Source organism: Haloarcula rubra, assembly GCF_019599465.1.
GTDB classification, from domain to species: Archaea; Halobacteriota; Halobacteria; order Halobacteriales; family Haloarculaceae; genus Haloarcula; species Haloarcula rubra.
Genome location: NZ_RKLR01000005.1, coordinates 1 through 224699 on the forward strand (window position 1 = coordinate 1; position 224699 = coordinate 224699).

Sequence of the window (224699 nt, forward strand, 5' to 3'; positions counted from 1 at the left end):
GTGCGCTCATTCTCCCAAACGTCTTCATTGTCCTCGTTCAACGTCTCGCTGAGGAGGTCTGCGAGTTGCATGAGCACTTCTCGCTACGGCCTCCTCGCTTCTCAAACTCGCTCAACTAGACAGTGCCGCACAGCTGGTTAGTTTACTCGTCGAGAGTAACCACCCCGGTGTTGGAGCACCGAGGTGCGTGGGTTCCGAGATACCCATGCAGGATTCCGAATCCAACTCACAAGAACGTATCGCACACAAGCAGGCGATCCAGCAATCGCACTGTAGTAGCATCGACAATAATGCTCTTAATTACCGCTGCCACAGAGACAATCGTTACGTCTCTGATTGGTTCCCTTCCGCATCATTCGATTGTAGCCAAGGCAGTGGTTCATACAGCCGCAGACCAATAGGTGACAGTCCAGTCAAGATGAGGGGAGTGAATACTGATGGTCTGTAATGCTGGCCAGTCCGATCGAGCGCGTGTCCAGCGTGCAGCCCGGTCACTTAGACTCCGTGAACCGACAGCGAGAGTTGATACCATCAGTCCGGCTAACAGTATTTACAATTGCTGGACATTAGAAGCAACGTTGTCTGAAACGGATTGTGCTACTCCTGTAGTTTACGGGGCATTAAAAGACGAGGAATTAGACCTGCGGTTAGCACAGTCAAGAAGACCTCATTTTGTAATTATCGCGACGGCCTGATTGGTTGATTCTCGTCGTCCCTCAGTGCGGTCACTTCAGAACGCGATGGAGACGACGAGACAAATCCGAGACAGTGATAGCTGAGGGATTCTCAGTAGGTCAGATGACCATGATATTACCTCCTCGTATATTTCCCTGGAAGTGAGCTTCCCGACCTCTCCGACCTCTGCTTTGGACCCGTGCCCCTGCTGGAATCAAGACGACGCCGAATGGTGTTTGCATCAGCGAGACGCGGGTACGACCTCAAAGAATCGCTGATGGATAGCTTTCTCGAAGGGCTGTATGTCTCACCTACGATACGTAATACGGACATCTCGATTCACGTCGCCTCACTGAATATCGAGGGAACATTTGATTCACTGAAGAATCGTATCGAAGGGCTTGGATGCCGACGTCAAGTATCTGCAGGAGAAACGTTGAGTCGGAGCCCGCAGGATTTGATAGGGTTTGGAAGACTATTCACTCTCTAAGACACTCTTCGGAATAGTTCGATGCAAGCGTTCGACATTCGGGACGTCACTCACCAGTCGGGTCGATAGCTCAGAAGCAAGCTCTAGGAGTTTCCATCCGGAAGATGGTTCGACAACCGCCAGTCTCATATCTGTGATCAAAATTGAACACGGACAGAATCCGCACTCTTTGAGCGTGGGCCGTCACGATTAGGGAAGAAGTCAACTGAGGCACCACTCGTCCCAAAAGATACCGACGCTAGCCATGATTTTCACTAGTGATGAAAGTGCGTAGGATTTATATTGATATTCATTCATCAGTAAGAGGATGGATAGCGGATGGCGGTACCGGTTGGTAAGCATCTCAGGTGTGGTTCTTCTCACAGCTATCACTGTTGCACTCGTCAACAACGCAACTGTGCAGTCGGGCGCGCAGGCGATGCCAGTCCTCAAGCGGTTGTCAGGCAACCCTACGACTGCGCCTGAGTTTACTATTGAGCTGTTGTTGGCTGTCAGTGTTTTTAGTGGTGCGTTCATGCCTCTCTACAAGCCACGACCCCGACGTATTCTCGACATTGTCTCGCTCACACACAAACGTATATTCGTCGCCGTATTTGCCCTGGCAACCATCGGCTACTTCGACTACAGCTACCGGTTACCACGGCTGAGCGTCTTGCTGATGACGCCGCTACTGCTCGTGGCACTGCCTGCATGGTTCGTCTGGATCCGCCAGCGGCCATCAACTAATGGAGATCGGACCATCGTCGTAGGAGACGATTTTGAGGTCATTGAGTCCGTCGCCAACGAGATCAAGGGACCACTGCTAGGCTATCTCTGCCCGACGAGTGCGATGCTAACACAGATTGAGGCACGCGCTGTCCCCGATGGCGGCGTCGAAGCACTTGGCTTGGAGCGACTGGGTGGCCTCTCACGCATTGAGGATGTTCTCGTGGAGTACGATATTGACACGGTAGTACTCGCATTTAGCCACTCCGACCGCGCGGAGTTTTTTGGTGCGCTTGACGCCTGCTACGAGCATGGTGTAGATGCCAAAGTCCACCAGAAGCATGCAGACGCAGTATTGACCGCTGACAGTCAGCAAGGGTCGTTGGTTGAAGTCGCTATCGAGCCGTGGGATTTGCAAGATTATTTAATAAAACGGGCGTTCGATGTTGTTTTCTCAGTGGCAGGGCTCGTCACGTTGACCCCCGTGATTTGTGTTATATCCGCTATAATCAAGTTAGAGGACCGGGGTCCAGTCCTGTACAGCCAAGAGCGAACGGCTGTCTTGGGCGAGACTTTCAACATCCACAAGTTCCGGACGATGGTGCCCGATAGCGGGAAGGTCGAACCGATTGAAGACGTTGAGAACGACCGAATCACCAAAGTCGGACGGCTACTTCGACAGACCCATTTTGACGAAATCCCACAACTCTGGTCGATTCTCCGTGGAGATATGAGTGTGGTGGGTCCCCGCGCCGTTTGGACGGACGAAGAGCACCTGCTGGAAGCAGAATCGGAAATGTGGCGCAAAAGATGGTTTGTCAAGCCAGGGCTAACGGGGTTGGCACAAATCCACAATGCTAACAGTACCAATCCTGAACAGAAGCTGCGATACGATCTCGAATATGTACGCAAGCAGTCTTTCCGGTTTGATTTGCAGATTGTTGCACGGCAGATCTGGAAAGTCTTTGACGATCTAATTAGTTCATTCCGCTAGATGGCTGTCGATGACGCCACTCAACAGTATCATAATACCCACCAAATGTGTGTCTATATATTTCTTTAATTTTTTATAATTCTACCATAACTACGGAGTTTATTACTATATTGTAATTAGTTAAATAATAAGTGATGATATCAATTGGCAAGTTTCGCAAGAACCACTTTTTTTGCAGTCGTAGTTACACTGGTCAACAATCCCGTCGTCCAGCTGATTGCGCAGGCATTTCCTATCATTACCCGATTAGCTGAGAATCCAGCCACCGCTCCGGAGTTTACTATCGAATTACTCCTGAATGTCGCCATCGTCACAGGTGCGTTCTTCCTGCTGTACAAGCCACGTCCCGCCGTATCCTCGATATCGTCGCATTAGCTCACAAGCGGGTACTCGTGGCTGTGTTCGCACTGGCGACTATCGGCTACTTCGGTTATACGTATCGGCTCCCGCGATTGAGTCTTCTGCTAGTGACCCCAGTATTATTGGTTGCACTACCCGCATGGCACATTTGGATCCGACGATGGCCGTCCGGAAACGGTGATCGGACCATCGTTGTCGGTGACAATCTCGAAGTCATCAATCACATTGTGTCTGAAGTGGAGGGGTCGCTGCTCGGCTATCTCTTATCTCTGTCCAACGAACGCATTCAGAAGGCGCAGTGAGGCCGCTGTTGTCCCTGACGGTGGGTTGAGATGAGGGGTTTGAATCGGCTTGGCGGTCTTTCGCGCATTGAAGACGTCCTTGTGGAGTATGACGTGGACAGGGTTGTACTGGCGTTCGACCAATCCGACCGGGCGGAGTTTTTTTTTTGACGCACTGGATGCCTGCTCTGAACACGGTGTAAACGCGAAGGTGCACCGTGATCACGAAGACTCGGTGTTAGTGAGCGAGATGAGCGTTGAGATGATCGTTAACGTAGATATCGAACCCTGGGACATGCAGGATTATATGATGAAGCGAGCGTTCGATATCGTGTTCGCCGGCGTGGGGTTGCTGGGGTTGTCCCCAGTCATTGTTGGAATCGCGGTCGCCCTAAAACTGGACGACGGTGGCTCGGTACTGTACAGCCAAGAACGGACCGCCGTGTTTGGCGAAACGTTCCCGGTGTATAAATTCCGGTCAATGGTCGAAAACGCTGAAGAGAAGATAGGTGCGAAAATCAGCGAAGAGGATAGTGGTGGCGTGGACCCGCGGGTTACGTCCGTCGGTCGGATTCTTCGACAGGCACATTTCGACGAAATTCCACAGCTATGGTCGGTGTTGCAAGGGGATATGAGCGTAGTTGGTCCGCGTCCAGAACGACCGGCGTTGGACTTGGATATTCAGACGGGAGTTGCCGCATGGCAAAAGCGGTGGTTCGTGAAACCAGGCTTGACTGGCCCTGCACAAGTGAGCGGGGTGACAGGAACAGACCCAATGGAGAAGCTTCGCTACAATATAGAATAGGTGAAATGTCAGTCGTTTCGGTACGATCTAAAGCTCGTCGTACGACAAGTTTGGCGTGTGATTGCCGATACTGCGGGTGTAGTGCGCGAATCAGAATAGCATCCGCAATACACTCGGGAGGTGCAGCCACCACGGCGATGAAGTCTTTTGATTTACTACTATCATTCAAAAAGTATCATTTCCGAAGGAGTTATTGACTACATCAATTCTGGCCCTAGGAACTAACCGAACATCTGGCGGATTATCGTCATAGTGTGATAATTTTGTTAATATAGAGGCATCAAATGCCGGTACTTGCAAATCGAAACCGCAATCGCTCGTCGTATGTACGATTGCGCGGTGTCGCTAACGGGAGCATCAGTGTGGGCTATTGTGATTACGGAGGTGCAAAAAGAAAATCCGTGTTTTTAGTGATTTGCTGACTGCGCTCGAATCATACTGTTTTTTTCTCCCAAGAGAACGTCACCATCGTGTTCAACGGAGATGAGTGGAACGTTCTCCACAATTGCCTACCACTCGGGCGGCGGGATAGGTTTCCCCTCGGCAGGCATCGTCAGTCCAAGTAGTACTCGACGGTTCGTTCGAGTCCCTCCTCGAACGAGTATTCCGGTTCCCAGCCGAGTGCTTCGATTTTCCCAGTTTCGAGTGCGTATCGCTGGTCGTGGCTGGCGCGGTCATCAACGAACTCAATCAGGTCGTCGTCCGCGCCGACAGCATCCAGAATCGCTTCGGTGACTTCGAGGTTTGTCTTTTCTGCGTGACTCCCAACATTATAGATATCTCCAACCGTCCCCTCTCGGAGGGCTACGTCGAGTGCTCGGCAGTTGTCCTCGACGTAGATCCACTCGCGGACGTTCGACCCGTCTCCGTATACAGGAAGGTTCTCACCGGCGGCGGCATTCTGGATGAATTTCGGAATGAGTTTCTCGGGGTGCTGACGGGGACCGAAGTTGTTGCAGGTGCGCGTGATGAGGACAGGGAGGTCGTGAGTCGTCTGGAAGCTCTGTGCAAAGAGGTCCGCACCTGCCTTCGTCGCCGAATAGGGGTTCCGGGGATTGAGTGGATCGTCCTCGGAGAACTTCCCATCGAGGGTCTGGCCGTACACCTCATCGGTCGAGATCTGGAGGAAGCGCTCGATATCTGCTTCGTTAGCAGCGTCGAGGAGGGTCTGAGTACCCTGAACGTTCGTCGTGACGAAGGATTTCGCACCTTCTATTGATCGATCTACGTGGGACTCCGCCGCGAAGTTGACTATTGCATCGACGTCGGAAACGAGATCCGTAACGAGATCGCGGTCGCGGATATTACCTTCGACGAACTCGTGACGTGGGTCGTCGAGAACACCATCGAGATTCTCCTTCGAACCCGCATACGTCAACGCGTCCAGCGTGATGATTTCGTCGTCTTCGTGCTCGCTGAGGACGTAATGAACGAAGTTTGACCCAATAAACCCAGCACCGCCAGTGACGAGAATTCGCATGGTATGACCGTGTTCGTAATAGCTATTTACATTATTGTCGGAATACGGTAGTATATGACCCGCCGTCGCTGCGAATGGTCTTCTGGCAAGCAATGTAGTATATGAAGGGCAGCAACGTATATGACATATCTGGGGACCTATCAGTCAACGCGACCTGCGGTCCGACATTCATTCACGCAGTTCAATCTCCGAGAATACGACTTTTTATGTGCCACGCATCGAAATATTCAGAGCCTGAAGTCCACAACAACTTTATCTGAGGCGCTCTTGTGAAGCATGTTGTTGATTTTCAGAATGCGGCGTCGAGAGCATGTTTGAGCGCTTCGTCACCTGGTTTTCTGTAGAGTTCGCAGCGGAGCTGAAAGGCTCTAAGATACGGTGTTAGCTTGTCTTTTGACACTCCTCGGTGGGGCGAGAGCCACCGTCGCGTCAGCGACGCGTGGCTCTCGCAGCTGTTGACGTGGATATCGCCGTCAGCGTATTCGCCGTCGCCGTGGACGACGTATTTGCGGGTAAATGCGTCGTCTTCTTCGAGCGAATCGTAGGCCCGAAATCCGTCCGTATAGACGGTCAGCGACTCCTCACCGTGGTTAGCAAGCAGGAGTCGAACGGTCGATTCGTTGGCGGATTTCGCTGGGACGACGTACCGATCGTCCGAGCCCCGATCGACCAGCGTGAACACCGGCGGTTTGTCCCCGTCGTACGAACCACGCCCGCGCGTAGACAGGCCACGCGAGCGCGACTCCTGGTCGCGCTCGCGGCCTTTGAGACCGGCAGACACGTACACTTCGTCGATTTCAACCGGTCCAGACAGCGTGATCGAAGGCGCGTCGAGCGCTCTGGCGAAGCGCTCGACGCGCCGTCTCACCGTCTTGTAAGAAAGATCGAGTTCCGCCTCAATCTGCCGAATACTCGTGTTGAACCGTAAAAACACGTAGATCGTGAAGAACCACTCTTTCAGCGAGAGCTTCGAGTGAGCGAAGATCGTGCCGGTCTTGTCGTTGAACGTCCGACCGCAATTCTTACACAAATACCGCTGATACACCCGATAGCTGCCGTTTCTGACCGTCAGGTCAGAACGGCAGCGGGGGCACTCAACGCCATCACGCCAGCGAACCTGTTCCAGCAGGTCCGCTGCAGCCGATCCCGACACGAATCGGCTCATTGGGAACATATCGGGCACCGCTGGCGCGGTGCCCTTGCCCTCTTCGACTTTCAGCCGCACCTCTCGCTATCAACAATCTACTTCGCAAGAGCGATCTGAGGGGAAAAGTGCCCGAAAACGCGTTGCGTTAAATCTGATAGCGATCTCGGTTTTCGAGAAAGTATTCGCGTTCGTCTTCAGGCATATCGGCGAAGCGGAGAACTTCTTGGCAGTTCAGTCCTGGACACTTCATGATGCGATTGTCTTCGAGTTCGTTCGCCGCAACGATGGAACCACAGGCCGGACAGGAGTGTGTGATGATACGCATCGTTATAGTTTAAGTTGGGAATTCTCGCCGACGACGAGTCGCCGACCCTCCGGAAGTAGTTCATCTGCACTCCTGACGTTGGCGTTCCGTCCGAGCAAGCTGTCGACGATACGGCCGTTCGCGGTGAGTTCAGAGTCGCCAATGATGACACTATTCTCAATATGAATATTCTCCAATGTGGAGTTCGCCCCAATCGATGTATACGGACCGACGTACGTTCCGCTCTTGATGATAGTGTTCTCTGCCATGGAGACCGGGCCTCGAACGACAGCCCCGTCTTCGATGACCGAGGAGTCTGCAAGCCCAATGCGTCCGTCAGTCTCCGCGCCGTCCTCGACGATGCCTTTTGTGTTTCAGTCTGCCCGACAGTAGAGAAACCGGACAGTATTGTCGAGCATCCAGATAACGAGACGATTGTCGAAATCACTGACCGCGAGTATGGATTCCGGCCAGAGATCCCGAATTTCAAAGACAAAATCAGCCCGCTTAAGTCGCGCGATAACCCAGGCGGAAACCCCGGTCAGTGGTTGCGGAGACGTAGCGACGACAACTGACGGAGACGTATACCACAATCCGACAACTATCGAGATGAACATAAACCAGACGAATTTCAAGCTTCGTCGAAGAAGGTTACCACTTGACGAGGGTGCAGTCTTCGTATAGAGAACGTCAACATCCCCACGTTGCTCACGACGGAGCAATTCGTTGTCGTAGCCATCGTACAGTTCCCCCTCTGGGTAATCCGGTGCCGATGTGAGTACAGTCACCGATACCTCTTCGCTCCACCGTCGTGAAAGTTCATCCCAGCGGATCGGTGCCGCTCCCGTTTCTGGCGGGAAGTACTGTGTTACGATGAGGACGGAATCGTCGCCATCAGGCATAGACATAGGCTTAAAATCTGGGTACTTTGCTATTACTATCTCTTATTCATCCCGCGAATCATATAATAAGAGCACTATCAATCGTACGATAAATGGTATCATCAACAACGCTTAATCGTCGGACTCTCCCTCGTTTTGGATAGAGAGTTGTTGGTCAGTTCATATCGACAACTGAAAGTCACAGCGGGCAATGGCACCGCGAACACGCCACCTGACGAAGCATTATCAACATTCGAAGAAGCGACAGAAGTACAACGAAACACCCAAAACATGTCCGATAAATGCCTACAGCATGGCAGATAGACCCTCGTCAACGCTCCTTGATGAGGATGGAAACCTCTTCGGCCTTCTCAATATCGTCGATGCACTAGTCGTACTCCTTATCATTGCAGTCGTTACAGCAGGTGCAGCCCTCGTCTTACAATCAGAACCTGAACAAAACACCCCAGATCTCACGACAACCAACGTCACGCTCGACCTCGGCACACACTCTCCCTATATCGTCTCCGAAATCAACGAAGGCGACACCTACAGTCCAGGTGGCAACGCCCAACTCACAATCACAGACGTCCATCTCACACCACAAGGTGAGCAAACACGAGTCATCCTAAGAACCACACTCCAGGGAACCCCAAACGGAGACAGCCTCACCTACGCGAGTGCCCCACCTCGCCTTAGCCGTTCACTCACTATCGCCACGAGTCGGTACAAAGTAAGCGGCCAGATACGCGACGTGGGTGGTGACAACAGCCTCACCCAGGACAAAACGACGGTCGTCCTCAGAGACACGATGGGTGCCACCAACGCCCGAGACGTCACTCCCGGTGACGAGGTCCGCCTCGCCGGACGCACCGTCGCGACTGTCGAAGATGTAACCGCGTACGCAACTGAAGACCCAAGCCAACAAACCGTCTTCATCGAAGCTACCCTCGATACCTACACCCAGAATGACAACCGTCGGTTTGGCGGCACTCAACTCCGCCGCGGGCAAACAATCACACTCCCAGCCACCGACTACACGATCAACGGTCGGATCCAGCAGGTCGGCTCCAGCCTCCAACCCACAACTACTGACGTACTCCTCCAGACAACTGTCGACGCCGAAACGGCCGACCGGATCGGCGCTGGCAATATCGCGACCGTCGCCGGCCACGAGACAGCCGAGGTCAAGATCGTTACTACCTACGCGACACAGAACCCCAACCAAAAACGCGTCTTGATTGGCCTCTCACTGACAACACTCGAAAACGGCGAACGCCAACAGTTCGGGGGTACCTACGTCCAGCGCGGGAACACTATCACGATCTCGACCGACAGCTACGAACTGTCAGGCGCCATCAAACGCGTCGACGCACTCGAACCGCGGGGCACACCCGAGACTCGGACCGTGACACTCCGGATGAGCGACGTCCGTGACGACATGGCCGATGCGATCGAACCCGGCATGACCGAAGCCAGTCGTGGTGAGACGATTGCTCGCATCACTCGCGTCAATTCAGAACCCTCGCTCATCATCACCACTGGCGACAACGGCTCTGTGAACGTCGTCGACCACCCGTTCCTGCGTGACGTTACAATCACGACCGAACTGCAGGTCCGTGAGACGACCAGCGGTGTGCAATTCAAAGGAGACTCCATCCAACAGAACTCGAGAGTCGTCATCAACCTCGGGACGATCACAATCGAAGCGACCGTCGTGAGTATCGGAGCCTAACACCGAAAACGACATACTACATCACGCCAACCAGTATTCAGTTGGATGGCTGGGGAATCCGAGTCGGCAGGCTCCATCGACACGGTTGGGGAGAAAATCAGCGAAATCACAGACGGGTCACGAATTATCCGCACTGGGCGAGCAATGGCGACTCGAACGACGAGTCTCATCCAAGAGTCGTACTGCTACCGCTGGCTCACCAAGGAACCTGACCCAGACGTCATCGTCATCGATCTCCGAGAGACGTACACTGTCGGCCCGTTCATAACCCTACTAGACAAAATCATCCCGCATGTCGAACGAGCGTGGCAACACTCGCGTGTTGGAGCAATCACCACCAATGTGTACGAACAGCTTAATGAGACAGTGTTCGAACCACTGTCCGAAACGCGGGGCTACGAGCTCGCCGTCGCCGTGTTGACACCACCAGAGCCACCAGAAGAAGAGCAGCCGTCAGCTGACGATGCAACGTCGGACGACGAAACGGCCTGAGTACTGACACTCGTCTGTTCACCAGATACTGCAGTGTATGAGAACCCGTAGAGAACCTGCTGGCAGAGAGCCACCCCAAGCCAACTAGTCCAGCCGAGACAAAAACTCCGGCAACCCCAACCTGGCAACTTCCTTCGCCGTCGAATTCACCGACACCGAGTCATGCCACACGATTGGATTCCCGGTGGGTTTATTCACTCGACAGGAAAGCATGAAGCATGAGCGAGGAGATCGGGGCACCCACGTTACTGGAGGAGCGTCCCGAGCTGGAACCTGCACTTGAGACCGTTCTTGCCGTCGACGCTGAAACCAAGGAATGGACCTTCGACGACGTCGCTATCGACTCGGGCGCATTCGGTGAACTCGTCTCACGTGGCGTCGTCGAAAAAACCGACGACGGCCAGTACCAACTTGCCAATCCCGACACAGTCAGACGAGCACTCAACGGCGAATCCACAGACGAAACCGACACAACCCCCAGTATTTCCACGCCAACGATTGCCTGGCCAACGGTCAATACGTCAGCCACCGGCATGCTCGTCGGAGCACTCGCTGTCGTTTTTGTCGCCCGTACCTACATCCTCGGCTCGATCTACCGCAACGGTGACATCGTCCTCTCGGGGAACGACCCCTACTACTACCGCTACTGGGTCGAGCAGGTGGCCGCCCAAGCTGGTGGCGCCGACCTCTCTTCGCTCGCTGTCCTCCCAGATGCAGTCACGAAGGGCGAACCGCTGATGGTCGCAACATTGTGGTGGCTCGCCGAACTCTTCGGCGGCAATCCTGACATCATTGGCCACGTGCTAGCGTGGTACCCCGTCGGATCAGCGCTCCTCTCGGCACTGCTCCTCTACGTACTTGCCGTCCGAATCACCAACGACCGACGAATCGGGATCGCCTCGGTACTCTTACTCGCGTTCATCCCGGGCCATGCATTTCGAACGAGCCTTGGATTTGCTGACCACCACGCCTTCGACTATCCGTGGCTGGGACTCACGGCATTCGCACTCGTCGTCCTCCTCACACTCGGAGAAGACGACGACACCACCTGGCTCCGAACACTGACACCATGGCTGGCCGCAGGTACACTCGGAATCGGCATCACCGGACAGGTCCTCTCCTGGGAAGCCGGCCCACTGCTAATCGCACCGGTCGGACTATCCGTACTATTGGCGACAATCGTCGACCGCCACGCAGGACGTAGTGCAACACTCCGATACATCCCCGTCGTCGTCGGAACCGGCCTCGGCGCACTGCTCACATGGTTACTCCACACCGAAGCGGGCTGGCACACATCACTCGTCGCCAGTACGCCAACACTCCTGTTCGTCGGCACCGTCGGCGTCGTCCTGACGGCAATCGCCGTCGACCAACTCGGTGGGACGGCCAAACACCTGCTCGCTGTCGACGTCGTCGCCGGCCTACTCGGATTCGGACTCGTTCGCACCGTCTTTGCCGAACAGTTCGCCGAGGCACTCGCACGCACGGACGCACTGTTCCGCACGGACGCTATCGCCGAAGTGTATGGTTTGTTCAGCACCGAATCGTTCGGCTTCCTCTTCCTGCTGGGCTTCACACTCGTCCTCGCGCTCCCAGCGATGCTGTGGGCAAGCCGCCTCGCCTCGGAGGGCCGAACTGACTGGCTCGTCGCCGCCGTCTACGCCTGGTACTTCCTCGGCCTCGCAACCATCCAGGTTCGATTCGTCGGTGAGTTCGCGACCTTCGGCGCGCTGTTTGCCGGCTATGGGTTCGTCTACCTCGCCGCTCACATCGATCTTGCCCGGCCGGTGACCACGCGACCAGCGTCGCTCGTCTCCCCGAACATCCCGGACACCAGAACGATCGGTGCGCTCGTCGCACTGTTTCTCATCGTCGGGAGCTTCGGCATGCTACAGACGCCGGTCAAGACGAGCCAGGTGATGACCGACGACGGCGCCCACGACACAGCGGTCACGATCGAAAACGACAGCGCCGAACGGGCACTCGAGTATCCGCAAAACTACGTCCTCAGTCAGTGGAGTCACAATCGGATGTACAACTACTTCGTGAACGGTGAGTCACGAAGCTACGGCTACGCTCGAAGCAACTACGCCTCATTTGCTACCACAACGGACCCACAAGGGTGGGCCAACAGCCACCAGAATCGCGTGGGCTACGTCGTCGTCACAGACGACATCCCAGTCAACGATTCGGCGGCGCTCTACACGCGACTGTACGAAAACTTCGGCTCACGGACCGACGGCGTCGCCGGAGTGGGACAGTACCATCCAGTCTACGCCAGTCCCGATGGCAGCTACAAGGCGTTCGCCATCGTCCCCGGTGCAACGATACAGGGGACGGCTGCACCAAACACGACGGTAACAGTCAGTACGACTGCCTCGGTCTCAGACACGACGTTCACGTACGACCGACAGACAGTCACCGATCAGAACGGCCGCTTTGCAGTCACTGTGGCGAACCCAGGCGAGTACGACGTGCAGACGGCCAATAGCTCGTACACCGTCTCAGTAGCAGAGACAGCCGTATATCAAGGACAGAATGTGACGGTGCAACAGAAGCAATCCTGAATGACTTCAATAGCCGAACTGGTGAATTATCAGCCACCGAGACCAGCTCGGTGACATCAAAGCACAAGTCGCCTCGAACAGTAACGACTCTGGGTACACTACTCACCTACTCGTCTTCACGGAGTTCCAGATAGCCGAGTGCCTCCAGCTGCTCTTTGTCGGGCTGATCCTTCGGCGGACGGGGCGTTTTGGTATCCCGACCGAAGAGGCGCTGAGGAATCTTCCGCTGGAGACGGGCAGCCACGCGTTGATTGGAGTCAATGACGTTCGTTTGCTCTCCAGGATCAGAGGTCAGATCATAGAGCTGTTTGTCAGACTCAGTGTGGATATACTTCCAGTCACCCGTTCTGATCGTGACCGCTGGAACATCCATCCCGGGCTGCCCTAAGGAGATAACGTCTCGCCCATCACCCTCGTACAGAGGCGTCCCGAGGAACGAATAGTCGTCTGTATCCACGTCGTGGAACGAGCAAATCGTCGGGACGAGATCCAGCAATTCACGCTGTTCCACAATAGTATCAGTGGGAGGGGTCCTGGCTGGCTTCAGAATGAGCGGAACGTGGGTCAATTCATCGTAGGGGAAATTTCGGTGGAAGAACAGACCGTGTTCGCCGAACTCTTCACCGTGATCACTCGAGAAGAGGATGTTCAAATCATCCCAGATATCCGCCTGCTCAAAACTATCGAAGAGCCTCGAGATGTGTCGGGAACAGTATCTGAGATCCGAATCGTAGCGGTCGATCATTCGTGATGTCTCAGCCTCAGAGATTGCTTCAGGCGTTTGTCCGGCTGTCTTCATCAAGCGACGGATTTCTTCGTCATCTGCCGGTTCGTCACAGTAGGCCGGGTCCGTGTCGTGAATCCCATACGGTCGGTGGGCCTCCATATAGTGAAGCCAGAGAAAGAACTCCTCGTGCTCGTTGTCCTGAATCCAGGAAATCGCTCTATCAGTGACCTCTTCAGCACTGTTATAGCCTCGAAGCCGAACGGTATCGGCGTCGCCAAACATTGCATTGTACGGTCGCTGCAGGAAATCATACACCTTGGTGAGGCGATGGTGCTGTAACCAGTCACTAACATCCGCAGCAACGCTATCGAGCTGCAGCAGCGCCTTCTGAGCTGTAGACCGTTCAGCCCCGTCTTCGAAATCATCTCGACCCAGATCCACCATCTCGTCGAATCGGAACTCACCCTGAACCATATCGATTCCAGTCTGGGTACCGATGGCGGTCGTCTGGACGCCCGCAGAGCTCAAAACGGAGGCGATGGTGGGGAATGCACCGAGATCACCGTACGAGAGATACCGTGACGTATGGAAAGAAGGGATCGAGATGCGTGTGTATGGGCCATTCGAAAACGCGTTTTCAAACGTGGTCCCTTCCGCAGTCAGCCGATCAAGGACCGGCATCGTGTCACGTTCGTAGCCATATTGTTTGAGATGATCTGCACGAAGAGAGTCAACTGTTAGTAAAACCGTCGGCATATACCTCACTCATAGATGGCTATTAATATAGATGGCTGAATCTCTGCCTCCCTGACGGGTTTGATCAGTACCTCCTATTCTGGCATAGCAGTGGTATTCGGATACGTCAATCGCAGTGGCCGGATGAGCCACGGATACTAACGTAGCCAACCATCCGGAAACGAACACATCCGCACAGACGTTCGAGAGAATGCCGGGCTTCGGCGTCACCTACTCCACAGTCACACTCTTGGCCAGATTCCGCGGCTTGTCGATGTTCCGCCCGAGCAGATTCGCGACGTGATACGACACCAGCTGGAGATGCGTGTTCGCCAACACTGCCGCAGCCCGCGGATGCGTCTCCGGTAGCTCCAACACGTGATCGGCGTACCGATCCACGTCGGACTGCCCGTCGGAAATCGCCACCACAGGTGCGTCCCGCGCTTCGACCTCCTTGACGTTCCCGACGGTCTTCCGAGCCTGTTCGCCGTCGCCGGTCACCACCGCAAACACGGGCGTGTTCTCGGTCACGAGCGCCAGCGGGCCGTGTTTCAACTCACCCGACGCGAAGCCCTCGGCGTGCTTGTAGGTAATCTCCTTCATCTTCAGCGCTCCCTCAAGCGCGACCGGGTACTGGTAGCCCCGGCCGATGAAGAAGTACGCACCCGCATCTTCGTACACTTCGGCCACGTCCTCCGCAACGGACTCGTCCAACACCCGCTGAACGTTACCCGGAAGTTCCCGCAACGCCGTAATGATCTCGCGAACGTCACCGGTGTTCGTCATCCCCAGTGCAAGCAGGTTCAGCGCCACCTGCTGAGAGGAGAACGTCTTGCTCGCAGCCACCCCGATCTCGGGGCCGGCCCGGATGTAGAAGGCGTGGTCACATTCTCGGGCAGCTGTCGACCCGACGACGTTCGTGACCGTCATCGTCCGTGCGCCGCGCTTGCGGGCCGCCCGGAGCGCAGAGAGGGTATCGGCCGTCTCACCGCTCTGGGTCACGCCCACGACCAACGCATCGCCGATTGGCGGCACTGACGTGGCGTATTCACTCGCCAGGAACGCCTGTGCGGGGATGCCGGCCTCACGGAACAACTGCGCTCCATAGAGCGCGGCGTGATACGACGTCCCGCAGGCGACGAACTGCACACCGGTCGGGGAGAGGTCACCGAGGTCCTCGATATCGACCGTGCCGGCCATCTCGTCGACACGGCCGCGGAGACACTGGCGCAACGCCCGTGGCTGTTCGTGAATCTCTTTGAGCATGTAGTGGTCGTACCCACTCTTGCCCGTCTCCTCCGGGTCCCACTCGATCGTATCCACATCCTTCTCGACGGGCTCCCCGTCGAGCGTCGTGACCGTCCAGCCTTCGGCGTCAAGTTTGGCGAACTCTCCGTCGGCGAGATAGACGACCTGATCAGTGAAGTCACGGAAGGCGGGCACGTCGCTCGCGAGGAACGTTTCACCCTCACCGAGGCCCAACACGAGTGGCGAGTCGTTACGCGCCGCATACACCGTCTCCTCGCCGGCGATGACGACAGCGACGGCGTAACTCCCCTCCAACCGAGATACAGCGTCACGAACCGCCCGTTCCGGGTCGACGCCCGCTTCGAGGGCGTCCTCGACGAGGTGTGGGACGACCTCGGTGTCGGTATCGGAGGTGAACGTATGGCCGGCGCCGACGAGTTCGTCACGCAGCGACTGGTAGTTCTCGATGATGCCGTTGTGGACGACCGCAACGTCTCCAGTACAATCCTGATGTGGATGGGCGTTCGCGTCGGTCGGCGGCCCGTGGGTACTCCAGCGCGTGTGACCGATACCGACGTCGCCGGTCAGGGCCGACCCCTCCAGCGTCTCTCGCAGGTCATCGATCTCGCCGGAGGTCTTGACGACGTCAACGCCGCCGTTGGCCATCGCGACACCGGCCGAGTCGTAGCCGCGATACTCCAGCTTCGAGAGGCCATGCACCAACGTCTCGAGCGTTGCGTCGTCACGCCCAACACAGCCGATGATCCCACACATCAGCGGGTCACCTCCACACCCTCGTCGACGTTTCCATCGACGGTCACGCCGGCATCGAGCGTGACGTTCGGCCCGACGAGCGACCCCGGCGAGAAACTCACGTCACCACGGGCACGCGCCCGGTCGGCGATGACCGCACCCAGCCGTTGATCCTCGAAAACACGCGTCCCGACCTGCACGTCAGCTGGCCCGCCAGGCACCACTGTACTGGCACCCAGGTGGACATCCTGCCCGGTGACGGTCTGCAGTAGCGTCGATCCAGCGTCGACGCGGGTATCAGCATCCAACACACTTCGCTGGACCACAGTGTTCGCGCCGACAGTGACGTTCGCACCGAGTGCGACGTCCGGTCCGACAATCGCGTCAGGGCCGACCTCACAGTCCGGGCCGATGACGACAGGGCCTTGCACCACTGCTTCGTTGTGCACGCGCGCGGAGTCATCGATCCACACCTGTTCACGACGGGCGCTTTCGACGACACGCCCACGAGCAAGCACCTCACGTGCAACGGTCAGCAGGTCCCACGGGTAGGTCGCATCGACCCACATCCCGTCGACCTCCACCCCACGGACGCGATTCGACTCGATGAGGTTCGCGAGCGTATCCGTGAGTGCAAGCTCACCCTCCTCTCGAGAGGTCTCCTCGATGGCGTCGAAGATGGCCGCCGAGAACGCGTAGACGCCGCCGTTGATGAGGCGATAATCACCCTCTCGTGGCTTCTCGACGAGGTCCGAGATGACACCGTCACGTACCTCGACGGCGCCGTAGCGGCGCGTGTCCTGTCGCTCGACGACGGCAAGAGAAGGGTCACCCGTCGTCGAGAAGGTGTCCGCAACTGCTTCGACAGTCCCGGCGTCGATGAGCCGGTCCCCATTCAAAACGAGCGTCGGTCCATCGACGGCTGACTGGGCCTGCAGGAGTGCGTGGCCGCTCCCGAGTTGCTTGTGCTGTGTGACGTAGGTGATTGGGACACCCCGATACGTCGGTCCGAAGTGGTCCTGTACCCGGTCACGCTTGTAGCCTACGACAGTCAGGAGTCGCTCGACCCCAGCCTCGACCAGCGCATCGAAAACGTGCGCCAGAATCGGCCGGTTGCCGGCCGGCAGCATCGGCTTCGGCCGGTTCCGCGTGAGCGGGCGAAGCCGCGTGCCCTCGCCGGCAGCGAGGACGACAGCCGTGTCGATTTCCATACTCGTATCAACAGGAGTGGGGATTTGAATATGGCGGGACTACTGCCGGTTTCGCGATTCGTACAGGAGCAGTGGGTACACACATCGCAGGCACTGCCTACTGCTTACTGGCTCAGTGGACGCTAGTTGCCGTCAGCAAGTTGCTCACTCGCTCCGACCCGCGCTATTGCTCCCCCATCCGGTCGCCAGCGACACGCCGTCCCTTCGTCGTCAGCGCCACCTCGGTCCGCTCGCGGACGACGCTGATGACGTCGAGTTCGATGAGGCGGTCGAAGATGGCCTCGGTCTTCTCGACGTCGATACCGACGAAGTTGGGGATATCGAACGGGGAGACGCCCGAATGAAGCGCCATGATGACGCGTTTCTCCGTCGAGGAGAGATCCAGGTCCGCACGGTTCTGTTCGGCGCTGTCTTCGAGCATCGTCCGGAGGACGGTAGCGTGGAACTCCTCGCCGGCCAGATGCGTCTCGACGCTGATGTCGCCCTCGCTGTGTTCGACCTGGATGACGGTGCGTTCCTCACCGGAGACCTGTTTGTCTTCGACGGTCAGATCGCCGATGTCGGCCCGTTCGATGTCGACAGCTTGCCCGTCTGCCAGTGCCAGCCGAAGGGCCTCGTCGGTCACCTTCAGTCGGCCTTTGGTCCACGACGCGTCCTGGACGACGCCGCCTTTCAGCGCGGGGTGTTGGGCGAGGACGACCGCGCCGTCAAGGCTCGCCCGGTAGAAGTCCGTCTGGAACACCTCATGGTCCGACGCCGCAACCAGGATGACGTCTTCGCCGACGTGGAACGCGAGGTACTCGGAGACCCCAGCACTCTGCTGGTTCACGTCGAAGCGGTCGGCGATGCGGTCTATGTCGTCGAGTGCGATCTGGCGCTTGCTGTCGCCGATGAGGACGATGCGCTCGGTCGTGAGGACGACGCGACAGTTTCGCCACTCGGCGTCGGTGAGCCGCTGACCCTGCGAGACAGCGAGCAGGTATTGGCCCTGCATGTCGGCGATTTTCTTCTCTGTGTCGCTCATACCCCGTGACCGGTCTCTATCGGTCGTTGTGAAGGGTCGTGAATATACCTTCCGCCGCCAGTGTCGATAGTGAGAACATCAAAATGGACTCTGTCGTGATCAATTGAACCAATGATTCGTAATTTGTCCCTTTAGAGCGGGTATGCAAGGACGTATAGAGGCCGGATGCATGACGGCACTGACAGATTCCAAACAGATAATACAATATCCCAGCCCGCTCAATTATATCGTAGAGTAATGACTAAGGCGTATGAAAAACTTCAGAATGGGCCACAGACTGGTATTGCTCGTTCGGAGTTGAACTATGAGGAGCGAGCGAACACCCGTGTAATCGATGTTCGGGGAACAACCGGACTCGCACAGGTAAACAACCCAGGGAAATTCACCAACGTGCTCTATTTGGAGGGTAACGAGGAGGCAGCTGCGGAGCTCTTTGCGGATGTCAATGATGATCTCATCGATGCGGTGGATCTCTCTGCTAAGAATGTCTTGCAAACGAGCCTACCACGGCCCATGTACGACCGCATCCTCGACGCATCTGGACGACGTAAAATTCGAAAATATTCAACTGTTGTCTTCGAGGGACGCGAAGATGGGACCATCTGGCTCATCGATCGAGACCGATACGAGACACGGGTCGACCGTCGCTACACCACCAGTGAAACCGAGAGCGCACGGGTTCCACCGGAAATCTCGCTGGAAGAACTATATGAACAACAGGGGTCGATAATTACAGAATCCGATATCAGATCGACTGCTATCACGGGTGATGTTCGACAAGTGCTCGACTACTATCGCGTCGCCTCCGGCTATCACTGTCGGCCGACGACTACAGAAAACAACCAGCTTGCAATCAAAAAAACGCATAACGAGGAACGACTCTGAATCGCGATCGCATATGACTACCTAACGCATAGTGGTTGTTAATTGATGAGTATCCACAGCGACAGGATTAGTTTTCACTCTGTACATCGGTTCACGCCAGTTTGCCCACAATAGAGACGCTATCTGCGGCGCTGCCGCTATCTGAGTAGCACGCGAAAGAAAAGTCGAGAGTCAGGACGGGACGGTCCCGTTAGTTGTCGCGTCGGACTGCGAGGAGCGCAGCAGCGACGAGGGCGACGAGGGCGAGGACCGCGGTGAAGCCGGGGCCACTGTCACCAGTGGTCGTCTCCTCCGTGGTCGTCTCCATCGTCGTGGCCTCTTCGGTGGTCTCCTCGGTCGTCGGCTGCTCCGTGGTCGTCTGCTCCGTGGTCGTCTGCTCCGTGGTGGTCTCCTCGCCGGAGACAATCGTCACGGCAGCAGAGTCAGTCACGGCGGAGCCGTTGGCCGTGTACGGGCCGTCGTTGTCCGGGAAGTCGTAGGTCTGGTCACCGTCAGTGTCGAGGTGCGGCATCGCAACCGCCGTGAAGTCCTCGGACTGCGTGGTGTCCAGGGTGACCTCGACGTCCTCGTGGCTGCCAGCTTCGAGGTAGCTGGAGGCACCGATGACGTCGCCCGTTGCGGAGCCGTTGTGGATGGCGATGAAGCCGCCCTGCGACAGCGTTGCGCTGTCGACGACGACCGTCTCACCGTTGGACTCCTGATCGCTGATGCTCACGGACGCGGACGGAGCGGCACCGATGGTGCCGTCAATCTCGTCGTCCGAGATAGCAGTCGAGGCAGTGAAGTTCGTGCCCGGGCTGTTCTCGCTGAAGTCAGCGACCGCAGTGAAGCTACCGTCCGCCTGAACGTAGGCAGTCGGCTGCTTCAGGAACGGACTGGCATCAGACTGGCTGCTAATCTTGACCGTGACTTCCGTCCCGGGTGCGACGTTGGTCGTACCGGGGATTTCCTGACCGCTCGCGGCCTGGACCGTGATGTCCTGGTCACCATTGAGCGTCGAGTCAGGCTCCTCGAAGGTGAACGTGTCGTTCACTGCGACAGTGTCTTCGGAGAGATCAGACTCCTCGCTCACGGTGAAGTTAGCCACGTACTCGTCGCCGTCCTTGACAGCGCTGAGGTCGCCATCGGCGCTGTTGACCGAGTCGGTGTCAATGGCAACGAAGTGCGTGTCGTTAGCTTCGTCGTAGATAACTGCAACATCCTCGGTTGTAATATCGTTGATGTTGAAGTCATCTCCGGCACTGTTCGCACCGGGGTTGGCTTCCTCCAGCGTGAGCTGGAAGATACCGTCCTCCGTACCCGAAACGGACTTATAGGCCTCAGCGTCGCCCCCTTCAGATTCGAATGCTCCTTCGAGACCCGACGCCTCAACCTGCACGACGAGCGTGTCGTCAAAGGCGACGGTGTCGGACTGCGTCAGGTTGTCGTTAGCAGCGAGCTCGTAGACTGCCGCGACGTCGTCGTCGTCAGCGGCATCGCTGATATCGCTGAACGTGTCGTCTGGGGCAGTCCAGACCTGTGCGTTCTCGGTCGAACGCTCCTGCAGGTCCAGCGTTGCGACGTCCTGACTGTCGTCAACGACGCCGTTCGAGAGGGCACTCGATCCGGCACCAGCAGTAACGTTCATGGAGTAGGACGACGCGTCAAGGATATCGTTACCGGCTGGTGGTCCGTTGAACGTAGCGGTTTCACCATCACCAGCGATTTCGACGTCGTCGTCGTCGTTGACGGTGTCAATGACACTGCTCGGGCTGCCGCTCGCCGCGAGGAAGGTGTTGAACGTGACGACAACTTCACCGTCACCGTTACCGTCCTCAACGTCGAGAGTCATCTGGTAACCGTCGTCGTTACGGTTACCGATCGTTGCGGTTGCTTCGTCGGTATTTTCGAGCTCGATTGGGATGCGTGCGATGTCACCACGCTCTTCGGAGACGACGGACTCACCGAAGGAGGCTTCGGCGTCGCCAACCGAGACGACTTCGAACTCATCCGTGGTGGACGTGATACCGGTTCCAACGTCGGTCACTTCGACCGTGTAGTTGTCCGGATCAACGTCCGAGAAGCTGATAGTTGCTTCACCATCGGAGTCGATAGTGGCCGTGGTGTCGGCGTCGACGTTCCCGTTCGCGTCGATGAGTTCAGCGTCGACGTCCCGGCCGATAGAGCTCGCTTCGACCGTCACTTCGACGTCTTCGTCCTCGTCGAACGTGCTCTCAACAGCAGTCGCCGAGAAGCCGAGGTCTTCGACGGAGAGCGTCGCGTTCGTGTCACCGTAGTTGGCGTCGCCGCTGGTCTGGATATTGTAGTCGCCGAGTTCCAGGTTGCCCGTGCCCAGAACGTAGACGAAGTCGCCGCCAGTCCCACGCGTCCGGCTGACACTGTGGTCTTCGGACGGCTCAGATACGATGTCGAACTCGGTATCAGGCTGTCCCTGGATGACGACGTTGGCACCACGGAACTCTTCGTTGCTACTGTCACCATCAGCGAGGTCAACAGTGGTCGGAGCGTAGATCGCATCGAAGTCCTCCTCGGAGTCGATGGCGACAGCCGGGTCGCTCGTGTCAGAGACTCCGCTGAAGCTCACGTTCTCGATACGCTGGACCTCTGTATCGGTGGCGATGACGAGCTGGTCACCGTTGAGGTAATAGTCTTGTCCCTCGGTGCCGAAGTCAACGTCCTGCTCCGAACCATCGGTCTTACCAATGGTGACGGTGGCCGGAGAGCCAGTAACCTGGACATCTTGATCGAACTGTACTTCTAGGACCGGGTCGCCTTCGCTAACATCTGTCAGCACGCTAGCTGCGGCATTCCCAGCCCCATAATGGACTGCTTGGTCAACCGTAGGCTCGTCCGCTGCAGCGGCACCGGCGAACGCGGTGCTCATCGCGAACACCGAGAACACCATCAGCGCTGTCAGGAACAGGCTACGGATTTTTTCGTTTGTATCTGTCATAGTTTGTTGGTTGCTATCGGGCGGCGTCAGCCGTTTTCCACGTGGTCGGAACGCAGTCACCGTGACCGCGCGTAGACCGAACCGGTGTACTCACTTCTGGCGCCATGGGTAGGGGTACGGACCATTCTTTTGGTGGGTATGGTAAATGCTTTGTGTCTCTGAAAGCCATCTATGTCAACACAACACAAACCCGAGATAGGCGGTGTTTAACACGAAAACGAGACAGTGAATGCTATCTGCGCCCGTTCTCGCATATCACCACGCCGTAGTAATCAGAACGAGTTCATATCTATGGCCCTCTCTACGGTTGATGACGTGGGCACGCGCACGACTCCACACATAGCGGGCAGCACACCAACCAGACAGTACTCGCTGCATGAGTAGCACGACCACGTGTACCGCTTCGTGACTAGCGCCAACGCTTATCACGGCGCCACCAAACCATCGACCAATGACAGAGGGCGACGGCTCCGGCCGCGACACCGCCATAGGCGACCGGCCGACCATCGACCCACCCAGGTGGTTCGTCGAACAGGCGAACATCTCGGACCCGGCCGTCTACGAGACGTTCGAGCAGGAGTGGCCGGACTGCTGGGACCGGGCCGCAGACCTACTCGACTGGGACGAGCCCTACGACGACGTGTTCCGTGGCGGCGACGACCCGCCGTTCGAGTGGTTCCCCGGCGGTCGGCTAAACGCCTCGTACAACTGCATCGACCGACACCTCCCCGAGCGGAAGAACCAGTTGGCGCTCATCTGGGAGGGCCACCTCGACGAGTCACGCACCTACACCTATCGAGAACTGCACCGTGAGGTCAACGCCGTCGCGGCCGCACTGCGCGAGCAGGGCATCGAAGAGGACGACGTCGTCACCATCTACCTCCCGATGGTGCCCGAACTCCCCATCGTGATGCTGGCCTGCGTGCGTCTGGGCGTCGTCCACAACGTCGTGTTCGCGGGCTTCTCGGCAGACGCGCTGGCCGAGCGGATGGAGCGGACCGGCTCGGAGCTGCTCGTGACCTGCGACGGCTACTACCGTCGGGGGAGCGCCGTCGCCCAGAAGAACAAGGCTGACAACGCCCGCATCGCCGTCGAACAGGACGTCTCCGTCGTCGTGCTGGACATCCTGAACCGGGACGTCCATCTCGGCGAGGGCTACTACGACTACGACACGCTGCGGGCAGCCCACGACGGCGAGACGGTCGACCCCGTACCGCGAGACGCCAGCGACACTCTCTTCCGCATTTATACCTCCGGTACCACTGGCGAACCGAAGGCCGTCGACCACACGACCGGAGGGTATCTCGCCCACGTCGCGTGGACCGCCGAGTCCGTGCTGGACATCAAGCCCGAGGACACCTACTGGTGTTCGGCCGACATCGGCTGGATTACGGGCCACTCCTACATCGTCTACGGGCCTCTCGCACTGGGGACGACGGCGGTGCTGTACAACGGCACGCCGGACCACCCCGAGAAGGACCGCGTCTGGGAGATCGTCGAACGGTACGCCGTCGACGTGTTCTACACCGCGCCCACGGCCGTGCGGACGTTCATGAAGTGGGGCGAGGAGTACCCCGACAGCCACGACCTCTCCAGCCTGCGACTGCTGGGCACCGTCGGCGAACCCATCGACGAACGGGCGTGGCGCTGGTATCGCGAGCACATAGGCGGCGGCGAGTGCCCTGTGGTCGACACGTGGTGGCAGACCGAGACGGGCGCCATCCTCGTCTCGACGCTGCCGGGCGTCGACGCGATGAAACCCGGCGCGGCGGGCAAGCCGCTGCCCGGTATCGAGACGGACGTCGTCGACCCCGCGGGCGAGAGCGTCGAGGTAGACGAGGCCGGCGAACTCGTCGTCACGCGCCCGTGGCCGGGGATGCCCAGCGACCTGCGAACCGGCGAGGGCTGGGGCGAAGCGGCGACCTTCGGCGACGAGTGGCGCTACTACCCGGAAGACGGCGCATCGGTCGACGGCGACGGCTACGTCACCGTCCTCGGGCGCGTCGACGACGCCATCAACGTGGCCGGCCGGCGCTTCAGCACGATGGAACTCGAATCGGCCATCACCGGCGTCACCGGCGTCGCGGAGGCCGCCGTCGTCGGCGCGTCCCACGAGACGGCCGGGACGGCACTCTACGCCTACGTCTCGCCCGAGGACGGCTACACCGAGACGGACTTGCGCGGACGCATCGAATCGGCCGTCAGAGACGCCATCGGTGGCGTCGCCACACCCGAAACGGTGGTGTTCACGCCCGACCTCCCGAAGACGCGGTCGGGAAAGGTGATGCGACGCCTGCTGACTGCCGTGGCCAACGGCGAGGAGTTGGGCGACACCAGCGCGCTGCGCAACCCCGAGATACTCGGCGAGTTGCAGTCGGCGACGCCCGAGCGGTGAGTTCCGTTTCGCCGAGATACAATATCCCGAAGCGATACCGCTCTTCATTTCGTATACAGACAGGGATTGATTCGTAAGCACCGGGTTCGGGCGCTGACTATCCCGTATGCTTATTTCGCATGTCTTCGAAGACGCGAAACGATATGGCAGAGCGGACCGACGTCCTCGGTGCGCGCGGGTACGAGCAGTTGCGCCGCGCCGCCGAGACTCACCGAGAAGACCTCGTCTTGCGGTTCGGCGCGGAGGTGGGCCTGCGGCCGGCGGAGATGACCCGCGTCCGACTGGCCGACGTGACCAGCACCGAGGACCACTTCTTCCTGCGCGTGCGCGACGCGGACAGCGTCGACCGGGAGGCGTACCTGCCGGCCGGCGTCGAACACGACATGCGGAAGTTCGCCAGCGCGGCCGACAGAGACGCTGACGAACCGCTCCTCTCGGTGTCGGCCCGCCGCCTCCAGATGCTCGTCTCGGAGGTGGCCGACCGCGCCGCGGAGGCGACACCGCGCCTCGAAGGCGTCTCCTCGCGGGACCTGCGCTGGCGGTTCGCGGCGACGATGCTCTCGGAGGGCGTGCCACCACACGTCGTCTGTGCGCTGGGCGGGTGGGACCGCCTCGCCAGACTGGAACCGTTACTCGACGACCCGAACCGGGAGACGGTAGTTCGAGCCATCGAGGGGGCCGAGGACGTCCCGACGCCGGCGCGTCTCCGACGGACCATCAGTGTCGCCGCCGACGTGGGCGAGTCCCTGGCCGTCGCAGCCACCGGCGAGGAGATAGAGCAGACCGTGTGCGACCGACTGGCTGCGACCGAAGGGTTCCGGTTCGCGTGGGTGAGCGAACGGACCGGCGACGGCCTGACGCCGCAAGCGACCGCCGGTATCGACGAGAGTCGCGTCGCCGACCACGTGCAGACCCAGCGCGACGCCGCGACGGCCGCGATGGACAGCCACGAGGTGCGCGTGGTCGAGGGCGACGAAGGACCGATGGCGCTCGTCCCCATCGTCCGGGATGATGCCGCTGCTGGCGTCCTCGCTATCGGCACGACCGTCCACGTCGTCGACGCCGAACAGGACCTGCTGGCGGCGCTGGGCGCACAAGTCGGAGCGGCGCTGGCGGCCGTCGAGCGCAAGCGCCTCCTGTTGGCGGATACGGTCACGGAGCTGGCCTTCGAGTGTACCGACGACGAGGCGTTCACCGTGGCGCTGACCCGGGCGCTCGACTGCTCGCTCGAACTGTCGGGCGTCGTCCCCGTCGGCGGTCGCTCGCTGCTGTACTATCTGGTCGTCGACGGCGCGCCCGCCGGCCCGGCGCTGTCGTACGCGGCCGAGGACGACGACATCGCCGACGCACGCCTCATCGAGGACTACGGGGACGGTGCTTTGCTGGAAGTCGTCGTGACGGCCGCGCCGACGCTCGAGTTGGTCGAGAACGGCGCCCGCGTCCGGTCGCTCGAAGCCGAGAACGGCACCGCAGCTATCGAGGTGGAACTGCCCGGCGACAGCGACCTCCGGGAGGTGGTCGACGGCGTCGTCGACACCTACCCGGAGACGTCGCTGACGGCCAAACGAGAGGCCGAGCGGCCCGCCGAGACGGATACCGGTTTTCGCGAACGCCTCTCGGACCGCCTCTCGGAGCGACAGTCGACGGTGCTGGCGGCCGCCTACCACAGCGGCTACTTCGAGTGGCCCCGCGGGACCACCGCCGAGGAGCTCGCCGAGTCGCTGGACGTCTCGGCACCGACGTTCCACAACCACCTCAGAAAGGCCCAGCAGAAGGTCCTGACTGCGTTTTTTGCCGACAGACCCACCGAACCGCCGACGGCACTCGACGAGTAAGTGTCAGTCAAGTATTCAGACAGTTAGACCCCCCGTTTATCAGTGCCCCGATGGTTGTGAGTGATAGACCATGTCAGATGAAGATGTCCAACTAGAGGCGCGTCTCGAAGAGCAGGAGGTCTTCGAGCCTCCGGAGTCGTTCGTCGACCAGGCGAACGTCTCGGACCCCGGTATCTACGAGGAGTTCGAGGAGAACTGGCCGGAGTGCTGGGAGCAGGCAGCCGACCTGCTAGACTGGGAGGAGTCCTACGACACGGTACTCGACGACTCGAACCCGCCGTTCTACGAGTGGTTCACCGGCGGGTCGCTGAACGCCTCGGCGAACTGTCTGGACCGCCATCTCGGCGAGCGCGGCGACGAAGCGGCCATCGAGTGGGTCGGCGAACCGACAGACGAAGAGGACATCACCTACACCTACGAGGACCTCCACCGCGAGGTCAACGAGTTCGCGGCCGCGCTGCGCGACCAGGGCGTCGAGGAGGACGACGTCGTCACGATGTACATGCCGATGATTCCGCAGTTGCCCATCGCGATGCTGGCCTGTGCCCGCATCGGCGCGCCCCACTCCGTGGTGTTCGCCGGGTTCTCGGCAGACGCACTGGCGACCCGGATGAACGCCGCGGACTCGGAGTACCTCATCACCTGTGACGGGTACTACCGTCGCGGCGACCCCCTCGACCACCTCTCGAAGGCCAACGAGGGGCTGGCAGGCGTTGACCACGAGGTCCAGACGGTCGCTATCGCCGAGCGCCTCCGTGACGGCGACGGCTTCGACCACGACTACGCGGACAACCAGGTGGCCTTCGAGGCGCTGCAGTCCGACCACGAGGGCGCGACGGTCGACCCCGTCTCCCGGGACGCCGAGGACATGCTGTTCCTCATGTACACCTCCGGCACCACCGGCGAGCCGAAGGGCGTGAAACACACCACCGGTGGCTACCTCTCCTATGCCGCGTGGACCTCCCAGTCCGTACTGGACATCAAGCCCGAGGACACCTACTTCTGCTCGGCCGACATCGGCTGGATCACCGGCCACTCCTACATCATCTACGGCCCGCTGGCGCTGGGCACGACGACGATGATGTACGAGGGCACCCCGGACTACCCGGACAAGGACCGCCTCTGGGAGATCATCGAGGACTACGAGGCGACCCAACTGTACACCGCGCCGACCGCGATTCGGGCGTTCATGAAGTGGGGCGAGGAGTACCCCGACAGCCACGACCTCTCCAGCCTGCGACTGCTGGGCACCGTCGGCGAGCCCATCAACCCGCGCGCCTGGAAGTGGTACTACAAGCACATCGGCGACGAGTCCGCCCCGGTGGTCGACACCTGGTGGCAGACCGAGACCGGCGGCATGATGCTGACGACGCTGCCGGGCGTCGGCGACATGAAACCCGGCTCTGCCGGGCCGCCGCTACCGGGTATCAGCGCCGACATCGTCGACGTGAGCGGCAGTCCCGTCGAGGCCGGACAGGCCGGCTACCTCGTCGTCAACAAGCCGTGGCCCGGGATGCTCCGGACGCTGTACAAGAACGACGAGCGGTTCATCGACGAGTACTGGCGGGAGTACTCCGACGTCGACAGCGACGACCCGGCCGACTGGGTGTACTTCCCCGAAGACGGCGCGAAGATCGACCAGGACGGCTACATCACCGTCCTCGGTCGGGTCGACGACGTGCTGAACGTCTCCGGCCATCGCCTCGGGACGATGGAGATAGAGAGCGCCATCGTCGGCGTCGAGGGCGTCGCCGAGGCCGCCGTCGTCGGCGGTGACCACGAGATCAAGGGCGAGGCCGTCTACGCCTACGTCATCACCGAGGACGGCTACGAGGAGACCGAGGAACTGCGGCAGCAGATCATCGAGGGCGTCGAGGACGCCATCGGCCCCATCGCCCGGCCCGAGCAGGTCATATTCACGCCTGAACTCCCGAAGACTCGGTCCGGGAAGATCATGCGCCGACTCCTCGAAGACATCGCGAACGGCGAGGAACTGGGCGACACCAGCACGCTCCGTAACCCAGACGTCGTCAGCGACATCCAGTCGAAGGTCAGTAGCGACTGAGCGGCACCGCTTTCCAACAAACCACCACCCGACCTACACACCACGGTCACATTCATGGCAGACACAGAGACGCATGACTCGGACGGAGAGTCGCCACTGCAGACAGACGGCGGCACCGCCACGCAGGCCGCACAGGCACACCAGAACACCAACTACCTCGACAAGGAGGTGAACCTGCTGAGCCCCAGCACGGCGTTCATGCGGGACCACCTCAAGATCGTCTGGACGAGTTTCATCGTCTGGGCGCTCATCGTCTTCGGGCCGGTGACGTTGACAGCCGTCGCCCCCGGCGCGATGACGGCGACGATGCCGGTCATCGGCTTCCCGCTGCACTACTTCCTCGTCGCCTTCGGCGCGCCGACCGGCGCGCTCATCCTCGCGGCGGTGTACGCCCGCCAGCGGGACAAACTCGACGAGAAGTACGGTATCGACCACAGTACCGGCGGCCCCGACGAGACTGAAACCGACGAGACTAGCGAGGCGACGGCCACCGACGGAGGTGTCGACCAGTGACGGTTCCGTTGCAGGCCGAGGCCCTCGACATCTCGTTCAAACTCGTGCCGGCCATCATCGTCTTCCTGATGATGGCGTCGTTCCTCGTCATCGGCTACGTGTTCAAGGTGGCCGACACCGAGGGGATGTGGGTCGCCGGCCGCGGCATCGGGAACATCGAGAACGGGATGGCCATCGGGGCCAACTGGATGTCGGCGGCATCGTATCTCGGGCTGGCCGGACTGGTCGCGCTGGCCGGCTTCTACGGCCTCGCGTTCATCGTCGGCTGGACCACCGGCTACTTCGTCCTGCTCATCTTCCTCGCGGCGCAGATGCGCCGCTTCGGGAAGTACACCGCGCCGGACTTCGTCGCCGACCGGTTCAACTCGCCGACGGCGCGCGCGCTGGCGGCCTTTACGACGCTGCTCATCGCGTACGTCTACTCGGTCGGACAGGCCCGCGGCATGGGGCTGGTCGGCCAGTACGTCTTCGGGCTGGACATCGTCCCGATGATCATCGTGATGATGACCATCACCGTCGGCTACCTCGCGCTCTCGGGCATGCTGGGCGCGACGAAGAACATGGCCGTGCAGTACGTCATCCTCATCGTCGCGTTCCTCGCCGGCGTCTACGTCGTCGGCTTCACGCAGGGGTACTCGACGATTCTCCCGCAGATAGAGTACGGGCTGCTCATCAACGACCTGAGCCGGGAGTTCTCGGCACCCTTCCGGAACGCCTCGTACTACATCTGGATCGCGACGGCGTTCTCGCTCATCTTCGGGACCTGTGGTCTCCCGCACGTCCTCGTGCGGTTCTACACGGTCAAGAGCGAACGGACCGCTCGCTGGTCCACGGTCTGGGGGCTCTTCTTCATCCTCCTGCTGTACTGGGCCGCCCCCGCGATGGCCGCCTTCGGCGTCGACCTGTTCGCGCAGGTCAACAACATCTCGCCGGAGGCCGTCTTCACGGGCGAACAGGCGATGACCGGCGCGGAAGGTGACGTCATCGTCGTCCTCGCCGCGCAGTTCGCCAACCTCCCGCGCTGGTTCGTCGGCCTCGTCGCGGCCGGCGCGATGGCCGCCGCAATCGCGACCACCGCTGGCCTGTTCATCACGGCCTCGTCGGCGGTCGCCCACGACATCTACTCGGAGCTCATCAACCCCGACGCGACCCAGCGAGAGCAGATCCTCATCGGCCGTGCGACGATTATCGTCGTCGGCGCGCTCGTCACGGTGACGGCGTTCAACCCGCCGGCGCTCATCGGCGAGCTCGTCGCGTACGCGTTCTCGCTCGCGGGAACCGTGCTGTTCCCGATGTTCTTCCTCGGCCTCTGGTGGGAGAACACCAACCGACAGGGGGCGCTGGCGGGGATGTCCGTCGGCCTCCTGCTGTGGATAACGTCGATCATCAACAGCGTCCTCCCATCGTATATCGGCGCGCTCGCGGACATCGCCGGTGGCTCCGGGCAGGCGCTCGTCCCGATATACGCACAGTACGTGCCGCCCATCGGGGCCGCGCTGGTCGGGACGCCGCTGGTGTTCATCGTCACCATCGCCGTCTCGCTGGCGACGCCGGAACCGCCGATGGAGACCAAGCGGATGGTCCGGCAGTGTCACAGCCCCGAACCGATGGGCCAGCAACAGACCGCCGAGGACATCGTCGCCAGCGACGGCGGCGAGACGCCCGCTGACGACTAACAATGTACGAACACATCCTCATCCCGACGGACGGTAGCGACACGGCGAACGTAGCGGTCGACCACGCCGTCGACCTCGCCGAGAAGTACGGCGCGCAACTGCACGCGCTGTACGTCGTCGACATCGACGCGGTGAACTTCGGCCTCGGCACCGAGCAGGTCGACCGCATCAAGCAGGGCAACTTCGGCGAGATGACCGAACTGGAGGAGAAGGCCGACGCGGCCACCGGGAAAGTCGCCGACGCCGCCGCAGAACACGGCATCGAGGTCCACGAGGAGGTCCGGGTCGGCGCGCCACACGAGGTCATCGCCGGCTACGCCGACGCGAAGGACATCGACCTCGTCGTGATGGGCAGTCACGGCCGGTCGGGCGTCCGCCGGGCCCTGCTCGGGAGCGTCACCGAGCGGGTCCTGCGCTCGACACACACGCCCGTGCTCGTGGTCGACGAACACGAGGAGGAGTGAGCGATGGCCATGGCCTCGGGGAAAGGTCTGCTCGAAACCGTCGGCGAGCACGTCTGTGAGCACCGCTCGGGGATGTTCGTCGACCTCGTGTTCGCCATCGCGTGGGTGACCGTCGTCACCCTCGTCTTCGACCTCCTGCCGGGCGGCCCGCAGTGGCTCTACTACCTCACGCTGCTCGGCGGCGTCGTGGCGTATTTCGGCTTCTTCGCGTCGCTGGAGGCCGTCCGCGAAGGCGACGAGTAGCGGGCGACCGACCGCAGTTTTCGCGACGAGAGCGAGGTCAGTAGCCTCTTTTTAAACGGTTAGGCGCGCCGTCGTCCGGCAACACCGACGGCGTCTCACCCAGTTCGAGTTCGTCGATGGTGTCGAACACGTAGCGGTGGAGTTCGCGGTTCCCGGCGAGGACGTCCTCGAACGGCCTGTCCACCAGGTCGGCGACCCAGTCGTGGAGTCCGTCGTCGAGGTAGACCCTGAGCGCGCCGACCCACTCCAGCCACCGGTTGACGACGTGGAGGCGGTACCCCCGCGAGACGACGGCCGCCGGACCGTCCCAGCCCACATCGGCCAATCCCTCGCGGTAGCCGTCCAGCACCGCGCGTTCCAGTTCGTCGGCCCTGTCGATGGGCCAGTCGAAGAACATCAGCGTCAGGAGGACGAGCGCGCCGGCGTCGTCACCGACTCTCGCGAGTCCGCACTGGTCCCAGTCGATGGCCACGGTCCGGAGCGTTCCGTCGGCTGTCGACGTAGCGAACAGGTTCCGTCCGAACGCATCGAAGTGACAGAAGGTCCGTGGGACGGTCTCGCGGGCGTCGACGAACCGCTCCCGCGCCTGCCACGCCGCGAGCAGCCGTTCGCGGTCCTCGGCGGTCGGGAACTGACGCCGAACGATGGGGTCGTCGGGCACCTGGTCGACGAGCGCGACGACCCCCGCAGTCGTCCCGAAGTCGAAGGTCCGCTCGACGACCCACGGCTCCTCGATTCGGTCCGTCTCCCCGATGTAACCCCCGTTGAACTGGCCGAGATGGCGGGCAGCCCGGCGGTACTGTTCGAGCGGCCAGTCGTCGTCGTACTCGTCGGTCAGGTCCGCCAGCCAGAGCCAGACGGCCTCGCCCGGGAACTCGTCGACGTCGTACAGTTCGGCCGGGACCAGTGGTCCCTCGACGTCCTCGAGCAGGTCCGAGCGGTAGGCTTCGGCCTCCCGTTTCCAGTACGGATGACCGGACGGCGCCTCGCCGGGGCGGTGGGCGAGAACTTTGAGCACGACCGACCAGTCGGAGCGCCCCGAGCGAGTCGCCGCTGTGCCCTCGAACCGAAACAGCGCCGTCCCGAAGTATCCCCCGCCCGCACCGCAGTGGAGTGGCGTCCGATGCCACTCCGCGACCGTCGCCGTCCCGTCGTCGAGCACCGTCCGAACTATCGGCGTCAGCGTCTCGCCGTCGACAGATGCGATGCGTTGCTCGATTGCCGACCCGATTCCGGGGAGGTTCAGTGACGCCATCGGTGCCTCCGAACCCGGTGTCCTGTCTTCACCGGTCGGTGCGTCGACGGTGGCCCGCCGTCACGCCTCTCGCTGCGTCCCCGACTCTCGTCGATGCTGGTGGGTGGCGACATTGGTTCCTCCCCTCGGAGCGCCCGAGCCGACCGGTCGCCTCTCGCGTCGTCGCGTCGGTGCGGGCGGGACGTGTATCTACGTCGCGTGGTTTGTTAACTACACCCATGGTTGAAACGTCGAACGAACAGTAGGACCACGTTACTGCTCGTGGTTCCGCCGTCGGCGGGCGAGGGGTGCCGTCGCGGGCCACTCACTACTGCTCGCGGCTCACAGCGTTCGCCGCTGCGCGTCTCGGAGACCCCTCGCTTCGCTCGGGCTCTCCCTACTCTCCACTCATCGCTTCGCTCGCCATGTTCCGCCCCTGCGCGTTCAGACTGACCTCCGTCCGGGTTCGCACCTTGTCCACCGCGCCGACGTCGAGCAGTTTCTGGTAGATCTCCTCGACGTCGTCGGGCGTCGTCCCGACGAAGTCGGCCATCTCGAACGGGGAGACGCCGGAGTACAGCGCCATCAGCACCTGACTCTCCATCTCGGTGAGTTCGTAGTCGTCCTCGCGGCGCTCGACGACCTGCGAGAACAACCGTTCGAGCGCGTCCGTGTGGTGGGGCATGCCCGAAAAATGCGTCTCGACGCTCCGGTCCGATTCGTCGGTGTGTTCGACTTCGACGACGGCGCGTGTCTCGCCCATCACCGTGCTCTCGCTGGTCTCGATGGTCCCGACGTCTTCGATGTCGAAGACGGTCGAGCCGCCGCCGGGGAACTGGAGCCGGACCTCCTCGTCGTCGAGGCGGAAGCGGGCCTTCGACCACTCGGCGTCGTCCTGGATGACGCCGCCGACGACGGCCGGACTCCGGGCGAGGATGACCGCGCCGTGGAGCGTCGCCCGGCAGTACTCGAAGGCGAAGTCGTCGAGGTTCGTCGCGTCGACCAGCAGGACGTTGCCGCCGACTCGCAGGGCGGTGGCGTCGGTCGGTACGCCGTTCGGAACCGTCGACTCGTCCTCGACCAGCGAAATCTTCGAGTGGGGAATCGGTTGGTTCCCATCGTTCGTCGCCAGCAGGAGGCGTTTGTTGGTGACGACGAGTCGGCAGGAGCGCCACTGCGGGTCGGCGACGGGGTCGCCGTCCCGGACGACGTACTGGTAGTCGCCGGACGTGTCCACAACCTTTCGTTCGTCACCACTCATAGCCGCAGTTACTGGAGCGTTGTCGCCGAATCCTATATAACTTCCAGCACCGCACTCACAGCGCCACCAGCAGGCCGCCGACGACGCCGAGGCCGCCAAAGACCGTACACACCGCCCAGAACGGGACCTGCCGGACCAGCCGGACGAGGGCGTCGACGGTGAGGTAGCCGACGACGGCGCTGACCGCGAGGGCGACGACGGCCTGCGCGGGCGCTATCGACGGGAGGCCCGTGTCCACGAGGACGAGGGCGTTGGCCGCCAGCGCGGCCGGAATCGAGAGCAGGAAGGAGAGGCGGAGCGACGACTCGCCCTCGTGGCCGCGCAACAGGAGGGCGCTCACGGTGGTTCCGGAGCGCGAGACGCCCGGGAGGATAGCGAGTCCCTGCAGGGCGCCGACGAGGAGGGCATCGGCCCAGTCGGGTCGGCTGCGTTCGCCCAGCGACAGCGCGGCCGCGAACCGCTGGACGAGGCCGGTCAGGACGAGCAAGCCGCCGACGAGCGCCAGAAACAGCCCGCCTTCGAGTTCGGAGACGGCTGCGTCGAGTGCGAGATACGCCGGGAGGCCGGTGACACCCGTCGCCAGCGTCGCGAGGACGAGGAAGGAGAGGTCCGCCGTCTCGTCGGCGAAGGGGCGTCGGGAGAGACGGGTCAGCGAGTCGAGAATCTCGCGGACCTCGCCGCGGTAGTACGCGACGGCGGCGACGGCCGTGCCGGCGTGCAGAAACAGCGCCAGCCGAGTGGCGTCGCCGGGGTCCAACCCGGCGAGGACCGTCGACGCGAGGGCGACACCCCCCTCGCTGGAGACGGGAATCCACTCCAGAATCCCCTGCAACAGACCCAGCAGGATGGCGACGAGAATCGGATTCACAGTTACGGAGCGGTCAGCCGTGATTAAAGGCGGTTCGGTCTCGCGTTCGGGCGTAGGGTGACCAGTATATATACGTCGGCCAGCCAACGGGTGGTATGCAACTGGGTGGTGTCACCGACCTGCTGGCCTCGCTTCCGGCGTGGCAGGGGTTCGCCGTGTTGATTCTCGCCGGCCTCGGCCTCGGCTTCCTCGTCCGGGGCGTCGGCGACCGGTATCTCAAGCGCGTGACCACCCGTATCGACGGCGAGGTCGACGACATCGTCCTCCGCGGGGTCCACTCGGCGCTGTACGTCACGCTGAGCGTCGCCGGCGTCTACGTCGGGACGCAGGTGTACGACGTCTCGCCCGACCTCGCCGTGCCGCTGGAGGCCGGGACGCTCTCGGTCGTCATCGTCGTCTGGGCGGTGACGCTGATGCGGGTCGGACGGAAAGCCTCCAGCGTCGCCACCGATAGCCGCTACATCGACCGACAGGTCGTCCCCATTCTCCAGAACGTCTGGAGCGCGGTAATCGCGGGCGCGAGCGTTCTGCTTTTGCTGGTCCTCTGGGACATCGACCCGACGCCGCTGCTGGCGTCGGCCGGCCTCATCGGCATCATCGTCGGCCTCGCGGCGCGTGACACCCTCGCGAACTTCTTCGGGTCGCTGTCGCTGTATCTGGACGGGACCTACAAGGTCGGCGACTACGTCGTCCTCGAGACGGGCGAACGCGGCCGCGTCGAGGACATCTCCGTGCGCTCGACGGTCATCCGCACCCGCGACGACATCCTCGTCACCGTCCCCAACTCGAAGCTCTCGAATGCCGCCATCGTCAACGAGTCCACGCCCAAACAGAAACGGCGCATCCGCGTCCCTGTCGGCGTCGCCTACGGCACCGACGTCGACGCCGTCGAGGAGATACTCATGGCGGTGGCCGAGGCAGAGGGACTGGTCCTCGACCGGCCGAAACCCAGGGTTCGCTTCCGCGAGTTTGGCGGGTCCGCGCTGAACTTCGAACTCCTCTGCTGGGTGTCGAACCCCGCGCTCAACGCGCGCGCCATCCACAATCTGAACAAGGCCGTCTACGAGCGCTTCCAGTCGGCCGGCGTCGAGATTCCGTTCCCACAGCGGGACGTCTCGGTGTCGGTCACCGACGTTCCGGGCGAGCTGTTCGCCCGAGAGCCGACGGAGTACACCGCCGACGGCGGCCGCGACGAGCGCTGAGACGCCGCAGGATGCTGCCGGTAAGACAACCGCCGAGGTGGGACTGAAAGGGGCGGCGCGCTGAACGATGGCAGACGAAGTAAGCACTGGACGGCGCGAGTAACGCGAGCGACGGAAGCGCGCAACGAGGCTCCCGAGTTCAGCGCGCCGGGGCTTTCTGGTCGTGAGTCACGGCACCGTTGGTGGGGGCGACGGCGGCGAAGAGGTCGAAACGCAGTTACGGACCGGCCGCGTCGGACCGACAATGACCGTACTGGAGGATGCACGGGCCGCACTGGCGACTGGCCCACTCTGTGACGCCTGCCTCGGCCGGCTGTTCGCCGACCGGAGTTTCGGGCTGACCAACGCCGAGCGGGGTCACGCGCTGCGGGTGACCCTCGCGCTCGAAGCCGACGACGACTTCGAGGCCAGTGAGGACTGCTGGGTGTGTGAGGGGGAGTCCGACCGCGTCGACTGGTGGGCCGAACAGGCCGCCACCGCCGTCCGCGGCTACGACTTTGCGACGTATCAGGTCGGGACGAAGGTCCCGCCGCTCTTAGAGGAGAACGACGTCCTCCTCCGGGAGGACGTGGGCCTGGACGAGGACGCCGGCGAGGCGCTGAAGACCGAGCTCAACCGCGAGGTCGGCAAGCGCATCGGCGACCTGACCGGCGCCGAAGTCGAGTTCGGCCGGCCGGAGGTCCAGTTCACGCTCGACCTCGCGACGGACGAGGTCGAGGCGCGGGTGAACTCCGCGTTCGTCTACGGCCGGTACCGCAAACTGGAGCGTGACATCCCCCAGACGAAGTGGCCCTGCAACGACTGCAACGGCACCGGCCGCTGGCAGGGCCAGCCCTGTGACGGCTGTGACGGTACCGGCTACCGCTACGATGAGAGCGTCGAGCAACTGACCGCACCGGTCGTCAAGGAGACCATGGACGGCGACGGCGCGACGTTCCACGGCGCCGGCCGCGAGGACGTCGACGCCCTGATGCTCGAGTCCGGCCGCCCGTTCGTCATCGAGGTGGACGAACCCCGCACGCGCGACGTCGACACCGACGCGCTCGAAGCGGACGTCAACGAGTTCGCCGACGGGAAAGTCGAGGTCGAAGGGCTCCGACTGGCGACCCACGAGATGGTCGAGCGCGTGAAGGAACTCGACGCCTCGAAGACCTACCGGATGGACGTCGAGTTCGAGGAACAGGTCACCGACGAGGCCCTGCAGGCGGCGCTTGCCGACCTCGAAGGTACGACCGTCGAACAGGAGACGCCACAGCGCGTGGCCCACCGCCGCGCGGACCTCACACGCACCCGCGACGTCTACGCCGCCAGCGGCGAACTGGTCGACGAGACCCACGCCGACGTCCGCATCCACGGCGAGGGCGGCCTCTACGTGAAGGAGCTCGTCTCCAGCGACGAGGGGCGCACCGAACCGAGTCTCTCCGGCCTGCTTGGGGTCGGTGCCGTGGTGACCGCACTAGACGTCGTCGACGTGGAGGGTGAAGACGAACCGTTCGCGAAGGCCGAGTTCCTCAAAGAATAACGCGGGCGTCGAGTCCCGCCCGAGCGGCTGGTAAGATGGTTCTAACGCGCGCAGAACCGTCTGAACGTAATGTTGCACTTATGCCCCGCTGGTCAGTCGGGGCAACCGTGGGTTATCTGCGAGACACAGACACCGGCATCTCACGCCGGGCGGTACTGAAACGCGGAGCGATAGCGGCCGGCGTGCTGGGACTCGGTGGCCTCGCCGGGCCGGCGGCCGCGAACAGTACCGTCGCCGGCGGTGGCGACGCGCTCCAGAGCGCCATCGACGCGGCCAGCGACGGCGACACGCTCACGGTGACCGATTCGGCGACGTACGACCCAGTCGCCGTCGACGTCGCGGTGACCATCGAGACGGACGCCGACCCGACGATAGCAGGCGGTGGGGCGAACACGGCCGTCAGTGTCGCGGCCGACGGCGTGACCCTGGACGGCCTCACTGTCACGACCCCCGACGGTCGACTCGGTGTGAAAGTCGAACGTGGCGTCGACGACGTCACCGTCGTGGGCACGACCGTCGAGGACGTCGGCCCGACTGGTCGACGGGACGTCGCCGGTATCCTCGTGGGCCAGGGTGACCACGACGGCATCGAGATAGCGAACAACACTATTCGAAACCTCGATCAAGAGACGACAGAGCGGTCGGGGTTCCCGACGGCCAACGGCATCCGCTTCCATGCCGACAACGACGGCCCCGGCACCGTCACAGACGCGGTGGTGAACGGCAACACCATCGAAGGCATCGAGAGCGACCTCGCGGCGCTGGGCATCGTCGTCCAGCACAGCACCGCGACCGTCGACGTCGACGACAACGAGATACGCGGTCTCGTCGCAGCAAGCGACACCGACTCCGATCCATCCGACGGCCAGGGTTTCGGCTTCACGTTCGCACAGGGAATCAGTATCGGAATTTCCGCTAATATCACTGGCCAGACCCTCAGCACGACCGAAGATACGAGTATCACCGGCAACGTCATCGAGGACATCACGAGCGCGGAGGGGATACTCCCCGAGGCCGTGAAAATCGATGGCGACGGGAGTGGACTCACGTTCAGGGAGAACCAGTTCCTCGTCGCTATCGGCCTCAACAACCGGAACGGGACCGACGGCGGGAGGCGAGACCCGTCTGCGGACCCCGAAGTCGACGCGAGGAACAACTGGTGGGGCAGTCCCGACGGCCCAGAGGAAGCCACGTACAATCAGGCCGCGGACGACGACGGCCGGAGCGACGTCGTCGGCAACGTCGATTTCGAGCCCTTCCTCCGGCAACCGCCGGGCAACGGAAACGGTACCGGCGGGCCGAACTAACGACGACACTCGGACACCGACAAAGCAGTTCGCGAGGAGCAGTCAGTCGCCGATGCTGTCGGTCGGAAACGCCCGTAACCGCTCGACGTTCTCCTCGACGGAGTCCAGCGCCGCCGGAATCCGGTCCGTCGCGGCCACGAGGTCGTCCTCCTGACTGTACCGGACCAGTCCACAGTCTTCGAGGACCGGCACGTGCGTGTGGTAGAGCTGAAAGTACGTATCGCGGAGCCGTTCGCCCGAGAGACTCGCGACGTCCGCGTCCTGCTGGCGCTCGAGGACCAGCTCTGCGAGGTCAGGGAGCGTCAGCTGCCGGTGGTGTTCGAGACATGCGAGCGCCAGTCGGCGCTCTTCTGCAGCGAGGGCCCGGTAGACGCGGTCCAAATCGGCCATCGTCGGTCGGAAATACGCTCTCGACTGTCAATCTTACGAATAGTCGTGGCGACCCCACCGTTGGCTGTGGCCCGACCGCAACGACTTTGCTCGCGCCAGCAGACCGACCAGCCATGCGATTCGGCGTCGACGAAGCCGGGAAGGGGCCCGTACTTGGGTCGATGTTCGCCGCCGTGGTCCGGGCCGACCCGGCGGCGCTCCCCGAGGGCGTGGGCGACTCGAAAGGTATCCCGCCGGCCCGGCGCGAGCGACTGGACGAGGCGATACGCGACGCCGCCGACGCCGTCGCCGTCGCCGAGATTCCGGTCGAACGCATCGACGACCCGGAGACGGACATGAACACGCTGACCGTCGCGGCCCACGGCGAAGCGCTGGCCGGCGTCGCGACGGACGGTCTCTCGGGCACTGTCGACGCCGGCGACACCGACGCCGAGCGGTTCGGCAGGCGGGTCGCCGAACGAGTCGAGGCGACGGTGACCGTCGATGCCGAGCACGGCGCCGACGAGACGGATCCGCTGGTGGGCGCGGCCTCTATCGTGGCGAAAGTGGCCCGCGACGCACACGTGGCGTCGCTCTCGGAGACGTACGGTGCCGTCGGCTCCGGCTATCCGAGCGACCCGACGACGCGCGAGTTTCTGGCAGGGTACGTCGACGAGAACGGCGACCTGCCCGACTGCGCGCGAGCGTCGTGGTCGACCTGCGAGGACGTCCTCGCGGCGGCCGAACAGGCGACGCTCGGCGAGTTCTGACAGCCGAAAATTCCCGTGAACGCGGCTTGGACCTGGACGGGAGATGTTTTCAGCAGCCCTTGCGACCCGTCCAGCACTCGTGTCAGCGTTTAGCCGGGCTTCCACCGGCCTTGCCCTTGCGGGCTTTAGCTGGGCTTGCACCAGCCTTTGCCGACGTGCTGGGTTCCCGAGCGTCACTTACGTGACGTCCGGTACTTGGCCTTCTTACCGACCCTGCCGGCCGGGCCGGCGATGGGCTGTGGCGGTTCTCCTTCGGAGCGTTAACCTCGGAATCCTGTGACGGACTGCTCGGTTGTTGCCCCCAACGCATCCCTTTCCGTCCTGAACGGACAGTCTGAGATACGTCGTCCAGTGTATCCCCGCGTTCCAACGGGAAGTGAACGTAGGGCGCGACAGGTGATAAGTCAATCTAAACGAATTTGTCACGTCGTACCAAGGAATATCTCGACGCCGTCGTGAAACGAGGTCGGACGACGACGTCGAGGCGGGCGAGAGCGGTGGCAGTCGCCGGGTTCAGTCCTCGTCCAGCACGAGGTTCCGGAGGATGTCACCGTAGGCCGGACGGGTGACCAGCACGCCGATGAGGACGCCGACGATGGTGATGATGGCGAACCCGGAGAGGTCCCCCAGCGAGAGCACCATCAGCGGACTCATCGCGACGATGGTCGTCGCCGCGGCGGCGCCGATGACCCAGAACGCCTTCCGGAAGCGACTCTGGAACACCCGGCCTGTCTCGACTTTCCCCTGCTGGAGTATCTCGTCGGCGATGATGATGAGGTCGTCCACCCCCGTCCCGATGACGGCGATGAACCCTGCCAGATGCGAGAGGTTCAGGGGGTACTGGACCAGCGCGACGAACCCGAGGAGGATGAACACCTCCGAGAGCGCCGTCACAATCATCGGGAACGCGACTTCGGGTCGGCCGTAGCGGCCGTAGACGACCATGCTGACGGCGAGGACGGCCAGCAGGCCGGTGACGAGCGAGTTCTGCTGGAACTGCTCGGCCAGCGCCGGCGAGAGGGAGAGCTGGTCGGAGTTCTCGAAGTCCAGCGGCGCGGGCAGGCGGCCGGCCTTCAGGTTCAGTTCGATCTCGCGCGCCATCTCCATGCTGTCGGCCGGGAGGACGAAGATGGGGTCGTCCTTGAACGTGTTCTCACGGAACGACTCCGCGAGGCCGGGTGCGACACCGCGGGCGTAGAACGGTTCGCCGTTGAGCGTCGCCACCAGACAGTGGCCCTCGGTCTGCTGGATGTCGCTGTGGTTGTAGTTGCGACAGCTCCGTGCCTGTCCGAAGCCGGCGTCGACCATCTCGCTACTGAAGCGTTCGGCGGCGCTCTGTTCGACGGTGACCCGTGCGACCGGGCCGCGAGACTGCGTGTCGTCCGAGGCCACGCCGGCGAACTCGTCCTGCGAGAGGACCTGTTCGCGGACGTAGCTCCCGTTGTTCGACGGGTAGACGGCGTACATCCGGACCACACCGCGCTCTTCGAGGATGTCGACGAGCGCCTCGGGTTCGCGGTCCGGCGCGGTGATGCTGATGAAGCTCCGGGAGCTACCGGGCGCACTGACCTCCTGTACCCGGCCGCCGCTGAGTGCGGAGGTCCGGATCTTGTCGGTGACGCTCTCGACCATCTCCTCGCGGGTGGCCTGTGTCACGCCGGGCCGTATCGTCGAGGGGTTGTACCCCTCGGCTTCGAGGGCGGCCCGGAGTTCCTGATTCGTGACGTTGCGCGTGAACACTTCGACGGTGCCGTTCGCGCCTCGCTGGCCCGCCCGCACCTCGACGTCGATGGGGTCGATACCGAGTTCGTTCGAGACGTTCTGTGCGAGCGCGGCCGTCTGGTTCGGCGCCACGTCGACACCTTCGGCCGTCGTGCCGACGATTGGCGCGCGGATGCGGGTCCCGCCGGAGAGCTGGATGCCGTACTGGAGGTTGCTCACCTTCGAGGCGTCGCCCGCACCCTCCTCGGGCGTCGTGCCCGGCGGCGTGCCGGGGACGAACAGCGCGACGGCACTGCCCAGCAGGAGGACGACGAGCAGGGCGATGCGCCAGTTCTCGCGGAGCGTGCTCATCGGTTGACCCCCTCGTACTTGTACCAGCGAAGCAGCGTGACGTTGAGCATGTAGGTGTTCATCAGGTCGGCGGTCAGCCCCAGCACCAGCACGATGCCGATGGAGGCCATCAGCTCGATACCGAACAGCGTCGCGGTGACGGCCATGACGGCCATCGCGGCGATAGAGGTCAGCGTCATCGTCACCCCGGTCCGCATCGCCCGGTAGGTGGACTCGTAGAACCCGCCCGAGCGACGGAGGACGTGGTTGTTCAGCAGGATGTCCGAGTCGACGGAGTACCCGATGAGCATCAGGAGGGCGGCGACGGTGCCCAGCGAGAGTTTGATGCCCACCAGATTCATGATGGCGACGGGGATGACGATGTCCGAGAACGCCGAGATGACGATGGCGATGCTCGGCACGAACGTCCGGAAGAGGGCAAATGCGAGCAGACTCATTCCGAGGAAGGCGACCCCGACGCCGACGACGGCCAGGCGCTGGTTCTCGGCGCCAAAGAGCGGCGAGGTGGTGCCGCTACGGAGCCGCTCCATCCCCTCGGTGTCGTCGACCGTCTGGCGGATGGCGTCGATGTTCGACGAGTCGAACGTGACGATGTACTGGTTGCTCTGTCCTTGGACGCCCTGCACGGAGACGACCGGCTCGTCGAACGACTGGCGTATCTCCTGTTGTGAGAGCGTCGTCTCGACCGTGACCTCCGACCCGCCCTTGAAGTCGACACCGAGCGTGACCGGCGACCCGGTCATGGCCCACCAGCCCGCGAGGACGATGAGCGCCACCAGCAGTACCGCCAGCGGAACCGCCACCAGTTGGCGGTTGGAGTACTGGGTGTAATCGACTTCCGGGACCTCGAACTCGACCATGGGCGAGAGTGTGGCACGGCTTTGAATAAGCCTTCCCAATCTGGGAAGGGTGCGACCGTCGTTCGCGGCCCGCCGGAGCGCAGTGGCGGCCGACTGGAACGCCGCACCCGCGACGAGCGAGTCCGCCCTCAGTCGGGCAGATAGCGGACGCTGACGACGCCTGTAGCGGTACGGACCTCCACCCGGTCGACGCCGAGGCGGGCCGCCCGCGAGAGGGTGGCCTCGTCCTCGACGACCTCCGTGGCCGCCTCGTCGGTGTCGCCCTCGGGCACGGTCAGGACGTGAATCTCGCCCTCGCCGGCCCGTTCGCGGGTGGTCAGGTCGCCCACGGGCTGGTCGGCCGCGATGTCCTTGACCTGTGTCGTCGGTTCGAAGTCGACCCGTTCGACGGGGATGGTGCGCTCGGCGTCCAGTTCGACGACGGTGTAGGTCACCTCCATCGGTGGTTCCGCCTCGACGGTGGCGTCGACGACGTTCCCGGCGTCGACCCCCGGGTTCTCCGACAGCGTCAGTACCTGCGAGTCGGCGACGTCGCGCAGTGTCGCCGACTCGTCGTCGGCGTGCGTGACGAGGAAGGTCCCCTCTTTCGTGGTCATGGACAGGGGTACGCTGTCGGCGTTCTTCCGGGTTTCGACCCGCGCTCACCGCAACAGTCTGTGGACAGCGTACATCACGCCGACGGCGACCAGCGGCGGCACGAGGCCCGCGATCTGGGGAAGCCCGTACAGCGTCGCGACGACGGCGCTCCCGGTCGGTTCCTGCAACTGTGGCGGGACCGAGACGACGAGGCCGACGTACAGCGACGCGACGAACAGCAACGCAGACAGCGCCAGTCCCCGGTCGTAGGTCACCGACGACGCCGAGCGGCGGTGTCGGCGGGCGACGAGTAACACCGGCGCCAGCAGCGGCGCGACGACGAGCACGCCGACGAACAGGAAGAACGACCGGGAGAAGGTGAACGTCCCGCCGCGGACGCTGCTGGTCTGGGCCAGTATCGAGACGAGGCCGAAGACGAACACGAGGCCGATGGCCAGCGAGAGGAGGAGCGCCAGCACGACGTACCCCTTGAATAGCCACGACTCGCTCGTGCGGACGGCGTAGAGGAAGGCGCCCGGGAGCCCATTGTACGTCTGTTGGGCCTCCTCGCCGCGGTCGGCGGTCGTCGCGTCTGTCATCGTCGGCGCTAGGGGCACAGGGCGGTTAAACGCCCCGTTCGCTGGCGACTCCCCGAGACATATGTACGAGGCCCGCGACCTCTCGCGTATGCACGTAGACATCGGTGCCGCTCTCGGTACCGTCGCAGACCCCGGCGTCGACGAGGACGCGCTGGACGCCCTCGACGAGCGCGTCGCCGCGGCCCACGAGACAATCGCCGACGGCCGCGAGGCCGACGAGTTCGGCTACGCCGCGCTGAACCTCCCCGACCGCACCGACCCCGAGATGATTCGCGAGGCGGTCGAACCCGTCGCAGATGCCGAGTACGTCGTCACCGTCGGCATCGGTGGCTCCGCGCTGGGCGCGAAGACGGTCACGGCAGCGCTGGCCGACGACCCCGACCGACACGTCGTCCTCGACAACGTCGACCCCGAACACGTCGAGCGAACGCTCGCGGGCCTGCCGCTCGAAGACACGGCCATCAGCGTCGTCTCGAAGTCCGGCACCACCGCCGAGACGCTGGCGAACTTCCTCGTCGTCCGCGAGGCCTACGAGTCCCGCGGCGTCGACTGGACCGAGCGGACCGTCGCCACGACGGGCGAGTCCGGGCCGCTCCGGGAACTCGCCGACGAGGAGGACCTGCCGACGCTCCCCCTGCCCGACGGCGTGCCCGGCCGGTTCGCCGCGCTGTCGACGGTCGGACTGGTGCCGGCCGCCATCGTGGACCTCGACATCGAGGGCCTGCTCGCGGGGGCCGGCGACGTGGCCGACGACCTCGGGCCGTCGCTGTACGACACGCCCGCCTACGCCTACGGTGCCGTCGCCTACGCACTCGAAGAACGAGGCGCGAGCGTCAACGCCGTCATGCCCTACGCCGAACGACTGGAGTACTTCGCCGAGTGGTTCGCCCAACTGTGGGCCGAGAGCCTCGGGAAGGACGGCCGCGGCCAGACGCCGGCGCGGGCGCTGGGTGCGACCGACCAGCACTCCCAACTCCAACTGTATCGGGCCGGTCCCCGAGACAAGATGGTCACCGTCGTCCGCCCGCGCGAACGGGCCGACGTGCCCGTCCCGGACCCGGGCAACGAGTCGCTCTCGTATCTGGCCGGCGCCGACCTCGGCGAACTGCTCGACGCCGAGTACGACGCCACGGTCGCCAGCCTCTCGGCGGCCGGACGGCCGGCCGTCGAACTCGAACTCGACCGCCTCGACGCCCGCAATCTGGGCGAACTGCTGTACGCGATGGAGGCCGCCTGCGTCCTCGTGGGCGAACTCGCCGACGTGGAGACGTTCACGCAACCGGCCGTCGAGTGGGGCAAGCGGGCCGCCCGTGGACTGCTCGCCGGCGAGGACACCGAGGAGACGCGCACGGTGGCCGACCGGCCGAGCTACCGAATCGACTAGCGGGACGCGTCGGTGTGCAGTCTCGAAGGACAAGCCCGCACCAGTATTTTGTCCCGTCGGGGCGACGGCACGGTATGGTCATCTCGGACGAACCCGTCTGGGGCGACGCCCTCGACGACGTCGTACAGGAGTACGCGGACGCCGTCGTGTACGCGGACATGGCACAGGAGACGGTGCTCCACGAAGGGGCCCTGCGGGTGCTCGCCAACGGTTGGGTGAAACTGCCGACCGGTCGCCTCCTCTCGCCGAGCGCCGTCCACCACATCGACGACCGGACGGGGTAGCGGGGCCCTCGCGCCCGACGCACCCAATCGGTGGGGTCTTGTGGACCCGACGACTACCGTGTATCAACGCTCGCTATGGCACTCACTCCCCCGTACGTCTCGGTGGCTGACGGCCGCACAGTCGCGGTGAACGGCGTCCGGGCGCTGGCCGTCGTCGCGGCGGCGTTCCTCCTCGCGGGGCTTCTGGGACAGGTCGGAGCGGCGCTGTTCGGCGTCTCGCTCCCGTTGGACGCCGCTGGAACGCCCGCGTCCCTGTACGCGGCGGTCAACGCGGTGTCGTTCGTCGGATTCGTCGTCGCCGCGCTGGGTTTCGTCGGACTGCGGAACGAGCAGTCGCTCCTGCACGTCCGGTCGCCGACGCTCAGGGACGCCGGGTGGGTGGTGGCCGGTGTCGTCGGCATCTTCCTCGGCGCGATAGTGATGGGCGTCGTCGTCGACCTGCTCAGCACCGTCGTCGAGACAGTGTTCGGTACCAGCGTCGAATCCGGCCAGAACAGCGTCATCGAGGCGGGCCGGGAGAACCCGCCGCTGTTCCTCTACATGGTCCCGGTCGCTCTCCTGCTGGTCGGCCCGGGCGAGGAACTCGTCTTCCGGGGCGTCGTGCAGGGTCTCTTTCGCCGTTCGTTCGGCGTCGTCCCGGCTATCGTCCTCGCCAGCCTGCTGTTCGGCCTCGGCCACGCCTTCGCCATCAGTTCCGGAAGCGCGTGGACGTACGTCCTCACCGCGGGTGCGCTGGGGCTGGTCCTCGGGACGGTCTACGAGTACACGGAGAGCATCGTCGTCCCGGCGCTGGCCCACGGCCTCTGGAACGCGGGGCTGTTCGTCCTGAACTACTACCTCGCGACGACCGGGACGTCACTGCCGGTGTAAGGTAAGACGGCCATACTCGCCGTGTGACGGCTGTCTGACGGGTATTTATGCGCTCGCCCGGTAGACGTAGTGACATGTCATCCCGGTTCACGGTCGTGTGCGACGACGGCCAAGCCCGGGCGATTCAGGTGTTGGCCCGCCGCTACGGCATCACCGAAGAGGAAGTGGTCAAGCAACTCATCGACCTCGGTCTGGAAGACGTCGAAGAGTCGACGGCGTGACTGCTCAGGCAGGGTTCTTCCGGGAGAGCGAACTCCCACAGACCGGACAGCGGTCGTGGTTCTCGTCGAACTCCCGCCCACACCCGGCACACTGGAACAGCCAGTCGCGCTGTTCGGAGATGCCGTCGCGGGCGATGACCTCGACGTCGACGTCGAGTTTCTCGGCGACGTTCTGCATCGCGTAGTCGTCGGTGACCAGTCTGGCGTCGAGTTCGAAGGCGGCGGCGACGAGGCGGACGTCCGTCTCCGAGAGTTCCGCGAGGTCACCCGTCTCGCGGGCGGCGCGTTCGATGCGCTCGACGGTGTCCTGCTCGGGGATGTGGAGGTGCATGCCCGACCCTTCGAGTGCGTCGAATCGGAAGGCAGCCTCCCCCTCTAACTCCTCTTGGACGAGCGGAATCGTCGCTATCTGCTCGTCAGTGTGGTACTCGTTGATGAACGCCGACGAGTCGAGAACGTACATCTACCGTTTGACGATCATGTGGTCTTTGACTGCCTTCACGCGGTCGACCGGGACCATCAGCCGACCCTGGTCGCTGTACTCGAAGTCGGTGTTGCGGAGTGACTCCGCGGGGTCGATGACGAGGTGTTTCAGCGACCCCGACGAGAGGTCCATCGTGATGTTGTAGAGGCTACCCAGTTCCGCCCCGTCGCTACCCATGACGTCTTTCCCCGAGAGGTTCTCGGCGAGTATCTCGGCCATACGGTCCCTTCTGAGCGAGATTACATAAACGCCACGGGCCGTCTGACGACGGAGTAGTGTTTTACCACCGGCGACCACAGTGGGCACATGACCGAGAGTAGACGCCGGTTCCTCGCAGCACTGGCCGCGGGCGTCACGGGGGCGCTCGCCGGGTGTGGCGGCGACGGCGGCGGCGAGACACCCCAGCAGACGGCGACAGAGACGACCACTGCCACGGACACACCGACGCCGTCGCCGACGGACACGTCCACACCGACAGAGACGGCGACGCCCACCGACTCCCCGACGGCCACCGGGACGGCGACGCCCGCCGACGCGGCCCAGCGAGTCCTCGTCGGGCCCGGCGACTTCGTCTTCGACCCGGAGACGTTCGCCGTCCCGGTCGGGAGTACCGTCCGCTGGGAGTGGCGCAGTAGCAACCACAACGTCAAGCCGGCGACGACGCCGAGCGGGAGCGACTGGACCGGGACGCCGGGCGACGGCGGCCGGACCTTCGAGAAAGGCCACACCTACACGTACACGTTCGAGACGGCAGGGGAGTACGAGTACTACTGTGCGCCACACCGCAGCGTCGGCATGACCGGGTCGTTCGCCGTCACCGAGTGAGCGGCGCTCACGGCCCGTGCGCCCGATGACGACGAACTTAACTACTGTCACCGACTCGTTCCGATAACTTCTGGGGCCATCTATGTCTGACACGGACGCCACCACAGAGACGGACCACACCCTTCGAACACCCATCGTCGCGGTGCTGGGCCACGTCGACCACGGGAAGACCAGCCTCCTGGATCGCATCCGCGGGTCGGCCGTAACGGCCGGGGAATCGGGCGCTATCACACAGCACATCGGCGCGACGGCGGTGCCGCTGTCGGTCATCTCGGAGATAGCCGGGGAACTCGTCGACCCGACGGACTTCGACCTGCCGGGCCTGCTGTTCATCGACACGCCCGGCCACCACTCGTTCTCGACGCTCCGCTCGCGGGGCGGGGCGCTGGCGGACATCGCCATCCTCGTCGTCGACGTCAACGACGGCTTCCAGCCACAGACGCTGGAGGCCATCGACATCCTCAAACGGACCCAGACGCCGTTCATCGTCGCTGCGAACAAGATAGACACCGTGCCGGGCTGGAACCCCAACGAGAACATGCCCGTGCAGGCGACGATGGACGCCCAGTCCGAGCGGGTCACCTCGGACCTGAACCAGAAACTGTACGAGATTATCGGCGAACTCTCGGACAACGGCTTCTCCGCGGACATGTACTGGCGTGTGCAGGACTTCCAGGCCAACATCGGCGTCGTCCCCGTCTCCGCCGAGACGGGCGAAGGCGTCCCGGACCTCCTGACGGTGATGATGGGCCTCTCCCAGCGTTACATGAAAGAGGAGATGGAGATAGACACCGCCGGCCCCGGCGTCGGCACCGTCCTCGAAGTCAAGGACACGCAGGGCTTCGGGACGACGCTCGACGCCATCGTCTACGACGGCACCATCCGCGCGGACGACACTATCGTCGTCGGTGGCCTGCAGGGACCCATCGTCACCGACGTTCGGGCGCTCTTGCGCCCCCGACCGCTCGAAGAGATTCGGACGGAGGCGCAGTTCGAACAGGTCGACGAAGTCACGGCCGCCGACGGCGTGAAGATAGCCGCCCCGGACTTAGACGACGCCATGGCCGGCGCGCCGATTCGCGTCGTCCGGAACCGCGAGCAGAGCGAGGTCATCGCCGAAGTCGAGGAAGAACTGGCCGAAATCGAGGTCACAACCCAAGAGGAGGGTGTGGTCGTCAAGGCCGACACGCTCGGGTCGCTGGAGGCCATCTCCAGTACGCTCGCCGAAGAAGAGATACCCATCATGCGCGCCGAAGTGGGCGCCGTCGCGCCGCGGGACGTCCGGGTCGCCGAGACGGCCAACGAACCGACCCACCGGGCCATCCTCGCGTTCTCCGTCGAGGTGCTGGACGACGCCCGTGACCTCGCCGAACAGGAGGACGTCGAACTGTTCGAGGACGACGTCATCTACCAACTCGTCGAGCGCTACGACGACCACGTCACCGCCATCGAGGAGGCCCAGCAGGAGCAGATTCTGGAGAACATCACGCGCCCCGCGAAGTTCCGTATCCTGCAGGACCACACCTTCCGCCAGTCCGACCCGGCCGTCGTCGGCGTGGAGATACTCTCGGGCGAACTCCGCCGGAACGTCAACGTCGTGAAGTGGGCGGACGGCGAACCGACGCGGGTCGGGCGCCTCAAGACCATCCAGGACGAGGGCGAGGACGTCGACTCGGCCCGCACCGGCGAGCGCATGGCCGTCTCCATCGACGGTCCCACCGTCGGCCGGCAAATCGAGGAGGGCGACGACCTCTGGGTGGAGATTCCAGAGAAACACGCGAAGATTCTCGAACAGGAACTCAAAGAAGACATCTCCGTCGACGAACGCGAGGCGCTGTCGATGTACCTAGAGAAACACCGCAATCGGGACCCCTTCTGGGGGAAGTAGCGAGGAGCCGAGCGCAGTGAACTGCCTCGAAAAAGCGTAGCGAGGGGGAGCCACACGGGGGCGACGACCGTAGTAATAATATTTAATTAGCTGGCGCGTGTCCGAACAGGCACGATGCTCGGTGCCGCCCACACCCTCTCCACGGCCGATCTCGTCCTCGCGAGTATCGCGCTCTCGATGCTGGTGGCCGCCGCCGGCGCCGTCCTCACGTCGCTCAGCGTCGTCGCCGCGCTGGCGGCCGGGTCGCTGCCGGCCAGCGGGTCTATCGGCTACGCGCTGTTCTACAACCCGCCGGAAGCGGCGAAGGCGGTCTAGAAGTTACTGCGCCGTCGGCGTCGTCTCGTCACCCATCACCTGCTTGACCTGCAGGGCCGCGGAGGCCGCGATACCCTGTGCGAGGTCGTCGCGTTCGGCGTCGGTGATGGTCGCGCTGTCCGCGTCCTCGGGTGTGTAGTCGGCGCTGACGACCGAGCCCACCGGCGGCTGGACGGCGATGGTCGCCCGTGGCCCCGACTGACTGTCGCTTATCTCGGACCCGACGACGTACTCTCCCGGCAGTAGTTCCCGCGTCCGAGCGGCGACGCCCGCGAGGTCCTCGCGAAGCGTCTGGCGTTGCTCCGGCGTGAGCGTCACTTTCTCCGTGTCGCCACCGAGCGGCGAATTCCCATACATGGACGTTCTGCTCCACTTAGGCGGTAGGGTACTAAAAACCCCGTGACTAGTCAGATACGGCCGGCAGCGCGGCGTTCAGACGACGGGGTGACTCTCGCCGTAGGTCGCCAGCACGACGGCGCTGGCGTACGTCTCCTCGGGGGCGACGGACTCGACGTGGACCGACTCCTCGACGAAGTCCCAGTCCCGGAGGTCACGCCCGGCGGCGAGCCCCTCGCGAATCTCGGTCCGGACGGCGTCGGGGTCGGTCCCGTCCACCTCGTAGAAGATGCCCGGGCCGCCCTCGCTGCGGGCCCACCCGACGCCTGCCGCGGCCCGTTCGCCCGGCGCGGCCGTCGCCGCCGACTGGACGACTTCCAGCGCCTCGCCCGGCGGCCCGAGGTCCGGCGCCGTCTCGGCCACCTCGATAGTCGGTCCCTCGGGGATGACCGACGAGAGCGTCACGAGGTTGTAGTTGTGGACGCCCGCCTCGGCCAGCGCCGCGTCGTACGACGACAGCGCGGTCGGCCCGGTGGCGGTCCCCCACACCACCCGAATCGTGCTCATGTGTCCGCTTCGACGACGCGACCGGTAAGGCGTTTCGTTTCGAAGCACCGACACCCACAGAACTGCGGGAGTGCGACGCGGTTTCTCATGTCTTTCGAGGCCCTTACCGTCGGTAGGCAGGTTTCGGCGTCTCGAAAGTCCTGTCTAATTCTGGACAATGCGGTGATAACAATGACCGGTCCAGCCCTCGCTCCCGGCAATGCAAGTGACGTATCTGGAATCGGCGGCGGTGTTGGTCGAGACAGACGACGTGTCCGTCCTCTGTGACCCGTGGCTCGTCGACGGCGCGTACTACGGGTCGTGGGCCCACTACCCCGCGCCGGAGTTCGATCCCGAAGACTTCAATCACGTCGACTACATCTACGTCTCCCACGTCCACCCAGACCACTTCCACCCGGAGAGCCTCGAACGGATGGACACCGACATCCCGGTCCTCATCCACGACTACCGCTGGGACTACCTGAGAGAGGCCGTCGAGGCCCTCGGGTTCGAGGCCGTCGAACTCCCACACGACGAACGGACCCACCTCGGCGGCGACACGCACATCAACGTCCTCGCCGCCGACGGCTGTGACCCCGAGCGCTGTGGCAACTTCTTCGGGTGTACGTGGTACGACACGGAGGCCGACCAGACCGGGTCGACGCAGGTCGACTCGATGGCGGTCATCGACGACGGCGAGGAGACCCTCGTCAACACGAACGACTGCCCCTACCCCATCGCCGAGCCCAGTTGCGAGAAGATAAAGGCCGACTACGGCGAGGTGGACATGCTCTGTCACCAGTACAGCGCCGCGCAGTTCTACCCGCAGGCGGTGACGAACTACGACCACGAAGAGAAGATAGCCGAGCGCGACCGGGTCATCCAGGAGAAACACGAACTCGCGCTGAACTTCATCGACTTGTTCGAACCGACCTACTACATGCCCTTCGCGGGTGAGTACGTCCTCGCGGGTGACCTCGCACACCTCAACGAGTACACTGCCAACCCACCGCGCGAGGACGCGAAGGCGTTCTTCGAGGCGAACACCGACGACGCCCACGAGTGCGTCTTCCTCAACTCCGGGGAGTACATCGACGTGACGACGGGCGAGCGCTCGGCTCCGTTCGAACCGGTCGACCCCGCGGCGAAACAGCGATACATCGAGGAGGAACTCGCCCCCCGCGAGTTCGACTACGAGTCCGACCCGATGCCCACCCTCGACGAGTTCCGGGCGTACGTCCCGCTGGCCTACGAGAACATGGAGGGGAAACGCGCCCGCATCGGCTACGAGACGGACACCACCGTCCTGATTCCGCTGGTCGACGACGTCTGTCTGGAACTGTCGATGGACGGCAGTGGGTTCGACTACACGCGGAACCTCGACACCGACGACTACGACGACGGGTGGGTGAAGATGGACGTCGCCCCGCAGCTGCTCAAGCGCCTGTTCGAGGGGCCACACAGCGCGTACTGGGCCGACGCGAAGATAGGGTCGCACATCGGCATCAGCAAGGACCCGGACATCTACGAGCGCGGCCTGTACAACACGCTCGGCGAGTTCCACGCCGACGGCGCCGACGTGCAGGCCACCGCGAGTCACGACGCCACCGCCGAGTCAGACTAGCTATCCTCGAACCCGCGACTGCTCGAGACACGACCACCGGAACGCTCCCACCCACGTCGGTGGGTCCAATCGTCGCGGTGGACGTCGAACGCCTGAACGCCGGACGTAGAGCGGTTCCTCAGGCCGCGACGAGTTTGTACAGATAGCCCGGCCGGTCGGCCTCACCGTCGACCGCTCGTTCCGTGTAATAAATCGCGTCCTCCGTGACCAGCGGCGCGCTGGTGACGTGGCCGCGGTTGTCGACGGCCCACGTCACGTCGCCGCTCTCGCGGCCCAGCGCGTACAGCGTACTCGTATACGACCCCACGAGGACGTGGTCCGGCGTGGCGACGGCGCTCCCGATGACCCACCCGTCGGTGTCGAAGCGCCACCGTTCTTCGCCACTCTCGAGGTCGATGGCGTAGAGGTTGTCGTCGTGGCTCCCGACGTAGACGGTCCCGCCGTCGACGGCCGGCGCACACATCAGGTCCGCGTCGGCCTCGAACTCCCACGCGACGGCGCCGTCTGCGACGTCCAGCGCAGTGACCGTGCCGGCCCACGACGGGACGACGGCGAGGCCGTCGACGACGGCGATGGGCGCCTTCACGTCGCCGCCGGTGTCGTGGGTCCACGCCCGTTCGAGGTCGGGGAACGACCACGCGTAGACGTGGCCGTCGTTCGACCCGAACAGCAGGCGGCCGTCGTCTCGGGAGAGCGCCACGGTCGAGTGCGGATGGTTCGTCGGCCGCGAGTCGCGCCACTGCACACTGCCGGTGGCGGCGTCGACGGCCGCGACGCTCCCGCTGGGCGCCGCGTGTTCGACGGCGACGTACAGCACGCCGTTGTAGTAGGTCGGACTCGCGCCGATGGCGTCGCCGAGGTCGGTCCGCCAGCGACGCCGGCCGGTTTCGAGGTCGAGCGCCGACACCGCCCCGTCGTAGGTGCCGACGTAGGCCGTCTCGTTGGCGACGGCGGCCGTGCCGTGGCTCCCACGCCCGGCCTGTGTGATGGTCGTCGCCCACTGCACCTCGCCGTCGGTGGAGATGGCCCGCACTCGCCCGGTGTCGTCGGCGACGACGAGGTCATCGGTCGGCGCCAGCACCGGACTCCCCTTGGCCGCGGTGTGGTCGCCGCGGTTGGTCGGTAGCTCCCACGCTTTCTCGACGTTCACCGGAATAGACCGGTCGGTGTAGCCCTGATTCAGGAGGCCCTGCCGGAACTGCGTCGCCGCGAACTCGTCCAGTGGCGTGGAGGCCAGCGGGTCGAACCCGGACTGACAGCCAGCCAGCGACCCGGCGACGGCGGTGCCGACGCCGGCGAGGAACGCCCGTCGTGTGTGGCCGCGCTCGTGCACGCCAGTCGCTACCGGACGGGGTGGCTTAAATCGCGCGGCGTCGCGTCGCTCAAACCGCGGCTGACCGTCCAGAAAGCGTTTACTACGAGGGGACGACCCCGAGAGCATGCGACGACGCGCCCTCCTCACCTCGCTCGCTGCCGCCGGCGCCGGTCTCGCGGGCTGTTCGTTCGGCGACGGCGGGGGCGACCCGGAACACACGGCGGTGGACCCGCCGGAGACAGACACGACCGACCACTCACAACCACAGAGGGACACCGAGACGGACCGGCGGACCGGCGACCCACCACGGCCGGCAGAGCCACCGCACGTGGTCGAGTTGGAGACCGGGCCACGGACCTACGCGCTCTCGCCGTACATCCGCGCGGACGACGGCGGACGGGTGGCGCTGTGGTTCGACCGCACCGCGACGGCCGACCACCCCGCTCGACTCCGGGGGTGGCTCAGGAACGGGAACGACTTCGAGAACACGTTTCGGGTTCGGCGGATTCCCGTCGTCGGCGACATCCGCGCCCAGCAACCGCGTGGCTACGACCACGAGGCCAGTCTCCACCTCGCACCGACCGAGCGCAACGACCTCGCGGCGGCGGTCCCGGCGGTCGTCCGCGACGAGACCGGGTACTGGCGTGTCGAAGACGTCGGCCCGTGGCTGACCGAGACCCGTCGGCTGGCCCCCGGCGAGTGGGTCCGACTGGAGTACGAGGTGGTCGGGTCGCCGGGGATGTCCGAACGCCCGACCGGCACGTACGAGTTCGGCGACGAGGCGACACTGAGCGTCTGGGATACGACCAGTCCCGGTCCCGACACGGACTCGCGCTTCGCCGGGCGGTCGCTCCCGGCGTTCCCCGGTGACGGCGACGTCCAGTGGTACCACGAGGCCGACGCCGAGACGGTCGCGTTCGTCCGCCCCTCGACCGAGCGCGTCGACCTCGACGGCCTCGTCGCGTTCGAGGTGGTCAACCACAGCCACGAGCGGCTCCGGTGTGGCCACTGGAACCTGTACAAGCTCGTCGACGGCGAGTGGTTCCGCGTCGGGCCGTGGATACACACCTCGGACTGCCGACTCCTGTCGCCGGGCGAGCGGAAACAGTGGCCGCTCCGGGCGTTCAACGGCGAGGCGGTCCCGACCGGCGGGGACTGTCACGGCGGCCTCACGCGCGGACACCTCGGCGGCGGGGAGTACGCCGTCGTCGCCGGCTACGGCCACCCCGAACCGGAGAGCGGCGCGCTGGTCGAACTCGTCGGCGACCCGGCGACGGTGGCGCCCACGGCGGACGTGACCACCGAGCGCGACGGGTCGACAGTCACGGTCACGAGCGAGCGGTACGGCGACGACGACCACCCGCCCGACGCGACGTTCACGCTCCAGTACGCCGCTGCCGGCGGCGAGCGCGTCGTCGCCGAACAGGTGATGCGACCCAGCCGGTTCGGCGGCGACGGGCGCGGCCTCCGAAACGCCCTCCCGTTCCTCTCGGCCGACGTCGACCGAGTGGTGGTCCGCACGGACGCCCACGTCGTCGACAGCGTGGTCGGCGACGAGCGCGACGCGCGTCGGTACACGTTCCGCGGACGGGACTACCTCGTCTCGCGTGGCGCCAGCGGCGAGTGACCAAGGCGACGTGTAGTAGTCGCCGCGTGTCGCGGTGGCCGCAGGCCACCCGACGCAGTGAAAATGGGTTCTAGGCGAAGGCGACCGGCTGACTGCCCGTCTCCTCGTCCTGCGAAATCTTCTCGAGGGCGTCGCGGAAGTCCCGCTGTTCGACCGTGGTCCGCTGGTCGCGGATGGCGAACATCCCGGCCTCCGTCGCGAGCGAGGCCAGTTCCGCGCCGGAGAGGCCGTCCGTCTCGCGGGCCATCGCTCGCAGGTCGACGTCCTCGGAGAGGTTCATCTCCTCGGTGTGGATCTCGAGGATACGCTCGCGGCCCGCGACGTCGGGGTTGGGCACCTCGATGAGGCGGTCGAACCGGCCGGGCCGGAGGATGGCGCGGTCGAGCATGTCGAAGCGGTTGGTCGCGGCGATGATGCGAATCTCGCCCCGGTCGTCGAAGCCGTCCATCTCCGAGAGCAGTTGCATCATCGTCCGCTGGACTTCGGCGTCGCCGCTGGTCTTCGACTCCGTTCGCTTCGCGGCGATGGCGTCTATCTCGTCGATGAAGATGATGGCTGGCTGGCGCTCGCTGGCCAGTTCGAACAGGTCGCGGACGAGTCGCGCGCCCTCGCCGATGAACTTCCGGACCAGTTCGGACCCGGCCATCTTGATGAAGGTGGCGTCGGTCTCGTTGGCGACGGCCTTCGCCAGCATCGTCTTGCCCGTCCCCGGCGGGCCGTGGAGCAAGACGCCGCTGGGCGGTTCGATGCCCACGTCGCGGAACTGCTGGGCGTTGACGAGCGGTTCCTCGACGGCCTCGCGGACCTCGCGGATCTGCTCTTCGAGGCCGCCGATGTCGTCGTAGGTGACGTCCGGTGACCCGTCGACCTGCATGGCCTGTGCGCGGGCGTCGGTCTCGGGGTCGAGAATCTCCTTGACCGAGAAGGAGTCGTTGATGGCGACGCGGTCGCCGGCCTCCAGCGAGTCACGGATAGAGGGAGAGACTTCGGTCAGAACCTCTTGGTTGTTGCCGTGCTGTTTGACGACGACGCCGTCGTCGGTGAGTTCCTCGGCCGTCGCGATGTACAGCGAGGAGGTCTTCAGCGTCTCGTTCTCCCGTTCTAGCTGGTCGACCTCGTCGGTGAGGTCCTGCCGACGGTCACGGGCGTCGTTCAGTTGTTCGGTGAGTTGTTCGTTGACACGGACGATGTCTTCGAAGTGGTCCCGGAGTGCCTCCAGACGCTCTTCGGGCGTCATGTCGGGGTCGAGGTCCAACCGTGGCCGCTCCGGAAGCGAGGGACTACGCGACATTTGGGTGGCCGGTACTACACGGTTGAGACACAAAGTGCCTTTGGGTGGTGTACTGAGTGAAACGTATTTATACGCTCCAGCGGTCGCCGACCCGCCGCCGGGCCCGGCAAAGCCCACTCTAGAGCAGGCGTTCGAACTCGTCGAGGTAGTCGCCGTACGTCGAGAGCGCCGCGTTCACCGGGTCGGGGCTGGCCATGTCGACGCCCGCGCCGCGCAGGAGGTCCAGCGGGTACTCCCGGGAGCCACTGCGGAGGAAGTCGACGTAGCGCTCGGCGGCCGGTTCGCCCTCCTCCAGGATACCGTCGACCAGCGCCACGGCGGCGGAGATGCCGGTCGCGTACTGGTAGACGTAGAACGCCCGGTAGAAGTGCGGGATGCGCATCCACTCGCGGGCGATTCGGTCGTCGAGTTCGGCGGGCGCGTAGTACTCGCCCTTGAGGTCGGCGTAGAGGTCGTCGAGACGGTCCGGCGTCAGCGGTTCGCCGTTCTCGGCCATCTCGTGGGTCTCCTGCTCGAACTCCGCGAACATGGTCTGGCGGTACAGCGTCGACCGGAACCGCTCGAGGTACTCGTTGAGGACGTGTCGGCGCAGTCGCTCGTCCTCGACGGTCTCCAGCAGGTGGTGGGTCAGGAGCGTCTCGTTGACCGTGCTGGCGACTTCGGCGACGAATATCTCGTAGCCCGAGTAGACGAACGGTTGCTCCTCGCTGGTGTACTCCGAGTGCATCGAGTGGCCCAGTTCGTGGGCCAGCGTGTACATCGACTCGACGTCGTCCTGGTAGTTCATCAGGATGAACGGCTGAGAGTCGTAGGTGCCCCCGGAGTAGGCACCCGACTGCTTGTGTTTCGTCTCGTAGACGTCGACCCACCGCGACTCCAGGCCCTCGGCCAGTCGGGACTGGTAGTCCTCGCCCAGCGGTGCGACGGCCTCGGTGACGTACTCACAGGCCTGCTCGTAGTCGACTTCGGGCGACTCCTCCTGCACGAGCGGGGTGTAGAGGTCCCACATCCGCAACTCGTCGGCGCCGATGGCCTCCCGCTTCAGTTCGGCGTGGTGGTGGAGCGTGTCGAGGTTGTCGTGGACGGCGTCGACCAGCGTGTCGTACACCTCGACGGGGACGTTGGGGCCGTTCAGGGCGGCCTCGCGAGCCGTGTCGTAGTTGCGGGCCTGTGCCATCTTCACGTCGGTCTTGACGGCGTTCTTGTACGCGGTGCCGACGGCGTTTCGAACGCCCTCCCACTCGTCGTAGAAGGCCTCGTACACCCGCTGGCGGAAGTCCCGGTCCGGGTGTTTCTGGAGCGTCGTGAAGTTGTTGAGGGTAATCGGCTGGTCGTCGCCGTCGGGGTCCTCGACGGTCGGGAACTCCATGTCGGCGTTGGCCAGCATGTTGTACACCTCGCCCGGCGCACCCGTGACCTCGCCCAGTTCCGCCAGCAGGTTCTCGACTTCGGCCGAGCGGGTGTGCTCTTTCATCCGGAGCACGTCGTCGAAGTAGTGCTCGTAGGCTTCGAGTTCGGGTTCCGCGTCCATCATCGCCTCAATGTCGTCCCACTCCAACTCCTGCAGTTCCGGTTCGAGGAAGGAGGCGGCGCTACTCGCGTCCGAGGAGAGCGACTGCGAGCGAGCGGTCAGCGCCTGATACGTGTCGTCGGTCGTGTCCTCGTCCTTGCGCATCCGGGCGTATGAGGCGACGTTCGAGACGGTCCGCATCAGGTCTTCGTAGGTCTCCAGCGTCGCCAGCAGGGTCGCGGCGTCCTCGGTCGCCCGCCCCTCGTAGGCTTCGAGGTCCTCGACGAGGGATTCGGCCTCCTCGTAGGCGGCCTCCCAGTCCTCGTCGGTGGCGAAGAGGGACTCGAGGTCCCACTTGTAGCTCTCGTCGATGTCACTGCGTGCGGGTACCGAACTCATGGCCCGGCCTAAGCGAGGCGGCGAGGTAAGCCTTTCCGGCCTACGGCAGGCCGTCACGGACGGTTCCGGCGATTCTCGCCGCGGTCTGGCGCTCGGCCCGCAGGTCGGCGAACACCTCGCGGGCGCTCGCCAGAGCGTCGGGGTCGGCCGCGAACGTGACGCCGGGATACGTCACAGCCGTCAGGACGAGCGGGTAGGCCGGGGCGGGCGCGACGCCCTCGGGACCGGAGAGCGGGGCGTCGTCGAGGACCCGGTCGACCTTCGACGGCGGGGACTCGCCGCGGGCGATTTCGGCGACGAGGCCGACGACGCGGCGGACCAACTGCCGGCAGAACCCGCCTGCACGGAGTTCGAGGACGAGGTAGTCGCCGTCGCGGACGAGGTCGCCGTTGAGCGTCCGGACGGTCCCGTCGTCGTCGGGCGTGAGGTTGTGGAAGTCGTGGTCGCCACGGAGCGCCGCGAACGTGTCCCGGGCCCGTCCGTCGTCGGCGTCGGGCGCGTGGAGGTGGTAGGCGTAGGTCCGTTCGTCGGCGTCGTGCGTCGCGTGGAAGCCGTCGGGGACGTCGGCGCTGGCCCACGCCCGCACGCTCGCCGGCAGTTCGCTGTTGAACGCCGAGGGCGAGAGCCAGTCGGGGGCCTCGAAGGCGACGGTCTGGGCGAGGGCGGAGACGCCGGCGTCGGTCCGGCCGGCGGCGGCGTACCCCTCGGGCGGCCCCGCCGCACGGTCACGGACGCCGAGTCGGTCCAGCGCGTCCAGCAGTTCGTCCTCGACGGTCGGGACGTCGGGTTGGCGCTGGAACCCGTTGTACGGCCGGCCGTCGTAGGCGACCCGATACGCGCGCATGGTCGACGTTCGTCGGGCGGGCACTTGTGCGGCCCGACTCCCGGTCGCTGGGAACGATAGACGGGTTTAGGGCCGTCGACACCGTATCGCCGACACAATGGCTCCGTCCGCCGACGAGGTCCGTCAGTTCCCGCGCCCGCCGGTCACGTTCACCGACCAGGAAGACCGGACGGTCGACGTCGAGGCGTACACGGGCGACCCGACGCCGCTCGTGTCGATGTACGCCGAGTTCGACTCCGACTCCCGCGCACAGGGGGTCCCACCGCGGGGTGAGGAACAGATACGCGAGTGGGTCGAGACGCTGCTCGACGAAGGGCTGAACGTCGTCGTCTGGCACGGCGAGGACGCCGTCGGCCACGCCGTCCTCGTGCCCGAAGGCGACGGCTCCGAACTGGCCATCTTCGTCCATCCCGACTACCAGTCGGCCGGCATCGGGACACGACTCATCGAGGTACTGCTCGGCCACGGGCAGGAGAACGGCTTCGACCACGTCTGGCTGGCCGTCTCGCGGACCAACCACGTCGCGATGAAACTGTACGACAAGGTCGGGTTCGAGACGCGCCTGCGCGACCGGGCCGAACACGAGATGGAACGGCCGCTCTAGGCGAAATCGTCGAACGTCGGCCGGTCGTGGTCGCCGGGGAAGTCGTCGACCGGAACCGATATCTGCTCGCCCTCGTCCATCTCCTTCAGCGTCACCTCGTCGTTGGCCAGGTCCTGTTCGCCGACGATGACCACCGTCTCGGCGTTGATGCCGTCGGCGTAGCCCATCTGCGCGCCGAACGAGCGGTCGGCGACGTCCGCCTCGACGACGTGCCCCAGTTCCCGCAGGTCACGAGCGATGCGGGCGGCCGTAGCGCGGGTGTCGCCGACCTGCAGGACGTAGTAGTCCGTCGAGAGTGTCTCCTCGGGCCAGACGCCGGCGCGCTGACAGAGGAGTTGCAGGGTCGCGTGGCCGGGCGCGAACCCGACGGCGGGCGTCGATTGGCCGCCGAAGCCCTCGATGAGGTCGTCGTAGCGGCCGCCGCCGAACACCGACCGGGAGACTTCGCCGGTCGAGTCGAAACACTCGAAGACGACGCCAGTGTAGTAGTCCAGTCCGCGGGCGGTGGTCAGCGACAGCGTGAGGTGGTCGCGTACCCCGAAATCCTCGGTCGCCGCGAGGACCGCACGCAGGTTCTCGGTCGCCTCGGCGACGGCCTCGGAGCGCTCTGCCAGCGTGTCGAGTTCGTCTTCACTGCTCTGGAGTAACTCGTCGAACGCCTCGGCCTGGTCGTAGCTGAGGCCGGTCTCGTACAGCGAGTCGAGGTACTCGTCCCGGTCGACCTTCGCCCGTTTGTCGACGGCGCGGATAGCTTCGCGGGTGTCCACGTCGGCGTCGAACGATTCGAGCAGACCCGAGAGGATGTCGCGGTGGGAGACGCGAATCTCGAAGTCCTCGCTCGTCAGGCCGAGGTCGGTCAGCATGTCGACGGCGACGGCCAGCACCTCGGCGTCGGCGGCGGGGTCCGAGGACCCGAAGATGTCGACGTTGGTCTGGTAGAACTCCCGGAAGCGGCCCTGCTGGACCTGCTCGTAGCGCCAGAACGGGCGGGTCGAGACCCACTTGACCGGCTTCGAGAGCGCCTGTTGCTTCTCGACGAACATCCGGGCGACGGAGGGAGTCAGTTCGGGGGTCAGCGCGACGCTCCGGCCGCCCTTGTCCTCGAAGCTGTACAGTTCCTCGACTATCTCCTCGCCGCTCTTGTCCGTGTACATCTCGGTCGGTTCGAGCGCGGGCGTCCCGATCTCCCGGAAGCCGTAGCGCTTGGCCACGGACTCCAGCGTGTCCATGGCCCACCGACGCGCCTGCATCTCCTCGGGGTAGAAGTCGCGAAAGCCCTTGACGCGGTCGTACATACACCCGCGTACAGGCAGGGCGCGCTTGAACCTGTCCGTTCTGAACTGTGAGCGAAGTGAGTGAGGGCGGTGCTCAGGACACTCACCGCAGTCCGACAACCCGCGACTGCGTGTGCTCGGGAAACACCTCGTCGACGGCCAACGCGCCGTGTTCGTCGGCCAGCAGCGCCCGCAGTTCCACCTCGTAGTCGGCCTTCGGAATCTCGGCGCTCGGACCCGCCTCAACGTCGAGGCGTCGGGCGGCCATCGCGTCGATGGCACCGCGGCCGACGCCCGCCAGCGGTGCGAGGTAGTCCACGTCGAAGCGGTCCTCGACGCTCTGGGCCAGCGGTCGGTCGACGGTCGGCACCCGGTCGTCCCGGCGGGTCCCGTCGGCGACGGCGTCGAGCGAGTCGGTCCACCCGCCGGCGGCCACCGTCTCGACGGCGTGTTCGTGGACCCGCTGGATGCCGTTGCGAGGGTAGCCGTCCTCGTGCATCCGGTCGACGGCGGCGTGGGCCACGTCGGGGTCCAGGTCGACCGTCTCGTGGGCGAACCCGACCGCGGCGGCCGACTCGCGGGCCGGCGACGGGTCGACGACGCCGAACGTGCCGCTGACCAGCGTCACGTCGTAGAACGGGTCCAACAAGAGCGCCGCCAGCGTCGAGTCCTTGCCGGCACTGTACAGCAGTCCGCAGTGCATCTACCGGCGCTTGATGTCGAAGCTCTTCGAGTCGGGGGTGAGTTCCGAGAGGAGTTCCTTCATCTGCTCTTCGTCTATCTGGTCCTGGATGCGGCCGCTCTGGGCCAGCGCGACGACCTGCTGTTCGACCTGCTCGCCGACCTGCGGTTTCGACATCTTGACCGTGTTGAGTCGCTTGCGCGCGCCGTCGCTGAGGTGCTGGCGCAACACCGCCTTCTTCTGGGCTTCGGCCTGTTCCTGTGCGGCCTGTTGGGCCTCGCCGTCGCCCTCGCCCTGCTGCTGTTCTTTGAGCTGTTCCATCTTCTTCTTGCGGAGTTCCTCTAGCTCCTCCTCGCTGGGGTCGCCACTCATGAGTACCAGAAACTACCGGCGACGGCCGGAAAACGATTTCGGACCGCCAAACAGGAGAGAGCGGCGTTACGCGTAGCGCTCGAGTTCCGGACGGTCGAGGTCCTGGATGACCTCACCGGCCGTGTCGTCCAGCAGCGCCTGTCCCTCGCCGGTGACGCGGCGGCCGTCGTTCTCGCTGGTCTCGACGTAGCCGGCGTCTTCGAGTTGCTGGAGCGCGGTGCGGATGATGTTGCCCGACCCCTTCGACTTCTGGTGGGGGCGGACGCGGTAGCGGGTGGTGCCCTGCTTCGAGGTGCCGTACGCCGAGCGGAGGGTACTGACGCCGACGGGGCCGTCGACGGCGACCTTCCGGAGGAGGCTGGCGGCACGTCGTGCCCAGAAGTCCTCCTGCTCGGGCGGCAGTTCGCGGTCGACGCCGGTCTTGGCGACGGCCACCCACTCGGGGGCCTCGATGTCGTCTTCGGCTTCGAGCTTCTCGGTGAGGGCCTCGATGAGGTCCTCGGCGGGCGCGTCGTAGAGTGTCGTCATTGGCACTTGCTTTCCGTCGGCGTCATTTAAGCGCATCGTTCGCGCCTCCGGGCGTGAACCGTTCACTCCCCCGCGCTGGCCGCCGCACGGCCCGCGCCGAGGGCGCTCGCGACGCCAGCGCCGACGAGCGTCGGGAGCAAGTAGGTCGCACCGCGGTGGATGAGCACCGCCGACGCCGCCGCCGGCCCCGAGAGCGGCGGCACCGTCGAGACGAGCAGCGTCACCAGCACCGTCTCGATGGCGCCGGACCCACCGGGAAGCGGGACGATGCTCGCGATGCTCCCGACGGGGACGACGAGCAACACCGTCGCCACCGGAACGGTGTGGCCGACGGCGTACAGCGACGTCCACAGCGAGGCCGCCAGACACGCCCACCCGAGCGCGGAGAAGCCGAGCGTCTGGAGCAGCGTCGTCCGGTCGGTGGCGATGCGGTCGATAGCCGCGAAGAAGCTCTCGATGCGCGTCTCGACGACGGCCGTCGTCGGGGGCGACCGCCGCGGGACCACTTTCCCGAACAGCCGAATCAGCGGTGTGAAAAGCCTGACGACGGCGGCTTCGAGTTCGTAGCGGTAGCGCCACCCCAGATACGCCGCGACGGGCAACCCCACCGCGAGGACGGCGACGGCGACGGCGGCGAACACGAGGTTCCGTCCCAGCCGGACGGCCCCCGCCGCGACGAACGTGAACCCGACGATGGCGTAGCCGATAGAGGGGACGAAGTGGGCGGTGTCGACGCTGGCGATTGCGGCCAGTCCCGTCTCGTACTCGCTGTCGGCCGCCGAGGAGATGAGCAGCGCCGACAGCGGTTCGCCGCCGGCTTGCCCGAACGGGGTGACGTTGTTCGAGAAGACGGCCGCCGCGTAGACGAGGACGGCGGTGTGGGCCGGAACCGCCGTCTCGAGTGCCCGGAGCACCGACCAGAGAGCCATCCCCCACGAGGTCAACCAGACGACAGCGATGCCGACGACGACGGCCAGCGCGGCGGGGTCGGCCATGAGAAGCGCCTGCAGGGTCCGGTCGACGCCGACGACCCAGACGAGGACGGCGAGGACGAGCGACGCCCCCGCGAACCCCGCGACCGTCGCCACCCGATTGCCGTCCATAGGGTGCCCGTCGGGCGTCTCGGCTTTCAACGTACCGACCGCCGGATATCCCCGAGCGTTTTGCCCCCCGGCCACGACCCACGCGTATGGACGAGCAGGCAGCGCTCGCGCTCATCGGCGACCACCTCCCGGCCGCGGGCGACGACTGTGCCGTAGTCGACGGACAGGTCGTCACCACCGACATGCTCCACGACCGGACGGACTTTCCCGAGGGGACGACCCGCTACACCGCTGGCTGGCGGGCGGTCGGTGCGTCGCTGTCGGACGTGGCGTCGATGGGCGCCGACGCGACGGCCGCGGTGGCCGTCTACGCCGCCCCCGCGTTCGACGCCGACGAACTGACGGCGTTCCTCGACGGGGCCGTCGACGTCTGCGAGTCGGTCGCCGCCGAGTACGTCGGCGGCGACCTAGACGGGCACGAGGAGTTCACCGTCGCGACGACGGCGCTGGGCGACGCCGACGACCCCGTCCTCCGGTCGGGGGCGTCACCGGGAGACGCACTGTGTGTCACCGGGACGCTGGGTCGGTCGGGGGCCGCGCTCCGCCTGTTCGAGCGCGGCGAGACCGAGCGAGCGAACGACCTGTTCCGGTTCGAACCACGGGTGGCGGCGGGCGTCGCCCTGCGAGAATACGCGACGGCGATGCTCGATTCGAGCGACGGACTGGCGCGGTCGGTACATCAACTCTGTGGGGCCAGCGACTGCGGCGCCGCCCTCTCGGGACCGCTCCCGATAGCCGACGCCGTCGATACGGTGGCCGGAGACGCCGAGGAGCGCCGCGAACTGGGCGTGTTCTTCGGCGAGGACTTCGAACTGGTGTGTGCGGTACCGGAGACGGACCTCGCGGCCGCACGCGAGGCCGTCCCGTGTCCGCTACACCGTATCGGGACCGTCACCGAGGACGGGGTGACGCTCGACGGCGAACCGCTCGCGGACCGGGGCTACTCGCACTAGCGCTCGCTCGCCAGCGCCGTCGCGACCTGCTCGACGGCTCTGGCGGCGGCCGTCGCACGCTCTTCGTGGGTTAGTTCGGCCGCCTCGCTGTCGGTACTCGGGTCGTCAGCGGGGGTGCCACAGCGGTGGGAACTCATACGCCAGTCCCGACTACCGACTGGGGCCTCGTATAAACCGCCGACCGTTGTGACCGCTTAGCGTGCCGTTATGCGCTTAACGTCGCTTTCTCCGTCCCATTGGGTATCTTTCGACGGTGAGGCGTCAACAGAGACGTCGAGATAGTTTAAGCCGCCCTCTGAAGCGGTTTAGCGGGTTGCAAAAGTGTGTGTCTCGACGGGTCACGCGAGCACGATTTCGAACGGGACCGGCGTGAAACAGGCGATACCGAGCGCGAACGTGGCGACGCCGAGGAGCGTCCGTCGTCGGTCGAGCGGTTCGTCGACCGTCGGCCGCGCGGGACCGGCGTAGGCCAGTCCGGTCGAGAACAGGCCCCAGAACGCCCACAGCGACCAGACCCCGAACCCGATGGGCGGGGCGTCACGCGTGAGATACAGGAACCCGGCCAGTGCGAACAGGGCGCCCGGCACCGCCGCCGCGATGGTCTCCTGTCGCTGCCCGACGATGGCACGGACGATGTGCCCGCCGTCGAGTTGGCCCACGGGCAGGAGGTTCAGGAAGGTGAAGAACATCCCGGCCCACCCGGCGAAGACCACGGGATGGACCGCCTCGTTGGGGCCGTACTCGACGCCCCAGCCGACGAACTCGACGAACCCCTGCAACCCCTGCATGAGCAGGGGGTCGTGGAAGCGGAACGCGTACTCGGCACCACCGTTCAAGACGCTCTGGGGGACGGTTATCGGTTCCAACGTGAGACCGACGACGGTGACCACGACCGTCGCGACCAACCCCGCGAGCGGGCCGGCGACGCCGATGTCGAACAGCGCCCGCCGGTCGGGAATCTGCCCGCGGATGTTGATGACCGCACCCAGCGTCCCGAGCAGGGACGGGAACGGGATGAAGTACGGGAGCGTCACGTCCACGCCGTAGTAGCGGGCGGCGGCGTAGTGGCCGAGTTCGTGGATGCCCAGCACGCCGAGCATCGCCGCCACGAACGGCCACGCCTCGAAGACGCGGAGTGGTTGCTCGGTGACGGGGATGTAGTACCAACTGCTCGCGCCGACGTACAGCGCCGAACCGATGGTCGCGAGCAACAGGGCGACGTTGAGCCACGGCACGCCGTCGTGGCCCGTAGTGGCCGGTTCCGCGACCAGCGCGTACGGCTGTGACGGTGCGGAGACGAGGTCGTGCCCGCCGTCGGTCGTCCCCGTCGCGGACTGGCGTTCGAGCCGGAGGTCGAACCCGCGCCGAGCGAACAGCGGCGCGAGTTCGTCGACGACGGCGTCCGGCGGAACCAGCGGGTCCCCGAAGTATCGGACCGTGTCGCCGTCCCGACGGACGGCGGCGACGTGGAACGCACCCGCTACGTCGGCGGGTGACGGAGGCTCGTCGGCAGGGCGACTCATCACCGAACAGTACAGCGTGCGGGCACAAATATGCCGTGCCCGCGGACGGAGAACAGGGGGACCGTAGCTGGGGGTCGGGCGGACACCGGACAGCGGCGTTACGCGGGTTCGACGCGCCAGGTGGTCGCGCTCGTGTACGACCACTTCTCGACCTCTATCTCCGAGGCACTGTCCTTGAGTTTCACCATCAGCGCGCCTATCTCTTTCGGGGAGAGGCCGACCTCGTCCGCGATGAACTTGCTCTTGAAGTACATCTCGCCGTCGGCGGCCTTCTCTGCGAGGAAGGACTTGAGACGCTGTTCTTTGGAGGGCTCTTCCTCACCGGAGGGCGTTGCAGTAGCGCTCATCTTTGTCACCTCGACTACGCCTTGTGTCGGAGGGAGTATATAAAGAAAGGAAGCTTCGCGTCGCTTCGGGGTCTTTCAGCCCAAATCAGCGTGAAAGGCATATTTTACGACGGTTCCAGAATCTTTTAGACGTTTTATAATCTGTTTTGAGGTTGTAATCACTACGCGGTAGATGAGCGCGGTGAACGGTGTGGAACACCCCATTCTCAACGGTTTTCCGGACTTTTGACGGCCCATCTTGCCGGTTTCGTGTCAGACGTCCGTCTGCCGTCCGGCGGTGTGGGGGGTGTGAGCGGGCTTGATAACCCTTAAGAACGCATCGCGGCTACGGCGAGACAATGAAGACAGTCGTCTCTATCGGTGGCAGCGTCCTCGTCCCGGACCTGGATGCAGACCGGGTCGCCGCGTACGCCGACGTCGTCGAGTCGCTGGTCGTCGCCGACCAGACGCTCGGCGTCGTCGTCGGTGGTGGCCCCGTCGCTCGGCAGTACATCGGGGCCGCCCGCTCGCTGGGCGCGAACGAGGGCGAACTCGACCAACTCGGTATCGACACGACGCGGCTGAACGCTCGCCTCCTCCTGTCGGCGCTCGACGGCGACGTGGCCGCACCTGCTATCCCGGAAGACTACGAGGAGGCCGCGACGGCGCTCCACCGCGACGATGTCGCCGTCATGGGCGGTGTGGTCCCCGGACAGACCACCGACGCCGTCGCCGCGGCGCTGGCCGAGTACGTCGACGCCGACCGCCTCGTGTTCGCGACGTCGGTCCCCGGCGTCTTCGACGCCGACCCCAACGAGGACCCCGACGCCGAGCGGTACGACGAGATCCGGGCCTCGGACCTCGTCGAACTGGTCGCCCGTGGCGAGTCGCTTGGTTCTGCCGGGTCGAACGCCCCCATCGACCTGCTCGCGACGAAGGTGCTCAAGCGCTCGTCCATCACCGCCGCGGTGGTCGACGGTAGCGACCCCAGCGCGGTCGAACGGGCCGTGCTGAGCGACGACTACGACGGCACCACCATCCTCCCCGACGATGAGTGAGACGGTGCTCGACCCCTACGAGGTCGGCCGGAGTTCCGAGCAGGCGTTCTGGGCGGACGCGGTGGCGGATGTCGTCGAATCCCGGGACCTCGAAGACCCTATCGTCATCAAGGGCGGCGTCTCGCCGTCGGGCGTGCCCCACATCGGTCACTTCAACGAGATAATGCGCGGGTACTTCGTCGCCGAGGCCCTGCGTGACCGGGGCCACGAGGTCCGACAGGTGTTCACCGCCGACGACAAGGACCGCCTGCGGAAGGTCCCCCGCCAACTCGCGGACCTGGAGTGGAACGTCGTCGGTCTGGGCGAGGTCGACGCGGGCGCACTCGGTCGGAATCTCGGGAAACCGTACACGGACATCCCGGATCCCTTCGGCTGCTGTGACTCCTACGGCGCGCACTTCACGAACCTGCTGAAGAAGAGTGCCGAACTCGTCGGCGTCGACGTCGAGTTCGTCTCGAACACTCAACTGTACGAAGACGGCGAGTTCGAGGCCGTCACCCGCCGCGTCCTCGAACGCGCGGACCGTGCCCGCGACGTGTTGGCCGAGTACCAGAACAAGGTCGACGAGGACTACGTCCCGTTCGTCCCGCAGTGCGAGGAGTGCGGGAGACTCACCGAGGGCGTCACCGACGTCGACTTAGAGGCCGGCGAGGTCCACTACGTCTGTGAGGACGTGGAGGCCGGCGACCAGACTATCGAGGGCTGTGGCCACGAGGGCGTCGCCGGCCTGCGGGACGGTAAACTCCCGTGGCGCTTCGAGTGGCCCGCCCAGTGGGAGATTCTCGGCGTCGACTTCGAACCGTTCGGGAAGGACCACGCCGAGGGGTCGTGGCCCTCCGGGGAGGATATCGCCCGGAACGTCCTCGACGTCGACCCGCCGGTCCCGATGGTGTACGAGTGGTTCACGCTGGAGGGCGAACCGCTCTCGTCCTCGTCGGGCAACGTCGTCACCGTCGACGAGGTGCTGGAGATTCTGGAGCCGGAGGTGTTCAAGTACTTCTTCACGAAGAACCCCCGGAAACAGCGGGACTTCTCCGTCGAGAGCGTCGACCGGTTGGTCGACGACTTCGACCGCTTCGAGGCCGTCTACTTCGGCGAGGTCGAGCCACGGGACGAGAGCGAGGTCGAACGCGCCGAGCGCGCCTACCCGATGGTCGTCGACGACCCCCGAGAAGAGCGTGTCCGCATCCCCTACACCTTCGCCGCGGTGCTGGGGATGACCGACGACCCCGCCCTGCGCGAGGACATCGCCCGGAAGGAGGGCCACATCCCCGACGACGCCCCCGAGTGGGCCGTCGACGGAGCGCTGGCCCGCGTCGAACGCGCCCGCAACTGGGCCCGGCGGACGAACAACGAGTTCGACTACGAACTCAAGCGGGCCGAGATGCCCGACGCCGAGTTCGACGACGCCACCGAAGCCGCGCTGGACGACCTCGCGGCGTTCGTCGCCGAGGGCCACGACGGCGACGAGATACAGGGCGAGATATACGAGACGGCGAAGCGCCACGACGTCGACATCGGCGAGTTCTTCGCGGCGGGCTACCGCCTGCTGTTCGACGACACCGAGGGACCACAGCTCGGGCCGTTCGTCGCGAAACTCGACCAGGACTTCGTGGTGCAGCGGTTGCGACGCGAGGCGTGAGCAGCCGCGAAGTGGCACCGGTGCACTGGCCGAGTGAGGAGACCCGACGACGGAGGGCGAACCCGAACCCTCTTGCTTTGCTGGCCCCACGTTCCGGTACATGGTGAGCACGCTCACGTGGGTCCTCGCCGGCGTCGTCGCCTACACGCTGGTGGCGATGGCACTGAAGGCCCGCGGTGTGGTTCCCGATTTCATCCGTTTCAGCGGTCCGATAACGACGATTCACACGCAGAAGGGGAAGATTCTCCTGGAGCGGCTAGCCAGACCCAAGCGGTTCTGGCGGGCCTGGACCAACGTCGGGTTCGGCGTCGCGTTAGTCGTGATGGTTGGGTCGTTCCTACTGGTCGTCCTCGGTGCGTATCAGGCCGTGGTCGACCCCCAACCCTCACAGCTCACCGAACCCCGAAACGTCCTCGTGATTCCGGGCGTCAACGACTTCCTCCCCCTGTCCGTCGCACCCGAGATCGTCGCCGGGTTCGCCATCACGCTGCTGGTCCACGAGGGCGGGCACGGCCTCCTCTGTCGGGTGGGCGACATCGACATCGAGTCGATGGGTATCGCGAGCGTCGCGCTCGTCCCGCTCGGCGCGTTCGTCGAACCCGACGAGGAGGGCGTCCAGAAGGCGGACCGCGGGGCGCAGGCTCGGATGTACGTCGCCGGCGTGACGAACAACTTCGCCGTCGCGTTGCTGTGTCTGGCGCTGTTGTTCGGCCCCGTCGTCGGCGCCATCTCCGTCGTCGGCGGCGTCCCCATCGGCGGGACGCTCCCCCAGTCGCCGGCCGACGAGGCCGGCATCGACAGCGGTGCCGTCATCACGACCGTCGACGGCCAGCCGGTCGCGAACAGTAGCGAACTCGACCGGCGACTCGAACGGGCCGGCGGCACCGTCGACGTGGGCCTCCGCGACGGCGAGACCAGAACTGTCAGGCGGTCGGTGGTGGTCAATAGCGCCGTCGAGGGAAGTCCGCTGGGCATCAACCAGACCGTCGTCGCCGTGAACGGGACGGAGGTCAGGACGACGACCCAGTTCCGCGAGGCGGTCGAGAACCGGAGCGTCGCGACGTTCACGCTGGACGACGGTGAGACGGTCACGACGCCCGTGGGCGGCTACGCCCTCGTCGCCGAAGACGGCCCGCTCGCAGCCGAGGGTGCTCCGATCGGCCAGGCGCTGTACATCACCAGCGTCGACGGCCAGCGGACGCCCAACGCCAGCGCCGTCTTCGGGTCGCTCTCGGACTCCGGACCCGGCGAGGAGGTTCGTATCACCGGCTACACCGGCGGCGAACGGCAGGTCTACGACGTCACGCTGACCGAACGCTCCGACCTCGACCCGGGCATCGGCGTCGACTACGTCGCTCGCGGGACGAGCGGGTTCACGGTCAACGACTTCGGGATACAGGCCTACCCCGCGAACACGTTCCTCGCGCTCATCGGTGGGAACCCGGCCGAGGAGACGCGGTTCGACTCGCTCTCCTTCCCGCAGCTCGTCGGCGCGTCCATCGCCCTGCCGTTCGCGACGGCCGCGCTGGGGTTCCAGTACAACTTCGCGGGCTTCACCGGTATCGCGACGAACTTCTTCACCGTCTCCGGCCCGCTGAGCGTCCTCGGGACCGGCGGCGTGTTCCTGCTCGCGAACCTCCTGTTCTGGACCGGGTGGATAAACCTCGTCGCCGGGCAGTTCAACCTCGTGCCGACGTATCCGCTGGATGGGGGCCACATCCTGCGCGTCTGCTCGGAGTCGGTCGTCTCCAGACTCCCGATTTCGAACCGGCGGCGCGTCGTGACGACGACGACGCTCGGCATCTCGCTCGCGATGATAGGCAGTCTCGTGTTCATCATCGCCGCACCCCAGCTACTGGGGTGACGGGGGCGGCGGTCCGCGGCACCCGCCGCCGGTCGCCACACCACGCCGCTACTCCGCTTCGTTAAGGCTAAATCGGGGCCTCCGATACACCCGGTATGTTTCTACAGATGCGTGCGGAGGTCGAGGACGCCCTCGAAGCCGCACTGGACACCCTCGACCTCCCGACGGAGGACCTCGGTATCGAGGAACCGCCGGAAGACGTCGACGCCGTCCTCGCGTCGAGCGCGGCGTTCCGACTCGCCGGCGAGGTCGGTGCGCCGCCGCCGAAGGTCGCGGCCGACGTCGCCGACGCCATCGACGTCGACTCGCTGACCTACGTCAGTGCCGCCACGACGCAGGGACCGTACGTCAACTTCCTCCCGAGCGACGCCTACTTCGCCGAGACGCTCGACGCGGCGACCGACGACGACTTCGGCCGCCTCCCGGACCGCGAGACGAGCGTCGTCGTCGAACACACCTCCGCGAACCCGACCGGCCCGGTCCACGTCGGCCGAGCGCGCAACCCGATCATCGGCGACGCCGTCGCCCGTGTGCTCGACTACGCCGGCTACGACGTCGACCGGCACTACTACGTCAACGACGCCGGCCGCCAGATAGCGGTGTTCACGTGGGCCTACGAGACGTTCGACGAGTCCGACCTCCCCGAACCCGAACGTGACTCCCCCGAGTACGAGATGGTCCGCTACTACCGGAAGGGCAACTCGTTCCTCGAAGACGGCGACGCCGACGAAGTCGAGACGGCCGAAGCCGAGATACAGGCCATCCTGCAGGGCCTAGAGGAGGGCGACGAGGAGACGTACGAGCGCGTCGCCGAAGTCGTCGACACCGTGCTGGGCGGGATGCAGGCGACGCTCGGCCGCCTCCCCGCCGAGTTCGACGAGTTCGTCAAGGAGACGCGGTTCATGCGCGACGGCAGCACCGACGAACTGGTCGACCGCCTGCAGGGACTCGACTGCGCCGTCTACGAGGACGACGCGTGGCAACTGGACCTGCCCGACTTCGAGAAGAACCTCGTCTTCCTCCGGTCTGACGGCACCTCGCTGTACACGACGCGTGACCTCGCCCACCACGAGTGGAAGTTCGACAACTACGACCGCGCCGTCACGGTGCTGGGCGAAGACCACAAACTGCAGGCCGACCAGCTCTCGGCCGCGCTCGACCTGCTGGGCAACGACACCGACCAGCTCCGGCAGGTGTTCTACTCGTGGGTCAACCTCCCCGAGGGCGGGATGAGCACCCGCGAGGGGACCGGCATCGACCTCGACGACCTGCTGGACGAGGCCATCGCCCGCGCCCGCGAGGAGGTCGAATCGCGGCTCGACGACCGCTCGCGCGGCGAACTAGACGACGAGGACGTAGAACGCATCGCCCATCAGGTCGGTATCGGTGCGGTTCGGTACGACATCGTCTCGAAACAGCCGACGAAGGGCATCACCTTCGAGTGGGACCGCGCGCTGGACTTCGAGGCCCAGTCCGCCCCCTACGTCCAGTACATCCACGCCCGCTGCTGCGGGATTCTGGACGAGGTCGAGACGGTCCCGAGCGACGCGGACTTCGACGCGCTGACCGAACCCGAAGCACGGGACCTCCTTCGCGTCATCGCCCAGTTCCCCGCGGTCATCGAGGAAGCGGCCGAGGACCTCCAGCCCCACAGCGTCGCCACGTACACCCGCACGCTCGCCGAGACGTTCAACGCCTTCTACCGGGAGTGTCCAGTGCTAGACGCCGACCCCGAGACGCGGGCGGCACGGCTGGCGCTCGTAGCGGGTACGCGCCACACGGTCGCCAACGCCCTCGACGCCATCGGGGTCGAAGCGCCGACGTCGATGTGAGACGGGGTCGAAGCAGAACGGCTAGTTGAACAGGCCGAAGACGCCGCCGCCGGACTCTTCCTCGTCCGTGTCCGCCTCCGTTACCTCCTCCTCGTCGACGAACCAACTGTCGTCGACGATGGTGTCGACGTCCTCCTCGACGGTCGCCCCCTCGAAGAACAGGCCTTCGAGCGCGTCGGTCAGGCGGAGGTAGGCGTCGGCGGCGGGGCTCTCGGGCCGGTTGAGGACCAGTGGCTCGTCCGTCGTCGCCTGCGGGTCGTCGGGGACGACGGCCAGCAACGGGAACTCCAACCGGTCGGCGATGGCGGCGACGTCCGTGTGCCGGGTGACGCGGTTGATGATGGCGCCGATGACCTCGCCGTCGATGCGCTCGGCGAGTTCGGCGGTCTTGACGGTGTCACCGACGGCGACGTCGTCGGGCGTGGTCACGAGGACGATGCCGTCGGCCAGTCCCAGCGGGACCGCCACTTCGTGACTCAGCCCCGCACCGGTGTCGATGAGGACGACGTCGTAGGCGTTACGCAGTGTCTTGATGACCTTCCGGAGTTTCGCCGGGTCGGCGTCGGCGAACGCCTCTAGGGACTGCTCGCCGGGGATGACCGTCAGACCACCGGCGGCGTCCGTGAGCGCCTCGCTGACCGCCGCGTTGCCCGCCAGAATCTCGTGGAGGCTCTGCTCGGGTTCGACCGCCAGCATCGCACCGAGGTTCGCCATCCCGAGGTCCGCGTCGACGACGGCCACGTCGTACCCGAGTTCCTGCAGACCGGCACCGACGTTGACCGCGGTCGTCGTCTTCCCGACGCCGCCTTTTCCGCCCGCGACAGTACATACGTACCCCGCCATAATCTGATTGTGTGTCCCCTGTACGGGAACTCATATAAACCCGGCTGTCCCTGCGCCGGAGTACCACACCGTGGTCGGGAGTTCGAGTCCACGGAGTTACGACACGGCGCCGAGTGTCCCGACTGCGGCGGGCCACCGGAGCCGGGCTGGCAGGAGTGACGACGAGATGGGGCTCCTGCACTGTCCGGTGGCTCCGGCGCCGCTCACACACGCAGGTGTGCCGGCGGGTCGAAGGCTTCGAGTTGCTCCAGGAGTCCCAGTCGGTCGGCTTCGAGCCAGATCTCCGCGATTTCGTCGTCGTCGATTCGATACATGACGAGTCCCGTCCACTCGACGGTGTGACCGGTCGGTTCGATACCCTGATAGGTCCCCGAGTGAGTTCCGTTGACGGTGTATCTGACGACCACCTTGTCGTCCTGGGCGACGACGTGGTCCGTCCGTCCCGCGTAGTCCGGGAACGCCTCGAAGTGGACGTCGAGGAACTCCAGTATCTCGTCGACGCCACGCAGTGTCTCGTGGGGGCCGTGTTCGACCACGTCGTCGGCGAGGATGTCGGTCATCGCCTCGCGGTCACGCCGGTTGAACGCGTCGAGATACCGTCGAACGAGTTCCGTGTTGGCTTCTGTGGACATTGTCGTACCTCGTGAGCGCCCTGCCGAGAACGTCGCCGTACGACGAGTGCCGTCGGTGCGCACCTCGGACATCGAACGCCACCACGTTAACTGTTAGCACGCGACAATTTCGCCGGCTCCGAGTCCGTCGACCGACGCCGTCCAGATGCTCGCCGTCACGCGGCACTCCCGCTGACCGGTACGCAGGCGCACACGCCGCCGGTCCACGACTCGTTCCACCCCGTTCGCTCTCCGAGGGCGCTCCCGTTTGTCGCGTCCCTCGCTGTCAACAGGTTCTTACGCAACGTCGGCGAAAACAGAGTAATGAGCGAGCAGGAAGGACAGGAGCAGTCGGACAAACAGAAGTACGAGTTCCGGAAGGTAATCGAGGAACTCAAAGGCTACCAGGGCTCGGGGACACAACTCGTCTCTATCTACGTTCCCGAGGACAAGCAGCTGAGCGACGTCGTCGCCCACGTCACCCAGGAGCACTCCGAGGCATCGAACATCAAGTCGAAGGACACCCGCACCGCCGTGCAGGACGCCTTGACCTCCATCAAGGACCGTCTGCGCTACTACGACAATCCGCCAGAGAACGGGATGGTGTTGTTCTCCGGCGCTATCGACACCGGGGGCGGCCGCACCGACATGGTGACGAAGGTGCTGGAGAGCCCGCCGGACCCCATCCAGTCGTTCCGGTATCACTGCGACTCGAACTTCCTCACCGGACCGCTGGAGGAGATGCTGGCCGACAAGGGCCTGTTCGGCCTCGTCGTGCTGGACCGGCGCGAGGCCAACGTCGGGTGGCTCAAGGGCAAGCGCGTCGAACCCGTCAAGTCCGCCTCCTCGCTGGTGCCCGGGAAACAGCGGAAAGGTGGACAGTCCGCCCAGCGATTCGCCCGCCTCCGTCTGGAAGCCATCGACAACTTCTATCAGGAGGTGGCCGGGATGGCCAACGAACTGTTCGTCCCCGACCGTCACGAGATGGACGGCGTCCTCGTCGGCGGCCCCTCGCCGACGAAAGACGAGTTCCTCGACGGCGACTACCTCCACCACGAACTGCAGGACATGGTGCTGGGGAAGTTCGACGTGGCCTACACCGACGAGTCCGGCCTCTACGACCTCGTCGACGCCGCCGACGAGGTGCTGGCCCAGCACGAGATGCTGGAGGACAAGCAGGTCATGGAGGAGTTCTTCAAGCAACTCCACGACGGCGACAAGGCCACCTACGGGTTCGACCAGACGCGGCAGAACCTCAACATGGGCGCCGTCGAGACGCTCCTCATCTCCGAGGACCTCCGGAAGGACGTCGTCGCCTACACCTGCGAGAACGGCCACGACGAGTTCGACCTAATCGACAGCAGCAAGGCCACGCCCGACCACGACTGTACGCGGTGTGCCGCGAGCGTCGACGCCGAGGAGGGCGAGCGCGAGGACGCCATCGACCATCTGATGGAACTGGCCGAACAGCGCGGGACCGAGACGATGTTCATCTCGACGGACTTCGAGAAGGGCGAACAACTCCTGACCGCCTTCGGCGGCGTCGCCGGACTGCTCCGGTACTCGACCGGCGTCTAAGCACCGTCCGACGCCGACCCGTCGGCACCGTCCGCGACCCGGATTTTCGACAGCTAAGCACCGATTACCGACCGGTCGACGGCGAGGACCGACCGTCGGGCGGCCCAAAGATGGTCCTACTCGGAGTGGCGCCTCGATAACAATACGGCCGCTACCTGACCGAACGGTATGCGCCGCAAACCGGCCGCGGGACCCGGCACTGCCGTGCTGTACTGTCTCCTCGGACTCGGGCTGTGTGTCGGCCTCACACTGGCCGGCACGGGCCTCGCACAGCAGTCGACCGACGGTGGGACGCCGGTGTCGTCGTGTACCGTGGTCGACGACCCCGGCCGGTACGAACTGACCGCGAACCTCTCGGCCGAGACGGGCGTCTGTCTGTACGTCCGGTCGGACGACGTGACCATCGACGGGAACGGGCACGCCGTCACTGGGAGCGGGACCGCCAACGGGACCGGCATCCTCGTGTTCAACGGGACCGCCGACCAGCGCCGCCGTGGCCCCGAACTGTCGAACGTCACCGTCCGTGACGTGCGCGTCGATGGCTGGGGGACCGGCGTCGCGTTCGGCGTCTTCGCCCGCGACGGTCCCCGGGCGACGCTCCGGAACGTCACCGCGAGCAGCAACCGGTTCGGCGTCCGTCTGCTGGACGCCGACGGGTCGACGCTCCGCAACGTCACCGCGACCGGCGGGTCCGACGGACTCGTCCTCTGGGAGACGGCCGACGTCCGCGCCACGGATATCGTGGTAGCCGGGAACGACGACACCGGCCTGTATCTGGCACAGGAGGTCACGAACGGGACGTTCCGCCGTGTGACTGCGGTCGACAACGACGACGAGGGTGTCTACTTCTCGACGTCCGTCGCCCGGAACCGACTGTCCGAGGCGCGCGTGATGGCCAACCGCGGCCCCGGTATCGAGTTCGCCGACAGCGACCGGAACGTCGTCGAGAACGCGACGGTGGTGGGTAACAGCGGCCCCGGCGTCCTGAGCGACCCCGCGAACGCGGACCGCCTCAGGAACGTGACGGTTCGGGACAACGGTGGCGGTGCCTACCTGAGCAGGAGTGCCGTCGGCGGCGTCGTCGCCGAGAACGTCCGCCTCGGTACCCGGACGACGGTCGACTGGACCAGCGGGGTCGAGCGGGTAGCCGTGGTGTCCCCACCACCCGTCTCGCCAGCGAACACGACTGTTGTCAGCGACAGCGTGCGTATCGGAACGGCCGACGGGCGCAACGCCACGGTCGACGTTCGTCTCGGCTACGACCGGCAGGCAGTCACGCGGACGGGCGAGCGCGTCGCACTCTGGCAGTGGACGGCCGGGAACTGGACGCGTCGCTCGAACGCGACGGTCGACGAACGCACGGGCACGGTCTCCGGGTCGGTCGGCGGCGACGGCGTCGTCGCCGTCCTGTCCGGTGGTGACGATACGAACTGAGACGCGACTGCCACGACGCTGGTCGGGGAGTCAGAATGGGGAACGGGGGTGGACGGGACGGCGTAGTGGGGGTAGTGGGGAGACCGCCCGTCCGCGAAGGGATACACACGCTCGGATACTGCACTTGGATACAGTCGCCGTCACCACTAACTCGTTGTACCTAACTAGTGAGGTTCAGTTCAGAGTAACTGTTCGAGCTGGTGGCGTCGGCGCGCGAGGTCGACGTGGGCGTCGTCGCCGTAGCTGTCGGCCAGTCGGTCGACGACGAGCAGCGGGTCGGTCCCGGCCCGTTCGACGCGTTCGAGCAGCGCCGTGATCTCCTGTCGGTGGAGCGCCAGCGAGTCCAGCAACCCCAGCAACAGCACCATCGGGACGCCGGCCGCGGCGTCGCTGGGCATCGCGTCGTCGAGCGTCGTCAAGTCGGGCGTCGACTCGGGCGGGTCCTCGGACGGCCCCATCGCCAGACAGATCCGACAGATGGTCGCGCCAGTGGCGTTTCCGGGGAGGTACTCGCGGAGTTCGGCGGGCACTGGGACGGCGAGCGTCTCGCCACCACACTCGGCACAGGACATAGAGAACAGACGGACGGCGTGTGGATAGGCGTACCGGCCTCAGTCGTCCGCGGCCAGCGGTTCGACTTCCTCGTCTTCTTCTTCCTCGGCGGCGAGCGCGTCCTCCTCTTCCTCCTTCTTGGCCTTGATCTTCTTCATCCGGAATATCTCCTCACGCTCCTGTTCTTCGAGCTTCTGCTCGATGTACTCCTTGTTGTCGTAGAGGTCCGGGAGCAGTTTGAACTCCAGCGCGTTGACACGGCGCTTCGTCGTCTCTATCTCCTCTAGCATCTTCTTCATCGCCGTCTCGACTTCGGCCGCGAGGATGATGTTCTCGATGAGTTCCTCGTAGGCGTCGGCCGCCTCGTCGATGCGGGCGGAGGTCCCCATCACGCCGTATCCGCGCTCGTCCAGCGACTTGCGGACGCCTTTCGAGTCGATCTGCGGGACGACGACGCCCATGATGTTCTTCGACTGGGTGGTCAGTTCGGGGTGCTCTTTCAGTGCGGCCGCCGCGCCCCGGACGGCGACGTCGCCCTCCATCGCACGGGCCATGTTGATGGCACGCTGTGCGCGGTCGTAGGAGTCGTCTAGGTCGTCACGGACGTCCTGTGCCTGGTCGAGGATGTCCATGAACTCCATGATGAGGCCGTCACGCTTCTTCTCCAGCGTGTCGTGCCCACGCTCGGAGAGCTCGATGCGGTCCTCTATCTGCATCAAGTTCTTCCGGGTGGGTTTGACGTCCTTCGCCATTACCGGGCCGTTTCGGGCGTAGCCAGTTAACCGTTTTCAGTCGGCCCGGGGCGATAGCGGTGGCTATCCGGTGTGGACGGCGAAAAAGCGGGGGTCGACCGCTCGTCGGGCACTGCGCGACGCCTGTCGTCGAGCCCCGCGACGGCTGGTTAGCCGGATGGAGGCGGTCTGCCGTCACTGCCCACCATCCCCGCGACGGGACTCGGAGTGAGTCCCCGCGGTCTACCGTTCTATCGACGCGAGGACCGCTCGAAGCGGCGTCCTCGCTCCGCTCGAGTCACCCTAGTCGTCGGCGGGCGTCGCGCCCGTCGGCGCGCTCTCCGCGGCGCCGTCGAGGACGCTGTGGCTCCGCAGGAGGATGAACCCGAAGCCGACCTTCGCGACGAGGTCGATGACCATGAACCCGGCCGTCTCGATACCGATGCCGACGAGACCGAGTCCCTCGGTGCCGACGAGCCACCAGACCGGGTATATCAGCCAGACTACCGTCACGAGGTTCCGCAACGTCTTGAACGTGCTCTGTGTGTCGCTCGGCAAGTCGCTGACCCGACCGGACAGCGAACTGAACAGGAAGTACAGCAGCACGAGCAGGAACGCCGTGCTGATACCCCACCACACGAGGCGTTCGGCGCCGGGCGAGAGGACGCCGCTCCCGGCCGACAGCGTCGCGAGGACGCCGGTGCCGATCATCAGCACGTCGAGGCTGACCAGCGTCGCGATGGTGTTACGGTCCGCCCCGGCGAGCAACCCGAGGTCGTACAGCAACAGCGGCGTCGTGAACAGCCAGTCGGTGTACCGTGCCCAGTAGATGGGCGCTTCGGGGTCGTTGGGCAACTCGATTATCGTCAGCCCGAACCCGAGTGCCATCGCGAGATAGTTTACGAACGCTATCGCCGTTATCAGTATCGTGGCGATATAGAACTTCTGTCGCCGTTCGTTGGTCTCTCCCCACCCTCGGCCGATGAAGTACAGCATGCCGAGGAACATGCCTGCTGTGCCGAGCCAAAGCCATATCGATTCGCCTCCTGGTTGTGGCATAGTGCATCCGTACTTTAGACTCCACAAGTGAAGTTTAATGTACCCAAACAGTTCGGTAACGGTCGACAAATATTGCGGACCGGGTATCGCTCCGACTGTTCGGGCGGTGGCGAGTCCCGTCGAAGAATCGGCGAACCGTTCGGCCCCGGCGGCGACCGGAACGGCGGTCGGCAGAAGGGCGACGACTCCGGCCGGTCAGTCCGCGGCGACTTCTTCGGCCTGCTCTTCCTCGCGGTAGTGCTCCTCGATGAGCTCCTCGTCGATGCGGTTGAGTGCGTCCTTCGGGAGCATCGAGAGCAGGTCCCAGCCGAGTTCGAGCGTCTCGTCGATGTCGCGGTCCTCGTCGAAGCCCTGGTCGACGAACTCGTCCTCGAAGCGGTCCGCGAAGTCGAGGTACTTGTTGTCGAGTTCCGACAGCGCCTCGCGACCGACGATGTTCACGAGGTCGCGCAGGTCTTCACCCTCCGCGTAGGCGGCGAAGATCTGGTCTTTGACGTCGGCGTGGTCGGCGCGGGTCAGGCCCTCGCCGATACCGTCGTCCATCAGGCGCGACAGCGACGGCAGGACGTTGATCGGCGGCTGGACGCCCTGACTGTTGAGGTCGCGGTCGATGTAGATCTGGCCCTCGGTGATGTAGCCGGTCAGGTCCGGGATGGGGTGCGTGTCGTCGTCGCCCGGCATCGTGAGGATCGGAATCTGGGTGACAGACCCCTCGCGGCCCTCGATACGGCCCGCCCGCTCGTAGAGCTGGGCCAGGTCCGTGTACATGTACCCGGGGTAGCCACGCCGGCCGGGGACCTCCTCACGTGCGGCACCGATCTCTCGGAGCGCCTCACAGTAGTTGGTCATGTCCGTCAGGATGACCAGCACGTGATAGTCCTTCTCGAAGGCGAGGTACTCGGCTGTGGTGAGCGCGAGTCGCGGCGTGATCGTCCGCTCGACAGCCGGGTCGTCCGCGAGGTTCATGAAGACGACCGACCGTTCGAGTGCACCGGTGCGCTCGAAGTCGTCCATGAACTCGTTGGCCTCCTCGGCCGTGATACCCATCGCGCCGAAGATGACGGCGAACTCGGAGCCGTCCTCGTCGTCGCCCTCTTCCTCTTCGGGCACACTCGCCTGTCGGGCGATCTGGAGTGCGAGGTCGTTGTGGGGCAGCCCCGACGCCGAGAAGATGGGCAGTTTCTGCCCGCGGACGAGCGTGTTCATGCCGTCGATGGCCGACACGCCCGTCTGGATGAACTCCTCGGGGTACTCACGCGAGTACGGGTTGATGGCTGCGCCGACGATGTCCTGTCGCTCGTCGGGGACGATCTCGGGTCCGCCGTCGATAGGCTGGCCGGTCCCGTCCATGACCCGCCCGAGGAGGTCCTCGGTGACGGGCATCTTCATCGTCTCGCCGAGGAAGCGAACGGAGGCGTTGCGGTCGATACCCTCCGTGCCCTCGAACACCTGGATGGCGACGTAGTCGCTCGCGGATTCGAGCACCTGGCCACGGCGGGTCTGGCCGTCGCCGGTCTCGATCTCGACGATCTCGTCGTAGCCGACGGGCTCGTCGGTCTCGACGAAGACCAGCGGTCCGCTGATCTCTGTGATTGTCTGATACTCTTTCATTGTTAGTACATCTCCCGGATCTCGGAGGTGATGTCGTCCTCTAGGTCGTCGATATACTCGTTGTAGTCTTCCTGGACGCCGATACGGTTGAGCCGCGGTGCGGCGTCGATGTCGGTGATCTCCTCGACGGGGACGCCGGCTTCGAGCGCCTCGAAGGCCGCGTCGTTGTACGTCTTGATGGCGTCCATGATGCGGTAGGTCTTCTCGGGCTCACAGTAGGTGTCCGTCGGGTGGAACGCGTTCTGCTGGAGCCACGCCTCGCGCAGGTAGCGGGCGATCTCCAGCGTGAGCTGCTGGTCCTCGGGCAGCGCGTCCTTCCCGACGAGCTGGACGATCTCCTGCAGTTCCGCTTCCTCGTCGAGGGTGTCGATAGCCCACTGGCGCGTCTCCGGCCAGTCCTCGCGGACGTTCTCGACGAACCACGGGTCGAGCTGGTCCCGGTAGAGGGAGTACGACTCGTTCCAGTTGATAGAGGGGAAGTGCCGGCGTTCGGCGAGGTCGGCGTCCAGCGCCCAGAACGTCTTGACGATACGCAGCGTGTTCTGGGTGACCGGTTCCGAGAAGTCCCCACCGGGCGGGGAGACGGCCCCGATGACGCTCACGGAGCCCTCGGTGTCGTTGATGTTCTGGAAGTAGCCGGCGCGCTCGTAGAACTCACTGAGGCGAGCCGAGAGGTACGCGGGGTACCCCTCCTCGCCGGGCATCTCCTCGAGACGCGAGGAGATTTCGCGCATGGCCTCGGCCCACCGGGAGGTGGAGTCGGCCATCAGCGCCACGTCGTACCCCATGTCGCGGAAGTACTCCGCGATGGTGATACCCGTGTACACGCAGGATTCACGCGCCGCGACGGGCATGTTCGACGTGTTCGCGATGAGGCAGGTCCGGTCCATCAGGGCGTTGCCCGTGATGGGGTCTTCCAGTTCCGGGAAGTCCTCGATGACCTCGGTCATCTCGTTGCCACGCTCGCCACAGCCGACGTAGACGACGATGTCCGCGTCGGCCCACTTCGCGAGCTGGTGCTGGGTGACCGTCTTCCCCGACCCGAACGGTCCGGGGATGGCGGCCGTCCCGCCCTTCGCGATGGGGAACAGGCCGTCCAGCACGCGCTGGCCGGAGATGAGCGGTTCCGTCGGCGTCTCTTTATCCTTGGCCGGGCGCTGACTGCGGACCGGCCACTCCTGACGCATCTGGATCTCCTCGCCGTTGTCCAGTTCGACGACCGTCTCCTCGACGGTGAAGTTCCCGGACTCGGTCGCGGTGACCTCGCCACCCTCGTAGTCGGGCGGGACCATCACTTTGTGGTCGATGCTGGGCGTCTCGGGGACGGTGCCGACGATGTCGCCGGACTCGACCGTGTCGCCCTCCTCGACGGTCGGCTCGAACTCCCAGGTCTTCTCCAGGTCGATACCCGGCGCGTCGACACCGCGGTCGAGGTACGGCGAGCCCATCTTCTCCTCGAGGACGTCGAGCGGGCGCTGGACGCCGTCGTAGATGGCGTCGAGCATCCCCGGCCCGAGGTCCACGGAGAGGGGTGCGCCGGTCCCTTCGACTGGCTCACCCGGGGAGACGCCGGACGTCTCCTCGTACACCTGGATGGTGGTGATGTTGCCTTCGATCTCGATGACCTCGCCCATCAACCCTTCCGAACCGACGTAAACGACGTCGTTCATCCGGGCGTCGAGGTCTCGAGCCGTTACGACCGGTCCCGAGACGCTTTCGATGATACCGTCCTCGCGGACGTCGGATTCTGTTGCTTGACTCATAGTTAGTCTTCGTCCATCAGGTCGATACCGATGGCTCGTTTGATCTGTTCACGCAGTCCACCGCTACCGGTGCCGCCGCCGAGCGTCACCAAGACGGGTTCGACGCTCGTCTCGGCGTCCTTCCGGACGCCACGGGAGAGATGCGATAGGTCGTCGTCGTGCATCACGACGATGCCGACGTCGTCGTCCGTGAGCATCTCCTCGACGGCGCCGTCCAGCTGCTCGTCCTTCTCGTCTGCGGGCACGTCCGCGAACTTGCGGACGCCTGCCAGTCGGAACCCCGTCGTGAACTCCGGGCTCCCGATGACTGCTATCTCCTGGCTCATAGTATCACCAGTTCCTGTTCGATCTCGTCGGGTCCGAGGCCGGCCTCCCGACCACGTGCGATGGCGCGGATGTTGTCGACCTCGCGCTCCTTCGCGAGGATGTACGACAGCACCGGGCAGACCGACAGCGGGTACCGGTTCGAGAGCTTGTCGGCGTACTCCAGCAGCGCCGCGTCCAGTGCCCGCTCGAACTCGACGAGGTTCTCCGCGTCTTCGAGGTCGCCAAGGGCCTGGTCGAGGTCGTCGCCGTAGGTGCTCTCGCGCACGGCGGCGACCAGTCCGTCGAAGTTCGACGCGAGCTGTGCGAGCGACTGTTCGTCGAACAGCTTGCCTCCCTCGATGTAGTACTCGGAGGGGTCGACGTCGGCGCCGCTCCGTGCCAGCCGAAGGGCGTTCCGGAGGTTCCGGAAGTCGACTTCGGCTTCGAGGAACTCGATGTAGAGGCCGGTCGGACTGTCTATCTCCGGGTTGTCCGGCAGCCCGTCCAGCAGCGTCTCGTAGAACGCGCGGTCGATGGCGTTCTCGAGGGGGACGAGAACCTCGGTCTCCTCGTATATCTCGTAGGCCGCCGCTAGCGGGTCACCGAAGATGGTGTCGTCGAGTTGCTCGACGACGTCCTCGATAGAGCCGGCGTTCAGTAGCTGGTCGATACGACGCTCGCTGAACTCGCCGGCGCGGATGAGGTCGTCTTCGACCTCGGTGGCGTCCGAGCCGGCGTAGAGGCCACGGATGACCGTCTTGACGTTCCAGACGTCGAACTTCCGCAGGTATCGGGCGATGTAGTCGTACAGGGCGCCCTCCGACCAGCGGAGCAAGTCCTCGAAGTGCTTCGCGAGGTTGCGGTTCAGCGCGTACTCGACGAGGTCGACGCCGGAGTACCGTGAGCCCAGCGCGTTCATCTCGGACTCGTACTCGGTCTCCTCCATGAAGCGGGCGATTTCGCCCGTCCCCATGCGGACCAGTTTGCGGTAGTCGTCGTCGTCGAACAGCGAGGCACGACGGGAGCGAACCCGAGCGATGACGTACTCGTAATTCGAGCTCCGGCCGCGTTTTGCCGTCCCTTGGCTGCTCATTGTGCTTCGAAGAGTCGGTCGCTGATTTCTTTCAGATTGTCCTCCCAGACGCTCTCCAGCACGGAGTCGAACGTGTTGTTCACACGGACGCGGGAGGCCTCGCTCTCGACAACCACACCGCCGAGACACTCGTGTTCCCCGGCGAACTCTGCGTCGTCGTAGTCGGTGAGGATATCCTCGATGAGGGCCTGATCGTCGGCACGACCGAACACGCGAAGCGAGTCGCCGTCGTCGAACTCCTCGGCGGCGGCGTCGACGAGCGAGCGCGTCAACTCCTCGCGACGGTCACCGTCGAGGTCGGCGACGGCCTGTTCGACGTCGTCGTGGACGTCCTCTAAGACGTCACGGCGGGCGCCGAGTCGGGCCTGCTTGGCCTCGAGTTTCGCCGACGAGAGACGCTGCTCGCGTTCCTGCTCTATCTCGCGCTCGACTTCGGCCTCGCGGTCCTCGTGGATCTGCTCGGCGTCGGCCTCGGCCTCGGAGATTATCTCCTCGGCACGCTCGTCGGCCTCGGCGCGTATCTCGTCTGCACGCGCGCGGGCCTCGTCTCGGATGTCCTCTACGACTGTATCAAGGCTCATTGTTGGAAAAGGGGGTGTAGTTTAGACGACGAAGACGACGACCAGCGCGAGGATGACGAGTGTCTCCGGCAGGACCGTCAGGATGAGGCCACGACCGAACATGCTGTCGTCCTCGGCGATGGCGCCGACTGCGGCGGCACCGATACCGCGCTCTGCGTACCCCGAACCGAGCGCGGCCAGCCCGACGGCGAGGGCGGCAGCGGCGGAAGCCGGGATTGCCGGCGCGGCGCCGGTGGTACCTTCCTGCAGTACAGCGTTGACAACGAGTGCGATAGTTTCAATCATGTTGTTGAAGTCCTCTGTGGGGTTGCTCGTGTCCGAACAGGCGTATGTGACGCCACGGAGTTCATAAAGGTTCCCAAAACTGTTCGGCGAGACGCTGTTCGACCGGTTTAGTCCCTCTCTCGGGTGGGGTTGTGGGCTGGTACCAGCCGACTGTCAGACGGAACCGGCGCAGACGCTACCCTCGTGGGAACAGCAGCGATAAAGAGAAGCGGCGGGCGCTCAGTCGTCGGTCGTGTAGGTCCGCTCGTAGCCGAACGGGTTGTAGGCCTTGCCGCCGCCCTCGAAGAACTTGCCGAAGAACTCGACGTACTCGAGACGCACACCCTGCAGGCCTGCGCTGGTGACACCCAGCACGAGGACGAGGACGTGGCCCAGCACGAGGACGAGGAGGCCACCGACGACGCCGGCGATACCCGAGTGCATCAGACCGGGGAACATGATGGCTTCCTGCCCGTACTCGGCGATAGCCCACTCGGGACCGTGTCCGATGAGGAAGTGGAACTCACCGTCGTGAGTGTACGCCCCGAAGAACAGCAGGTTGACCACGAAGGCCATCCCGGCCTTCGCGAGCAACACTGCGGCCAGTCGCGTGTACGACAGGACGTTCACGAGGACGTTCAGGAACTCGACGACTTCGATAGGGTCCGCGAGTGCCAGCAGGACGAGTCCCGCGAAGAACGGGACGAGCCACGCCGAGAACGGCGCGCCCAGCAGCGGTAGCTCGAAGAGGTTGATTGCGGGCACACCGGCGAACCCGAAGGCGTAGGGATTCCCGGCGAAGACGCCGGCGTCGGCGGTGTAGAGGAAGTCGGGTGCGGCGCCGTTCGCGCCGGAGAACACCCACCCCCACAGACCGAAGAGCATCAACAGCCACGACCCGCTCTCGGTGACGGCGTCCCAGAGCCCGTGGCCGAGGTTCTCGACGAAGTCGAATATCCAGCCAGCCGCGAGGTGAACCATCCCGGCCAGCAGACTGAGCGTCAGCCACGCCAGCGCGTAGTCGGCGTAGTGAGGCTGGAGGCCTTTGTGCATCGGCGGACTGCCGCCGAACAGCACTTCACCGACCGTGTGTAAGCCGAATATCTCACCGTAGAGGATACCGAACAGCGCGGTGAACCCACCGGCCCACATCGCGACGCCGCCGAGACTCTTCAGGACGTCGCTGTCGACGTTCGAGTACAGGAAGTATCCAGCGAGGAAGTACAGCAGCCCGTACCCGAGGTCACCGATCATGAACCCGTAGAACGCCGGGAACGTCAGGAAGAACGCGACCGTCGGGTCGAACTCGCCGTACTTCGGGCGGTTGACGACCTCGACGAGGTCCTCGAACGGCCGGACTCCGCGCGGGTTGTCTTGGATGACCGGTGGTTCGTCGGCGCTCATCGTCACGAGACCGCCGTCGGCGACGGCCTCCTGAGAGGTGTCGTCGGCTTCGGTGATGGTGGCGCCCTCCTCTTCGGCGCTCCCGCCGTCGCCGCCCTCGTGTTCGACTTCCTCACGGGAGTGGACGTGGCCGTCGTCGTACTCGGCGACTTCGAGTTTCTCGATGTCGACGGCTTCCGAAACCTCGGCCTCGACGGCGGTCTCGAACTCGTCGTAGCTGTCGTTGGGAATCCACCCCTCGGCGATGAAGGCGTTCTCCGTCGTCGCGAAGGTCAGCGGTGCCTCGGCCTTCTGGACCTCGATGGCCAGTTTCTCCTCCGCGGCCAGCAGGAAGCCCGCGTAGTCGAGTCGGAGGTCGTCGAGTTCGTCCTCGACGGTCGCGAGTTTGGACTCGAGCTTCTGCTTCTGGTGCTGGAGTTCTTCGAGGTACTCCGACGGGTCACCGTCGCCCTCGGGCACCTCGAGTTGCGAGAACGTCGCGCCGACGAGCACGTCCTGGAGCGTGCTCTCGTCGGTCCTGGCGAAGACGGCGACGACGTCGTCCTCGGACCGGACCTCGAACGTGTCGACGTCGCTGTCTGCCAGCGCTATCTTCACCTCGTCGACGTCGCCCTCGCCGACGGCGACCGAGAGCGAGTCGTAGTCACGGAGCAGGTCGAGGTCGATACCGAGCGTGACGAACGGCTCCATCGTGTCGATGCGCTCCTCTACGTCCCGGAGGTCGTCGCGGACGTCGTCACGTCGGTCGTCGAGTTCGTTGACCTGCGTCCGGACCTCTTCGAGGTCCTCTTCGAGCGCGTCGTCGGTGACGAGCCGCGTCGGGCCGGCGTCCTCCTCGTCGACGCCGAGGATGGACTGCAGCGACCGGACAGTGACGAGTTGGTCGGAGGCAGAGTCTGCCCCCTCGACCGGGTTCCCGGGTTCGAACCCTTCCCAGGACCCATCGTACTCGGTGACGTGGAGCATGTCGAGGTCGTGGACCGCCTCGATAGCCTGCTCCATGACACGCTTCGACCCCGTCATCGAGACGCGGCACATCTTCTCAGGTCTGAGCATGTACCGCCTCCTCGAACAGGTCTGTGACGTATTCGACCACCTCGTCGGTACGGCCTTCGGCCTGCTCTTCGAGTTCGGCGCGGGCCTCCTCGCCCTCGGCGATGAGTTCCTCGCGCTCGGCCTCGATGTCCTCGCGAGCGTCCTCGAGACGCTCGTCGGCCGCCGATTGGGCCTCCGCCTCGGCCTCCTCTCGGATCTCGTCGGCCCGTTCTCGGGCCTCTGCGAGCCGCTCTTCGCGGTACTCTTCGGCCTCAGCGACGATGTCGTCGGCCTCCTGCTCGGCCTCCTTTATCCGGTCTAGAACTTCTGGCCGTGGCATTCTCTAATCGTGTGCTCGTTGCTAGAGCGGCTATTTGGTAGTTGCGAAGTTTGCGCGCCTGCGTGAGAGAGACTGGCACCCGACGAATCGGACCGGCGGGCGGCCCCAGACCGAAATCCGGGGAATTATGACCGCGAACCCCTAACGAGTGGGTAATGGGAGTCCTCGAGAACAAAGCCCGCGCGCGGACGTTCTACAAGTATCTCTCGAAGGTGTACGATACCATCAACCCATTCATCTGGGACGAGCGGATGCGTGACGAGGCCATCGAGATGCTGGACCTGACCCCCGAGGACCGCGTTCTGGACGTCGGCTGTGGCACCGGCTTCGCCACCGAAGGACTGCTCCAGCACGTCGACACCGTGTACGGACTCGACCAGAGCCCCCACCAACTCTCGAAGGCCTACCAGAAGTTCGGCAAACACGGGGACGTGCGGTTCCACATGGGCGACGCCGAACGGCTCCCGTTCAAAGACGATAGCTTCGACGTCGTCTGGTCGTCGGGCTCTATCGAGTACTGGCCCAACCCCGTCGACGCGCTCGAAGAGTGTCGCCGCATCACGAAACCCGGCGGCAAGGTTCTCATCGTCGGCCCGGACTACCCCAACTCCTCCATCTTCCAGAAGGTTGCCGACGCCATCATGCTGTTCTACGACGAGGCGGAGGCCGACCGGATGTTCGAGGCCGCCGGCTACGAGGAGTTCGAACACCACATCCAGCAGTCCCGACCCGGTAGTCCGCGGGCGATTACGACCATCGCCGACGTGCCGGAGTAGGCCGATTGGCCGACGTGACTGGCCCGAGACGAGCGAAGCGAGTCTCGCTTTTTCGCCCACGTTTTTGCCGTGAGTGGTGGCCGCAGGCCACCCGAACGGGAAAAAAGGTGGTCTGGCAGTCTCGGCCGGGCAGTCCACGCGCGATTACGACCATCGCCGACGTGCCGGAGTAGGTCGACGTTGCCGATTGGTCGGTCTCGTTCATCGGGCAGTTACGACCCGGTTACCAACCGGTGACTACCGTGCCGGCACGGTGACCGACGTCCGGGTGCCGTCGGCGGCCGTCACTGTCACCGTGTACTGCCCGCGCGGTTCGACGGTCCAGAGGACGCCGTCGGCCCCGCTGGCACCGACGCGGTGGCCGTCGACGTGCACGGTCACTCCGACCGGCGACCCGGTCTCGTTGTTCGTGGCCGAGACGTAGAGGGGGCCGGTCTGATACGCTCGCTGGACCTGCAAGCGGAGCGACCCGTTGACCGCCTGCTGGGAGTCGGTGGGCTGGACGGTCGCCAACTGGCGGTGCTGGAGTTCGTAGAAGACGTTCGTCGTCCCGCCGTCGAGGTAGGCAGTGAGTCTGCCGGTGGGGTGATTGGCGGTCAGTTCGTAGATACCGGAGGTGCCGTAGTACGTGAAACTCGGCCGCTGGCGCTCGTAGAGCCACGTGTACAGTTCCGAGGCGCGGTTGTCGGCCAGGTCGAGACGGTTCGTATCCTCGGAGGTCCCCTCGACGAACTGGTCGGGTTCCGTCGGTCGCCGCTCGCTGCCGAGATACGTCTCGCGGACGTACGCGTCGTCGTCGACGGTCGCGAGCATGTACCCCTCCGTGGCGCCTTCGACGTACACGACGCTCGGGTCGGCGGCACCCGCGACGCTCGCGCGCACCTGCTCGCTGACCGGCCCGTGCAGTAGCTGTAAGTTCCCCTCGACGTTTCGCAGACGAGTCTCCATGCCGCTGGTCATCGAGTAGTCGGGTTCGAGTTGCTGGGCCGACGAGATGCGGTCGAGCGTGTCGAGCAGGACGCGTGACTCCGCGTCGACGAGCACGCGGACGCGGAGCAGTTCGCTCTCGGATATCTCGCCCGCGGCGTAGCGACGGACGGCCGTCTGCTGGCGTCGTTGGAGCTGGGCCGCCTTGGTTTCGGCGTCCGACATCGTTTCGCGGACGAGTTGCCGTCGTTCGAACTCCGAGTCGGCACGCCGGAACCGCTTCTCGAACGCCGACGCCTCGTGACGCTGGTGGAGCTGTCGGGACCCGGCCGCCACCGCCGTGCTGACGTCGACGCCGGTCTCGTTGAACCCGGACGACTGAACCTCGCTGGAGGGGATGGCGAGGTGGTTCGTCGTGTTCGGAATCGGAGTTATACGCGGAGAGACTGACGTCTCCTGAACCGACTGCGCCGGCGTCGCGTCCCAGGCAGCGGCGGGGGCCGCCGTCGCACTGGCCAACAGCAGTGCGACGAGGAGGGCAGGGAGGACTCGCATCACCACCGGGTTGATGGTGAGAGTACAAAAATCCCCCTATTGCTCTAGCACGGATAGACGGCAGAGAGGCCGCGAAACGTTTCAAAAAGGGTGCTGACGTTTTATTCTCGGATGGAAAGGGTTTTGCCGACGGACTGAGCATCCACGTGTGGAAATGTCCTCGCGGATATCCGCCGCCCTCCTCGTCGTCCTCGTCGCGGCGCTCGCGACGACGTCGGTCGCAGCGACGCCCGCCCTACAGAGCGGCGTCGCCGCCTCGCAGACGACGGCGACCGAGACCCCGACGCCGGTCACCGAGAACACCACGTTCTACCTCCAGTTACAGCGGAACGGCGACGCGCGTTGGACGGTCACGGACACGTACGCGCTCGACGACCAGAACGACACGGAGGCCTTCGAAGAACTCGCCCAGCAGTACGTCGACGGCGAGGCCGATACCGGGTGGGAGACGGCGTTCCGGGAGGCAAACGAGGCCGCGACGGCGGCGACGGGCCGCGAGATGAACATCACCGGGATGAACAAGGACTACGTCGTCAACGAGCAGCGCGGGACCCTCGTGCTCGAGTTCACGTGGGAGAACTTCGCCACGGTCGAAGACGGCCGTCTCGTCATCGACGACGCGTTCGATACGCCCAGCGGGACGTGGCTCGGCAGTCTCACGGCGAACCAGACGCTCGTCATCTCGGCACCGGCGGGCTACGGCGTCCAGAGTTCGCCCCCGACGATGGGCGTCCAGAACGGCGAACTCCGGTTCGTCGGCCCCCGGACGTTCGAACCCGGCTACCTCGAAATCGTCTACACCGGCGACGACGAGACGTCGGTCCCGGGGACCGAGGAGACGCCGGGCGGTGGGTTGCTCGGTGACCCGCCGCTGTGGATAGGGGCCGCCCTGATGCTCGTCATCGGGCTCGTGGTGGCCGCGAGGTACATCGACCGGGACGGCGACGTGCCGGCGGCCGGTGCGGCGAGTACGACCGGCGACGGCGGTTCGGACGCGGGGACCGCCGAGGCGACCAACGGTGCGTCGGCGGAGTCGACCGACGCGGCGGAGGATGACGTCGACCTCACCCTGCTGAGCGACGAGGAGCGCGTCGAGCACCTCCTCGAACAGAACGGCGGCCGGATGAAGCAGGCCCGCATCGTCAAGGAGACCGGGTGGTCGAACGCGAAGGTGTCGCAACTGCTCTCGGCGATGGACGAGGACGACCGCATCGACAAGCTCCGTATCGGCCGCGAGAACCTCATCTCCTTCCCCGACGAGGACGTCACCGAGATAGACGAGTAGTCGGGGTAAACCCCAGCTCAGTGGTTTCTGGTTCGGAAACGTTTATTCGCCGTGCGGCCCCACTGCGTGGTATGAAAATACTTGTCACGGTGAAGGAGGTGGCAGACGTCGACGACGAGTTCGAGATAGACGGACTCGGTATCGACGACCGCTACGTCACGTACGACCTCAACGAGTGGGACGACTACGCCGTCGAGGCGGCCGTCCAGATACAGGAGGCCGGCGAGGACGTCGAAGTCGTGGCCGTGACCATCGGTGACACCGACACCGAAGACACGATTCGGCAGGCGCTGGCGAAGGGGGCCGACCGCGCGGTCCGCGTGTGGGACGACGCACTCGCGGCGGCGGGACTGCTGGACCCCGAGACGAAAGCTCGGCTTATCGCCGCCGTGGCCGCCGAGGAGGACCCCGACCTCGTACTCACCGGCGTACAGTCGGCCGACGACGGGTTCGGTGCGACCGGCGTGACGCTGGCCGAACACCTCGGCTTCGAGTGGGCGGCCGTCGTCAACGACCTCGACCTCGACCGCGAGGCCGGCGTCGCACACGTCCACCGCGAACTGGAGGGCGGTGTCGAGGAACTGACCGACGTGGAACTCCCGGCGGTGCTGACCATCCAGACCGGCATCAACGAGCCACGCTACGCCAGCCTCCGCGGCATCCGGCAGGCCCAGAGCAAGGAACTGGCCGAGTACACGCTCGCCGACCTCGGCCTCACGGCGGCCGACATCGAGAGTCCGCTGGAACAGACCGACCTCTACGAACCCGAGAGCGAGGGCGACGCGACGGTGTTCGAGGGGAGCGCCGAGGAGACGGCCAGCGAGTTGGCCGGGCTACTCCGCGAGAAGGGGGTGGGGAGCTGATGACGGTCCTCACCGTCGCGGAACATCGCCGGGGCGAACTGCGCGACGTGAGCCTCGAACTACTGACCGCGGGCCGCGAACTGGCCGACGCGACCGGCGGCGAACTGCACACGGCCGTCGTCGGCGGCGACGTCGAGGCGTTCGCCGAGCGACTGGACCGCGAGGGCGTCGACGCGATACACACCGTCGACGAGGGCGAGGAGTTCAACCACGACGTGTACACACAGGTCGTGCACCAACTGGCCGACGCCGTCGACGCCGACCTGCTCGTCGTGCCGAACAGCGTCAACGGCCTCGACTACGCGCCCGCGGTGGCCAGCCGCCTCGACTGGCCGCTGGTGACCGACGTCGTCGACCTCAGCTACGACGACGAACTCACGGCGACCCGCGAACTGTACGGGTCGAAGGTCGAGACGACCATCGACGTCCACGCCGACCGAGCGGCGGTGACGGTCCGACCCGCCGAGTGGCCGGCCGCCGAGGGGACCGGCGACGCGACCGTCGACGCGTTCGACGCCGACGTCGACGAGTCGGCGGTCCGGTCGACGGTCACCGGGTTCGAAGAGGTCGGTGGCGGCGAGGTGGACATCACCGACGCCGACGTCCTCGTCTCGGTCGGCCGCGGTATCGAGGAGGAGGAGAACCTCAACCTCATTTTCGACCTCGCGGAGGCGCTGGACGCGACGGTGTCGGCCTCCCGGCCGCTCATCGACAACGGGTGGCTGGCGAAGGACCGGCAGGTCGGGCAGTCGGGGAAGGTCGTCACGCCCGACGTGTACATCGCCATCGGCATCTCAGGGGCGGTCCAGCACGTCGCCGGCATGAAGGGCAGCGACACCATCGTCGCCATCAACACCGACCCCAACGCGCCCATCTTCGACATCGCCGACTACGGTATCCAGGACGACCTGTTCGAGGTCGTCCCCGCGCTCATCGAGGAGTTCCAGTAGTCCGCGCCGGCGGTCTCAGTCGCCGGTCGCCTCGCGTTCGACCTGTACCGACCCGGACAGTTCGCGGCCGGACGGAGGTGCGAGTATGAGGCCCTCCTCGTCGAACCGCCGTTTCACTCGGCGGCGGAAATCGGAGCGGACGTCGGCGACACCGCCGCGCGCCGGGTCGTCGATCCAGAACTCCGCTTGTACCGTGATGGCGTCGGGCCCGAGGTCGAGGATTCGGGTGGTCGGTTCCGGGTCCGTGACGACGCGGTCGTGGTTCCCGGCCACGTCGCGCACCGCGAACAGCGCACGTTCGGTGTCCTCCTCGTAGGCCACCTGCATCTGTTCGGTGACTCGGTACGTATCCCGACCGAACGGCCGGACCAGCGCGTTCGTCGTCAGTTCCGTGTTCGGGACGGTGATAGTCTCGTTGTTCGGCGACCGGACCCGCGTCACCCGGAAGTCTACGGCCTCGACGACGCCCTCGCCACCCGGCCACGAAATCCAGTCACCGACGTTGAAATCGGGGTCGGCGACCAGAAAGAAGCCGCTGACCAGCGACCCCAGCACTTCCTGTCCGGCGACGCCGAACGCGAAGGTGAGCGCGGCGACGAGGATAGCCGAGTCCGTCGAGAGGAGGACGTCGCCGTGCCCCGCGCCGACTAGCCCGACGAAGCCCGCGAGTCCGACGAGCGTGACCTGCAGGTACGTCTCCATCGCAGTCACCAGCGTCGGGTTGTTCTTGTTCCGAGAACGAACGACCCGGATGACGACCGGCACGACCAACACTCGACCCAGCAGATAGACGGCACCTGTCACCGCGAGGAAGACGAAAACCTCAGTGATACTCTGACTGTAATCCAGCACCGAATCGGGAAGCCAACTCGGTGGGCGCAACTGAGCGACCATACGGTCCGAAGACACGCGCGCCGGAAAAGCCCACAGACACGGACGGACCGCTCGTCGGGTGTCGAGCAGGACCACGACAGGCGTGATGGCCCCCCAGCCAGTCGCTCGAGCGGTTCAGTCGACTCTCGACGGTCCGGTACCGAGAGTCCCCTGTCGATAGTGAAGGTTGGGAGACCGAGTCCTTCGATACGTCTCCGATTACCGTGACGACGAGCAGGGAAGCGGGTCGTCAGGTACTTTTTCGGGAGGTCCTAACTGGTACCTAATGGAGTATCTGGAGCGGCGTCGTGACCGCGTCGAGGAGCGACTGGAGGCGGTCTTAGACGGTGTCGAACCGGAGGAACTCGCCGACGAGGTCCGTCACGTCGCGCTCTCGGGTGGGAAACGCGTGCGACCGACGGTGACGGTCCTCGTCTGCGAAGCGCTGGGTGGGGACCCCGCCGACGCCGTCGACTTCGCCGTCGGCATCGAACTGGTCCACAACGCCTCGCTGGTCATCGACGACATCATCGACGAGTCCGAGTTGCGCCGCGGCACCCCGGCGGCGTGGGCGGAGTTCGGCCACGGTCCGGCCATCATCGCCTCGGACGGCCTGCTCGGAGAGGCCTTCGCCCTCTTCTCGGCCGACGAGCGGGCGATGCAGACCGTCTCCGAGGCGATGGTCGAACTCGGCGAGGGCGAGGCGACGGAACTGGTCGCCCAGCCCACCAACGAGGAGGAGTACATGCAACTGGCCCGCCGGAAGACCGGCGCGTTGTTCCGGGCCGCCGCGGAACTGGGTGCCATCGCCGCCGACGCCGACGCCTACACCGTCGAGGCGATGGGCGAGTACGCCGAACGCGTCGGCGTCGCCTTCCAGATGCGCGACGACGTGCTTGACGCGACGGCCGACGCCGAGACGCTGGGCAAGCCCACGGGCCACGACGCCGAGATGGAACGGCCCTCACTGGTCGAGGTGACCGAACTGACCACCGAGGAGGCGAACGACCGTGCCCGCGCCGAGTCCGACGCCGCACTGGACGCCCTCTCGACGGTCAACGCGCCGGACTCGCAGTCGATGGAGTACCTGCGCGACCTCGCGGAGTTCGTCGTCGTCCGCGAGCGGTGACCGAGACGAGCAGACCGACGACTGCGAGAACAGCAGGTCTTTAGCCCGCTGTCGACAAACCGCAGGCAATGACAGTCATCGGTATCGTCGGGCTACCGGGCAGCGGCAAGAGCGAGGCGGCCAACGTCGCCGCCGACATGGGGGTGCCGGTCGTGACGATGGGCGACGTCATCCGCGAGGAGTGTCGTGAGCGGGGGTTAGACCCCGCGACCCACCACGGCGAAGTCGCGAAGGCCCTGCGCGAGGAGAACGGGCCGGGCGCCATCGCCGAGCGGTCGCTCCCGGTCATCGAACGCGAACGCGCCGACAGCGACACCGTCCTCGTCGACGGCATCCGCTCGGACGTCGAAGTCGACGCCTTCCGCGACGCCTTCGGCGAGTCGTTCCTGCTCGTGAAAGTGGACGCCCCCTTCGAACTGCGCGCACAGCGACTCGACCTGCGCGGCCGTGACGCCGGCGGCGACGACGGCGGCGAGTCGCTGGCGGCCCGGGACGAACGGGAACTCGGCTTCGGCATGGGCGAGGCCATGGACATGGCCGACCTCGAACTGGACAACACCGAGTCGCTGGCGGCCTTCCAGCGGAAAGTGCGTACGCTGTTGCGCGACGGCCCGGAGGCGGTCGACTCGTGAGCGCCGTGTACAGCGTCGACGTGTCCATCACGGCACCGGTCAACGACACCGAGGTGACCGCCCGCGTCGCCGACGCCATCCGAAACCTGTTCCCCGAGGCCGACCCCGTCCACCGCGAGGGGGAACTCGTCGCCGAGGTGCACACGATGGAGGGGTTCTCCGAGGAACTCCACCGCGCCGAGATTCTCGACACCGCGCGGTCCATCTTCTTCGACTCGCTCTCGGGAGACACCTTCGTGTTCGACCTGAAGAAGCAGGCGGCCTTCGAGGGCCGGGTCAACTTCGCCGTCGGCGACCCGTCGGAACTGGGCGACGTCCACGTCGAGGTCACCGTCCGGGAGCCCGACGCCGAGAGCTACGTCGACTACGTCGCGCCGCCGACGGAGGACGGCCAGCCCCTCGACCCCGAATGACGACCGCACTCTGTTTCGACCTCGACGGCACGCTGGTCCACTACACGCGCCCCTACGGCGACGTGGTGGAAGCCACCTTCGAGGCCCACGGCATCACCCACGACGACGACCTCGAAGCCGTCGGCCGGTCGGCCTACCAGCGCGCCTTCGACGGACTCGAACCAGACCCCCACCGCACGGCGATGGCCGCCGTCGTCGCGGAGGCGGGCGTCGACGCCGACCCCGACGCGATGGTCGAGACGTTGCGCCGGAACGACTACGCCGCGACGGAGGTGCCCGACGCCGCCCGCGAGAGTCTGACCACGCTCGCCGAGGACAACCAACTCGCCGTCGTCACGAACGGGGTCCGGGACTGGCAGGTCGGGAAACTCGACCACCACGACCTGACCGACCTGTTCGACGTCGTCGTCGCCTCCTACGAGGCCGGGGCGCACAAGCCCGACGCCGCGCCGTTCGACCTCCTGCGCGAACGCCTGCCGGCCGACGAGTACGTCATGGTCGGCGACGAGTACGAGGCCGACGTGGAGGGCGCTCGGGCCGCCGGGTTCGTCCCCATCCACTACGAGGAGGAGGGGCCGGACCTCTGGGCGACCATCGAGGCGTTGCTGTAGGCTCAGAGACCGCTGACGAATATCGCCAGCCACTCGCCGAGTTCACGGCGCTCGGTGACCCGCACTTCTTCGACCCACTTCACCCACTGGAAGCCCCGCCGTCCCGGCGCGACGAGTCGGAGCGGGAAGCCGTGCCCGTGCGAGAGACGCTCGCCGTCGACGTGCGTGGCGAGGACGACGTCCCGAGCCTCCTCGATAGGGAGGCTCCACCGGTAGCCCGTCACCGACCGGAACTGCACCCACCTCGCGGCGTCGTCGGCCGCGGCCGCGTCCAGTAGTTCACCCACGCCGACGCCCTGCCACTCGTGGCCCGAGTACCACCCACTCGTACAGTCGAGCACCACGTCCTCGCTCGCGTCCTCCGGGATGTCGTCGAGCGTGTACGTCCGCTCGTTCTCGACCCGACCCGTGACCGCCAACCGCCACGTCGCGGCGTCGACGGGGTCCGGGTCGTCGGCGACCCAACTGGTCACCGGGAAGCGGTTTCCCGCGTCGGTCCCCTCCTCGCGGGACCCGGTGTAGCGCCGGTCGGCCCCAGCCGTCTCGAAGGCGTCGTTGACCGGCCCCTGAAGCCGCCACACGAGCGCGCCCGCCGTGACGAGGCCAGCGTAGCGAATTGCGTCGCGCCGCCCGCGACGCGTCACACTCGACGGCGAGTGGAACCGGTAGCGGAGGTGTGCGAGCAGGAGCGGCGGGACGAGCAGACCGAGGCCGACGTGGAGGTGAAACAGCCCCCACGGGCCCAAATCGAGCGTCCCGCCGAATATCCACCAGACGCCGGTCGCGAGCGCCGCCGCCGCGTCGGCGGCCAGCAGGAGCGAGAAGAGGCGTCGCCCCGTCAGGCGGTCGGGCGCGACCCGTCGTCGGACCCGCCACAGTTTCACCGGGAGCAGGCAGACGAGGACGACCCCCGCGACGGCGTGGAGGTCGACGACCCACGCCGTGCTAGGGGTCCCGGTGAACATCGTCGCCACGCCCGTCGTCAGCAGGACGGCGACGGAGGCGAACAGCCCCCAGTCGACCGCCCGCGGCGACGGGGAGTACCGTCCGACGTCCATACGCCCGTGTTGGCCCTCGACGCGCTTATATTGCCGGTCGTCGGTCCCGTCTGCGAGCGCCGGCGAGCGGTACGTCGGGCTTACTGTCACTGTGTCACTCTGTGCCTCGTAGACACGGCTCTCGCGCCGCTTAACCGCCTCTAGCGCCGAGCTAGACCACGATGAAGACACTGCAAACACGACTGCTCGGCGGGCACGTGCTCGCCCTGCTGACGCTGGTAGCGGCCGACGTCGCGGGGTCGGCCCCGCTCACGACCGCCGCGTTCGCCGCGGCGTTCCTCACCCTCACGGCGCTGTTCGCCGCGATGACCGGGACACTGGTCGGCGGCGTCACGGGCCGACCGACGTCACCGCTCGCGACGAGACGCCCCGGGCAGTAACGAGACGTACAGCGACGAAACCGACCGTTCTCAGTACTCGCGTTCGAGGACGAGCCGACCGTCGGCGTCCCGGACGACGACCGTATCGCCGCCGTTGTTCCAGACCGCACCCGTGCGACCCCAGTAGCGGTCGGTCCGGGTGTCGGTGCCGCGGCCGGTGTGGAGGGTGACAGTCTCGCCGGGGCCGAGCGTGTAGTTCCGGAAGGTGTAGACGTGGCCGGCCTCGTCGGCGACGGTCCACCCCGTGAGTGTCAGCGGGGCGTCCCCGCGGTTCGCGAGGACGACGTACTCGTCGTTCAGGTTCTCGTTGTCGTCGCCCTCGGCGTCGGCGTGTATCTCGGTGACGGCGAGTCCGGACTCGCTGGCGGTGTCCATCGGCGTCGTCTGCGTCACCAAGTCGGGGTCGACACACCGCCAGAGGCCGCGGCGGGCCTCGCGGGCGGCCGACTCGGCCGCGAGGAAGCGGTCCCTCCGGGAGAAGGGGCTCTCGTCGTAGACGCGGGCGTGGCCGGTCGCCACGAGGCGGTAGTTGAACAGGCGGTCGTCGACGACGAGGTACGCCAGCAGGCGGTCGTAGTACCCCCGACGGTCGGTGTCGGGGTCGAACGCGAGGCCGACCGTCTCGCCCAGCAGGCGCTCCTTCGCGTGCGTCGAGGCGTCGACGCCCGCGCCGTGGAGACAACCGGCCCCGGCCTCGGTGTCGGGCACGCCCTCGAACTCGCTCGGGTCGTTCTCGGCGGTGACCTCCGGGGTGTCGACACCGACCAGTCGCACCGTGTCTCTGGTGCCGTTGGCGTACTCGACGCGGACGGTGTCGCCGTCGACGACGGCGGTGACCGACACCGTGGTCGTCGCGTCGGGAAGCGGGCCGGCGGTCGGGACGCCAGCGGCGGTCGAACCGGGCGTCCGCGCGGGGTCGGCCGGGGCACCGAACCCGGCACACCCGGCGAGGACGAGGAGTAGCACGACCACGACACCGGACGGGACTCGTCGCATTGCCGGAGCGAGGGGGCCCACGAACACAAGTCTGCCGGGCGGAGTTTATGGGCCTGCACCGAGAGGGTCCAGACGATGCTCGTCCCACTGCCCGTCAGGGAGGTCATGCAGTCACCGGCCCACACCATCGGCCCGGAGAGTCCCGTCGTGGAGGCCGCACAGCGCCTTCGTGACGAGGGAATCGGCTCGCTCGTCGTCGAGCGAGACGGCGAGTGCGTCGGTATCGTCACGGAGAGCGACATCGTCGCCGTCGCCGCAGAGGAGGGCGACACCCGCGCCCTGACCGTCGGGGACGTGATGGCCACGGCGCTGGTCACCATCGACCCCGACGCGGACGTCGAGACGGCGGTCGAGCGCCTCCGCACACACGGTGTCAAGAAACTCCCCGTCGTCGACGACGGCGACCTCGTCGGCATCGTCACGACGACGGACATCTCCCGGTACGTCCCGCACCTCGCCCACCCCTCCCCGTCCCGAGAGGTGCGACCGGAGCGTCGCCGGTTCACCCGACCGGACACGCTGTACGAGAACGAGGACTGGGAGTTCGAGAGCTACGGCACCGCCGACGGCATCGACGTGGGCGACCACGTCCGCTTCTCGAAGACGCTGTCGGAGAGCGACGTCGAGCGGTTCGCGGAGGTCAGCGGCGACACCAACCGCCTCCACTTGGACGACGCCTTCGCCGAGGGGAGTCGGTTCGGCCGCCGCATCGTCCACGGGACGCTCGTCTCCGGCATCATCAGCGCCGCACTCGCTCGCTTGCCGGGCGTGACCATCTACCTCTCGCAGGAACTCAGCTACCGCGGCCCCGTCGACGTCGGCGAGCGAGTTACGGCCCACTGCGAGGTGGTCGAGCAGTTACAGGCGAACCGGTTCCGCCTCGCGACGGCCGTCGACGACGCCGACGGCGACTGCGTCGTGGAGGGCGACGCCGTCGTCATCTCGGACCCCATCCCCGAGACGGGGTGAGTAGTGCGTGGATTGTTAACTGGTAGCAATAATTAAGCACGCGCCACGTCGTGTCATACGTATGGACGCTTTCGAGCGGCCGACGTTCGAGACGAGTGCGGCGAGGACGGTGTATCAGTACGTCGAGCGACACGGGACGGCGGCACGACACCGGGCGCGGACGGCGACGGAGTTGGACAGCGAGACGTTCGACGAGGCGCTGGAACACTTGCTCTCGAAGGGGTATCTGAAAGACGACGGCGGGACGCTGGCGCTGGCGCTGGACGTCGGCTCCGTCGAGACGCACCAGTCGGACGGCGTCGACTACGTCATCCGGCCGGCCCAACCAGACGACTTCGAGGGACTGGTCGAGGCTATCCGCGACGTCTCCGCGGAGAGCACCTACGTCGTCGCCGAGAGCGTCGCCGAGCAGTTGCTGTACGAGGACGCCGTCACCCGGCACAACACCGTCCAGTCCCGCGTGTTCCTCGTCGCCACCGTCGACGAGGAGGTGGTGGGCTGGTGCCATCTGGACCTGCCGCAACTGGACAAACTCCGCGAGACGGCCCAGTTGACCGTCGGCGTCGTCGAAGCGTACCGGGACCACGGCATCGGGAGCCAACTCATGGAACGCGGGATGGAGTGGGCGCGGGCCAACGGCTACCGGAAACTGTACAACAGCGTCCCCGCCGTCTCCGAGAACGCGCTGGCGTTCCTCGAGGCCCACGGCTGGCACACCGAGGGCATCCGCCGGAACCACTACACCGTCGGCGACGAGGAAGTCGACGAGGTGATGATGGCCTACACGTTCGACTAGGCCAGCAGGACGACCAGCGCGAGCGCTATCCAGAGGATTTTCAGCCCCGTGTTGACGGCGACGACCTTCGAGCCAAAGTCCCGGCCCCAGATACCGTACTGGAAGGGAATCGAGCGCTTGAACGTCGAGACGGCGAAGGAGACGATGCCGCCGACCAGCATCGTCGCCACGGCGGTGCGGGCGGTGAACGTGCCGTCCCGAATCAGCGGCGCGATGACCACGGCCCCGGAGGTCGTGTCCAGCGCGAAGGCGGCCACGACGGGCACCGCCGCGCCGGGCAGGCCGAGCAGTCCGGTCAGGTCGCCCGCGGCACCGACGACGCTCGCTCCGCCCGCGCCGAACAGCGCGAGTATCTGGTCGCTGTAGGCCACCAGCAGGGAGACGACGACGTAGATGGCGGCCAGTCGGGGGAGGATATCCCGGACCTTCGCCACCGTCTCGCCAGCGGCCTCCCGGACCTTCGCCCCGCGAGTCGTCGCCTCGTCGTCCGCCGGGGCCGGGTCGTGGCCGCCGTCGGGACTCGCCTCGTAGTCGCTCGGCACCGTCCCGGCGTCGACGTTGGACTCGTCCAGCAGGAGCGCTCCGGCCGCGATGCCGGTCAGGGTGATAGCGAGGGCGACGAGGCCGCGCGTCGTCACGTAGAGGACGCCGACTCGCGCGCCGAGAATCGGAATCAGGATGGGTGCGTAGAACGTGACGATGTGCTGGGCGAACCCGAAGAACGTGTTGATGGTCACCGCGACCAGCGTCGCCCGGTCGTCCAGCACGCCCGACTCCCGGAAGTCCGCGAGCATCCCGTACCCCGCCGTCGGCGACGCCGTCGTCGTCAGGATGGCCGTCCCCACCTCGTCCGGGAGGTTGGCCGGTTCCGTCAGGTACTGGGAGACGGCCGCGATCTTGTCGACGAGGCCGAACGCCACCGCGAGGTTCGCGAGGAACACCCCCAGCGAGAGGAAGACGGTGATGCGGAGCACCCGATAGCCGACGTCGGCGAGCAGTCCCGCGACCGGGTGTGTCGGGAGGTCGGCGACGACTGACTGCACGGGTGCAAATCAGGCCGAAGGCGGCAAAGGTCCGTCGGTCGGGACAGCGCGTCGGGACCGTGCTCAGACCACGAAGAGTCGAACCACACCGAACAGCACCAGCACCCCCAGCACGTCGCAGACGTTCGTGACGACGGGGATGACCACGTCGTCGGGGTCGAGTTCGAACCGGTAGGCCGCGTACGTCGTCAGCGTGGTGACGGCGATAGCCAGCACCGCCAGCGTGACGCCGCTGGTGAGGGCGACGGCGACGACCAGCGTCGGCGAGAGACGGGTGCCGCCGAGGACGGCCTGTAACGCCCACGCACCGGCGCCGACCAGCGGGAAGACGGTGACGGCGAGGCCGACGGTGGCGACGGCGTTGCCGGCCAGTCGGTCGTCCGTCGGATCGAAGGAGAGCAGGCCGAGGTGGAACGCCGTCGAGAGACGGGCCGCGAGGATGCTCCCGAGGTTGCCGGCCATCCCGATGGTCACCGGGACGAGGACGAGCAACGACGGGTACCGCAACAGCGTCGACTCGAACGTGTCCAGCACGAGGCCGCTCCCGAGTTCGATGGCGGTGAGCACGACCAGCACGGGCAGCATCCGGCGGACGATGCCGCGGACCCGCCACTCCGAGGCGGCCACGTCAGCCACCCCCCAGCGCGAGGACGAGTCGGGTCGCCGCCAACAGCGTCGCGATGCCGACGACGTCGCCGGTCGTCGTCACGACGGGGCCGGCCAGCGTGTCCGGGTTCAGCCCCCGGCGGTAGCCGACGAAGACGACGGAGACGACGGCGATGGTCAACAGGACGCCCGAGACGAGGCCGGCGACCAGCGCGATGCCCACGAGGGTCAGCAGCGGGGCCGACGGCCGGCCGAGCGCCACCAGCAGGGCGACGGCCAGCACCGCCGCCACGCCGCTGACGAGCACGCCGTTTGCCAGCGCCGCCGCGACGGCGGCGTTCACGCGGTGGTCCGCCAGCGAGAAGCGCGGTTCGACGAGCCCCTGATGCAGTGCAGAGCCGAGTCGCGCGCCGAGCGACCCGTAGACGTTGCCACGGGTCGCGAGCAGGGCCGGGACGAGGACCAGCAGTCCGGCGACCCGCTCCAGTTCCGCGTCCATCCCCCCGAGGACGACGCCCGCGAACAGGCCCCCCGCCGCACTGAGCAGCAACACCGGAATCGACTCCCGATAGGCCTCGACGGCGACCTCGCGGACGGTCATTGTCGGGTCCAACCGCCCCCACTCGCAAAAAGAGGGGTGTTCGGAGGCGGTCGGGCGGGCTGGCGACGGGCAGTTGGGACCGAAGCGTTCACGCTCACAGGGTCGAACCCACACCCGATGGACGAGCCACGGGTCCTCCTGACGAACGACGACGGAATCGACGCGCCGGGGCTTGCGAGCCTCTACGAGGAACTGACCGCCGTCGCGGACGTGACGGTCGTCGCGCCCGCCGAGAACCAGAGCGGCGTCGGTCGGACCCGGAGTCACCGCACCGCCCGCGAGTCCCACCCGTGGGGCTACGCCCTCGACGGCACGCCCGCCGACTGCGTGGCCTACGGCCTTCGCGGCCTCGACGCGTCGTTCGACCTCGTGGTGTCGGGGTGTAACCACGGCCCCAACGCCGGCAACTACGTCGTCGGCCGGTCGGGCACCGTCGGCGCCTGCGTCGAAGCGGGGTTTCTCGGCACGCCCGGCGTGGCCGTCTCGGCGTACCACTGCGAGGACTTCTTCGTCTCGCCACCCGAAGCCTACGACTTCGACCGGCCCGCACGCGTCGCGACCGAAGTCGTCGTCCGGGCGCTCTCGGGCGACGTCTTCGAGACGGCCGACTTCCTCAACGTCAACGTCCCCGTCGACGTGGCCGATCCGGCGATGCGCCTGACGGAACCCGACCACGACTACGATCTGCAGGTCGAACACGACACCGACGAGGCCGTCGACGAGCAGTCGAATCTCGGCACCGAGGGCGACATCGCCCTCAGAGACGTGGTCTGGCCCGACACCGTCGGCTGGGAGAACCCCTTCGCGAACGACGTGGACTTAGACGACCGCTACCCTGTCGGCACCGACCGCCGCGCACTCGTCGACGGCGAGGTCAGCGTCTCGCCGCTGACCGCTCCGGCAGTGGGCGTCCAGTCGAGTGCACTCGAAACGCTGGTGGCCGGGTTCAACGAGAACGAGGCCGCCCGCGCACGGGGCGACACCGAGTGAAACTGTCAGGGCGGCGCCGTCGGGGTCGACCGGACGGAGTCGGTCCCCGCCGGCCCCACGTCGCTACCGACCGCCCGGTCGTACCACGCTGGCCGACCCACCGTGGTGTTCCCGACGGCCTCGACCCGCACCGTTCGGGTCACGTGGACCGTCGTCTCGTCGGGCGTGTCCGTCCGGTACGTGACACGGTAGAAGCGGACGAGGCCGTCGGGTTCGACGCGGGCCACCAGCGAGGCGTTCGCGGTGTCCGTGACGAGTTCGTCCCCGACCCGGTCGTCCCGTAGTTCCGTGCCGCCGACGGTGACGGTCCCGTCTCGCGTCGCTCCGACCGTCCGTGTCCGGAACGCGCCGATAGTCTCGGTCACGTCGTCGGCCGGCCGGCCGTCGAGCGCGACGTCGTGGACCCAGTAGCGCCACGTCCCCGCGTAACTGTCCGGCGGCGTGTACTCGTTGTAGATAGTCCGGTCGTCCCGTTCCAGCCGACGGAGGAACCGGTCGCCGTCGGACCAGAACGTCGCACTCGCCGGCGGCCGACCCAGCAGGACGGGTGCACCGGGACCCTGCGTCGAGATTCGCACGCTGTGGGTCCGGTTGGGCGCCAGTTCGACCCGGACCCGGTGCCGTGAGTAGAGCGTCCCGTTCGGATAGCGCGCCGTCCGGTTGGCCGTCAGGACGTACCCGGTGCCGTTGAGGGCATCTCCGTGTGCCTCGCCGAGCGCTCCGGGGTTGAGAACCCCCTCGGGCCCGATTCCGGGCGGATACGCGGTCGCGTTTTCGGGGACGGGGGCCGGCGTCACCGTGTCGGCGGACCGGCCGGTCAGGTCGCCGCCGAACCCGGCACACCCGGCCGACAGCAGAACGAGCAGGACCAGTCCCACGGGGCGCGGGTCCCCGTACATACGCTAACGATGGGGGTGATGGAACATAAGTTATCATACAACGTTGTGTTAAGGTACCTAATCAGCCAACAACTACTGTGAAACGTGTGGTTCACCTTCCATAACTATTATGAAGGTTAAAGCGTACCGTGAGTGTATGTCACAGGATGACAGTTCTGTTAGTCGTCGAAGGCTACTGAAAACCGCAGGTGCAGCGAGCACGATTGGCCTCGCTGGTCTGGCCGGGTGTTCCGGTGACGGGGGCGGCGGTGGCGACGGCGGCGATGGCGATGGCGGTGGCGACGGCGGCGGCGGTGACGGCGGCAGCGACTATCCCGCCCTCGGGAACTTCCCGGTGGAGGGAGACACCGTCACGTTCGGGTTCAACGTCCCCACCTCCGGTCCGTACTCCTCGGAGGGCCAGGACGAACTCCGGGCGTACAACCTCGCGAAGAAACACCTCAACAACGGGGGTGGCTGGGTGGAGTCGTTCCCGGACCTCAGCGGCGACGGCGTCCTCGGCAAGACAGTCGAGTCCGTCGAGGGTGACACAGCGACCGACGCCGACACGGCTCGCCAGTCCGCACAGCGGATGATCAACCGGGACGACGCGGTGATGATCTCCGGCGGCTCTTCGAGCGCCGTCGCCATCGCCGTCCAGGGCCTCTGTCAGGAGGAGAAGGTCATGTTCATGGCCTGCCTGACCCACTCCAACGACACTACCGGGAAAGACTGTGTCCGGTACGGGTTCCGGGAGATGTTCAACGCCTACATGACCGGACAGGCGCTAGCACCCGTCCTGGAGCGCGAGTACGGCTCGGACAACAAGTTCTACCAGCTGTACGCCGACTACAGCTGGGGACAGACCGTCCAGGAGTCGATGAACCAGTTCCTCACCGAGATCGGCTGGGAGCAGATCGACAGCGTGCCGACGCCACTGGGGACCAGCGACTTCTCGTCGTACCTCTCGGAGGCGGCAAACAGCGACGCCGACGTCCTCCTGCTCGACCACTACGGGCTCGACGGCGCGAACTCCGTCTCCCAAGCCGTCGACGCCGGGCTGGACGAGGACATGGAGATCGTCGTCCCGCTGTACAACCGCCCGATGGCACAGGCCGCCGGCGGCGCCATCGAGGGCGTGTTCGGCACCATCGCGTGGGACTCACAGATCGACAACGAGCCCTCGAACACCTTCACGCAGGCGTTCCAGGACGAGTACGACCGCGTCCCCTCGGGGCCGGCCCAACTCGCATACGCCCAGACGCTGCAGTACGCGGCGGCCGTCGAGCGGGCCGGGACGTTCTACCCGCCCGAGGTCATCCGGCAGCTCGAGGGCTACGAGTACAACAACATCGGGATGGGCGAGGAGCTGATGCGTGCCTGCGACCACCAGGCACAGCGGGCGATTCCGGTGGCACGTGGCCTCCCCGAGAGCGAACAGTCCAGCGGAAACTTCATCGAGATAGTGGAGCTGACCGCGCGCGGCGACGTCGGCTACGGCTGTGACTCCGGTCCAGCCGCGGAGTGCGAGCTCGGCGAGTACGGAGACGAGTAGGGCCGCACCGTCGCAAATTCATCAGTATTTATTTCCATGAAGCGTGTTATGCCATACGATACCGATACGCATGTGTAAGACCGTACAATCGACAGACAGCTTCGGAGGGCGTCGACGGTGAGTCTCCTCTCACAGATACTGACGATCCTGCTCAACGGACTCCAGCAGGGGGCTATCTACGTCCTGCTCGCGGTGGGGCTCTCTATCATCCTGGGGACGCTGAAGTTCGTCAACTTCGCCCACGGTGCGTTGTACCTGCTGGGGGCGTACCTCGGGTTGTTCATCACGACCGAGGTACAGTTGACGAACGGGATGCTCCCGGAGTGGGGCATCACGACGTTCGGCCTCGGACTGGGCTTTCTCGCCGCACTCCTCATCGTTCCGCTCGTCACGTTCGTCGTCGGCATCGTGATGGAGCGGTTCGTGGCCAAACCGTTCTACGACAGGCCGGATACGGACCAGATACTGGTCACGTTCGGGCTGGCGGTCATCTTCCAGGAAGCGCTGCGGGCGCTCATCGGCGGCGACAGCCAGTCGCTCCCCCAACCCGCCTGGGCCTCGGGCCCCATCGCCCTGCCCATCATCGGGAACTTCCCGCGGTGGCGGCTCGGCGTCATCGTCATCACGGCGCTGCTGGTGCTGTTCGTCTACGCGCTCGTCGAGTACACCGACTTCGGCCTCATCGTCCGCGCGGGGACGATGGACAGTGAGATGGTCCGGCTACTGGGTATCCGGCTCGACCGGCCCTACCTGGTGGTCTTCGGCATCGGCGCGGCGCTGGCGGGTATCGCCGGCGTCGTCGGCGGTCCGCTGGCGAACGTCAACCCCAACATCGGCACCGAACAGTTGGTGCCCGCGTTCCTGACCGTCGTCATCGGCGGCGTCGGGAAGATAGAGGGCGCCGTACTCGCGGGACTGTTGCTGGGGACGTTACAGGTGTTGCTCATCCAGACCGGCTTCGCCGCCTGGAACCGGGTCGGCATCTACGTCCTCGCGGCCGTCATCCTACTGGTCCGGCCCCAGGGACTGCTCGGCTCGGAGGTGGACGTCGAATGAGCGACGAACCGAGCGATGCGACGGCGGCCGCCGAGATATCCGAGGAGGCCGGTCTAGACGGCCGACTCGAGGCGATACAGGACAGCGAGCTCGCCGTCGTGGGCATCGCCGTCGTCGGCGTGCTCCTCTTCCCACTCGTGTTCAACAACCTGCTGAACGGCTACACCCAGCTCGCGACGCTCGTGCTCGTCTGGGGCATCTTCGCGCTCGGGTTCGACATCCTGCTGGGGTACACCGGCCTGCTGTCGTTCGGGCACGCCCTCTTCTGGGGGGGCGCCGCGTACGCGGCCGGTATCTTCAGTGCCAGCGTCAGCGGCCAACCGGTGCTGGTCATCCTCTTCGGGACGCTCATCGCGGTGCTGCTGGCCTGGATTATCGGCTTCCTCTCCCTGCGCCGAGGGGGTATCTACTTCGCCATCCTGACGCTGACGTTCGGCCAGATGGCGTTCTACCTCTCTTCGTCGCCGCTGGCGTTCCTCACCAACGGGGAGAACGGCTTCACCTCCGTCAGCATCGCCCCGCTGTTCGGGGTCCTCGACCTCCACGGGTCGCTCGGTGGCCCGCTGGCGATGCTGCCGGGCAACACCCTCTACCTGTTCGTCGGCGCGGTCACCGTGCTGACCATCGCGCTGGCGAACCGCATCCTGAACTCCCCGTACGGCATCGTGTTCAAGGCCATCCGCGAGAACGAGTCCCGCGCGGAGTTCGTCGGACTCGACGTCTGGCGGTACAAGCTGATGGCGTTCATCATCTCCGCGCTGTTCGCCGGCATCTCCGGGAGCCTCTTCGCCATCGAGGGCAACTACGTCCCGCTGAGTTCGCTGTACTGGACCACCTCCGGCGAAGTCGTCATCATGACCGTCCTGGGCGGCGTCGGCTCGCTGTTCGGGCCGCTGTTCGGGGCCGCGGTGTACCTCTACATCGAGTTCATCGTCAGCGGGATGGACGTCGTCGGCCCGTTCTGGCACCTCATCCTCGGGCTGGTGTTCGTCGTCGTCGTCGTGCTGTTCCCCGACGGCATCTGGGGCGGCGTCACAGCCATCCGCGACTACATCGGAGGTGAGCGCCGATGACGGTCCTGCAGACGGACGGACTGACCAAGCGCTTCGGCGGCCTCACCGCCGTCGACGAAGTCGACATGAGCATCGACAAGGGCGAGGGCGTGAGCCTCATCGGCCCCAACGGCGCGGGCAAGTCGACGTTCATCAACCTCGTCACCCGGCGGCTGGAACCCAGCGAGGGCGACATTCAGTTCAACGAGCAGTCCATCCTCGGGCTGGACCCTCACGAGGTGGTCCAGCGGGGGATGAGCAAGTCCTTCCAGACGGCGTCCATCTTCCCGGACCTCTCCGTCGAGGAGAACGCCATCATCGCCGCGCTCGCGGCCGAACACGGCTCGTTCCGGTTCAACTTCCTCCGGCACCGCAACGCGTACCCGGAGGTGACGCGGGTGGCCGACGAGGTGCTCGAGTCCGTCGGCCTCTACGAGCAGCGCAACGCGACCGCGAAGAACTTAGACTACGGGAACAAACGCCGGCTGGAGATAGGCATCGCGCTGGCGGCCGAACCGGACATGCTCCTGATGGACGAGCCGACCGCGGGGATGTCCCCCGAGGAGACCGAGTCGACGGTCGAACTCATCAAGGAGGTCAAGGAGGAACTCGACCTGACCTTCCTGCTCGTCGAGCACGACATGGAGATCGTCTTCGACATCTCCGATCGCATCGTCGTGTTGAACCGCGGGCAGGTCATCGCGCAGGGCACGCCGGCGGAGGTCCAGGACGACCCCGCCGTGCAGGACGCCTACCTAGGAGGTGCCGAGGAATGACGCTCCTGGACGTCGACGGCATCGACGGCTACTACGGCGAGAGCCACATCATCCAGGACGTCTCGATGACCGTCGACGAAGGGGAGATAACGGCGCTGCTGGGCCGTAACGGCGCCGGCAAGACGTCGACGCTCCGGTGTATCTCCGGGGCGACGCCCCCCGAGGTGCGGGACGGCACCATCCGGTTCGACGGGACGGACATCACGAACCAGCCCCCGGAAGACATCGCCGTCCGGGGCATCTCGCTGGTGCCCGAAGAGCGGCGGGTGTTCACCGACCTCACCGTCGCCGAGAACCTCCATCTCGCGGAGACGGTCCGGAACAAGTCCAACACCTGGAACCGGGGACTGGAGTTCAAAGACGAGGGCATGTCGACCGACGAGATATACGAGTTCTTCCCCCGTCTCGACGAGCGCCGCGAGCAGAAGGCCGGCACGCTGTCGGGCGGCGAGCAACAGATGCTCGCCATCGCCCGGGCGCTCCACCAGAGCACGGACCTCCTGATGCTGGACGAGCCCTACGAGGGGCTGGCGCCACAGATCATCGAAGCCGTCGAGAACGCCATCGAGCGAATCAGCGAGAACGGAACGACCGTCCTCCTGGTCGAGCAGAACGCCGTCGCGGCGATGAAGATAGCCGACCGGTGTTACGTGCTCGACCGCGGGGAAGTAGTCTTCGAGGGCGCCGCCGACGAGCTACGGGCCAACGACGAGATTCGCGACCGGTACCTGGGGGTCTGAGATGGCGGTCGAACACTCACCCGAGGAGATGCTCGAGACGCTCGTCGAGGAGGACGTCGTCACCGTCGACCCCGAGACCGACCTCGTCAGCACGACCGACGAGTTCGAGTCCCACCGGTCGGTGTACTACGACACCTACCTGACGATGCCCGACGCGGAGTTCCACGAGTCCGTCGCCGACGTGTTCGGACTCCCCTCCGCGGAGGCGGCCGCCGAGCGGGTCGCGGAGCTAGAGGTCAGCCGGGAGGAGTTCGCGACGTTCCTCACGCTGCGGTCCCGGCTGGAGGGGTACGACCAGTCGGAACTGACCGTGATGGCCCAGCTGGCCACCGAGGCCGGCCCGTCGACGCCGGTCCCCGACGGCGTCGAACACCTCGACGACGACACGTGGGCCGAGTTCGTCGACCGGGACCGGGCCATCGTCACCGTCTGGAAGATGTTCTGTGACCCCTGTGAGGCGATGAAAGACGAACTCGACGACGTGCTGGCGACCTTCGACGGTATCCCGGTCGGCGGCGTCGACGGCGAGCAGTGTCCCGAGTTCTGCCGGTCGGTCGGCGTCAACGCCGCGCCCGGATTCGTCTTCTTCGAAGACGGCGAACCGATAGAAATCGTCACCGGCCGGACCGACCCCGACGCACTGGCGGCGCGCGCCGACGAAGTGTACGGTCGCTGACGCGGCCGGCGGCGACGCACTGGGCCGGTTCAGTCCTCTTCTTCGCCGCTACACACGAGCACCGGTCGGTTGGTGCCGAGGATGACGCTCTGTGTGACGCTGCCGAACAGCACCTTCCCGGTCGGCGTCCGTTTGCGCCCGGCGACGACGATGAGGTCGGCGTCCCGTTCGTCCGCTATCTCGAGGATGGCCGCCGCCGGGTCACCGCTGGATTCGGAGAGCGAGACGGTGACGCCGGCCTCCTCTAGGATGTTCTTCGCGCGGCGCACCGAGGACACCTGTTCGACCGACGCCCCCTCCGGATTGTCCTGAAAGTCGTGCAGGAGCGTCACGTGGACCTCGTCGTGGTCCATCGGCATCCCGGTAATCTCTCTGGCCTGGGCCCGTGCGCGTGCCTCGCTCGTGTCGATGCCGGCAACTATCTCGTACATACGTGATAGTTTGCGCGCCCATCACCTTACTTTACTGGTCAGAATCGGCCGAACGACCCAGCCTGCGCCCTGCCAGCGTCGGGTCGACGGGCCAGTCTCAGAACGGACCGGGACCGCCGCCGCCCATACCGCCCATGCCGCCACCGCCGCCACCGCCCTGTTGCATCTGTTTCATCATCCGCTCCATGTCGCCGTCGCCCATCCCCTGGAACTGCTTGAGCATCTGCTCCATCTGCTTGTGTTGCTGGAGCAGTTCACGGATGCGCTCCTCGGGCTTGCCGGACCCGCGAGCGATGCGCTCGGTGCGGGACTGGCCGACGACGCGGGGGTTCTCCAGTTCCTCCTCGGTCATCGACTCCATGATGACCTCGAAGTCACGCATCCGTTCCTGGGTGACGTCCATGGCGTTGTCGGGCAACTGGTCCATCAGTCCCCCACCGAGGCCCGGAATCATGTCCATCACCTGGTCGAGCGGCCCCATGTTGTTCATCGTCTCCATCTGCTTGCGCATGTCCTTGAGGGTGAACTGGCCCTCCAGCATGTCCTCGGGGTCCCAGTCTTCCTCGTCCTCGCCCGTCTCCTCCATCGCCCGCTCGACGCGTTCGGTCAGTTGCTTCAGGTCGCCCATCCCGAGCAGTCGGGAGATGAAGCCCGAGGGCTCGAAGCGCTCGATGTCCTTGACCGTCTCACCGGACCCGAGGAAGGCGATGGTCGAGTCCGTCTCGTCGACGGCCGCGAGTGCGCCCCCACCTTTCGCCGTCCCGTCGAGTTTCGTGATGACGACGCCGTCGATACCGATGGCCTCCTGGAAGTCCGCGGCCTGACTCTTCGCGCTCTGGCCCATCGCCGCGTCCAGCACGAGGAGGTTCCGGTCCGGGTTCACCTCGGCCTCGATGCGCTCTATCTGCTCGATGAGTTCCTCGTTCAGGCCGTCACGACCGGCCGTGTCGACGATGCGGACGTCGGCGTCCTGGGTCGCGCCGAGGCCCTCGCGGGCTATCTTCACCGGGTCGTCCTCGTCGGGGTCGCCGTAGAACTCCACCTCGGCCCGGTCGGCCATCTCTTTGGCCTGGTCGTACGCGCCGGGGCGGTCGGTGTCGGTCTGGATGATAGCCGGTCGAAGCCCCTTCGTCGAGAACCACCACGCCATCTTCGCCGCCGTCGTGGTCTTCCCCGACCCGTAGAGGCCGGCGAGCATGATGGTCTGCTCCTCCAGCGGGATGTCCGTCGACTCCCCCACGAGGTCGACCAGTTCCTCGTAGACGATGCGGAGCACCCAGTCACGCGGCGTGGTGCCCGCGGGCGGTTCCTCGTCGAGTGCGCGCGACTTGATGTTCTGTGAGAGTTCCTGCACCAGCGAGACGTCGACGTCGGCCTGCAACAGCGACCGCTGTATCTCTTTGACGACGTCCTCGATGTCCTCCTCGGAGATGCGAGATTTGCCCCGGAGGTCGTCGAGAGTCCCCCGCAGGGAACTCCCCAGATCGTCGAGTACCATTGTTGGCCCGAGGTACGCGACCGCACGGGTAAAGGCTTGTTGTCACCGGGAGTCGGGGCCACGGCGGGGACGAAAGGGACAAGAGGACCAACCGGCTGGAACCGGTATGGCCGTCCTCGGACAGCTAGCGTACATGCTCGCCTTCCTCGCGGCCGGCGTCGGCTTGCGTCGCGTCGGCGTCCTGAACGAGGAGCGGACGGGCCTGCTGACCGGGGTCGCGTTCTACGTCGCCCTCCCGGCGCTCGTGTTCGCCTCGACGTACGACCGACCGCTGGGCGAACTCGTCTCGCCGGCCCTGCTGGGCGGGTTCTGGCTCGTGCTCGCGCTGACGCTGGCCGTCGGCTGGGTCGTCCACCGCGACCACGACAGCGACGCCCGGCGGAGCGTCGCCATGGTGCAGTCCTACCACGGGAACATGGGCTTTCTCGGCCTCCCGCTGGTGGCCGCGACGCTCGGTGGCGAGGCCGCCGCCGTCGCCAGCGTCGTCCTCGGCGTCGGGGCGCTGACCCACGTCCCCATCACCGTCTTCCTGCTCGTCCGGTTCAACGACAGCGAGGCCTCGCTCGCGGGGGAGCTCCGAGAACTGCTGACCAACCCGGTGCTGGTCGCCCTCGCCGCCGGCATCCTCGCCTCGCTGGCCGGCGTCGGCGTCCCGGCAACGGCCCTCGCGGGACTGGAGGCCGTCTCGACGCTCGCACTCCCGCTAGCGCTCGTCTGCGTCGGCGGCACGCTCGACACCGACCTCTCGCTGTCGTCGCTGGACGAGAGCGTCGGCGTCGTCGCGATGAAAGTGGTCTGGATGCCCGTCCTCGCGTGGGCGGTGTTCTCGGCGCTGGGGCTAGAGTCGACGGCGCTGGCCGCGGCCGTCGTGATGCTCGGCGTCCCGACGGCCGTCTCGACGTACGTCTACACGAGCGAACTCGGCGGCGACGAAGCGTTCGCGTCGCTGAACGTCTTCACGACGACGCTCGCCTCCCTCGGGACGCTGTCGGTGCTGGTCTGGCTGTTCGGCTGACCACATCCTTTTGCCCGCCGGGGCCGCCACGTCGGCTATGGGCTACCACCACCTCGATCCCGACGACCTCCCGGCGACCGAGGACTACCCCTGTGACCGGCGAGGCATCTCGGACGCCGCCGAACTCCACACGCTCCACGCCGGCACCTACGAGATGGCGCCCGGCGAGCAGTTGCCCCGGACGTACCACTACCACAAGCAGCGCGAGGAACTGTTCTACGTCGTCTCCGGGACGCTCCACGTCGAGACACCCGAGGGGGAGTTCGTCGTCCCCGCCGACGAGGTGTTCGTCGCCGAACCCGAGAGTCCCCACCGCGCGTTCAATCCCGCGGACGCCGACGGCCCGACGAAAGTGCTGGGCGTCGGTGCGCCGAAGACGGACATCGCGCTGCCGTACGACCCCGACGGCTGAGGCCTTTCACCTACGTTTTTGCCCCCTGCCCGCACACGCTCTCTCATGACGAACAAACAGGCAGTCCAGCAACAACTCGTAGACAGCGGGGTCACGGCCGTCCTCCGTGGCATCCCCGAGGAGAAGATGGTCGACGTGGCGAAAGCCGTCCACGAGGGCGGGGTCACGGCGCTCGAACTCACCGCCGACGCCAAGCGGTGTTCGGACATGATAGCGGCCGTCGACAAGGAACTCGAGAGCACGGACGCCGTCATCGGCGCCGGGACCGTGATGGACGCCGCCGCCGCGCGCAACGTCATCGAGGCCGGCGCGGAGTTCGTCCTCGCGCCGAACCTCAACGAGGACGTCGTCGACGTCTGCAACCGCGAGGGTGTCGTCTGCGTCCCCGGCGTCATGACGCCCAGCGAGGCCGCCGACGCGATGGAGGCCGGCGCGGACATCCTGAAGATGTTCCCCGCCTCCACCGTCGGCCCGGGCCACATCGGCGCGCTACAGGGACCGCTGGGCGACGTCCCCATCATGCCGACCGGCGGCGTCTCCACGGACAACGTCGCGGAGTACTTCGACGCGGGTGCCGTGGCCGTCGGTGCCGGGTCCGCGCTGGTGGACTACGAGGCCATCGAGAACGACGACATGGATCAGGTCCGTGAGAGCGCCGCCGAGTTCGTCGAGGCCGTCGAGGCCGCGAGAGAGTAGCGTGGTTCCGACTGCAAGGAGGAACCACGTTCAGGCGACGCGGTGAGCGGAGCGAACCGCGGAGCAATAGCGAGGCACCCGGCGGAGCCTCGAAGTAGACGAGCGACGAACGCCGGACGCAGTGAGGACCCTGACACCGTTTTCTACCGTAGAGACCGACAGGCACAGGACTACGCTCACCAGCCGAAAGGAGCAAAACAATTATGAAATAGTATTTCACACATAATCGCATGCCAACGGATGGCGCAGTAAGCGGGGGGATAGCACCGACGCGGTGGGGCCGCGTGGGGACCGAGACCGGGGTTCGACCGGTCGAGCCGGGTATCGCTTCGGCGGGGGAGACAGATGAGTGACGGCGGGTTGATAGGCGTCGTGCGGTCCGTGACGCCGGCGTTCGTCCGCCGCAGTTTCGCGCTCAAGTTTTTCATCGCGCTGCTGTGTATCGGCGTCCTCGTCGGCAGCGTCGGGGCCATCGGGACCCAGCAGATGACCGCCGAGTTCGAACAGCAGGTGCTGGACGAGCACGCGACGACGGCCAAGCAGGAGGCCGACAGCCTCTCGAACTGGAACACGCAGAACTCGCTGTTCGTCGAGACGATGGCTCGCTCACAGCCGGTTCGGGCCGGGAACGTCTCCGAGATACAGTCGCGGTTCGACCGGGAGATGCGCGAGCGCGACTTCGACGCCGACGACCAGCCGAATCTCCACTACGTCGACGCCGACGCCGGCGTGGTCGCCGCCTCGACGAAGTCGAACTACCGCGGCGAGTCCGCCGACGTCCTGAACGAGACGGTCAGAGCGGCCTTCGACTCGGGAGCAGAGACGGTGGTCACCGAGCCCTACACCGACACGCCGACGCTCGAATCGCCACAGCCGCGTATCGCCTACGTCACGCCCGCAGACAACGGGGCCGGCGACTACGTGGTCTACACCGTCCCGTTGCAGATGCGCACCGGGACGCTCTCGGGCACCGGGAGCAGCACCACGCTGGTGGTCGACGGCTCGAACGACGTGCTGTTCCACCAGTCGAACACCGACCTGTTCCTCCAGCCCTACGGCGAGGACAACGGCGCGCCGACCGCAGCCCGCGAGAGCGGCCCCGCCGACCCCGGTGCGCTCCGGGCCGGCCCCGCAGCAGCGGCGCTCGACGGGTCCGCGAGCATGGCCGGGAAAGAGTACGTCGTCGGCTACGCGCAGGTGCTGGACACTGATTGGGTCGTGCTCGTCCACACCGACGTCCAGACGGCCTACGGCACCGTCCGAAGCGTCGCCGACCGCGGCCTCCTGGCGACGGTGCTGGGTATCGCCGCTATCGGTGCCATCGGCGCCGTCCTCGGTCGCAACACGGCCAGCGCACTCAACCGCCTGACTCGCAAGACCGAACGGATGCAGGACGGCGAACTCGACGTGGAGATACAGTCCGGCCGAGTCGACACCGTCGGCCGACTGTACGACGGGTTCGGGGCGATGCGTGACGCCTTACAGGAACGCATGGCCGAGGTCGAACGCGAACGCAAACGCGCGGAAGTCGCCCACGAGGAGGTCGTCGAGACGAACGCCTACCTCCAGCAGACGGCCGCCACCTACTCCGAGGTGATGGAACGGGCCGCCGCCGGCGACCTGACACAGCGTATGGGGACCGACGGCCAGCACGACGCGATGGACGCCATCGCCACCGACTTCAACGAGATGATTACCGAACTGGAGAAGACGACGGGACAGCTCAAGAGCTTCGCCGGACAGGTCGAGGAATCCGGGGAAGTCGTCGGGGCCAGCGCCGCCAGCGTCAAGGACGCCGCCGAACAGGTGGCCGAGTCCATCCAGAAGATATCCGACGACGCCCACGTCCAGCGCGAGCGCCTGCAAGACGCCACCGAGACGGTCGATGCGGCCGTCGCCGCACTCGACGAGGGTGACGTCGAACGCGCCCGCGACAGCCTCGGCGACGTCGCCGGGACGCTCAACGACGTGGCCGACGCCACCGACCACACGATGTCCGAGGCCGAGAACGTCGCCGGCGCCGCCGAGGAACAGGCCGCCGAACTCAACGAGGTCAGTAGCCGGGCCGACGAACTCGTCCGCTACGTCAATCCGCTGTACGACGTGCTCGACCGGTTCGAGACCGAAGCCGAACACCAGTTCGTCTTCACCGGCGGCCCGTCACTGGGCGAGGGCGAGACGGACGACTGACGACGCCGGGACTGCGGCCGCCGCCGCTCAGTGGTCCGCCTCGTGGGGGTGCAGTTCCGTGCCGTACTGTTCGGCGTGGTCAGCGTAGTCGATGAACCGCGGGGCGTCGGGGTCGAACGGCCGCTCCAGCGACTCGAAGGCCTTCTTCTTGTCCCAGCTCTGGAGGCCGCCGATGGCGCTGCGGTCCTCCAGGTCGTGGTAGTCGAGGTCCGGTTCGGTCAGTTCCCACGCCCGCAGGCCCTGTTCGGTCCGGACGATGACCGAGGAGTACTCGTCGCTGGACCCGACGGAGCCGACGGTGAGGTCCGCACAGTAGCCCGTGAAGTCGGCACACTCGTCACACCCCTTGAGCGCGGCGTCGTGGAACGCCTCGACATCCTCGACGAGGATGGGGTCGCCGTCGTGGTCGTACACCCGCATCTCGCCGTCGAGGACGTCGAGTTTGCCGATGTCCTCTGGCTGGATGTCCCGCTTCTCGGCCAGTTGCTCGCCGACGAGCGAGTAGTAGTTGAAGTTCTTCGTACACATCAGGGCGATGGTGTAGTCGATCGCCCGGACGCCGTCCTCTTGGGCCGCGTAGTCCCACTCGAAGTCCTGCAGGGCACGGATGCCCTCGATTTCACACGGCGTGCCGACGAGGGCGAGGGACGCCTCGGAGAGCGGGACGTCGAGTTTGTGCGCCCACCGCGAGAGGTCCAGATTGCCCAGCGCCAGCGTCTGATTGTAGAAACTCCCGGCGTTCGCAATGCACTCCTCGGGCGTCGTCGCGAGGAACGACTCGGCCTTCCACGTCTCCTCGTCGCTCTCGGTAGCGACGAGCGCGCCGTCTATCTCGTCCGCCTCCAGCAGGTGGCAGAGAACCGACGTGACGAGGCCGCCGTCCTGCGCGTTCTCGCTCCAGTCGTCTTCGACCTTCGCCGAGAACTCCGTGATGGGGTCGCCGGCGCCCTTGACGTTGTCCTCGCCGCCGGTAATCTTCCACTGTCGCTCGTAGCGCAGGCCACCCCGTGGACACATGTCCCAGCACAGCGAGCAGCCAGTACACATCTTGACCAGTTCGGGCAGGTCGTCGTCGCCGATGCCGATGGAGTCGCTGGGACAGGCGGCGACGCAGGTGCCACACTGGATACAGCGGTCGTCCTGGATGACCGCCTCGTCGAGTTCCATGAACCACGTCTTGCCGTCGGGTTCCTCGATGTCGCTCATCTCGGCGCGGATGCCGTACCCCGGGGTATCGAGGTCCGCGCCGTCGGGGACGTTCACCCGCTCGTCGGGTGGCCCGCTCTCGACGTCCTGACTGACGCCGGCGGCGGGTTCGGTGAATTCCACGGACTCGAGTTTGCCGTGCTCGTCGACGTTGCTGGCCGCCGCGCCGCCGTCGGACCGGACGGTCTCGTCGTGGCCGCCACAGCCACACGAGTCGCCACAGCCACAGCCGTCGTCGGCCGAGTCTGTGGCCGGAACGCCCGGCAACGGGCTGGTGTCGCGGCCGCCGTCGGTGACGAGACGGCGCTCGTCGTCGGGCCCTTCGTAGGGACGGGACGGCTCGACGAGTTCCGGAGCGGCGTCGGCGGGCGCGACCTGTGGGTCGTCTCGCTCGCGGTCAGTCATCGTCGGCCACCTCCTCGCGGGCCACGCCACCGGCGACGTTGGCGTCTGCTCGCTGCATGATCCGCCGTAGCCGGTCGTTCTCGACCCCGCGGCACCACTGATAGAAGCGCTCGCCGTCCTCGCGTTCGGCGGCGTATCGCTCGAACAGTTCTTCGAGGGCGGGAATCACGGCGTCGGCGGGGACGGCGTGTTCGACCCAATCGAGGAACTCGTTGTCCGTCCCGAGGCTCCCGCCGAGGCCGAAGTCCATCCCCTCGACGATATTGTCTCCTTCCTCGTTGGTGGTCCCCTCGGGGTCGTCGATTTGGACCGTCTCTCCGCGGAAGCCGATGCCGGCTATCTGTGGCTGGGCGCAGGAGGCCGAACACCCGGACATGTGCATCCGGACCACCTCGACGTCGTCGGGCGTGTCGATTCGTTTGTCGAGCGCCTTCGCCCACCGACGGACGCGCTGTTTCGTCTCGATGATGCCGTAGTTACAGAACTCGGAGCCGGTACAGCCCACGGCCCCGCGGGAGAACGGGCCGGGGTCGGGCCGGTAGTTCCGGGCGAACGGTTCGTTCAGCAGATCGCCGAGATTCGTCTCGGGGACGTGGGTGACGAGGAAGTTCTGGTCGGTCGCGAGTCGTATGGACGCGTCGTCGGTGCCGTACGTCTCGGCGGCGTCGGCCGCCGCGACGAACTCGTCGCCGCCCATCCGCCCGGCAATGACGTTGAAACCAACGTACTTGAGGCCGTCTTCGCGCTGGTCGTGGACGCCGACGTGGTCGCCGCGGTACCCCTCCGTGAGGTCGGTCCCGCGGGTCGGCAAGTCGACGGTACAGCGGTCCCTGACGGCTTCCTCGAACGTTTCGGCACCCATCTGCTGGACGAGGTAGCGCATCCGGCAGACCCCGCGGTTGGTCCGGTCGCCCAGTTCCTTGAACGTCTGGGCGACGGCCCGGCAGAACTCGACGGCGTCCTCGGGCGGGACGAACACGTCGAGGTTCGAGGCCATCCGGGGCCCGTCCGAGAGGCCGCCCCCGACGCGGACGTGGAAGCCGTACTGCGGCGCGCCGTCGACCGTCCGTTTCGCGGGCGTCATCCCCACGTCGTTTATCTGGGACTGGGCGCAGTCGGCCCGACACCCGGTGATGGTCATCTTGAACTTCCGGGGGAGGTTGGCGTACTCGCGGTTCTCCGTGAAGTACTCCGAGACGGCGTCGACGACGGGTTGGGCGTCGAAGCACTCGTGGTCGTGCAGTCCCGCGGCGGGACACCCGAGGACGTTCCGTGCGGAGTCGCCACAGCCCTGAATCGTCGTCAGTCCCACCTCGTCGTAGCGGGCCCATATCTCGGGGACGTCCTCGACTGCTATCCAGTGCATCTGGACGTCCTGCCGGGTCGTGATGTCGAGGAAGGCGTCGCCCCAGACTGGGTTCTGTTCGTCGCCGCCGTACTGTTCGGGCGCCGTGGCGAACTCGTCGGCCACCTCACCGACGACGCGGGCCTGTTCGGGCGTCAGGCGGCCGCCGGGCACCTTCGTCCGCAGCATGAAGTACCCGTCCTGCCGGCCGTGGGCGTACAGTCCGGCCCACTTCAGGCGCTCCCACTCGCCGTCGCCGGCCGCGGCCTCTATCTCGTCGAAGGTCATCTCCGCGTCGGCGTACCGCTTGACGTCCTTGACGACGTCGAGTGGGTGTTTCTCCTGTTTCCATCGTTCGACTGTGTTCATGGGAAGTCCACCTCGTGGGCGTGTGGTGTGGTACACAACACCGCGCACAATCAACGCGCCCGTGGCGGCGAATACGGCCCCACCTCCCCCGACGCGGACAATATTGCCGGTACGTGGTCGACGGCGGCCTCGCTGCCGTCGGCCAATCGGGGGTAGAGTTCGACCGCTACCGAGCGCTCAGCGTCGTCGGTCGTGGAAAGAATTGCCGGTACGTCGCGGCGGCTACTCGTCGAACAGACTGTCGACGATTCGTTCCGGGTCGAACGGTTCGAGGTCGTCGTAGTCCTGTCCCGTCCCGAGGAAGAGGATGGGCTTGCCCGTGACGTGGGCCACGGAGATAGCCGCGCCGCCCTGCGGGTCGGCGTCGGCCTTCGTCAGCACCGCGCCGTCTATCTCGGCGGCGTCGTCGAACTCGCGGGCGCGGTTGACCGCGTCCTGTCCGGCGACGGCCTCGTCTACGAAGATGGTCATGTCCGGGTCGATGTTCCGGTCTATCTTCTCCAGTTGGGCCATCAGGTCGTCGGAGGTGTGGAGGCGACCGGCGGTGTCGCCAAGCACCACGTCGACGTCGTTGGCCTTCGCGTACTCGACGGCGTCGTAGACGACCGCCGTCGGGTCCGAGCCCTGCTCGTGGGTGATGATCTTCTTGCCGAGGTTCTCGGCGTGTTTCTGGAGTTGCTCGTTCGCGCCGGCACGGTAGGTGTCGCCGTTCGCGAGCACCGTCGACATGCCGCGGTCCTCGAAGTACTGAGCCATCTTCGCGATGGTCGTCGTCTTCCCGACGCCGTTGACGCCGGTGAAGATGATGACGACCGGACTGTCCGCCTGCTGGACGCGCTCGTCGAAGTCGAACTGGCCGACGCTGATGACGTCGTACAGTGCTTCTCGCAGCGCGTCCCGGACGAGGTTCCCCGTACTGGAGAGCCGTCGCCGCGTCTGTCCGGTGAGGTTCTCCTCGACCCCGGTCAGAATCTCGTTGGCGACGGACATCTCGACGTCGCTGGACAGCAGGGCCAGTTCGAGGTCGTCGAGGTGTTTCTGGAGGTCCTCCTCCTCGATGACCGTCTTCCCGGAGGCCATCAGTTTGGCCTTCTCGGTCAGACTGCGCCCGCCGCTCTCGTCGTCGGGCGTCGCCCCGCCCTCCGGTTCGTCCTCGACGGTGGGCGCGTCGCTCTCGGTGGGCGTGTCGCTCTCGGCGGCCTCGTCCTCTGTGTCGACGCCGCTGGGCGGTTCTTCGGCCGCCGTGTCGACGTCGGCCGCCGTCTCCGGCGACGCGACTGCTTCGGCGGTCGGTTCGACCGTCTCCTCGCCGGGTCCGCCTTCCGGCGTGTGACCGTCGATTTCGGCCTCGGCGGGCGACTCGTCGACGGGCTGCTCGTCGGCGGCGTCGTCCTCGTCGCCCTCGACGGCCTCCTCGTCGACGTCTTCCTCGACGTCACTGGTGAACCCGCTGAGTTTGTCCTTCAGTCCGTCGAACATGGCGGCCTTACTCGTCGTCGCCCTGCTCTTCCTGCTGCTGTTGCATCATCTGCTGCATCTGCTGTTGTTGCATCTGCTGGGCCTGCTGTTCGAGTTCCTCCTTCTCGGTCTCGACCTCGGCGATCTCGGACTGGAGGTCCTCGATGCGGTCGTCCAGCGTCTCCTTCTTCGTCTCCAGAGAGCTGACGGCACCCTCCTGGTCGCGTTCGGCGGCGTAGCCGCCACCCAGCGAGACGACGATCTCGTCGATGTCGTCGACGGTCGCTCGGATGTACGCGTCGCCGCCGACCGGGACCTGCACGGTCGACCCGGACTCCAGCGTCTCGATGGCCTCGATGGCCTCGTCGGCCTCGGTCTTCTCCTGACGGAGGCTCTCGATTTCGTTCTCGATGGCCTCTATCTCCTGGTCCATCTGCTCGATCTCCTGGGAGATCTGCTGCATCTGACCGCCGCCGCCACCGCCACCGCCACCCATCATGCTGCCACCTCGTCGATGGTGACCTGGGTGCGCTTGAGGTTGTGCTGGGAGCCGAGGTTGCTGAGGATGCGCTCCTCGGCGACGTCCTCGTTGGGCGCCTCGACCTCTGTCTCGAACTCCTGGGGCCCGTCGCGGGCCGGGAAGCTACCGCGAACAGTGTACGTGCTCATACCCACCGATGCGGGCAGGACAGGGAAGTATCTTCCCTTTCCTCACGTTTCGCCGTCCCGCTCGTGACCCGTCCGCCGACGGGACGGGCGAGCTTTATTACCGCCGCTGGCGTCGGTCGTGACCAGACGAGTGGGACCCGACTGGTCATTGTTCGAGCGCGACGCGCGGGGGCGACTGCCGATGGAGCGACAGCTCTCGGAGTCCCACGCCGTCCTCTGGACCGTCGTCATCCTCGCCTCGCTGTTCGACATCGTGACGACGATAGTGGGTCTCGAACGCGGGTTGACGGAGGGGAACGCCGTCGCTCGCGCGTTCGTCGAGACCTACGGCACGCCGGGCATCGGGCTGCTGAAGTTCAGTGCTCTCGTCCTCGTGGTCGTCTGCTGGGCGTGGTTCGACGACCGACGGGCGACGGCCGTCCTCGCCGCCTTCGCGCTCGTCTCGCTCCTCGTCGTCGCGTCGAACGCGCTGACGCTGGCCTCGCTCTGAGCCGCTCACTCCTCCCGGGCGGCGGCTATCATGTCGCCGCCACACTCCGGACAGGACGGCCGGAGCACCTCCGTCGTGTACTCACACTTCCGGCAGACGAGCACCTTCCGGCCTGTCGCGGACGACTCTCGCTGGACCATGGTCGAACGTTCACACTAGTGGATATTAACAGTTGACACGACCCCGCCGTGCGAGTTTAGCCGGTTCCGACCCAACCTGCAGGTATGACCACGACGTACGAGTGTCTCTGTGGGGCGACGCTCAGGTACCGACAGGACATGACTCGGGAGCGTGGTGGGACCGGTCGCACGTGGTCCTGCTCGGACTGCGGGACGCCCGTCCCGGGGATGGTCGCCGAGCGACTCAGCCACCAGCACCCGTCGTGAGAAACGTCGAGACGAGTGGTCAGTCGATGTAGCCCAGCGCCGCGTCGATGCGGCCCAGTTCCGGCCCGGAGGTGTCCGACCCGCAGACGTAGCCGTGGTCGTTGGCGACGAGGCCGGACCCGACCAGCGGTCCGCCGTAGTTGACGGTGCCGATGTCGGCGGGCACGTCCAGGAGGTCCTCCAGCGCGTCGAGTTCGCCGTCGGTGGCTTTCGGGTGACAGAGGACGCCGCTGTTGGTGGCGACGGCGGCGGTGCCGACGGTGTTGACGCCGGCGATGACGCCCCGTTCGACGGGGACGCCGAGGCCGTCGCTGACGGCCTGGACGGCCTCCCGGGAGAGGTCCGGGTGGACGTACGCGCCCGCGTCGTTACAGCAGACGACGTTGCCGGCCGCGTTGATGCGGCCCGGCAGTTCCGTCACCGGGACGTCGACGACGTCCTGGATGCGCTCGATTTCGGGCTCGCGGACGCGAGAGGAGACGAGCAACCCGTTCTCGTTGCCCGTCGCGAGGGCGCCGACGGTGGCCGAGCGGCCGACCGTCGTCTGGACGACGGGCACGTCGAGTTCCTCGCCGACGTCCTCGCAGAGCGATTCGTCTAAGTCGGGGCGGACCAGCACGCAGTCGTCGGTCGCACGAGCGAAGACACCGACGTACGACGACCCGGAGAATGCCGCGCGGAGCAACGTTACTCTGCGGTCTCGGCTTCGACGACTGCTTCGCCCTCTTCCTCGAATCGGGCGGCGCGCACGCGAAGCTTACTCGGCGGACTCGACCGGCCCTTGGCCCACGTCGTCTCGTTGATGGAGGGGTCGATGCGGACGGCCTCCTCGTCGACGGAGAAGTGTTTGGCCAGGTGCTCGCGGACGAGTACCATCGCCTTGTCGGCGCGCTTGTGCTTCGGTTCGGCTCGAACGTCTCGGAGCGGAATCGTGACGACGCGCTCCTCGAAATCACCGGCGCTCATTATTCGTCAGTGTCGTTCCGCCGCCAGTGGCGACGCTTGTGGTTGCGCTGGACCTCGCGGTCGGTCTTGAGCATGACCCAGGCCGGAACGCGGCTGTTCTGGTTGTCGAGTTTGGCCAGACGCTTCTTCTTGGCCTTCGACTTCTTACTCATGGTGTCCCGAGTGTTCCGCGCCACGACTTAAATTCCTTCCTTTTCAGGCCGCGTCGTGTGGCGACGTCGGCCGGTCCCCCTTCGTTATCAGGGTTTGTAAGCGGGCGCGTAGAATTAAGTAGCGAAATCCGCGAGTCTCACTCGATGAAGCGCCGGTCGGTACTGCAGACACTCGGCACAGGGTTGGCAGCCGTCGGAGCGGGCTGTCTGGGCGGTGGCGGCGAGGTCGTCGTGAGCGTCCAGCAAGACGTGACCGTCGAACCGGGCGGTGCGTGGCTCGAAGAGGACATCCCGGACCTCTCGGAGACCGGGGGTGCCATCGAGTACATCGTCCGCTCGGAGACGCCGTTCGACGTCTACTTCTTCGCCGACGAGGCGGCGTTCACCGCGTACGACACCTACATCAAGGGTCGAGAGCCGGACAGCACGCCGGCGGGCCACCCGAAGTTCAGCCAGACGGCACTGCCGAAAGACGAGTCGGACCTCTACGAGGCGTCGACGACGGACGGCGGGAACCGCGAATCCGTCGAGGCGGCCGGGCCGTACTACTTCGCCGTCGACCACTCGAACTACCGGATGGAGACCCGGGTCGACGAGTACGACGACCCGCTGACGGCCTTCGTCGACCTGAAGGTCATCCGCAGTCGGTCGCCGTTCTAGACGAACGCCAGCGGCACCATCGCGAGCGAACCCGTCACGGCCCCGGTGAGAAGTTCACGCTTCCCGCCGCCCGGCAAGTTCGCCCCGTACTCCAGCGCCTCGGGGACGAACTCGGTGGCGACGAGGTACACCATCGCGCCGGCGGCGAAGCCGAACCCGAACGGGAGGAACTGCTTGGCCAGCGTGACGAAGTAGTAGGCGGCGACGGCACCCAGCGGTTGCGGGAGCGAGGAGAAGACGGCCCACCAGACCATCCGCCACTCGCTGACCCCGAGCGACCGGAGCGGGATGGCGATAGCGGTGCCCTCCGGGACGTTGTGGATAGAGATGGCGACGGTCATGAACACGGCCAGTAGCGGGACGGCCGTCCCGGCGACGAGGAGCGTCTCGTCCGGCGAGACGCCCGCGAGTCCGAGTTCGGCGAACGAGACGCCGACGGCGACGCCCTCCGGGAAACTGTGGACGGTGAGGATGCCGAGGATGAGCAGGAGTTTCTTGTAGTCGGCCTGCTCGAACTGCTTCGGACTGTGGTCGACGTCGTCGAGCACTCGGTCCGCCCCCTCGACGAGTGCGACGCCGGCGAGGACGCCCGGAATCAGGAGTACTGCGCTCCCGTAGGCGAGGCCCTCGCGGACGAGGCCGAACAGCGACGCCGCGACCATGATGCCCGAGGCCAGCCCCCACAGCACCACGTTCCAGCGGTCCGAGAACTCCTCGACGAGGAAGAACGGAATCGCGCCCAACCCCGTCGCGAGCGCCGTGAGGAGGCCGGCGACGAAGACGAACGCGACGTTCTCGAAGGCGACCATGTCGGTGCTACGAGACTCGCCCTCATAACAATTATCACGAATCTGATTGTTTTTCGGTCGGCCTAGAGCCGGCGTCGGCCAGTCATAGTGTTACCGACGAGACAGTACTGTACTCCGGGCCGTCGTCCCGCAGGACGCTCTCGGTGAGCCGAATCTCCTCGACCTGCAACCGGCCCACGTCGGGGTCCTCGTCCTCGACGACGCGCTGGACCCGTTCCTTGCCGCCGGCGTGGTCCATCCGGGCGACGGTGGCGTGGGGCGTGAACTCGTGGTCCTCCGGATCGAACCCCATGGCGACGGTGCGGTCCTCGACGGCCTCGTGGAGGGCCGTCAGTTCGGCGTCGCCGTGGCCCTCGCGGACGCCGACCCAGACGACGCTGATATAGTCCAGCGACGGGAAGGCGCCGAGGCCGCCGAACCGGGCCTCGAAGGGCGTGATACCGCTGTCCGCGACCGCCCGTTCGAGTTCGACCGTGAGGTCGTCGAGGCGGTTCGGGTCGGTGTCGCCGAGGAACTTCAGCGTGACGTGGGCCTGTGCCGGGTCGGTGAATCGGAGGCCCGACGCCCCCTCGAAGCGCGCCTGTACGTCGCGCACGGCGTCTTCGAGGCCGTCGAGGTCGACGCTGACGAACAGCCGTTTGCTCATACTCGCCCCTACGCCCGGCAGGCACTTCGTCGTGGGTGGTGACGGCCGTGCGCTTTACTCCGCTGGGGCCACGCCGACCGCCATGGACGACGTCGCCGTTCGGGGTCGCCGTCTCGTTCGGCGCCCTCCTGTATCTGGCCGGGAGCCTCGTATTCGTCCCCGAGTCCGACGGGGCGAGCGACGGCGACGACGGCCCGGCAGACCGGAGTGAGTCCGGGACGTAGCCCTTAACCGCCCTGACCGTCAATCGGAGTGTATGACAGACCGAGAGCCCGAGGACCACGAGTTCTCCGAGGGACAAGGGTTCGACGACCCCTACGAGGGCTTCGACCTCGAACCGCCGGAGTTCGAGGTGGACCCCGACAAGGTCGACCCCGTCGACTCCCGCGTCGTGACGGACCTGCTCGACCGGCGGAACGTCTCGAACGACGCCGTCGACCCCGAGCAACTGCTCGACGTCGGCCTCGAGTACATGCACATCAACCGCCACGAGCAGGCCGCCGAGACGTTCGAGCGGGTCGCACAGTACACCGACGACGACTGCCTCGAACAGGAGGCCTGGACGAACAAGGGCGCGGCCCACGCCGAACTGGAAGAGTGGGACGCCGCCATCGGCGCCTACAAGGAGGCCCTGCGGGAGCTCGAGGACACCGAGCACGCCGCCACCGCCGAGACGAACCTCGCGTACGCGCTGTGGGAGTCCGGCCGCTCCGAGCAGGCGCTGGAACACGCCGAGCGCGCGGTCGAAATCGACCCCCGGTTCGCCGAAGCGTGGTACAACCGCGGCTTCTTCCTGCTCGAACGCGGCCTCGCCGAGGACGCCGTCGAGGCGTTCGACAACGCCATCCGACTCGGCTTCCGCAACGCCGACGTTCTGGAGGAGAAGGCCCGCGGGCTGGAGGAACTGGGCGAGTACGAGGAGGCCGAGGAACTGGCCGACGAGGTCAAGGAGATGCGCGAGAGCGCCGAAGAGCAGTTGCTGGAATGATACTCAACGAGCGAGAGACGGACGAGGGACTGCTGGTCTCGGTCTGTGACCCCGAGGTCATGGGCGAGACGTTCGAGGACGGCCCCGTCTCGCTCACCGTCGACGAGTCGTTCTACGGCGGTGACAGCGTCTCCGAGGAGGAGGTCGTCGACAGCCTCGCCCGGTGTAGCGTCGCCAACATCGTCGGCGAGAACAGCGTCGACGTCGCCGTCGAACACGGCTTCGTCGACGAGACGAACGTCCTCGACGTCGACGGGACGCGACACGCACAACTCCTCTGGCTCTGAGGGCACCGCCCTACTGTATCCGTACTCGGTCGAGTTTCCACCCGCCCTCCAGAACCACCAGTCGAACCGTCTGCGCGCCACGCGAGAGGTCGACGCGCGTCGTCACCTCGCCCCAGCGGTCCCACCCACCGGTCGGGTCGAACCGCATCCGCGTCCGCGGTTCGCCGTCGACGGCGATGCCCACGCTGCCGCCGCCGAACCCGTCGGCCGCGGCGACCCGGAGCGTCACGTCGTGCGGGCCGCCCTCGCGGGTGTCGACGGCGTAGGCCAGCCACTCGTCGGTGACCAGCAGGTCGGTGTCACCGCCGGTGACCAGCGGGGTGTCGTCGTAGCCCCAGCGACCGTCGTGGTGGTAGATGCGGTACGCGCCCACCGGGACGGTCGCCGGGAGTTCGTGACGGCGCATCTCTGGCTGTTCGTGGGCGCCGTCGAGCCGGCCGTGCCACTCGTGGCCGTGTTCCGGTCGGTCGGCGTCCACGCGAGTAACCGGTCCTCGCTCGTCGGTCTCTGAGTCCCCCATGGTAGACGGTGACACATCGACAGCCGGCATTGTATTGTGGCAACTAACTACGCAGTAGACGGCGACTACGTCTCCGCTGCCGAAGGTTTAGGCGAACCGAAGGAAAGTTGCCCGTCGAGCCCGTGTGTTCCGCTAATGGGACAGACCGATATCGAGCCGCTCGACGTCGAGAGCATCCGTGCGGACTTCCCCATCCTCCAGCGGGAGTTCGATGGCGAGCAGGTCGTCTACCTCGACAACGCGGCGACGACGCAGACGCCCGAGCCCGTCGTCGAGACTATCGCGGACTACTACCGGACGACGAACGCGAACGTCCACCGCGGTCTCCACCAGTTGAGTCAGGAGGCCTCCGTCGCCTACGAGGACGCTCACGACCGCGTCGCCGAGTTCATCGGTGCCTCGGGGGAGCGCGAGGAGATAGTCTTCACGAAGAACACCACCGAGAGCGAGAACCTCGTCGCCTACGCGTGGGGCCTGAACGAACTGGGCCCCGAGGACGAGGTGGTGCTGACGGAGATGGAACACCACGCTTCGCTGGTGACGTGGCAACAGATAGCGAAGAAGACCGGCGCGACCTGTCGCTTCATCCGCGTGCAGGAGGACGGCACGCTGGACATGGACCACGCCCGCGAACTCATCGGCGACGACACGGCGATGGTCAGCGTCGTCCACGTCTCGAACACCCTCGGGACCGTCAATCCCGTCGCCGAACTCGCGGACATCGCCCACGACCACGACGCCTACATCTTCGTCGACGGCGCCCAGTCGGTGCCGAACCGACCGGTCGACGTCGAGGCCATCGACGCCGACTTCCTCGCGTTCTCCGGGCACAAGATGGCCGGCCCGACCGGTATCGGCGTCCTCTACGGGAAGAAACACCTCTTAGAGGAGATGGAGCCTTACCTGTACGGCGGCGAGATGATAAAGAAGGTCACCTTCGAGGACGCGAAGTGGAACGACCTCCCGTGGAAGTTCGAGGCCGGCACGCCGGTCATCTGTCAGGGTATCGCGCTGGCCGAGGCCTGTGACTATCTGGACGACATCGGCATGGAGAACGTCAAGCGCCACGAGGACGAACTCGCCCAGTACGCGATGGAGCGCCTACAGGAGGAGGGCGACGTCGAGACGTACGGTCCGCCCGCCGGCGAGGAACGAGGCGGTCTGGTAGCGTTCAACTTAGAGTCCGTCCACGCTCACGACCTCTCCTCGATTCTGAACGACTCCGCCGTCGCCATCCGCGCCGGCGACCACTGTACCCAGCCACTCCACGACAAGTTGGGCGTCGCCGCTTCAGCGCGGGCCTCCTTCTACATCTACAACACCCGCGAGGAAGTGGACAAACTGGTCGACGCCATCGACGACGCTCGGCAGTTGTTCGCCTGACGGGCGCGAGCGAACGAGTGGCCGCCGTTTTCTCACGTGTCGTAGAGAGCACCGAGCGGCGGCCGTGCGACCGGCGGCGTCACTCCGGCCGCGACCCGCGGGTCCGCCGACGCCGACCGCCGGCCGCGTGACCACGCGAGCGACGGCGGTCCGTCGCCGCCACGGACAGGCGCGTCACGGCGACGGTCCCGACGGCACCGAGGAGGACCCCGAGCGCGAAGACGGGGTAGCTGACGACCAGTAACACACCGACGAAGAGCACCACGAGACCGAGGCTTCCGCGGACGGACGAGGCGGGCCGGTCGGCCGTCTCGGCCCGTCCTGCACGGGATAGACGAGTGTCGTTCATCGTGTATGGAACGTGGGCCCGGACGGCCTTAACTATAACCAGAACGACATTTCTGTAAGCGAGCTTTCCGAAGAACGCTTCTGTTTGCAGTCTGACTATTTCGGGCGAGACGTGCCGACAGCGGTCGGTCGCCCCCGCGTTTTACAACTCGAAGCGACCTACCGGAGCGCATGACCGACGAGGACGCGGCCGAGGCGACCCTCGCCCCGGACGAGGCGTTCGCCGTGCTCGGTGACGAGACCCGCATCGGCATCCTCCGTGCGCTGGGCGCGGCCGAGGAGCCACTCTCCTTCTCCGAACTCCGCGAGCGGGTCGGGGTCGACGACTCCGGTCAGTTCAACTACCACCTAGAGAAGGTCGTCGGCCACTTCGTCGCCAAGAGCGACGAGGGCTACACCCTCCGACGGTCGGGTCGCCGGGTCGTCGAAGCCGTGCTTTCGGGTGCCGTCACGGAGACGCCCGCCTTCGAGCGGACCCGCATCGAGGAGGCGTGTGAGTACTGTGGCGCGCCGGTCGAGGTCCGCTGGCGGTCGGGCAACGTGGAACTGTTCTGTACCGAGTGTGCCGGTCGCTACGGCCAGTCGTACGGGGCCACCAAACGACCGGAACCGGTGGCGGCGGGGTACCTCGGTCGGATGCCGCTCCCCCCGGCGGGTCTGCAGGGCCGGACGCCCGACGAGATAGTCCGGGCCGCGTGGACGTGGTCGCATCTGGAGATGCTGGCGATGTCGAGTGGGCTCTGTCCCCGCTGTTCGGCACCCGTCGAGACCGACGTGTTCGTCTGCGAGGACCACGACGCGAGCGACGGCCTTTGTGACCGGTGTGACGGCGCGCACGCGGTGAACGTCGGCGCCCGGTGCACGAACTGCATCTTCCGAAGCGGCGGCGTCCTCGTCGTGGTACTCCTCGCCGACACCGCCCTCCTCGCGTTTCTCACCGCCCACGGCCTCAATCCGGTGGCACCCGACTCCATCCGGCGTCTCAACGAAGTCCTCGCCGACTACGACGAGACGGTCCTCTCGACGGACCCGTTCCGGGCCCGGTTCACGTTCGGCGTCGATGGCGACCGCCTGACCCTGACCGTCGACGACGACCTGTCCGTCGTCGGCGTCGACCACGGGACCGCCGCCAGCCAGTGAGCGTGTCGCCGACGGAGTGGGCGACCACCGCCACGCTCCGTTTCAATCTGTGAGAATTCGTTCAGAATATTTATCATGTAGTCCAAGCTACAGACTGTCGAGAGATGTCGGACAGGGTCGAAATCCCGGCGACCGTGCTGTGTCACGCGCTCGGCGACGAGCCAGTCGCGACCCACCTCTCGCTTGGCAGTGACACGCTCGGCATCGAGGGCGACGGGTTCGCGGACGAACTCCGCCTCGACAACCTCTTCGACGTCAGAGTCGGTGCGCCGCCGCAGGCGGCCGCGTCGGCCTTCAGTGGGACCGTCCTGACCGTCGGCTTCGAGCGGGACGGGGGGCGGGAAGTGCTGTTCGTGCGGACCGACCCGGACACCCTGACGACGTTCGCCGGCCTGCTGTACCGACGACTGCTCGACGGCGAGGAAGTGGCCGTGTGCCACCCCGCCGAAATCGGCGGGCGCGTGACCGACGCGACCTACGACATCGGACGGCTTCACGTCGTCCCGGACCGGGTGGGCGTCAGTGACGTGCGAGCGCCGTTCGACCTCGAACTGGGGATGATAGTCGACTTCTGGCGCTCCACGGAGGAGTTGCTCGGGGACCGCCAGCAGGTCATCCACATCCAGTACGTCCGCGACGGCGTGGCGGTGTCGCTGGACCTCGCGCTCAACCCGCCGCGCGCCCAACACCTGCTGGGGCGGCATCTCCAGCGGAAGTACGTCGAGACCAGACGGGAGATACGGGGGCTCGACGTGCCGCCCGTCGGTGTCCGGGCGCTCGTGCGCCTCTACTCGCTCCGCGGGCGGATGCGGCCCCAGTCACTGGCGGACGGGGAGTCGGTGTCCACCTCGGCGCTGGTCCGGGCGCTCCGTCGCCGGGGGCTGATAGAACCGGCCGACGGGGAGGTCGCACTCACGTCGCGGGGGTGGATTCTCGTCACCGAGTACGTGAGCCAGAGCGGCCACGGCCACGAGACGACCGACGGGACGCGCCAACGGGCGGCCGGCCAGACCGATTGAACGCGTCGGGCACGAGGGCGTGAGCGACGACCGGCCAGACACCGGCCAACGGTACCGCCGCCCGACCATTCAAACCGCGGAGGCACGAACCCCGGCGCATGGCACTCGACGACATCGACCTCGACTACGTACGACTCGGCGAGACGGGCCTCTCGGTCAGCGAACTCGCCTTCGGGACGTGGCGGTTCGGCCGGGAGACGGCGGACGGCACGCTCGAAATCGGCGAGGACCGCGCCCACGACCTGCTCGACGCCTACGAGGCGGCCGGTGGGCGCTTCGTCGACACCGCCGACGTGTACGGTGGTGGCGACAGCGAGGAGTGGATCGGCGACTGGCTCTCGCAGCGTGACCGCGAGGAGTACGTCCTCGCCTCGAAGATATACTGGCCGACCCGCGAGGACGACCCGAACGGGCGCGGCCTCGGGCGCAAGCACATCCGGCGCAACATCGACCTGATGCTGGACCGCCTCGGGACGGAGTATCTGGACGTGCTGTACATCCACCGCTGGGACGAGGAGACGCCGGCCCGCGAACTGATGCGGACGCTCACCGGCCTCGTCGACGACGGCAAGGTGAACTACCTCGGGGCGTCGACGTTCGAGCCCAACGCGTGGCGGGTCGCACAGGCCAACGAACTGGCCGAGCGCGAGGGACTGGAGCCGTTCACCGTCTCCCAGCCCCGTTACAACCTCGTCGACCGCGAAGTGGAGGGGGACTACCTCGACATGTGTGACCACTACGGCCTCGGGGTCTGCCCGTGGAGTCCGCTGGGACAGGGCGTGCTGACCGGGAAGTACACACGCGACGACCGCGACACCGACGCCTCGGCCGGCCGGAGCGACGACTGGAAGGAGTCCTACCTCACCGAGGAGAACTTCGACGTCGTCGACGAGGTGCGGGCCGTCGCCGACGAGGTGGGCGCCACCCCCGCGCAGGTGTCGCTCGCGTGGCTCATGCACCACGAGAACGTCGCGTCGCCGCTCGTCGGCGCTCGGACGGTCGACCAACTCGAAGAGAACCTCGCCGCGGCGGCCGTCGACCTCTCCGAGTCGCAGTTCGAGCGCCTCGCCGAGTCGAAGGGCGGTCCCTACGACGACATCTGAGGAGGCCGCCGCGCCGCCGGAGGGAGCCTCGGAAGCCTTTTCCGGGCCAGTACCGTAACTGAATCCAACAATGGGTATCGGCGGCTCAGATATGTACCGGCAGCAGATTCTCGACCACTACAAGAACCCTCGGAACACCGGCGAACTCGAGGACCCCACCTTCACCCACGTCGGCGAGAACCCGATGTGCGGCGACGAGATTCGCATGGACGTCGTCCTCAGCGAGGACGAGGAGACCATCAAGCGCGTCGCCTTCCGCGGCGACGGCTGTGCCATCTCGCAGGCGTCGGCGTCGATGCTCACGGAGAAACTCCACGGGATGTCCGTCGACGAACTGGAGGAGTTGGACCGCGACGACATCGTCGACATGCTCGGCGTCGACATCTCCCCGATGCGAATCAAGTGCGCCGTCCTCGCGGAGAAGGTCGCACAGGACGGCGCGGAGATATACTTCGGCGAGAAGGACCTCGACAAGACGACGACCGAAGACGACGACTGATTACAGCAGCGACGGCCGCGGCAGGAACCGGACTCGGCACCGCTGGCACGCGACGATGCCGTAGTGGTCGAGACACTGGTGTTCTTCCTCGCAGAGTTCACATTCGAGCCGGTCGCCACGCTGCCCGTCCGGCCCGAACGGAGTCGTCCGCCGTTCGCTACTCCGTCGAATTGAGGCGAGCATCCCGTAGGTGGAGCTAGCGTGTGCTGGGGGATAAGTAGCCGCCCTAGTCTGTCCGTGGGACTATGACGGACGGCCGTCCGTCTCGCGGCCGGCGGTACCACGGGTCGGGAAAGCTTATCGACCCCGACTCGCTGTGTGACAGTATGACCGACGGCAACGAGTGGGACCCCGACGACTACGACGACGGCCACGGCTTCGTCCACGAGTACGGCCGGGACCTGCTGACCCTGCTGGACCCGGAACCGGGCGAGCGAGTCCTCGACCTCGGGTGTGGCACGGGCCATCTGACCGCCGCCCTTGCCGACAGCGGTGCCGAAGCGGTCGGCATCGACGCTTCGGCGGAGATGGTCCGGCGGGCCCGCGAGACGTACCCGTCGCTGGACTTCGAGCGGGCCGACGCCCGAACGTACGCGCCCGAGCGGTCCTTCGACGCCGTCTTCTCGAACGCCGCCCTCCACTGGATTCCCGGGCCGGACCACGACGCCGTGCTGTCGACCGTCGCGGACGCGCTCGCCGCCGACGGCCGGTTCGTCGCGGAGTTCGGCGGGCACGGGAACGTCCGGCGCATCACCGACGCACTCGAAGCCGAACTCGCCGAGCACGGCCACGAGGTGGCCCACCCGTGGTACTTCCCGACCATCGGCGAGTACGCGCCGCGGCTCGAAGCCCACGGGTTCGAGGTGGCGTCCGCACGGCTGTTCGACCGGCCGACGGAGCTAGACGGCGGCGAGGACGGCCTCCGCGAGTGGGTCGGGATGTTCGGCGACGAGTTCTTCGATGGGGTCGCGGCCGCGGAGCGCGAGCGAGTGCTGGACGCCGTCGAAGACCGGGTACGGGACGAGTTGTTCGACGCCGACGGCGAGACGTGGACCGCGGACTACCGACGGCTCCGGGTCGTCGCCAAGATGTGAGCGCGGCGAACGGGCACTGGGTCAGACCGGGCGGAGGTGGTCGTCGCGGGGTTCCCAGAGCGCGCCACCCATCCGCAGTTCGTACAGCGTGTCGAGCGTCTGTCCGACGGTCCACCCCTGTTTGCTCGTCGCCGCGGCGACGATGCCGACGGGGATACCGCGTTCGAACTGGTCGTCGAGCGCGTGGAGGACCGGTCCGAGGTCACCGGCCTCGGGTGCCTGTGTCACGGCGGGGTGGTCGGCGACGACCCACTCGACGTCGGCCCCGGTGAGACGGTGTCGGCGGCGGTAGAACTCGACGACGTCGTTGGCCGTCGACGCCTCGACGCGTTCGCCGGTCTCCGTACACTGTGCGACGAACGGGGCGGAGTCCTGTTGGCTCATGTCTCCTCAGGCCTCGTAGGCTTCCTGTGCCAGTCGGTGTAGCTTGTGGACGGTGTGCTCGTTCGGGCCGAGTTGGGCCTGCGCCAGCGCGCCGGACTGGAGGCCCTCGTACTGGCGTTCGACGAGTTCGAAGTCCTCCTCCTGCAGTTGGCGACTCGTCTGGACGAACTCGCGTTCGTCCGCGGTCATCTCGGCGGACTGGAAGTAGTAGTCGGCGATGAGCTGGAACCGCCCCTCGTCGATGGGGTCGATGATGTACGTGCCGTAGCCGTCGGCGGTGCCGTACATGTTCACCGTGAAGTTCGGCCAGAAGTAGTAGAACTTCGCCTCGTGTTCCTCGTGGATGCGCATCTCGTCCTCGACGTCCTCGGCGTGGGTGTAGTGCAGAATCCAGTGGTAGTCGTCGACCTCGAGTTCGGAGTCGTTCAGTTCGACGCCGGTTATCCAGTCCTGGTGGTTGGCGTGACAGTGGTCACACTCGGAGTAGTTGCCGGCGAACGTCTTCCAGTTACACTCGACCTCGGAGACGTAGCGGGCGGCGTGTTCGTACTCGCCCAGCGGCAGGGCCTCCAGTTCGTCTTTGAGCGTCCCGGCCTGTTCGGCCAGCGGCATCGGGTCCTCGGCGAAGTTGAGGAAGACGAGCGGCCCGATGCGGTCCGTCTGTACCTCGCGGAGGCCGTTCGCCTCCGAGTCGAGGCCACACACGTCCTCGTCCTCGAGGTCGGGGTTGAGCCCCGCCTCCTCGAAGCTCTTGGGCGTGCTCGTGAGGTCGCCGTCGAGGTCGTAGGTCCACATGTGGTACGGACACCGGATGCGCCCCACGTTCCCGGGGTCGGTCATCGGCGTGTCCTCGACCATCTTCGAGCCGCGGTGCGCACAGACGTTGAAGAACGCCCGTACCTCGTCCTCGGCGTCGCGGACGACGATGACCTGCCGGTCGCCGACCGTCCGGGTGAAGTACGCCCCCTGTTCCTGTATCGCGTTGGCGTGGCCGGCGTACACCCAGTACTGGCCGAACACCTTGTCCTTCTCCATCTCGTGGACCGCGGGGTCGGTGAAGTACCGCGCGGGGAGCGCGTTCGTCTCGTCGGTGATGTCGGGACTGACCGCCTCTACCTCGTCGTTCGTGGTGTTCCACCGCGTCATACGTCGAAACCTTCGGGCAGTTGCCCCATGGGAGTTCACCACAGATGACACACCATTTAAGTCCCCTCCGGAGAACTGGCGCCGTCGCAGACGGCACTCGGGGTGGGACCCCATTCACTCGTCGACGAGAACGTCCTCGACGAGTTGTCGCGTCCCTCGGCGGAGGCGCCCGCCGACGGCGGTCGGACAGATACCGAGTCGCTCGGCCAGTTCGGCCTGGGTCGTCTCGCGTGGCTCCGCGAAGTAGCCACACCGGTACGCTTCGGTCAGCGCGCGTCGCTGTTCCTCGCTGACGGCCGTCACGGTGCCGTCGGCCATCCCGTGCCGGTCGTAGACGCGGACCAAATCGAAGGCGATTCCCTCCGACCGGCAGTGCTCCCAGAGTTCGGCGATGGCCTGCCGGTCGGGGAGTTGCAGGCGGAGTCGCCACCCGGTGTCGGCCGTCCGCGCCTCCAGCACCAACCCGCCCAGTTCCGTGACCTTCGGGGAGAGGAGTTCCGTGTCGGAGCGGTGGGTGAACCGGTACAACCGGGAGGTATCGGACTCGGAGACGACCATGGCCTCGGCGACGGTGTCGTCCCGTTCGACGGCCGCGTCGAAGCGCTCGAACTCGCCCGACTCGCTCTGGACGAGGAAGAAGAACATCGACGTCTCGGGGTCGGTCATCGAGTTCGTCACAACGCGCACGTCGACCGACGGCACCCGTTCGACGGTGGGTGCCAGCGTCAGTTTCTCGTGGTCGATGCGGATGACGGCGATTAGACTCATAGTGCGTTCCTCAGACGGGCCGTCCCCGTCTCGGGACGGACGAGGGGCCGACGACCCGCGGGCACGTCCGACTCCACGTCCCGGGCGAGCGGCGGCCGCCGTGACTTCGTGGCACGCTCCCGGCCAATCGTTCGGTTTCGTCGCGGTACGTGTGCGCTTCGTTCACACAGATACCGGAACGACGGTCGAACGAATCACTCTTGAGACGTATTATCTCAGGTTTTTATACCGACGGGGAGGCCGGCCGAAAGTGAGAGTCGGCGCCGGCTACGCGAGGAAGACGTGCCGCGGGCGGTCGGCCAACACGTCCCGCCCCCAACTCACCGTGTCGGAGAAGGCGTCCGAGCGGAAGAACGCCATCGCGTCCTCCTTGCTGTCCCACTGGCTGGCGATGAACATGTCGTTCTCGTCGTCGCGGTTGGCGAGCAGCGCCGTCTCGCGGTGGCCGTCCATGTCCGCCAGCAGGCCGCCGACGGTGTCGAACTTCTCGACGAAGTCCTCGCGGTACTCGGGCTTGACGGTGTAGAACATCCCCATCGTCCCGAAACCGTCGCTCTCGCCCTGCCGGCGGACGACGTCGGGGAGGTCCGAGAGGTAGCCGCTGGCCGTCTCGGCGGCCTCCTCGGTGTCCCACAGGGAGGCGACGGCCGTGGTGTCGGCGTCGAGGTCGGTGTAGACCGTCGTCCGAACGTGGGTGTCGTAGCGCTCGAAGGCGCTCCGGAGGTCCGCCACCTCGTCGGCGAGTTCGTCGGGGTCGGCCTCGGAGTAGACGACCAGCGCGTAGACGTCCTCGCCGTGTGGCTGGCCGGCGTAGACGCCCTCGGCTTCGAGTTGCTCGCGGATGGACTGGGAGGACGCCGCGGCCTGTTCGTGGTCCCCCTCGTCGTCCGCGGCGTCACCCTCTCCCAGCGGGCCGCCGAGTCGCTCCTCGACGCCGTCGAGGTCACCGAGGAACCCGGCGGCCGTCTCGGCGGCCTCCTTGGCCGTCCAGACGCTGACGACGTAGGTCTGGCCGCTCTGGGCGCGGACCGTCGTCGTGACGTGGCGGTCGTAGTGGCCGAAGCTCTCTGCGAGGTCCTCCACGTCGTCGACGATGTCTTCGGCGTCGGCCGAGGAGTGGAACACCAGCGCGTATTCACCGGCGTCGTAGGCCTCGCCCTCGTGGAGACCAAGCCGGCCGACCCGCTGGGCGACGTCGTCTATCTCCTCGAAGTCGCCGGAGACGTCCGGCCGACCGCCGCTCGACCCCGAATCGTCGTCCTCGTCGCCGTGGTCGCTCGCCGGGTGGTCGGCGTCGGCAGGGTCCTCGCCGTGCGGGTGGTCGCCCTCGCTCGCACCGCCGGGGTGGGCGCCGCCGTGGTCCTCGGCGTCGCCGGCCCGAGCGTGGCCCGCGTCGGCCTCGGCGTGCGCGTCGGGCTGCCTCTGCCCGCCGACCTCGACGTGCGCGTCGGGCCGCCCCTGCCCGCCGCCCTCGGCGTGCGCGTCGACGCCCGTCTCGCGGCCACCCTCCGCGTGGACGCCACTCTCGGCGGCGGCCGTCCCGTCGTCGGTCGGGACTCGCTGGCCGGCGAGGACGGCCGGGAGGTCCGCGGGGTCGAAGCGCCGGCCGACGTAGAAGGGGCCGAACTCGGCGAACTTCGAGGTCGAGGGGTCGAAGCGCATCTCGGTCAGCAACTCCTTGATGCTGGTCATGTCCTCGCTCCAGAGCGTGATGCCCCACTCGTAGTCGTCGAAGCCGATAGAGCCGCAAATCATCTGGTTCACGTCGCCGCCGTACCCACGGCCGATGTCGCCGTGGCGCTTGATGTGAGCCGCTCGCTCCTCGAAGGACGTGTCGTACCAGTTCTGGTCGGGGTCCCGGCGCTTGCTCATCGGGTAGAAACAGACGAACTCCTCGTCGGGCACCTCGGGGTGTAGACGGGCCTGAATGTACTGTGCGAGCCCGGAGTCGTCGTCGACCTCCCCCTCGAAGTACTCGCGGGCCTTCTCGGTGTAGCCCGACGCTTCGGTGACGGAGACGTAGGAGTAGACCTGTTCGGTAAACTGCGCGAACTCCGTCTGCTCGAAGTGTCGCTCCGCGGCGTCTAGGTCGCCCATCGTCGGCCGGAGATGCAGAACCATGAGGTCGGCCTTGTGGCCCAGCACGGTGTAGACGGCCGTCTGGCCCTCTTCGGCGTCCTCGATGGCTTCGTACGCCGAGAGGAAGTCGATGCCCTCCGAGAGCGCGCGGTCACGGACTCGCTGGGGGGCCTCCCGCCACGCGTCCCAGTCGATTCGACGGCAGTCGTGCAGCACGTACCAGCCCTCTTCCGTCTGTGGGGGCGTCCGTTGGTCCATACCGGCGGCTTACAGTTCGACGGTAACGAACCTTCCCATGTCGGCGAGCGTCCTTCGACGTGTGTATCCTCGGACCCGCGAGTAGTTCGAACGGCCAGAGAGCGCCGGGGACTTGCTGGGCCCGAGCGATGCGACTCGCGAGAGATAGCGGCGGCCGCAGTCGAGACGGCTACTCCTCGACGCCGAAGATGCGGTGGAGTTGGGACTCGATTTCGTCGGTGAACTCCTCCAGTACGACCTCGAACTTCTCGTCGTCGACGACGATAGCGGTCAGGCGCTCCTGTGGGTCCTCGGGCAATTCCACGTAGAAGCCCTCGCTCTCGTCGTAGAACGGTTCGGACTCGTTGAGAATCTGCTGGTCGATGGCGTGGACGAGTTCCGAGTCGTAGCGGTCGTTCAGCACCTCGAAGGCCTGCTTGTAGGCCTTCTGCAGTTCCGGGAAGTAGTTGGCGTACTTGTCCTCGAACTGCTCGGGGTCGAACTCCGTCATTGTCGGGGACGAAGACGGCCGAGGATAAAGGTGACCCGGACTCGTTCAGGGACGGGCCGACCGGGCGTCCTTCTTCGGCAGGTAGACGACCAGATAGGCGACGAACGACATCCCGAACAGGCCGCCCAAGACGAGGTAGACGCGGATGTCGAGCGTCGCGAGGACGGCGATAATCTCCGCGAGGGTCGCCCGCGGGTCGGCGAAGCCGAACGTCTCCGTGTAGGCCAGCAAGCCGGCGACGACGACCAACACGAGGTCGAACAGTTCGCGAGAATCCATTCGTCTCTCCATCGGATAGCGGCCCGTATAGCTCTTTTTGCCCACGATGACGGTGGGACGCCGACGCACAGACCAGCCCGGAGACCCGACTCAGTCGAGTTGGCGGGCGACCACGTCGTCGGCCGCCTCGACGAAGGCGTCCTCCTCGCCCGCGGGAATCGTCGCGCCGGCGGCGATGTCGTGCCCGCCGCCGTCGCCGCCGACGGCCTGTGCGGCCTCCCGCATCACCACGGAGAGGTCGACGCCGCGGCCGACGAGGGGGCCGGTCGCCCGCGAGGACACCTTCGTCTCGCCGTCGGCGTCGGCGAAGGCGATGATTGGTCTGTCCGAGTCGACGCCGTCCGTCCCGAGGGCCATCCCCGCGACGATGCCGACGATGGTCTCACGGATGGCGGTGCCGGCGTCGAAGTACTGGACCTGCTCCGAGCGGGTGACGCCGCGCTCTTTGACCAGGTCGAGGCCCTCCGAGAGGTTCCGGCGGTGATTCGCCAGCAGTTTGCGGGCCTGTTCGAGCGGCGCCTGCCGGTCGCCGAGACAGACCGCCAGCCCCACGTCGGCCCGTTCGTAGCGGGCGGTGGCGTTCAGCAGCGTGGAGAACTCGCTGGCGTCCCGGAGTTCGGTGCCGGTCGGTTCGGTCGTGAGCGTGTACGTCGTCCCGACTAGCGACTGGATCTTGTCGGCGGGGACGCCGCGCGTGACCGCTCGCTGGACCAGCGCACTGGCGACCGTCTGTCGCTCGTCGTCGGAGAGGTCGGCCCACGTCCGCCACTCGCCGTGGCGTTTCAGGTCGAGGCCGAGGTCCTCGAGGAACTTCGTGGCGCCGGCCTGGTCGTTCGAGATGCCCGGAATCGGCACCTCGGTGGCGTACTCCAGCAGTTTCGGGAGCGGGCGAGTCTGCTTGCCGTACAGCGAGAGGTCGGTCCCTTCCTCCAGTACGTCGGCGGCGATACCCTCCTCGACGATGCCCTCGTTGGCACCGACCAGTTCGCCGCCGACGGCCTGCATGTCACCGACGGCGCCCACCACCGCGAGCGCCGCGAGGTCACGGTTGTCGCCGTCGTCGGGTTCGAGGGCGCGGGCGAGGACGTACGCCGCGCCCGCGCCGGACAGTTCCGAGGCCCCGTCGAGGCCCACGAGCAGGGGGTTGCAGTGGTAGTCGAAGTCGGCGTAGCCGTCGGTGTCGACCACGGCGTCGGCGTTACAGTCCGCGGGGGCCGAGGGTTGGTGGTGGTCGGCGACGACGGCCTCGAAATCGCCCGCGGCGACGTGGTCGGAGATGACGTCCAGTTGGCCGGAGCCGAAGTCGGTGAACAGTACCGTCTCGTACTCGCGGGCGGCGATACTGGCTATCTCTGTCGGGTCGAGTTGCTTCTTGAACACCGTCTCGACGGGGATGCCGGCCCGCGACAGCGCCGTCGTGGCGATAGCGGCGCTGGTCAGGCCGTCCGCGTCGATGTGGGAGGCCAGCAGTACGCGGTCGGCCGCCCGTAGCCGGTCGGCAGACGCAGTCGCGCGGTCGGCCAGCGCTGGAACGGGGCCGGATGTACTCATCGTGCCGGGGTAGGCGCGCCCCGGGATAAAAACCTTCAGTCGTCGTCAGGCGACCTTCCGCTGGCGGTAGAACGTCATCACTCTGTCGTCGTACTCGACGGTCGTCTCGATGGTGACGTAGCCGTCGGCGCGTTCGATAGCCAGCGCCTCACCGAGCGACAGGTCGACGCGCTGTGTCGTGGTGTAGGTCTCCCCGGCGTCGAGGGCACCGACCCACTCGTAGCCGGACCAGACGACGCTCCCGTCGGTCCCCTGTCCGGCGTAGATGGTGGCGGTAACGCCGATATCCGAGGACGCCCGGGGCTGTGCGTTCCGGAGCGTCGAGGTCACGTCGCGGCAGGTCCGTCCGCACTGCGTTATCCGGTCGATTGCGAGCGTGAACGGCGGCGGTCCCTCGGTGGGCGTGGCCCGTGGGGGACCGTCTGGCGCCGGTGGCGCGGCCGCCCCGTCGTCGAGTCCGAACGGGCCGACACCGAGGAGAAACGCCGCTCCCGCGCCGACGAGGAGGAGGGCGAGGACGCCGACGACGACGCCGACCCGCGTGTCGGAGACGGCCCCGAGGCGTCCGTCGGCCACGGTCAGACCGACACTCCCGGCGGTCGTCGGGTCGACGGACGTCCGAAAATCCCCCACGAGACGTGATGAGTTGGCATACGTCTGGTACGGAACGGTGGAAGATAAACCCGCCAGTCGAGTCAGGCGACCTGTCGCTGGTCGGTGAACGTCACGGTCCGGTCGTCGCTCTGGACCGTCGTCTGGACCGTTATCCAGCCGTCCTCGTTCTCTATCGCCAGCGCCTCGCTGTAGGACAGTTCGACGCGCTTGGTCGCCGTGTAGGACTCACCGGCGTCGAGGGTGCCGACCGGTTCGGACCCCTCCCACACGACGTCGCCGTCGGTGCCGTTGCCGGCGTAGATGCGCGTGTAGACGGTGACGTCCGTCGCCGTGGTGTCCTGCTGGTTCGTCAGCGTCGAGGTCACGTCACGGCAGGTCTGGCCACAGTTCTCGATGTCGTCGATGGTGAACCCGAACGGCGGCGTCGCCGTCGCCGTCGTCTCCGCGCTGTCCGCACCGCCGCTGTCGGTCGTCCGCTCGGCGGGCGTCTCGGTCGGGAACGACTCGACGTCCGACCCGCTGTCGCCGCCGGATGCCGGACCGAACCCGGTCAGCACGGCCCCGGCGGCACCCGCGAGGAGGAGCACCACGCCACCGACTGCGAGCAGTTTCGTGCGCATCGGTTAGCCGTCGGCCCCGTCGTTCGCGGCCCCGCTGACCTCGTCACCGGGGTCGCCGCCCAGTGCACCCTCGAGGAACTGCGTGATGCTGTCGAGGATGGACGAGACGAAGTCGGGCACCGGGTCGGGCAGGCCGCCGGGCGGCCCGATAGCCTCGGTGCCGTCGTCGGTCACGTCCGTCGCGGGCGCCGCCGCCGCGGCGCCGGTCAGGAGCGTCAGTATCGCCACGATCACGCCGGCCGTTCGGAGCAGTTGTCGCGTCATCTGTACCCGGTCGTTGCGACGCCGCTACTATCAACGGGGTCGACGGTGAACGCAGATTACCGCGAATTAGCGCCTCTTTCGCCGATTTAACTCGGCTTAACGGTCGGAAGACGGACAGACCCGCCGTCCTCGCCGATGGTGTTATCTCACTGTCACTCGTAGGCACCTGCATGTTCTCCACCGGACCCGCTCTCGCGGCCCGACGCACCGAGACCACCGACGAGGTGGCACGATGAGTCTCCTCGGTCGCATCGGCTTCGCCGTCCGCGCGAAACTGAACGCCCTGCTGAACCGGGCCTCGGACCCCTCGGCCGAACTGGACTACTCCTACGAGGAGTTGCGCGACGAACTCCAGCGAGTCACGCGCGGCATCGCCGACGTGACCACCCAGAAGAAGCGACTGGAGATACACCGCCGACGCCTCCGCGAGAACGTCGAGAAGTACGACGGACAGGCCCGCGAGGCGATGCGACAGGACCGCGATGACCTCGCGCGCCGTGCGCTGGAGAAGAAACAGACACACGTCGAGCAGATAACCGACCTCACCGACCAGATAGACAACCTGCAGGAGACTCAGGACCGCCTCGTGGGCAAGCGCGCGGAACTGTCCAGCCAGATAGAGCAGTTCCGCACGCGCAAGGAGACGATGAAGGCCCGCTACGAGGCCGCCGAGGCGTCGGCGCGCGTCTCCGAGGCGTTCACCGGCGTCGGCGACACGATGGCGGACGTGAACCGGGCCATCGAGCGCGCGACCGAGCGCACCGAACGCATGGAGGCCCGCGCCGCCGCCCTCGAGGAACTGGAAGAGAGCGGTCAACTGGAGTCCGTCCTCGAAGAGGGCGACGACATCGACCGGGAACTGGACCGCATCTCGAACGAACGCGCCGTCGAGTACGAACTGGAGACGCTCCGCGCGGAGCTAGACGCCGACGAACAGGCCGCGGAGACGGCCGACTGAGACGGCCCAGCCCCGCTACGGGGTCGTCCGGCGGGCGACGAGGGCGACGAACCCGACGCCGACGGCGGCCCCGGCGGCGAGCAAGAGCCACCCGGCGCGGTACGACATCGAGTCGGCCAGCCATCCGAACGCGGGCGGGGCCAGCAGTGCGCCCGCGTTGAGCGCCGTCTGGCCGCCGGCGGTGGCCGCCCCCACCTCGTCGGCGGGCACCAGCGCCGTCATACAGGCGTAGTAGAGGCCCGTAAAGCCCAGTATCGTCGCGCCGACGCCGACGACGAGCGCCAGCGCCACCGGGCGCGGGAGGTCGGGTAGAGCGAGCGCCGCCAACAGGAGGACGCCCAGCGCCGCCTGCCCGAGGAGGACCGTCGCGTTCGCCCGGGCCTCCGACGCGGCCCGGCGGTCGGCCAGCCACCCGGCGGCGACCCGGCCCAGACTCCCCGACACCTGCATCGCCGCGAAGCCGAGACCCGCCACCGCGACGGAGACGCCGACGGCGTCGGTCAGGTACAGCGTCGCGTAGCCGACGGTGGTGAACAGCGCGGCGCCGAGGAAGAAGCCGCCGCCGGCGAGCGCCACGTAGGGCCGGTTCTGCCGGAGTCCGTCGAGGTCCGGCAGACGCCACTCGCCGCCGGGCGCGCCCCGGTAGCCGACGGCGAAGGCGGCGGCCACAGCGAGAGCGACGCCGCCGGCGACGAGGAAGCCGAGGTTCCACGCGCCGACCGACGGCGCGGCGCTGACGACGAGGACGGCGGCGACGCCGCTCCCGCCGGTGACGCCGACCTGTTTGATGCCCATCGCCCGCCCCCGGAGCGAACCGGGGACGCTCGTCACGATGGCCCGGTTCGTCGCGGGCATCGCGGTGGCGTAGGCCGCCCCGAGGAAGGCGGCGGCGACCAGTAGCGAGGGGAACCCGGCGGCCAGCCCCACGCCCGCGACGCCGACGGCCAGCGCCACGAGGCCGCCGACCATCACCGCCTTCTCGCCGACGCCGTCGACGGCCGCGCCGACCGGGAACAGCGCGACGGTGTACCCGAGCGTCCCGGCGGTGACGACGACGCCGACGAGGAACCGCGAGAGGTGCAGTTCCGTCCGGAGCAGTGCCGTCCCGGCGAACAGCGCGTAGAAACAGGTGCTGGCGACGACTTGCCACCCAGTCACCAGTCCGAGCGGTCGGAGTACCTCGCCGAGGCCGCCCCCCTCGCCGCGCATCAGTCGTGGTAGGTCGGGGCCGCCGTCTCCACGACGTCACACGCCAGCGTCTCGAAGTCGGCGCGCTCGGGCACCACGTCGACCGGGATGCCGGCGTTCTCGGCCGTCTCCCTCGTCGGTTCGCCGATGGCACCGACCGTCGCCTCCCGCAGGCCCTCGATGGCCGCGTCGCGAATCCCGCGGTCGGCGGCCGCCGCGAGGAAGTGCCGGACGGTGAGCGAGGACGTAAAGAGCGCGGCGTCCAGTTCGCCGTCGGCGGCGAGTTCCGCGGACTCGCCGGACTCGGGCGGCCGGACGAGGCGGTACAGGACCGTCTCGTGGACGTACGCGCCGGCCGCTTCGATGCCGTCGGTCAGGACCGCAGAGCCGTGGTCCGAGCGGGCCACCTCGACGCGGGACCCGGCTACCTCTGCTTCCAGCGCCTCGACCAGCCCCGTCGAGGAGTACTCCTCGGGGACCACGTCGACGGCGTAGCCGGCCTCGCGGAGCGCCGTCGCGGTGGCCTCGCCGATAGCACACACCGTCGCCGTGCCGGGGTCCCAGTCCCCGCCCGCGGCGAGTTCGACGCCGGTCTTGCTCGTCAGGACGACGTAGTCGGCGTCGCTTCTGGGCGTGCTGTCGGTCGGTTCGACGGCGAGCATCGGGTCTGCGACGGGGTCGGCCCCCAGCGACTCCAGCAGTTCGACGGCCGCCGCCAGTCGCTCGTCGTCGGGGCGGAACGCCGCCACCCGGAGTCGGGGTTCCTCGCGCATCAGGCCCCCTCCAGAAACTCGATGACGCGGTCGCGCTCGCCCGCCACCTCGCCGACGACGGTGATGGCCGGCGGTTCGATGCCCTCGCTGTCGCGCACGTCGACGATGGTGTCGAGGGTGCCGGTGGCGACTCGCTGGTCGGGCCACGTCGCCCGCTCTATCAGCGCAACCGGCGTGTCGGGGTCCATCCCCGCCTTCCGGAGTTCGGCGGTGTAGCCCGGCAGTTTGCCGACGCCCATCAGGACGACGATGGTGCCGCCGGTGTCGGCGAGCGCTCGCCAGTCCACCGCGGATTCGTCTTTCGTGGGGTCCTCGTGACCCGTGACGAAGGAGACGGAGGAGACGTAGTCGCGGTGCGTGACCGGGATGCCGGCCGCCTCCGGCCCGGCGATAGCGCTGGTGATGCCCGGCACGACTTCGAACGGAATCTCGTTCTGTGCGAGATGGACCATCTCCTCGCCGCCGCGGCCGAACACCGTCGGGTCGCCGCCCTTCAGGCGGACGACCGTCTCGCCCGCCTCGGCGAGTTCGACCATCCGGGCGTTCGTGTACTCCTGTGGCGTCCACTCGCCGCCGGCGCGCTTGCCCACGTCCTCGCGCTTGTCCTCGGGAATCTGGCCGAGAATCTCGGGCCCGGGGAGTTTGTCGTGGAGGACGACGTCGGCGCTCTCGAGGAGGCGCTTGGCCTTCACCGTCAGGAGGTCCGGGTCGCCGGGGCCCGAGCCGACGAGGTACACTTTCCCCACGTCGTCGCTCATTCCTCGTCCTCCTCCCGGGCGGTCGCGGCGTCGTCGTCGGCGGCCCCGGCGTCGCGCTTGGCCTCGGCGATGAGGTCGGCGGCGCCCTCGTCGGCCAGTTCCGCGGCGAGGTCGACGGCGGCGTCGATGTGGCGCTCGACGGGGAGGTCCCGGCTGACACGGACCTCTTCGTCACCGTCCCGGGAGAGGACGCGGACGTTCGTGTGGACGACCCCGCCCTCCAGCGTGGCGTACACGCCGATGGGAGCGACGCACCCACCGCCCAGTTCCGCGAGGATGGTCCGCTCGACGGTCGTCTCGGCGCGGGTCTGTGGGTCGTCGATGCGGTCCCGGACGGTCTCGGCGAGGTCGCCGTCGACGGCCGTCACGGCGAGGGCGCCCTGCCCGGGCGCGGGGACGAACGTGTCGAGGGGGAGGTCGCTCGTCCCGACGTGGTGCGTGAGTCCGGCGCGGTCGAGGCCGGCCTTCGCGAGGACGATGGCGTCGTACTCGGTGTCGGGGTCCCGCTCCATGGCGCGGCGTTCGAGTTCGGCGAGCCCGTCGAACCACGCCTCCACGTCTTCGTCGTAGGGGAACTCGTAGTCGTCGTCCTCGTCGGACTGGTCGCTTCCGTCCCCGTCCGATTTTTCCGAGGCCCGTTGGGCCTCGCCACCCGCGTGCTCCTTCCGTTCCTGTTCGGCCTCGTGGCGCTCCTGGTGCTCGCGCTGGAGCGACGGGGCCAGCAGTTTCTCGACGCGCGTGTCGACGTTGCCCCGGAGCGGTTCGACCGTGAGGTCCGGACGCTCGGCGAGCAACTGGGCACGGCGGCGGAGACTCGACGTGCCGACGGTCGCGCCCTCGGGCAACTCCTCGAGGGTACTGCCGTCGGGCGTCACCAACACGTCCCCCGGCGCGGCCCGGTCGGGGACGGCGGCGACCACGAGGTCGTCGGGTCGCTCGGTCGGCATGTCCTTCATCGAGTGGACCGCCGCGTCCAGTTCCCCCGCGATGACCTTCTCGTCGAGACTGCGGACGAACGCCCCCGTCTTCCCCAGTCGGTGGATGAGTTCGTCGCGTATCTGGTCGCCCGTGGTCTCGACCTCGGTGAGTTCGACGGTGAGTCGCCGCCCCGAGAGGAGGTCCCGGACCGTCGCCGCCTGTCGCAGAGCGAGGTCGGACCCCCGTGTCGCCAACCGCAACGTGTCCGCGCGCGTGGTCATGTCCTACACTTCGATGGGCCGGTGTGAAAAGCACATCACATCCACACGCCGGCCTACCACGGCTCGTTCTTCAGGCCGAGCAGGTACGCGATGCCGTTGGTCACGACGTGCAACAGCGGCGTGACGAGGAGAATCGCCACGACCACCGGGAGCGTGAACGTCCGCCCGAACCACGACGGCGCGAGGACGAACGCGCAGAGGAGGGCGCCGACGACGAAGTCCAGTTGGTCGAGGCCGGGGAACGCCGCCCCGCGCTCGCGGCCGCTCCGCCGTTTGACGAACGACGCGCCGATGTCGCCGAGCATCGCCCCGAACGCCAGTCCAAGCCCCGCGAGGACGGGGAACCGCGGGAGCGAGTGGCCGACAGCGGCGCTCACCGCCGGCGTCACGGCCGAGAGCGCGAGTGCCAGCGCCGTCCCGGCCAGCGTCCCGGCCAGCGTCCCGCGCCACGTCTTGCCGTCGCCGAGTAGTCGACGCCCACCCATCGTCCGACCGCCGTCTATCGGTCGCCCACCGCCAGCCAGTACCGCCGCGTTGTTGGGCACGTACGCGGGCAACATCGCCCACAGCGCCGTCGCGACCACCCCGAGTATGTCCATATTTTCGCGTATCGTCCCGGTGTCTTAATCGGTGTGGCTCGGCCCGAACGCGCCGCGCGAGGGGCGACGGCAACCTTCTTGCCACTGGGGCGGCAAATATTACCTATGTTGCCGCCAGTCGCGAGTCGATTCGTCGCCGGGGAGTCGGCCGCCACGGTGCTGGAACACGCCCGCAAGATGAACGAGTCCGGCGTCGGCGTCATCTGCAACCGACTGGGCGAACACTACCACGAACGGGACCCGGCGGACGCCGACGCCGCGGCCTACGAGCGACTCGTCGCCGACATCGGCGGCTCTGACCTCCGCGCCTGTATCTCGGTGAAACCCTCCCAGCTGGGGTTGTTCGTCGACGAGGACGTGTTCCGGGAGACCCTCGCTCGGGTGGTCGACGCGGCCGCCGACCACGGCGTGTTCGTCTGGATAGACATGGAGGACCACACGACGACGGACGCCACGCTGGACGCCTTCGAACACCACGCCCGGGAGCGCGGTGGCGGCGTCGGCGTCTGCGTGCAGGCGAACCTCCGCCGGACGGCCGACGACCTCGACCGACTGGCCGACTGTCCCGGGAAGGTCCGGTTGGTCAAGGGCGCGTACGACCCGCCGAGAGACGTCGCGTTCACGGAGAAGTCCCGCGTCAACGAGGCCTACCGGACCGACCTCGAGTTCATGTTCCGGGAGTTCGACGACGGCATCGCCGTCGGGAGCCACGACCCGGCGATGCTGACGCTGGCGGCCGACCTCCACAGCAAGCACGGCACCCCCTACGAGGTGCAGATGCTGATGGGCGTTCGCGAGGACGCCCAGCGGGAACTGGCCGGGGCCTGCGACGTCTGGCAGTACGCGCCGTACGGTGAGAAGTGGCTGTCGTACTTCTACCGGCGCGTCCTCGAACGCAAGGAGAACGCGCTGTTCGCACTGCGGGCCATCGCGAGCGGGTAGCGAGAGCTGTCAAGAAAGGGAAGGGCTGATAATCCGTGGCCGTCTGATACTGATATGGCCTCCTCTTCGTCGTGGAAGCGTGACTTCGCGAGTGGCCTCATCATCCTGCTGCCGGTCATCGTCACGCTCTACGTCATCGTCTACCTCTACGGCATCCTCGCGTCTGCCGCGTTCTTCATCCCCGCCATCGACACGGAACTCCTCATGGACCTCGGCGTGCCGGCCGACGTGGCCACGGTCCGGACCGTGGAGTTCGCCCGCGTGTTCGTCGCGCTCGTGTTGTTCGTCCTCATCGTCTTCTCGGTGGGCTACCTGATGCGGACGGCCTTCGGCGACTTCGTCGAGAGCGCCCTCGACGACGCCATGAACCAGGTGCCGGGGCTCCGGGTGGTGTACAACGCCTCGAAGATGGCCGTCGAGACGGCGGTGTCGGGCACCGAGGAACTCCAGACGCCCGTGAAGATAGAGGCGTGGGACGGGATGCGGATGACGGCGTTCAAGACCGGCCAGACGACCGACGACGGCCGGGACGTGCTGTTCTTGCCGACGGCACCGAACATCACCAGCGGCTACGTCGTCGAGGTGGACCCGGACGACTACGAGGTGAGCGACGAACGCGTCGAAGAAGCGCTCACGCGGATACTGAGCGCCGGGTTCGGCGACACCCACAAGGGCGAGACGCCGCTCCCGATGACGAACACCGACGACGACTGACTACACGTAGCGGAACCACTCCTCGCGCTCGCCCGACTCGACGAGGTCGAAGAAGGCCGTCTGTATCTCGTCGGTGACCGGGCCCTTCGTGCCCGCGCCGATCTCGTTGTCGTCGACACTGCGGATGGGGGTCACCTCGGCGGCGGTGCCCGTGAAGAACAGTTCGTCGGCGGTGTACAGTTCGCCCCGCGAGATGGTGGCGTCGTCGTGGACCGTGTACCCGCGCTCCTCGGCGAGTTCGATGGCGGTCCGGCGGGTGATACCGTCTAAGATGGACTCGGCGAGGCCGGTGGTGTATATCTCGCCGTCGCGGACGAGGAAGATGTTCTCGCCCGGCCCCTCGGCGACGTTGCCCTCCTTGTTGAGGACGATGGCCTCGGTGTAGCCGTTCTCCTTGGCCTCCAGCGACGCGAGGACGCTGTTGACGTAGGTGCCGGTGGTCTTGGCGTTGGTCGGAATCTGGCTGGAGGCGTACTTGCGCCACGAGGAGACGGCGACGTCGACGCCGTCCTCTAAGGCCTCCTCGCCGAGATACGCGCCCCACGGCCAGACGGCGAGGCCGACCTGCACCGGGGACTTCCCGGGGTTCAGACCCAGCGGACCGTAGCCGTAGAACGCGATGGGGCGGATGTAACAGGACTGGAGCCCCTCCCGACGGATGAGTTCCTCCGTCGCCTCGGTGAGTTCCTGCTTCTCGAAGGGAATCTCGATGTCGTAGACCTCCGCAGAGTCGTAGAAGCGGTCGAGGTGTTCCTCCCAGCGGAAGATGGCCGGCCCCTCCTCGGTCTCGTAGCACCGGACGCCCTCGAAGACGCCCGTGCCGTAGTGGAGCGCGTGGGTCAGCAGGTGGACGTTGGCGTCCTCGAAGTCGACGAACTCCCCGTCCATCCATATCTCGTCGACGTCCTCGAACATCTCGGGACGGTCGCTCATGCGCTCGTCCCCCGCGTCTCGCGATGACTCGCCTCTGTACCGGCAGGTGCCTCGTCGTGTGTCATATATCCCCCATTGAATCCCTCGGTTAAGAGTGTTGACGGTCTGTGCCGCCGGTTCACACCCGAGACCGACGGCGGGGCGCGAGCGGCCGCGACGGTCGGGACCGAGCGAGTCTCAGTCGGACTCGGCGGTCGACTCGTTCTCCGGCGTCGCCGTCTCGTCGTCGAAGATGTCGACCGGCGTCTCCGTCCCGTCGTCGTCCGCCTCGGGCGTGTCGGTCGGCGACGTGGTCTCGGTCTCCGTCGGCGTCTCCGTCTCGTCGCCGAACAGACCGCCCGGCGTCTCCGTCTCGGTCGGCGTCGCGTCGACGAGCGACGCGCAGTCCTCGGTCGTTATCGTCAGCGGTTCCGTCATGTTCAGCGCGGTCTCGTTCGTCACGCTCGTCCCGTTCACCGTTTCGTTCGAGAGGGCGACCCAGCCCGTGACGGTGCCGTCGTAGTACTGTCCGGCCAGCACCGCGTCCTCGTTGAACGCCGGCTGCACGGTTATCGTCTCGTTGGCTCCCAGACCGCTGAAGACGCCGCCGTCGGTCGCGGCGTCACCCCACGTCCAGTCGACGCGGGTCGTGCCCGGTTCGACGGTCCAGACGTCGTAGCTGTCCGAGGCGTTGTAGTCGTCGTCCCGCACCGTCCACGACCCGTTCTCGGGGAGGCCGGTGATGTCGAACGACGCCGACCCGCCCGTGGAGTTGTCGTCGCCCTCCTCGCCGTGGACGAACACCAGACTCAGGGTGTCGTCGCTCTCGTTCGCGGTCCCGTTGGTGTCCCGGTAGAGGAAGACGACGCTCGTGTTCGCCCGCTGGAGCCCGTCCAACCCCTCGGACCCGTATGCGTTCCCGGTCGTGTTGATGTACGGGTTGTTCGGGAACGGGAGACGGTAGTCGTAGAACGTCCGGGCCGACTCGTTGCCGGCGAAGGCGGTCATCGGCGTGCACTGCTGGCCCTGCACGGCGACGAACGATGTCGCGGTCTGGTTCCCCGCCTCGCGGGTCTGGTTCCCGGCGGTCTGTGCGACGACGACGCCCGAGAGGGGGACCAGTACGACGGCGAGCACCACGGCCAGTACGGCGACCTGTCGCTCCGGTGTGGAGTCCGAGTCCATACCGACGTACCCCACGACAGACGACATTTGTTATAGCCGTCGTAGCGAGCCGTAAGGTCGGAGCAAGCGGCGCGGTCGGCGTGAAAGCCGGGCTTATTCGCGCCGCGGAAAACCGGCCGAGTCAGGGGAGGTCTGCGAGTAAGCTCGCACCCTCGACGTACACCAGTCCCTCGCGTTCGGCGTAGGCCCGTGCCGCCGTCGGCGGGAGCGCCGCCCCCGTCTCGTCGTCGAGCATCTCGCAGACGACCGCGGCCGGTGGCTGGTCGGCGGCGTCGGCCAGCGCGATACCCAGTTCCGTGTGCCCCTCGCGGTCGGCCAGCAGGTCCGGGGCGGCCCGAAGCAGGTGGACGTGGCCCGGCGACCGGAACTCGTCGGCGAACGCCTCGTCGTCGGGGGCCGCCGCCACGTCGGCCAGTTCCCGGATGGTCAGCGAGCGGTCCTCGTCGGTGATGCCGGTGAAGGTGTCGCGGTGGTTCACCGTGATGGAGAACGAGGAGCGCTCGTCGTAGCCGAGTTCGTGGTCGGCGGACGTCGGGTGGTCGAGCACCTCCTGCATGAACGGGAGGCCCAGCGCGTCGGCCACGGCGTCGGAGAGAGCCACGCAGACGAGGCCGCCGGCGTCGTTGCGCATGCGGGCGACGGCCGCGGGGTCGACCGCCCCGGCGGGGTAGACGACGTCCGTCTCGCCCTCCCGGTCGGCGGCGTCGTGAATCAGCACCGGTTCGCCGCGGGCGAAGGCGGCGACGGCGTCGGCGGCGCTGTCCGCGTCCACGGCGCGCTCACTCCGTGACATGGACAGTCACCTCGTCACCGTCGGCCAGTTCCAGCACGTCGCGGAGTTTCTCGGGGGCGATGACCTCCAGTTGCTCCTCCCCGTGGTGGGTCCGTTCCGGGGCGATGATGTGGGCGGGGGCGTACTCGCCGTCGCCGCTGACGACGGAGGCCGGGTAGCAGTACGCCGGGCCGTAGGTGCGTTCGTCGTCCTCCCACCCCTCGATAGTCACCGGTTCGAGCGCGCCGAGTCGGGCGCGCTTGCGGACGCTCTCCTCGGTGAGTTCGAGGTTCAGCGTCCCCGCGAACGGCTCGTAGTCCAGTCGGTCGATGAACTGCTCCATGTACCCCGGGAGGGTGATGTAGTGGCGGCCCTCGCCCATCCCCGAGGTGACGATGCCGTTCAGGTCGACGCTGGCGTCGGCCTCGAAGATACGGCGGTAGTCGGCGTACTCGGACTGGAGGCGGCGTTCGCCAGCCTCGGTAATCTGGACTTCCTGCCCGTCGCTGACGATGTCCCGGTCGAGCAGGTCGGACTCGTCGAGGCGCTGGAGGCGTCGGGACGCCGTCTGGTTGGAGGCGTCGAGTCGCCCCGCGAGGTCCGCACAGGAGACTTTGGTCCGCTCGTCGAGGGCCCCGTCGAGCGCGAGCAACTTCAGCGTCGCGAGCTCGTCGCGCCCGACGGCCCGTCCCGATGATTCAGCCATATGCCGGGCTACGGACGCGCCGCTCATAAGCATACCGAATATGGAATGCGTTCCAGATTTGGAACGGTTAGGAACGGGCCGTCGATTGTCGCACGGACCGACGCGTGGTGAATTTTGGCGGAGCACTGGGATGAACGTTGTCCCTCACACCTACGGGTGTTCAACATTCGACGGACGAACCCCGGTCCACTCTCGGCCGCTCAGTACTCTACGAGCGGGTCCTCGACCCAGAACTCGCTCGACTTCTCCAGTTTCGGCACCCACGTCTGTTCGTCCTCGGCGAGCATCGCCACGCGGGACTCCTCGACTTCCTTCAGGACGCCGTGGTCGGGCAGGTACGCCTGCATCTCCTCGGTGAACGCACGGACGTCTTCGTGGCTGGGCATCGAGTCGCGGTCCAGTCGGCCGCGAGAGTGGCCGACGTGCATGTACGCCTTCATCTCCACGAAGTCGGCGTCGGCCCGGTCGCACATCGCCGCGTACCACTCGGGATGGTGCATGTTGTGGCCGTTCACGAGCGTCGTCCTGATGACGGTGCGCGTATCGTCCTTCTCGGCGAGGACGTCCAGCGTCTCTATCAGCGAGTCCCACGCGTCGTCCTCGACGGCCTTCACCGTGGAGTCGAACGTCTGCCGGTCGGCGGCGTCGACGGAGACGTACAGTTGCGTCGGGTCACACTCGGCGAGCATCTCGGGGTTCGTGCCGTTCGAGACGAGGAAGGTGGTGATGTCGCGGTCGTGGAACTCCTCGATGAGTTCCGGGAGGTAGGGATAGAGGGTCGGTTCGCCGTCCAGCGAGATGGCGACGTGGCGTGGCTCCATCGCCTGTTCGAAGACGTCCCGCGGGACGTTCTCGTTGCCGCCGAATCCCGAGAGGAGTTTCCGCTGGAGTTCGACGGAGGCGTCGGCGACGGCCGCCGGGTCGTCCCACTCGACGTCGCCCAGTTCGTAGGCGTGGCCCGCGTGGTCCCGCCAGCAGAACACGCAGCGCTCGTTACACTTGACGACGGGCGTCATCTGGATGCAGCGGTGGGACTCGATGCCGTAGAAGATGTACTTATAACATTTGCCACGTCCTGTAAGTGCATTCTTCGTCCAACCGCAGGTTTGGGCGGCCGTGTGATTCTCGCTGTGGTAGTTCGGGTCCGAGACTTGTTTCGGCCCGCCGGACTCACTGTCGCTCATTGGTAGGGATAGTGCCCGCGGACACGCAAAAGCCGTGTGGTCACGCCGGACGCGAGGGTGCGTGGGCGCTCAGCCGTCGTACTCGGCGTCGGGGACGACGACCACCTTGCCGAACCCTTCGCGTTCCTCCAGCAGTTCGTGGCCCCGCGCAATCTCGCTCATCGGGAGCACCTCGCGGATGCGCGGTTCGAAGGTACCGTCCCACACCAGCGGGAGCACCTCGTCTATCTCGCCCGGATTGCCCATGGTCGACCCCATGATGTCCAGTTGCTTCCAGAAGATGCGGGAGATGTTCGTCTCCGGCGTCGGCCCCGCCGTCGCCCCGCACGTGACGATGCGACCGCCCTTGACCGCCGCGTCCATGTTGGCCGTCCAGTTCTCGCCGCCGACGTGGTCGATTATCACGTCGACTCCCCGGCCGTCGGTCCGGTCGTGGACGGCGTCGACGAAGTCCTCTTCCTCGTAGTTGATGGCGTAGTCGGCGCCGATTTCGCGGGCGTACTCCAACTTCTCCTCGCTGGAGGCCGTCGCGTACACCGTCGCGCCGGCGTGGGCGGCTATCTGGACCGCGGCGTGGCCGACGCCGCCGGAGGCCCCTTGCACGAGGACGTGGTCGCTCTGGGACACCTCCGCGCGGGTCTCTAACATGCGCCACGCCGTCTGGAAGACGAGCGGCGTCGCCGCCGCCGTCTCCCAGTCGACCCCATCCGGGAAGGGCACGAGGTTCGCCTCGGCCACGGCGGTCAGTTCGGACTGGACCCCGCGCGTGTGCTCGCCGATTATCTTGAACTCGTCACAGCGAGTCTCGTCGCCCCGGCGGCAGAACTCGCACTCGCCGCAGAACACCGAGGGGTACACCGCGACGCGGTCGCCCGCCTCGAAGCGTGTGACTCGATCGCCGACCTCGCGCACGACGCCCGCGGCGTCGCTCCCGGGGATGTGTGGGAACGACGGCGGCGTCGGGAGGCCGCGACGGGTCCAGACGTCGAGGTGGTTCAGGCCGGCGGCTTTCACCTCGACGAGCACCTCGTCGTCCTCGAATTCGGGGTCCGGTTGCTCGCCGTACTGCAGGACGTCGGTCCCGCCTGTCTCCTCGTAGTAGATGGACTTCATGCGTCTGTCAATGACTGGCAGGGTGCTTAATTCATCTGTCTCCGGTCAAGGCCTCCGCCACCGACAGTCGGGAGCGCCGCTCCGAATGAGTTCGCTCGGTATGTTGCTTTCTTCTCCCATTTTTAGATTTAGATATGCGAAAGCGTACGTATATATTCAGTTTCTCCCACCCGATAGCGAATTATACACATATCTGCTCGCTTCTGGAGTTGTATTGTCGCATTTCTACTCGTATTTCGCGTTTAAGATTCTATAGACTTCCTATATGGCTATAGGACTGGCTCCACTGCGAACGAGTCCACGGCCGGGGAAACACATTTGTCGGCCGGTACCCTCGTCGGGAGCATGGCGGAACGAGCCACCCGTATGGAGGAGCCACTGGAAGGGCAGACAGCCGTCGTCACCGGCGCGAGTTCCGGTATCGGCGCCGCGACGGCGCGCGCCCTCGCCGAGGACGGCGCGGACCTGACAGTCGCCGCACGGCGCGAGGAGCGACTGGAAGAACTGGCCGCCGAGATTCGCGAGACGACCGACGCCGCCGTCGCCGTCGTCCCGACGGACGTCACCGACTCCGACGCCGTCGCGGCGCTCGTCGAGGCCACGGTCGACCGCTTCGGCGGCCTCGACATCGCCGTCTGTAACGCCGGCCTCGCCATCGACGAACCCGTCAGCGAACTCACCGACGAGGAGTACCGCACGATGACCGGCGTCAACGTCGACGGGATGTTCTACACCGCCCGGGCGTCGATTCCGCATCTCGTCGACTCGGAGGGCCACCTCGTCTTCCTCGGGAGCATGTCCGGGAACCACCCACGGCCGGCCAACCCCGTCTACGCCGCCACGAAGTGGTGGACGCGAGGGTTCGCCGTGAGTCTGCAGGCCAGCGTCGGCGAGGAGGGCGTCGCCGTCTCGTGTATCAACCCGACGGAGGTGCGCACGGAGTTCGGGTCCGAGAGCGGGTCCCCCTCGAAAGAGGCGTTCGAACCGGGGAGCGTCACCGAACCCGTCGAGGTGGCCGACGCCATCGCCTACGCCGTCCGGCAACAGTCCCCGAACTCGATAACGTCGCTGGACCTGTACCGACGGGACAAACTCTCGCACTTCTGAGCGGCGCGTCGGTCGAGCGCCTCAGTCCAGCGCTACCGGGCCGCCCGCCGCCGCGCTCTCGTAGATGGCGTCGATTATCTCCATGATGGCGACGCTCTCGGTGCGGTCGACCCGGGGCGTCTCGCCGCTCGCGACGCAGTCGGCGAAGTGTTCGACCTCCAGCGTGTAGTGGTCGGTCGGGTCGAACCGCTCGGTCACCGTCCGGTCGCCGACTCCGTAGGTGAGTTCGGTCGCGGTCTCGGCACCGATGTCGAAGGTCGGTTCCGCCTTGAGCCACCCGTCCGTGGTCTCGACGCGGTAGTACTGCGTGAGCGGCGTCTCGAACCCGGACTGGACGCGGGCCGTCGCACCGCCGTCGTACTCCAGAATCCCAGCCATCTCTGTGTCGACGCCACAGTCCCGGCCGTCGTTGGTGACGCCGTACACCCGGTCGGGGTCGCCGAGGAACTGGCGCGCGGCGCTGATGGCGTAACAGCCCACGTCCATGACGCTCCCGCCCGCGAGGTCCGGGTCCAGTCGGATGTCCTCGGCGCCGTCGGGCATCCGGAAGGTGAACGTCGACGTGACGTTGCGGACCTCGCCGAGTTCGGTCTGGACTATCTCGAACGCTCGCTCGGTCAGCGGGTGGAAGCGGTACATGAACGCCTCCATCAGTGTCACGTCGCGGTCCGCACAGTAGTCGAACACCGCCGCCGTCTCCTCGGCGCTCGCCGTGAGCGGTTTCTCACAGAGGACGTGCAGACCGGCGTCGGCGGCCCGCCGAATCCACTCGGCGTGGAGGCCGTTGGGCAGGGGGATGTACACCGCGTCGATGTCGGCGTCGGCGAGCAACGCCTCGTACCCCTCGTAGGCGGCGGGGACGTCGAACTGGTCCGCGACCGCCTCGGCCCGAGTGCCGTCCCGGGAGGCGATAGCGCCGACCTCGTGGTCGCTCTTGCGGATACCCGGAATCACCGAACCGGTCCCGATGTCTGCCGTGCTGAGGATGCCGAATCGCATACCGGATGACCGCGCGACGAGCGAATAAAGCTAGTGGTCTGTCGCGACGGCTGCCGACCGCTCGGACCCGTCGCCGACGTGTACTGCAGGTCGGACGGCCGTTCAGCCATACTGAACGAACTCCTAACCTATGTACGTCTGTTATCCCGTCTGATTGACTCGTATCCGCGGTTCTAGCGGACGTTCGTCCGACCAGATGGCGAAATCTACTCGAATCGTAAGTTATGCGTTCACGTGGGCCACGGCGGTGCCCGACGACGGACCGTTCAGTCATAGCGAACAGATGCGTCGCGATGTCGGTACTCACGCCGCACCGTCGGGACCGACCGTCGGCGGTTACGAGTACGTGAAGTTGAGTTCGATGACGTTCGCGACTTCGAGGACTCGCTGGGGGAGTTCCTCTCTGAACCGTTCGCCGCGGAAGCGGTTGGTCGGCCCCGCGACGCTGATGGCGCCGATGATGTCGTCGCTGTTGTCGAGCACCGGCGCGGCGACACAGCGGAGGCCGTTGAGTCGCTCCTCGTCGTCGAACGCGACGCCGCGCTCCCGGATAGCGTCGAGCGTCTCGTCCAGTTCCGCGCGAGTACCGATGGACTGTGGGGTGTTCTCCGCCAGTCCGTGCCGGTCGACGATTTCGTCGACGCGCTCCTCGGGGAGGTACGCGAGGATGGCCTTGCCCAGCGCCGTGGTGTGTAGCGGCACGCGCGTGCCGACGTGTGCCTTCACCCGGACCGCCTGTTCGCCGTAGGCCCGGTAGAGGTACGACCCGCGGCCGTGTTCCTCGACGAGGACGTTCGCGAGTTCGCCTGTCTCGTCAGCGAGTCGGTCCACCTCCGGTTTCGCTATCTGAAACAGTTTCCGCTCGTGCCGCGAGTACGCGCCCAACTCCAGAAACCGCAGTCCGACCCGGTACTCGTTGTCGTCCTTGACGATGTACTCCTCCTGTTCGAGCGTGCTGAGATAGTTGTGGACCGTACTCTTCGGGAGGTCCAGATAGCGCGCCAGTTCCGTCACGCGGGCACCCCCGAGTTCTTTCAATCCGTTCAGAATCTCGAACGTCGTGCCGACTGATTTGACCGGGTTTTGGGCTGTACTCGCCATGGTCGTAGCACGAAGTATACGCACTAAACAGTTGCTCGTTTTATCGAGGTGCTCAGTCGCGGAATATTGTCGACCAGCCGTTACAACTCGACGACGTCGCCGCTCTCGGCGGCCTCGTGGATGGCACGGACGATACGCATGTCCTGCAGGCCGTGGCGGCCGTCGGCGACTATCTCCCCGTCGGTGAGCACGCGGTCCGAGAAGAAGTCGAACTCCTCGCGCATCTCGCGCTGGGAGTCGAACGCCTCGTGTGAGACGGTGGCCGTCATGTCGCCCCGAGACAGGTGCATCGTACACTCGCCGTGGAACGCCGGCCGGAGGTCTATCTGGCCCGCCGTGCCCGTAATCTTGAGTTGCGTGTCCTCGTGGGCACGCTGGCTGTCGGTCGTGACCATCCGGACGCCGTCTTCCAGCGTGAGCAGTGCTCCGGACCGCTCGTCCGGGACCGCTTGGAACGCCTCGTGGTGGGAACTCATCTGTGACTGGACGGTGACCGGGTCCCGGTCCAGGATGAACCGCGTCGTGTTCAGCGAGTAGATGCCGAGGTCCATCACCGACGTCCCGTAGCCCGAGAGGTCCGGGTCCAGTCGCCACTGGTCGTGGTCGGGGATCATCTCCAGCAACGGCTGGCTGTTGTTGCCGTAGACCGACACCGGGTCGCCGACGAACCCGTCTTCGACCAACTCCTTCGCCCGCCGGACCGCGGGGTCGGTCTGCATCCGGTAGGCTATCATCAGCGGGATGTCGGTGCTCTCGGCCACGTCGACCATCTGTTCGGCCCGTTCGACCGTCGACTCCATCGGCTTCTCACAGAGGACGGCCTTGCCGTGGTCGGCCGCGCTCTCGACGTACGCGAGGTGGTACGCGTTCGGCGTGCCGACGTAGACGGCGTCGTAGGCGTCCGTGGCGGCGCCGTCGTGGAACTCGTCGTAACTGATGCCGTGGGCGACGTCGTGGTCGTCCGCCAGTCGCTCGGCCTTCTCGGTCGAACTGCTCACGAACGTCGTCACCTCGCCGAGGTCGGAGTTCTCGATGGCCGGTAGTGCCACGTCGACGGTCCACCACCCGAGGCCGAGGAGCGCGTATCGGACGGTGCCGTCCGTGGTCGTCTGCCAGTCGCGGTCGTCGTAACCGTCGAGCCAATCTTTCATCGCCTACTGGTACCGACGACTGTGAGTAAAAAGTTCGGATAGCTATCAGCGGGCGGACTAGTCGCCCCGTGGCCGCGCCGTCAGGCGTACAGTTCCGAGACGTCGAACACCGGCTTGCACGTCTCGCCCGCGACGAACGCCTCGAAGGCCTCGTCGGCGTCCAGCAGGGAGAACCGCTCGTCGAGGAACGTCTCGGCGTCCACGTCACCGCTGTCGATGAGGCGGAGCGAGCGGTCGAAGTCGTCGTACATCGACGCGTACGAGCACTGGAGGTCTATCTCCGACCGGACCAGCGGAGAGTACGGCATCGTCGTCTCGCCGGTCTGCCCGACGAGCACGATTTGGCCGCCCTTCCGCACCTCGTCGACGGCCGACGGGAGCCCGGAGGGGTGGCCGGTCGTGTCGAACACCACGTCGTAGCCGACGCCGTCGGTGACCGCCTCGCGGCGCGCCGCGACGTCGTCCTCGGCGACGTTGACGGTCTCGAAGCCGAGGTCCTCGGCCAGTGGCAGGCGGTAGGCGGCGTCCTGCCCGACGCCGGAGACGAGCACCTCGCCGCCCTGTGCGTCGGCTATCTGGGCCGTGAGGAGGCCGATCGGTCCCGGGCCTTCCACCAGTACGCGGTCGCCCGCCCTTACCCGCGAGTTCTCGATGACCGCACGGGCGGCGATGCTCGTCGGTTCGACCATCGCGGCGTGTTGCTGTTCGACGGAGTCCGGCACGGGATGGAGTGCGTCCTCCGGGACGGCGACGAACTGCTCGTAGGCGCCGTCGTGGTCGACGCCCGTGATGACCGCGTTCTGGCAGACGTTCGACTCACCGATTTCGCACTGGTAGCAGTCGCCACAGCCCCGAATCGGTCGTTCGACGACGCGGTCGCCGACCGCGAACTTCGTGACGTGCTCGCCGACTTCGACCACGCGCCCCGAGTACTCGTGGCCGATGACCGTCGGGAGGTCCATCCGCTCGAACGCCGACTCGAACTCGTAGATGCCGGCGTCGCTCCCGCAGAGGCCGGCGTAATCGACCTCGACGAGCGCCTCGTCCGGGGCCGGTTCTGGCCGCTCTCGGTCGACGAACTCCATGGCGCCGTGACGACGGCTGACTTTCGCGAGTCCTCGCATACCTCCCGGCAGTCGACGGAGAGTATTAATTCTATGGTTGTCGGCTAGGCGTCGCCCGTGGCCCGACTACGACGATGCTACCGCGAACTCGAACCGAGCGTCGCCCACCAGCCTCCACAAAGGTCAAATAGGCACGCACAGACAGACCGAGTATGAGTGCGTACGACCACACGCCAGTGACAGTCGCGGGCAAGCGAGCCGTCGTCGTCGGCGGCACGAGCGGTATCGGGCAGGCCATCGCCGAGGGGTTCGCCGCGGAAGGGGCCGACGTCGTCGCCACCAGCCGCCGCGAGAGCGCCGTCGAGGAGACGGCAGACATCATCGAGGAGTACGGCGTCGACACCGCCCGCGTGACGTGTGACGTCACCGAGATGGCGACGCTCGAACGGGTCCGCGAGACGGCCGTCGAGGAACTGGGCGGCGTCGACGTCGTCGTCGCCTCACAGGGCGCCATCTCCCGCGAGACGGTCCGGGACATCGGCGACGAGGACTGGGACTTCGTGACCGACGTGGCCTTAGACGGGGTCCGCCGGGTCACGCAGGCGATGGTGCCCGCGATGGACGACGGCGGCGCTATCGTCAACATCTCCTCGCTAGCCGCCCGCCTCGCGATGGCGGACCTCCCGGCCTACGCGGCGGCGAAGGGCGGCGTCGAGGCGTTCACTCGCGCGTCGGCGAAGGAACTCGCGCCGGACGTCCGGGTCAACGCCATCGCCCCCGGGTTCGTCATCACGCCGCAGAACGCCGAGACGTACGCGGAGGGGACCGAGAAGCGGGCGAAGATCGACGAACGAGCGCCGCTCGGCCGGGTCGCCGACCGCGAGGAGATGGTCGGCGCGGCCGTCTATCTGGCGAGCGATGCCGCCTCGTACGTCACGGGCGAAGTCCTCACCGTCGACGGCGGGTTCGCCGATAGCGCGCTCTGAGCGGCGGCGGGAAACGAACGGGGCGTCGACCCGAAACTACAGGCGAAGCGCCTGCGGGTCGAGTTCCAGTTGCCGGGCGTGGAGCGCCTCGCCGGTGGCCGTATCGAAGACGTGAATCGTCTCCTCGGGGAGGTGGACGGTCACCGACTCGTTCTCCCCGACCTCTCGCATCCCCTCGGTGATGGCGACGAGGTCCTCGGTGCCCGTCGTCTCGCCGGGGAACTCCAGGTGGACGACGTTCTCGTTCCCCATCGGTTCGACGACGGTGGCCGTCATCTCGAACTCGTGGGCCGGGTCGTCGCCGGCCTCGTCGCGTATCGCCACGTCCTCCGGTCGGATGCCGACGATGACGTCCTCGGCGTCCTCGACGGCGTCGGCGACGGTCTCGGAGAAGGGGTACTCGATGCGGTCGGTGACGAACGACGACCCCTCGCGCCGCCCGGAGAGGAAGTTCATCGACGGTTCACCGATGAACTCGGCGACGAACAGGTTGGTCGGTTCGTGGTACAGTTCCAGCGGCGGGCCGACCTGCTGGAGGCGCCCGTCGTTCATCACGGCGATGCGGTCGGACATCGTCATCGCCTCCGTCTGGTCGTGCGTGACGTACACCGTCGTCACGTCGAGTTGGTGCTGGAGTTGCTGGAGTTCGGTCCGCATCTCCGCCCGCAGTTTGGCGTCCAGATTCGACAGCGGTTCGTCCATCAGGAACACCTCCGGGTCCCGGACGATGGCCCGCCCCAGCGCCACGCGCTGTTGCTGGCCGCCGGAGAGTTGGCCGGGCTTGCGGTCCAGCAGGTCCGAGATACCCATCATCGACGCGACTTCGGTCACGCGCTCGTCGATGTCGGTCTGTGAGAGGTCGGTCGACTCCTCCAGCCCGAACGACATGTTCCGGCGGGCGGAGAGGTGGGGGTACAGCGCGTAGGACTGGAACACCATCGCGATGTCCCGGTCCTGCGTGCGCACGTCGTTCAACACGTCGTCGCCGAGTCGAATCTCGCCGTCGGTGATGGTCTCCAGTCCGGCTATCATCCGGAGCGTGGTCGACTTCCCACACCCGGAGGGGCCGACCAGCACGAGGAACTCGCCGTCCCGAATCTCGACGGAGACGTCGTCGACGGCGACGATTTCGTCCTCGCCGTCCTCGAACACCTTCGTGACCGCGTCGAGTGTTAAGTCGGCCATTATACGTTCGTCACCTCCGCTTCCGGCCCGATGCGGCGGTTGTGCAAGGCGTCGCCGCTCTCCCCGTCGAAGACGTGGACGTGGCTCGGGTCGATGGTGACGACGACTTCCGAGCCCTGCTCGAAGATGTCGGTGCCGCCGGTGAGCGCGTGCAGGAGGTCGTCTTCGGCCGTGTCGTCCGGGTGGTTCAGGTGGAGGACGTTCTGGTCGCCGTGCGGTTCGATGACCGAGACGTGCATCAGGAACTCGTGGGCGCCGAGGTCGGACTCGTCGACGCCGTCGGCCGTCGAGACGGCGATGTCCTCCGGTCGGACGCCGAGGACGACGTCGTCGGCACCGTCGACGGCGTCCCGGATGGTGGCGTCGAACGGGTACTCGACGTACGTGCCGACGAACCGGCCGCCCTCGTTGCGCCCCTCGACGAAGTTCATCATCGGTTCGCCGATGAACCCCGCGACGAAGCGGTTCTCGGGCGCGTGGTACAGTTCCAGCGGGGGGCCGACCTGCTGGAGGTGCCCGTCGTCCATGACGGCGACGCGATCGGACATCGTCATCGCCTCCGTCTGGTTGTGCGTGACGTACACCGTCGTCACGTCGAAGCGGTGCTGGAGTTGCTGGAGTTCGGTCCGCATCTCCGCCCGCAGTTTGGCGTCCAGATTCGACAGCGGTTCGTCCATCAGGAACACCTCCGGGTCCCGGACGATGGCCCGCCCCAGCGCCACGCGTTGCTGCTGGCCGCCCGATAGCTCGTCGGGCTTGCGGTCCAGCAGTTCGCTGATGCCCAGCGTCTCGGCTATCTCCTCGACGCGGGCCTCGCGCTCCGCTTTCGTGTACCCCTCCTCCTCTTCGAGGCCGAAGCGCATGTTCGCGCGGACGGTCATGTGGGGGTACAGCGCGTAGTCCTGGAACACCATCGCGATGTCCCGGTTCTGCGGGACGCGGTAGTTCATGTGGTCGCCGGCGATGTAGATGTCGCCGGCCGTCGGCGTCTCTAGCCCCGCGAGACAGCGCAGCGTCGTCGACTTCCCACAGCCCGAGGGACCGACCAGCACGAGGAACTCGCTGTCGGCGATGTCCAGCGAGAGGTCGTCGACTGCCGTCGTCTCTCCGAACTCCTTCGTCAGGTTCTCGATGACGATTTCGCCCATCGTCATCCACCTCCCGTCCGCAGGCCCTTCGCAAACTGCTCCGCGAAGGCGACGTAGATGATGAGGGTCGGAATCGCGGCGAGGAACGCCGCCGACATGCGGATTCCGAAGTCGATACCGGACGTCGAGGCGCCGACGGCCGGGAGGATGAGCGTCACCACGGCTTCGGGCGTGTCGGAGCCAGTGATCAGCGTGAACGCGAAGAGGAACTCGTTGTATATCTGGGTGAACTGGTAGATGAACACGACGCCGAACATCGGCTTCGAGATGGGGAGCACGATGCGCCGGTATATCTTCGAGATGGACGCCCCGTCTATCTTCGCGGCCTCGACGAGCGAACTCGGGAGGCTCTGGTAGTACGAGCGAAAGAGGATGGTACAGATGGGAATCCCGTAGGCGATGTGGGTGATCATGAGGGGGACGAGGTTCGAGTGGAAGTCCTGCACCACCGGGAGCGTCTCGAACGTCGGCGCCAGCATCGACGCGAGCGGGAAGATGTTGTTCCAGAACCGCGCTAGCGGCACCAGCACCGCCTGATACGGCAGGAAGATACCGATGAGGAACAGTATCAGGAACAGCATCTGGCCGCGCCAGCGGACCATCGTGAGGCCGTAGGCGGCCATGCTCCCGAACAGGACGCTCCCGATGGTGGCCGGAATCGCCATGAACAGGGAGTTGAAGAAGGCGCCCGAGAGCTGTTCGAGCGCGAACTGGAGGTTGCCCCACGTGAACCCCTCGCCGGTCGGCGGCGCCAGCGGAATCGTGCGGGCGACGGCCTCGTTGGTCTTCAGCGCCGTCATGATGCCGGTCTCCAGCGGTGCGAGGAAGAAACCGATGAACAGGATGACCAGCACGTACTGGCCGATGCGGGCGAGGTTGAACTCCTCGACGAACGATGCGACGTCGATGCCGGAGTCGGACGTTGACTGTGACATGTTAGAGGCTCCCCTGTCTGTACTGGTAGTAGAGGTACGGCGCGATGACACCCAGCGCGAGGACCATCAGGTACGTCGCGATGGTCGCCGCGTAGGCCCACTTGCCGAACTTGAACGCCTCCCGGACCATCAGGGTCGCAAGGATGTCCGTCCCGTTGGGCGGCCGGTACCGGCCGGTCAGCGCGTACAGGAAGGTGAACGCCTTCAGCGCGAACACCATCAGGACGACGGCGGCGCTGACCGACGACTCCTTCAGTTGCGGGATGATGATGCGGAGGTAGGTCTTTACCGTGCTCGCGCCGTCGACGCGGGCGGCCTCGAACTGGTCGTCGGGGAGCGACCGGAGGCCGGCCAGATAGACGACCATCGTGTAGCCGCTGAACTGCCAGATGAGCGCGAAGATGATGGACCCGAGCGCTATCGAGGGGTCCCCTATCCAGTTGACGGGTTCGAACCCGAACGCCGTCACGATGATGTTCAGCAGGCCGTTGTTGTTGTTGAACATCCAGAGCCACATCTGGGCCGTGACGACGAACGAGAGGCTCATCGGCAGCAAGTAGATGGTCTGTACCTTGTCGTCGTACCGAATCCCCTGGTCAATGAGCACCGCGAGGAACAGGCCGAGAACGAGGCAAACCGTCGTGAACGTGACGAGCAGTACCAGATTGTTCTGGGTGGCCTGCAGGAACGCGTTGCTCCCGAGTACCTGCGTGTACATCTCGAGGTCGAGATTGCCCAGACTGTAGTCCGGCGGCGTCAGTCCCCGCGCGTCGGTCAGCGATATCGCGACGTTGAACCCCATGCCGCCGTAGACGGCGGCGCCCATGATGAGGAACGGAATCCCCCAGAAGGGCGAGGACCGCACGAAGTCACTGTTGAGGAAGTACCGCAACTTCGTCTCCCAGTCGACCTCCTCGGTCGGGGTTGTGGTTGCCTCTGCCGTTTCGTGGGTGTCCATAGGTAGTGTGATTTCGTTCCGGTATAATAAAATGTGTAGTTCGTCGACCCCGTTACTGGGACACGGCGTCGAGCAGTCCGTCGGCCGCCGCCTGCACGTCGTAGGGACCCATCATGTTCTCGCTCATCGCCGTCTTGCAGGCGCCCATCTGCTCTGGCGGGACGGCGAGGCCGTGTGCGATGGTGGGCGGGTACCGCTCGGAACTGGTCAGGTCCTCGTAGGTCAGGCCGATGAAGTCGCCGAGTTCGCCCGGGTCGATGTCGGTCCGGAGCGGGACGGAGCCTTTCAGGTTGTTGAACGCGATCTGGGCCTGTTTCGTCCCGACGAACTTCTGCCACGCGATGGTCTCGTCCTCGCTCGGGTTGTTCGCCGGCGCGACGATGGCGTCGATGTGGTAGCCGTAGGTGCCCTCGGTGCCGGGGAACGGTATCCAGTCCCAGTGCTCCTTGTAGTTGAACGAGTCGTCGACGCGGAACTGACCTGCGAGCCAGTTGCCCTGATGCATACAGGCGACTTCGCCGTTTATCATCTTGCCACCGACGTCGGTGAAACTCACCGAGGACGCGTCGTTGGTGATGTAGTTCTGCTGAATCTCCCGAACGACTTTCAGCGATTCGACGAGGGCCTGCCGGTCACCGTTGCCCTCGATGAAGTCCATGTAGGCGTCGACGCCGGCCTGACTCTGGAGGACCTGTGCCCACAGCTGGAGGACGGTCCACGGTGCGACCATCGCCTGTCCCATGGGTGTGATGTCCGTCTCCGTCTTGATGGCGTCGAGCGCGCTCATCAGCGAGTCGATGTCGTCGAGGCCCGACGGGTCGACGCCCGCCTCCTCGAAGGCCGCGATGTTGTAGAACAGGTTGTTCATCCGGTGAGAGCCCAGCGGGACGGAGGACATCTTGCCGTTGAACGTACAGAGTTCGACGGCGCGGTCCTGCATCACGTCCTTGTACCCTTCGGCGTCCCAGACGGACGATTCGAGGTTCATCAGGTTCCCGCGGTAGCGTTCGAGATTGTTCCCCGGCCAGTTCGCGAAGGAACTCATCGGGTTGTTGTTGACCATCCGGCGCAGAATCGTCGCGTTGAGGTTGACGTTCGCGCTCGCCCCGACGGCCTGGAACTGTGTCTCCATGTCGGGGTATTCGCCCTTGAACTCCTCTATGAGGGCCGTAATCGCGGCTTCACCGTCACCACCGGCCCACCCGTGGAGGACTTCGAGCGTGTCGTCCCACTGCCCGCCACCCCCCGAACCGTCGCTGCCGTCGCTGCTGCCGTCACTCCCGCCGTCGCTGCCGCCGTCGCCGCCGTCACTACCGCCGTCGCCACCGTCACCGGAACACCCGGCGATGCCGAGTGCGGCACCTGCGCTCAGCGCAGCGAGGTATCTCCGCCTGTCCATTGCCGAATCTGGTTTGTCACTGTCAACCATACGGTTTAGAGCGATAATCTACTAGAGTATAAAGCTGTCGGCGTTTCGGCCCGCAGAACGGGTAATCGTCGACGTCCGACCGGTGTCGGTGGTACACCTTCGGCGGACTTTCGGGACCGACACCGTCGTCGCCGACCGCGACCGTCCGCTCACGCCGCGTCGAACAGTTCCTGTCCCTCCGCCAGATGTGCCTCGACGGCGTCGAGGTCCAGCGTGAGGCCCAGCCCGGGCTCCTCGGGAACGTCCATGTAGCCGTCGACGATGAGGTCGTCTTCCTCGACGAGGTCCTCCCACCATCCGAGTTCGTAGGAGTGGTACTCGACGGCGAGCGCGTTCGGGATGGCGGCGCCGACGTGGGCCGACGCCATCGTCCCGATAGGCGAGGAGACGTTGTGCATCGCCACGGGGAGGTAGAACATGTCCGCCAGCGTCGCAATCTTCGCCGTCTCGCGCATCCCGCCGACCTTCGGGCAGTCCGGCGCGACGATGTCGACGCCCTCCTCGGTGATGAGGCGGCGCTGGCCGTGCGTGCGGTAGACGTTCTCGCCGGCGGCGATGGGCGTGCCCGTCGACTGGGTGACCTCGCGCTGGACGTCGTGGTTCTCGGGGGGGACGGGGTCTTCGAGCCACCACACGTCGTACTGTTCGAGTTCGCGCGCGAGGCGTTTCGCGCTCCCGCTGGCGAACGCCCAGTGACAGTCGAAGGCGGCGTCCGCTCGGTCGCCGACGCGTTCGGTGACCTGCCGGACGATTTCGGCCTTGTGTTCTATCTCCGGCCGGCGGAGGTGGCGGTTCGCACGGTCCTTCTCGTGGCCCGAGGGGACGTCGAGGTCGAACTTCAGAGCGTCGTACCCGAGTTCCTCGACGACGCGTTCGGCTTCGTCGGCACAGGCCTCCGGGTCGGCCTCGTCTTCGGTGTGACAGTCACAGTACGTCCGCACCGAGTCTCGGTACTTGCCGCCGAGCAGTTGGTAGGCGGGGACGTCGAGAATCTTGCCGGCGACGTCGTGCAAGGCGAGTTCGATGCCGGAGATGGCGGCGATGTCCTTGCCGGCGATGGAGCCCTCGCCGGACATCTTCTGGACCATGTGCTCGTACAGGCGGTCGATGTCCAGCGGGTTCTCGCCGACGACAAAGGGGGTCAACCGCTCGATTATCTCCGGCAGGGCGCCGCCCCAGTAGGCTTCGCCGTTGCCGACGGGCCCGGCGTCCGTGTAGACGCGGACGAGCGTCCACGGGTAGTTGCCGTCGACGATGACGGTCTGAACGTCGGTAATCTCGACGTCGCGGCGCTCGCCGCGGTCCGCCGTGAGGCCCATCGTCTCCGAGGAGAGGTCCCGCATCGTGTACTCTGCGTTGGGGTCACGCAAGTTTCCGTAGTGCATGCGACAGCGGTAGATACACACCCTCCGACAAAACACTTCCGGGCGTTCGGGCCGGAGCGCGGGCAGCGCGGCCGCTCGTGGCGTCACCGAGTGGAACGGCGGCCGGTCGTCTCGTCGGTGACGCGTGCTGGTCAGACGGTCGTCACGGGATTGCTCAGCGTCCCGATGCGTTCGACGTCGATGTCGACGCGGTCGTCCGCTCGGAGCGTGAACCCCTCGTCGGGGACGAGCGACGTCCCGGTGAGGAGGACGGCGAGTTCGGGGACGGCGTTGTGCGTGGTGTAACAGTCGACGAGTTCCTCGCAGGTGCGGACCATCTCGTCGGTGTTCGTCTCGCCGCTGTACACCCGTTCCCCGTCGCGGTGAATCGTCATCGAGATGGCCAGCGAGTGTGGGTCCTCGATGTCGGTGACGACGCTGGGACCGATGGCACAGCAGCGGTCGTAAACCTTCGCCTGGGGGAGGTACAGCGGGTTCTGTCCCTCGATAGACCGACTGCTCACGTCGTTGCCGATGGTGTAACCCACCGTCTCGCCCTCGTAGAGGACGATACCGAGTTCGGGTTCGGGCACGTCCCACTCCGAGTCGCGTCGGATACCGACCGCCTCGCCGGGACCGACCGTCCGACTCGGCGTCGACTTGAAGAATATCTCCGGCCGCTCCGCGTCGTAGACGTCCAGATACATGTCGGGGGTGTCACTCTCCTCCCGACGGGCCTCCTCGCTTATCTGGTAGGTGACGCCGGCGGCCCACACCTCGTCGGCGTGGACCGGTACGGTCCGGGTCCCGTCGAGGTCGTCCGGCGAGAGTTCGTTGTCGGCGGCGACGTGGCGCGCCGCGACGTCGTCGGGGGGCTGTTCGGCCACGTTCGCCGCCGCGAGGAGGTCCCGAAGCGACTGGAGGCGCGGCTTCGCGGCGGTGAGGTCGTACAGGCCCTCGCCCGTCGAAACGACGAGCCGACCGGTGTCTCCATCACTGAGCTGATAGTACCGCATACGGTCAAAGAATTAGTAATCATTAAAAAGTGTTTCGTCGGTGAGGGCGTGTTCCACGTGCGACGGCGAGCGAGCGTCCCGGCAATCGGGCGGTTCGACGCGTCGCACGCCTCCGTCGCGCCGGCCGAACCCACCGTTCCGACAGAATGACGAAGATACCGTCAATCCGGAAAACTGTTCAGCATTACTGAACGCAGTACGTAACAATAGTACTTCCGTTATTCCTACGATGTCGATTGTTCACATGCCCCGAGGAGCCTTCTGGAGCTAGATATCGGGAGTTTGAGCGAGGCAGTATGGCGACGACACATTGTCGTACTGAATGTTCTGGTGAAATTTTGTTCACTCTTTCTGAACAGCTCTCCCCCGAAGGGATACCGCCCGCTTCATCAGGTGAACACACGACGGATAGCGCCGAGGCGGTACGACCGAGAGAACGGCACGGTGTCGGTGTTCTGGTCAGTCTCGAAGTGTCTACACCGGAGTCGGGCACGCCGGCGCGTGAGTCGTGTCCCAGTTCGTTGGCTATCACGCACTCGACTGAGAGTTGCGCAATCGTAGTCGACTCTCTGTCGGCTTCCCCTCGATAAGACCGTAAGTTTAGACACTATATGCACATATACACGAATCTTGTCCCCGTTATCCTTATCTCGGAGCTCAATCTCGTATTTTGCTCATAGAATAGTCGTATATGCCCCCATTTCCCTATTATACCGGACTTTTACACATATATGTCCCTGATTGTACTTTCCTCGTGCTTTCTGCGGCCATATTCGGCCGAAGTGAGTGTCGGAGGGAGTAGAGCGTGGTCTGCCGCTATGGGCACTGTGGGCCGCACCCGTTCAGAGGGGGCCGCGGCGGACGAATGCCCGAGAGACGGCCCTCTACGTCTCGTCTCGGGCCGACGGTTTTTGTCGTCGGCCTGCCAACCGACGTCCATGACCGACCTTCGCTATCTCCCCGACGCCGACGACGTCACCGAGTTCGAGGCGACGGTGACCGACGCCACCGAGGAGTACGTCGTCCTCGACGGGACGTACTTCTACCCCGAGGGCGGCGGGCAACCGGCCGACCGCGGCCGCCTCTCGTGGGCCGGCGGCGGCGCGACGGTACGGGACGTGCGCAAGAACCACGGGGACGTGCGCCACTACGTCGAGGACATCGAGGGGGCGGTGCCGACGGCAGGGACGACGGTCACCGGCGAGATAGACGCCGACCGTCGCGAACGGTTGCGCCGGATGCACACCGCCCAGCACGTCGTCTCCCGCGTGGTACTGGACGAGTTCGACGCCGCGACGGCGGGCAACCAGATTCACGTCGACCGCTCGCGCATCGACTTCGACCCCGCCGACTTCGACGCCGAGGACGTGGCGACCATCGAGCGCGAGGCCAACCGCGTCGTCAACGCTGACCTGCCCGTCTCGAAGGCCGAGCGACCCCGCGCCGACGTCGAGGCCGAGACGCCCGAGGGCCGGACCCAGCTCGACCTGATTCCGGACCACGTCGACCCCCTGCGCGTGGTCGAGATAGCCGAGTTCGACACCTGCCCCTGTGGCGGCACCCACGTCGACCGCACGGGCGAAATCGGCGCTATCCGCGTCACGGACCGCACGTCGAAGGGCGCCGACGTCGAGCGAATCGAGTTCGAACTCGACGGGTGAGAGTGGTCAGCGGCCGAGCCGTCGGAGTCGCTGGGCCACACCGACGAGGACGAGGCCGACGAACAGGAGCGCCGCCAGTCCGAGGTCGAATCCGGGGCCGTCGCCAGCGGAGAGCCCCGAGGGCGGGTCGTCGTCCCACTGGTTGCCCTCGCTGACGTTCATCTGCCCCGCTTCGGTCCCCTCGACGGCGACGGTGCCGCCGCCGGCCGGGAACCCGATGGTGACCTCGTCGCGTTCGCCGGGTTCGAGCCGAACCGTCTTGTTGGCGACCGGCCGCCCGTCGACGGTGACGGTCAGGTTGCGCCGAGCGGGCCGGTCGCCGGGGTTCTCGACCGTCGCGGTGACGTTGGTCCGGTACCCCTGTCTGGCCCAGTCCGGGGGGCTGGTAGTGTTGACGACCCGGACCTGTCCCGGCTCCATCGAGACCACGGCGAGCGACGAGAGGCCGCCGGCGCTGGCGAGATACTGGCCGGCGTTGCTGTCGTATCGCGTCGGTAGCGCCGTCCAACTGCCGTTCGTGTACCGGTAGACGACGACGCTGTCGCGCGAGCGGTTGGCGGGCAGGGCCCGGTCGTCCAGTTGCATCGCCAAGGCGACGCTCCCGACCGCCTCGTCGTCGAGGTCAGTCTCGACGGCCACGTACCCCAGCGCGTCGCCTCTCGGGACCGGCGGCAGCGGGCCGGAGTCGCTCGTCGGTTCGAACACCGTCGCCTCGACGGTCGACTGGTCGGCGGCGAACGTGACGTTCATGCTGGACAGCGTCACCGCCGATGTCTGCGAGTCCTGCTCGGCGAGTTCGAACGACGGCGTCGCACTGTCTCCGGCGCTGGCTCCGCGAATCGTGACAGTGACGCCGTCCGCCGTCCGGGACTGCGTGATACGTAACCGGTCGCTCCCCGGGGCGTTGGCCTCGCCGGAGTCGCCCGAGCTGCTCCCGAAGTCGTCCCCACCGTCGTCTCCCGAGGCGGCCGACGGGCCGTCGTCGCTCGAACTGCCCCCGCCACCGCCCGAGGACCCGCCGCCGTCGCCACCACTACTGCCGCCGCCACCGCCGCCGGTGTTCGACGGCGCCGCAGTCGGCGCGTCGGTCGGCGTCGGCGAGTCCGTCGGGGTCGGTGACGGCGTGGGCGTGTCGGTGGGCGTCGATGTCGGCGTGTCCGTCGGGGTCGGCGACGACGGGAACAGCGGCGGGAACAGCGGGTCTGGGGTGCCGGTCGGTATCGGCGTGAGCGTCTCGGTCGGCGTGGACGTCGGTGTGTCAGTCGGCGTTTCAGTTGGTGTCGGCGAGTCTGTCGGCGTGTCCGTCGGCGTCGGGGTGGGCGTCGGCGAATCTGTCGGCGTTGGCGTATCGGTCGGCGTCGGGGTGGGCGTCGGCGGAGGGGTCGAGGGCTCCGTCGGTGTCGGCGAGTCTGTCGGTGTGTCAGTCGGCGTCGCAGTAGGCGTTGGGGTAGGCGTCGGCGTGTCAGTCGGCGTGGGCGTGGGTGTCGGGGTATCCGTCGGGGTCGGTGTCGGCGTGTCTGTTGGTGTGGGGGTGGGCGTCGGCGTTGGAGGTGGTGTCGACGACTCCGTCGGTGTCTCGGTTGGCGTCGGCGTCTCAGTTGGCGTCGGGGTGGGTGTCGGGGTATCCGTCGGGGTGGGTGTCGGCGTATCTGTTGGTGTGGGGGTGGGCGTCGGCGTTGGTGGTGGTGTCGACGACTCCGTCGGTGTCTCGGTTGGCGTCGGGGTAGGCGTCGGCGTGTCCGTCGGCGTCTCGGTCGGCGTTGGGGTAGGCGTCGGTGTGGGCGTGTCCGTCGGTGTGGGTGTCGGTGACGGTGTGGGTGTCGGTGACGGTGTGGCCGTCGGCGTAGGAGTCGGTGTAGCCGCCGGTTCCAGCGTGGCTGTGGCGGTCGGCTCTGGGGTCGCTGTCGCCGTGGGTTCCGGTGTCGGCGTGGCCGTTGGAGTCGGTTCCGGTGTCGGCGTGGCCGTTGGAGCCGGTTCCGGCGTCGGTGTGGCTGTCGGTTCCAGGGTCGCCGTCTCCGTCGGCTCCGGTGTCTGTGTCGGGGTCGGCGTGGGCGTCGCAGTCGGTTCCAGCGTGGCTGTGGCGGTCGGCTCTGGGGTCGCTGTCGCCGTCGGTTCCGGTGTGTCCGTCGCTGTCGACGGAACCGACGGCGTATCGGTCTCCGTCGCCACCTGTAACGTACTGTCCGATGAAGAGACGGCCGCAGACGTATCCGTGAGCGCGCCAGCGCCCACGAGCGCCGTGGCGATGACGACCGAGAGACTCAGGAGGAGGGCCAACAGGAGGCGCGAGAGTCGGCGGCGACCCATGGCGGCCCCTCCGTCTATCGTATGATTAGTTACCCGCAGGCAAGGATTCGATAAGCCCGACTTATCGGACCGCTGGGCACTCGGTCGAACGCGACACTGTGCGGTCGCGACCCCCCGAGAGACCGACCGACGTCGGCGCAACGGTCACCCGTACCGCACGACACTGGTCTTTCTCACGTCGACGGGAGTGCGGAAAGCCGTGGTTGCGACCGGGTGAGGCGTGGTGGACGGTCCGCTCCCGACCACCACCGGGTGTCTGCCGGGACGCGGCCGACGGAGTGTAGCAGGTACCAAACACGGCTCTGCGGCCGTTCGGGCCCGGAAGAGTGCGGATAACTATCAGACGGCGTAGGCGAGGAGTAGCCATGGCCCAACGCGTAGCGTCACGGCGACAGGTCCTCCGAGCGGCGAGTCTGGCGGGCGTGGTCGGTTTAGCTGGCTGTGGTGGCGACGGCGGCGACGGCGGTGCCGACGGCGTCACCGGCGACGACTACCCGACGATAGACGAGTGGCTGACCGAGACGGACCTGGGCGGGGCGGACGACACGTACGACGGGTCGTTCGTCGACCAGCGAGACAGCGACAGCGTGACCGTCGACGTGGGCGCCGAGGGCAACGGCGGGGCGTTCGCGTACGGGCCCTCGGCGCTCGTCGTCTCGACGGGCACCGAAGTCCAGTGGAACTGGACCGGCGAGGGGAACCCGCACAACGTCGAGGCGCTCCCGGAGGAGCAACTCGGCGAGTCCGACTACGAGTTCAGTTCCGGCGAACCAGAGGGCGGGTCGGGCGTGAAGTACACGCGTACCCTCGGCGAGGCCGGCATCGTCCTCTACCACTGCGAACCTCACTTCTCGCTCGGGATGAAGGGCGGCATCGCGGTAGAGTGAGCGGCCTCAGTCGTCGCCGCGACCGAGGTCGTAGAACTCGTCGTTGGGTCGCATGTCCGCGAGGTGGGCCAGCCTGTTCGAGAGGTTGAAGAAGGCCGCGACGCTGCCGATGTCCCAGACTGCGCGGCGACTGAACCCGTGGTCCTCCAGTCGCTCGACGTCGGCCTCGGTCACTGCCGCGGGGCGCTCGGTGAGTTTCACCGCGAAGTCGAGCATCGCACGGTGTGCCTCGCCGACGTCCGCAGTCCGGTGGTTCGAGGCGATTTGCTCGGCCAGTTTCGGCGCGTCGGCGTAGATACGCAACAGCGCCCCGTGGGCGACGATACAGTACAGACAGTCGTTGACTCCGCTGACGGCCACGACTATCATCTCGACCTCCTCGCGTTCGAGTTCCGTCTCCTCGACGAGGGCGTCGTGGTAGGCGAAGAACGCCCGGAAGTGCGACGGGCGGTAGGCCATCGCCGAGAAGACGTTCGGCGTAAAGCCCGCGCGGTCGGTCTCCTCGTCGATACGTGCCTGCAGGTCCTCGGGCAAGTCGTCGTAGTCGGGTACCTCGAAGCGCCGCATCGCGCCGTCCGTGTCAGTCATACACACACTGGCGTCGCGGGCGCGCTTCAAGCTTGGCCCGACCGGCCGACCGGCGCGGTGCCGAACGAATCAGTCCAAAGGTCTAAGCCTCCCCGGCCCGGACGTATTGTCACTATGAGCACGGAGACAGAGGACGGGGACGACCTGCGCGAGCGCATCACGAACTTCCTGCGCCGGAACTTCCCACAGATTCAGATGCACGGCGGCAGTGCGGCTATCGAGGAGATAGACCGCGAAGAGGGCAGCGTCACCATCCGCCTCGGCGGCGCCTGTTCCGGCTGTGGCATCTCGCCGATGACCATCCAGGCCATCAAGACGCGCATGACCAAGGAGATTCCCGAGATCAACGAAGTCGTCGCGCGCACCGGGCAGGAACAGCAGGAGGGCATGGCCGGCGGTGCCGGCACCAGCCCCTCGTTCCCCGGCGAGTCCCGCGGTGGCGACATCGGCGGCGACGACGACGAAGGCCCCGAAGCGCCGTTCTGACGCCAGACTTCTCCCGTTTTTCCCGACCGAGTAGCGGTAGCTCCGGTCGAGCTGTGCCTGTGCGTAGCTGTGCGGGTATTTCTGTCGTTCTGGTCGAAAGTGTACGTATACGATTGGCTTTCGGCACTATTCGATACTGTGTGGGGTATGACGAGAGAAAGTAGAGGCGCTTCGAGAGGATTTGGCCGTGTATTTTCTTTTTCACTCCCAGATGTGGAGAGTGTAGAGAGAACGGGGTTCGTTTCAGGCGCCTTTCATCCCGCCACTGGCGAGTCCTTCGACGACCCACCGCTGGACCAGCGCGAACAGCACGATGACGGGCACCATCGTGAGCGTCGCCGCAGTCAGTAGCAGTTCCCAGGCCACGGCGTTCTGTGACTGGAACAGTTGCAGTCCGAACGGGAGCGTCCGGGTCGCGGCCGTCTGGGAGAGGATAGAGACGAACAGGTAGTCGTTCCACGAGAGGATGAACGTGTAGAAGCCGGCGACGGCGATGCCCGGCAGGGACATCGGGACGATGATGCGCCCCAGGATGTCCAGATGCGAACAGCCGTCCATCTTCGCGGCCTCGTCCAGCGATTTGGGGATGTCGTCGAAGTACCCCTTCAGCAGCCACGTCCCCAGCGGGATACCCAGCACCGAGTGGGCGACGATGATGCCCAGCAGCGAGTCGATGAGCCCGATGGTGAACATCATCAGGAAGAACGGGATGAGGATGAGCACCCGGGGCAGCATCTGGGTCCCGAGGAACGTGAACAGGAGCCCGCTCCGTCCGGGGTACTCGAACCGGGACAGCGAGTACGCCGCCAGCACGCCGACGACGAGCGTGATGGCCGTCGTCGTCGTCGCGACGATGGCGGAGTTGATGAAGTACTGCTGGAACAGGCCGGTCGACATGACCGTGACGTAGTTGTCGAGCGTGAAGTCACTCAGCGCGGGCACGAGTTGGGACGAGTACAGGAACTCCGCCGACGTGAACGTCACCAGCACCATGTAGAACACCGGGAGCAACAGGAACGTCATGTACAGCCCGATGACGGCGTAGACGGCCAGTGCCCGGCGCGGCGACATGTCCTCTGCGAGCCACGCGTCGAGTCGGTCGGCGAACGAGCGGTCGGTGGCTTGTGTCGTCTGCTGGTTCGTTTCGGTTGCCATGGTCAGTCACGAGCCTCCAGATGCGCGTACACGACGGTGAACACCATCATGATGAGCAGCATGGTGACACCGATGCTCGCGGCGTAGCCCATCGCGTACTGTTGGAACGCCTGCTTGTAGATGTACGTCGCCAGCACCTCGGTGTTGCCCAGCGGGCCCCCGCCCGTCGACAGGTAGATGATGTCGAAGTTGTTGAACGTGAAGATGACGTGGAGCACGATCATTATCATCGACACGTACGATATCTGCGGGAGCGTGATGTAGCGGAACCGCTGGAGCGGGCCGGCCCCGTCCAGCCGCGCGGCCTCGTACTGGGTGTCGGGGATGGACTTCATCGCCGCCATCAGCGCGATAGCGTAGAACGGGACGTTCCGCCAGACGTGCATCAACACGACCAGCGGGAACGCGACGCCGGGTTCGCCGAACCACGCGGTCGTCTCCATCCCGAGGCTCCCGAGGATGATGTTGACCGGGCCGAACCCGTTCTGCGTGAGGAACCGGAAGATGATGACCATCACGATGATGGGCAGGACCCACGTTATCATCGACAGGCTGCGGAACAGCGCCGCGCCGGGCACCTTCTCTTTCAGCGCCAGCGCGAGCCCCAGTCCCAGCACGTACTGGATGGACACCGCCAGCGCCGTCAGCAACACCGTGTGCCACAGCGCCGTCTGGAAGCCCGCGGCCCCGAACAGTTGCGCGAAGTTCTGGAGCCCGACGAACGTCTGCTGCTGGGGGCTCAACAGCGACGCCTCGTAGAACGCCAGCTGGATGCCCCGGAGCGTGGGGTAGATGATGATTATCCCCATGAGCACGACCGAGGGGAGCACGAGGGCGTACCCCAGCCACGTCTCCTCGAGGAATTCCCGGAACTCCGTGCCGTATCGGGCCAGTGCGCCCGGCTGCCCTGTTTGGGTTGCCATGCGCGTCTCCTAGAGGTCCTTCGCGAGCGTCTTCAGTTCGTCGTGGAACTGGTCCCCGGCCTCGTACGGGTCGGTCTGGCCGTAGGCGACCTCCTGCATGTACGTGTAGAAGGGGCCACGGACCTGTCCCCAGCCGATCTTCGCCAGCGCGCGACCGGTCTTGAAGACCTCGGTGAACGGTGCCCAGTTCTCGTTGGTGATGGTGGACTCGACGTCGGTGTGGACCGGCGTCATGCCGTTCCCCTTCGCGTCCTCGCCCATCGCGGTGAGCGTATCCGGCGAGGCGAAGGCCGCGGCGACGCCCTTGGCCGCCTCTTTCTGGTCGGAGTGGCTGTTGACCATGACGGGCTTGACCTCGAGGAACGTCCCCTTCGACGCGCCCTCGCCACGCGGGAGGTGGCTCACGAGCGTCTTGTTGTTGAGGATGTCCTTGGTCTTCTCGCTGTTGTTGATGTTGTCCCCGGAGGTCCAGCCGCGGAGCCACGTCCCGCACTCGATGAACGCCCAGCGACCGTTGAGGTAGCCGGGGTCGTTGACCTGCCAACCGGTCCCGAGCGTGTCGGGGTCGCCGACCGGGTCGTCGGCGGCGTAGATTTGGTAGTACCAGTTGTCGAATATCTGGCCGAGCTGGTCGGCCGTGATGTCGAGTTTCCAAGAGTCGCCGTCGGGGACGTACAACTGGTCGGTGTGCTGGTAGACGTGGGACATCCACTCCTGGAACGCCCGCACGCTCCCCTTCTTGGTGCAGTTGTGGTAGGCGTAGGTGTCGTCGTACTCGCTGTTTATCATGCGGCCGACCTCGTGGAACGCCGAGGCCGACTGCGGCACGTCCTGTCCGAGTTCGTCGAGGATGTCCTGTCGGACGATGAACGCCCGAGCGTTCCCGTTGTACGGGAGGCCGTACAGTTTCCCGCGGTAGGTCAGCGCGTCGAGGGCGCTCTGTACGTACCCGTCGTACCACGGGAGCCCCTCGGCGAAACTCCCGATAGGTTCGAGGTGGTCGGCCTTGACGTACTCGGTGAGGTGGCTCAGGACCCCCTCGATGACGTCCGGGTCACCCGTTCGAGCGCCGGTGAGGTACTTCTGCCGGAGGTCCTCGTAGGCGAAACGCCCCATCCGCGGCTCCTGTCCGATGCGCTCCTCGGCGTTCTTCAGGAACGTGGTCCGCCAGATGGGCTCCGACCCGTCGTTCGGGAACGCGTAGTTCCAGAACAGGGGTGCGTCGCCGCTCCCGCCGCTGCCCCCGTCGCTACTGGTACTGCCACCGCTGCCGTCGCCGGTGTCGCCGCCCATCTCGTCTGCGGCCCCGTCGCCGCCGCCCCCACAGCCAGCGAGGCCGGCGGTGGCGCCGACGCCGAGTGCCTTCACGAGTGACCGCCTACTGAGACCGGATGAACTACTGTCTGACATGGTGCAAACCCTAGCAGGCACATTGACCCATCCCTATTTAAAATTTTCCCCGGTCGTTCATCGACAACCGGTGTGACAGTGGGTCGCGCGCCAGTAGATTTATTACTCGGAACCCGGGAGAGTACGGTGCATGCCGAAGATAGCCTTCGTCGGAGCGGGTAGTATGGTGTTCGCCACGAAACTCGTGGGGGACATCCTCTCGTTCGACGAACTGAACGACAGTACCATCGCGCTGATGGACATCGACGAGCATCGACTCGACCAGACGACCCGCGTCGCCGAGGCGATGGTCGAGAACGAGGACCTCGACGCGACGGTCGAGTCGACCACCGACCGCGTCGAAGCACTCGACGACGCCGACTACGTCCTCAACATGATAAACGTCGGCGGCACCGAACCCTTCGAGAACGAGATTCGCATCCCGGAGGAGTACGGCGTCGAGCAGGCCATCGGCGACACCATCGGGCCGGGCGGCATCTTCCGCGGCCTGCGGACCATCCCGACGATGCTGGACATCGCCAGCGACATGGAGGAGTTGTGTCCCGACGCCCTGCTGATGAACTACACGAACCCCATGTCCATCCTCTGTCAGACGATGTTCGAGGCGACGGACATCGAGACGGTCGGGCTGTGCCACAGCGTCCCCCACACCGCCGAGGCCATCGCGGACTACGTCGACGTCCCCGAGGACGAACTGGAGTACTGGGTCGCGGGCGTCAACCACGTCGCGTGGTTCCTCGAAGCGAAACACGACGGCGAGAGCGTCTATCCGGACCTCCGCGAGGCCTACGACGACCCAGAGACCTACGAACGGGACACGGTGCGCTTCGAGATGATGAAACACTTCGGCTACTTCCCGACCGAGTCCTCCCACCACATGTCGGAGTACGTCCCGTACTTCCGGACCGACGAGGACACCATCGAGGAGATGACCGGCACGGACTACGCAGAGCGGATGCCCACCGCGACGTACCTCGAAGGCTGGCAGGAACGCTCCGAAGAGCGTGACGACCCCGAACTGGGCGTCGACCTAGACGAGGTCGGCGTCGAGCGCTCCGAGGAGTACGCCTCCCGTCTCATCCACTCCATGGAGACGGACACGGCTCGCCGGTTCAACCTCAACGTCAGCAACGAGACGAACGCCATCACGTCGCTCCCGACCGACGCCTGCGTCGAGGTACCGGTCCTCGTCGACGGCACCGGCCTCCACCCGTGTTCGGTCGGCGAACTCCCCAACTCCGTGCGCACCTTCCCCCAGCAACACGTCGCCGTCCACCAACTCGTCGTCGAGGGCGCACTGGAGAACGACCGCGAGAAGATTCACCGCGCGGTCAAGCAGGACCCGCTGACCGCGGCCCAGTTGACCCTCCCGGAGATTCACGAGATGACCGAAGAACTGCTGGCCGCCAACGAAGCGTACCTCCCGGCGTTGCACTGAGTCCGTCGCCGACGGTGTGTTATCTTTCTCCGTTCGATCGGTACGTCCAGTGCCGACTGTCGAGTCCTAGAACAGGGCGGACGATACCGTGGTCGGGCGACGGCGGTCCGTGACTCACTCGACGCCGATCTCGACGCCGGTGGCGTCGTCGAGTCCGGCCAGCGCCTCCACGTCGTCGCTGTCCGGCGGCGCGCGGTTGCGGAGCGCCTCGCCCGTCTCGGCGTCGAAGACGTGGATGCGGTCCTGCGGGAACTGCACCGTGAGCGTGCGGCCCGACTCGATGACGATGTCGCCTTCGAGCGTCGCCGTGTACTGCTCGCCGTCGATATCGAGGTAGACGTAGCTCACGTCGCCGAGCGGTTCGGTGACCTGCACCGTCGGCGAGAGAGCGTTGTGGGTACCCTCGGGCACCGCCTTCACGTCCTCGGGGCGGATGCCCAGCGTGAACCGCGACCCGTGTCCCTCGACGTCGGCGTAGACGTCGTCGTCGAGTTCGTACTCGAAGGCGTCGTGGACCAGCGTCGGCGTCGGCCCCGACGTGTCGAGTTCGACGTCGAAGAAGTTCATCGAAGGCGACCCGATGAACCCGGCGACGAACCGGTTGGCCGGTTCGTGGTAACACTCCAGCGGCGTCCCGAGTTGCTGGAGTTGCCCGTCGTCGAGGACGGCGATGCGGTCGGACATCGTCATCGCCTCCGTCTGGTCGTGCGTGACGTAGATGGTCGTCACGTCGAACTCCTGCTGGAGTTCCTGCAGTTCGGTCCGCATCTGCGTGCGGAGCTTCGCGTCCAGATTCGACAGTGGCTCGTCCATCAGGAACACCTCCGGTTCCCGGACGATGGCCCGCCCCAGCGCCACGCGCTGTTGCTGGCCGCCCGAGAGCTCGTCCGGTTTCTTCTCTAAGAGCTCTCCGATGCCCATCATCTCGGCGGCGTTCTGGACCCGGTCGGCTATCTCGTCGGCGGCGAGGTCCGTCGTCATCTTCAGTCCGAACGCCATGTTCTCGCGGGCCGTCATGTGGGGGTACAGCGCGTACGACTGGAACACCATCGCCATGTTGCGCGACTTCGGCTTCTTGTCGGTGACCGTCTCGCCGTCGAGGACGATGTCGCCCTCCGTGGGGTTCTCCAGTCCGGCAATCATCCGGAGTGTCGTCGACTTCCCACACCCGGAGGGGCCGACGAGCACGATGAACTCGCCGTCGTCTATCTCGGCGTCGAACGAGTCGACGGCGACGATGTCGCCGCCGTCGTCGTGGAATACCTTGGTGAGGTTCTGAATGGCTAGTTCGCCCATGCCTCATCAAATATTGTAGGAGGTGTTAAATCTTGCCACGAGTCGGGCGAGCGGGCACGGCGGTCGCTACCCGGTCGACTCGGGCGCTACTGTTTCCAATATGTGAACGAGAGCCGGATGCCGAGTCGACCCGGACATGGTCGTGTCCGGACGTGCGCGCGAGGCGGTACTAGCGACGACCGCTCCAACCGGAGACACCGCACGCGGGCGAGCGGACCGGTGCACGGCGGCGGCGTCGGGTCGTCGGGGTCACAGACGTCCCGGCGAACCCGACAGCGTCGGACGGCCGTCAGTTCGCTTCCGCGGCGGTGGGCCGGCCTCACTCGGCGTCGGCTCGGTACTCGCGGTACAGTTCGTCCTGCATCACCTGACTCCGGCCGCCGTCGACGAGGACGCTCTCGCCCGTGACGAACGTCGCGTCGTCGCTCGCGAGGAACGCGGCCACCCCGGCGACGTCTGCGGGCGTGCCGAGTCGCCCGACGGGATGAATCTGTTCGGTGTACTCGTAGTCGTCACCGAGTTCCTCGCGCGTGCGCTCTATCTCTACCCACCCCGGGTTGACGGTGTTGACCGTGATGCCCTGCGGCCCGAGTTCCAGCGCCATCGCCCGCGTGAGGCCGTTGATGCCCGCCTTGACGGCGTTGTACGGGAACAGACCGGGCATCGTCAGGAAGGCGTGGTTCGAGGACACGTTCAGGATAGTGCCGCCCTCGGGCATCGCCTCGACGGCGTGTTTCGCACAGAGCCAGAACGAGCGGAAGTCCGTCTCGACGACGAACTCCCAGTCCGAGAGGGTGGCCTCGCTCGCCGTCGTCTCCGTCTGGACGCCCGCGTTGTTCACGAGGACGTCGACGCGGCCGTACTCGGCGACGGTGTGGTCGACGAGCGCCTCGATCTCCGCGGGGTCGCGCACGTCCGCCCCCACGAACGTCGCCTCGCCGCCGTCCTCACGGATGGACGCGGCGACGGCCTCGCCCGGGTCCCGGGAGCGGCCGGTGACGATTACGGAGGCCCCTTCGGCGGCGAAGCGGCGGGCGACGCCCTCGCCGATGCCCCGGGTCGACCCCGTGACGACGACGACACGCTGTTCGTGACGGTTCGGGACGGCGTTCGCAGTCGGGTCTGTCGAAACCATCTATCCCCACTGCGCCCCCGACCGAGAAATAGCTGCTGGACGACAGGGAAGGGACGCCACGGCGTCGGTCAGGTCGCTACCACTCGGCGACGCTGCCGTCGTCGTGTCGCCACACGGGGTTGTGCCAGTCGACCTCCTTCTCGGCCTGTTCGCGAACGTACGACTCGTTGATGTCGACGCCGAGGCCGGGGTCGTCCGGGACGCTGACGTAGCCGTCCTCGTAGTCGAACACCGAGGGGTCGGCCAGATAGTCCAGTACGTCCGTCGTCTCGTTGTAGTGGATGTTCAGGCTCTGTTCTTGGATGAGCGCGTTCGGCGAGCAGGCGTCGACCTGCACGCAGGACGCCAGCGCGAGGGGGCCCAGCGGGCAGTGTGGTGCCATCGCGACGTCGTAGGCCTCGGCCATCGACGCTATCTTCTTGACCTCGGTGATGCCGCCGGCGTGGGAGAGGTCCGGTTGAATCAGGTCGACGGCGCCGTCCTCGAACACCTCCTTGTAGTCCCATCGGGAGAACATCCGCTCGCCCGTCGCGATGGGGATGGTCGTGTGGGCGGCGATGTCCGGCAGCGCCTCGTTGTGTTCGGGCAGGACCGGTTCCTCGACGAACATCGGTTCGTGCGGTTCCAGCGCCTTCGCCAGTCGCTTCGCCATCGGCTTGGTGACCCGGCCGTGGAAGTCGACGCCGATGTCCACCTCGTCGCCGACGGCCTCGCGCACCTCCGCCAACCGGGTGACCGCTGCCTCGACGGTGGCGGGGTCGTCGATGCGTTCTATCTCCGGCGTCGCGTTCATCTTCAGGGCCGTGAAGCCGGCGTCGACCTGTTCGCGGGCCTGTTCGGCCACGTCCGAGGGCCGGTCGCCGCCGATCCACTGGTAGACACGGATGCGGTCGCGGGCGGCGCCACCGAGCAACTGGTGGACCGACGCCCCGAGTTGCTTGCCCTTGATGTCCCAGAGCGCCTGGTCGATGCCCGCGATGGCGCTCATGAGGACCGGGCCGCCGCGGTAGAACCCGCCGCGGTACATCGTCTGCCAGTGGTCCTCGATGTTCTCGGGGTTCTCCCCGAGCAGGTAGGTGTCCACGAGCTCCTCGACGGCCGCTTCGACGGTGTGCGAGCGGCCCTCGACGACGGGTTCCCCCCAGCCGACGGTGCCGTCGGCCGTCTCGAGACGGAGGAAGAGCCACCGGGGCGGGACCTCGAACAGTTCGTAGTCGACGATTCGGTTCGCGTCGCCGCCGTCCGTCCGTACGGTGGTGTCGGTCATCGGTGAAGGAACTGGAACGTCGCGGTAGTCGTCACCGAGTCGTCCCGCTGTCGCCGGGTTACTGACTGTCCGGAACCACACGAAGCGAGTGATGGTGTCGGTGTCATCGTCCGTCGGTTCGTGGATGCCGTATTTAATCGTTGTGTCGACACGAGCGTCCGCAGAGCGGCGTGCCGTTCACGGTATGCGAACGCGAGGATGGTTCACACGGAACCGGTGCGCCACGGCACCTCGGTCGCCGTCGAGACGGCCGCCCCTCGAACCTCGCGTTCACGATGTGGAAACGGATGGCGGACGTGAACGTGACACGGACTCGTCTGTCGATACCTCGTCGAGACGCGGGACAGGGGAGAAAACGACCGCACCGGGCGTGAGGGCATAGACGACGAGCCTCCGAGCGAGTACTAACAGAGGTACCCGTGTTATCGCGCTCCCGCGGGGAACAGGAGCACCAGCGTTCACGAAGTGTGAACGGCTCCGAGGGAACGTGACGTACCGGTTTGGCGAGGGAGTCGATGGGACAGACCGACGACCGAGTGGCGCGAGTAGTCTGATTTCTTACTATCACAGCTATATTTTATAATGATACGACATACCGGACACGGATAATCGAGTTTTTCGACGTTTTCCCACTCACTGCATCGACTTTGCTCTCGATTTATCGTGAGTAGAGAGAGACCAGTGTCGTCCTCGAATCGACAGCCCTCTATCGTCATACTCGAGGCTTACGATACTTCTAAACCGAATTTTCTCTCATAATTTCCCGAGACGTGGTGGAACAGTCAGATTTCTTTGTATTGTGCTGAGTTCTATTTCGCTAGTACTGTTCGAGCCCGACCGCATCGAGGGGCGACTCGACCACGGCCACGTCGTACGCGCCGACGGTGTCGTCGCCGACGACGAACGCGGCGTCGGCCGGCACGGCGAGCGACCGTGGCTCGCTCGTGAAGTTGGTGACCCACGTGTAGCCGTCCCGCTCCGCGGCACGCACGCCGTCGGGGAACGGGGCCGTGTGGGCGACGCCCGCGGCCGCTAGCAGGTCCTCGACGAGGGCGTCCGCGAGGCCCGCGCCGGGCCAACACCCGACGGTCGTGACGGTGCCGTCGCCGGCGCCATCGTGGACGACGGCGGGTTCGTCGGCCGCTTCGCCACTCCGGTACCGGCCCCGCGTCTCGGCGGTCGTCGGGTCGAGCCACCCGGCCCACGTCCGGAACTCGTAGGCCCCACCCCGGTAGTCGACGGCGGTGTCGAACTGCTCGGGGAGGCTCTCGTGGCGAGCGACGCGCGCCCCCGCGAGGTCCGCCAGCGGCCCGGGCGCCAGCGTCTCGTGGAGTTGGTTGTACGGGTCCTTCTCGCCGGTGCGCGCACCGAGCAAGAGGTGGCCACCGTTCTCGACGAACGCGGTGAGGTGGTCGGCGAGGCCCTCGCCCGCGAGGTACAGCGTCGGCGCGACGGCGGCCGCGTAGCCGTCGAGGCCGGTCGACGGGGGCACGACGTCCACCTGCACGCCGCGGGCCCGGAGCGCGTCGTAGTACGCCCGGAGGTGCGACCAGTAGTGCCAGTCCGGGGAGTGCGGTTGCGTCTCGGTGGCCCAGAGGCTCTCGTAGTCGTGGAGGAGGGCGACGGGCGCGTCGACGGGCGCGAGGTCGAACAGTTCGGGCGCGGTGGCGGCGGCGTCGTGGTACCCCCGGTCCGGGCTCCCGTCCTGCTTGCGGAGGCCGGCGTGGTACTGTTCCTGCCCCTCGCGACAGCGGCGCCAGCGGAAGTACAGCACCGCGTCCGCGCCGTGAGCGACGGCGTGGTGAGCCCACAGTCGCATCGCCCCCTCGCCGGGTTGGGGCACGTGGGGCGGCCAGTTCACGTCGCCGGGTTGCTGTTCCAGTACCCAGAACGGCGCTCGCTTGGCCCCGCGGTAGACGTCGTGGTTCATCCCGATTTCGTCGGGGTCGCCGGCCCGCAGTTCGTCGGTGGTGGGTGCGCCGGGCCGGCGGTCCTGTACGAACCCCGTGGGGTAGGAGTCCCACCCGAGGAAGTCGAGGTCGTCGGCCAGCGAGTAGGCGTCGAGCGTCGGGAAGTCGCCCATGAAGTTGTGCGTGACGAACCAGTCGTCGTTGGCCTCGCGAATCAGGTCGGCGTGCAGGCGGTTGTACTCGACGACGCTGTCGTTGGCGAATCTGTAGTAGTCCAGCAGGCGCGAGGGGTGGTGTTCGGCCGGCGTCGGGCCCGGCGGGTCGACCGACTCGAAGTCGGGGTACTGCTGGCTCCAGAAGGTGTTGCCCCACGCCTCGTTCAGCGTCTCGACGTCGCCATACGTCGATTCGAGCCACTCGCGGAACGCCGCCGCGCAGTCCTCGCAGTAACACCGCACGGTACGGTGACAGCCGTACTCGTTGTCGGCCTGCCACCCGACGACGTGCGGGTCGTCCGCGTAGCGCGCCGTCATCTCGCGGACGATGCGTTCGGTCTCCTCGCGGTAGGTCGGCGAGTTGAAACAGGTGAACCGGCGGCTCCCCCACTCGCGGGGGGTCCCGTCAGCGTCGGCCTGCCGAATGTCTGGGTGTTCGTCGACCAGCCACTTCGGCGGCGTCGCCGTCGGCGTACACAGCACGGCGTCCATGCCGTGGTCGCCGACCAACTCGACGGCCTCGTCCAGCCACGCGAAGTCGAACTCGCCGCGTTCGGGTTCGACGCGCGCCCACGAGAACTCGGCCATGCGGACGTACTCCAGTCCCGCCTCGGCCATCTGTTCGACGTCGGTCGCCCAGCGCTCGCTGGGCCAGTGTTCGGGGAAGTAGCAGACTCCGAGTGACATACTCGCTCGGGCGCGGCGGCGTGGCATACGTCTTGCCCCCGAGGACGGCGAGGCCCGACGCCGTCGGCGCGTCCCGGAATCCGCGCAGAACCGGACGTAGAGTGCCTGATAGAGGATTTCTAGTCGGCGAACCGGCACACTGTCGGCAGAAATCACACCGTTTTAACGTCGTCGCGGAGATGGTCCCAGTATGACCGACACGGACGGGTCGAACGTGCTTTTCGTCGTACTGGACACGGTCCGGAAGGACCGACTGTCCGTCTACGACCCCGACATGGAGACGACGCCACGGCTGGCCGAGTTCGCCGAGGAGGCCGCCGTCTTCGAACAGGCCGTCGCGCCGGCCCCGTGGACGCTCCCCGTCCACGCCTCGCTGTTCACCGGGAAGTACCCCAGCGAACACGAGGCCACGCAGGAGAACCCCTACCTCGAGGGGTCGACCACGCTCGCGGAGTCGCTGTCGGCGGCGGGCTACGACACCGCCTGTTACTCCTCGAACGCGTGGATCACGAGTTACACGAACCTCACCGCCGGGTTCGACGACCACGACAACTTCTTCCAGATAATGCCCAGCGAACTCCTCTCGGGCCCGCTGGCGACCCTCTGGAAGACGATGAACGACAACGACACCCTGCGCGGGGTGGCCGACCGACTCGTGCAGGTCGGCAACAAGATTCACGAACACCTCGCGGAAGGTGGCGGCGGCGACACCAAGACGCCACAGGTCATCGACAAGACCATCGACTTCGTCGACGAGAGCGACGAATTCTTCGCGTTCATCAACCTGATGGACGCCCACCTCCCCTACCACCCGCCCGAGGAGTACGCCGAGGAGTTCGCGCCCGGCGTCGACTCGACGGAGGTGTGTCAGAACTCGAAAGAGTACAACTGCGGCGCCCGGGACATCGACGACGAGGAGTGGGCCGACATCAAGGGCCTCTACGACGCTGAACTGGCCCACATGGACGACCAACTGGACCGCCTGTTCTCGCACCTGAAAGAGACCGGGCAGTGGGAAGAGACGACTGTCGTCGTCTGTGCCGACCACGGCGAACTGTTCGGCGAACACGGCCTCTACGGCCACGAGTTCGGCATCTACGACCCGCTGGTGAACGTCCCCCTGATGGTCAAACACCCCGACGTCGAACCGGGTCGGGACGAGGAGACGGTGGTCGAACTGGTCGACCTCTACCACACGGTGCTGGACGCGGCCGGTGCCGAGGGCCGCGGCGAGCGACTGGAGGCGGCCCGCTCGCTCCTCTCGGCGGACTACCGCGAGTTCGCGGGCGAGATCGGCGGTATCCCGCGCGGCGACGTCGGGTTCGTCGAGTACCACCAGCCAGTCGTCGAACTGCGCCAGCTAGAGGGGAAGGCACAGGCGGCGGGCATCGAACTGGACGAGCAGTCCCGGTTCTACTCCCGGATGGGCGCGGCCCGCACCGCCGGCGAGAAGTACATCCACTGTACGCGCATCCCCGACGAGGCCTACGACGTGGCCGAGGACCCCGGCGAGACGGAGAACCTCGTCGGCACCGACGACGAACCCGACCACCTCGAAGACGCGCTGTGGGAGTTCGTCGACTCCGTCGACGCCGACTGGCCCGACGAGGCCGACGGCGCCGACGGCGAGGTCCTAGACGAAATGGACGACGACACCAAAGACCGCCTGCAGGACCTCGGATACATCGACTGACGTGACCTCGGACAGCGCCGCCCTCGACTTCGCCGACCGGCGAACTGTCGCCCAGATAGTGCTGGGCTTTGCCGTCGCGGGGCTGGTCGTCTACCTCCTCGTCGACTTCGTCGGGACGGCCGACGTCGTCGCTGGACTCCTCCGGGCCGACCCCGGGTGGATGGCGCTAGCTTGCGTCTCGACGGCGCTGTGTCTCACCGCGTGGGGGAAGGCGTGGCAGATAGTGCTGGGCGTCGCCGGCATCGACGAGTCGTTCTCGCGGCTCGTCGTCACCTACTACGCCGCGACGTTCGCCAACTACGTCACGCCGCTGGGACAGGCCGGCGGCGAACCGTTCATCGCCTACGTCCTCTCGCGGGACACCGAGGCGAGCTATCAGGACAGCCTCGCGAGCGTCGTGACGGCGGACCTGCTGAACCTGTTCCCGTTCGTCACGTTCGCCGGCGTCGGCTTCGCGGCCCTGCTGTACGGGAGTTCGCTCCCGGAGGCCATCGAACCGCTCGCGGGCGGCCTCGTCGTCCTCTCGGTGGGCGTCCCCGTCGTCGCCGCCGTCGGCTGGCGGTTCCGGAAGCGACTCGGGAAGGCGCTGCTCGACGCCGTCGCGCCGCTGGCCAGCAGGACGCCTCGCGTCTCCCTCGTCGGCCTGCGAGAGCGACTGCGCGAGACCGAACAGGCATTCCAGCGCATCGCTCGCGACCGCCGCGCCCTCGTGCAGGCGCTGTTGTTCTCGTACGTCGGGTGGGTGTTCTTCGCGCTGCCGCTGTACTTCTCGGCGCAGGCCATCGGCGCCGACCTGACGCTCCTGCTCGTGTTCTTCGTCGTCCCGGCGTCGACGCTGGCCGGACTGGTCCCCTCGCCGGGCGGGTCCGGCGCCGTCGAGACGGCGCTGGTGGTCCTGCTCGTCGCGCTGACGAGCGTCGGCCAGACGGACGCGACGGTCGTCGCCATCCTCTATCGGGTCGCCAGTTACGTCTTCGCGCTCGTGCTGGGCGGGGCGGCGGCACTGTACGTGCTCAAGCGGAACTAGCGGCGGGCCGGTCACGAGACACCACCGGCACCGGAGAACCTCACCAACTAATCCACGCAGGCGGGACTAAGAGGGGATTCTCTGGCAGTTCGTGGGTGGTCTGGTCGTCGTGTGTGGTTCGGGTCGTTCGTTCCTAGGCCGTGTTGTGCTCGACGAACGTCGGCCGCCAGTTCGCCAGCTTGCGGATGTCCCGGCCCGCGACGCGCCAGTCGCCGTCCGGCGGGACGGGCGAGACTATCATCGTCGTCGGGGTCGCCAGCGGTCGGAGCGGGAGGCGCTGGTCGCTGTGGAAGCCGAAGGCCGCGAGCAGGTCCCGTGGCATCGAGTCGCCCCGCACCGCGACCACCGTCGAGTCGGCGTGGTCGGCCAGCACCCGGTCCAGCAAGGCCGGGAGTGCCCGGTCCCGTTCGGCGTCGCCGACCAGCGGAACCACGTCGGCGACGTTGGTGACCGTCTGCCCGTCCGACTCTTGCGTTCCGGTGACGACCCCGGCGACTGGCTCACCCCCGAGGCGGGCGGTGTAGGCCGTGTACTCCCAGGTCGGGTTTCCGAAGCGGTAGTCGAAGAACTGCTCGTCGCGGTAGGCGTGAATCTCGCTGGGGGGTCGTCGCCGGTAGAGGCGGGCCAGCGTCGCCGCCGGTATCTCGGTGTGTCGAGCGACGCTCACCTCGTCGGGGACGTCGACGCGCCGGCCGCGCGCCCCGAGGTACGTTCGGGCGGCCAGACGGCCGGCAGTCGCGGCGACGCGATTCGCCACACGGGCGTAGGCCGCCGGGTCCTGCACGCGGTAGTAGGTGGTGTGTTCGCCGGCTATCTCACAGCCCTGTTTGGCCAGGCCCGCCGTCGTCATCGGGTTGGGCACGTTGAACGTGAACTCGACGCCGGCGTCGGCGTAGTCCTCGAACAGGCGCTCGCTCGTCCGACTGAACAGGCCCTGTCGGCGGTGGTCCTCGTGGACCATCGTGTCACAGGACTGGATGGCGGTGTGGTACGTGTCCCCCGCCCGCATCTGGAAGGCGAGGTTCGGTCGCGCCCCGACTATCTCGCCGTCGCGTTCGGCGACGACGATGGGCGCCTCCGGGAGGTACGGGTTGTCCGCGAACTTCCAGTCGAACCACTCGGCGGAGAACCCCGAAAAGACGCGGTCGTGCAGCGTCAGGAACCCCTCGCGGTCGGCGGGCCGGTACCAGCGAATCGTGTAGTCGTCGGTCGACCGGCTCCGTTCGACGGTCGTCGTCTCAGTCGGCATCGGTGAGGTCGAGGCCGGGGACCAACTGGTCGCTGTCGAGGTGGTACCGCTGGTACACCGCACAGTGTGTCTCGTGGTCGAAGTCCGCGCGGTCGTTGCACAGGTCGGCCGCCATCGGGGACACGAACGCCTCCTGTATCTCACAGTAGGGCCGCTCGTGGTCGAACGAGTGCTCCCCGTCGGCGTCGCGGTAGTCGAGATGTGGGCAGACCATCGACGTGAACGACAGGTTCGGTGTGTTTGGTTATGGACGCCATTCTTCCGCTAGCAGTTTGTTACCCGCCGTCTTCGTCAGATAGCTGTGTCGTAACGAAGTACCGAACGGTGTGAGACTCACGAGTGTCATACGACGACTACCACCGGCAGAAGAAGGTCATCGTCACCGTCGCCACCACGGGGGCGGTCCACGGCAAGGACGCGAACCCGAACCTGCCCGAACAGCCAGAGGAAATCGCACAACAGGTGGCGGCCTGCGAGGACCTCGGTGCGTCTATCGCCCACGTCCACGGCCGGAACGAACACGGCGAGAACGACGCGACGCGCTTGCAGGAGGTCAACGACGCGATTCGCGACCACTGCGACGACATCATCGTCCAGAACACCACCGGCGGGCAGAGTCCCTACGAGCGCCGGGTCGCGGGCATCCGGACCGACCCGCCGCCGGAGATGGCCTCCCTCGATTTGGGCCCGTTCAAACGGGACAAGCACATCATCACGAACCACACCCGCAACAACATCGAGCGCCTCGCCGTCGAGATGCAGTCGAAGGGCATCAAACCTGAACTGGAGGTGTTCAACTCCGGCCAGCTCGCCGAGGTCAAACGCCTCGTCGACGAGGGACTGGTCGAGGAGCCCCCGTACGTCAACCTCATCTTCGGCGGGTCGTTCACGCCCGCGAACCCGCGGACCCTGCTCACGATGGTCGACAACGTCCCCGACGGCGCGGAGTTCAACGTCCTCGCCATCGGGCCACACCAACTCCCGCTGACGACGATGGCGGTCCTGCTGGGAGGGCACGTCCGCGTCGGGATGGAGGACAACCTCTACTACCGCCGCGGCGAGAAAGCACAGAGTAACCAGCAACTCGTCCGCCGGACCGTCGAGATTATCGAGCGACTCGACCGTGAGGTGGCGACGCCCGCCGAGGCCCGCGAGATGCTCGGCATCACCCGGCAACAGGTCGAACAGCCTGCCGACGGGGACTGAGCCGCGCCGGTAGCGGGCCGCGCCGACCGAGTAACAGGTGGCTACCGACCTCTCGCCGTCGTCTCTCACCGCTCGCGTTCGGACCCCGTTCGCGTCTCCCACAGCGTCACCAACCGCGTCAGGGTCTCGTTGACCGGCACCGGCGTCGTCGCGGCGTCGACGACGTAGCCGTTGATAGCGGCGATCTCCGTCCGCCGACCCACCTCGACGTCCTGCAACATCGACGAGCGGTTGGCGGCGGTGTCGCGGATCACGCGCTCGGCCAGCGAGACTGCCCGGTCGTCCGAGAGGTCGACGCCCCGTTCGCGGGCGACGCGGGCCGTCTCGCGGGCGGCGTCGGCGGCCAGCGTCCGACCGGGGCCGTCGGCCAGCGCGCCGTTCTCGACGCGGGCCAGCGCCGTCGTCGCGTTGATGGCCGCGTTGACGGCCAGTTTCTCCCAGAGACGCGTCGGCATGTCCGTCGCCACCGTCGTCTCGACGCCGGCTGCCTCGAACGCCGTGCCTACGTCCTCGGCCGCCGCCGAGGGGCCGCCCTCGCGGGCCCCCAGCACCACCTCGCCGCGCCCGGTGAAGTCGACCCGACCCGGGTCCACGAGGTTCGCGCCGTAGGTGCAGGTGCCCGCGAGCACCGGACAGTCCAGTTCGGCCGCCAGCGTTCCCTCGTTCCCCATCCCGTTCTGGACCGAGAGGCACGCCTCCAGCGAGCAGTCTGCGAGCGCCGCCGCGGCGTCGGCGGTGTCGTAGCTCTTGACCGTCACCAGCGCGAGGTCGGCGCCCGCCGGCGGGTCGGTGTCGGCCGCCGGGTCGACGTGGAAGGACTCGGTGCCGACCACGTCCAGTCCCGCCCGCCGGACGGTCCCGACGTGTGGCTCCCGACCGACCAGCGTCACGTCGTGTTCGCGGGCGAGCAACCCGCCGAGGAGGCTGCCGAGACTGCCCGCACCGACGACGACGATGTCCATACGCCACCGGAGGGCAGGGTCGTACAAAAGCGTTCCAGCGCGGACCGCCAGCCACAACACCACGCGCCGCGACTAGCGGGTATGGACGAGACGAACCCCGAGTCGGACGCCGACCGGATGGCCGAGGCCATCGAAGCCGTCGGCGTCGACCGCCTCACTGACGCCATCGTCGACGCGTGGGAGCGGGCCGGACTCGACACCGGCGCGCCGACGTGGCCCGACGACGAGCCACGGTTCCGGGTGCGCCAGCCCGCGGAGGCCACGGACGCCCGCGTCGACGTCCTCGCGGGGGTCTTGGACGCCACCCCACGCGACGCCGAGACGACGTTCCTCTACCTCGACGTGGGCCGGCGCGCGGACGTCACCGGCCGCCCGCGCTTCGAACTGGAGACGCTCTCGGGCCACCCGGACGTCACCGTCGCCGACGACCACACCGCCGGCACCGTCCCGTTCTCGGCCGAGACGTTCGAGGCCGTCGCCACGCTGGCCGACGAGGTGGCCTATCTCGTCGTCCGGGACGCAGACGGCGATGCCCTGGTCGAGTGGCGCGAGGAGACGGTCCGCTTTAGCGTCCCCGAGGACGCGCTGACGGCGGTGACGACGGGACTCGACGCGGGCACGGCCGACCGCGTCGAACGGGACTGAACCGCGAGAAATCGGGGTTCGGGGCGCCGCTCAGTCCTCCTGCCAGTAGTAAATATCCTCTTTCGGCGCGCCACAGGACGGGCACTCCTCGGGAAGTTTCTCTATCTGCCCCATCTCGCCACACTCCCAGCAGCGCCACATCAGTTCCGCCTCGCCGGCCTTGCCGGTCGAGACGTGTTCGCTGGAGAGCGCCTCGATGCCCTCGTCGACGGTCACGTAGAAGCCGTGCTCGTCGAACCCCCGTATGGTCCCGATTTCGTTGCCAGCGTCGTCGTACACCGTCTGACCGAACGCGACCTTGTTGCTCTCGGAGCCCGTGGACATGTCGCTCATACAGACTAGTAGTCGCGTCGAAGTGTGTTAAAGACTAGCGTGAGAAGAGGCTGTTGTGGACCGGCGCGAAGTCCGACGGTTCCTCGGCGCTCTCCTGCGTGTCGGAGATAGCGTTCCCGTCGAGCCCTTCGTCGAGGAAGTCGGCCAGCGGCGGGCCGACGCTGTCGGGTTCGACGAGGAAGGCGTCGTGGCCGTAGTCGGAGTCGACGACGTGGTGGGCGACGCCGGTGTCGGTCTCTCGCAGGGCGTCGGCGAGTGCCTCCGACTGCTGGGTCGTGAAGTGCCAGTCGCCGGTGAACGACATCACCAGCGCCGTGCCGTCGAAGGCCGCCAGCGCGTCGGCGTCGCCCTCGAACCCCGAGGAGAGGTCGTAGTTGTCCATCGCCCGCGTCAGGTAGAGGTAGCTGTTGGCGTCGAAGCGCTCGACGAACTTCGAGGCGTTGTAGTCCAGATACGACTCCACGTCGCGGTACGGGAAGAAGCGCCCGGCGGGGTCCGTGGGGAACGCGCGTTCGGCCTCTCGCGTGGCCGCGCGGCGGCCGAACCGCCGCTCCATGCTCGACTTCGAGAAGTACATCACGTGGCCGAGTTGTCGAGCGAGCGCCAGTCCCTCGTCGGGGTGTTCGCCGTCGCCGTAGTAGTCGCCGCCGTTCCAGTGCTCGTCGGTCGTGATGGCTCGGCGAGCGATGCCGTCGAGCGCGAGACACTGCGGGTCGAGGCGAGGGGCGGCGGCGATGGGGACTATCTTCTCGACGTGGTCGGGGTGGCGTTTCGCCCACTCGAGGACGTTCATGCCGCCGACGCTGCCGCCGACGACCGCGTAGAGCGCCGGGATGCCCAGTTCGTCCAGCAGGCGTCGCTGGGCCTCGGTCCAGTCGGCGACCGTGACGGGGGGGAAGTCCGGACCGTAGGGCTCGCCCGTCTCGGGGTTCTCGCTGGAGGGGCCGCTGGACCCGTAACACGACCCGGGGACGTTCACACAGACGACGAAGTACTCTTTGGTGTCGATGGCCTTCCCCGGCCCGACGATGTCGTCCCACCACGCGTACGCCTGGTCGCCCTCCTCGAACCGGCCCCGCGAGGCGACGTGTGCGCTCCCTGTCAGGGCGTGACAGACCAGCACCGCGTTGTCGCCCTCGAACTCGCCGTACGTCTCGTAGGCCAGTTCGAGGTCGGCGATGGTCTCACCGCACTGGAACTCGAACTCGCCGAGCGAGACGGTCTGTGACTCGACGCTCATGTGGCACGCTCGATGGCGTCGTCGATGTCGGCCACGACGTCGGCCGGGTCCTCGATACCGACGCTCATCCGGACGAGGTCCGGGCTGACGCCGCTCGCGCGCTGTTCGTCCTCGGAGAGTTGGGCGTGGGTGGTCGAGGCGGGGTGGATGACCAGCGTCTTCGCGTCCCCGATGTTCGCGAGGAACTGCGCCAACTCGGTCTCCTCGCAGAACCGTCGGCCGGCGTCGTACCCGCCTTCGAGACCGAACGTGACGACGCCGCCGAACCCGCCCTCTAAGTACGTCTCGGCGAGGTGGTGGGTCTCGTGGCTCTCCAGTCCGGGGTAGGTGACCCACGACACATCGGGATGGTCCTGTAGGTGTTCGGCGACGGTGAGCGCGTTCGAGCAGTGTCGCTCCATCCGGAGCGAGAGGGTCTCGCTGCCCTGCATGGTCGCCCACGCGTCGAACGGTTTCTGGCCGTCGCCGAGCGCGCGCAACCCGCGCTGGCGGGCGGCCATCGAGAACGCACGGTCGCCGAACCGCTCGGCGAAGTTCGCGTCGAACGCCGGGTTCTGGCCGCCCATCTCCGGGTACTTCTCGGGGTACTCGCCCCACGGGAACGACCCGCCGTCGGCGAGGACGCCGCCGATAGTCGTGCCGGACCCGTGAATCCACTTCGTCGTCGACTCCCAGACGATGTCGACCCCGTGGTCCAGCGGTCGACAGAGCGCCGGCGTCCCGAACGTGTTGTCGACGAACAGGGGGACGCCGTGGTCGTGGGCCACCTCGGCGATGGCTTCCAGCGGCGGTACGACCAGCGAGGGGTTCCCGATGGTCTCACAGTGGACGTAGGCGGTGTCGTCGTCGATGGCGTCGGCGTAGGCGTCGGGGTCTAAGGTGTCGACGAAGCGGGTGTCGATACCCCGTCGGCTGGCGGTGTTCGCGAGGTAGGAGTGCGTACCGCCGTAGATAGAGGAGGCCGAGACGACGTTGTCGCCGGCCGACGCCAGCACCGTCGTCGCGGCGTCGAGCGCGGCCATCCCGGACCCGGTGGCGACGGCGTCGACGGCGTTCTCCAGCGACGCCAGTCGGTTTTCGAGCATCCGTACCGTCGGGTTGTCGAACCGCGAGTAGACGTTGCCGTCGTCCTCCAGGGCGTAGCGGTCGGCGGCCGTCTCCGCGTCCTCGAAGACGTACGAGGAGGTCTGATAGATGGGCGGAGCACGCGCCCCGGTCGCCGGGTCGGGGTCCTCCTGTCCGGCGTGGACGCATCTCGTCCCGAATCCGTAGCGGTCGGTCATGTGCAGTATGCATATATCTCTACGCATCTATAACCACGAGTTACGGCAAAACTCTCCCCGTGTGGTACGGTAGCGCCTCTGGACGCGGCGGCGAGGACCGTCCTCGGAGGATACAAACCGCTGGCACCGGAAGGGGGAGTCGATGACCGACGACGACACGGTTCGGTGCTGGCTGGTCGAACGCTCCAGTTACGGCGACGAGCGGATGGTGACGCTCGTCTACGCCACGCCCGAGGGCGACCGCCACGTGACCAAACAGTTCTCGACGAACCTCCTGATGAAAAAGCGCGTGACCGCCGCCATCGACGTCGAACCCGCTCGATTGGAACCGGTCGACGAGACGGAGACCCGCGAACGGTACGCCACCGAGGCAGAGCGGATGGCAGGCTCCCACAGCCCCGACGAAGAGGTCTGACGGCGTCTCGGCGCGCTACCGACCGGTCTATAACACGAAAGACTATACCGGAGGCCGGCACAAGCGGCGCGTATGACCGCCATCGAACTGGACGGCGTCCGCAAGGAGTTCGGGGACGTCGTCGCCCTGAACGGAGTGGACCTCACGGTCGAGGAGGGTGAGGTATTCGGCTTTCTCGGCCCGAACGGTGCCGGGAAGTCGACCACCATCAACATCCTGCTCGACTTCGTCCGCCCGACGGCGGGGTCCGCGACGGTCCTCGGTCACGACGTCAACGAGGAGTCGAAGGCCATCCGCGAACGAATCGGCGTCCTCCCCGAAGGCTACGACGTCTACGAGCGCCTGACCGGGCGCGAACACGTCGAGTTCGTCGTCGAGTCGAAGGACGCCGACGACGACCCGATGGAACTGCTCGAACGGGTCGGCGTCGCCGACGCCGCCGACCGGCGGGCCGGCGGCTACTCGAAGGGGATGAAACAGCGACTGGTGCTGGCGATGGCGCTCGTCGACGAACCGGACCTCCTCATCCTCGACGAACCGACGACGGGGCTGGACCCCAACGGCGCGCGCAAGATGCGTGACCTCGTGCGCGAGGAGAGCGAACGCGGCGCCACCGTCTTCTTCTCCTCGCACATCCTCGGGCAGGTCGAAGCCGTCTGTGACACCGTCGGCATCCTCCAGGACGGCGAACTCGTCGCCAAAGACAGCGTCGAGGGCCTCCGGGCGGCCGCACAGGGCGACATGAAACTCGTCGTCACCGTCGGCGACACGGACGGCCTCGACGCCGCCATCGAGGACGTGCGCGCCCTCCCCGAAGTGTCCAGCGTGCGAGCGGACACCGACCGCGTCACCGTCAACTGTGACGGCGACGCGAAGATGACCGTCCTCAACACGTTCGAGGAGTCCGGCGTCGCCGTCGAGGACTTCGAGACCCAGGAGGCGTCGCTGGAGGACCTCTTCAGCGCCTACACCGAGCAACAGGAGGTGGAGGTATGAGCACCGCCAGCGAGGGCGGCCTCGCCGGGCTGGACCGTCTGCTCAGGAACACCTTCGAGTGGTACACCGTCTCGAAGAAGGAGTTCAAGGACGCCATCCGGTCGAAGGGGCTGTGGCTGCTGGGGCTCATCTTCACGACGGCGTTCATCGCCCCCGTCGCGCTGGCGCTGTACTTCGACATCGGCGTGAGCCAGCAGGGGCAGGGACTGGGGATGCAACTCCTGCTCTCGCAGGTGTACCTGAACATGGTGACGTTGCTGTTGCCTATCGTCGCCATCTTCCTCGGCTTCGCCGCCATCTCGAAAGAGCGCACGTCGGGGTCGCTGAAGCTACTGCTGTCTCTCCCGCACTCCCGGAAGGACGTCATTATCGGGAAGGTGCTGGGCCGGTGTGCCGTGCTGGGCGTGCCGCTGGTCGCCTCGCTGGCCATCACTGCCGTCTTCCTGACGGCGTCGCGACTCACGTTCAAACCCGAACTGTTCGGCCTGTTCTCGTTCTTCACGGTGGTGTTCGCGCTGGTGTTCGTCGCCATCGTCGTCTCCATCTCCGGGGCCTTCGAGAAGAGCCTCTGGTCGGGCGCCGCGAACTTCATCGTCTACTTCTACTTCACGTTCCTCTGGAACGCCGGCGCCAACGGCGTCGGGAACATCCTCTCGAACGAACTGGGCGTGACCGGCGCCATCCGCTGGCACGTCGTCTTGCTGTTGAAACTCGTCAACCCGAATCAGGCCTACAAGACCCTCGTCAACTCGATGCTCGGGTCCGGCGAGGCCCCCGCGCTGTCGGCCCGCTACGGGATGTTCAGTCAGGGACAAGAGGCGAGTCGCACCATCTGTGCCGACGTCCTCAACGGCGCCCCACAGGCCCAGGAAGGGGTCTTCGGCACCATCGTGACCTGCGCGCCCGGGTCGGGGTCCCTGCCGTTCTACTACTCCGACCCCGCCGTCGTCGTGTTCATGCTCACGTGGATCGGCATCGCCGCGAGCATCAGTTACTACACGTTCAACCTCGCGGACCTGTAATCGGGTTCGTCGCTTCGGCGTTTTCGATAGCGGCTCGGGACCGCGACGAACCGCCAGAAAGCCCCCGGCCGCTGGCGGTCGCTGCCCGACATATCCTCGTTCGCTTCGCTCGCTCGGATAGAGGTCGCGCAGGCGACTGCCCGTCGGCGCCAGCGGACGGCCCCTTTCAGTCCCACCCTGTGGACGGTTCATTAGCCAGAACTCCGGTCACCGGAGACTGTCGTCACTCGATTTCGACGCCGTACTCTGCGAGTTTCGACGCGAACCCCCCGCGGCCGTCGAGTTGCTCGACGTCGTTTGCCTCGGCGTCTTCGCGCTTTCGCTGGCCGGCGTTCTCGCCGACGACGAGGAAGTCCGTGTTGCCCGAGACGCTACTCGTCGCCGACCCGCCGTGGCGCTCCACGACGTCCTGTGCGTCCCCGCGCGTGAGGCCGTCGAGTGACCCCGTGAACACGAAGGTCAGGCCCTCCAGCGCGTCGCCGCCGGTCGCCTCGGCGGCCTGCGGGTCGACGTGGTCGAGCAGTCGGTCCAGCACCGCGCGGTTCCCCTCGCTCTCGAAGAACTCGACGACGCTCTCGGCGACCTCCGGGCCGACGTCGGGGACGGCCTCGAACGCCTCGCGGTCCTCGGCTTCGCCGGCGTCGAGAATCGCCGCGAACGTCCCGAACTCCGCTGCGAGGTTTCGTGCCGTGACGTCGCCGACGTGGGGAATCCCGAGGGCGACGACGAAGTCCGCGAGCGGTGGTTCGCGGGCCGCGTCGAGTTCGTCGACGAGGTTCCGTGCGCTGGTCTCTCCCCAGCCCTCTAAGTCGGCCAGTTCGTCGACCGAGAGGTCGTAGAGGTCCGCGGCGTCGGAGACGAGGCCAGCCTCCAGCAGTTGCTCGACGGCCTTCTCGCCGAGGCCCTCGATATCGAGGGCGTCCCTGCTGGCGTAGTGTTCGATGGAGCGTTCGCGCTGGGCGGGACAGGACAGTCCGCCGGTGCAGAACGCCATCGGGCCGTCGCGCTCGACGGCGCTGTCACACACAGGACAGGTGTCTGGGAACTCGAAGTGGCCCTCACTCCCCTTCTCGACCACTTCGACCACGTCGGGAATCACGTCGCCCGCGCGCTTGATGCGCACGCGGTCGCCCACGTCGACGCCCAACTCCGCGATGAGCGAGGGGTTGTGGAGCGACGCGCGCGTGACGGTGACGCCGCCGACTTCGACGGGGTCCATCAGCGCGACGGGGGTCAGGCGTCCGGTCCGACCGACCTGCACGACGACGTCTCTGACGGTGGTCTCCTCCTTTCGCGCGGGGAACTTGTAGGCGAAGGCCCACCGGGGCGCGCGACTGGTCGTCCCCAGCAGGTCACAGGCCTCGGTGTCGTCGACCTTCAGGACGACGCCGTCTATCTCGTAGTCCAAGTCGTCGCGGGCGTCGAGTTGGGCGTCGCGATAGTCGATGGCGGCCTCGACGTCGTCGATCACGTCGGTCCGGTCACACACCCGTAGGCCCCACTCGGGGAACCGCTCGTGAAGCGAACTGTGGCTCTCGAACTCGGTCGAGGAATCGAGGACCCCGAAGAAGAAGACGGCGAGCGGGCGCTTCGCGGTGACACCGGGGTCGAGTTGCCGGAGGGTGCCCGCGGCGGCGTTGCGGGGGTTGGCGAAGGGGTCCTGTCCGTCTTCGACGCGTTCGCGGTTGTACTGCGTGAACGCCTCGCGGGGCATGTACACCTCGCCGCGCACGGCCAGAAAGTCGGGATAGTCCCCGCGGAGTTGCTGGGGGACGCTGGCGATGGTCCGGACGTTCTCGGTGACGTCCTCGCCAACCTCGCCGTCGCCGCGGGTGGCCGCCCGCTGGAACTCGCCGTCCTCGTAGACGACTTCCACCGAGAGGCCGTCGAACTTCGGCTCACAGAAGTACTCGACAGCGCCGTCGTAGTCGGCGTCGGCCAGCCGTCGCCGCACTCGCTCGTCGAAGGCCCGTGCGTCCTCGGCCTCGCCGCCCTGGTCGATGGACTGCATCGGCGCGACGTGTTCCACCTCGCCGAGTTCGTCCAGCGGTTCGCCGCCCACCCGTTGCGTGGGGCTCCCCGCGGTGTCGAGGCCGAACGTCGACTCGAGGGTCTGGAGCCGCGAGAAGAGGGCGTCGTAGGTCCGGTCGCCGACGAGCGGGTCGTTCTCGACGTAGTACCGGTGGTCGTGGTAGCGGATGGCCTCGCGCAACCGGGCGGCCTGTTCGCGGGCCTCGCTCTCGCTGAGTTCCTCGACGGGGTCGAACTCCATCGGCGGGTCGGAGACGTAGGGGTTCTCCCCGAGTTCCTCGGCACTGGCCATGGATGGGGGTTGGTTCCCGCCCGTGGCTCAAAACGGCTCCGCTCCGGCGCGCCCGCCTACAGGTCCGCGACGTCTTCGATGGCGTCGGTGAGTTCCTCGATGCTCTCGACGGTGTGTTCGCCCATGTGGCCGATGCGGAACGTCTTCTCGCCGAGTTGCGACCCGTAGCCGTTCGAGAAGACCATGTCGTACTCCTCGGAGACGGCCTCGATGGTCGCGGCGACGTCGATATCCTGCGTGTTCTCGATACAAGAAACCGTCTGGGAGCGATACCCCTCCTCGGCGTAGAGGTCGAAGTGCTCGCGGGCCCAGTCGTGGACGTACTCGGTCATCTCCGCGTGGCGCTGGTCACGACCCTCGTGGGTCTCTTCGAGCATGTACTTCATCTGCTTGCGGTAGGCCAGCATGACGGGAATCGCGGGCGTGGAGTGAGTCTGCCCTTTCCGGTCGTAGTAGTCCAGACAGCGCTGGAAGCCGCCGTACCACGACGCCGACTCCGTGTCTACTTCGCGGTCGTAGGCGTCGTCGCTGACGACACAGACCGCGAGGCCGGGCGGCATGGCGAAGGCCTTCTGGGTCGAGGCGAAGATGACGTCGATATTGTGCTCGTCGATATCGACGTAGTCGCCGCCGAGCGCGGAGACGGCGTCGACGACGAAGTAGGTGTCCGGGTACTCCGCGACGACGTCGCCGATCTCCTCGATGGGGTTGCGGACGCCGGTCGAGGACTCGTTCATCACGGTCGCGACGACGTCGTAGTGCTTGTCGCTCTGCTCTAGGGTCTCGCGAATGTCCTCGGGTTTGATGGCCTGTCCCCACTCGTACTCGAGGCGGTCGACGTCCTTGCCGAGTCGTTCGGCGACGTTCGCGTGGCGCTCGCTGAAGCTCCCGCAGGTCGGGACGAGGATGTTCTCGTCGACGAGGTTGAGCGTCGAAGCCTCCCAGAACTCGGTCCCGGAGGCCGTGAGGATGATGACCTCGTTGTCGGTGCCGAGGAACTCCTTGGTGTCCTCGACGATGGTCGTGTAGAGGTCGGTCATCCGGTCCATACGGTGGCCGAACATCGGTTGGGCCATCTCCTGGACGACGTCCTCGCGGACTTCGGTCGGGCCGGGAATGTACAGCGTCTTGTCGGGATAGTCGTCTGTGTACTCGCTTTTCTTGGTCACGGCTGGCACCTGATAGGTGGAGTCTCGTCGTCGGCAGTCATGGTAGTTTTGATACCGGTGTGAGCGTCACCGGCTCAACCGACGAACGGCGAACAGAACCAGCCCCGCGTACAGTATCGGACCGAACAGGTCGGTGACGGCGACGACAGTGAACCCGGACAGGAGGGCCGCTGCGACCCAGAGCACCAGCGGCGCCACGGCCAGTGCGGTGCCGCCGTCTCGAATGGCGTCCGCGGCGGAGGGCTGGCGGGTCGCATAGAGGCCGACGCCGGCGACGGCCGCCAGATAGAGGAACGTCACGCCCGACGGCGAGACCATCGGGAGGGTCACGAACGCGACGACGGCCAGCACGACGCCGACGACTCTCGGGCCGTCCTCGTGGCTCTCGAACGTCCGGCCGATAGCTCTGGCGTCCCCGGATTCGAGCGCCGAGCGGAGGCCGGTCGGCTCGTCGAGGCCGTGGCCGACGACGCGGCCCCCGTCGGCCTCGACCGGTTCGGCGAAGTCCTGCCCGCAGTGCATACACCACGTCGCCGTCGCACTCACCTTGCCGTCGCAGTGCGGACAGCGGGGGTCGCTCACCATACCTGTCTGTCGGGGCGCTGACGAAATAGCCGTTTGGGATGGGAGAGCATTGAAATCGCTCGGTCGGCATACACGGTGTATGGACTGGGTCGAACGGGCCGGTGACCTCCTCTACGACGGGGAGTCGATACGGGAGCACGTCCGGGTGGGCGACGGTGGCGTGGTCGTGACGAGCCACCGGCTGCTGGCGTTCACGCCGGACCGCGACGGGCCGAACTTCCGGCAGGTCGACCGGCCGAACGTCGAGGGCGTCGACAGACGGAGCGCCGGGAATGCCGACTTCCTGGAACAGGGGGTGAAGGCGCTCGTCGCCGGCGTCGTACTCGTCGTGGCCGGGCAGATGGTCAGCCTCGACGGCCTCGTGGCGGGCGTCTCGCTGGACGGCGTCGGGAGCGCCGGCGCGATGGGGCTGGGCGGGATGCTCGGACTCTTACAGGGGCTTCTCCGACTGCTGGCGCAACTGGACGACATCATGACGCTGTTCGGCGGACTGGCGCTGGCGCTCGCCGCCGTCGTCCTCGGCGTCTACCTCTGGAGCCGCGAGGCGGTGCTCGTCGTCTCGGTGGCCGGCGGCGACGACGTCGAACTGTCGGCACCCGAGGACGACACCGTGCTGGAGCGGATTCGGGCCGCCGTTCGCCCCGACGGGCCGTCGTCCGCCGCCAGCGAGCCCCCGGTCACGGACGACCCGCTGGCGTGACGTTCAACTCCGCCGAGCGCTAACCCCGAGGCGATGGATCCAGACGGCGTGCGTACGCGGGCGGCCGACCTCCCCCGAGAGCCCGGCGTCTACCAGTTCGAAGACGACGAGGGCCGGGTGCTGTACGTCGGGAAGGCCGTCGACCTGCGGGACCGGGTGCGCTCCTACGCCGACCCGCGGAGCCGCCGCATCGCGAAGATGGTCGACCGGGCGGCCGTCGTCGACTTCGCGGTCACGGACACGGAGACGCAGGCGCTCCTGCTGGAGGCCAATCTGATAAAGCGCCACCGGCCGCCGTACAACGTCCGGCTGAAAGACGACAAGTCCTACCCGCTGGTCCAACTCACCGACCACGCCGTCCCGCGCATCGAGGTGACCCGCGACCCCGACGACGGCGCCATCGTCTACGGCCCGTTCACGGACAAGGGGCGCGTCGAGACGGTGGTGAAGGCCCTGCGGGAGACGTACGGCCTGCGGGGGTGTTCCGACCACAAGTACAGCACCCGCGACCGGCCCTGTCTGGACTACGAGATGGGCATCTGTACCGCCCCGTGCACCGGCGAGATTAGCGAGGCCGACTACGCCGCCGACGTCGAGAGCGTCGAGCGGTTCTTCGAGGGCGAGGTGGGGGTGCTCGCCGACCCCCTGCGCCGGGAGATGGCGGCCGCCGCCGAGGCACAGGAGTTCGAGCGTGCGGCGAACCTGCGGGACAGACTCGGTGCCGTCGAGGCCCTCCACGGCGAGGGCGACGCGGCGGTCAGCGACGCCGGCGGGGCCGCCGCGACGGACGTACTCGGCGCCGTCGTCGAGGGCGACCGGGCCGTCGTCGCCCGCCTCCACGCCGAGGGCGGGAAACTGGTCGAACGGGAGCGCCACACCCTCGACGCCCCGGACGGCGAGGGACCCGCGGGCGTCTATCGGGCGTTCATCACCCAGTACTACGCCGAGCGGGACCTGCCCGGTACCATCCTCTGTGCCGAGGACCCCGCCGACGCCGAGATAGCGCGCTGGCTCGACCGCGAGGGCGTCGAGTTGCGAGTGCCCGGCGCCGGCCGCGAGGCGACGCTTGTCGACCTCGCGCTGAAGAACGCCCAACAGCGCGGCGGTGCCGACGACGCGGTCGGGGCGCTGGCCGACGTGCTGGGTATCGACCGCCCCCGCCGCATCGAGGGGTTCGACGTGAGCCACGCGCAGGGCAAGAGCGTCGTCGGGTCGAACGTCACCGTCGTCGACGGGGGCGCCGAGAAGTCGGACTACCGCCGGAAGAAGCTCACCGAGCGCAACGACGACTACGCGAACATGCGCGAACTGATTCGCTGGCGGGCCGAGCGCGCCGTCTCGGGCCGCGACGACCGCCCAGACCCGGACCTGTTGCTCGTCGACGGCGGCGACGGACAGCTGGGCGCGGCCCGCGACGCTCTCGCCGAGACTGGGTGGGACGTCCCCGCCATCGCGCTGGCGAAAGACGAGGAACTGGTTATCACACCGGAGCGCGTGTACGACTGGGCCGACGACGCCCCGCACCTGCACCTCCTCCAGCGCGTCCGCGACGAGGCCCACCGCTTCGCGGTGCAGTACCACCAGACGCTCCGGGACGAGGTGTCGACGGCGCTGGACGACCTGCCCGGCGTCGGGCCGGAGACGCGCAAGCGACTGCTCCGGCGGTTCGGGAGCGTCGAGAACGTCCGCGAGGCCTCGACGGACGAACTGACGAGCGTCGACGGCGTCGGCGCGGCGACGGCGGAGACGATTCGCAGTCGGTTGGGTTGATTCTGTATCGCGGTGAGAGATTTATCGCGTGCTGTGGGCGGGGCTGCGTGAACCGGCGCCGTAACGGGATTCTCGTCCGAAACCGGTCGAATCGGTGACTACTTCGCCGACGCGGCGACCCTGTCGATAGTCGAAGGAGCGACGAGACGCCCGTCACCCCGGCCGGCGTGAGGCAGTCGTAGTCCGGCGGGCGGTTCTCGACGGCACGGTGCCGACCGGTGCGAGGCCGACGCGGCGGTCGACGGGCGCCGAGTCGGACCCGCCAGTACTGGCGCGTCGGTCGAGTGTCGGGAGCACCCACGATCGGTCTCGTGGACGGCGAACCGGCGGAGCGACGCTGTCGACCCGACACGGGAGTGGCCCATCGGCGAGTCGGTGGGTCGGTCTGCCCTGCGAAGACGGCGTGCGACCCGCCGGGAGAACGACACGCCGGCGCCGTCGCCGATACGGCTAGCGCGCCGCCCGTCGGACGTAGCGCGCACGAACGCGAGCGTCGGTGGCGCGTCGCGCGGACGACGTCAACGGGACAGGGGCCTCGCGACCGCCGCCGCGGCGGTTTCGCCCCGGTCCGGCGGGTGAGTCCACTGGGCGGATGCGGGCCCGCCTGCAGCGACAGCCCGTCGTGCCGGTCGGTGTCCGACGACTTCTGACGAGCGGTTTCAGCCACGCTCGTAGCACTCTCGTGCGTTTCGGAGTGCCGTCGTCGAGCCGGTGGCCGGTACACGATAAACTTCTATCCGCGATACAGAATCCCTTCTCGCGGACCGCCCCGGACCTGCGACCCGACTGTAACAGAAGGCGTTTCGGCGTCCCGCCCGTACGCTCGGTCGATGGACGCAGGTCGGCGGGTCGCACTGGCGGTGCTCGGCGTCGCGTCGCTGGTGACGTACGCCGCGGCGGCGGTGGTCGGGTATCGGGTCCTCCGTGCGGTGTGGGCGTCACGGCCGTCACCGGTGGTACTGGCCGGGGCGCTCGTCGGGACGGCGGTCGTCCTCGGACTGCTGAGCTACTGGTCCGGGACGACGCGGCTGAAACGGTCACTCGACGCGGTGGTCCTTCCGCGGGCGCGCGCCCCCGAGACGTACCGTCGGTTCGACGCCCTCACCGAACGGATGAACGCGGGGACGCCGACGCTACTGGTCGCTCGGTTGCCGGTCCCCAACGCCTTCGCAGTCGGCGGGTTCGGGGCGGCCGTCGTCGTCGACCGACGGCTGTTCGCCTATCTCTCGACCGACGAGATGGAGACGTTGCTGGCCCACGAACTCGCCCATCTGGAGCGCCGCGACGCGCTGGTCCAGACACTCGCCTACAGCCTCACACAGGGGCTCGTCGCCGTCGTCGGCGTGGTGCTGTTCCCCGTGGTCGTCCTGACCGGCGGCCTCGCGCGGGCGTGGGCGCTGGTCCGTGGCGACCCCGCTAGCTGGTCCCGGTCGTGGCTCGCCCGGACCCAGCGCACCGCACTCCGAGTTGTCGCGCTGTTGGGACTGGCGGTGACGCTGGGCGTGCTGGCGTACTCCAGACGACGGGAGTGGGCGGCCGACGACCGGGCCGTCGAGGTGACCGGGAAACCGCTGGCGCTCGCCCGCGCGCTCCGGACGATAGAGCGCGTCTCGGCCCCGGGTCTGGGACCGTTGACGCCGCTGTACGTCCACGGCGACGAGGACGGGCCGCTGTCGGACCTCCTGTCGACGCACCCGCCGATGGACGACCGGGTGGAGCGCCTCGTCGAGCGGGCTCGGTCACGGCAGTCGCTCGGGCCGCGACGGCCCTGATTACCCCGAGAGGAGGTCCGACAGCGTCCGTCGGAGGTCCGCACTCCCCGGACTCTGTGGCACCTGTGCGAGGACGTCCCGCCGGAGGCCCGACAGCGCCTCGTCGACGCCGAGCGTGTCCAGCCGATGACCGTGTTTCAGCGCGACCCGCGGCGAGACGTCGAACAGGAGGTCCTGCTTGCCGATGGTCGAGTGCGTGATGGCGAGCGTCTCGACGGCGTTCTCGACGAACCGGGCGCGGGCGTCGGGGTCGCCGACGCCGTCGAGGGACGCGACCAGCAGGCCTTCGAGACGGTCGGTGCGGTCCTGTAACGCCGGCGGTGCGTCGAGGACGGTGGTGCCGTCCGGCTGTTCCGGGGTCATGCTGTCGCGGGGCGCGTACGAGAGGACGGCGCCGCTGACCGGTTCCGTGGCGTCGGGGAGCGGCGACGTCAGGCGCTTCGAGGGCCGCGTGTCGGTGAACACGACGAGGGCGTTGGCCGGGTCCCCCGACACCGGGTCGCCGTCGCCCGTCGACTCGGGTGGCTGGTCGTACCCTCGCCGGAGCGCCTCGCGGAGCGTCCCCGGAATCGGACCAGTGTCGCCGCGGAGTTCGACGTGGACGACCACCGGGCCGTCGGCGCTCCGGTCGATGACGCGCCACAGCGTCGCCACGCCGTCGCGGGCGAGCGCAGAGAGTCGGACGCACGGGCAGTCGCGGTCGGCGGCGAGCAGTCTCGCGAGCGTGATGCCGCGCCAGCCCGTGAGGTCGGGGACGTAGAACCACGGGACGGCGTGAACGGGGCCGACGGTCGGGTCGCCGGCACCGGGGCCGAAGCGGTCGGGGACCGAGGCGAGGTAGGCGTCGAGCGTCCGGCGTTCGGGGGCGAAGTAGTCGCCGACGGCGGCCGGGAGCGTCGTGTCGAGGTGGCAGTGCTGTGGAACCGGAGCCATGTGTCCACGTATCGGACCGGCGGGTGGAAAACGGTGGCTCTAGTGGACCTGCCGTGTCTCTGCGTCGTAGTCGACGAGGTCGGTGGCGGCCAACCGGGGGAGGTGGTTGTGGTGGAGTGCGATGGCCGCGCGTTCGACGGCCGCCGAGTCGGCCGTCTCCCGTTCAGATTCACGGGCCGCGACTTCCGTCGCTAGTTCGTCGAGGTGGACCGGGCCGACCCGGTCAGAGAGCACCTCGAGAGCGATGCGACGACGCTCGTCTGTCAGGAGTCGGTGACGGTCGCTCTCGGTCAGTTCGACCGTTCCGGCGAGGTCACCGTCGGAGTCGCTGAGTATCTGAGTCATGGGTCGTAGCGCCAATCCGGTCGGATGGAGGCGTACACGGTGCAACGAACTATGCGGGCGTAAGCGTGGCCTAGAAGATTTTAGGTCGGTACTGACGATAGCGCGCGATTCCGACGGCGAGCGGCGCCGTCTCGCCCGCGAACGTTCACACACGGCGACAGAACGCGGACACCGACCGGCGGGACGGGACGACGACTCCGCCGGCGGAGGGTATAATTGGGTAGCGCTGTTACCCGGGTCCATGGCTGGACAGTCGCTGACCGAGAGTCTCCGGGAGACGCTGGCGTTGTTCGACGGGACGGGGACGCCGTTGACGACCACGGAAGCGGCCGACCGCCTCGACCTCGGTCGGCGGAGTACCTACGACCGCCTCGACCGACTCGTCGACCGCGGTCGGCTCGACACGAAGAAGGTCGGAGCGAGCGCGCGAGTCTGGTGGCGGCCGCCGTCGGACGACCCCGTCGACGAGACGGACGCGGCACGCGTGTTAGAGACGGCGCCCGTCGGACTGGTCGCCGTCGCCGCCGACGGGACCGTCGACCGGGTGAACTCGCGTGCGCGGGCCACGCTCGACGTCGACGAGTCGGCCGAGTCGGCGGCGACGGACCTGCGGTTCTACGACGAGGACGGCGACCCCGTCCCGCCGGCAGACCACCCCGTTCGGACGGTCCTCGACGACGACACGCCCGTCAGCGACCGGTTACTCGAGCACGAGACGCCGGACGGGACCCGCCGGTGGGTCCGGGTCAGTGCGTCGCCGAGAGCCGACGGCGGCGCGGTCCTCGCCTGTACGGACGTGACCACCCTGCGGCAGACACAGAGCGAACTCGAACGGGAGCGCGAACAGTTCGCGGACGAACTGCGGGAGATGGTCGACCGAATCGACGACGCCTTCTTCGCGCTGGACGAGTCGTGGCAGTTCACGCAGGTCAACGACCGGGCCGCGACGCTGTTGGACAGCCCGGCCGACGAGTTGGTCGGCGAGCGCGTCTGGGAAGTGTTCCCGGAAGCGGCCGACTCCCGGTTCCAGACCGAGTACGAACTGGCATTCGAGACGCAGGAGTCCCGGTCGTTCGAGGCGTACTACCCGCCGCTCGCGACGTGGTTCGAGGTCACCGCCTACCCGTCCGAGACCGGTCTCTCGGTGTACTTCCGCGACGTCACCGACCGCAGGAGACGCGAACGAGAACTGGAACTGTACGAGGCCATCGTCGAGACCGTCGACGACGGCATCTACGCGGTGGACGACGACGGGGAGTTCGTCCTCGTCAACGAGCAGTTCTGTGACCTGACGGGCTACGAGGAGGCCGAACTCCTCGGGGCGGACGCGACGACGGTCCACAGCGAGGCGATTTCACAGCGAGCCCGGACGATGGCCAGCGAGGTCGTCTCGGACGACCGGGACGTCGCGCAACTCGAACTCGACGTCCGGACGAGTGACGGCGGCGCCGTCCCCTGTGAGGCTCGCTTCTCGCCGTTCCCCGTCGACGACGGGGTCGGCCGCTGTGGCGTCGTCCGGGACGTCTCCGACCGGCTCGAACGGGAGGCCGAACTCGAGCGGCGAGTCCACCAGCAGGAGGTCGTGACCGACCTCGGCCAGCGAGCGCTCGCCGACCGGAACGTGGACACTCTGATGCGGACGGCGACCGAACTCGTCGCCGAGACGCTCGACAACGAGTACTGCAAGGTACTGGACCTCGACCCGGCGACCGACGAACTGCTGCTCAGAGAGGGCGTCGGCTGGGACGACGGACTGGTGGGGTCGGCGACGGTGTCCGCCGTCGCCAACGACTCGCAGGCGTCCTACACGCTGGCGTCGTCCGCCCCCGTCGTCGTCGAGGACCTGACGACGGAACGGCGCTTCAGCGGCCCCGACCTGCTGACGGACCACGACGTCCGGAGCGGTATCAGCGTCATCATCGGGCCGCGGGACGACCCGTGGGGGATTCTCGGGACCCACGACACCGCCGACACGACGTTCACCGAGCACGACGTCAACTTCGTCCAGTCGGTCGCGACCATCCTCGCCTCGGCCATCGCGCGCCGCGACGACGAACGGGAACTGGTCGACCGGCGGGCGGAACTGCGCCGGCGCGAGCGAACGCTACGGCGCGCCCACGAGATTATCGCCGACTCGGACCGGTCGGTCGAGGAGCAGATCGAGTCGCTCCTCGGCGTCGTCCGCGAGACCGTCGGCACGCCGTACGCGTCCCTGTCACACGTGCAGGGCTCCGACTACGTCTTCGAGTCGGTCGACGCACCGGCCGACGCGGACCTCGGAGCGGGGGACGTCGTGCCGCTCTCGTACACGAACTGTGACCGGGTCGTCTCGACGGCGGAGACGCTCGTGCTCGAAGACGTCGAGCGGGACGCGCCCGAACTGGCCGACAAGGCCGGGAACGCGGAGTGGGGCATCTCCTGTTACCTCGGTGCGCCGGTCACCGTCGACGACGCCGTCTACGGCACCTTCTGTTTCTACGGCATGGAGCCCCGGACGGAGGAGTTCTCCGACTGGGAAGTCGCGCTGGTCGACCTGCTCAGCAACTGGGTGGGTAGCGAACTCGAACGCCAGCAGCACGTCGAACTCCTCTCGGCGCTCAACGGCCTCAACGAGGTGTTCAACGAGATTACCACGGCGGTCGTCGAGCAGTCGACCCGCGAGGAGATAGAGGAGACGGTGTGTCACCACCTCGCGAACTCGGCGTCCTACCAGTTCGCCTGGGTCGGCGAGGGTGACAGCGGCTCACAGCGGGTCGTCCCGCGGGCCGAAGCCGGTGCCGAAGACTACCTCGACGGGCTCGAGATATCCGTCGACCCGGACGACGAACGGGGCGGAGGGCCGACCGGCGAAGCCATCCGGACGGGCGAGATACAGACGGTCGGCGACGTCAGGACGGCGGACGACTACGAGTGCTGGCGGGACCGGGCCGAAGCGCACGGCGTCCGGGCGTCGGCCGCCGTCCCCATCGTCCACGAAGACACGGTGTACGGTGTGTTGAACCTCTACACCGGCCGAGAGAACGCCTTCGAGGGACGGGAGCGCGTGGTCGTCGAGCAACTCGGTGAGGTCGTCGGCCACGCTATCGCCGCCACACAGCGGAAACAGGCGCTGATGAGCGACGAAGTCGTCGAACTGCAGTTCCACATCCCCGACGTCTTCGAGACGCTCGACGTCGACGCCGGGACCTGTGGCACCGTCACGCTCGACCACGCGATTCCCGTCACCGACGACGAGTACGTCGTCTACGGGTCGGCGACGCCGGACGCCGTCGAGAGCGTCCACGCCATCACCGACGCCATCCCACACTGGGAGTCGGTGACCTTCCGGGACGACGGGACCGATTTCGAGGCTCGGCTCTCGGAACCCCCGGTGCTGTCGGTCGTCGCCTCCGTCGGCGGGTTCGTCGAGTCGGCCGTCGTCGAGGACGGTGACTACCGGATGACGATTCGCGTCTCGCCGACCGTGGACACACGCCGGATAATCGACGTCGTCACCGACGCCTATCCCGGGGCGCAACTCCTCAAGCGTCGACAGCGGACCCGAGACGACGACGACCGCCTCCAGCGGGAACTGACCGAGGCACTCACCGACCGCCAGCTAGCCGCCCTCGAAGCCGCCTACCACGGCGGGTTCTTCGAGTGGCCGCGGGACGTCTCCGGGCAGGACGTGGCGGACTCGCTGGACATCGCCGCGTCGACGTTCCACCAGCACCTCCGGAAAGCGGAGCGCAAGGCGTTCGACTACATCCTCTCGTCGGCGATGCCGGCGAGCACGTGACGGGAACCCCTGCTCGCACGGCCACGGCGCCCCGTCGACGGTGGCTATCGCTCACCGGCGACGGGGGCTAGAGAGATAGGCCCGGCTCACTTCCACGTGGAGACCAAACGCTAGATACATGAGTATCGATCAGGAGCAATCGCCGCTCCGTCTCCTCTACGTCGGGTCCGGGTCGCTGTGGTCGGACGAGTCGGCGTCGCTACTCGCGGACGCCGGCGAGTCGCAGACCGAACTCACGGTGGAGACGGCCGCGGCGGCGCTCGAACTGGTCGAACAGCAGTCGCTGGCGGCCGTCGTGGCGCGGTACGACCTGCCGGACGGCGACGGCGTCTCGTTTCTCTCGGACTGTCTCGACGCCCAACCGGGGCTGGTCACGATTCTGGTCGCCGGACAGAGTTCCCAGTCGCTCATCGACCGGACGTTCGAGGCCGGCATCGACGAGTTCGTCCACGACACTGGCCCGGAGAAGCGTCGGCTCCTCGACCACCACCTGCGGTCCTATCTCGGTGCCGGCGAGACGACGCGCGACACCGAGGACAGCGGGCGGTTGCTGGGCCGCCTGCAGTCGGAGACGACCCTCGGCGAGGAGCGGAGCCTCACCGACCGCATCCTCGAGACCAGTCCGGTCGGCATCGTCATCGTCGACGCCGACGACACCGTCCGCTACATCAACGACCGGGCGGCCGACATGCTCGGTATCGACGGGTACGACGGCCCGCTCGTGGAGACGGCACTGGACGTCGACGTGCTGTCGTTCGACGGTGACGTCGAGGGCGACGACCGGCGACCACACCAGCGCGTCGTCGAGGACGGCGTGACGGTCCGCGGCGAGGCACGCGTCGCCGTCGACGGGCAGACCCGGTGGCTCTCGGTCGCCGGGGCGCCGCTCTACGACGCGGACGGGGCGGTGAGTTCGTCGGTGTTCTCGCTGGAGGACGTCACCGACCAGAAACAGCGCGAGCGCCGCCTCCAGCGACAGGAGGCCGTGATGCAGATCGTCGACGACGGCCTGTACGCCGTGGACGACGAGGGGCGGTTCGTCGCCGTCAACGACGCCTACACCGACCTCGTGGGGTACGACCGCGAGACACTGCTGGGTCGCCCGGCCAGCGAGTTCTTCGAGACGCGCCTCGTCGAACAGGCCGACGACCTCCAGTCACACATCGAGTCGGACGGCCGCGAGAGCGTCACGCTCGAAGCCGTCCTGACCACCGCGTCGGGCGAGCAGGTGCCGGTGGAGGCCCGCATCTCCCTGTTCGAACTCGACGACGGACGCCACGGCCGGGCCGGCGTCGTCCGGGACATCAGCGACCGCAAACGTCGCGCGGAACGGCTCGCCAGCCTCAACGAGGTCGGACAGGCGCTGACGACCGCCGAGACGGCCGAGGCGGTGGCCGACATCGTCGTCGAGGGGGCACGGGAGATACTGGCCCTCCCGCTGACCGCCGTCGAGTACCACGACGAGGCGACCGGACGGCTACGCCCGGCCCGGCGGACGGCGGCGCTGGAGTCGCTCGTCGGCGACGGACCGCTGTTCACCTCCGAGTGGGGGTGCCCGTGGCAGGTCTACGCCGAGAGCGAGGGGCGCGTCCTCGACGATTTGAGCGAGACGGCGATGGACGCCGACGAGACACCACTGGAGAGCGCGATTCTGCTCCCGATGGGCACCCACGGCGTCTTCGTCGCCGGGGCGACCGAGCCCCACGCCTTCGACGACACCGACGTGATGGTCGCGGAGATTCTCGTCGCGAACGCCGTGGCCGCCCTCGACCGGGTCGACCGGGAACGGGAACTGCGGGCGACGACGGCCGAACTGGCCGACCACAACGAGTCGCTCCACCACCTCAACCGCCTCAACGACATCATCCGGAGCCTCACGCGGGACCTCACACAGGCGTCGACGCGTGCGGACGTCGAGACGGCCGTCTGCGAGCGACTCGCCGACGCCGACCCGTACGTCTTCGCGTGGGTCGGCGAACAGCGGGCGAGCAGCGACGACGTCTCCGTGCGCGCGAGTTCGGGCGACGACGACGGCTATCTGGACTGGCTCGCCGACGCAGAGCGACCCGCGACCGGCGAGACGCCGACCGAACGAGCCATCAGTACCCGCGAACCGGTGGTCCAGAACAGCCTCCACGCCGACCCGCCGCTGGCGCCGTGGCAGACACAGGCTCTCAGACGCGGCTTCGACGCCAGCATCGCCGTGCCACTGACCTTCCGCGAGACGGTGTACGGCGTCCTGCACCTCTACGCCGACGAGGCCGGCGTGTTCGACGAGATGGAGCGGGCGGTGCTGGGCGAACTCGGGGGGATGGTCGGGTACGCCATCAACGCCATCGAGCGGAAGAAGGCGCTGGTCAGCGACGCCGCCGTCGAACTCACCTTCAGCGTCGACGACCCCTCGATTCCGCCGTTCGAGTTCGCCGCCCAGACCGGCAGCGAGTTCGAGTTCGACGAACTCGTCCAGCACAGCGACGGGACCGTCCGGGTGTTCTTCACCGTCAGCGGGGCCGACCCGGACGCAGTCTACCGGTACAGCGAACGGATACCGTCCATCCACCAGCTCTCGTTGCTCACCGAACGCGAGGACACGTGTCGCTTCGAGGCGCTGGTGGGTGACTCCGGGTTCCTCGCCGACCTCGTCTCCTACGGCGCACACCCGACGGCGATGACCGCCAGCGCCGACGGTGGTCGAGTGAGCGTCGAGTTGCCCCAGAGCGGCGACGTGCAGGCGTTCGTCCGGATGTTCCTGGAGCGGTACGAGGGAAGCGAACTGGTCGCCAAGACCGAGCGGGAACGCTCCGTCCAGACGCCGGCCGAGTTCGAGGCGAACTACCGGGACCGACTCACCGAACGCCAGCGGGAGGTGCTGGAGACGGCCTACTTCAGCGGGTTCTTCGAGTGGCCCAGAGACGTCAGCGGGCAGGAGTTGGCGGCGATGCTCGACGTCTCCCAACCGACCGTCAGCCGGCACATCCGGACCGGCGAACGCGAACTGTTCGGCCTGATATTCGACGACGAGGAGACGCGGGGCTAGCTATCTAGCACCCGTCCGGCGTTCGGTAGTATACTCTTATCGAGAGCGGCTATGCGGGTAGGACGCGTCTACTACAGTATGAACTGTCCCACGCCCTCATCGACCGCCAACGACGCCGACGCGCTGGTCGTCGCTATCACCGAAGCGATAGCCGCGAAACGCGGCGTCGACCCGATAGACCTCCCCCCGTTGAACGACTACGTCGACGTCGACGCCCTCGCGTCGCTGTTCCCCGCAGGAACCGATAGCCGAGCGACACACGGCCACGTTCGCTTCGAGACGGCGAACTACGAGGTGTCCGTCTATCACGACGGGACGTTCGACGTCAGACCGCTGGACGACCCCGTCTCGGGCGCCGCGTACCGGGAGCGACGATAGCCGATGATGGCGAACAGTGACGCGCCCGAACCGCCGGATTTGGACCGGTATCGCGCCATCGAGTACCGGAGCGAGAACGGTCTGGTGACCATCATCCAGGACACCGAGAACGAGGCGGCGTGGGTGCAGTCGGACGTCAGAGAGGAAGTCCGTCGGTAACCGACACCAGCGGTGCCGCCCTCGGAGTGACACGATAGCCACACTGCCGATTCGATATAGCGTAAAAGAGTTTATCGGCCGACCGGAGAGCGGGGTCGCCGAATCGGCACCCGTCGACAGAAGCGTGCTTTACCGCCCCGAGACGGCCGATTCGACGTGAGACGCGACGGCGTCGGGGTTCTCTCGCGGCGCCCAGTGCGCACAGTCGTCGAGGACGTGGAGTTCGGCCCCGGGGATGGCGTCGGCGGCGCGTTCGGCCCAGTCGACGGGGAACAACTCGTCGTGGGCACCGTGGAGCAAGCGAGTGGGGACACCCACGTCCCCGTACCGGTCGGTGAACGTCGTCCGGTAGCCGTGACGGGTCACCTCGGCGTCGCGGAACCGCCGGAACGCCGCCCCTGCGGTCGGCCGCTGGACCTCCTCGTAGACGGCGTCGACGGCGGCCTCGGGGAGCGCATCGAGGTCGTGGACGATACCGTCGAGGCTGGCCCGCGTGAGGCGACGGCTCCGCCGGAAGGCCGCGATGGCGAGGCGGTTGCACACCTGCACCCGCGCGAGGAGAAGCGAGAGGCGGCCGTTGGGCAGGTCCCGCCCGAGGCCGAACGGGTCGATGGGGACCAGCGTCTCGACGAGGTCCGGCCGGTCCAACGCGAGTTGGATGGCGACCCCGCCGCCCAGCGAGAGGCCGACCAGCGTCACCGGGCCGCAGTCCAGCGAGTCGAGCAGCCCCGCGACTATCTCGGCGTGGCGCGGAATCGAGTAGGTGTCCTCGGCCAGTTCGCTCTCGCCGTAGCCGAGCAGGTCCGGCGCGACGACCCGGTGCTCGGGCGTGAGGCGGTCGACCACCGGCGGCCACGAGACGTGTGCCGCGTCGATGATACCCCCGTGTAAGAGGACGACGGGTCGGCCGTCGCCGGCCGTTCGGTAGTGGATGCGCGCGCCGTCGACCGTGAGCGTCTCGTCGGCGATCATGCCCGGTGGTCGACGGCCACCCACTGAAGGGTTTCGTCGATGCGACCGACGACGGCGGTTTCGGGAACGCTCGGGCGTTTTCGTAGCGGATTCTGTATCCCGGGGTAGACAGCCGATAAATCGCACTTCGCTATACGAAATGTGCTATTCGACGCTTCGACCGTGGCGTCGGACCGAGGCCGAATGGCAGGAGTACCGTCGGGAGCGGCGTCGAGGGCGAAGTGCGCGAGCGGTCACTCGCCGGCCGTGCCGGACGCCGCCTCGATTTCGCGTGCGCGTTCGAGGACGAGGGCGTCGTCGACGTGGTCCAACAGTCGCCGCTGACCGCGTTCGGTCCGTGCCGCTATCTCCGCCTCGGAGACGTACGTCGCCAATCGACGGTCGATGGCCTCCGCCCGGAGTTCGACACGTCGCTCGTCGGCGAGGCCGTGGTCCTCGGGGAGGCGGCGGTCGAACCACTCGCGCCACCGGTCTCGGTCGTCCCACTCCTCGTCACGCGCGCTCTCGGGGCGGACCCAGTCGTAGTGGTCCGCGACGGCGTCCGGGTAGCCACGCTCACGACGGGCGTGCGCGACGAGTTCGAGTGCGGTGCGGGCCCCGCGCCCGGCGGCGACGATGGCCTGCCGGTCCGTCTCGTGGGACGGCGAGGCGACGTACAGGCCCTCGACGGGCGTCGTGCCGTCGTGGTCGGCGTACGAACGGTCGAAGCGCTCGCGTTCCTCGCCGTCGTACTCGTGGCGCTCGAACATCGCGCCGTCGTCGAGCGGACGGAGGTACGCGCCGTCGTACCGGGTCGCGGCGAGGACGTACCGCGTCGTGACCGCGTGGCCGTCCTGTGTCCGGACGACGAACCCGTCGCCACCGTCTGCGCGCTCGACAGACGAGACGAGGTCCGGGACGACCGTCCCACCCGCCTCCTCGACGTGGTCGTGCATCAGTGCGTACAGCGTCTCGACGTCGACGCCGGCGGGGAACCCGAGATAGTTCTCCAGATAGGCACACTGCTTGAGCGAGGACCGCCCGCGGTCGAAGACCACCGTATCAAGCCCGTCGCGAGCCAGAAAGACCGCGGCCGAACAGCCGGCCGGGCCGCCGCCGACCACGACGACGTCGCGGTCGTAGTCACTCACGGTGGGTCACCTCGTCCCGTCGAACCGCTCTCAGGTTGCCTTCCATACGGGGGACACCCGGCTACCCGAACATACCGTTTGTGATTTTTTGGCCGCCCTAAAACGCGTCGTAGAGGACTGCGACGGACGGCCGACACCGAGACGGCGACGGTCAGCCCCGTGAGTCGGTGCCCGTCACCGACAGGACGGCGTCGGTGATGCCGTCGGCTCTGTCGACGAGGACGCTCCCGACGACGCTCATCACGAGGACGTAGCCGACGGCGAACGCGGGGATGACGGAGCCGAGTCTGCCGGTGCCGATGCTGGCCGCGAGTGCGACGAGGACCAGCGAGAACTCCCCGCGCGGAACCAGTCCGAGGCCGACGCGGAGCGAGCGGCGCTGGTCCAGCCCGTACACCCGACCCGAGAGGGTCCCGCTGAGGAGTTTCCCGGCCGTCGTCGCCACCACGGCCACCGCGAGGAGGCCGGCGACGCCCGCGAGCAACGTCACGTCCGTCGAGAGCCCGATGGCGAAGAAGAAGACGGCGGCGAAGAGGTCCCGGGCCGGCGCGACGATGTGTTCGATGCGCTCGACGTGGGTCGTCTGACTGAGGCCGGTGCCGAGGAAGAAGGCGGCGACGGCCTCGCTGACGCCCAGTGCCAGCGCCGCCCCGGCGACGACGGTGGTCAGCCCGACGACTCGCAGGACGAACTGTTCGTCCGACCCGGTCTTGAAGAAGCGCTCGAACCACCCGGCGCCGTACCACGCGACGACCGACAGGCCCCCGAGGAAGAGGAAGGCGACGCCGACGGAGGTGGCCGCCGCTCGCAGACCGCCGCCGCCGGTGATGGCCGCCAGCAGGGCGAGGTAGACGGCGATGAGGATGTCCTCGAACACGAGGGTCCCGAGGATGGGACTGGACTCCTCGTTGGCTATCCACCCCGTCTCGATGAGCGACTTCGTGACGACGGCCGACGAGGAGATGTAGACGATGCCCGCGAGGAACAGCGTCTCGACGAGCGTCCACCCGAAGGCGAGGCCGATGGCCGCGCCGATGCCGAAGTTGACGACGAAGTCCAGCACACCGACGGCGGATATCTTCCGGCGGTCCCGGAGCAACTGGTCGACACTGAACTCCAAGCCGAGAAAGAACAGCAGGAAGACGACGCCCAGTTCCGCCAGTACGTCGATGACCTCCCCTTCGTTGACGAGGGCGACGGGGACGCCGAACAGCGCCGTCGGTGCGTTCGGCCCCAACAGGACGCCGACGAGGATGTACGCCGGGATGACCGAGAGGCCGATACGCCCCGCCAGCATGCCCGCGAGGGCGACGCCGGTGACGGCGATACCGACTTCCAGCAGTAACTCAGCCATCGTCGTCGGGGGCCACCAAATCTTCGAGTGCCGACTGCTCGTCGCGGGTCCCTAGCGTCACGAGGATGTCGCCCGGGGTGATGGTGTCCTCTGGGTCCGGGTTCGGGAGCGTCGTCCCGTCGCGCTGGATGGCGATGATTGACGCCCCGGTCCGCTGTCGGACCTTCGCGTCGGCCAGCGTCTGGCCCGCGAGCGGCGAGTCAGACTCGACGTCGACCCACTCGATGATGGCGTCGCCCAGCGGCACGTCCACCGAGTCCGTCTCGACTGGCTGGAAGTACGCGCCTTGCAGAATCGCCCCCACCTCGCGGGCCTGTCGACCGCCGAGCGTGAAGAGGCGGTCGGCGTCGACGTCCGGCCCGTCCTTGTGGAACACTTCGCGTTTCCCGTCGTGGTGGATGACGATGACGAGTCGTTCGTCGCCGTCGAGTTCGACCTCGAACTTCTTGCCGACGCCGGGAACGTCTGTCTCGTAGACGGTCATACCGGTGTAACCACCCCGAACGAGATAAGCGTCGGGCCGCGAGGCGGGTGACCACAAGCTATTAGTGGTCGCGTTCCATCGTCAAGACAACAATAGTTTGGCTAAATCAACCTGGCTTGATTTAGTCGGCAGAGAACCCATGCCTCACGACACACTCCTGCTCATCGGTCGAGAGACTGCCCGCGCGACGACCGCGTTCGAGACGCACGCCCGGCGGCTCCGGGACCGTGCCCTCGTCGACGACGTTCGGTTGCTGACCTACGGCGAGGAGCCACGTCGGACGCTGACCGAGGCCGTCGCCGACCTCGACACGGACCGGGTCGTCGCCGTCCCACTGACGGTCGCACACGACCACGTCACGCTCCAGACGGTGCCGACGCTGTTGCGTGACGCCGACGCGACGGTCCGGTACTGCGAACCGGTCGGCCGGAACGCACTCGTGACCGCCGCCGTCGAGGCCCGGGCGGCCGCGGCCGCCCCGACCGACGCCGGGACGTCGGTGGCACTGGTCGCGGCGGGGTCGAGTAGACGACCCTACCAGCGACAGGTCACGGAGTACCACGCCGAACGGCTCCGCCGACGGTCGTCGTTCGGCGAGGTCGTCCCCTGCTACCTGCGGCAGAACCCGACGGTGGAGTGCGTCCGGTACAACCTCACCGGCGACCACGCCGTCGCGGTGCCGCTGTTTCTCACCGAGTGCCCCGCGACGACCGACCACGTCCCCGAGAAGCTCCAGCTCGACCGGGGCGGGCTGGCGTACGCGGCCCCGCTGGGCGACCACGAACACGTCACGGAGGCCATCGTCTCGACCGTCGAGACCGAACGCGCTCTCGACACGGGTCCGACGCCACAGACCTTCGAGGAGACGTTGACAGCGACGGCACGCGCGATGGCGACCGACGGCGAGGGTCGCTAGGCGCGCCGGACGACGAGCACGGAGAGGTCGGAGAAGGGCGTGTCGCCCGCACCGTCGCCGCCGGCGTGGTCGGCGAGCGCCGACAGGGTGGTCTCGGTGCTCGCCTCGTCGTCGTGTGTCAGTCGCTCGTAGACGATGGCCGTGAGGTCGGGGGCCGCGCCCGCGTCGAGGAGGTCGGCGGCGACGTCGCCGGGCATCACGTCGTAGGGACGGGGCAACACCAGCAGGTGGCGCTCGCCGACGTCGCGGCGGAGTCGCTCGCGGTCGGCCGAGAGGTCGCCGCTCTTGTGGAGCGTGACGAACGTCGCGTCCTCCATCGGCGTCCGCGCACGACTCGCCGCCATCTGGAGCGACGAGATACCGGGGACGACCCGGACCGGCGCGTCGACGGCGCGCTGGACCTTCCCGACGAACTGGTAGCCCGAGTGGTTCGGGTCGCCCATCAGGACGGCCGCCCCCCGCTCGCCCGCGGCAACGCGGTCGGCGAACGTCGCCAGCGTCGCGCCCTCGTCGCGGTAGCCACAGGTCAGCAGGTCGGCGTCGGTGCGGGCGGCGACGAACTCGACGACCGTCTCGAACCCGACGACCACGTCGGCCTCGCGGATGGCTCGCTCGCCCCGTGGCGTGAGGTATTCGAGGTTCCCCGGCCCGATGCCGACGGCGTGAACCGGGTCGGCGGCGTCGGGGTCCTCCGGGGCCGCGGCCGCGAACGTCGCCGGGTCGGGTCCCGAATCGAGGTCGTAGTCGTCAGCCATCGAGGTCGACCGCTCCCTCGCGAACGTCGCTCGCGACGTGCACCAACTCGTTCGTGAGTCCCGCGGCCAGTCCGGAGCCGCCGCGACGGCCGACGTTCGTGATGGCCGGGACGCCGTGGTCGGCCGCCACGTCTCGGAGCCGTTTCCGGCTCTCGGCGGCCTTCACGAACCCGACCGGCGTGGCGACGACGACGGCGGGCCGGGTCCCGTCCTCGATGCAGTCGGCCAGCGCGAGCGCCGCCGTCGGTGCGTTACCCACGACGGCAATAGAATCGTCGTACACGCCTTCTCTGTCGATTTCGAGGACCGAGGCGGCGGTCCGGGTCATCCCCGTCTCGGCCGCGAGGTCGGCCCCGTTGCCGATGGCCTTCCGGACCGGGCAGTCGTGGCCCCGGCCGGTGATACCGGCTTTGACCATCG

219 protein-coding genes and 2 pseudogenes (1 of these 221 running past the window's edge) are annotated in these 224699 nt (G+C 66.5%); 93 read left to right on the top strand and 128 right to left on the bottom strand.

Going from position 1 to position 224699, the window contains the following annotated elements:
* Positions 1-1472: 1472 nt before the first annotated feature.
* Complete coding sequence (locus EGH21_RS13380) at positions 1473-2864, top strand: sugar transferase (RefSeq protein WP_220618992.1); 1392 nt, start codon at positions 1473-1475, stop codon at positions 2862-2864.
* A gap of 144 nt (positions 2865-3008) precedes the next feature.
* A pseudogene (locus tag EGH21_RS13385) lies at positions 3009-4409 on the top strand (sugar transferase).
* 454 nt (positions 4410-4863) lie between these two features.
* Here the strand turns inward: EGH21_RS13385 and rfbB are convergent.
* The 5 genes and pseudogenes from rfbB to EGH21_RS13405 form a co-directional block, all read right to left on the bottom strand.
* Positions 4864-5790 (bottom strand): dTDP-glucose 4,6-dehydratase, encoded by a 927-nt coding sequence (gene rfbB, locus EGH21_RS13390; RefSeq protein WP_220618993.1) that lies wholly within the window; start codon positions 5788-5790, stop codon positions 4864-4866.
* A 289-nt stretch (positions 5791-6079) separates the two neighbouring features.
* The gene (locus EGH21_RS13395) at positions 6080-6964 is read right to left on the bottom strand and encodes an IS1595 family transposase (RefSeq protein WP_220619226.1); all 885 of its coding nucleotides are present in this window, start codon (positions 6962-6964) and stop codon (positions 6080-6082) included.
* 118 nt (positions 6965-7082) lie between these two features.
* Positions 7083-7262, bottom strand: coding sequence for a hypothetical protein (locus EGH21_RS24700; protein WP_425433306.1), 180 nt, complete (start codon positions 7260-7262; stop codon positions 7083-7085).
* A gap of 2 nt (positions 7263-7264) precedes the next feature.
* Positions 7265-7612, bottom strand: a pseudogene (locus tag EGH21_RS13400) (LbetaH domain-containing protein); the annotation flags it as partial.
* A gap of 3 nt (positions 7613-7615) precedes the next feature.
* The gene (locus tag EGH21_RS13405; RefSeq protein WP_220618994.1) at positions 7616-8143 is read right to left on the bottom strand and encodes a glycosyltransferase family protein; all 528 of its coding nucleotides are present in this window, start codon (positions 8141-8143) and stop codon (positions 7616-7618) included.
* 292 nt (positions 8144-8435) lie between these two features.
* Between EGH21_RS13405 and EGH21_RS13410 the strand changes: the two genes are divergently transcribed.
* The 3 genes from EGH21_RS13410 to EGH21_RS13420 all read left to right on the top strand — a co-directional run bounded on the left by EGH21_RS13410 (position 8436) and on the right by EGH21_RS13420 (position 12916).
* Positions 8436-9857, top strand: coding sequence for a DUF4330 family protein (locus EGH21_RS13410; protein WP_220619227.1), 1422 nt, complete (start codon positions 8436-8438; stop codon positions 9855-9857).
* A gap of 45 nt (positions 9858-9902) precedes the next feature.
* Positions 9903-10349 (top strand): hypothetical protein, encoded by a 447-nt coding sequence (locus EGH21_RS13415; protein ID WP_220618995.1) that lies wholly within the window; start codon positions 9903-9905, stop codon positions 10347-10349.
* 218 nt (positions 10350-10567) lie between these two features.
* On the top strand, positions 10568-12916 hold the full coding sequence (locus EGH21_RS13420; RefSeq protein ID WP_220618996.1) for an STT3 domain-containing protein: 2349 nt from the start codon (positions 10568-10570) through the stop codon (positions 12914-12916).
* Positions 12917-13022: 106 nt separating this feature from the next.
* Here the strand turns inward: EGH21_RS13420 and EGH21_RS13425 are convergent, their stop codons facing one another.
* The 4 genes from EGH21_RS13425 to EGH21_RS13440 all read right to left on the bottom strand — a co-directional run bounded on the left by EGH21_RS13425 (position 13023) and on the right by EGH21_RS13440 (position 18614).
* On the bottom strand, positions 13023-14399 hold the full coding sequence (locus EGH21_RS13425) for a sulfatase family protein (protein WP_220618997.1): 1377 nt from the start codon (positions 14397-14399) through the stop codon (positions 13023-13025).
* Positions 14400-14609: 210 nt separating this feature from the next.
* Positions 14610-16400: a glutamine--fructose-6-phosphate transaminase (isomerizing) gene (gene glmS, locus EGH21_RS13430; RefSeq protein ID WP_220618998.1), complete on the bottom strand. Its 1791-nt coding sequence runs from the start codon at positions 16398-16400 to the stop codon at positions 14610-14612.
* The gene (gene glmU, locus EGH21_RS13435) at positions 16400-17590 is read right to left on the bottom strand and encodes a bifunctional sugar-1-phosphate nucleotidylyltransferase/acetyltransferase (RefSeq protein ID WP_220618999.1); all 1191 of its coding nucleotides are present in this window, start codon (positions 17588-17590) and stop codon (positions 16400-16402) included. Before glmU ends, glmS begins: the two co-directional genes overlap by 1 nt.
* Before the next feature lie 163 nt (positions 17591-17753).
* A complete protein-coding gene (locus tag EGH21_RS13440; RefSeq protein ID WP_220619000.1) occupies positions 17754-18614 on the bottom strand; it encodes a CheF family chemotaxis protein in 861 nt (286 codons plus the stop codon).
* 237 nt (positions 18615-18851) lie between these two features.
* Here EGH21_RS13440 and EGH21_RS13445 point away from each other — a divergent pair, with 237 nt between their 5' ends.
* Entirely contained in the window at positions 18852-19499 is a 648-nt protein-coding gene (locus tag EGH21_RS13445; protein WP_220619001.1) for a hypothetical protein, read from the top strand.
* Between the two features lie 190 nt (positions 19500-19689).
* On the opposite strand, the gene EGH21_RS13450 is transcribed toward EGH21_RS13445, so the two are convergent.
* The gene (locus tag EGH21_RS13450) at positions 19690-22452 is read right to left on the bottom strand and encodes a DUF7282 domain-containing protein (protein WP_220619228.1); all 2763 of its coding nucleotides are present in this window, start codon (positions 22450-22452) and stop codon (positions 19690-19692) included.
* 451 nt (positions 22453-22903) lie between these two features.
* Between EGH21_RS13450 and acs (EGH21_RS13455) the strand changes: the two genes are divergently transcribed.
* The 7 genes from acs (EGH21_RS13455) (at position 22904) to EGH21_RS13485 (ending at position 31643) form a co-directional block, all read left to right on the top strand.
* Positions 22904-24847, top strand: coding sequence for an acetate--CoA ligase (gene acs / locus EGH21_RS13455; protein ID WP_220619002.1), 1944 nt, complete (start codon positions 22904-22906; stop codon positions 24845-24847).
* Between the two features lie 143 nt (positions 24848-24990).
* Positions 24991-26682: a bacterio-opsin activator domain-containing protein gene (locus EGH21_RS13460; protein WP_220619003.1), complete on the top strand. Its 1692-nt coding sequence runs from the start codon at positions 24991-24993 to the stop codon at positions 26680-26682.
* A 70-nt stretch (positions 26683-26752) separates the two neighbouring features.
* Complete coding sequence (gene acs / locus EGH21_RS13465; protein ID WP_220619004.1) at positions 26753-28747, top strand: acetate--CoA ligase; 1995 nt, start codon at positions 26753-26755, stop codon at positions 28745-28747.
* A gap of 54 nt (positions 28748-28801) precedes the next feature.
* A complete protein-coding gene (locus EGH21_RS13470; RefSeq protein WP_220619005.1) occupies positions 28802-29260 on the top strand; it encodes a DUF4212 domain-containing protein in 459 nt (152 codons plus the stop codon).
* On the top strand, positions 29257-30936 hold the full coding sequence (locus tag EGH21_RS13475) for a sodium:solute symporter family transporter (protein ID WP_220619006.1): 1680 nt from the start codon (positions 29257-29259) through the stop codon (positions 30934-30936). Before EGH21_RS13470 ends, EGH21_RS13475 begins: the two co-directional genes overlap by 4 nt.
* Positions 30937-30938: 2 nt before the next feature.
* Positions 30939-31400 carry a universal stress protein gene (locus tag EGH21_RS13480; RefSeq protein ID WP_220619007.1) on the top strand — a complete coding sequence of 154 codons (462 nt, stop codon included), beginning with the start codon at positions 30939-30941 and terminating at the stop codon, positions 31398-31400.
* A gap of 3 nt (positions 31401-31403) precedes the next feature.
* Positions 31404-31643: a DUF8119 family protein gene (locus EGH21_RS13485; protein WP_236035550.1), complete on the top strand. Its 240-nt coding sequence runs from the start codon at positions 31404-31406 to the stop codon at positions 31641-31643.
* A gap of 37 nt (positions 31644-31680) precedes the next feature.
* Here the strand turns inward: EGH21_RS13485 and EGH21_RS13490 are convergent, their stop codons facing one another.
* The 3 genes from EGH21_RS13490 to EGH21_RS13500 form a co-directional block, all read right to left on the bottom strand.
* Positions 31681-32898 carry a hypothetical protein gene (locus EGH21_RS13490; RefSeq protein ID WP_220619008.1) on the bottom strand — a complete coding sequence of 406 codons (1218 nt, stop codon included), beginning with the start codon at positions 32896-32898 and terminating at the stop codon, positions 31681-31683.
* 376 nt (positions 32899-33274) lie between these two features.
* Entirely contained in the window at positions 33275-34138 is an 864-nt protein-coding gene (locus EGH21_RS13495) for a CheF family chemotaxis protein (RefSeq protein WP_220619009.1), read from the bottom strand.
* Positions 34139-34193: 55 nt separating this feature from the next.
* Positions 34194-35006, bottom strand: coding sequence for an undecaprenyl-diphosphate phosphatase (locus EGH21_RS13500; protein ID WP_220619010.1), 813 nt, complete (start codon positions 35004-35006; stop codon positions 34194-34196).
* Between the two features lie 95 nt (positions 35007-35101).
* On the opposite strand from EGH21_RS13500, the gene EGH21_RS13505 reads away from it, so the two are divergent.
* From EGH21_RS13505 to EGH21_RS13515, 3 genes are all read left to right on the top strand, one after another.
* Positions 35102-36208, top strand: a complete 1107-nt coding sequence (locus tag EGH21_RS13505; protein ID WP_220619011.1) for a mechanosensitive ion channel family protein — start codon at positions 35102-35104, stop codon at positions 36206-36208.
* Positions 36209-36452: 244 nt separating this feature from the next.
* Complete coding sequence (locus EGH21_RS13510; RefSeq protein ID WP_220619012.1) at positions 36453-37730, top strand: tRNA pseudouridine(54/55) synthase Pus10; 1278 nt, start codon at positions 36453-36455, stop codon at positions 37728-37730.
* A gap of 107 nt (positions 37731-37837) precedes the next feature.
* A complete protein-coding gene (locus tag EGH21_RS13515; protein ID WP_220619013.1) occupies positions 37838-39037 on the top strand; it encodes a right-handed parallel beta-helix repeat-containing protein in 1200 nt (399 codons plus the stop codon).
* A gap of 42 nt (positions 39038-39079) precedes the next feature.
* Here the strand turns inward: EGH21_RS13515 and EGH21_RS13520 are convergent, their stop codons facing one another.
* Positions 39080-39427 carry a DUF7344 domain-containing protein gene (locus tag EGH21_RS13520; RefSeq protein WP_220619014.1) on the bottom strand — a complete coding sequence of 116 codons (348 nt, stop codon included), beginning with the start codon at positions 39425-39427 and terminating at the stop codon, positions 39080-39082.
* 113 nt (positions 39428-39540) lie between these two features.
* On the opposite strand from EGH21_RS13520, the gene rnhB reads away from it, so the two are divergent.
* Positions 39541-40176 carry a ribonuclease HII gene (gene rnhB / locus EGH21_RS13525; protein ID WP_220619015.1) on the top strand — a complete coding sequence of 212 codons (636 nt, stop codon included), beginning with the start codon at positions 39541-39543 and terminating at the stop codon, positions 40174-40176.
* Positions 40177-40689: 513 nt separating this feature from the next.
* Here rnhB and EGH21_RS13530 read toward each other — a convergent pair.
* The 4 genes from EGH21_RS13530 to EGH21_RS13545 all read right to left on the bottom strand — a co-directional run bounded on the left by EGH21_RS13530 (position 40690) and on the right by EGH21_RS13545 (position 44284).
* Positions 40690-42249, bottom strand: coding sequence for a preprotein translocase subunit SecD (locus EGH21_RS13530; RefSeq protein ID WP_220619016.1), 1560 nt, complete (start codon positions 42247-42249; stop codon positions 40690-40692).
* Entirely contained in the window at positions 42246-43109 is an 864-nt protein-coding gene (gene secF, locus EGH21_RS13535) for a protein translocase subunit SecF (protein ID WP_220619017.1), read from the bottom strand. The genes EGH21_RS13530 and secF overlap by 4 nt, the downstream gene beginning before the upstream one ends.
* 128 nt (positions 43110-43237) lie before the next feature.
* Positions 43238-43705: a DUF5812 family protein gene (locus tag EGH21_RS13540; protein WP_220619018.1), complete on the bottom strand. Its 468-nt coding sequence runs from the start codon at positions 43703-43705 to the stop codon at positions 43238-43240.
* A 45-nt stretch (positions 43706-43750) separates the two neighbouring features.
* Positions 43751-44284 carry a DUF8056 family protein gene (locus EGH21_RS13545; RefSeq protein ID WP_220619019.1) on the bottom strand — a complete coding sequence of 178 codons (534 nt, stop codon included), beginning with the start codon at positions 44282-44284 and terminating at the stop codon, positions 43751-43753.
* 88 nt (positions 44285-44372) lie between these two features.
* On the opposite strand from EGH21_RS13545, the gene EGH21_RS13550 reads away from it, so the two are divergent.
* From EGH21_RS13550 to EGH21_RS13565, 4 genes are all read left to right on the top strand, one after another.
* Positions 44373-45668: a glucose-6-phosphate isomerase gene (locus EGH21_RS13550; RefSeq protein ID WP_220619020.1), complete on the top strand. Its 1296-nt coding sequence runs from the start codon at positions 44373-44375 to the stop codon at positions 45666-45668.
* Positions 45669-45742: 74 nt separating this feature from the next.
* Positions 45743-45952 (top strand): hypothetical protein, encoded by a 210-nt coding sequence (locus EGH21_RS13555; protein WP_220619021.1) that lies wholly within the window; start codon positions 45743-45745, stop codon positions 45950-45952.
* A gap of 75 nt (positions 45953-46027) precedes the next feature.
* Entirely contained in the window at positions 46028-46822 is a 795-nt protein-coding gene (locus tag EGH21_RS13560) for a CPBP family intramembrane glutamic endopeptidase (RefSeq protein WP_220619022.1), read from the top strand.
* Between the two features lie 74 nt (positions 46823-46896).
* A complete protein-coding gene (locus EGH21_RS13565; RefSeq protein WP_220619023.1) occupies positions 46897-47043 on the top strand; it encodes a CopG family transcriptional regulator in 147 nt (48 codons plus the stop codon).
* 4 nt (positions 47044-47047) lie between these two features.
* Here EGH21_RS13565 and EGH21_RS13570 read toward each other — a convergent pair whose 3' ends face one another.
* Together EGH21_RS13570 and EGH21_RS13575 are read right to left on the bottom strand one after the other, a co-directional pair.
* Positions 47048-47506, bottom strand: a complete 459-nt coding sequence (locus tag EGH21_RS13570; RefSeq protein WP_220619024.1) for an NOB1 family endonuclease — start codon at positions 47504-47506, stop codon at positions 47048-47050.
* Positions 47507-47746 (bottom strand): PRC-barrel domain-containing protein, encoded by a 240-nt coding sequence (locus EGH21_RS13575; RefSeq protein WP_220619025.1) that lies wholly within the window; start codon positions 47744-47746, stop codon positions 47507-47509.
* An 87-nt stretch (positions 47747-47833) separates the two neighbouring features.
* Here EGH21_RS13575 and EGH21_RS13580 point away from each other — a divergent pair, with 87 nt between their 5' ends.
* The 3 genes from EGH21_RS13580 to EGH21_RS13590 all read left to right on the top strand — a co-directional run bounded on the left by EGH21_RS13580 (position 47834) and on the right by EGH21_RS13590 (position 50555).
* Complete coding sequence (locus tag EGH21_RS13580; RefSeq protein ID WP_220619026.1) at positions 47834-48352, top strand: plastocyanin/azurin family copper-binding protein; 519 nt, start codon at positions 47834-47836, stop codon at positions 48350-48352.
* Positions 48353-48434: 82 nt separating this feature from the next.
* Complete coding sequence (gene infB, locus EGH21_RS13585) at positions 48435-50240, top strand: translation initiation factor IF-2 (RefSeq protein WP_220619027.1); 1806 nt, start codon at positions 48435-48437, stop codon at positions 50238-50240.
* 114 nt (positions 50241-50354) lie between these two features.
* Positions 50355-50555, top strand: coding sequence for a DUF8015 family protein (locus tag EGH21_RS13590; RefSeq protein ID WP_220619028.1), 201 nt, complete (start codon positions 50355-50357; stop codon positions 50553-50555).
* Between the two features lie 3 nt (positions 50556-50558).
* Here EGH21_RS13590 and EGH21_RS13595 read toward each other — a convergent pair whose 3' ends face one another.
* A complete protein-coding gene (locus tag EGH21_RS13595) occupies positions 50559-50912 on the bottom strand; it encodes a DUF5811 family protein (protein WP_220619029.1) in 354 nt (117 codons plus the stop codon).
* A gap of 75 nt (positions 50913-50987) precedes the next feature.
* Positions 50988-51458, bottom strand: a complete 471-nt coding sequence (locus tag EGH21_RS13600) for a pyruvoyl-dependent arginine decarboxylase (RefSeq protein ID WP_220619030.1) — start codon at positions 51456-51458, stop codon at positions 50988-50990.
* A 199-nt stretch (positions 51459-51657) separates the two neighbouring features.
* On the opposite strand from EGH21_RS13600, the gene EGH21_RS13605 reads away from it, so the two are divergent.
* Entirely contained in the window at positions 51658-53061 is a 1404-nt protein-coding gene (locus EGH21_RS13605) for an MBL fold metallo-hydrolase (protein WP_220619031.1), read from the top strand.
* Between the two features lie 118 nt (positions 53062-53179).
* Here the strand turns inward: EGH21_RS13605 and EGH21_RS13610 are convergent, their stop codons facing one another.
* Complete coding sequence (locus EGH21_RS13610) at positions 53180-54394, bottom strand: outer membrane protein assembly factor BamB family protein (protein ID WP_220619032.1); 1215 nt, start codon at positions 54392-54394, stop codon at positions 53180-53182.
* A gap of 106 nt (positions 54395-54500) precedes the next feature.
* Here EGH21_RS13610 and EGH21_RS13615 point away from each other — a divergent pair, with 106 nt between their 5' ends.
* Positions 54501-56003, top strand: a complete 1503-nt coding sequence (locus tag EGH21_RS13615) for a hypothetical protein (protein ID WP_220619033.1) — start codon at positions 54501-54503, stop codon at positions 56001-56003.
* Between the two features lie 70 nt (positions 56004-56073).
* Here the strand turns inward: EGH21_RS13615 and pan2 are convergent, their stop codons facing one another.
* The 3 genes from pan2 to truA all read right to left on the bottom strand — a co-directional run bounded on the left by pan2 (position 56074) and on the right by truA (position 60047).
* Positions 56074-57294, bottom strand: coding sequence for a proteasome-activating nucleotidase Pan2 (pan2, locus tag EGH21_RS13620; RefSeq protein ID WP_220619034.1), 1221 nt, complete (start codon positions 57292-57294; stop codon positions 56074-56076).
* 118 nt (positions 57295-57412) lie between these two features.
* The gene (pepF, locus tag EGH21_RS13625; protein ID WP_220619035.1) at positions 57413-59203 is read right to left on the bottom strand and encodes an oligoendopeptidase F; all 1791 of its coding nucleotides are present in this window, start codon (positions 59201-59203) and stop codon (positions 57413-57415) included.
* Between the two features lie 40 nt (positions 59204-59243).
* A complete protein-coding gene (gene truA, locus EGH21_RS13630) occupies positions 59244-60047 on the bottom strand; it encodes a tRNA pseudouridine(38-40) synthase TruA (protein WP_220619036.1) in 804 nt (267 codons plus the stop codon).
* A gap of 97 nt (positions 60048-60144) precedes the next feature.
* Between truA and EGH21_RS13635 the strand changes: the two genes are divergently transcribed.
* Positions 60145-60651 carry a GNAT family N-acetyltransferase gene (locus EGH21_RS13635; RefSeq protein WP_220619037.1) on the top strand — a complete coding sequence of 169 codons (507 nt, stop codon included), beginning with the start codon at positions 60145-60147 and terminating at the stop codon, positions 60649-60651.
* Here the strand turns inward: EGH21_RS13635 and hisS are convergent.
* From hisS to EGH21_RS13660, 5 genes are all read right to left on the bottom strand, one after another.
* Complete coding sequence (hisS, locus tag EGH21_RS13640; RefSeq protein WP_220619038.1) at positions 60648-61946, bottom strand: histidine--tRNA ligase; 1299 nt, start codon at positions 61944-61946, stop codon at positions 60648-60650. The two genes, EGH21_RS13635 and hisS, sit on opposite strands and share 4 nt — an antisense overlap.
* 82 nt (positions 61947-62028) lie before the next feature.
* Positions 62029-62628 carry a DUF7411 family protein gene (locus EGH21_RS13645; RefSeq protein WP_220619039.1) on the bottom strand — a complete coding sequence of 200 codons (600 nt, stop codon included), beginning with the start codon at positions 62626-62628 and terminating at the stop codon, positions 62029-62031.
* The gene (locus EGH21_RS13650; RefSeq protein ID WP_220619040.1) at positions 62629-62979 is read right to left on the bottom strand and encodes a DNA-binding protein; all 351 of its coding nucleotides are present in this window, start codon (positions 62977-62979) and stop codon (positions 62629-62631) included.
* A gap of 66 nt (positions 62980-63045) precedes the next feature.
* Complete coding sequence (locus tag EGH21_RS13655; RefSeq protein WP_220619041.1) at positions 63046-63507, bottom strand: 30S ribosomal protein S19e; 462 nt, start codon at positions 63505-63507, stop codon at positions 63046-63048.
* A 62-nt stretch (positions 63508-63569) separates the two neighbouring features.
* A complete protein-coding gene (locus EGH21_RS13660; RefSeq protein WP_220619042.1) occupies positions 63570-64610 on the bottom strand; it encodes a lysylphosphatidylglycerol synthase transmembrane domain-containing protein in 1041 nt (346 codons plus the stop codon).
* Positions 64611-64696: 86 nt separating this feature from the next.
* Between EGH21_RS13660 and thiL the strand changes: the two genes are divergently transcribed.
* Positions 64697-65563 (top strand): thiamine-phosphate kinase, encoded by an 867-nt coding sequence (thiL, locus tag EGH21_RS13665; RefSeq protein WP_220619043.1) that lies wholly within the window; start codon positions 64697-64699, stop codon positions 65561-65563.
* Here thiL and EGH21_RS13670 read toward each other — a convergent pair.
* The 3 genes from EGH21_RS13670 to EGH21_RS13680 all read right to left on the bottom strand — a co-directional run bounded on the left by EGH21_RS13670 (position 65560) and on the right by EGH21_RS13680 (position 67433).
* Positions 65560-65700 carry a hypothetical protein gene (locus EGH21_RS13670; RefSeq protein ID WP_220619044.1) on the bottom strand — a complete coding sequence of 47 codons (141 nt, stop codon included), beginning with the start codon at positions 65698-65700 and terminating at the stop codon, positions 65560-65562. The genes thiL and EGH21_RS13670 overlap by 4 nt on opposite strands.
* 201 nt (positions 65701-65901) lie before the next feature.
* A complete protein-coding gene (locus tag EGH21_RS13675) occupies positions 65902-67086 on the bottom strand; it encodes a site-2 protease family protein (RefSeq protein ID WP_220619045.1) in 1185 nt (394 codons plus the stop codon).
* A 98-nt stretch (positions 67087-67184) separates the two neighbouring features.
* Positions 67185-67433, bottom strand: a complete 249-nt coding sequence (locus tag EGH21_RS13680; protein WP_220619046.1) for a DUF7123 family protein — start codon at positions 67431-67433, stop codon at positions 67185-67187.
* Between the two features lie 338 nt (positions 67434-67771).
* Between EGH21_RS13680 and pyrH the strand changes: the two genes are divergently transcribed.
* The 4 genes from pyrH (at position 67772) to argS (ending at position 73808) form a co-directional block, all read left to right on the top strand.
* Entirely contained in the window at positions 67772-68470 is a 699-nt protein-coding gene (gene pyrH, locus EGH21_RS13685) for a UMP kinase (RefSeq protein ID WP_220619047.1), read from the top strand.
* Positions 68463-70112 carry a lysine--tRNA ligase gene (gene lysS / locus EGH21_RS13690; protein WP_220619048.1) on the top strand — a complete coding sequence of 550 codons (1650 nt, stop codon included), beginning with the start codon at positions 68463-68465 and terminating at the stop codon, positions 70110-70112. Before pyrH ends, lysS begins: the two co-directional genes overlap by 8 nt.
* 100 nt (positions 70113-70212) lie before the next feature.
* Complete coding sequence (locus tag EGH21_RS13695; RefSeq protein ID WP_220619049.1) at positions 70213-71976, top strand: site-2 protease family protein; 1764 nt, start codon at positions 70213-70215, stop codon at positions 71974-71976.
* Between the two features lie 95 nt (positions 71977-72071).
* Positions 72072-73808 (top strand): arginine--tRNA ligase, encoded by a 1737-nt coding sequence (gene argS, locus EGH21_RS13700; protein WP_220619050.1) that lies wholly within the window; start codon positions 72072-72074, stop codon positions 73806-73808.
* A 21-nt stretch (positions 73809-73829) separates the two neighbouring features.
* Here the strand turns inward: argS and EGH21_RS13705 are convergent, their stop codons facing one another.
* Positions 73830-74651, bottom strand: coding sequence for a MinD/ParA family ATP-binding protein (locus EGH21_RS13705; protein ID WP_220619051.1), 822 nt, complete (start codon positions 74649-74651; stop codon positions 73830-73832).
* 203 nt (positions 74652-74854) lie between these two features.
* Positions 74855-75283 carry an ester cyclase gene (locus tag EGH21_RS13710; RefSeq protein WP_220619052.1) on the bottom strand — a complete coding sequence of 143 codons (429 nt, stop codon included), beginning with the start codon at positions 75281-75283 and terminating at the stop codon, positions 74855-74857.
* Positions 75284-75586: 303 nt separating this feature from the next.
* On the opposite strand from EGH21_RS13710, the gene prf1 reads away from it, so the two are divergent.
* Positions 75587-76840 (top strand): peptide chain release factor aRF-1, encoded by a 1254-nt coding sequence (prf1, locus tag EGH21_RS13715; RefSeq protein WP_220619053.1) that lies wholly within the window; start codon positions 75587-75589, stop codon positions 76838-76840.
* 168 nt (positions 76841-77008) lie between these two features.
* Entirely contained in the window at positions 77009-78274 is a 1266-nt protein-coding gene (locus EGH21_RS13720; RefSeq protein ID WP_220619054.1) for a right-handed parallel beta-helix repeat-containing protein, read from the top strand.
* A gap of 179 nt (positions 78275-78453) precedes the next feature.
* Here EGH21_RS13720 and EGH21_RS13725 read toward each other — a convergent pair whose 3' ends face one another.
* The 11 genes from EGH21_RS13725 to ahaH all read right to left on the bottom strand — a co-directional run bounded on the left by EGH21_RS13725 (position 78454) and on the right by ahaH (position 89013).
* Positions 78454-78846, bottom strand: a complete 393-nt coding sequence (locus EGH21_RS13725) for a DUF6276 family protein (RefSeq protein WP_220619055.1) — start codon at positions 78844-78846, stop codon at positions 78454-78456.
* A gap of 39 nt (positions 78847-78885) precedes the next feature.
* A complete protein-coding gene (locus EGH21_RS13730) occupies positions 78886-79578 on the bottom strand; it encodes a V-type ATP synthase subunit D (RefSeq protein ID WP_220619056.1) in 693 nt (230 codons plus the stop codon).
* A 282-nt stretch (positions 79579-79860) separates the two neighbouring features.
* The gene (locus tag EGH21_RS13735) at positions 79861-80616 is read right to left on the bottom strand and encodes a bacteriorhodopsin (RefSeq protein ID WP_220619057.1); all 756 of its coding nucleotides are present in this window, start codon (positions 80614-80616) and stop codon (positions 79861-79863) included.
* 195 nt (positions 80617-80811) lie between these two features.
* Positions 80812-82227, bottom strand: coding sequence for an ATP synthase subunit B (locus tag EGH21_RS13740; protein ID WP_220619058.1), 1416 nt, complete (start codon positions 82225-82227; stop codon positions 80812-80814).
* A 2-nt stretch (positions 82228-82229) separates the two neighbouring features.
* The gene (locus EGH21_RS13745; protein ID WP_220619059.1) at positions 82230-83990 is read right to left on the bottom strand and encodes an ATP synthase subunit A; all 1761 of its coding nucleotides are present in this window, start codon (positions 83988-83990) and stop codon (positions 82230-82232) included.
* A 2-nt stretch (positions 83991-83992) separates the two neighbouring features.
* The gene (locus tag EGH21_RS13750; protein WP_220619060.1) at positions 83993-84316 is read right to left on the bottom strand and encodes a V-type ATP synthase subunit F; all 324 of its coding nucleotides are present in this window, start codon (positions 84314-84316) and stop codon (positions 83993-83995) included.
* A complete protein-coding gene (locus tag EGH21_RS13755; RefSeq protein ID WP_220619061.1) occupies positions 84313-85389 on the bottom strand; it encodes a V-type ATP synthase subunit C in 1077 nt (358 codons plus the stop codon). Before EGH21_RS13755 ends, EGH21_RS13750 begins: the two co-directional genes overlap by 4 nt.
* On the bottom strand, positions 85386-85970 hold the full coding sequence (locus EGH21_RS13760) for a V-type ATP synthase subunit E (protein ID WP_220619062.1): 585 nt from the start codon (positions 85968-85970) through the stop codon (positions 85386-85388). The genes EGH21_RS13755 and EGH21_RS13760 overlap by 4 nt, the downstream gene beginning before the upstream one ends.
* A 21-nt stretch (positions 85971-85991) precedes the next feature.
* Positions 85992-86255, bottom strand: coding sequence for a F0F1 ATP synthase subunit C (locus EGH21_RS13765; protein WP_166966611.1), 264 nt, complete (start codon positions 86253-86255; stop codon positions 85992-85994).
* Between the two features lie 219 nt (positions 86256-86474).
* Entirely contained in the window at positions 86475-88694 is a 2220-nt protein-coding gene (locus EGH21_RS13770; RefSeq protein ID WP_220619063.1) for a V-type ATP synthase subunit I, read from the bottom strand.
* A complete protein-coding gene (ahaH, locus tag EGH21_RS13775) occupies positions 88681-89013 on the bottom strand; it encodes an ATP synthase archaeal subunit H (protein ID WP_220619064.1) in 333 nt (110 codons plus the stop codon). Before ahaH ends, EGH21_RS13770 begins: the two co-directional genes overlap by 14 nt.
* Before the next feature lie 155 nt (positions 89014-89168).
* Between ahaH and EGH21_RS13780 the strand changes: the two genes are divergently transcribed.
* Positions 89169-89789, top strand: coding sequence for a methyltransferase domain-containing protein (locus tag EGH21_RS13780; RefSeq protein ID WP_220619065.1), 621 nt, complete (start codon positions 89169-89171; stop codon positions 89787-89789).
* Positions 89790-90026: 237 nt separating this feature from the next.
* Here the strand turns inward: EGH21_RS13780 and EGH21_RS13785 are convergent, their stop codons facing one another.
* The gene (locus EGH21_RS13785) at positions 90027-91271 is read right to left on the bottom strand and encodes a DUF7096 domain-containing protein (protein ID WP_220619066.1); all 1245 of its coding nucleotides are present in this window, start codon (positions 91269-91271) and stop codon (positions 90027-90029) included.
* Positions 91272-91425: 154 nt separating this feature from the next.
* On the opposite strand from EGH21_RS13785, the gene EGH21_RS13790 reads away from it, so the two are divergent.
* The 3 genes from EGH21_RS13790 to EGH21_RS13800 all read left to right on the top strand — a co-directional run bounded on the left by EGH21_RS13790 (position 91426) and on the right by EGH21_RS13800 (position 94369).
* A complete protein-coding gene (locus EGH21_RS13790; RefSeq protein WP_220619067.1) occupies positions 91426-92556 on the top strand; it encodes a helix-turn-helix transcriptional regulator in 1131 nt (376 codons plus the stop codon).
* Between the two features lie 71 nt (positions 92557-92627).
* The gene (locus EGH21_RS13795) at positions 92628-93419 is read left to right on the top strand and encodes an electron transfer flavoprotein subunit beta/FixA family protein (RefSeq protein WP_220619068.1); all 792 of its coding nucleotides are present in this window, start codon (positions 92628-92630) and stop codon (positions 93417-93419) included.
* Positions 93419-94369 (top strand): electron transfer flavoprotein subunit alpha/FixB family protein, encoded by a 951-nt coding sequence (locus EGH21_RS13800; protein WP_220619069.1) that lies wholly within the window; start codon positions 93419-93421, stop codon positions 94367-94369. The genes EGH21_RS13795 and EGH21_RS13800 overlap by 1 nt, the downstream gene beginning before the upstream one ends.
* Before the next feature lie 15 nt (positions 94370-94384).
* On the opposite strand, the gene EGH21_RS13805 is transcribed toward EGH21_RS13800, so the two are convergent.
* The gene (locus tag EGH21_RS13805; RefSeq protein ID WP_220619070.1) at positions 94385-95263 is read right to left on the bottom strand and encodes a mechanosensitive ion channel family protein; all 879 of its coding nucleotides are present in this window, start codon (positions 95261-95263) and stop codon (positions 94385-94387) included.
* A gap of 265 nt (positions 95264-95528) precedes the next feature.
* Here EGH21_RS13805 and EGH21_RS13810 point away from each other — a divergent pair, with 265 nt between their 5' ends.
* From EGH21_RS13810 to EGH21_RS13825, 4 genes are all read left to right on the top strand, one after another.
* Positions 95529-96371, top strand: coding sequence for a polyprenyl synthetase family protein (locus EGH21_RS13810; RefSeq protein ID WP_220619071.1), 843 nt, complete (start codon positions 95529-95531; stop codon positions 96369-96371).
* A gap of 68 nt (positions 96372-96439) precedes the next feature.
* Complete coding sequence (locus tag EGH21_RS13815) at positions 96440-97003, top strand: AAA family ATPase (protein ID WP_220619072.1); 564 nt, start codon at positions 96440-96442, stop codon at positions 97001-97003.
* Positions 97000-97416 (top strand): RNA-binding domain-containing protein, encoded by a 417-nt coding sequence (locus EGH21_RS13820; protein WP_220619073.1) that lies wholly within the window; start codon positions 97000-97002, stop codon positions 97414-97416. The genes EGH21_RS13815 and EGH21_RS13820 overlap by 4 nt, the downstream gene beginning before the upstream one ends.
* Positions 97413-98027, top strand: coding sequence for an HAD family hydrolase (locus EGH21_RS13825; protein ID WP_220619074.1), 615 nt, complete (start codon positions 97413-97415; stop codon positions 98025-98027). Before EGH21_RS13820 ends, EGH21_RS13825 begins: the two co-directional genes overlap by 4 nt.
* Positions 98028-98029: 2 nt before the next feature.
* Here the strand turns inward: EGH21_RS13825 and EGH21_RS13830 are convergent, their stop codons facing one another.
* Positions 98030-99085, bottom strand: coding sequence for a molybdopterin-dependent oxidoreductase (locus EGH21_RS13830; RefSeq protein WP_220619075.1), 1056 nt, complete (start codon positions 99083-99085; stop codon positions 98030-98032).
* Between the two features lie 161 nt (positions 99086-99246).
* On the opposite strand from EGH21_RS13830, the gene EGH21_RS13835 reads away from it, so the two are divergent.
* A complete protein-coding gene (locus EGH21_RS13835; RefSeq protein ID WP_220619076.1) occupies positions 99247-99465 on the top strand; it encodes a hypothetical protein in 219 nt (72 codons plus the stop codon).
* 30 nt (positions 99466-99495) lie between these two features.
* Here EGH21_RS13835 and EGH21_RS13840 read toward each other — a convergent pair whose 3' ends face one another.
* Positions 99496-100461: a lamin tail domain-containing protein gene (locus tag EGH21_RS13840; RefSeq protein WP_220619077.1), complete on the bottom strand. Its 966-nt coding sequence runs from the start codon at positions 100459-100461 to the stop codon at positions 99496-99498.
* A 75-nt stretch (positions 100462-100536) separates the two neighbouring features.
* Between EGH21_RS13840 and EGH21_RS13845 the strand changes: the two genes are divergently transcribed.
* On the top strand, positions 100537-101430 hold the full coding sequence (locus tag EGH21_RS13845; RefSeq protein ID WP_220619078.1) for a CBS domain-containing protein: 894 nt from the start codon (positions 100537-100539) through the stop codon (positions 101428-101430).
* Positions 101431-101491: 61 nt separating this feature from the next.
* Complete coding sequence (locus EGH21_RS13850; RefSeq protein WP_220619079.1) at positions 101492-102226, top strand: GNAT family N-acetyltransferase; 735 nt, start codon at positions 101492-101494, stop codon at positions 102224-102226.
* Here EGH21_RS13850 and EGH21_RS13855 read toward each other — a convergent pair.
* From EGH21_RS13855 to EGH21_RS13865, 3 genes are all read right to left on the bottom strand, one after another.
* Complete coding sequence (locus EGH21_RS13855) at positions 102223-103269, bottom strand: nucleoside recognition protein (protein WP_220619080.1); 1047 nt, start codon at positions 103267-103269, stop codon at positions 102223-102225. The two genes, EGH21_RS13850 and EGH21_RS13855, sit on opposite strands and share 4 nt — an antisense overlap.
* 63 nt (positions 103270-103332) lie before the next feature.
* Positions 103333-103854 carry a magnesium transporter gene (locus EGH21_RS13860; RefSeq protein WP_236035557.1) on the bottom strand — a complete coding sequence of 174 codons (522 nt, stop codon included), beginning with the start codon at positions 103852-103854 and terminating at the stop codon, positions 103333-103335.
* Between the two features lie 43 nt (positions 103855-103897).
* Positions 103898-104476 carry a magnesium transporter gene (locus tag EGH21_RS13865; protein WP_220619082.1) on the bottom strand — a complete coding sequence of 193 codons (579 nt, stop codon included), beginning with the start codon at positions 104474-104476 and terminating at the stop codon, positions 103898-103900.
* A gap of 117 nt (positions 104477-104593) precedes the next feature.
* Between EGH21_RS13865 and surE the strand changes: the two genes are divergently transcribed.
* Positions 104594-105466, top strand: coding sequence for a 5'/3'-nucleotidase SurE (gene surE, locus EGH21_RS13870; RefSeq protein ID WP_220619083.1), 873 nt, complete (start codon positions 104594-104596; stop codon positions 105464-105466).
* 5 nt (positions 105467-105471) lie between these two features.
* Here surE and EGH21_RS13875 read toward each other — a convergent pair whose 3' ends face one another.
* Positions 105472-106365 (bottom strand): hypothetical protein, encoded by an 894-nt coding sequence (locus EGH21_RS13875; protein WP_236035552.1) that lies wholly within the window; start codon positions 106363-106365, stop codon positions 105472-105474.
* A gap of 136 nt (positions 106366-106501) precedes the next feature.
* Here EGH21_RS13875 and EGH21_RS13880 point away from each other — a divergent pair, with 136 nt between their 5' ends.
* From EGH21_RS13880 to EGH21_RS13905, 6 genes are all read left to right on the top strand, one after another.
* Positions 106502-107899: a substrate-binding protein gene (locus EGH21_RS13880; protein ID WP_220619084.1), complete on the top strand. Its 1398-nt coding sequence runs from the start codon at positions 106502-106504 to the stop codon at positions 107897-107899.
* Between the two features lie 117 nt (positions 107900-108016).
* Positions 108017-108955 (top strand): branched-chain amino acid ABC transporter permease, encoded by a 939-nt coding sequence (locus EGH21_RS13885; RefSeq protein ID WP_220619085.1) that lies wholly within the window; start codon positions 108017-108019, stop codon positions 108953-108955.
* Positions 108952-110028: a branched-chain amino acid ABC transporter permease gene (locus tag EGH21_RS13890; RefSeq protein WP_220619086.1), complete on the top strand. Its 1077-nt coding sequence runs from the start codon at positions 108952-108954 to the stop codon at positions 110026-110028. The genes EGH21_RS13885 and EGH21_RS13890 overlap by 4 nt, the downstream gene beginning before the upstream one ends.
* Positions 110025-110783: an ABC transporter ATP-binding protein gene (locus EGH21_RS13895; protein ID WP_220619087.1), complete on the top strand. Its 759-nt coding sequence runs from the start codon at positions 110025-110027 to the stop codon at positions 110781-110783. Before EGH21_RS13890 ends, EGH21_RS13895 begins: the two co-directional genes overlap by 4 nt.
* The gene (locus tag EGH21_RS13900) at positions 110780-111523 is read left to right on the top strand and encodes an ABC transporter ATP-binding protein (RefSeq protein WP_220619088.1); all 744 of its coding nucleotides are present in this window, start codon (positions 110780-110782) and stop codon (positions 111521-111523) included. The genes EGH21_RS13895 and EGH21_RS13900 overlap by 4 nt, the downstream gene beginning before the upstream one ends.
* A gap of 1 nt (position 111524) precedes the next feature.
* Positions 111525-112199 carry a thioredoxin family protein gene (locus EGH21_RS13905; RefSeq protein ID WP_220619089.1) on the top strand — a complete coding sequence of 225 codons (675 nt, stop codon included), beginning with the start codon at positions 111525-111527 and terminating at the stop codon, positions 112197-112199.
* Positions 112200-112228: 29 nt separating this feature from the next.
* On the opposite strand, the gene EGH21_RS13910 is transcribed toward EGH21_RS13905, so the two are convergent.
* Both EGH21_RS13910 and EGH21_RS13915 read right to left on the bottom strand, forming a co-directional pair.
* Positions 112229-112630, bottom strand: a complete 402-nt coding sequence (locus EGH21_RS13910; protein WP_220619090.1) for a universal stress protein — start codon at positions 112628-112630, stop codon at positions 112229-112231.
* 97 nt (positions 112631-112727) lie between these two features.
* The gene (locus tag EGH21_RS13915; protein ID WP_220619091.1) at positions 112728-114128 is read right to left on the bottom strand and encodes a signal recognition particle protein Srp54; all 1401 of its coding nucleotides are present in this window, start codon (positions 114126-114128) and stop codon (positions 112728-112730) included.
* 106 nt (positions 114129-114234) lie between these two features.
* Here EGH21_RS13915 and EGH21_RS13920 point away from each other — a divergent pair, with 106 nt between their 5' ends.
* The 4 genes from EGH21_RS13920 (at position 114235) to EGH21_RS13935 (ending at position 118441) form a co-directional block, all read left to right on the top strand.
* A complete protein-coding gene (locus tag EGH21_RS13920; RefSeq protein ID WP_220619092.1) occupies positions 114235-115143 on the top strand; it encodes an AEC family transporter in 909 nt (302 codons plus the stop codon).
* 37 nt (positions 115144-115180) lie between these two features.
* Complete coding sequence (locus tag EGH21_RS13925) at positions 115181-115555, top strand: cupin domain-containing protein (RefSeq protein ID WP_220619093.1); 375 nt, start codon at positions 115181-115183, stop codon at positions 115553-115555.
* Positions 115556-115600: 45 nt separating this feature from the next.
* A complete protein-coding gene (locus tag EGH21_RS13930; protein ID WP_220619094.1) occupies positions 115601-116251 on the top strand; it encodes a bifunctional 4-hydroxy-2-oxoglutarate aldolase/2-dehydro-3-deoxy-phosphogluconate aldolase in 651 nt (216 codons plus the stop codon).
* A gap of 345 nt (positions 116252-116596) precedes the next feature.
* The gene (locus EGH21_RS13935; protein ID WP_220619095.1) at positions 116597-118441 is read left to right on the top strand and encodes a PDC sensor domain-containing protein; all 1845 of its coding nucleotides are present in this window, start codon (positions 116597-116599) and stop codon (positions 118439-118441) included.
* Positions 118442-118468: 27 nt separating this feature from the next.
* Here the strand turns inward: EGH21_RS13935 and EGH21_RS13940 are convergent, their stop codons facing one another.
* The 5 genes from EGH21_RS13940 to rpl18a form a co-directional block, all read right to left on the bottom strand.
* Positions 118469-120052, bottom strand: coding sequence for a Coenzyme F420 hydrogenase/dehydrogenase, beta subunit C-terminal domain (locus tag EGH21_RS13940; RefSeq protein ID WP_220619096.1), 1584 nt, complete (start codon positions 120050-120052; stop codon positions 118469-118471).
* On the bottom strand, positions 120045-121766 hold the full coding sequence (locus EGH21_RS13945; RefSeq protein ID WP_220619097.1) for a nitrite/sulfite reductase: 1722 nt from the start codon (positions 121764-121766) through the stop codon (positions 120045-120047). Before EGH21_RS13945 ends, EGH21_RS13940 begins: the two co-directional genes overlap by 8 nt.
* Positions 121767-121988: 222 nt before the next feature.
* Positions 121989-123245: a signal recognition particle-docking protein FtsY gene (ftsY, locus tag EGH21_RS13950; protein WP_220619098.1), complete on the bottom strand. Its 1257-nt coding sequence runs from the start codon at positions 123243-123245 to the stop codon at positions 121989-121991.
* 7 nt (positions 123246-123252) lie between these two features.
* A complete protein-coding gene (gene pfdA / locus EGH21_RS13955) occupies positions 123253-123723 on the bottom strand; it encodes a prefoldin subunit alpha (RefSeq protein WP_220619099.1) in 471 nt (156 codons plus the stop codon).
* The gene (gene rpl18a / locus EGH21_RS13960) at positions 123720-123893 is read right to left on the bottom strand and encodes a 50S ribosomal protein L18Ae (RefSeq protein WP_220619100.1); all 174 of its coding nucleotides are present in this window, start codon (positions 123891-123893) and stop codon (positions 123720-123722) included. The genes pfdA and rpl18a overlap by 4 nt, the downstream gene beginning before the upstream one ends.
* Before the next feature lie 181 nt (positions 123894-124074).
* Between rpl18a and EGH21_RS13965 the strand changes: the two genes are divergently transcribed.
* Positions 124075-124383 carry a DUF5658 family protein gene (locus EGH21_RS13965; protein ID WP_220619101.1) on the top strand — a complete coding sequence of 103 codons (309 nt, stop codon included), beginning with the start codon at positions 124075-124077 and terminating at the stop codon, positions 124381-124383.
* Positions 124384-124388: 5 nt separating this feature from the next.
* Here EGH21_RS13965 and EGH21_RS13970 read toward each other — a convergent pair whose 3' ends face one another.
* Positions 124389-124523 (bottom strand): zinc ribbon-containing protein, encoded by a 135-nt coding sequence (locus tag EGH21_RS13970; protein ID WP_220619102.1) that lies wholly within the window; start codon positions 124521-124523, stop codon positions 124389-124391.
* A gap of 84 nt (positions 124524-124607) precedes the next feature.
* Between EGH21_RS13970 and EGH21_RS13975 the strand changes: the two genes are divergently transcribed.
* Entirely contained in the window at positions 124608-124769 is a 162-nt protein-coding gene (locus tag EGH21_RS13975; protein ID WP_220619103.1) for a hypothetical protein, read from the top strand.
* A gap of 19 nt (positions 124770-124788) precedes the next feature.
* Here the strand turns inward: EGH21_RS13975 and EGH21_RS13980 are convergent, their stop codons facing one another.
* The 3 genes from EGH21_RS13980 to EGH21_RS13990 are packed head-to-tail and all read right to left on the bottom strand — an operon-like array spanning position 124789 to position 125887.
* Positions 124789-125454 (bottom strand): translation initiation factor IF-6, encoded by a 666-nt coding sequence (locus tag EGH21_RS13980; RefSeq protein WP_220619104.1) that lies wholly within the window; start codon positions 125452-125454, stop codon positions 124789-124791.
* Between the two features lie 2 nt (positions 125455-125456).
* Complete coding sequence (locus EGH21_RS13985; protein ID WP_220619105.1) at positions 125457-125735, bottom strand: 50S ribosomal protein L31e; 279 nt, start codon at positions 125733-125735, stop codon at positions 125457-125459.
* Positions 125735-125887, bottom strand: coding sequence for a 50S ribosomal protein L39e (locus tag EGH21_RS13990; protein WP_166966678.1), 153 nt, complete (start codon positions 125885-125887; stop codon positions 125735-125737). Before EGH21_RS13990 ends, EGH21_RS13985 begins: the two co-directional genes overlap by 1 nt.
* Positions 125888-126094: 207 nt before the next feature.
* On the opposite strand from EGH21_RS13990, the gene EGH21_RS13995 reads away from it, so the two are divergent.
* Entirely contained in the window at positions 126095-126547 is a 453-nt protein-coding gene (locus tag EGH21_RS13995) for a hypothetical protein (protein ID WP_220619230.1), read from the top strand.
* Here the strand turns inward: EGH21_RS13995 and EGH21_RS14000 are convergent.
* Both EGH21_RS14000 and thpR read right to left on the bottom strand, forming a co-directional pair.
* The gene (locus tag EGH21_RS14000) at positions 126544-127356 is read right to left on the bottom strand and encodes a ZIP family metal transporter (RefSeq protein ID WP_220619106.1); all 813 of its coding nucleotides are present in this window, start codon (positions 127354-127356) and stop codon (positions 126544-126546) included. The genes EGH21_RS13995 and EGH21_RS14000 overlap by 4 nt on opposite strands.
* An 82-nt stretch (positions 127357-127438) precedes the next feature.
* Positions 127439-128002: an RNA 2',3'-cyclic phosphodiesterase gene (thpR, locus tag EGH21_RS14005; RefSeq protein WP_220619107.1), complete on the bottom strand. Its 564-nt coding sequence runs from the start codon at positions 128000-128002 to the stop codon at positions 127439-127441.
* A gap of 47 nt (positions 128003-128049) precedes the next feature.
* On the opposite strand from thpR, the gene EGH21_RS14010 reads away from it, so the two are divergent.
* Genes EGH21_RS14010 through EGH21_RS14020 form a run of 3 tightly spaced genes read left to right on the top strand, consistent with a single transcriptional unit; the run spans position 128050 to position 129277 of the window.
* The gene (locus tag EGH21_RS14010) at positions 128050-128226 is read left to right on the top strand and encodes a hypothetical protein (RefSeq protein WP_220619108.1); all 177 of its coding nucleotides are present in this window, start codon (positions 128050-128052) and stop codon (positions 128224-128226) included.
* A gap of 32 nt (positions 128227-128258) precedes the next feature.
* Entirely contained in the window at positions 128259-128990 is a 732-nt protein-coding gene (locus EGH21_RS14015; protein WP_220619109.1) for a tetratricopeptide repeat protein, read from the top strand.
* Positions 128987-129277, top strand: a complete 291-nt coding sequence (locus EGH21_RS14020) for a DUF424 domain-containing protein (protein ID WP_220619110.1) — start codon at positions 128987-128989, stop codon at positions 129275-129277. Before EGH21_RS14015 ends, EGH21_RS14020 begins: the two co-directional genes overlap by 4 nt.
* Positions 129278-129287: 10 nt before the next feature.
* Here EGH21_RS14020 and EGH21_RS14025 read toward each other — a convergent pair whose 3' ends face one another.
* Entirely contained in the window at positions 129288-129797 is a 510-nt protein-coding gene (locus EGH21_RS14025) for a carbohydrate-binding protein (protein WP_220619111.1), read from the bottom strand.
* Between the two features lie 135 nt (positions 129798-129932).
* On the opposite strand from EGH21_RS14025, the gene EGH21_RS14030 reads away from it, so the two are divergent.
* Positions 129933-131180 (top strand): aminotransferase class V-fold PLP-dependent enzyme, encoded by a 1248-nt coding sequence (locus EGH21_RS14030; RefSeq protein WP_220619112.1) that lies wholly within the window; start codon positions 129933-129935, stop codon positions 131178-131180.
* 79 nt (positions 131181-131259) lie between these two features.
* Here EGH21_RS14030 and EGH21_RS14035 read toward each other — a convergent pair whose 3' ends face one another.
* On the bottom strand, positions 131260-131529 hold the full coding sequence (locus tag EGH21_RS14035) for a hypothetical protein (RefSeq protein WP_220619113.1): 270 nt from the start codon (positions 131527-131529) through the stop codon (positions 131260-131262).
* A 170-nt stretch (positions 131530-131699) separates the two neighbouring features.
* Between EGH21_RS14035 and EGH21_RS14040 the strand changes: the two genes are divergently transcribed.
* The 5 genes from EGH21_RS14040 to EGH21_RS14060 all read left to right on the top strand — a co-directional run bounded on the left by EGH21_RS14040 (position 131700) and on the right by EGH21_RS14060 (position 136383).
* A complete protein-coding gene (locus tag EGH21_RS14040) occupies positions 131700-132668 on the top strand; it encodes a winged helix-turn-helix domain-containing protein (RefSeq protein WP_220619114.1) in 969 nt (322 codons plus the stop codon).
* A gap of 104 nt (positions 132669-132772) precedes the next feature.
* Positions 132773-133687 (top strand): CheF family chemotaxis protein, encoded by a 915-nt coding sequence (locus tag EGH21_RS14045; protein ID WP_220619115.1) that lies wholly within the window; start codon positions 132773-132775, stop codon positions 133685-133687.
* A 98-nt stretch (positions 133688-133785) separates the two neighbouring features.
* Entirely contained in the window at positions 133786-134790 is a 1005-nt protein-coding gene (locus EGH21_RS14050; protein ID WP_220619116.1) for an aldo/keto reductase, read from the top strand.
* Between the two features lie 70 nt (positions 134791-134860).
* Positions 134861-135289: a Fe-S cluster assembly sulfur transfer protein SufU gene (sufU, locus tag EGH21_RS14055; RefSeq protein ID WP_220619117.1), complete on the top strand. Its 429-nt coding sequence runs from the start codon at positions 134861-134863 to the stop codon at positions 135287-135289.
* 326 nt (positions 135290-135615) lie between these two features.
* A complete protein-coding gene (locus EGH21_RS14060; protein WP_220619118.1) occupies positions 135616-136383 on the top strand; it encodes a class I SAM-dependent methyltransferase in 768 nt (255 codons plus the stop codon).
* Positions 136384-136404: 21 nt separating this feature from the next.
* Here the strand turns inward: EGH21_RS14060 and EGH21_RS14065 are convergent, their stop codons facing one another.
* The 10 genes from EGH21_RS14065 to EGH21_RS14110 all read right to left on the bottom strand — a co-directional run bounded on the left by EGH21_RS14065 (position 136405) and on the right by EGH21_RS14110 (position 144837).
* A complete protein-coding gene (locus tag EGH21_RS14065; protein ID WP_220619119.1) occupies positions 136405-136767 on the bottom strand; it encodes a hypothetical protein in 363 nt (120 codons plus the stop codon).
* 6 nt (positions 136768-136773) lie between these two features.
* Positions 136774-137913, bottom strand: coding sequence for an aromatic ring-hydroxylating oxygenase subunit alpha (locus tag EGH21_RS14070; protein WP_220619120.1), 1140 nt, complete (start codon positions 137911-137913; stop codon positions 136774-136776).
* Between the two features lie 114 nt (positions 137914-138027).
* Positions 138028-138681 carry a helix-turn-helix domain-containing protein gene (locus EGH21_RS14075; protein WP_220619121.1) on the bottom strand — a complete coding sequence of 218 codons (654 nt, stop codon included), beginning with the start codon at positions 138679-138681 and terminating at the stop codon, positions 138028-138030.
* 267 nt (positions 138682-138948) lie between these two features.
* A complete protein-coding gene (locus tag EGH21_RS14080) occupies positions 138949-141018 on the bottom strand; it encodes a heme-binding protein (RefSeq protein WP_220619122.1) in 2070 nt (689 codons plus the stop codon).
* A 169-nt stretch (positions 141019-141187) separates the two neighbouring features.
* Positions 141188-141508 (bottom strand): DUF5783 family protein, encoded by a 321-nt coding sequence (locus EGH21_RS14085; protein WP_220619123.1) that lies wholly within the window; start codon positions 141506-141508, stop codon positions 141188-141190.
* Positions 141509-141553: 45 nt separating this feature from the next.
* Positions 141554-141787 carry a hypothetical protein gene (locus EGH21_RS14090; RefSeq protein WP_220619124.1) on the bottom strand — a complete coding sequence of 78 codons (234 nt, stop codon included), beginning with the start codon at positions 141785-141787 and terminating at the stop codon, positions 141554-141556.
* A 90-nt stretch (positions 141788-141877) separates the two neighbouring features.
* Positions 141878-143338 (bottom strand): RecJ family nuclease, encoded by a 1461-nt coding sequence (recJ, locus tag EGH21_RS14095; RefSeq protein ID WP_220619125.1) that lies wholly within the window; start codon positions 143336-143338, stop codon positions 141878-141880.
* Positions 143339-143383: 45 nt separating this feature from the next.
* On the bottom strand, positions 143384-143914 hold the full coding sequence (locus EGH21_RS14100; RefSeq protein WP_220619126.1) for a hypothetical protein: 531 nt from the start codon (positions 143912-143914) through the stop codon (positions 143384-143386).
* Positions 143915-144033: 119 nt separating this feature from the next.
* Positions 144034-144573, bottom strand: coding sequence for a hypothetical protein (locus EGH21_RS14105; protein ID WP_220619127.1), 540 nt, complete (start codon positions 144571-144573; stop codon positions 144034-144036).
* A 3-nt stretch (positions 144574-144576) separates the two neighbouring features.
* Complete coding sequence (locus EGH21_RS14110; RefSeq protein ID WP_220619128.1) at positions 144577-144837, bottom strand: hypothetical protein; 261 nt, start codon at positions 144835-144837, stop codon at positions 144577-144579.
* 232 nt (positions 144838-145069) lie between these two features.
* Between EGH21_RS14110 and EGH21_RS14115 the strand changes: the two genes are divergently transcribed.
* A complete protein-coding gene (locus EGH21_RS14115) occupies positions 145070-145795 on the top strand; it encodes a PspA/IM30 family protein (RefSeq protein WP_220619129.1) in 726 nt (241 codons plus the stop codon).
* A gap of 15 nt (positions 145796-145810) precedes the next feature.
* Here the strand turns inward: EGH21_RS14115 and EGH21_RS14120 are convergent, their stop codons facing one another.
* Genes EGH21_RS14120 through EGH21_RS14140 form a run of 5 tightly spaced genes read right to left on the bottom strand, consistent with a single transcriptional unit; the run spans position 145811 to position 150312 of the window.
* Entirely contained in the window at positions 145811-147004 is a 1194-nt protein-coding gene (locus tag EGH21_RS14120) for an MFS transporter (protein ID WP_220619130.1), read from the bottom strand.
* Positions 147004-147756: a uroporphyrinogen-III synthase gene (locus EGH21_RS14125; RefSeq protein WP_220619131.1), complete on the bottom strand. Its 753-nt coding sequence runs from the start codon at positions 147754-147756 to the stop codon at positions 147004-147006. The genes EGH21_RS14120 and EGH21_RS14125 overlap by 1 nt, the downstream gene beginning before the upstream one ends.
* Complete coding sequence (gene cobA, locus EGH21_RS14130) at positions 147756-148514, bottom strand: uroporphyrinogen-III C-methyltransferase (protein WP_220619132.1); 759 nt, start codon at positions 148512-148514, stop codon at positions 147756-147758. Before cobA ends, EGH21_RS14125 begins: the two co-directional genes overlap by 1 nt.
* Positions 148511-149713 (bottom strand): hydroxymethylbilane synthase, encoded by a 1203-nt coding sequence (hemC, locus tag EGH21_RS14135; protein WP_220619133.1) that lies wholly within the window; start codon positions 149711-149713, stop codon positions 148511-148513. Before hemC ends, cobA begins: the two co-directional genes overlap by 4 nt.
* A 53-nt stretch (positions 149714-149766) precedes the next feature.
* A complete protein-coding gene (locus EGH21_RS14140; RefSeq protein WP_220619134.1) occupies positions 149767-150312 on the bottom strand; it encodes a CDP-2,3-bis-(O-geranylgeranyl)-sn-glycerol synthase in 546 nt (181 codons plus the stop codon).
* A 105-nt stretch (positions 150313-150417) separates the two neighbouring features.
* Here EGH21_RS14140 and EGH21_RS14145 point away from each other — a divergent pair, with 105 nt between their 5' ends.
* The gene (locus tag EGH21_RS14145) at positions 150418-151254 is read left to right on the top strand and encodes a proline dehydrogenase family protein (protein WP_220619135.1); all 837 of its coding nucleotides are present in this window, start codon (positions 150418-150420) and stop codon (positions 151252-151254) included.
* 54 nt (positions 151255-151308) lie between these two features.
* On the top strand, positions 151309-151968 hold the full coding sequence (locus EGH21_RS14150) for a DUF502 domain-containing protein (protein WP_220619136.1): 660 nt from the start codon (positions 151309-151311) through the stop codon (positions 151966-151968).
* On the opposite strand, the gene EGH21_RS14155 is transcribed toward EGH21_RS14150, so the two are convergent.
* The 6 genes from EGH21_RS14155 to EGH21_RS14180 all read right to left on the bottom strand — a co-directional run bounded on the left by EGH21_RS14155 (position 151969) and on the right by EGH21_RS14180 (position 157840).
* A complete protein-coding gene (locus EGH21_RS14155) occupies positions 151969-152901 on the bottom strand; it encodes a branched-chain amino acid transaminase (RefSeq protein ID WP_220619137.1) in 933 nt (310 codons plus the stop codon). It abuts the gene before it with no gap.
* A gap of 177 nt (positions 152902-153078) precedes the next feature.
* On the bottom strand, positions 153079-154065 hold the full coding sequence (locus EGH21_RS14160) for a hypothetical protein (protein ID WP_220619138.1): 987 nt from the start codon (positions 154063-154065) through the stop codon (positions 153079-153081).
* A gap of 121 nt (positions 154066-154186) precedes the next feature.
* Positions 154187-154858, bottom strand: a complete 672-nt coding sequence (gene ribB, locus EGH21_RS14165) for a 3,4-dihydroxy-2-butanone-4-phosphate synthase (protein WP_220619139.1) — start codon at positions 154856-154858, stop codon at positions 154187-154189.
* The gene (locus EGH21_RS14170) at positions 154845-155543 is read right to left on the bottom strand and encodes a DUF120 domain-containing protein (protein WP_220619140.1); all 699 of its coding nucleotides are present in this window, start codon (positions 155541-155543) and stop codon (positions 154845-154847) included. Before EGH21_RS14170 ends, ribB begins: the two co-directional genes overlap by 14 nt.
* 200 nt (positions 155544-155743) lie before the next feature.
* Entirely contained in the window at positions 155744-156727 is a 984-nt protein-coding gene (gene twy1, locus EGH21_RS14175; RefSeq protein WP_220619141.1) for a 4-demethylwyosine synthase TYW1, read from the bottom strand.
* A 69-nt stretch (positions 156728-156796) separates the two neighbouring features.
* Positions 156797-157840, bottom strand: a complete 1044-nt coding sequence (locus EGH21_RS14180) for a zinc-binding dehydrogenase (protein WP_220619142.1) — start codon at positions 157838-157840, stop codon at positions 156797-156799.
* Between the two features lie 366 nt (positions 157841-158206).
* Between EGH21_RS14180 and EGH21_RS14185 the strand changes: the two genes are divergently transcribed.
* Positions 158207-158947: an SDR family oxidoreductase gene (locus tag EGH21_RS14185; protein ID WP_220619231.1), complete on the top strand. Its 741-nt coding sequence runs from the start codon at positions 158207-158209 to the stop codon at positions 158945-158947.
* 21 nt (positions 158948-158968) lie between these two features.
* Here the strand turns inward: EGH21_RS14185 and EGH21_RS14190 are convergent, their stop codons facing one another.
* From EGH21_RS14190 to EGH21_RS14205, 4 genes are all read right to left on the bottom strand, one after another.
* On the bottom strand, positions 158969-159946 hold the full coding sequence (locus EGH21_RS14190; protein WP_220619143.1) for a Gfo/Idh/MocA family protein: 978 nt from the start codon (positions 159944-159946) through the stop codon (positions 158969-158971).
* Positions 159947-160282: 336 nt separating this feature from the next.
* Positions 160283-161047, bottom strand: coding sequence for an IclR family transcriptional regulator (locus EGH21_RS14195; protein WP_220619144.1), 765 nt, complete (start codon positions 161045-161047; stop codon positions 160283-160285).
* A gap of 80 nt (positions 161048-161127) precedes the next feature.
* Complete coding sequence (gene gfo6, locus EGH21_RS14200) at positions 161128-162198, bottom strand: D-xylose 1-dehydrogenase Gfo6 (RefSeq protein WP_220619145.1); 1071 nt, start codon at positions 162196-162198, stop codon at positions 161128-161130.
* Between the two features lie 80 nt (positions 162199-162278).
* Positions 162279-163322, bottom strand: coding sequence for a zinc-dependent alcohol dehydrogenase (locus tag EGH21_RS14205; RefSeq protein ID WP_220619146.1), 1044 nt, complete (start codon positions 163320-163322; stop codon positions 162279-162281).
* Between the two features lie 152 nt (positions 163323-163474).
* Between EGH21_RS14205 and EGH21_RS14210 the strand changes: the two genes are divergently transcribed.
* Positions 163475-164248, top strand: a complete 774-nt coding sequence (locus EGH21_RS14210; RefSeq protein ID WP_220619147.1) for an SDR family NAD(P)-dependent oxidoreductase — start codon at positions 163475-163477, stop codon at positions 164246-164248.
* Between the two features lie 36 nt (positions 164249-164284).
* On the opposite strand, the gene EGH21_RS14215 is transcribed toward EGH21_RS14210, so the two are convergent.
* The 7 genes from EGH21_RS14215 to EGH21_RS14245 form a co-directional block, all read right to left on the bottom strand.
* Positions 164285-165433: an ABC transporter ATP-binding protein gene (locus tag EGH21_RS14215; protein ID WP_220619148.1), complete on the bottom strand. Its 1149-nt coding sequence runs from the start codon at positions 165431-165433 to the stop codon at positions 164285-164287.
* Positions 165433-166581 (bottom strand): ABC transporter ATP-binding protein, encoded by a 1149-nt coding sequence (locus EGH21_RS14220; protein WP_220619149.1) that lies wholly within the window; start codon positions 166579-166581, stop codon positions 165433-165435. The genes EGH21_RS14215 and EGH21_RS14220 overlap by 1 nt, the downstream gene beginning before the upstream one ends.
* A gap of 2 nt (positions 166582-166583) precedes the next feature.
* Positions 166584-167516 carry a carbohydrate ABC transporter permease gene (locus EGH21_RS14225; RefSeq protein ID WP_220619150.1) on the bottom strand — a complete coding sequence of 311 codons (933 nt, stop codon included), beginning with the start codon at positions 167514-167516 and terminating at the stop codon, positions 166584-166586.
* 1 nt (position 167517) lies between these two features.
* Complete coding sequence (locus EGH21_RS14230; protein WP_220619151.1) at positions 167518-168474, bottom strand: carbohydrate ABC transporter permease; 957 nt, start codon at positions 168472-168474, stop codon at positions 167518-167520.
* A 52-nt stretch (positions 168475-168526) separates the two neighbouring features.
* Entirely contained in the window at positions 168527-169873 is a 1347-nt protein-coding gene (locus EGH21_RS14235) for an ABC transporter substrate-binding protein (RefSeq protein WP_220619232.1), read from the bottom strand.
* Positions 169874-170052: 179 nt separating this feature from the next.
* Positions 170053-171288 (bottom strand): mandelate racemase/muconate lactonizing enzyme family protein, encoded by a 1236-nt coding sequence (locus EGH21_RS14240; protein ID WP_220619152.1) that lies wholly within the window; start codon positions 171286-171288, stop codon positions 170053-170055.
* Positions 171289-171419: 131 nt separating this feature from the next.
* A complete protein-coding gene (locus tag EGH21_RS14245; RefSeq protein ID WP_220619153.1) occupies positions 171420-172283 on the bottom strand; it encodes a fumarylacetoacetate hydrolase family protein in 864 nt (287 codons plus the stop codon).
* Between the two features lie 938 nt (positions 172284-173221).
* Here EGH21_RS14245 and EGH21_RS14250 point away from each other — a divergent pair.
* Positions 173222-173944 carry an alanyl-tRNA editing protein gene (locus tag EGH21_RS14250; RefSeq protein ID WP_220619154.1) on the top strand — a complete coding sequence of 241 codons (723 nt, stop codon included), beginning with the start codon at positions 173222-173224 and terminating at the stop codon, positions 173942-173944.
* Positions 173945-173950: 6 nt separating this feature from the next.
* Here EGH21_RS14250 and EGH21_RS14255 read toward each other — a convergent pair whose 3' ends face one another.
* The gene (locus tag EGH21_RS14255) at positions 173951-174694 is read right to left on the bottom strand and encodes a DUF7407 domain-containing protein (protein ID WP_220619155.1); all 744 of its coding nucleotides are present in this window, start codon (positions 174692-174694) and stop codon (positions 173951-173953) included.
* On the opposite strand from EGH21_RS14255, the gene EGH21_RS14260 reads away from it, so the two are divergent.
* Positions 174693-176276, top strand: a complete 1584-nt coding sequence (locus tag EGH21_RS14260; RefSeq protein ID WP_220619156.1) for a hypothetical protein — start codon at positions 174693-174695, stop codon at positions 176274-176276. The genes EGH21_RS14255 and EGH21_RS14260 overlap by 2 nt on opposite strands.
* A gap of 340 nt (positions 176277-176616) precedes the next feature.
* Positions 176617-177138, top strand: coding sequence for a halocyanin domain-containing protein (locus EGH21_RS14265; protein WP_220619157.1), 522 nt, complete (start codon positions 176617-176619; stop codon positions 177136-177138).
* A 6-nt stretch (positions 177139-177144) separates the two neighbouring features.
* Here the strand turns inward: EGH21_RS14265 and EGH21_RS14270 are convergent, their stop codons facing one another.
* Positions 177145-177726: a peroxidase-related enzyme gene (locus EGH21_RS14270; RefSeq protein WP_220619158.1), complete on the bottom strand. Its 582-nt coding sequence runs from the start codon at positions 177724-177726 to the stop codon at positions 177145-177147.
* A 114-nt stretch (positions 177727-177840) separates the two neighbouring features.
* On the opposite strand from EGH21_RS14270, the gene EGH21_RS14275 reads away from it, so the two are divergent.
* Positions 177841-178212 (top strand): NifU family protein, encoded by a 372-nt coding sequence (locus EGH21_RS14275; protein ID WP_220619159.1) that lies wholly within the window; start codon positions 177841-177843, stop codon positions 178210-178212.
* A 243-nt stretch (positions 178213-178455) separates the two neighbouring features.
* Here the strand turns inward: EGH21_RS14275 and EGH21_RS14280 are convergent, their stop codons facing one another.
* From EGH21_RS14280 to EGH21_RS14290, 3 genes are read right to left on the bottom strand one after another with little or no spacing between them, the layout of a single operon-like run.
* On the bottom strand, positions 178456-179367 hold the full coding sequence (locus EGH21_RS14280; RefSeq protein ID WP_220619160.1) for a carbohydrate ABC transporter permease: 912 nt from the start codon (positions 179365-179367) through the stop codon (positions 178456-178458).
* Between the two features lie 2 nt (positions 179368-179369).
* Complete coding sequence (locus EGH21_RS14285) at positions 179370-180290, bottom strand: carbohydrate ABC transporter permease (RefSeq protein ID WP_220619161.1); 921 nt, start codon at positions 180288-180290, stop codon at positions 179370-179372.
* A 9-nt stretch (positions 180291-180299) separates the two neighbouring features.
* Positions 180300-181658, bottom strand: a complete 1359-nt coding sequence (locus EGH21_RS14290) for an ABC transporter substrate-binding protein (protein ID WP_328765649.1) — start codon at positions 181656-181658, stop codon at positions 180300-180302.
* Between the two features lie 172 nt (positions 181659-181830).
* Here EGH21_RS14290 and melA point away from each other — a divergent pair, with 172 nt between their 5' ends.
* A complete protein-coding gene (melA, locus tag EGH21_RS14295) occupies positions 181831-183138 on the top strand; it encodes an alpha-galactosidase (protein WP_220619163.1) in 1308 nt (435 codons plus the stop codon).
* Between the two features lie 114 nt (positions 183139-183252).
* On the opposite strand, the gene EGH21_RS14300 is transcribed toward melA, so the two are convergent.
* The 4 genes from EGH21_RS14300 to EGH21_RS14315 form a co-directional block, all read right to left on the bottom strand.
* Positions 183253-184434: an ABC transporter ATP-binding protein gene (locus EGH21_RS14300; RefSeq protein WP_220619164.1), complete on the bottom strand. Its 1182-nt coding sequence runs from the start codon at positions 184432-184434 to the stop codon at positions 183253-183255.
* A 319-nt stretch (positions 184435-184753) separates the two neighbouring features.
* A complete protein-coding gene (locus tag EGH21_RS14305; protein WP_220619165.1) occupies positions 184754-185569 on the bottom strand; it encodes an SDR family NAD(P)-dependent oxidoreductase in 816 nt (271 codons plus the stop codon).
* Positions 185570-185645: 76 nt separating this feature from the next.
* Positions 185646-186836 (bottom strand): galactonate dehydratase, encoded by a 1191-nt coding sequence (dgoD, locus tag EGH21_RS14310; protein WP_220619166.1) that lies wholly within the window; start codon positions 186834-186836, stop codon positions 185646-185648.
* 817 nt (positions 186837-187653) lie between these two features.
* Positions 187654-189648, bottom strand: coding sequence for a beta-galactosidase (locus tag EGH21_RS14315; protein WP_220619167.1), 1995 nt, complete (start codon positions 189646-189648; stop codon positions 187654-187656).
* Positions 189649-189838: 190 nt separating this feature from the next.
* Here EGH21_RS14315 and EGH21_RS14320 point away from each other — a divergent pair, with 190 nt between their 5' ends.
* Together EGH21_RS14320 and EGH21_RS14325 are read left to right on the top strand one after the other, a co-directional pair.
* Positions 189839-191341 (top strand): sulfatase, encoded by a 1503-nt coding sequence (locus EGH21_RS14320; protein ID WP_220619168.1) that lies wholly within the window; start codon positions 189839-189841, stop codon positions 191339-191341.
* 1 nt (position 191342) lies between these two features.
* On the top strand, positions 191343-192368 hold the full coding sequence (locus EGH21_RS14325; protein ID WP_220619169.1) for a lysylphosphatidylglycerol synthase transmembrane domain-containing protein: 1026 nt from the start codon (positions 191343-191345) through the stop codon (positions 192366-192368).
* Positions 192369-192501: 133 nt separating this feature from the next.
* On the opposite strand, the gene EGH21_RS14330 is transcribed toward EGH21_RS14325, so the two are convergent.
* Both EGH21_RS14330 and EGH21_RS14335 read right to left on the bottom strand, forming a co-directional pair.
* Complete coding sequence (locus EGH21_RS14330; RefSeq protein ID WP_220619170.1) at positions 192502-193617, bottom strand: GNAT family N-acetyltransferase; 1116 nt, start codon at positions 193615-193617, stop codon at positions 192502-192504.
* The gene (locus tag EGH21_RS14335; protein ID WP_220619171.1) at positions 193607-193831 is read right to left on the bottom strand and encodes a hypothetical protein; all 225 of its coding nucleotides are present in this window, start codon (positions 193829-193831) and stop codon (positions 193607-193609) included. The genes EGH21_RS14330 and EGH21_RS14335 overlap by 11 nt, the downstream gene beginning before the upstream one ends.
* 125 nt (positions 193832-193956) lie before the next feature.
* On the opposite strand from EGH21_RS14335, the gene EGH21_RS14340 reads away from it, so the two are divergent.
* Positions 193957-194823, top strand: a complete 867-nt coding sequence (locus EGH21_RS14340; protein ID WP_220619172.1) for a beta-keto acid cleavage family enzyme — start codon at positions 193957-193959, stop codon at positions 194821-194823.
* A 65-nt stretch (positions 194824-194888) separates the two neighbouring features.
* On the opposite strand, the gene EGH21_RS14345 is transcribed toward EGH21_RS14340, so the two are convergent.
* Entirely contained in the window at positions 194889-195785 is an 897-nt protein-coding gene (locus EGH21_RS14345) for a ketopantoate reductase family protein (RefSeq protein WP_220619173.1), read from the bottom strand.
* Between the two features lie 81 nt (positions 195786-195866).
* Here EGH21_RS14345 and EGH21_RS14350 point away from each other — a divergent pair, with 81 nt between their 5' ends.
* Positions 195867-196430, top strand: a complete 564-nt coding sequence (locus EGH21_RS14350) for a hypothetical protein (protein WP_220619174.1) — start codon at positions 195867-195869, stop codon at positions 196428-196430.
* A 30-nt stretch (positions 196431-196460) separates the two neighbouring features.
* Here EGH21_RS14350 and EGH21_RS14355 read toward each other — a convergent pair whose 3' ends face one another.
* From EGH21_RS14355 to EGH21_RS14365, 3 genes are read right to left on the bottom strand one after another with little or no spacing between them, the layout of a single operon-like run.
* Complete coding sequence (locus tag EGH21_RS14355) at positions 196461-196763, bottom strand: DUF7130 family rubredoxin-like protein (protein WP_220619175.1); 303 nt, start codon at positions 196761-196763, stop codon at positions 196461-196463.
* 34 nt (positions 196764-196797) lie between these two features.
* Positions 196798-198003, bottom strand: a complete 1206-nt coding sequence (gene metX, locus EGH21_RS14360) for a homoserine O-acetyltransferase MetX (RefSeq protein WP_220619176.1) — start codon at positions 198001-198003, stop codon at positions 196798-196800.
* A complete protein-coding gene (locus EGH21_RS14365; RefSeq protein ID WP_220619177.1) occupies positions 198000-199286 on the bottom strand; it encodes an O-acetylhomoserine aminocarboxypropyltransferase/cysteine synthase family protein in 1287 nt (428 codons plus the stop codon). Before EGH21_RS14365 ends, metX begins: the two co-directional genes overlap by 4 nt.
* Before the next feature lie 142 nt (positions 199287-199428).
* Between EGH21_RS14365 and EGH21_RS14370 the strand changes: the two genes are divergently transcribed.
* The 3 genes from EGH21_RS14370 to EGH21_RS14380 all read left to right on the top strand — a co-directional run bounded on the left by EGH21_RS14370 (position 199429) and on the right by EGH21_RS14380 (position 201719).
* On the top strand, positions 199429-199701 hold the full coding sequence (locus EGH21_RS14370) for a DUF7967 family protein (RefSeq protein WP_220619178.1): 273 nt from the start codon (positions 199429-199431) through the stop codon (positions 199699-199701).
* Between the two features lie 72 nt (positions 199702-199773).
* A complete protein-coding gene (locus EGH21_RS14375; protein WP_220619179.1) occupies positions 199774-200697 on the top strand; it encodes an ABC transporter ATP-binding protein in 924 nt (307 codons plus the stop codon).
* Positions 200694-201719: an ABC transporter permease gene (locus EGH21_RS14380; RefSeq protein ID WP_220619180.1), complete on the top strand. Its 1026-nt coding sequence runs from the start codon at positions 200694-200696 to the stop codon at positions 201717-201719. The genes EGH21_RS14375 and EGH21_RS14380 overlap by 4 nt, the downstream gene beginning before the upstream one ends.
* 223 nt (positions 201720-201942) lie before the next feature.
* Here the strand turns inward: EGH21_RS14380 and ligA are convergent, their stop codons facing one another.
* The 3 genes from ligA to EGH21_RS14395 all read right to left on the bottom strand — a co-directional run bounded on the left by ligA (position 201943) and on the right by EGH21_RS14395 (position 205796).
* Positions 201943-204042, bottom strand: a complete 2100-nt coding sequence (gene ligA, locus EGH21_RS14385) for an NAD-dependent DNA ligase LigA (protein ID WP_220619181.1) — start codon at positions 204040-204042, stop codon at positions 201943-201945.
* Positions 204043-204098: 56 nt separating this feature from the next.
* Positions 204099-205211 carry a pyridoxal-phosphate-dependent aminotransferase family protein gene (locus EGH21_RS14390; RefSeq protein ID WP_220619182.1) on the bottom strand — a complete coding sequence of 371 codons (1113 nt, stop codon included), beginning with the start codon at positions 205209-205211 and terminating at the stop codon, positions 204099-204101.
* A 66-nt stretch (positions 205212-205277) separates the two neighbouring features.
* Entirely contained in the window at positions 205278-205796 is a 519-nt protein-coding gene (locus EGH21_RS14395) for a hypothetical protein (RefSeq protein WP_220619183.1), read from the bottom strand.
* A 79-nt stretch (positions 205797-205875) separates the two neighbouring features.
* Between EGH21_RS14395 and EGH21_RS14400 the strand changes: the two genes are divergently transcribed.
* The 3 genes from EGH21_RS14400 to EGH21_RS14410 all read left to right on the top strand — a co-directional run bounded on the left by EGH21_RS14400 (position 205876) and on the right by EGH21_RS14410 (position 210038).
* The gene (locus EGH21_RS14400; RefSeq protein WP_220619184.1) at positions 205876-206496 is read left to right on the top strand and encodes a hypothetical protein; all 621 of its coding nucleotides are present in this window, start codon (positions 205876-205878) and stop codon (positions 206494-206496) included.
* Positions 206497-206529: 33 nt separating this feature from the next.
* A complete protein-coding gene (locus EGH21_RS14405; protein ID WP_220619185.1) occupies positions 206530-208266 on the top strand; it encodes an excinuclease ABC subunit C in 1737 nt (578 codons plus the stop codon).
* An 830-nt stretch (positions 208267-209096) separates the two neighbouring features.
* Positions 209097-210038, top strand: a complete 942-nt coding sequence (locus EGH21_RS14410) for a M48 family metallopeptidase (protein WP_220619186.1) — start codon at positions 209097-209099, stop codon at positions 210036-210038.
* Here the strand turns inward: EGH21_RS14410 and EGH21_RS14415 are convergent, their stop codons facing one another.
* Together EGH21_RS14415 and EGH21_RS14420 are read right to left on the bottom strand one after the other, a co-directional pair.
* Positions 210039-210971 carry a hypothetical protein gene (locus EGH21_RS14415; RefSeq protein WP_220619187.1) on the bottom strand — a complete coding sequence of 311 codons (933 nt, stop codon included), beginning with the start codon at positions 210969-210971 and terminating at the stop codon, positions 210039-210041. It abuts the gene before it with no gap.
* A gap of 39 nt (positions 210972-211010) precedes the next feature.
* On the bottom strand, positions 211011-211316 hold the full coding sequence (locus EGH21_RS14420; RefSeq protein ID WP_220619188.1) for a DUF7344 domain-containing protein: 306 nt from the start codon (positions 211314-211316) through the stop codon (positions 211011-211013).
* A 241-nt stretch (positions 211317-211557) separates the two neighbouring features.
* Between EGH21_RS14420 and EGH21_RS14425 the strand changes: the two genes are divergently transcribed.
* From EGH21_RS14425 to EGH21_RS14440, 4 genes are all read left to right on the top strand, one after another.
* Positions 211558-215094 carry a GAF domain-containing protein gene (locus EGH21_RS14425; RefSeq protein WP_220619189.1) on the top strand — a complete coding sequence of 1179 codons (3537 nt, stop codon included), beginning with the start codon at positions 211558-211560 and terminating at the stop codon, positions 215092-215094.
* Positions 215095-215212: 118 nt separating this feature from the next.
* Positions 215213-218131, top strand: coding sequence for a bacterio-opsin activator domain-containing protein (locus EGH21_RS14430; RefSeq protein WP_220619190.1), 2919 nt, complete (start codon positions 215213-215215; stop codon positions 218129-218131).
* 78 nt (positions 218132-218209) lie between these two features.
* Positions 218210-218509, top strand: a complete 300-nt coding sequence (locus EGH21_RS14435; protein ID WP_220619191.1) for a HalOD1 output domain-containing protein — start codon at positions 218210-218212, stop codon at positions 218507-218509.
* A 3-nt stretch (positions 218510-218512) separates the two neighbouring features.
* Complete coding sequence (locus EGH21_RS14440; protein WP_220619234.1) at positions 218513-218668, top strand: hypothetical protein; 156 nt, start codon at positions 218513-218515, stop codon at positions 218666-218668.
* 129 nt (positions 218669-218797) lie between these two features.
* On the opposite strand, the gene EGH21_RS14445 is transcribed toward EGH21_RS14440, so the two are convergent.
* The 4 genes from EGH21_RS14445 to EGH21_RS14460 all read right to left on the bottom strand — a co-directional run bounded on the left by EGH21_RS14445 (position 218798) and on the right by EGH21_RS14460 (position 222608).
* Complete coding sequence (locus EGH21_RS14445; RefSeq protein ID WP_220619192.1) at positions 218798-219640, bottom strand: alpha/beta fold hydrolase; 843 nt, start codon at positions 219638-219640, stop codon at positions 218798-218800.
* 233 nt (positions 219641-219873) lie between these two features.
* Positions 219874-220770 carry an FAD-dependent oxidoreductase gene (locus EGH21_RS14450; protein WP_220619193.1) on the bottom strand — a complete coding sequence of 299 codons (897 nt, stop codon included), beginning with the start codon at positions 220768-220770 and terminating at the stop codon, positions 219874-219876.
* A gap of 151 nt (positions 220771-220921) precedes the next feature.
* Positions 220922-222124, bottom strand: coding sequence for a cation:proton antiporter (locus EGH21_RS14455; RefSeq protein ID WP_220619194.1), 1203 nt, complete (start codon positions 222122-222124; stop codon positions 220922-220924).
* The gene (locus tag EGH21_RS14460) at positions 222117-222608 is read right to left on the bottom strand and encodes a cation:proton antiporter regulatory subunit (protein WP_220619195.1); all 492 of its coding nucleotides are present in this window, start codon (positions 222606-222608) and stop codon (positions 222117-222119) included. Before EGH21_RS14460 ends, EGH21_RS14455 begins: the two co-directional genes overlap by 8 nt.
* Positions 222609-222747: 139 nt before the next feature.
* On the opposite strand from EGH21_RS14460, the gene EGH21_RS14465 reads away from it, so the two are divergent.
* Entirely contained in the window at positions 222748-223524 is a 777-nt protein-coding gene (locus EGH21_RS14465; protein WP_220619196.1) for a CbiX/SirB N-terminal domain-containing protein, read from the top strand.
* Here EGH21_RS14465 and EGH21_RS14470 read toward each other — a convergent pair.
* Both EGH21_RS14470 and EGH21_RS14475 read right to left on the bottom strand, forming a co-directional pair.
* On the bottom strand, positions 223521-224279 hold the full coding sequence (locus EGH21_RS14470; RefSeq protein ID WP_220619197.1) for a cobalt-precorrin-7 (C(5))-methyltransferase: 759 nt from the start codon (positions 224277-224279) through the stop codon (positions 223521-223523). The genes EGH21_RS14465 and EGH21_RS14470 overlap by 4 nt on opposite strands.
* Positions 224272-224699: the 3' portion of a precorrin-8X methylmutase gene (locus tag EGH21_RS14475; protein ID WP_220619198.1), read on the bottom strand. 322 nt of this gene lie beyond the right edge of the window; 428 of the gene's 750 nt are visible here — the last part of the coding sequence; the start codon falls outside the window, past its right edge; its stop codon occupies positions 224272-224274. The genes EGH21_RS14470 and EGH21_RS14475 overlap by 8 nt, the downstream gene beginning before the upstream one ends.

Excerpts from the sequence above, each read along its gene's own strand:
- EGH21_RS13480 (WP_220619007.1), top strand. The coding sequence starts at position 30,939 with ATGTACGAACACATCCTCATCCCGACGGACGGTAGCGACACGGCGAAC.
- EGH21_RS13860 (WP_236035557.1), bottom strand. The coding sequence starts at position 103,854 with ATGCTGCCCGTGCTGGTCGTGCTCACCGCCATCGAACTCGGGAGCGGC.
- EGH21_RS13565 (WP_220619023.1), top strand. The coding sequence starts at position 46,897 with ATGTCATCCCGGTTCACGGTCGTGTGCGACGACGGCCAAGCCCGGGCG.
- EGH21_RS13660 (WP_220619042.1), bottom strand. The coding sequence starts at position 64,610 with ATGGACGGCAATCGGGTGGCGACGGTCGCGGGGTTCGCGGGGGCGTCG.
- EGH21_RS14405 (WP_220619185.1), top strand. The coding sequence starts at position 206,530 with ATGGATCCAGACGGCGTGCGTACGCGGGCGGCCGACCTCCCCCGAGAG.
- prf1 (WP_220619053.1), top strand. The coding sequence starts at position 75,587 with ATGAGCGAGCAGGAAGGACAGGAGCAGTCGGACAAACAGAAGTACGAG.
- EGH21_RS13940 (WP_220619096.1), bottom strand. The coding sequence starts at position 120,052 with ATGACTGACCGCGAGCGAGACGACCCACAGGTCGCGCCCGCCGACGCC.
- EGH21_RS13725 (WP_220619055.1), bottom strand. The coding sequence starts at position 78,846 with ATGTCCTGTGCCGAGTGTGGTGGCGAGACGCTCGCCGTCCCAGTGCCC.
- EGH21_RS14065 (WP_220619119.1), bottom strand. The coding sequence starts at position 136,767 with ATGAGCCAACAGGACTCCGCCCCGTTCGTCGCACAGTGTACGGAGACC.
- EGH21_RS14245 (WP_220619153.1), bottom strand. The coding sequence starts at position 172,283 with ATGCGGTACTATCAGCTCAGTGATGGAGACACCGGTCGGCTCGTCGTT.
- EGH21_RS14195 (WP_220619144.1), bottom strand. The coding sequence starts at position 161,047 with ATGGCGAGTACAGCCCAAAACCCGGTCAAATCAGTCGGCACGACGTTC.
- EGH21_RS13415 (WP_220618995.1), top strand. The coding sequence starts at position 9,903 with ATGGCTGGGGAATCCGAGTCGGCAGGCTCCATCGACACGGTTGGGGAG.
- EGH21_RS13965 (WP_220619101.1), top strand. The coding sequence starts at position 124,075 with ATGGAGCGACAGCTCTCGGAGTCCCACGCCGTCCTCTGGACCGTCGTC.
- EGH21_RS13935 (WP_220619095.1), top strand. The coding sequence starts at position 116,597 with ATGAGTGACGGCGGGTTGATAGGCGTCGTGCGGTCCGTGACGCCGGCG.
- EGH21_RS13550 (WP_220619020.1), top strand. The coding sequence starts at position 44,373 with ATGCACGTAGACATCGGTGCCGCTCTCGGTACCGTCGCAGACCCCGGC.
- twy1 (WP_220619141.1), bottom strand. The coding sequence starts at position 156,727 with ATGAGCGACAGTGAGTCCGGCGGGCCGAAACAAGTCTCGGACCCGAAC.
- EGH21_RS13590 (WP_220619028.1), top strand. The coding sequence starts at position 50,355 with ATGCTCGGTGCCGCCCACACCCTCTCCACGGCCGATCTCGTCCTCGCG.
- pepF (WP_220619035.1), bottom strand. The coding sequence starts at position 59,203 with ATGAGTTCGGTACCCGCACGCAGTGACATCGACGAGAGCTACAAGTGG.
- EGH21_RS14075 (WP_220619121.1), bottom strand. The coding sequence starts at position 138,681 with ATGAGTCTAATCGCCGTCATCCGCATCGACCACGAGAAACTGACGCTG.
- EGH21_RS13745 (WP_220619059.1), bottom strand. The coding sequence starts at position 83,990 with ATGAGTCAAGCAACAGAATCCGACGTCCGCGAGGACGGTATCATCGAA.
- EGH21_RS13710 (WP_220619052.1), bottom strand. The coding sequence starts at position 75,283 with ATGTCCACAGAAGCCAACACGGAACTCGTTCGACGGTATCTCGACGCG.
- EGH21_RS13635 (WP_220619037.1), top strand. The coding sequence starts at position 60,145 with ATGGCTCCGTCCGCCGACGAGGTCCGTCAGTTCCCGCGCCCGCCGGTC.
- EGH21_RS13815 (WP_220619072.1), top strand. The coding sequence starts at position 96,440 with ATGACAGTCATCGGTATCGTCGGGCTACCGGGCAGCGGCAAGAGCGAG.
- EGH21_RS14270 (WP_220619158.1), bottom strand. The coding sequence starts at position 177,726 with ATGACTGACACGGACGGCGCGATGCGGCGCTTCGAGGTACCCGACTAC.
- EGH21_RS13395 (WP_220619226.1), bottom strand. The coding sequence starts at position 6,964 with ATGTTCCCAATGAGCCGATTCGTGTCGGGATCGGCTGCAGCGGACCTG.
- EGH21_RS13970 (WP_220619102.1), bottom strand. The coding sequence starts at position 124,523 with ATGGTCCAGCGAGAGTCGTCCGCGACAGGCCGGAAGGTGCTCGTCTGC.
- EGH21_RS14265 (WP_220619157.1), top strand. The coding sequence starts at position 176,617 with ATGGCCCAACGCGTAGCGTCACGGCGACAGGTCCTCCGAGCGGCGAGT.
- EGH21_RS14380 (WP_220619180.1), top strand. The coding sequence starts at position 200,694 with ATGAGCACCGCCAGCGAGGGCGGCCTCGCCGGGCTGGACCGTCTGCTC.
- EGH21_RS14410 (WP_220619186.1), top strand. The coding sequence starts at position 209,097 with ATGGACGCAGGTCGGCGGGTCGCACTGGCGGTGCTCGGCGTCGCGTCG.
- EGH21_RS13765 (WP_166966611.1), bottom strand. The coding sequence starts at position 86,255 with ATGATTGAAACTATCGCACTCGTTGTCAACGCTGTACTGCAGGAAGGT.
- EGH21_RS14255 (WP_220619155.1), bottom strand. The coding sequence starts at position 174,694 with ATGAACGTCACGTTCGCCGCCGACCAGTCGACCGTCGAGGCGACGGTG.
- EGH21_RS14060 (WP_220619118.1), top strand. The coding sequence starts at position 135,616 with ATGACCGACGGCAACGAGTGGGACCCCGACGACTACGACGACGGCCAC.
- lysS (WP_220619048.1), top strand. The coding sequence starts at position 68,463 with ATGAGTGAGACGGTGCTCGACCCCTACGAGGTCGGCCGGAGTTCCGAG.
- EGH21_RS14320 (WP_220619168.1), top strand. The coding sequence starts at position 189,839 with ATGACCGACACGGACGGGTCGAACGTGCTTTTCGTCGTACTGGACACG.
- EGH21_RS13750 (WP_220619060.1), bottom strand. The coding sequence starts at position 84,316 with ATGAGCCAGGAGATAGCAGTCATCGGGAGCCCGGAGTTCACGACGGGG.
- EGH21_RS13905 (WP_220619089.1), top strand. The coding sequence starts at position 111,525 with ATGGCGGTCGAACACTCACCCGAGGAGATGCTCGAGACGCTCGTCGAG.
- EGH21_RS14205 (WP_220619146.1), bottom strand. The coding sequence starts at position 163,322 with ATGCGAGGACTCGCGAAAGTCAGCCGTCGTCACGGCGCCATGGAGTTC.
- hisS (WP_220619038.1), bottom strand. The coding sequence starts at position 61,946 with ATGTACGACCGCGTCAAGGGCTTTCGCGACTTCTACCCCGAGGAGATG.
- EGH21_RS13705 (WP_220619051.1), bottom strand. The coding sequence starts at position 74,651 with ATGGCGGGGTACGTATGTACTGTCGCGGGCGGAAAAGGCGGCGTCGGG.
- EGH21_RS13785 (WP_220619066.1), bottom strand. The coding sequence starts at position 91,271 with ATGCGAGTCCTCCCTGCCCTCCTCGTCGCACTGCTGTTGGCCAGTGCG.
- EGH21_RS14115 (WP_220619129.1), top strand. The coding sequence starts at position 145,070 with ATGAGTCTCCTCGGTCGCATCGGCTTCGCCGTCCGCGCGAAACTGAAC.
- EGH21_RS13930 (WP_220619094.1), top strand. The coding sequence starts at position 115,601 with ATGACGAACAAACAGGCAGTCCAGCAACAACTCGTAGACAGCGGGGTC.
- glmU (WP_220618999.1), bottom strand. The coding sequence starts at position 17,590 with ATGGAAATCGACACGGCTGTCGTCCTCGCTGCCGGCGAGGGCACGCGG.
- EGH21_RS13925 (WP_220619093.1), top strand. The coding sequence starts at position 115,181 with ATGGGCTACCACCACCTCGATCCCGACGACCTCCCGGCGACCGAGGAC.
- ligA (WP_220619181.1), bottom strand. The coding sequence starts at position 204,042 with ATGGCCAGTGCCGAGGAACTCGGGGAGAACCCCTACGTCTCCGACCCG.
- EGH21_RS14430 (WP_220619190.1), top strand. The coding sequence starts at position 215,213 with ATGAGTATCGATCAGGAGCAATCGCCGCTCCGTCTCCTCTACGTCGGG.
- thiL (WP_220619043.1), top strand. The coding sequence starts at position 64,697 with ATGGACGAGCAGGCAGCGCTCGCGCTCATCGGCGACCACCTCCCGGCC.
- EGH21_RS13895 (WP_220619087.1), top strand. The coding sequence starts at position 110,025 with ATGACGGTCCTGCAGACGGACGGACTGACCAAGCGCTTCGGCGGCCTC.
- EGH21_RS14220 (WP_220619149.1), bottom strand. The coding sequence starts at position 166,581 with ATGGGCGAAATCGTCATCGAGAACCTGACGAAGGAGTTCGGAGAGACG.
- EGH21_RS14375 (WP_220619179.1), top strand. The coding sequence starts at position 199,774 with ATGACCGCCATCGAACTGGACGGCGTCCGCAAGGAGTTCGGGGACGTC.
- EGH21_RS14400 (WP_220619184.1), top strand. The coding sequence starts at position 205,876 with ATGGACTGGGTCGAACGGGCCGGTGACCTCCTCTACGACGGGGAGTCG.
- glmS (WP_220618998.1), bottom strand. The coding sequence starts at position 16,400 with ATGTGTGGGATCATCGGCTGTGTTGGGCGTGACGACGCAACGCTCGAG.
- EGH21_RS13645 (WP_220619039.1), bottom strand. The coding sequence starts at position 62,628 with ATGCACTGCGGACTGCTGTACAGTGCCGGCAAGGACTCGACGCTGGCG.
- EGH21_RS14090 (WP_220619124.1), bottom strand. The coding sequence starts at position 141,787 with ATGGATTCTCGCGAACTGTTCGACCTCGTGTTGGTCGTCGTCGCCGGC.
- EGH21_RS13545 (WP_220619019.1), bottom strand. The coding sequence starts at position 44,284 with ATGACAGACGCGACGACCGCCGACCGCGGCGAGGAGGCCCAACAGACG.
- EGH21_RS13730 (WP_220619056.1), bottom strand. The coding sequence starts at position 79,578 with ATGGCGAAGGACGTCAAACCCACCCGGAAGAACTTGATGCAGATAGAG.
- EGH21_RS13810 (WP_220619071.1), top strand. The coding sequence starts at position 95,529 with ATGGAGTATCTGGAGCGGCGTCGTGACCGCGTCGAGGAGCGACTGGAG.
- EGH21_RS14240 (WP_220619152.1), bottom strand. The coding sequence starts at position 171,288 with ATGCACTACGGAAACTTGCGTGACCCCAACGCAGAGTACACGATGCGG.
- EGH21_RS13875 (WP_236035552.1), bottom strand. The coding sequence starts at position 106,365 with ATGTACGGGGACCCGCGCCCCGTGGGACTGGTCCTGCTCGTTCTGCTG.
- EGH21_RS14085 (WP_220619123.1), bottom strand. The coding sequence starts at position 141,508 with ATGACGGAGTTCGACCCCGAGCAGTTCGAGGACAAGTACGCCAACTAC.
- hemC (WP_220619133.1), bottom strand. The coding sequence starts at position 149,713 with ATGACCACGCGCGCGGACACGTTGCGGTTGGCGACACGGGGGTCCGAC.
- EGH21_RS14445 (WP_220619192.1), bottom strand. The coding sequence starts at position 219,640 with ATGATCGCCGACGAGACGCTCACGGTCGACGGCGCGCGCATCCACTAC.
- EGH21_RS14275 (WP_220619159.1), top strand. The coding sequence starts at position 177,841 with ATGAGCACGGAGACAGAGGACGGGGACGACCTGCGCGAGCGCATCACG.
- EGH21_RS13790 (WP_220619067.1), top strand. The coding sequence starts at position 91,426 with ATGTCCTCGCGGATATCCGCCGCCCTCCTCGTCGTCCTCGTCGCGGCG.
- argS (WP_220619050.1), top strand. The coding sequence starts at position 72,072 with ATGTTTCTACAGATGCGTGCGGAGGTCGAGGACGCCCTCGAAGCCGCA.
- EGH21_RS14125 (WP_220619131.1), bottom strand. The coding sequence starts at position 147,756 with ATGCGCGAGGAACCCCGACTCCGGGTGGCGGCGTTCCGCCCCGACGAC.
- EGH21_RS13920 (WP_220619092.1), top strand. The coding sequence starts at position 114,235 with ATGGCCGTCCTCGGACAGCTAGCGTACATGCTCGCCTTCCTCGCGGCC.
- EGH21_RS14420 (WP_220619188.1), bottom strand. The coding sequence starts at position 211,316 with ATGACTCAGATACTCAGCGACTCCGACGGTGACCTCGCCGGAACGGTC.
- EGH21_RS13780 (WP_220619065.1), top strand. The coding sequence starts at position 89,169 with ATGGGAGTCCTCGAGAACAAAGCCCGCGCGCGGACGTTCTACAAGTAT.
- EGH21_RS14330 (WP_220619170.1), bottom strand. The coding sequence starts at position 193,617 with ATGCCGACTGAGACGACGACCGTCGAACGGAGCCGGTCGACCGACGAC.
- EGH21_RS14465 (WP_220619196.1), top strand. The coding sequence starts at position 222,748 with ATGCCTCACGACACACTCCTGCTCATCGGTCGAGAGACTGCCCGCGCG.
- EGH21_RS14210 (WP_220619147.1), top strand. The coding sequence starts at position 163,475 with ATGAGTGCGTACGACCACACGCCAGTGACAGTCGCGGGCAAGCGAGCC.
- EGH21_RS14030 (WP_220619112.1), top strand. The coding sequence starts at position 129,933 with ATGGGACAGACCGATATCGAGCCGCTCGACGTCGAGAGCATCCGTGCG.
- EGH21_RS13915 (WP_220619091.1), bottom strand. The coding sequence starts at position 114,128 with ATGGTACTCGACGATCTGGGGAGTTCCCTGCGGGGGACTCTCGACGAC.
- EGH21_RS13845 (WP_220619078.1), top strand. The coding sequence starts at position 100,537 with ATGCTCGTCCCACTGCCCGTCAGGGAGGTCATGCAGTCACCGGCCCAC.
- EGH21_RS13670 (WP_220619044.1), bottom strand. The coding sequence starts at position 65,700 with ATGAGTTCCCACCGCTGTGGCACCCCCGCTGACGACCCGAGTACCGAC.
- EGH21_RS13990 (WP_166966678.1), bottom strand. The coding sequence starts at position 125,887 with ATGAGTAAGAAGTCGAAGGCCAAGAAGAAGCGTCTGGCCAAACTCGAC.
- EGH21_RS13560 (WP_220619022.1), top strand. The coding sequence starts at position 46,028 with ATGGCACTCACTCCCCCGTACGTCTCGGTGGCTGACGGCCGCACAGTC.
- EGH21_RS13470 (WP_220619005.1), top strand. The coding sequence starts at position 28,802 with ATGGCAGACACAGAGACGCATGACTCGGACGGAGAGTCGCCACTGCAG.
- gfo6 (WP_220619145.1), bottom strand. The coding sequence starts at position 162,198 with ATGAAAGATTGGCTCGACGGTTACGACGACCGCGACTGGCAGACGACC.
- EGH21_RS14425 (WP_220619189.1), top strand. The coding sequence starts at position 211,558 with ATGGCTGGACAGTCGCTGACCGAGAGTCTCCGGGAGACGCTGGCGTTG.
- EGH21_RS14050 (WP_220619116.1), top strand. The coding sequence starts at position 133,786 with ATGGCACTCGACGACATCGACCTCGACTACGTACGACTCGGCGAGACG.
- EGH21_RS13890 (WP_220619086.1), top strand. The coding sequence starts at position 108,952 with ATGAGCGACGAACCGAGCGATGCGACGGCGGCCGCCGAGATATCCGAG.
- EGH21_RS13445 (WP_220619001.1), top strand. The coding sequence starts at position 18,852 with ATGACTAAGGCGTATGAAAAACTTCAGAATGGGCCACAGACTGGTATT.
- EGH21_RS13460 (WP_220619003.1), top strand. The coding sequence starts at position 24,991 with ATGGCAGAGCGGACCGACGTCCTCGGTGCGCGCGGGTACGAGCAGTTG.
- EGH21_RS13900 (WP_220619088.1), top strand. The coding sequence starts at position 110,780 with ATGACGCTCCTGGACGTCGACGGCATCGACGGCTACTACGGCGAGAGC.
- thpR (WP_220619107.1), bottom strand. The coding sequence starts at position 128,002 with ATGAGCAAACGGCTGTTCGTCAGCGTCGACCTCGACGGCCTCGAAGAC.
- EGH21_RS13380 (WP_220618992.1), top strand. The coding sequence starts at position 1,473 with ATGGATAGCGGATGGCGGTACCGGTTGGTAAGCATCTCAGGTGTGGTT.
- EGH21_RS13840 (WP_220619077.1), bottom strand. The coding sequence starts at position 100,461 with ATGCGACGAGTCCCGTCCGGTGTCGTGGTCGTGCTACTCCTCGTCCTC.
- EGH21_RS13880 (WP_220619084.1), top strand. The coding sequence starts at position 106,502 with ATGTCACAGGATGACAGTTCTGTTAGTCGTCGAAGGCTACTGAAAACC.
- EGH21_RS14455 (WP_220619194.1), bottom strand. The coding sequence starts at position 222,124 with ATGGCTGAGTTACTGCTGGAAGTCGGTATCGCCGTCACCGGCGTCGCC.
- EGH21_RS14435 (WP_220619191.1), top strand. The coding sequence starts at position 218,210 with ATGAACTGTCCCACGCCCTCATCGACCGCCAACGACGCCGACGCGCTG.
- EGH21_RS13735 (WP_220619057.1), bottom strand. The coding sequence starts at position 80,616 with ATGCCACAACCAGGAGGCGAATCGATATGGCTTTGGCTCGGCACAGCA.
- EGH21_RS14015 (WP_220619109.1), top strand. The coding sequence starts at position 128,259 with ATGACAGACCGAGAGCCCGAGGACCACGAGTTCTCCGAGGGACAAGGG.
- EGH21_RS14170 (WP_220619140.1), bottom strand. The coding sequence starts at position 155,543 with ATGGCTGAATCATCGGGACGGGCCGTCGGGCGCGACGAGCTCGCGACG.
- EGH21_RS14110 (WP_220619128.1), bottom strand. The coding sequence starts at position 144,837 with ATGACGCGACAACTGCTCCGAACGGCCGGCGTGATCGTGGCGATACTG.
- cobA (WP_220619132.1), bottom strand. The coding sequence starts at position 148,514 with ATGAGCGACGACGTGGGGAAAGTGTACCTCGTCGGCTCGGGCCCCGGC.
- EGH21_RS14230 (WP_220619151.1), bottom strand. The coding sequence starts at position 168,474 with ATGGACACCCACGAAACGGCAGAGGCAACCACAACCCCGACCGAGGAG.
- EGH21_RS24700 (WP_425433306.1), bottom strand. The coding sequence starts at position 7,262 with ATGCGTATCATCACACACTCCTGTCCGGCCTGTGGTTCCATCGTTGCG.
- EGH21_RS14335 (WP_220619171.1), bottom strand. The coding sequence starts at position 193,831 with ATGGTCTGCCCACATCTCGACTACCGCGACGCCGACGGGGAGCACTCG.
- EGH21_RS14315 (WP_220619167.1), bottom strand. The coding sequence starts at position 189,648 with ATGTCACTCGGAGTCTGCTACTTCCCCGAACACTGGCCCAGCGAGCGC.
- EGH21_RS14395 (WP_220619183.1), bottom strand. The coding sequence starts at position 205,796 with ATGGTGAGCGACCCCCGCTGTCCGCACTGCGACGGCAAGGTGAGTGCG.
- EGH21_RS14415 (WP_220619187.1), bottom strand. The coding sequence starts at position 210,971 with ATGGCTCCGGTTCCACAGCACTGCCACCTCGACACGACGCTCCCGGCC.
- EGH21_RS14080 (WP_220619122.1), bottom strand. The coding sequence starts at position 141,018 with ATGGACCAACGGACGCCCCCACAGACGGAAGAGGGCTGGTACGTGCTG.
- pan2 (WP_220619034.1), bottom strand. The coding sequence starts at position 57,294 with ATGTCGCGTAGTCCCTCGCTTCCGGAGCGGCCACGGTTGGACCTCGAC.
- secF (WP_220619017.1), bottom strand. The coding sequence starts at position 43,109 with ATGGTCGAGTTCGAGGTCCCGGAAGTCGATTACACCCAGTACTCCAAC.
- EGH21_RS13760 (WP_220619062.1), bottom strand. The coding sequence starts at position 85,970 with ATGAGCCTTGATACAGTCGTAGAGGACATCCGAGACGAGGCCCGCGCG.
- rfbB (WP_220618993.1), bottom strand. The coding sequence starts at position 5,790 with ATGCGAATTCTCGTCACTGGCGGTGCTGGGTTTATTGGGTCAAACTTC.
- EGH21_RS14440 (WP_220619234.1), top strand. The coding sequence starts at position 218,513 with ATGATGGCGAACAGTGACGCGCCCGAACCGCCGGATTTGGACCGGTAT.
- EGH21_RS14025 (WP_220619111.1), bottom strand. The coding sequence starts at position 129,797 with ATGGGGGACTCAGAGACCGACGAGCGAGGACCGGTTACTCGCGTGGAC.
- EGH21_RS14355 (WP_220619175.1), bottom strand. The coding sequence starts at position 196,763 with ATGAGCGACATGTCCACGGGCTCCGAGAGCAACAAGGTCGCGTTCGGT.
- surE (WP_220619083.1), top strand. The coding sequence starts at position 104,594 with ATGGACGAGCCACGGGTCCTCCTGACGAACGACGACGGAATCGACGCG.
- EGH21_RS13520 (WP_220619014.1), bottom strand. The coding sequence starts at position 39,427 with ATGGCCGATTTGGACCGCGTCTACCGGGCCCTCGCTGCAGAAGAGCGC.
- EGH21_RS13410 (WP_220619227.1), top strand. The coding sequence starts at position 8,436 with ATGGCAGATAGACCCTCGTCAACGCTCCTTGATGAGGATGGAAACCTC.
- EGH21_RS13530 (WP_220619016.1), bottom strand. The coding sequence starts at position 42,249 with ATGAGCACGCTCCGCGAGAACTGGCGCATCGCCCTGCTCGTCGTCCTC.
- EGH21_RS14105 (WP_220619127.1), bottom strand. The coding sequence starts at position 144,573 with ATGCGCACGAAACTGCTCGCAGTCGGTGGCGTGGTGCTCCTCCTCGCG.
- EGH21_RS13570 (WP_220619024.1), bottom strand. The coding sequence starts at position 47,506 with ATGTACGTTCTCGACTCGTCGGCGTTCATCAACGAGTACCACACTGAC.
- EGH21_RS14150 (WP_220619136.1), top strand. The coding sequence starts at position 151,309 with ATGGCCTCCTCTTCGTCGTGGAAGCGTGACTTCGCGAGTGGCCTCATC.
- recJ (WP_220619125.1), bottom strand. The coding sequence starts at position 143,338 with ATGAGTACATCCGGCCCCGTTCCAGCGCTGGCCGACCGCGCGACTGCG.
- EGH21_RS13405 (WP_220618994.1), bottom strand. The coding sequence starts at position 8,143 with ATGCCTGATGGCGACGATTCCGTCCTCATCGTAACACAGTACTTCCCG.
- sufU (WP_220619117.1), top strand. The coding sequence starts at position 134,861 with ATGGGTATCGGCGGCTCAGATATGTACCGGCAGCAGATTCTCGACCAC.
- EGH21_RS14020 (WP_220619110.1), top strand. The coding sequence starts at position 128,987 with ATGATACTCAACGAGCGAGAGACGGACGAGGGACTGCTGGTCTCGGTC.
- EGH21_RS13795 (WP_220619068.1), top strand. The coding sequence starts at position 92,628 with ATGAAAATACTTGTCACGGTGAAGGAGGTGGCAGACGTCGACGACGAG.
- EGH21_RS14120 (WP_220619130.1), bottom strand. The coding sequence starts at position 147,004 with ATGCGCGGCGAGGGGGGCGGCCTCGGCGAGGTACTCCGACCGCTCGGA.
- EGH21_RS13680 (WP_220619046.1), bottom strand. The coding sequence starts at position 67,433 with ATGAGCGCTACTGCAACGCCCTCCGGTGAGGAAGAGCCCTCCAAAGAA.
- EGH21_RS13945 (WP_220619097.1), bottom strand. The coding sequence starts at position 121,766 with ATGAACACAGTCGAACGATGGAAACAGGAGAAACACCCACTCGACGTC.
- rpl18a (WP_220619100.1), bottom strand. The coding sequence starts at position 123,893 with ATGAGCACGTACACTGTTCGCGGTAGCTTCCCGGCCCGCGACGGGCCC.
- EGH21_RS13440 (WP_220619000.1), bottom strand. The coding sequence starts at position 18,614 with ATGAGCGACACAGAGAAGAAAATCGCCGACATGCAGGGCCAATACCTG.
- EGH21_RS13650 (WP_220619040.1), bottom strand. The coding sequence starts at position 62,979 with ATGAGTGGCGACCCCAGCGAGGAGGAGCTAGAGGAACTCCGCAAGAAG.
- infB (WP_220619027.1), top strand. The coding sequence starts at position 48,435 with ATGTCTGACACGGACGCCACCACAGAGACGGACCACACCCTTCGAACA.
- EGH21_RS14250 (WP_220619154.1), top strand. The coding sequence starts at position 173,222 with ATGACCGACCTTCGCTATCTCCCCGACGCCGACGACGTCACCGAGTTC.
- EGH21_RS14140 (WP_220619134.1), bottom strand. The coding sequence starts at position 150,312 with ATGGACATACTCGGGGTGGTCGCGACGGCGCTGTGGGCGATGTTGCCC.
- EGH21_RS14235 (WP_220619232.1), bottom strand. The coding sequence starts at position 169,873 with ATGGACAGGCGGAGATACCTCGCTGCGCTGAGCGCAGGTGCCGCACTC.
- EGH21_RS13825 (WP_220619074.1), top strand. The coding sequence starts at position 97,413 with ATGACGACCGCACTCTGTTTCGACCTCGACGGCACGCTGGTCCACTAC.
- rnhB (WP_220619015.1), top strand. The coding sequence starts at position 39,541 with ATGCGATTCGGCGTCGACGAAGCCGGGAAGGGGCCCGTACTTGGGTCG.
- EGH21_RS13575 (WP_220619025.1), bottom strand. The coding sequence starts at position 47,746 with ATGGCCGAGATACTCGCCGAGAACCTCTCGGGGAAAGACGTCATGGGT.
- dgoD (WP_220619166.1), bottom strand. The coding sequence starts at position 186,836 with ATGACCGACACCACCGTACGGACGGACGGCGGCGACGCGAACCGAATC.
- EGH21_RS14155 (WP_220619137.1), bottom strand. The coding sequence starts at position 152,901 with ATGAGCGACCGTCCCGAGATGTTCGAGGACGTCGACGAGATATGGATG.
- ahaH (WP_220619064.1), bottom strand. The coding sequence starts at position 89,013 with ATGCCACGGCCAGAAGTTCTAGACCGGATAAAGGAGGCCGAGCAGGAG.
- EGH21_RS14370 (WP_220619178.1), top strand. The coding sequence starts at position 199,429 with ATGACCGACGACGACACGGTTCGGTGCTGGCTGGTCGAACGCTCCAGT.
- EGH21_RS14070 (WP_220619120.1), bottom strand. The coding sequence starts at position 137,913 with ATGACGCGGTGGAACACCACGAACGACGAGGTAGAGGCGGTCAGTCCC.
- EGH21_RS13835 (WP_220619076.1), top strand. The coding sequence starts at position 99,247 with ATGAAGACACTGCAAACACGACTGCTCGGCGGGCACGTGCTCGCCCTG.
- EGH21_RS14345 (WP_220619173.1), bottom strand. The coding sequence starts at position 195,785 with ATGGACATCGTCGTCGTCGGTGCGGGCAGTCTCGGCAGCCTCCTCGGC.
- melA (WP_220619163.1), top strand. The coding sequence starts at position 181,831 with ATGCCGAAGATAGCCTTCGTCGGAGCGGGTAGTATGGTGTTCGCCACG.
- EGH21_RS13505 (WP_220619011.1), top strand. The coding sequence starts at position 35,102 with ATGCAACTGGGTGGTGTCACCGACCTGCTGGCCTCGCTTCCGGCGTGG.
- EGH21_RS13720 (WP_220619054.1), top strand. The coding sequence starts at position 77,009 with ATGCGCCGCAAACCGGCCGCGGGACCCGGCACTGCCGTGCTGTACTGT.
- EGH21_RS13605 (WP_220619031.1), top strand. The coding sequence starts at position 51,658 with ATGCAAGTGACGTATCTGGAATCGGCGGCGGTGTTGGTCGAGACAGAC.
- ftsY (WP_220619098.1), bottom strand. The coding sequence starts at position 123,245 with ATGTTCGACGGACTGAAGGACAAACTCAGCGGGTTCACCAGTGACGTC.
- EGH21_RS13615 (WP_220619033.1), top strand. The coding sequence starts at position 54,501 with ATGCGACGACGCGCCCTCCTCACCTCGCTCGCTGCCGCCGGCGCCGGT.
- EGH21_RS13510 (WP_220619012.1), top strand. The coding sequence starts at position 36,453 with ATGACCGTACTGGAGGATGCACGGGCCGCACTGGCGACTGGCCCACTC.
- EGH21_RS14040 (WP_220619114.1), top strand. The coding sequence starts at position 131,700 with ATGACCGACGAGGACGCGGCCGAGGCGACCCTCGCCCCGGACGAGGCG.
- EGH21_RS13675 (WP_220619045.1), bottom strand. The coding sequence starts at position 67,086 with ATGAGTCGCCCTGCCGACGAGCCTCCGTCACCCGCCGACGTAGCGGGT.
- EGH21_RS14190 (WP_220619143.1), bottom strand. The coding sequence starts at position 159,946 with ATGCGATTCGGCATCCTCAGCACGGCAGACATCGGGACCGGTTCGGTG.
- EGH21_RS13865 (WP_220619082.1), bottom strand. The coding sequence starts at position 104,476 with ATGACCGTCCGCGAGGTCGCCGTCGAGGCCTATCGGGAGTCGATTCCG.
- EGH21_RS13830 (WP_220619075.1), bottom strand. The coding sequence starts at position 99,085 with ATGGACGTCGGACGGTACTCCCCGTCGCCGCGGGCGGTCGACTGGGGG.
- EGH21_RS14000 (WP_220619106.1), bottom strand. The coding sequence starts at position 127,356 with ATGGTCGCCTTCGAGAACGTCGCGTTCGTCTTCGTCGCCGGCCTCCTC.
- acs (WP_220619004.1), top strand. The coding sequence starts at position 26,753 with ATGTCAGATGAAGATGTCCAACTAGAGGCGCGTCTCGAAGAGCAGGAG.
- EGH21_RS14260 (WP_220619156.1), top strand. The coding sequence starts at position 174,693 with ATGCTGGACAGCGTCACCGCCGATGTCTGCGAGTCCTGCTCGGCGAGT.
- EGH21_RS14145 (WP_220619135.1), top strand. The coding sequence starts at position 150,418 with ATGTTGCCGCCAGTCGCGAGTCGATTCGTCGCCGGGGAGTCGGCCGCC.
- EGH21_RS14180 (WP_220619142.1), bottom strand. The coding sequence starts at position 157,840 with ATGAAGTCCATCTACTACGAGGAGACAGGCGGGACCGACGTCCTGCAG.
- acs (WP_220619002.1), top strand. The coding sequence starts at position 22,904 with ATGACAGAGGGCGACGGCTCCGGCCGCGACACCGCCATAGGCGACCGG.
- EGH21_RS13450 (WP_220619228.1), bottom strand. The coding sequence starts at position 22,452 with ATGACAGATACAAACGAAAAAATCCGTAGCCTGTTCCTGACAGCGCTG.
- EGH21_RS13805 (WP_220619070.1), bottom strand. The coding sequence starts at position 95,263 with ATGGTCGCTCAGTTGCGCCCACCGAGTTGGCTTCCCGATTCGGTGCTG.
- EGH21_RS13770 (WP_220619063.1), bottom strand. The coding sequence starts at position 88,694 with ATGCTCAGACCTGAGAAGATGTGCCGCGTCTCGATGACGGGGTCGAAG.
- EGH21_RS13910 (WP_220619090.1), bottom strand. The coding sequence starts at position 112,630 with ATGTACGAGATAGTTGCCGGCATCGACACGAGCGAGGCACGCGCACGG.
- EGH21_RS13740 (WP_220619058.1), bottom strand. The coding sequence starts at position 82,227 with ATGAAAGAGTATCAGACAATCACAGAGATCAGCGGACCGCTGGTCTTC.
- EGH21_RS13490 (WP_220619008.1), bottom strand. The coding sequence starts at position 32,898 with ATGGCGTCACTGAACCTCCCCGGAATCGGGTCGGCAATCGAGCAACGC.
- EGH21_RS13420 (WP_220618996.1), top strand. The coding sequence starts at position 10,568 with ATGAGCGAGGAGATCGGGGCACCCACGTTACTGGAGGAGCGTCCCGAG.
- truA (WP_220619036.1), bottom strand. The coding sequence starts at position 60,047 with ATGCGCGCGTATCGGGTCGCCTACGACGGCCGGCCGTACAACGGGTTC.
- EGH21_RS14045 (WP_220619115.1), top strand. The coding sequence starts at position 132,773 with ATGTCGGACAGGGTCGAAATCCCGGCGACCGTGCTGTGTCACGCGCTC.
- EGH21_RS13540 (WP_220619018.1), bottom strand. The coding sequence starts at position 43,705 with ATGACCACGAAAGAGGGGACCTTCCTCGTCACGCACGCCGACGACGAG.
- EGH21_RS13485 (WP_236035550.1), top strand. The coding sequence starts at position 31,404 with ATGGCCATGGCCTCGGGGAAAGGTCTGCTCGAAACCGTCGGCGAGCAC.
- EGH21_RS13985 (WP_220619105.1), bottom strand. The coding sequence starts at position 125,735 with ATGAGCGCCGGTGATTTCGAGGAGCGCGTCGTCACGATTCCGCTCCGA.
- EGH21_RS14470 (WP_220619197.1), bottom strand. The coding sequence starts at position 224,279 with ATGGCTGACGACTACGACCTCGATTCGGGACCCGACCCGGCGACGTTC.
- EGH21_RS13695 (WP_220619049.1), top strand. The coding sequence starts at position 70,213 with ATGGTGAGCACGCTCACGTGGGTCCTCGCCGGCGTCGTCGCCTACACG.
- EGH21_RS14035 (WP_220619113.1), bottom strand. The coding sequence starts at position 131,529 with ATGAACGACACTCGTCTATCCCGTGCAGGACGGGCCGAGACGGCCGAC.
- EGH21_RS14285 (WP_220619161.1), bottom strand. The coding sequence starts at position 180,290 with ATGGCAACCCAAACAGGGCAGCCGGGCGCACTGGCCCGATACGGCACG.
- EGH21_RS14160 (WP_220619138.1), bottom strand. The coding sequence starts at position 154,065 with ATGGACTCGGACTCCACACCGGAGCGACAGGTCGCCGTACTGGCCGTG.
- EGH21_RS14365 (WP_220619177.1), bottom strand. The coding sequence starts at position 199,286 with ATGACCGACCGCTACGGATTCGGGACGAGATGCGTCCACGCCGGACAG.
- EGH21_RS13495 (WP_220619009.1), bottom strand. The coding sequence starts at position 34,138 with ATGAGTGGTGACGAACGAAAGGTTGTGGACACGTCCGGCGACTACCAG.
- EGH21_RS13595 (WP_220619029.1), bottom strand. The coding sequence starts at position 50,912 with ATGTATGGGAATTCGCCGCTCGGTGGCGACACGGAGAAAGTGACGCTC.
- EGH21_RS13975 (WP_220619103.1), top strand. The coding sequence starts at position 124,608 with ATGACCACGACGTACGAGTGTCTCTGTGGGGCGACGCTCAGGTACCGA.
- pfdA (WP_220619099.1), bottom strand. The coding sequence starts at position 123,723 with ATGATGGGTGGCGGTGGCGGTGGCGGCGGCGGTCAGATGCAGCAGATC.
- EGH21_RS13655 (WP_220619041.1), bottom strand. The coding sequence starts at position 63,507 with ATGACGACACTCTACGACGCGCCCGCCGAGGACCTCATCGAGGCCCTC.
- EGH21_RS14460 (WP_220619195.1), bottom strand. The coding sequence starts at position 222,608 with ATGACCGTCTACGAGACAGACGTTCCCGGCGTCGGCAAGAAGTTCGAG.
- EGH21_RS14185 (WP_220619231.1), top strand. The coding sequence starts at position 158,207 with ATGGAGGAGCCACTGGAAGGGCAGACAGCCGTCGTCACCGGCGCGAGT.
- EGH21_RS13555 (WP_220619021.1), top strand. The coding sequence starts at position 45,743 with ATGGTCATCTCGGACGAACCCGTCTGGGGCGACGCCCTCGACGACGTC.
- ribB (WP_220619139.1), bottom strand. The coding sequence starts at position 154,858 with ATGTCACGGAGTGAGCGCGCCGTGGACGCGGACAGCGCCGCCGACGCC.
- EGH21_RS14300 (WP_220619164.1), bottom strand. The coding sequence starts at position 184,434 with ATGGGCGAACTAGCCATTCAGAACCTCACCAAGGTATTCCACGACGAC.
- EGH21_RS13850 (WP_220619079.1), top strand. The coding sequence starts at position 101,492 with ATGGACGCTTTCGAGCGGCCGACGTTCGAGACGAGTGCGGCGAGGACG.
- metX (WP_220619176.1), bottom strand. The coding sequence starts at position 198,003 with ATGAGCGTCGAGTCACAGACCGTCTCGCTCGGCGAGTTCGAGTTCCAG.
- EGH21_RS13800 (WP_220619069.1), top strand. The coding sequence starts at position 93,419 with ATGACGGTCCTCACCGTCGCGGAACATCGCCGGGGCGAACTGCGCGAC.
- EGH21_RS14215 (WP_220619148.1), bottom strand. The coding sequence starts at position 165,433 with ATGGCCGACTTAACACTCGACGCGGTCACGAAGGTGTTCGAGGACGGC.
- EGH21_RS13755 (WP_220619061.1), bottom strand. The coding sequence starts at position 85,389 with ATGAGCAGCCAAGGGACGGCAAAACGCGGCCGGAGCTCGAATTACGAG.
- EGH21_RS14305 (WP_220619165.1), bottom strand. The coding sequence starts at position 185,569 with ATGGTTTCGACAGACCCGACTGCGAACGCCGTCCCGAACCGTCACGAA.
- EGH21_RS14350 (WP_220619174.1), top strand. The coding sequence starts at position 195,867 with ATGGACGAGACGAACCCCGAGTCGGACGCCGACCGGATGGCCGAGGCC.
- EGH21_RS14280 (WP_220619160.1), bottom strand. The coding sequence starts at position 179,367 with ATGGCAACCGAAACGAACCAGCAGACGACACAAGCCACCGACCGCTCG.
- EGH21_RS13425 (WP_220618997.1), bottom strand. The coding sequence starts at position 14,399 with ATGCCGACGGTTTTACTAACAGTTGACTCTCTTCGTGCAGATCATCTC.
- EGH21_RS13600 (WP_220619030.1), bottom strand. The coding sequence starts at position 51,458 with ATGAGCACGATTCGGGTGGTGTGGGGGACCGCCACCGGGCCGACCGCG.
- EGH21_RS14225 (WP_220619150.1), bottom strand. The coding sequence starts at position 167,516 with ATGTCACAGTCAACGTCCGACTCCGGCATCGACGTCGCATCGTTCGTC.
- EGH21_RS13580 (WP_220619026.1), top strand. The coding sequence starts at position 47,834 with ATGACCGAGAGTAGACGCCGGTTCCTCGCAGCACTGGCCGCGGGCGTC.
- pyrH (WP_220619047.1), top strand. The coding sequence starts at position 67,772 with ATGAAGACAGTCGTCTCTATCGGTGGCAGCGTCCTCGTCCCGGACCTG.